The organism is Pseudomonas lalkuanensis, assembly GCF_008807375.1.
GTDB classification, from domain to species: domain Bacteria; phylum Pseudomonadota; class Gammaproteobacteria; order Pseudomonadales; family Pseudomonadaceae; genus Metapseudomonas; species Metapseudomonas lalkuanensis.
This window is the reverse complement of the sequence record NZ_CP043311.1, coordinates 1,498,041-1,726,437: the sequence shown is the minus strand read 5'-3', so window position 1 is coordinate 1,726,437 and position 228,397 is coordinate 1,498,041. Positions and strand designations below refer to the sequence as shown.

Genomic DNA, 228,397 nt, shown 5'->3' with positions numbered 1-228,397 from the left:
CGTGCCGTTTGAGGCAGGTGAGGGTCGCTTCGATCAGGTGGGCCTTGCGCAGCTCGGGGTCCAGCCGGGAGTAGCGCACATCCTGGGTTGTCATGCCGACAGCTCCTGTGGTCGTTCAGGCAGTTCTGAACGACTGTACAGGATCCCGAGGCACGCCACCTACCCGTTCGGGTTATGGCCGCGGGACGGCGAGGGGAACACAGTAGGCAGCAAGGTGACGCGATAACAACAAGTAGAGGTGAACCGACATGCGCAAGACCCTGGCTGCAGCCTTCAGCGCAACACTGATCCTGATGCCGGCCCTCAGTCCGGCGGACGATGGCAACACCCTGCGCCTGTACAACTGGTCGGACTACATCGGCGAACACACCCTCGCCGATTTCGAGAAGGCCACCGGAATCAAGGTGGTCTACGACACCTTCGACTCCTACGAAACGGTCCAGGGCAAGCTGCTGCCGGGCCGTTCCGGCTACGACCTGGTGGTGCTCAATGCCGCCCTGGTGCCGCCGTTGCTGAAAGCCGGGGTCTTCCAACCGCTGGACAAGAACCGCCTGCCCAGCTGGGGCAACCTGGACCCGCAGGTGCTGGCCAGCCTGGAGCACTTCGACCCGGGCGTGACCTACTCGGCGCCTTACACCTGGGGCAGCAACGGCATCACCTACAACGTCGACATGATCAAGGCGCGCATGCCGGACGCGCCTATCGGCTCCCTGGCGATGGTCTTCGACCCCGAGGTGGTTTCACGTTTCGCCGACTGCGGCGTGACCCTGATCGATTCGCCCACCGATGTGCTGCCGCTGGCGCTGGCCTATCTCGGTCGCGACCCGAACAGCGCCGCCCCCGAAGACCTCAAGGCCGCCCAGGACCTGCTGATGAAGGTGCGCCCCTACATCCGCAAGTTCGACTCCATGAGCTACCTCAATGGACTGGCCAACGGCGACCAGTGCATCGCCATGACCTGGTCCGGCGACTACGCCACCGCCCAGGCCCGCGCCACCGAGGCCGGCGCCAAGGTGAAGCTGGATTACTTCATTCCCAAGGAAGGTTCGCTGATCTGGTTCGATGACTTCTACATCCCCAAGGACGCGCCGCACGTGGAGAACGCCCACAAGTTCATCGAATTCATGCTGCAGCCCAAGGTGATCGCCCAGGTCACCGACTACATCCGCTACGCCAACAGCAACCAGGCCGCCACGCCCCTGATTTCGGCCGAGGTGCGCAACGATCCGGCAATCTACCCCGACGACGCCACCCGTGCCCGCCTCTTCACCCAGAAAACCCAGCCGCAGAAGGCCATGCGCCTGATCACCCGCACCTGGAATGCGGTCAAGACCGGCAAATGAATTGAACTGCCCAGCATCCGAGAGCACGACCATGAAGACCCCAAACGCCGACTTCTTCGCCCAGTTCGACAATGAGAGCCTCGTGGCCGCCGACAAGGCGCATTACATGCACGGCTACCACATCTTCGACGACCACCGGGAGAACGGCGCGCTGAACATTGCCGCAGGCAGTGGCGCCTATATCTACGACACCGCCGGCAACCGCTACCTGGACGCCGTGGGCGGCATGTGGTGCACCAACATTGGCCTCGGCCGCGAGGAAATGGCGGAGGCCATCGCCGACCAGGTCCGCCAGCTGGCCTACTCCAATCCGTTCTGCGACATGGCCAACGTCAAGGCCATCGAACTCTGCGAGAAGCTGGCGGAACTGGCGCCCGGCGACCTCAACCATGTGTTCCTCACCACCGGCGGCTCCACGGCAGTGGACACCGCCTACCGCCTGGTGCAGTACTACCAGAACTGCCGTGGGAAGCCTGAGAAGAAGCACGTCATCACCCGCATCAACGCCTACCACGGCTCCACCTTCCTCACCATGTCCCTGGGCGGCAAGGCGGCGGATCGTCCGGCGGAGTTCGACTTCCTCAAGGACCGCATCCACCACATTTCCTGCCCCAACCCCTACCGGGCGCCGGCGGGCATGGACGAGGCGCAGTTCCTGGAGTTCCTGGTCAACGAGTTCGAGGACAAGATCCTCACCCTGGGTGCGGACCGGGTAGGAGCCTTCTTCGCCGAGCCGATCATGGGCTCGGGTGGTGTGATCATCCCGCCGGCCGGCTATCACAAGCGCATGTGGGAGGTCTGCCAGCGCCACGATGTGCTGTACATCTCCGACGAAGTGGTGACCTCCTTCGGCCGTCTGGGCGCTTTCTTCGCCTCGGAAGAGGTGTTCGGCGTGGTACCGGACATCATCACCACCGCCAAGGGCCTGACTTCCGGCTATCTGCCGCTGGGTGCCTGCATCTTCTCCGACCGCATCTGGAATGTGATCGGTGAGCCGGGCAAGGGCCGCTGCTTCAGCCACGGTTTCACCTACAGCGGCCACCCGGTGAGCTGCGTCAGCGCGCTGAAGAATATCGAGATCATCCAGCGGGAGAACCTGCTGCCCCATGTGGAGGAGGTAGGCACCTATCTGGAGGAACGCCTGCAGGGCCTCGCCGACCTGCCGCTGGTGGGCAGCGTGCGCTGCAAGAAACTCATGGCCTGCGTCGAGTTCGTCGCCGACAAGGCGAGCAAGGCGCTGTTCCCCGATGAGCTGAACATCGGCGAACAGATCCACCTGCGGGCGCAGAAACGCGGTCTGCTGGTACGCCCCATCGTGCACCTGAACGTGATGTCGCCGCCGCTGACCATCACCCGCGCCCAGGTGGACGAGATCGTCGAGACGCTGCGCGAAGCCATCCTCGAAACCGCCGAGGCCCTCAAGCAAAGTGGCGACTATGCAGGCAACTGACAGCGTCTGGTCGCTGCCCGGCGACGCCAGTAGACTGCCGGACATGACCGAATCCCAACCCTCCAGCACCACCCTCGCCGCCCTGCATGCCTGGCATGCAGGGCTGGCTCGCGCCATGGCCAGCGTCGCGGAACCCTCGTTCTGCGAGCGCCTGATCGATGCACTGCGAAGCCTGGTACCCATCGAGTCGGTGCTGCTGGGCCTGGAATGCAAGGGGTTGGCGCCACGACCGCTCTACCAGTGCGGCATCCCCACCGAATATCGCGAGGCGCTGATCGAGCGCTATTACGCTCGCGGTTACCTGCTGGACCCCTTCTGCCTGGCGATGGAGAATGGCTTGGCCGAAGGCTTCTACCACCTCTCGGAAATCGCCCCGGACGATTTCTTCAGCAGCGAGTACTACCGCACCAACTACCTCAAGTGCGGCTCGGTGGAAGACGCGCATTTCATCGTCAACTTAGGCGGCCAGCGCAAGGTATCCCTCTGCGTGTACCAGGGACGCAGTGGCGCACGCTTCAGCCAGGACGAACTTGCATTGCTGCGGACGGCGCACCCGCTGGTGCGCGAACTGGTTCGTCAGTTCGACGAGCGTGGGGGGCTGATCCGTTGCCTGGATGGCCACGGCTCGGCGCCCATGCGCGCCGGTGCCCCCGCCGGCCTCAACCAGCAGATCCGCGAAGCATTCATGAACTTCGGCAGCGACCGGCTCACCGAACGCGAAAGGGAAATCGCCCACCTCCTGCTGCGCGGACACTCGGCCAAGTCCAGCGCCAAGGTGCTGGAGATATCCCCGGAAACCGTGCGCATGCACCGCAAGAACCTCTACACGAAGCTGGAGATCAGCTCCCAGGCGGAGCTTTTCGCCCTGTTCATCGACTGGCTGACGGCCTGAAGGGCGTTTTCAGTCAGACGGCGCTGGGCAGATCCGATCCTTTGGCTAGGCTTGCTTGTCTCTGCCCCCAATCCGGAGACCCGCCATGCCCATCGAGAAAGCCCTGTATACCGCCCATGCCGAAGCCTACGGCGGCCGTGAAGGCCGCGCCGTGTCATCGGACGGCGTGCTGGATGTGAAGCTGACCACACCGAAGGAACTCGGCGGACCGGGAGGCGACGGCACCAACCCCGAGCAGTTGTTCGCCGCGGGTTACTCGGCCTGCTTCCTCGGTGCAATCAAGTTCGTCGCCGGCAAGGAAAAGATCACCCTGAGCGAAGACACCTATATAGAAGGCGCGGTGGGCATCGGCACCTTGCCAACCGGTTTCGGCATCGAGGTCGAACTGAAGATTTCCCTGCCCGGCCTGGACAGGCAGGCCGCAAAGGCGCTGGTGGACAAGGCGCATATCGTCTGCCCGTACTCCAATGCCACGCGGGGCAACATCAACGTGACCCTTACCCTGGTGTAGGAGCGAGGGGGACGCCCAGTTCTTGCTCGCGAATGACGTATACAAGGGCTGTTCGCCAGCAAGCTGGCTCCTGCAGACGCGGCGCAATCTATGAACAAGGGAGGCCACTGGCCTCCCTTGTTCATTTCACCTTGTAGATGATCCCTGGACTGCACTGGACCATCTGGTAGAGGTCGGGCAGGCCGTTGAGGGCCTCGGACGCGCCGAGGAACAGGTAGCCACCCGGCTTCAGGGTGGCGTGGATGCGGGTGAGGATGTCCTTCTTCACGTCCGCGGAGAAGTAGATCAGCACATTGCGGCAGAAGACGATGTCGAACTTGCCCAACGCCGCGTAGCTGTCCAGCAGGTTCAGCGGACGGAACTCCACCCGGCTGCGAATAGCCGGTTTCACCGCCCAGCGCCCCGGCCCCTTCGGATCGAAGTAGCGCGCCAGGCGTTCCTGGGACAGGCCCCGGCCCATGGCCAGGCTGTCGTACTCGCCGGAACGGCAGGCAGCCAACATGGAACTGGACAGGTCGGTCGCGACGATGCGCGCCCCCGCCTTGAGCTGGCCGAGATTGATCTTCTCGTATTCGTCGATCGCCATCGAAATGGAGAAAGGCTCCTGTCCCGACGAGCTGGCCGCCGACCAGATGCGCAGGGGCTGGTTCGGACTGGCCTTGATCAACTCGGGGAGAACCCGGCTCTTCAGCACCTCGAAGGGATAGGTATCGCGAAACCACAGGGTTTCGTTGGTGGTCATGGCATCGATGACCTGCTCCCGCAGACCACCCCTGGAAAACCCCTGGATACGCTGCGTGAGCTCACCCAGGGTCTTGATGCCGTTCTGTTCCATAAGCTTGTTCAGCCGGCTGGAGACCAGATACTGCTTGTTGCTGCCCAGCAGGATGCCGCAGGTCTTCTCCAGGAATACCCGGAACTGCTCGAACTCCACATTGCCTGAAGACACTAAGGGCGCCTCACCGATCTGTTTCCATGTCAGGGGACCGAATCAGCCCCCGTCCGTTACCTTGATGCGTTCCACGACTCGCGCCGCCAGGTCATCCGGCTTGAACTTGGCGAGGAAGTCATCCGCCCCCACCTTCTTCACCATGGCCTGGTTGAACACGCCGGAAAGCGAAGTATGCAGGAGGATATGCAGTTTCTGCATGCGCGGATCGTTGCGGATTTCCGCTGTCAGGGTGTAGCCGTCCATCTCCGGCATCTCGATGTCGGAAACGATCATCAGCAATTCCTGCTCCGGCGCCTTGCCCTCCTCCACCATCTCGCGCAGGTAGTTGTAGGCCTGGCGCCCGTCGTTGAGGGCCTTGACCTCGACACCGACGGTTTCCAGGCAGCGGATCACCTGCTTTCGCGCAACCGACGAGTCATCGACGATCAGGACCCGCTTGCTGACGGCCTTGGTCTGGGTCTCGATATCGATCACACCTTCGGACACCACCTCGGAGGTAGGTGCCACTTCGGCGAGGATTTTCTCGACGTCGATGATCTCCACTAACTGCTTGTCGACCCGGGTCACCGCCGTCAGGTAATGCTCGCGGCCGGTTCCCTTGGGTGGCGGATGGATCTCCTCCCAGTTCATGTTGACGATGCGCTCCACCGAGCGCACCAGGAACCCCTGCACCTTGGTGTTGTATTCCGTGATGATGACGAAACTGTTCTTCAGGTCATCCAGGCCTCTGCGCCCGGTCGCCATGGACAGGTCGAGAATCGGAATGGTACCCCCACGGATATTGGCGACCCCGCGCACCACCGGGCTGGACTTGGGCATCAGGGTGAGGCGGGGGCACTGCAGCACCTCCTTCACCTTGAATACGTTGATGCCGTAGAGCTGCGATCCATCGAGACGGAACAGCAGCAGCTCCAGGCGGTTCTGCCCGACCAGTTGGGTACGCTGGTTAACCGAATCCAAAACTCCGGCCATGACCAGACTCCTATTACAAGCCATTGAACGCCTGCATCAGCCTAGCAGGCGGCACGAGCCTTGCTTCTATGTTTGCATGAACACCATGACGACGCTTTTCCGACACTTGATGGCAAAACGCCGCAAATCGCTTGCGGCTGTTTTACCCGCTTTGTGCTGTCTCGGCTACAGCCCCGCGTCGAGTGCGAATCTGACGTCACCTGAGGTGCTTATCGGCACAGCCGAAGGCTTTCTTGAGTTCGCCGTCGAAGATTATCTGCAGCGGAGCAATATCCAGGGCCGCAGCGAAATCCGGGTCAATCGCCTCGATCCACGCCTGCGCCTGATGGAGTGCGACAAGGATTTGACGACCAGGCTGGAAAGCCCGGCCCAGCCGCTGGGGCGCGTCACGGTGAGGATTCGTTGCGATGGCAGCGCCCCGTGGACGGTGTTCGTCCCGGCCCAGGTCAGGCTTTACCGTGAGGTGGTGGTAGTGACCCGGCCGCTGCGCCGTGGAGCGCCGATCGCAGCCCAGGACGTGGCTGTCGCCGAGCGCGACGTGGGCACCCTGAACCAGGGATTTCTCACCGACCCGGGGCAGATCATCGGCCAGAAGACCACACGTGCCCTGCTCCCCGATCAGGTACTGGCGCCATTGCATCTGCAGCAGGCCGAAGTGGTGAGCAAGGGCGACCAGGTAGTGATCAGCGCGGCGAGCGCCTCGATCAATGTCCGCATGCCGGGAGAGGCTCTGGCCAATGGTGCGCCCGGCGAGCAGATCCGGGTTCGCAACCTGAGCTCCGGCCGCGTGATCAAGGCCCGCGTCAAGGCGCCCGGCCAGGTGCAGGTGGACATGTAGGCATGAATCCGCTGGCGCCGAAGCGGGCTGATTTCTTAAACTCAGCCGGCACCAAAGAATTTTCTAAAGTTATCCCGGACAGGGCCGATAAAACGGTAAGCGTCCAATCAGCGTCCGAGGTTCTGCATCATGGTTATCGACTTCAACCGGCTCAATAACGGCCCCACCCCCGTCAACTCGGGGCGTACCGGCAGCACCCAGGCCGGCAAGAGCGAAACCGTCACCAGCGGCCAGGCTGCTCCGGCCCAGAATACCGGCGAGCAGGCTCCGGCTGCCAAGAGCGGCGAGTCCGTGCAACTGAGCAGCGAAGCTCAGGTGCTGCAGAAAGCCGGCGAACAACTGCGCGACCTTCCCGTGGTGGACAAGGAGCGCGTTGAAAAGCTCAAGCAGGCCATTGCCGACGGCACCTATCAGGTCGACAGCAAACGCGTGGCCGGCAAGCTGCTGAACTTCGAATCCCAGCGCTAGTCCACGGGCGGCGCTGGGGAACCTGGACGCCCGATCCCCCAGAGCTCGTATGCACGATACCAACCTGCTTCAGCTGTTCACCGACGATATCGGCCACGCCCAGCGTTTGCTTGAGCTGATGGACGAAGAATTCCAGGCCCTGGGCGAACGCGATCTCGCCCGCCTGGAGAAGCTGCTTGCCGACAAGCAGCCCCTGCTCGCCCAACTCGACCAGCATGGCCGCCAGCGCAGCCAGCTGCTGGCCAGTCTCCAGCTGAGCGCCGACCGCGCCGGACTGCAGCAGTTCGCCGAACGCTTCGCCCTGGGCCAGGAAGTACTCAAGCGCAGCGACGAACTGGGCGAGCTGCTCGAGCGTTGCAAGGAGTCCAACGAACGCAATGGCCGCCTGATCCGCGCCAATCGGGCATCGGTCGGCAGCATGCTCGGCATCCTGCGTGGTGGCGATACGCCCAGCCTCTATGACAGCCGGGGTGCGACAGCTAGAATCGGCCAGCAGCGCCCGCTCAGCCAGGCCTGACGAGACATTACAAGAAAGGCACGGAGACACGCAGGCACGATGCCGCCACTCTTCGTGTAATCCGCTTTTGCGTTCGGAGAGACCTGGACCGTGTCCAACCCATTCCACGAAGATAACGGCCCACAGCCCCCAAAAGTGCTCAAGGCACCGGTCGAAATCCTGGCCAATCTTCGTCTACTGCAGCAGCACCACGATCCCCTGATCATCACCTTCCACGACCGCAACCAGCGATTCCAGAGCTACCTGGTGGAGGTGGACCGCGACCGCGGCCTGATCGCCCTGGATGAATTGATCCCGAACGACGGCGAACGCTTCCTGAAGAATGGCGAGACCTTTCGTGTCGAAGGCTTCCACGAAGGCGTGCGCATCGCCTGGGAAACCCAGCAGCCGGCTACGGTCGGCGAGTTCGAAGGAGATCGCTGCTACTGGTGCCCCCTGCCCGCCGAAGTGACCTACCACCAGCGCCGCAACGCCTTCCGCGCGCCCCTCAAGCAAACCCAGCTGGTGCCCATCGAACTGGACGGCGACAGGCTGTCGGCACCGGTCAAGGGCGTGATGCTGGATATTTCCGCCACCGGTTGCAAACTGCGCTTCGAAGGCGACCTGAGCGGCCGCCTGCAAACGGGGCAGGTCTATGAGCGCTTCACCGCCAGGATGCCCATCGGCCCCATCACCACCCCCGTGGAACTGCGCCATCTGAGCTTCGACGAAAAGCTCGGCATGAGCTTCGCCGGCATTCGCTTCCACAAGATGAGCGGACTGGTGCAGCGCAACGTCGAACGCTTCGTCTACCAGTTGCAACGCGAAGCACGACGCTTCGAGAAAGACGAACTCTTCTGATTCGAACGATGGCCAGGCTGCTGCCTAAAGAGCCTGGCCCGGTCGTTTCGTCCATCCGCCTTCAGGCAACCCCCAGCTTGATACCCATTCGCCCCAGGCGAGGCAGGTGTTCGGGGCTGTCCAGCACCCAGAGCGACGGCAGCAGTCCGTGCCGCCACTCCAGCTCCTGCAAGCGTTCGCAGGTCATGGCCAGTACTTGATCACTGCCCCAGGGTATGGCTTCGAACAGGCGTGGATCGACGAGGCGCAGCCCGAGCAACATGTAGCGCCCGTCTTCGGTCGGCCCCAGTACTGCGTGATGGTGATCGAGCGCCTCGCAGGCGGCTGACAGGTAATCGGCATCCAGCGTTGGACAATACTGGCCGATGAGTACCACGGCATCGTTCTCGGAAAGGCCCAGGGCAGCGATTCGTCGCATTCGCTCCCCCAGGTCGCCGACCGGCTGGCCCACCACCATCCAGTCGTTATCCTCGGCCAGGGCTTCGAGGGCCTCGTCCGGTCCATCCTCGATCCAGAAGATTCGCTCACTGAAGCCCAGCGGTGGGAGGTTGAGTACGCGTGCCACCAGTTGCCGATGCAACCGGTCCACCCCCTCCTCCCCCAGTTCAGGAACCAGCCTGGGGTGGAAGTTGCCGGCCTGCGGGGCGCTGGCCAGCAGATGCAGGGAGATGCTCAACGTCATGACCAGATCCTCCTTGAAGTCCCAAGGCAGGCCTTGGGCTTGAAGCTCGGGTAGCCACACTGGTCGATAATTGGGCAAAAGCGTTGTGGCGTTGGGCCACTACTTATTCGGCTGAGGTTGCTCCGGCATATCGTCCGTCGGCGGCGCAGGCGGGGTATCGCCGTTCTGCATCTGGTCGTGCACCGCCCGTTCGTCGACACGTGGGTCCAGGGCAGCCACCAGGGGCGAACTGGTCATGTTGTCCGGGGTGGGCACGTGATGCAGCGGCGCCTCCTCAACCCTGTGCAGGCCGGTGACCGCGTCCGGCCGCACCCGCAGTACCAGCACCGCGGCGCAGAAACAGACGAAGGCATAGAGCATGTTCGGCCCCAGCTGCTTCATCAGGGCACCGGTCAGCAACGGACCGATGCTCGCGCCCACGCCAAAGGTGATCAGCAGCATGGCGGTCAGCGACACGCGGCGCTCCGCCTCGATATGGTCGTTGGAGAAGGCCACCGCCAGGGGATAGAGACTGAACTGCAGCAGGCAGACCACGAAGCCCACCGGGAACAGCACCTCCAGAGGCGCCGAGGGCATGATCGCCAGCGGCAGGGACGACAACGCGAGCAAGGCGGCCGTGCTGCGGATCAGCACCGCGCGATCGTGACGATCCGACAGCCAGCCCAGCGGCCATTGCACCAGCAGGCCGGCGAGGATGCAGCTCCCCATGAACAGGCCCACCTGGTCGATAGGCAGCCCCTGGGCGGTGGCATAGAGCGGCGCCAGACCATAGAAGGAACCGATCACCAGGCCGGACACCAGCACGGTGGTCATCGATTGCGGCACCCGCTTGATGAAGAAGCGCGGCTCCAGCGGTGCCGGATGCAAGGGCGCCGGGTGCAACTTGCGAGTCAGTGCCACCGGCACCAGGCACAGGGCAAAACACATGGCCACCAGCATCAGCAGCTCCGGCCCGAGCCCCGGATGCAGTACCAGCACGAGCTGGCCCAGCACCAGGCCGAGGTAAGACGCCACCATGTAGCCGGCGAACACCTGCCCACGCTGGCTCGCGTCAGCCTGCTCGGTGAGCCAGCTCTCGATCACCATGTACTGGCACATCATCCCCAGGCCCACGAGCATGCGCATGAACAGCCAGGCCGGCAGGAAATTGATCAGCCCGTGCCCGAGCACGGCCGCCGTCACCACCCCGGCACACGCCACATAGGCGCGGATGTGCCCGACCCGGGCGATCAACCGGTGCCCCAGCTTCCCACCGAGGATCAGGCCGAAATAGTTGGCCGCCATCAGGGCGCCGACCCAGAGTCCGTCCACCTTGTCCGCCGCCAGGCGCAGGCCGAGGTAGGTACTGAGCAGGCCGGAGCCGATCAGCATGAGCAGGGTGGCGAAATACAGTGCGCGAAACGACTTCCAGATCCGATGCATCGACGCTCCAGACGGCTCCTTGTACAGGGAGGGCCGCCCGGACGGGCGACCCTGGGACGATCACACCTGGGAGGCGAGGATGCGCCGCTCCCAAGGGGAGATCTCATCGAAGAAGCTGCTGAGCTCCATCGTCTTCGTAGCAATGTAGCCTTCGATGAACTCCTTGCCGAACAGTTCACGTGCCAGATCACTGCGTTTCAGACGTTCGATCGCCGCATGCAGGGTACAGGGCAGCAGCAATTCGTCCGGCGCCTCGAACTCGCCCTGGATCGGCGCGCTCGGTTGCCGCTGCTGTTCCATGCCGTAGAGCCCGGCCGCCAGGCTGGCGGCGATGGCCAGGTAGGGGTTGGCGTCGGCGCCGGGCAGGCGGTTCTCCACCCTCCTCGCCACCGGCGCGCTGGCCGGAATGCGCAGGCCGGCCGCGCGGTTGTCGTGGGACCAGCAGGCATTGTTGGGCGACGCATAGGGGTGGCACAGGCGCTGGTAGGAGTTCACGTTCGGCGCGAAGAGCGCCGTGAAATCCGCCATGGCCGCCTGCTGGCCGCCGATGAAATGGGCGAAGGCCGCAGTCGCCTCACCGTTGGCATCGCTGAAGATGTTCTCTTCGCCGTCGAGAGTCACCACGCTCTGGTGGATGTGCATGGAGCTGCCCGGCGTGTGCGCCAGCGGCTTGGCCATGCAAACCACCTGGATACCGTGCTTGAGCGCGACCTCCCTGAGCAGGTGCTTGAACAGGAAGGTCTGGTCCGCCAGCAGCAGCGGATCGCCATGGAGGAAATTGATCTCGAACTGGCTGACGCCCATCTCGTGCATGAAGGTATCGCGCGGCATGCCGAAGGCCTCCATGACGCGATAGACCTCTTCGAAGAAGGGTCGCAGGCCATTGCCGGAGGACACGCTGAACGCCGAGCAGCCCACCTCGCGCCGACCATCCAGCCCCATCGGCGGCAGGAAGGCCTGGGTCGGGTCGGGATTCGGGGCGAAGACGAAGAACTCCAGTTCCGTGGCCACCACCGGCTTCCAGCCGTGGGCCGCATAGCGCTCCAGCACCTTGCGCAGCAGTCCCCGGGTCGACAGCCCGGAAGGACGGCCATCCAGCTCCTGGGCATCGCAGATGGCCAGGGCACGCGGCCGCTCGCTCCAGGGCAGGCGATGAATCTGGCTCGGCTCCGCGACCAGTGCCAGGTCGCCGTCGTCGCTGCCATAGAAACGGGCGGGCGGGTAACCGCCCATGATGCATTGCAGCAGCACGCCCCTCGCCAGCTGCAGACGGCGCCCCGAGAGGAAGCCCTCTCCCGTCATTACCTTGCCCCGCATCACTCCATTCAGGTCGGGGGTGACGCACTCGATCTCTTCAACGCCGGCCAGACGCTCGGCGAGCGGGCAGCGGACTTTGGTAGTCATGATTGTTGTCCTTGTGCACTACAGCCGCTCTGGATGGCGGCTTGTACAAAATACGCACCGGCTGTTCGGAATATCAAGCAGGCATGAATGCGATTTTCATCGACATGAAAAAGGGGTGAAGCAGTTGCTGCTTCACCCCTTTTCGTTAGCGGGTCACCTGTTCAAGCTGCCTCCTCAGCTGACGATGAAGTCCGCCTGGGTCACATCGGCACTGACCACCCCCACCAGGGTGATGCTGTTGGCCCCGATGGTGACCTGGGTATCGGCCCCTACCCCAGCGATCACAACGCTGCCGGCAAAGGTCGCCGCGGTGATGCCCAGGTCGGCGATATGCAAGCGGTCCTGGCCTCCTGCCTGAATGGCATCAAAACCGAGTATCCGGTCCTGTCCGAAACCGGCGCCGAATTGGAAGATGTCGTTGCCCACACCTCCATCCATGGTGTCGTTGCCGGCCCCACCAACCAGGATGTCATTCCCGCTCAAACCGCTGAGGGTGTCGTCGTCGCTTCCACCCTGGATCCGGTTGGCCAGGGTATTACCCGTCCCACTAAACACCCCACTGCCGATGAACACCAGGTTCTCCACGTTCGTCCCGAGGCTGTAGCTCGACAGGGTCGTACGGACCACATCGGTCCCGCCGCCTATCGCCTCCGCCACAAAGTCCAGTGCATTGTCCACGTAGTAGGTGTCATTACCGCTGCCACCTATCATCGTGTCGGCATCCGCGCCGCCATTGAGCACATCATTCCCAGCCAGCCCCTGGAGGATGTCATTCCCGGCCAAGCCGTCGAGGGTATCAGTGCCAGCGCCGCCGACCAGACGGTTGCCCAGAGCATTACCTGTCCCCGTAAACGCCCCGCCACCGAGAGAAACCAGTATCTCGAGATTGGCTCCCAGCGTGTAGCTGGACAGCGTCGTGCGGACCATGTCGCTCCCGCTACCCGCGCTCTCGACTACCGTATCCAGCACGTTGTCTACATAGAAGGTGTCGTCACCGACACCCCCGACCATCCGGTCGGCCCCTGTGTTGCCGTTGAGGACATCGTTACCATCTACACCAACCAAGGTGTCATCCCCACCACCGCCACTCAGGGTGTCGTTCCCCACGGCACCGGCGATCACATTCGCCAGTCCGTTCCCTACCGCCGTGAAGTTGCTGCTCCCGATATAGGCCAGGTTCTCGACATTGGCCCCCAGGTTGTAGCTGGCAAGGGTCGTACGGACCATGTCCACCCCGGCCCCAGCAGCCTCGTTCACCGAGTCGAGCACGTTATCGACATAGAAGGTATCGTTGCCGGTACCGCCACTCATGCTGTCAGCACCCGTGCCGCCATTGAGTATGTCATTGCCCGCCCCCCCACTGAGCGTGTCGTTACCGGCACCGCCGTTCATCACATCGTCACCCGCTGCACCGATCAGGGTGTCGTTGCCAGCCCCACCGGTGAACAGCCCACCGACAAAGGCGGTCGCCGCCGACGCCACCTGGTTGGCAAAACCCTGGTCATCCGTGTAGCTCACCAGCACCCGCAGCATCTGCCCGACCTGGGCCGCGCCCGGGGTGAAGTTCGCCGTATTGGCCCCGAGGACGTTGTTCCAGACCGTGCCATTGGTGGACGACTGCCACTGGAAGCTGAACACCGAGGTCGCCGTGCCATCGGCATCGGCGATGGTGCCACGCGTGGCGGTCAGCGCCACACCCTGGAAGAACGATGCCCCCGTGATCACCGGTGCACCGGTCGGTACATCGTTGACCTGGGTGCCCGATACCAGCGCCGTACCAGCCGAGTAGACGGTCTCCAGCACACCGTTACGATCCTTGTAGATGGCCTTCAAGCGCAGCGACTGACCGGCCAGGTCGGCGGTGACCCGGAAGGTCGGACCTGCCGCCACATCCGCGTCACCACCGGCATTCAGCGTCTCGATGTCGACGAACACGCCGTCGCCATCATCCACCTGCCAGTAGTAGGCCACCGGCCCGGTGATGGCGCCGCCGGCATTGTCGGCATCGGTCACGCCGGCAATGGAGGCCCGCAGCAGGGTACCGACCTCCGGTGTCGTATCGCTGACAGTCGCCAGCCCGGTCGGGCCGCTGTTCAGGCCCGGAACCGCCGCCAGGGCCTGGTCGGCGAACTGCAGGCGCTCGATACCGGTCAGGCGGTCGACCCCGTCGCGGCCATCCACCGTGTCGGTCACGGTGATGATGTCATCCGAGAAGTCCAGCGTGGTGCCTCGGTTGTCGATGTTGACCTGGTATTCGTCGAAGTTGCCGGTGAACACCGCCGTGTCGTAGTTGAAGCCGGTGCCATTGACGAGTTCGCGGACAATGACCATCTGCCCCGGGTTCACCAGGCCGGACAGAGCCGCCGACGCCAGCGTCAGGTTGGCCGCAGTACCTGCCAATGCACCGGATTTGTTGGTGATCACGCCGGTGAGGCTGTTGGCGGTACCGATCTCGACACCTGCTCCGTCACGGATGCTGATGCGCGCATTCAGCGACTTGTCGCCATCGATCAGGTCGTCGCCACCTCCGCCGATGAGCAGGTCACTGCCATTGCCACCGAGGATGATATTGCCAGCCCCGTACGAGGTGACCCCGGCGCCGAGGAACTCCTGCATCCCGGTGATCAGCGAGATATTGGTCAGCACGCTGCCATAAGCGCCCTGGGTGGCGATCGCCGTGGCATCGGCATCATCACCGCGCAGCATGTCGCTGAATCGGGAACCCGACATGCCCTCCGTGGACTCGAAGCGCGACAGCACCGACGCCACGGACGGCGCGATGGGTGCTTCGTTGAAGGCGCGCAGGCGCATGTCGACGTTGACACCCGCCGGATCGTCGCGGAACACCGCCCAGTCGAAGCCCGACATCCCGACATAGCGGTCACCTTCCCCGCCATTGCCCATCATGATGTCGTCGCCGCCTTCACCGTCCATCCGGTCGATGATCCCGAACTCGCCGTAGAAGACGTCGTGGCCGATGATCGGGTCGTTGCCGAAGGCATCGAAATTGTCGCCCGCGGCGCCATCGGCCATGCCGTGCTGGATCCAGTCGTCACCTTCATTGCCGAAGCTGAACTCATTGGCACGGCCGGCCAGAATGAAGTCGTTACCGACACCACCGAAGAATTCCGACTCGTCCTCGAGTTTGATCATGAAGTCGTTGCCGAACCCGCCGATTATCAGGTCAACGCCGTTGCCACTGTGGAGGACGTCGTTGCCCTCGCCGCCCTGGATGTTATCGTCGCCGCCCCGGTCGGTGATGATGTCGTCTCCGGCACCACCGAACAGGAAGTCGTTGCCGTCGCCGCCTTCCAGGCGGTCGTTGCCGGCGTCGCCGTGCAGGGTGTCGTCACCGATGCTGGAAATCAGCCTGTCGTTGCCGGCAGTGCCGCCCAGCACTACGTGGTCCTCGCCGCGATAGACCAGCAGGCCCTCCCCGCGGCCAACCAGCGGCAGCAAGGGGTTGGTCCCGGTCGGATCATCGCGACCGGAGAGACCGAGGCCGGTGTGCTGCGCAGCCTGGTTCACCTCGAGGGTGAAGGCCGGGGTCGAGAAGATATCCCCCGGCAGGTGCAACGCGTCGGTGTTGGCCATCACCAGCTTGGCGAACGAGTTGTTCTCCAGCTCAGTGAGGAAGTTCAGGCCGGCGGTCCGTTCCAGGTAGTAGAAACGGTCGCCGTCCTGGAGTTTCTCCATCTGGTTCTCGAACACGAAGTTGAAGGTCGAACCCAGCAGGCCGCCGAAGGGCATCTGCCGCTCGGCCAGGCCACCGATCCACAGGTCGATGTCATTCACCCCGGTGGTCGCTGCCGGCCCATTGAGGAACTCCAGGCGGTCCGCCGGTGCACCGTCGCCGCCGAATACCAGAAGCACGGCGGCGGCACGCTTGTCGGCCATGGTGGTAGCGCCGGTGATGCTGGCGTGGGTGCCATAGGCAGCGATGAAGTTCACCACCGATTCCTGGTGCTTCAGGTTCATCGCGAAGTCGAGCCAGCTGCTATAGGGCTTCAGCTGGGTATCGCCGGTCGCGTTGAAGAACTCCTGGCGCGCCATGTTCAGGGTTGGCACGCCGGTGTCACGACCGCGTGCCAGGTTGATGCTCGGCAAGTCCAACGGCAAGCCCAGCAGGTTGTTGCGCAAGGCCTCGGTGACGAACTCGTCAATCTCGTTGCCCAGTTGCCGGGTCATGCCGCGGACTATGGCGCCGGCCGCCTGGTCGGCGGACACCAGGACCGTGCCACCCGCGCCATCGCTCAACTGGTTGAACGCGAGCGGGTTGAGGAAGGCAGCGATCAGACCCATGGAACTGTCATTGGCGAAGGTCGGATCGAAGCGGTCCACGGTCTCGGTCAGCATCGAGTGGCCGAAGCGGTAAACGACGTGGGCGAACTCGGCGACTATGGCCGGGTTGATGTTCGTGTCGTAGACCTGGGTCGGCGCGAAGAACACGTCCACCTGCGGCTGCACCTTGCGCGCGAACTCCTCGAACACCAGGTGCTGGTACTGCATCTCGGTGGTGAAGCGCGCAGCCTGGAACAGCCGCTCGCCATCCCAGACACCGGGTGACAGTTGCCACTCGGCGATGAAGTCCGGGTCGTTGCTGGCCAGCACCACCGCCTTGATGTGTTCGACCATGCGGTTGTGCTCTGCGTGGAACACGTGGTGCACCGCAGTCAGGCCGATGTTTTCGTTGCCACGGCCATCGCCGGTGATGAAGTGCTCATTGAGCAGCTCATCGTCGTAGGTTCCAGCGAGGCCATCGTTCGGTCCCGCCACGTTGTCGGCATCGGCCACCAGCGCCTGGCTCGGCGTGGCCGGGTTGTTGTCATGGTCGCCGAACGGATTGGCCGAATGCGCGATGTCATCCAGGAAGGCGTGCCCGGTACGACCAGCCAGCGATGCGTCGATGGGGGCGGCGGGCGTGCCGGATTGCAGACCGCCGGCCGTGACGATCTGTGCGAACCCGGTGTCCGGATCGGGGATGAACTTGCCATAGGCATCCGTGGCGATCAGCGGCAGGTTGAGCACATCCTGGTCGTCCAGCTCGATGCCCAGCATGGCGCTGGCCTGCGCTTTGACGTCAGCCCAGGTGGGCAGGCCGCCGGAGGAACCGTCGGGGTTGATGCCGTCCAGCATGCGTCCGGTAGCGACCGGCCGACCGTTGGCATCCAGCACGTATTCACGCAGGAACACCTGGTGCGACGGATGCGAGGTGTAGGTCTGGTTCTGGTCGACGAAGGGCGTGGTCTGGTTCACGTGGACATGGATATCGTCCGAAGTGCCAAGCTGCCCGTCAGTGCCGGCCTGCACCGCCGTAGTGGAAGCACGGGTCATGACCATGAAGGCGTTCTGCGGCAACACTTCATCGCCGTTCCCGGCAATGCCGTCGCGACCGTGGGTGATCAGCGGGTCGTCAGGCTGCAGCGGAATGAACACCAGGCCGTTGCCCCCTTTGCTCACCAGATCCAGGCCGTGATCGAAGAACTGGCCGAACAGGGTGAACCAGGAGTTGAAGCCCGCCGACAGCCCCTCATCCGGAGCGGTGTTGGGGATCACCAGCGGCTGCCCACGGGGAATGACGACCCCGCCGGCATCGAGAATGATCGGCGTACCGTCCGGGTTGAACTGCGGGTTGCCCAGCGCATCGACAGCCTGGGTCCCCAGGCCCGCATCGAGGAAGGCCTTGACCGCCGCCGGGTTGGTGATGGTCTGGTCGACCACCAGATTGCTGATGGTGCGAGGATCGCTGTCCACGACACTGCCGCCGGGTCCGGACGTGGCGTAATTGCTGTTGTCGACGCCAGCGAAGGGAGCCTCATCGCCTTCGTTGCGGAAGAACTGATCCAGCAAGTTCGGGAACGGCTGGTCGGCCGCGCCGAAGTGCTCCTGGCCCGGAACCAGGTTATTGAAGCTGCCATCCACCGTCCGCAGGCCGAATGCGCCACGGGTGTTCGGCAGGATGTCCAGCAGGCTTTCGCCAGCGGAATGGCGTTCGGCAATCTTGATCTGGTCAAGGATGAACTGCAGGTCCCCACGGATCAGGTGCACGCCGCCATTGATGGGCTCGGTCGGGCTTTCGGCCGGAATTGCCGCTGGCGTGGTCGGCACCACCACGCCAGCTACATCGGCGGTCGGTGCGGAAAACGCGGTTTCCAGAACACCTTCGTCATCCTGATAGATCGCCTTCACGCGGATCGCCAGGCCGTTCTGCTCGGCGGTGACGCGGAAGGTGCCGCGGGCGGCCGTCGCTGGTACATCGCCACCTTCGGTGACGATGTCCTGGAAGATGCCCGAGCCGGCGATCGTCTCGACCTGCCAGATGAAGGTGATCGGCCGACCGTTGAGGGTGCCGCCGTCGTTGTCGGCGTCGGTGACCCCGGCCACCGAGGCTCTCAGCAATTGACCGACTGACGGCGTGTTGTCCACCAGGCCGCTGGAGGCATCGAGGATGCTCAGCTGGCCGGTGGGCAGGCTGTTGGCACCGCCGAGGACCAGCGTCTGGTCGGCGAACTGCAACCGCTCGATGTTCAGCAGGGTGTCCGAGCCTTCGGTGCCGACGTTGTCGGTGACCGTGGTCACGCCACCCACCGTGGTGACGGTGTAGTTGGCGCGGTCGCCGCCGAACACCGCGGTATCGATGCTGTCATCGGTATCGAGGATCTCGCGGACGATGCTCAGCTGGCTCGGATTGATCTCGCCCGAAAGCATGCGCGGAATCAGTTCCTGGATGGAGAGCACGGTCGTCACGTTGGCATTGCCGGTGACCTGCACCCGTACGTTGAGCCAGCGGTCGCCATCGATCAGGTCGTTGCCGCCACGGCCTTCGATGATGTCGCTGCCCGCACCGCCCAGCAGGATGTTGCCGGCGCTGAAGGACACCACGCCAGGTCCGAAGGCCTCGTCGAGCAGGCCCTGCAGTCCATTGACCAGGGCGATGTTGGTCAGGGTGCTGCCGAGCTCGCCATCCGTGGGAATGGTGGTGGCATCGGCGTGATCGCCCTTGAGGATGTCGCTGAAGGAGGAGCCCGACAGCCCTTCCACTTCCGCGAAGCGGTCGAGCAGGCCGGCGTTGGAGGCCGGGACCGGCGGTTCCACCAGGTCGTTGACCAGCAGGTCGACGTTGACGCCGCGCGGATCGCCACGGTAAGTGGCCCAGTCCCAACCGGACATGCCATCGAAGTGATCGGAACCTTCGGAGCCGACCATGATGTCGTCACCGCCTTCGCCTATCACCTCGTCGAAGCCCCCGCCACCGACGAAGACGTCGTTACCAGGCACCTCGTCGCGAGCGAACGGCGAGAAGTTGTCGCCGGGCGCACCATCCTGGGTGCCGATCTCGATCCAGTCGTCGCCTTCGTTACCCGCGGTCTGCAGGTTGCCCTTGGCGCCGTAGATGAAGTCGTTGCCGGTGCCACCGAAGGTTTCCGAAACGTCTTCGCCGGTGATGATGAAGTCGCTGCCGCCTCCACCGAGGATCAGGTTGAAGCCGTTGCCGGCCTGGATGACGTCGTTGCCCTCGCCACCCTTGATGTTATCGTCGCCGCCCAGGTCGGTGATGATGTCGTCACCCGCACCGCCATCGAGGTTGTCGACGCCGTCGCCACCTTCCAGGCGGTCGTTGCCTGCATCGCCCCAGAGAGTGTCATCGCCGATGCTGGCGATCAGGATGTCATCGCCGGCCGTGCCGCCGAGAACCACATGGTCTTCGCCGGTGTAGCGCAGGTAGTTGGTATCCGGCCCGACGGTGTCCGGGTTGTCGCGGACCACCAGGCCCAGCAGTGGGTTATCGCCCAGCGGGTCGGAGTTTCCGGCGATGCCGTCTGCCCCCACCACGTCGTCGGCGGTTCCCTGGATACCATCAGCGCCCGCCTCATTGAGGCCGGTGTGCTGTGCCAGTTGATTGACTTCGAGAATCCACGCCGGTGTGGAGAAGATATCCGCCGGAAGCCGGGTGATATCGGTGTTCTCCATCACCATCTTGGCGAAGGAGTTGTTCTCCATCTCGGTGAGGAAGTTCAGCCCTGCCAGGCGACCCAGGTAGTAGAAGCGGTCGCCGTTCTGCAGCGCTTCCAGCTGGGTCTCGAAGACGAAGTTGAAGGTGGAGCCGAGCAGGCCGCCGAAAGGCATCTGCTTCTCGGCGAGGCCGCCGATCCAGAAGTCCACCAGGTCCAGGCCGGTGGTGGTCACGCCGTTGGCGCCACTGGCCCAGGCCCCTGTGCTGTTCAGGAAGTCCAGGCGGTCGGCCGGGACATTGGCCCCGGTGCCGAGGACGATCGCCATCGCCGCTGCGCGCTTGGCTTCCAGGGTGGTCGCCCCGGTGATCGTGGCGTGCGTGCCATAAGCGGCGATGAAGTTGATCAGGGACGTTTCATGCTTGAGATTGCCCATGAAATCGACCCAGCTGGTGTAGGCCGTCAACTGGCTGTCGCCGGTCATCGCGTGGAATTCGCGGCGCGCGGCGTTCAGTGACGGAATACCGGTGTCACGGCCACGGGCGATGTTGATGGTGGCAAGGTCGAGCGGCAGGCCCAGCAGGTTGTTGCGCAGGGCTTCGGTCACGAACTCGTCGATCTCGTTGCCTTCCTGGCGGGTAGTGCCGCGGATGATGGCCCCGGCCGCCGCTTCCGCCGTCGCGCCGCTTGCGGCGAACGCCAGTGGATTGAGGAAGGCGGTGATCAGGCCGATCTCGCTGCTGGCGAAATTCGGGTCGAGACGGTCGATGGTCTCGGTCAGCATCGAGTGACCGAAGCGATACACCGTGTGGGCGAACTCGGCGACGATGGCCGGGTTGATGGTGGCGTCGAAGCCATTGGGTGCCAGGAACGCGTCGACAGCAGGCTGCACCTTGCGGGCGAACTCTTCGAACACCAGGTGCTGGTACTGCATCTCGGTGCCGAACTTGGCGGCCTGGAACAGACGCTCGCCGTTCCAGTTCAGTCCGTCCGGAGTCGCCGGCACGGCACCCACCGGAGTCAGCAACCACTGGTTGAGGAAGGCCAGGTCACCGGAGGCCAGGATCACTTCCTTGGTGTGCTCGACCAGCCGGTTGTGCTCGGCGTGGAACACATGGTGAACGGCGGTCAGGCCGATGTTTTCGTTGGCGCGGCCATCGCCGGCGATGTAGTGGGCGTCCAGCAGCTCGTTGTCGTAGGTGGCGGCATTGCCGTCATCCACACCGGCCACCGCGTCGGCATCGACGCCCAGCAGTGCGCCGGTCTGGCTATTGAAGGGGTTGGCACTGTGGGCGATGTCATCCAGGAAGGCATGGCCGGTGCGGATCGCGCCCACCAGGCTGATGGGTGCCGCCGGGTTGCCCTCGACCAGCACGTTGCCGGGGAAGACCACTTGCGGGAATCCGTTCGGACCCTTGATGAAGTTGCCATAGGCATCGGTAGCCAGCAGCGGCACACTGCCCACATCGGCGTCGGTCAGCTCGATGCCGAGAATGTCGCGGGCCTGCGCCTTGACCACGGCCCAGGTCGCCATGCCGCCCAGCTCGACGTCATCTGCCGTACCGAACCTGCCGTCCAGGCCCAGATCACGGTTGGTAATCAGCCGGCCGGTAGAGACCGGGTCACCATTGGCGTTCAATTCGTAGGCTCGCAGGAACACCTGGTGAGACGGGTGCGAGCTGTAGGTCTGGTTCTGGTCGACGAAGGGCGAGGTGGTGTTCTGGGTTTCCTGGGTATCGTCCGCGGTACCGACAACGCCATCGGCTCCGGGACCGGCGAACTGGGTGGCACGGGTCAGGACCAGGAAGTTGGTCGGACTGCCCTGGACGAACAGCGGGTCGTCTTCCTGCAGGGGGATGAAGACCACCTCGTTGCCCCCCTTGGTCACCAGGTCCAGGCCATGGTCGAAGAACTGGCCGAAGAAGGTGAACCAGGTGTTGAAGGGTGCGGAGAGCCCTTCATCCGGCGTGGTATTGGGCAGGAACAGCGACTGCCCGGCAGGGACCGGAACCCCGGCGAGGTCGAGCAGCGTGCCGACCGGGAACGGAACACCGGCGGGATCGAGCTGGGTGCCATCGGCCAGGACACCGAAGCCGGCATCGACGAAGGTCTGGACCGCCGCCGGGTTGCTGATGGTCTGATCGACGATCAGGTTGCTGATGGTGCGCGGCTGGGAATCGATAACCGTGCCGCTACCCAGGTAGGAGGTGCCGCCTTCTGCCGGACGGAATACCGGCTCCAGCATGCGCGGGAAGAGTTCGTCGGCGGCACCGACGGTTTCCTGCCCTCCCAGCAGATGGTTGAAGGAGCCATCCAGTGTGCGCAGTCCCCAGGGCACCTGCGTGTTGGGCACAAGGGAGGACAGTTCCTCGCCGGCCGCGTGGGCCTCGGCGATGAGGATCTGCTGAAGAATGAACTCAAGGTCAGACAGGATGAAATTGGCCATGTTGTTTACCTCAATCCGACAGCAATAAGTCAGGCCGAACCGCGCCCGCACGGGGGCGATTCCACGTTTCGTCGCAGGAAAGTGATCAAGCCGGGCAAATCGCAGTCGCGGCCGAACCCGCCAAGCCTTGGTAGTGGCTCAGTTCCGACTGAATGGATTTGTCCCTCTCAGCACCGTCGTTGAAGGCGGCGCGCCAGATCAGGCGTGAGGCGGTCCGTGGAAACGGATCCTGGGGGCGGCACTGGTCGATGGGCCATTCGACCCACCGGGCGAGACTGAGACGATGCTCATTGCGGTGTTCTCCCTAGCACTCTTGTGGTGTGCGCCGCAGCCACGTTCCTCAACGTTACTGCGTGCCAAAAAACAGTCATGCTCGTACACACCCTGACTAAAGCCCTGCCCCCAGGCACTGTCAATAAATCGTCGCATTGTATTTCCAAATGTAAAAAAGACTCAACTAGCTGATTTATAACGAATAACCGTAAAATGCTCGTTGCCACCCGGTCTTCAACATGCGGTAGCACTCTTCTTGCGGTCCCGGGACGTACTTGCCAGGATCGCTGAAAGCAGCGATCCAGAGCGGCCCAAGCCGAATTCCCCACTTATCAGCGGATTACAACCGTTGACTCAAATGGGAAATCCGGGCAATTAGGAGGCATCTTTCTTGCTTGAAAAACGCAGAGGATGGGATGCTGGTGCCAGAAAGCCGACGCTCCTTGCCTGACAGGCCGGAGCGTGCGGAATAGAGCCATTAGGGCTGTTTTCCAGGCACAAGAAAAAGGGGAAGCACTGGGTGCTTCCCCTTCCTTGTTACTGCAACTGGAGTGTTGGCTGCCTCCTCAGCTGACGATGAAGTCCGCCTGGGTCACATCGGCACTGACCACCCCCACCAGGGTGATGCTGTTGGCCCCGATGGTGACCTGGGTATCGGCCCCTACCCCAGCGATCACAACGCTGCCGGCAAAGGTCGCCGCGGTGATGCCCAGGTCGGCGATATGCAAGCGGTCCTGGCCTCCTGCCTGAATGGCATCAAAACCGAGTATCCGGTCCTGTCCGAAACCGGCGCCGAATTGGAAGATGTCGTTGCCCACACCTCCATCCATGGTGTCGTTGCCGGCCCCACCAACCAGGATGTCATTCCCGCTCAAACCGCTGAGGGTGTCGTCGTCGCTTCCACCCTGGATCCGGTTGGCCAGGGTATTACCCGTCCCACTAAACACCCCACTGCCGATGAACACCAGGTTCTCCACGTTCGTCCCGAGGCTGTAGCTCGACAGGGTCGTACGGACCACATCGGTCCCGCCGCCTATCGCCTCCGCCACAAAGTCCAGTGCATTGTCCACGTAGTAGGTGTCATTACCGCTGCCACCTATCATCGTGTCGGCATCCGCGCCGCCATTGAGCACATCATTCCCAGCCAGCCCCTGGAGGATGTCATTCCCGGCCAAGCCGTCGAGGGTATCAGTGCCAGCGCCGCCGACCAGACGGTTGCCCAGAGCATTACCTGTCCCCGTAAACGCCCCGCCACCGAGAGAAACCAGTATCTCGAGATTGGCTCCCAGCGTGTAGCTGGACAGCGTCGTGCGGACCATGTCGCTCCCGCTACCCGCGCTCTCGACTACCGTATCCAGCACGTTGTCTACATAGAAGGTGTCGTCACCGACACCCCCGACCATCCGGTCGGCCCCTGTGTTGCCGTTGAGGACATCGTTACCATCTACACCAACCAAGGTGTCATCCCCACCACCGCCACTCAGGGTGTCGTTCCCCACGGCACCGGCGATCACATTCGCCAGTCCGTTCCCTACCGCCGTGAAGTTGCTGCTCCCGATATAGGCCAGGTTCTCGACATTGGCCCCCAGGTTGTAGCTGGCAAGGGTCGTACGGACCATGTCCACCCCGGCCCCAGCAGCCTCGTTCACCGAGTCGAGCACGTTATCGACATAGAAGGTATCGTTGCCGGTACCGCCACTCATGCTGTCAGCACCCGTGCCGCCATTGAGTATGTCATTGCCCGCCCCCCCACTGAGCGTGTCGTTACCGGCACCGCCGTTCATCACATCGTCACCCGCTGCACCGATCAGGGTGTCGTTGCCAGCCCCACCGGTGAACAGCCCACCGACAAAGGCGGTCGCCGCCGACGCCACCTGGTTGGCAAAACCCTGGTCATCCGTGTAGCTCACCAGCACCCGCAGCATCTGCCCGACCTGGGCCGCGCCCGGGGTGAAGTTCGCCGTATTGGCCCCGAGGACGTTGTTCCAGACCGTGCCATTGGTGGACGACTGCCACTGGAAGCTGAACACCGAGGTCGCCGTGCCATCGGCATCGGCGATGGTGCCACGCGTGGCGGTCAGCGCCACACCCTGGAAGAACGATGCCCCCGTGATCACCGGCGCACCGGTCGGTGCGTCATTGACCTGAGCAGCCGCGACCACATCTGTCACGTTCGACAGTACGGTCTCCAGCACACCGTTGGCGTCCTTGTAGATGGCCATCACCCGCAAGGCCAGGCCGGCCAGGTCGGCGGTAACGCGGAAACTGCGGCCCGTGGCGCGGGATACCTCGCCGGCGGCGATGAAGGTGATGTCGTCGAAGATGCCGCTGCCCGCGTTGGTTTCCACCTGCCAGTAGTAGGACACCGGCCCGGTGATGGTGCCACCGGCATTGTCGGCGTCGGTCACACCCGCCAGGGAAGCGGTGAGCAGCGAGCCGACTTCAGGCGTGGCATCGCTGATGCTCACCGCGCCCACCGGGCGCGCATCGGTGCCGGACAGGTCGATGACACCGTCGGCGAACTGCAGACGCTCGATGCTGTTCAGGTGGTCGGTACCGTCACGGCCGGCCACCAGGTCGGTCACTGTGACCGTGCCATCGGCATTGACCACGAAGTCGTACTCCGACGACAGGCCACGGTACGCCGCCGTATCCAGCGCGGCATTGCCTTGCAGGAGCTCCCGTACGATCACCAGTTGCCCGGCGTGATAGGTACCGTTGACCATCAGCGGCACCATCTCGGTCATGCTGTTGAAGCTGGCGACCTCCGCACCGCTGCCATCGAGGTTGGCCCGCACGCTGATGCGCACGTTCAGCCATCTGTCGCCATCGATCAGGTCATCGCCGCCCCGTCCCATGATGATGTCGCTGCCGCTGCCGCCGAGCATGATGTTGCCGCCGTCGAAGAAGGCCACGGACGGCACGGCCACGGTACCGAGCATCTGGTTGAGGAAGTCCTGCAGCCCGGAGATCAGCGCGATGTTGGTCAGCACGCTGCCCTTGGCGCCTGCGGTCGGCAGGGTGGTAGCGTCGGAATCGTCACCACTCAGCACGTCACCGAAGGCGGAACCCGACAGACCTTCGACGAAGTCGAAGCGGGCCAGCACCGAGGCACCTGAACCCGGCTGCTGCGGCTGGTCGAAGAAGCGGTCGCTGATGTCGATGGTGACACCGCGGGTATCGTTCTTGAAGGTCGCCCAGTCGTAGCCGGAAGCACCGATGTAGCGATCGCCCAGGCCAGCGCTGCCGACCATGATGTCGTCACCGCCTTCGGCGTTGAACTTGTCGTTTTCGCCGCTGCCGACGTAGACGTCGTTGCCTGCGATCGGGTCGTTGCCAGCCGGATCGAAGTTGTCACCAGGGGCGCCGTCCGAGGTACCGGCTTCCAGCCAGTCGTCCCCTTCGTTGCCCATGTCCTGCTCGTTGGCTTTGGAACCCAGGATGAAGTCGTTGCCCTGGCCGCCGAAGGCTTCGCTGGCGTCTTCACCGGTGATGATGAAGTCATTGCCGAAGCCGCCGAGGATCAGGTTGACGCCGTTGCCACCCTGGATCACGTCGTTGCCGTTGTCACCCTTGATGTTGTCGTCGCCACCCACGTCCGTGATGATGTCGTCGCCGTCGCCGCCATTGATGAAGTCATTGCCGTAGCCGCCATCCAGACGGTCATCGCCACCGTCGCCATAGAGGGTGTCGTCGCCCTCGCTGGAGCGCAGGATGTCGTTGCCGGCACTGCCGCCCAGTACCACGTGGTCCGGACCGCGATACAGCAGGTAGTTGGTGTCGGCACCAGCGGTCGCCGGGTTGTCACGGCTCACCAGCGGCAGCAGCGGGTTGTCACCCAGCGGGTCGGAGTTGCCGGCGATGCCGTCGGCGCCGACCACGTCATCGGCGGTGCCCTGGATGCCGTCGGCACCCGCCTCATTCAGCCCGGTGTGCTGCAGAGCCTGGGTGACTTCCAGCGTGAAGGCCGGAGTCAGGAAGACCACGGCCGGCAGGTGGGTGGCAGCGGTGTTGGCCATGATCAGCTTGGCGAACGAGTTGCCTTCCAGCTCGGCGTTGAAGTTCAGGCCGGCGGTGCGCTCCAGGTAGTAGAAGCGGTCACCGTCCTGGAGTTTCTCCAGCTGGTTCTCGAACACGAAGTTGAAGGTCGAACCCAGCATGCCGCCGAAGGGCGTAACCTTCTCGGCCAGGCCACCGATCCAGAAGTCCACCAGGTTGAGACCGGTTTCCACGCCGGTCCACGCGCCAGTGCCATTGAGGAAGTCCAGCCGGTCGGCAGGCGCCCCTGCCCCGCCCAGGACGATGGCGGTCGCCGCGGCACGCTTCTCGGCCAGGGTGGTCGCCGTTACGTCGATGGAGTCGTGGGTACCGTAGGCCGCGATGAAGTTGATCAGCGACTCCGGATGCTTCAGGTGCATCACCATGTCGGCCCAGCTCACGTAGGGCTTCAGGTTGGAATCACCGGTCGCTTCATAGAACTGGGCCCGGGCATGGTTGAGGCTCGGCACGCCAGTGTCGCGACCACGGGCGATGTTCAGGGCCGCCAGGTCCAGTGGCAGGCCCACCAGGTTGTTGCGCAGGGCCTCGGTGACGAACTCGTCGATCTGGTTGCCCACGGTACGGGTTACGCCACGGACGATGGCACTGGTTGCGTCTTCCGGGGTCACGCCGCTGGCGGCATAGGCCAGCGGGTTGAGGAAGGCGGCGATCAGACCCAGTTGCTGGTCGTTGGTCGGGTGCAACGGGTCGACCGTGACCGGGTTGAAGTTGGCGTCGAAGCGATCGACCGTCTCGGTCAGCATCGAGTGGCCGAAACGGTAAACCGTATGGGCAAACTCGGCGACGATCGACGGATCGAGGTTGACGTCATAGACCTGGGTCGGCGCGAAGAACGGGTCGACGTTGGGCTGGATGGTCCGCGCGAACTCCTCGAACACCAGGTGCTGGTACTGCATTTCGGTACCGAACTTGGCGGTCTGGAACAGCCGCTCGCCATTCCACTGCAGGGCATCGATCTCGGCCGCGGTGGTCGGGAACACAGCCGGTGCGGTACCCGGCAGCAGCCACTCGGTGAGGAATGCCAGGTCGTTGCTGGCCAGCACGGTGGACTTGGTCTGCGCCACCAGGCGGTTGTGCTCGGAGTGGAAGATCGCGTGCACCGCGGTCAGGCCGATGTTCTCGTTGACCCGGCCGTCGCCAGCCATGTAGTGCGCGTCGAGCAGCTCGTTGTCGTAGGTTCCCGCTGCCGGCGGAGTACCGACGTTGACGATGTCGTCGGCGTCGGCGGTCAGGCCGCCGCTGGGATCAGCGCTGTGAGCGATGTCGATGAGGAACTGGTGGCCGGTGCTGACAGCGCCAGTCAGGCTGATCCCCACACCGCCATTGGCAGTCGGGTCACCTTCGATGAGCACATCGTCAGCGGTACCCGGCAGGCCGTCAGGACCGACGAACACCACCATCGGGAAGCCGTTCGGCCCCTTGATGAAGTTACCGTAGTCGTCGGTGGCCAGCAGCGGCACATCGAACACATTGGCATCGGTCAGGTTGATCCCCAGCATGTCGCGGGCCTGGGCCTTGACCACCGCCCAGGTGGCCATGCCGCCGATCTCCACGTCGTCGGCGGTGCCGAACTGGCCGTCGGCACCCAGGTTGCGGTTGGTGACCAGCTCACCGGTGGCCACCGGGCCATTGGCCGTCATCACGTACTCGCGCAGGAACACCTGGTGCGACGGGTGCGAGCTGTAGGTCTGGTTCTGGTCGACGAAGGGCGAGGTGGTGTTCTCGTTCTGCCCCGGTACGCCGCCCAGCTGGGTGGCGCGGGTGAGGACCATGAAGTTGGTCGGGCTTCCGGGAACGAAGCGCGGATCATCCGGCTGCAGCGGGATGAACACGGTGCCGCTGCCGCCCTTGGTCACCAGGTCCAGGCCATGGTCGAAGAACTGCCCGAAGAAGGTCATCCAGGCGTTGAACGGAGCGGTCAGGCCGGCATCCGGCATGGTGTTGGCGATGAAGTTCACCTGCTGGTCATCGGCCGTGCCGAACAGACCGTCCAGGCCTGGGCTGGTCACGACTAGGTTGCCGTCCTTCAACACATCGTCGGCCGTGCCGAGAATCCCGTCCACGCCAGGGTCGAAGGTCGACGCCACCGCCGCCGGGTTGTTGGCGGTCTGGTCGACGATCAGGTTGGAGATGGTGCGCGGGTCGCTGTCCACCACGCTGGTGGAGGAGTTGTAGTTGGTGTTGGTGACGCCGTTGAAGGCGGCCTCATCGTTCTCGTTGGTGAATTCCGGCGGCAACAGCCGCGGGAAGGTGTTGTCGGCCGCGCCGAACTGGCTCTGATCGATGCCGGAGAAGTTCAGCAGGTTATTGAACTCGCCGGTTACGGTACGCAGGCCCATGGAGGCGCGCACGTTGGGCAGCAGCGACAGCAGGTCGGTGCCGGCCGCATGCGCTTCGGCAATCCTGATCTGGTCAAGGATGAAGTTCAGGTCCGAACGCACCAGTTGGATGCCAGCCCCGCTCTGGGTGACGCCCGGCCCCGGGTCGACCAGCGGAGTGGGCGCCGGCGGGGTGAAGGGAGCCACCGCGGCGGACGGTGCGGAGAACACCTGCTCGGTGACGCCGCCGGCATCCTGGTAGACGCCCTTGACCCGGATCGACAGGCCCGCGAGGTCCGGAGTGATCCGGAAGCGGATGCCGTTGGCGCTCTGGAAGGCCAGGTCGCCCGCCGGTGCGGCAATGATGTCCTCGAAGACGCCGCTGCCCGGAACGCGCTCGACCTGCCAGACATAGTTGACGTCGGTGATGCCGCCGCCAGGGTTGTCAGCGTCGTTGACGCCGGCCGCGGAGACGGTGAGGAAATCACCGACCTGCATGGCACCGCCGTTGGTATCGGTGATGGTCAGCAGTCCCGTCGGCTCGGCATTGAGGCCGGCGACCAGCACCTGCCTGCCGTCGGAGAACTGGATGCGCTCAATGTTGGTCAGGCGATCAATACCATCGCGGCCTGCTACCGAATCGGTGACGGTGAAGGAACCGTCGCCGTTGTCGACCACCGTGTATTCGCTGGCCAAACCGCGGTAGTTGGCGGTATCGAATGCAGCACCGCCGTTGAGCAGTTCACGCACCGCCACCAGTTGGCCGGGGTTGAAGGTGTGGTTCAGCATCAGCGGAATCAGGTCCACCATGCTGTCGAAGCTGGCGATTTCCGGCCCGGTGCCGTCGATGTTGGCTCGCACGCTGATGCGCACATTCAGCCACAGGTCACCATCCAGCAAGTCATTGCCGCCACGGCCTTCGAGAATGTCACTGCCACCACCGCCGAGGATGATGTTGCCGCCGACGAAGGTGTCCACCAGGTCGTCCGCGGTGCCGAGGATGGCGTCCGCACCTACCGCGGCCTGGTCACCGAGGAAGGCCCGCAGGCCGGTGATCAGGTCGAGGTTGGTCAGGGCACCGCCGGTGGCGCCGCCATGGTTGATGATGGTGGTCGGGTCCACGTCGTCGCCGCGCAGGATGTCGGCGAAGTCGGAACCTGACAGGCCTTCCACCTCGGCGAAGCGGTCGAAGATCGACGCCGGCGACTGTGCCACCGGGAAGGCGATGTGGTCGCCCACTTCACCGATGCCGAGGAAGGCCGCCAGGGCCAGGTCGACGGTGACGCCGATGTTGTCGTTCTTGTAGGTGACCCAGTCATAGCCGGACATGCCGTCCATCTTGTCCTGGGCATCGCTGCCCACGAAGATGTCGTCGCCGCCCTCCCCGAGCATTTCGTCGAAGCCGCCGCCGCCGATGAAGATATCGTGACCGATCACGTTGTCAGCCAGCAGGGGCGCGAAGTTGTCGCCGGGCGCACCGTCCTGGGTGCCCCACTCGATCCAGTCGTTACCCTCGTTGCCAGTGGGTGGCAGGCTGGTCTTGGCGCTGTAGATGAAGTCGTCGCCCTGGCCACCGAAGGTGGTGGACATGTCTTCGATGGTGACGATGAAATCCTTGCCATCGCCACCGAGGATCAGGTTTCCGGCGCCGGCGGCCATCATGTTCCCGACGTGGATTACGTCGTTGCCTGCGCCGCCTTCCATGCGGTTGTCGCCGCCGGCATCGGTGAGGATGTCGTCGCCATCGCCACCCATGACGGTATCGTTGCCGTAGCCGCCTTCCAGTACGTCGTTGCCGCCGTCGCCGTAAAGGGTGTCGTCGCCTTCGCCGGAGATGAGGGTGTCGTCGAGCGCGGTACCGCCAAGCACTACGTGGTCTTCACCGGTGTAGCGCAGGTAGTTGGTTTCGACTGCCGCGGTATGAGGATCGTCGCGAATCACCAGCGGGGTGATTTCCACCCCATTGATGAGAATGCCACCCGTGGGATCGGCGCGGCCATCGGCGCCCAGACCGGTGTGCTGGAGCGCCTGATTGACCTCCAGGATCCAGGTCGGGGTGGAGAAGATCGCGTTGGCCAGGTGAGTGGCATCGGTGTTGAGCATCACCAGCTTGGCGAAGGAGTTGTTCTCCAGCTCGGTGCCGAAGTGCATCCCCGCGGTGCGCGACAGGTAATAGAAGCGGTCACCGTTCTGCAGGGCTTCCAACTGGGTCTCGAAGACGAAGTTGAAGGTGGAACCCAGCATGCCGCCGAAGGGCATTTTCTCTTCGGCCAGGCCGCCGATCCAGAAGTCCACCAGATCCAGGCCGGTGGTGGTCACGCCATCGGCACCGCTGGCCCAGGCACCGGTACTGTGCAGGAAGTCCAGGCGGTCAGCCGGTTCACCGGCACCGCCCAGCACCAGCAGGGTCGCGGCCGCGCGCTTGGCCGCCAGGGTAGTGGCAGTGGTGATGCTGGTGTGGGTGCCGTAGGCGGCGATGAAGTTGATCAGCGATTCCGGGTGCTTCAGGTGATCGAGGAAGTCCACCCAGCTCGTGTAGGGGTTGAGCTGTTCGTCGCCGGTCATGCGGTAGAACTCGCGGCGCGCGGCGTTCAGCGAGGGAATGCCGGCGTCACGGCCGCGGGCGATGTTGATGGCGGCGAGGTCCAGCGGCAGGCCTACCAGGTTGTTGCGCAAGGCCTCGGTGACGAACTCGTCGATCTCGTTGCCCACGGTGCGGGTCACGCCGCGCACGATGGCACCGGCGGCGGCTTCCGCAGTGGGGCCACTGGCGGCATAGGCCAGCGGGTTGAGGAAGGCGGCGATCAGGCCCAGTTGCTGGTCATTGGTCGGGCGCAAGGGGTCGACCGTGACCGGATTGAAGTTCGGGTCGAAACGATCGATGGTCTCGGTCAGCATCGAGTGGCCGAAACGGTAAACCGTATGGGCGAACTCGGCGACGATGGACGGATCGATGGTGGTGTCATAGCCAGACGGCGCGAGGAACGCGTCCACCTGCGGCTGGATGGTGCGGGCGAACTCCTCGAACACCAGGTGCTGGTACTGCATCTCGGTGCCGAACTTGGCGGCCTGGAACAGGCGCTCGCCGTTCCAGTTGAGGGTCGAGGTATCGGCAGGGATCGCGACGACGGGCGTCAGCAACCATTGGTTGAGAACCGCGACATCACCGGAAGCGAGCAAGGTCGCCTTGGTCTGTTCCACCAGGCGGTTGTGCTCGGAGTGGAACACGTGGTGCACGGTGGTCAGGCCGATGTTCTCGTTGACCCGGCCGTCACCGGCCATGTAGTGCGCGTCGAGCAGCTCGTTGTCGTAGGTACCGGCCGCAGGCGTGGTGCCGACGTTGATGATGCTGTCGGCATCCGCCGTCAGGCCTCCGGTGGGGTCGGCACTGTGGGCGATATCGATGAGGAACTGGTGGCCGGTGCCGACCGCATTGGCCAGGTCGATGGGCGCCAGCGGATTACCTTCCACCAGGATGTCATCGGCGGTTCCGGCCAGACCGTCAGGCCCCTTCATCACGACTTGCGGGAAGCCATTCGGGCCCTTGATGAAATTGCCATAGGCATCGGTGGCCAGCAGCGGCACGTCAAACACGTTGGCGTCGGTCAGGTTGATCCCGAGGATGTCGCGGGCCTGTGCCTTGACCACTGCCCAGGTGGCCATGCCACCGATCTCCACGTCGTCGGCGGTGCCGAATTCGCCATCGGCACCCAGGGCACGGTTGGTGATCAGCTTGCCAGTGGCGTGCGGTTGCCCGTCGGCACCGATCTCGTAGGCGCGCAGGAATACCTGGTGCGACGGGTGCGAGCTGTAGGTCTGGTTCTGGTCGACGAAGGGCGAGGTGGTGTTCTCGTTCTGCCCCGGTACGCCGCCCACCTGGGTGGCGCGGGTCACGACCATGAAGTTGGTCGGGCTGCCCGCCACGAAACGCGGGTCGTCCGACTGCAGGGGGATGAAGACGATGTCGTTGCCGCCCTTGGTGACCAGGTCCAGGCCGTGGTCGAAGAATTGCCCGAAGAAGGTCATCCAGGCATTGAAGGGCGCAGACAGGCCACCGTCCGGCGCGACGTTCGGAATGAAAAAGGTCGGTGTGTCATCGGCGGTACCGAACAGGCCATCGAGGCCGGGGCTGGTCACGATCTGGGCGCCATCCTTCAGCACGTCGTCGGGGGTTCCGAGAACCCCATCCACGCCGGGGTCGAAGGCCGCCGCGACCGCCGCCGGGTTATCGGCAGTCATGTCGACGATCAGGTTGCTGATGATGCGCGGCTGGGCGTCGATTACCGTCCCGGTGGTCTGCGCGTATGACGTACCGGCATCGGCTGTCCGGAACACCGGGTCCAGCAGACGCGGGAAGAGGTTGTCCGCAGCGCCGAACTCGGTCTGTCCGGCGAACAGGTTGTTGAACGAGCCATCGATGGTGCGCAAGCCGAAGGGCACTTGCACGTTGGGCAGAAGATCAAGGAGATCCTCCCCATTGGCGTGGGCTTCGGCGATGAGAATCTGCTGGAGGATGAAATCCAGGTCCGCGAGGTTGAAATTGGCCATTTGCTGATTCCTCAATTCCGACTGCGTAAGGGCGTGCGCCATGGCAGCAAGGACAGGGCTCCACGCTTTCGACTTGACTTCGGGATTTGGGGGACTAGATGACGCCTACCTTGAAGCGACGCTGGTGCTAGCGCGATTCACGCTCTTCAGCAGGAGGTTCTATCCCTGAAAGCGCCGGCGATGTCGTACCGGCACCGGGAGTCATCGGCCCGGCGGACCGTGAAATTCGGAGAGATGTTGCGAGAGGGGCGAAAGCGCCCCCGGGAATGCGGTGTGCGAAACAGTGCTCATGACGTTCTCCCTAGCGTTCATTGTTTCTCGGCTAAGGCTGCAACGCCCTCACGGTGCAGCTGTCCGCAATGCGAAACAATTTCTTACATACCTGACTAAAGATTCGCCAAAAAACACTGTCAAGCGTACGTCATTCCGACCAAATTCAGCCATTTACATCAATTAAGTCGTTGTTTTTAATTGATTTAATTATGAAATATGCCCTTACAAAGACAATTCCAAGAGGCACTCCGGGGCCATCCCCACCCATTTCGGGGCCATCCACATTCGCTGAAACCCCCATTCCAGAGCACTTCGCAACTGACGTTTCCGTTAATCCGCTGTTTGCCACCGCCCGGAAGAGCCGGGCCTAAACTTGCAAAATCCGCGATTTCATGAGTCAAAAAACCGTGCTTTGCCTGATCCGGGACTCGGCGCACCTATCACCGGGTCGGCCCCACACGCGCACCGATCTCGGGATCAGCATCGCGCCTCGCTGATCATCAGCGCGCGCGACCTGGGGACGGTGGACTCAGGCCAGGCGAACACCGGGGGTGCGATGGGCGACTTCCAGTTCGCCAATCTTCTCCAGCCGCGCCCTCACGATATTGCGGCTGATGCCCAGCAGGCGGGCGGTCTGCAACTGGTTGCCGTGGCAGAAGCGGTAGGCGGTGCGGAACAGGCGTTCCTCGATGCGTTCGTAGAGGTCCGGCTGGTTCTCCTCGAACAGTGCCTCCAGCGCCGCCTCCAGGCCCACGGGCTGGAGCGGCTGGTCCTGGCGGAGGGAGGCCGGGCGAATGTCCACCAGGTGCAGGTCGGCCGGTTGTACCTGGCGATTGCGGCACACCAGCAGTGCGTGGTGGATGGCGTTTTCCAGCTCACGAATGTTGCCCGGCCAGCCATGGGCCAGCAGCTTGCGCTCGGCCTCCGGGCTCAGGCTCGCCGGCGTGTAGCCCAGGCGCCGGCAATGCTCCTCGAGGAAGAATGCCGCCAGGGGCAGGATGTCGCCCTTGCGCTCGCGCAGCGGCGGCAACTGGATCTTGGCCACGTGCAGCCGGTAGAAGAGGTCCTCGCGGAAATGTCCGGCGATGACGGCATCCGCCAGGTTGACGTTGGTCGCCGCCACCAGGCGCACATCGATGGGAATGGGTGTGCGTGAGCCAAGCCGCACCACCTCCCGCTCCTGCAACACCCGCAACAGCTTGACCTGCATGTTCAGCGGCAGGTCACCAATCTCGTCGAGGAACAGCGTGCCGCCGTTGGCCGCTTCGAACCAGCCGGCCTTGCTCTGCGTGGCGCCAGTGAAGGCACCCTTCTCGTGGCCGAAGAGCTCGCTCTCCACCAGGGTTTCCGCGAAGGCGCCACAGTTCACCGCCACGAACGGACCACCGCAGCGGCGACTGAGATCGTGGATATGCCGGGCCACCAGTTCCTTGCCGGTGCCGGTTTCCCCGACGATCAGGGCGTTGGCCTCGCTGGGCGCCAGGCGTTCGATGCGGCCCAGCAGGTCACGGGAGGCCGGGTCTTCGAAAACCAGCACGGTGGCCCGTACGGACTTGGTCAATTCACGGGCATTGGGGAGGGTAAGCAGAGACATGGTGCATTCCTGGCATCCGAAAGCGCAGAGGGATGATGCCCGATGCCCATATAGATAAAAAAATTATCTATTCGCATTTATATATTCTTATTAAGAATATGAAGACATGACACGCCGCCGACGCAAGTGTTGCCACGGCAACACTTGAGCAACACAACTGCTGCACATCAGCCAGGCAACATCCGGAAAATATCGTCGAACTGCCCTGATTCCGCACACTTTCCGCCTTGGTACGCCCCTTGCTCTGTCCTGCTGCACACCCAGCAACATCACAAGGGAAACCCCATGAGCAAGCCGATAAAGGTGGTCGCTGTCACCGGCAGCACCTTCCGTCCTTCCCGCACCCTGGTGCTGACCCAGGCCATCGTTGCCGAACTGGGCCAGCACCTGCCCATCCAGAGCCACCTCATCGAGCTGGGCGACATCGCCCGCGCAGTCGGCGGCGCCCTGTCCCGCAAGGAGCTGCCAGAAACCGTCGAGCATGAACTGCGTGCCATCGAGAGTGCCGACCTGCTGGTGGTGGCCGCCCCGGTCTATCGCGGCACCTACCCGGGCCAGTTCAAGCACCTGTTCGACCTGATCGACCAGAACGCGCTGATCGACACCCCGGTGCTGCTCGCCGCCACCGGTGGCAGCGAGCGCCATGCGCTGGTCCTCGATCACCAGCTGCGCCCGCTGTTCAGCTTCTTCCAGTCGCTGACCCTGCCCATCGGCGTCTACGCCTCCGAGTCCGACTTCGACAACTACCAGATCAGCAGTGAGGCGCTGAAAGCCCGCATCCGGCTCGCCGCCGAACGCGCCGCCCCATTGTTCGCCGGCAATGCCGCCGAACTGTTGAAGATTGCCTGAAGGACCCGACATGAACGTTTTCTGGTTCCTCCCCACCCACGGCGATGGTCATTTCCTTGGCACCAGCCAGGGCGCCCGGCCAGTCTCCCTGCCTTACCTCAAGCAGGTGGCGCAGGCCGCCGACAGCCTCGGCTACTTTGGCGTGCTGATCCCCACCGGCCGCTCCTGCGAGGATTCCTGGGTGGTGGCCTCGGCCCTGGCACCGCTGACCGAACGCCTGCGCTACCTGGTGGCGATCCGTCCGGGGATCATCTCCCCCACCGTTTCCGCGCGCATGGCCGCGACCCTCGACCGTCTCTCCGGCGGCCGTCTGCTGATCAACGTGGTCACCGGCGGCGACCCCGACGAGAACCGCGGCGACGGCATCCACCTGAGCCACGCCGAGCGCTATGAAGTCACCGACGAATTCCTGCGCATCTGGCGTCGCGTCTTGCAAGGCGAGTCCGTCGACTTCGAGGGCAAACACATCCAGGTGGAGAACGCCAAGGCGCTCTATCCGCCGCTCCAGAAGCCCTACCCGCCACTGTACTTCGGCGGTTCTTCCGACGCGGCCCATGACCTGGCCGCCGAGCAGGTGGACGTCTACCTCACCTGGGGCGAACCGCCGGCGGCGGTGGCGAAGAAGATCGCCGACGTACGCGAACGCGCCGCCCGCCACGGCCGCACCGTGAAATTCGGCATCCGCCTGCACGTGATCGTGCGCGAGACGGCGGAAGAAGCCTGGCGCGCCGCCGGCAAGCTGATCGAGCACATCTCCGACGACACCATCGCCGCCGCCCAGAAATCCTTCGCCCGTTTCGATTCCGAAGGCCAGCGGCGCATGGCCGCGCTGCACGGCGGACGCCGTGACAACCTGGAAATCGCCCCCAACCTCTGGGCCGGCGTCGGCCTGGTCCGTGGTGGCGCCGGCACCGCCCTGGTGGGCGACCCGCAGCAGGTCGCGACGCGGATCAGGGAATACGCCGACCTCGGCATCGAGAGCTTCATCTTCTCCGGCTACCCGCATCTGGAGGAAGCCTACCGCTTCGCCGAACTGGTGTTCCCGCTGCTGCCCGAGCCCTACGCCAGCCTGGCCGGTCGCGGTGTCACCAACCTCACCGGCCCCTTTGGCGAAATGATCGCCAACGACGTATTGCCCAAGGCCGCCGCGAGCTGAGCCTGCACGCCCCTTCTCGCCAAGGGGCGTCCCAACCGGAAACTCACCTGAGAGGTATCCCGCGTGAATGCCCTGCAGCATCTCCCTCCCCCCTCGCCGCTGGAAATCGCCCGCGAGCTGGCGGCCGGTTTCGCCGAAACGGCCGCCGAACGCGACGCCCGCGGCGGGACGCCCAAGGCCGAGCGCGATGCCATCCGCCAGAGCGGCCTGCTGTCGCTGATCATTCCCGAGCAATACGGCGGTCTTGGACAGGACTGGCAGGCCACCCTGGACGTGGTACGCGAATTCGCCCGCGTGGACAGCTCCATCGCCCACGTTTTCGCCTTCCAGCACCTGATGCTCGCGACCGTGCGGCTGTTCTCCCGTCCCGAGCAATGGCAGCCGTGGTTCCAGCTCACCGCACGCAGCCGCTGGTTCTGGGGCAACGCGCTGAACCCGCTGGATACCCGCACGACGGTGAAGCGGTTCGACGGCTGGCGGGAATTCTCCGGCAAGAAGAGCTTCTGCTCCGGCGCCCTCGATTCACAGATGCTGATCGCCTCCGGCCTGGACGAAGAAACCGGCAAGCTGCTGATCGCTGCCATCCCCACGGCCCGCAGCGGCATCAGCCTGGCGGATGACTGGGACAACATCGGCCAGCGCCAGACCGACAGCGGCAGCGCCATCTTCGAACGGGTGCGGGTCGAGGAGAACGAACTGCTGCTGGATCCGGGCCCACTGAGCACGCCCTTCGCCTGTCTGCGCCCGCTGATCGCCCAGCTGATCTTCACCCACATCTACCTGGGTATCGCCGAAGGCTCCTTCGCGGAGGCCCGCGCCTACACCCTCAAGGAAGCCCGCCCCTGGTTCAAATCACCGGCCAGCCACATTGGTGAAGACCCCTACGTGCTGGCCCATTACGGCGAGTTCTGGGTTGGCCTGGAAGGCGTCCGTGCCCTGGTGCAGCGCGCCACCGCCCTGCTGGACGAGGCCTGGAACCAGGGCCCTGACCTCGGCGAGGCCCAGCGCGGCGAACTGGCCCTGGCCATCGCCACCGCCAAGGTAGCAGCCACCCGCACCGGCCTTGACCTGTGCAGCCGCCTGTTCGAGGTGACCGGCGCGCGCTCCACCCATGCCGCCCTACGCCTGGACCGCCACTGGCGCAACCTGCGCACCCAGACCCTGCACGACCCGGTGGACTACAAGGTCCGCGAACTGGGCGAGTGGGCCCTCAACCAGACCCTGCCGAAGCCGACCTTCTACTCATGAAAGCACCGCGCCAATCCCCTTCCGGCCTGCTCACGCTGCCCCCTTCCCCGGCCCTGGCCACATCCGTGCGCGCCACTGCCCAGGTGTTCGAAGACCCCAAGTCCCAGGCGCTGCTGGCGCACCTGCAGCAGGTGGCGCCGAGCGAGGCCAGCGTGCTGATCATCGGCGAGACCGGTACCGGCAAGGAGCTGGTGGCGCGCCATGTGCACACCCTCAGCAGTCGCCGTGACGGTCCCTTCGTGGCGGTCAACTGCGGGGCCTTTTCCGAGTCCCTGGTGGAAGCCGAACTGTTCGGCCATGAGAAAGGCGCCTTCACCGGCGCGCTGGCGGCCAAGGCCGGCTGGTTCGAAGCGGCCAACGGCGGCACCCTGTTCCTCGATGAAATCGGCGACCTGCCCATGCCCATCCAGGTCAAGCTGCTGCGGGTGCTGCAGGAGCGGGAGGTTGTGCGCCTGGGTTCGCGCAAGAGCATCCCCATCGACGTGCGGGTGCTGGCCGCCACCAACGTGCAGCTGGAGAAGGCCATCAATGCCGGACATTTTCGCGAGGACCTCTACTACCGGCTCAACGTCGTCAGCCTGGAACTCAGCCCCCTGCGCGAACGTCCCGGCGACATCCTGCCGCTGACCCGGCACTTCATCGACGAATACAGCCGCCGACTCGGCTACGGCCGCAGCGAACTCAGCGCCGAAGCCGAGCACAAGCTGCGCGGCTATTCCTGGCCGGGCAACATCCGCGAGCTGGAGAACGTCATCCACCACACCCTGCTGATCTGCCGCGACGGCCTGATCCAGGCCGCCGACCTGCACTTGTCGAACCTGCGTATCGACCGCCCGGAGGAACCCCGTGCCCACGAAGGTGGCGCCGAAGCGCAATTGCAGCAGGCCTTCCAGCGCCTGTTCGCGGAGCAGGCCGACAACCTGCATCAGAAGGTGGAAGACGCCCTGCTCCGCGCGGCCTACCGCCACTGCCACTACAACCAGGTGCACACGGCCAACCTGCTCGGTCTCAGCCGCAACGTCACCCGCAGTCGCCTGATCGCCATCGGCGAACTGGTGGTGAGCCGGCGCGGCGTGCAGCGCATCGACGGCCAGCGCGAGGTGCAGCTATCGGTGTGATGGCTCAGCTCGACCGCAATCCCTGAGTGGGCAACGCCGCGGGACCGCAGCATTCGCCTGTCTCCGGCGAAGAATCGTCGGTGGCGCTGACCTGTCGTCCCTCGGCATCCAGGCCGACGACGCCCACCACCCGGTAGCAGTCGACATCATCTTCCAGCGGAATGGCGAACAGCCGCACCGTTTCATCCAGGGCGAAGTGGTGCACTTCCTCGCCTACCGCAACACCATCGCGATAGGCCTGCAGGTACAGCTCGGCGGCCACCGCGTCGCCTTCTTCGGCACGGCTGAGGACACCGACCAGGCTGTCCTTGTCGTCCACCACCTGCAGCCAGTGCCCCCGCAGATGCACCTCGGCCGCCCGCACCGGGGCGGCGGCCAGCCCCAGCAGGCAGCAGATCACCAATGCCCGCAGCGGATATCCCATCAGCGGCTGCTCAACTGGCTGTAGTCTTCCGGCGTCGGCAGGCCAAGCCATTCCTGCCAGCGCTGCAGGTCGCCACGGGCACTTTCGAACAGGGCGCTGGCCTTCATCTTGTCCAGGGAGCTCACGCACTCTTCCAGCGGTGCCTCCTCGCGCAGGCAGGGGTTGCCCGGCGGCAGCTGGGTGCCTGCCAGGTACGACACCAGGAAGTAGCTGGCCGCGTTATCGGTGGGGAAGATGTGCCGACCGCCGGTGCGCAACCAGCCGCGCAGGGCTTCGGTCAGGTTGTCGGCATAGGCCTTGGCGTCGGGGGTGAAGTCGACCTCGGTGCAGTCCTTCAGGTAGAGGTTGCTCGCGGTTTCATCGCTGACCTTGCCGTACACGGTGCAATAGAGGTCGACGTATTTCCCCTCGACCACCGGCTCGGAGAATTTCTTCGGATCGCTATGGAGTTCCGCCTGCACGTTGAACATTTCGTTGGCGCCGGGCAGCTCCAGGATCACGTCATCGGCATAGTCGATGCGAACGGCCAGGACTTCACCGGTGACGATGAGCTTGCGCCCCCTGAAGAAGGGATCGACCGCCTCGTCGTCGCCTTCATACAGCCGCGCCAGCTTCGAACTGGGCATGCGCTCCACCGGGTTGACCATCGACAGCGCGTTCAACGCCGACTTCCCCCCGGCCAGGGCCACCAGGTAATCCTGCTCCATGATGTGGCGAAAGAAGTTCAGGGCACCCGGGTCCACCTGCGGGTGATCGCCGGCATCCCGCTTCGGCAGGACATCGCCAGATTCGGCCTGGAGCGCGGGAGCGGGCGCCTTGATCAAATCCTTGGCGGTGGTGCTGATGTGCACGCCGAGGAGAAACAGCGGCACCGCGAGAATGGCCACGGCGACGCTGCTGCCGGATTTCCCGGTGAGGCTTTCAATCGCGCGCCAGGACGCGGGGCACAGCCAGATCGCACCGGACAGCATCAGCAATCCGCCGATGATGGAACTGCCCATGACCCCGAAAGACGCGGCAACCAGGACCGAACAGACGATCCAGCAGATCAGCCGGATGACAGGTACGAACTTCATTCAATGCCCCTTCTCGTAGCAAGACTGGTCCCGGATGTTCCCGGAAGGCCGTGGCCCTCCCCGGGTCATCGACCTCGGGACAGCAGGATTCTTGGAGGGGGAAGGCGGAAATCAAAATCAGCAATCTTCATTTCCCGTCAGCAATGCGCGGCCTGCGGATTCCGGGGATTGAAGGGTATGTCTGCGTTAGTGGTTGCGACGTTGGAGGGGGCTAGCTATCAGGGCATTCGCGCTAGCCTGCTCCCCCTCACCCCCGGCCCTTCTCCCTGAAAAGGAGAGGGGTGACTCGCGCCGGCGAGGGACAAATAATCCTGAAGCAACCAGCAGTCTGAAACCGGACAGAGGCGGTGAGGCGGCGACTCCGCCCTTTCAGGAGGCCGAGCGGAATCGTTGTGGAGGGGGATGAGCGGCATGGATGCCGCGAGAGGCGTGTGGGGCCATGGATGGCCCCTCTCGCCGTGCCCCCGGAACAACGATGGAGGGAGGGCACCCCGGCGAAGCCGGGGCCGGATGCAGGGGCAAGCGCTTTTGGTTACTTTTCTGGCGTTTGAGAAAAGTGACTCGCCGGGAGGCGAAACCAAAAACATCCACAAAAATCGACAGGCAGCCTGGCTCAGAACCATCCAGCAACACCAAGCTCCAGCGCCTTCCCCCGAACAGCAATGACCATTTTTGATTCGCATCAGGCGCGGAGCGGCTTCGACAATCGGCGGTGTGACAACTTCAGTGGAGCGTTTGAAATGCTGGTCCTGTGTCGAAACGTCGGGGAATCCCTGGTCATCCAGCAGACGCCGGAGACCCTCACTCGCATCAAGGTCATTCGCACGGAGCGGCCCACAGTCATCCTGAGCGTGGAAACCCGAACCCTGGATGGAAAGCTCATGAAGCGGACCGAGCTGCACCTGCCGGAAACCGCCTGACAGGGACCGGCGTCGGAGAGCGGTCCGTGCGTGGCCGCCACTCCGCCCCGGCCTGGAACTCAGCGGTTGAGACAACGGACGTTGTCGATCTCGCGGGCGTAATAGCAGATCACCCGGTCATCGGACACCGGCAGGAATTCCAGGCGCAATGTCGCCCCTGTCGCCAGGCCGTACTGCCGTCCGAAGAACACGTCGGGAATCTCACTCAGCTGTTGCATCGGCTTGGCACGACTGGTCTGGGCCTTCTGCAGCTCGAGTTCCAGGCTGCGGGGACCGACATGAACGACATCCGCCAGCAGGGACGCGTAGTTCACCTCCGAGCCGACCCGCTCCATGGCGGCGAAGCTCAGTACATCGCCGATGATGACCCGCTCTTCCGAACGTATCAGGGTGCCATCATTGAGCACGATACGATTCGCGCCATGGTAGGAAACCCCTCGCGAATAGGCCGCGTGATCGATCAGCAGTCCAGCCACCGCGAGCAGGGCAAGGCCACCGAGGATGAAGGCGTGCTTGTAGCGGCGCAGCATCATGGCCAGCCCCTCATGCAGCGACGGACCATCTCCAGTTGCAGGTTGGCCATCGGGTTATCCTCCAGAAAGATCAGGTTCTCCGTCGCACCATCGGTGCGGACGCAACTGACGTCGTAGAGACGGTTGGAACGGTTGATCCAGACATGCCCGGCCAGCCCGTCCTCGCGTGCGTCCAGTGCCGGCTTGAATGCCTCGCGGATGCGGGCGATCTCCTCGGCACTGTCGCCGACGAAGTGGAAGGTCGTCGGCCCCGCCGCCACATCCTCGATCACCAGGTCCGAGGCGGCGCCATCGAATACGCCCAGGCGATACAGCGCCACCAGGGCCAGCAGGCAGCACATCGCCCCATAGGCCGGCACCAGCAGCTTCGGTGAGCGCAGCAGGCGCGCCAGCCGACTTTCGCGAACGGTGGTCGGCGCAGCCGCCGCAGGTACAGCGTCCACCTGCTCGTTCGCGGTCGGCGCGTCGGCAATGGCCGCCGCGCACGCGAGCGTGGATTCGTCCACCACGTACTGCGCGTTGAACCGATAGCCCCGGCGCGGGACCGTCTGCAGCAGTTCGTGGTCGGTGCCGTCTTCGATCAGATTGCGCAGGGTGAATATCGCCTGGTTGAGACTTCCCGCAGCAACGACGCGATTGTCCCAGGCGTATTCCATTATTTCGTTGCGACTGCGGGTTTCCCCGGGACTATCCAGCAGAAGTTGCAACAGGCGTGATTCCGAATAAGACAAGGTCACCGCGCGCGGGTCGCCCGAAGTCAAACTTATATGCAACTGATTATTTGCGGCATCGAATACTGCAGTGCCGCCACTTTTCAGCAGGAACTTGAACTGGCTTTTCATGAAAGTTTTCTGAGCTTATTGATTTCATTACCCGCAAGAGAGGTTTCCAATTCTCTCGCACATCGACTTACAGCTGCACGCCCCACGGCATAAATAACGATTTTTGATTCTTGTTTTTCGCGCCCCTGCCTCAAAGTGCTGGGGCGCCGGAAAAGGCGCGGCAGCGCGGCGTTGCAGTTCTCCTCCCCTCCTGGCGGCACGCCGCGCTGCCACTTTCGAAGCCGGTACCCGCGAGCCTTTGCCGGTCCCTGGCGCGCGCAGTCCGACGCGTCTTCAACAGGAATCCCCATGCATTTCAAAGAACTTTCCATCCTTGCGCTTTCGACGGCGCTGTTCGGTTGTTCAATGGCGCCGAGCATCGACCCCTCGATAGTTTCCGGACAACAGACAGACGTGCTGCTGAAAGTCATCGAACGGGATGACGGCACCATCGCCTGGAAAAAATACCCGGCACCCTTTTCCAGCAACCATGACATGGCAGTTTTCATCGACTTGCCCAAAACCTCCTCATTCGCCGGCAGCGACTCGAAACTCGGCGCGTCCGATGCGGATATCAACAAACTGCTCCTGCACTTCCGTGGCCAACTGGAACGGCAACTGACTTCCGCCGGCTACCGCCTGGTGCCGCGACCCACGCCAGGAGCGCTGTCGCTGCGCGTGTCGATCAGCGACCTCGAACGCACCCCGCGCGATCCGAGCGTGATGGAGTACATCCCCATCGGCTTCCTGGTGGGCCTCTCCCTGCACGCCACCGGCGTACGCGACGAAACCCTCTACGTGTTCTTCGACAGCGAGGTCCGTGACGGCCTGACCGGCGAAACCCTCGGCCGTGCCGTCGACCGGGCCAAGGGCCGCAACCTCGGGCAGTCCGACAAGCCCGTGGTCGAGGACATCTACCCCGCCATGGACGCCGCGGTGCTGCGCATCCGTGAGCGCCTGGACCGCGAATTCCAGCGCAAGGGATCGGCCTGATCCCCCCTTTTCCATTCCAACCAACCGACCATGCAGGACTACAGATGAAATTCGGCAAACAACTTGCGGCCGCCTTCTTCGCCCTCAGCACCCTCAACGCCGTCGCGGATGACCGCGGCTTCTACGTAGGTGGCGGCGTGACCAAGGTAGAAACCGACGAGCACAGCCTCGGTGACGACGACAACGCCTACAAGGCCTACATCGGCTACCGCCTGAACCCCTACCTGGCCTTCGAAGGCGCCTGGGTCGACCTCGGTAGCTTCGAGGGCGAGCGTGGCGACTTCGACGGCCACTCCGTACAGGCCGCCGCCCACTTCGGCGTGCCGGTGGGTGACCGTCTGCGCCTGTTCGCCAGCGCCGGCGTCCATGCCTGGGATGCCGACGCGGACGTCGCCGGCGACAGCAACGACCTGGACCTGACCTACGGCCTCGGCGTCGAGCTGGATGTGTTCCGCAACGTCGGCGTGCGCCTGGAACAGGAAGTGCTGAAGGTCGGCGACATCGAACTCGACCAGACCAGCGCCAGCGCCTACCTGCTTTTCTGACGCCCTTCGCGGCCCCTGCCCCCGGCAGCGGGCCGCGCCCTCCTCAGATCCCTTCCAGCCTGCCCAGCATCCCTTCCGGCTGCGATTCCTCCCGGTCCCGGGCGAACTTGTAGGCGATGTAGTACTTGTACACGTTGCTCACATAGTCGATGGGCTCTCGGCCCACTTCCCTCGCCACCACCGCCTCGACATGGCCGAACCAACGGTCCGGATCCAGGCCGCTTTCCCGCGCCATGCGCCGGGCCTTCTGCAGGTTGCCCGGCCCGGCGTTGTATGCCGCCAGCAGCATGAACATGCGATCGTCCGCATCGAGCGCCGGATCGTCGAGATAGGTGTCGGCGATAAAACGCAGGTACTTGCTGGCCGCCTCGACGTTCCGTTCCGCGCTGCTGCGCACGCCCGCCACCCGCACATTGGGATCGGCCGCGGTGCTCGGCAGTACCTGCATCACCCCCACCGCGCCCTGGCTGCTGCGCGCACGCTGGTTGAAGCGGGACTCATGGAAGGCCTGGGCCATCAGCATCAGCGGGTCCAGGTCGTAACGGCCGGCGGATGCGATGAAGGCCCGGTTGAGCTGGCGAAAACGGCGCAGCTCCTCGGCCGATGCCGGTTCGCCGAGAAAGCGTCCCGGATCGCGTCTGCCATCGCGCAGATCCCGTCCGAGGCGGCTGCCGCGATCCTGCTCGGCGAGGAATTCCGCCAGCACCGCGTGCAGCTCGGGGTTGTTCTGGCGCACCGCCCAGGCGTAGTGGCCGCCCCAGTCGAGGTCCACGGGCCGCTGAATTGCGATCCGCCCCAGGGTCGGCTGCCAGGCCTCGGCCACACGGCGATCCACAACGACGGCGGCATGGACGCCGGCATTCACCAGCGCCAGGAGTTCCTCGGGCTCGGTACCTTCGGCCAGAGGCACCACGCGGATCGGCGCCAGACCGCGTGCGATGAAGGTCCGGTTCAGCGCCAGCAGTTCCCAGAAATCATTGCCGAGCGCGGGTACTGCCACTTCCTTGCCGGACAGGTCATCGAGGCTGCCGATCGGCTCGCCAGACGGGCCGCTCACCAGCACCGGATCGGCGCGGAACGAACCAGGGGCGGTGACCACCTGCCCACCGAAGCGCGCGGTCTCCCCTTCCACCAGCCCGCCCGCGGCGATATCGCCGACACCCCGGACCAGGCTCGGCAACAACTGCTCGCGGCTTACCGGTATGAACATCACATGCCAGCGGCGCTTGCCGGCCTGGCGCGGGTAGCGCTGGTTCAGCCAGCGTTCGAAGGCAAGGCCCACCTCATGGCTAACGCCCTTCTGGCGGCCCTGGTCGATGTGGAAAAAGGTTCGGCTATAGGGCACCAGGATGCGGATGGTGCGGCGCTCGCGGAGGCAATCGAAGTCGTCGGTGCGATCCGGTGGCGGCTCGGGGGCGAGGATGGGCAGCGCAATCCGGGATGCTTCCTGCGGCATCGCATTGGCCAGGGCCATCTGCAACGGCAGCAGGCCCATCGACAAGCCGGCCGGCAGGGCGAGCGATCCCAGTAGAGCGCGCAGCGGTCGGCGCCGTGTTCGAGTTCCCATCGGGGTTCCTGTCATCTGGTTCGTGGCGCATAGCGCTCCGCCCCCTGACCGAACGAATCGGCTTGGGACCGGCGATGCACGCAAGGCAAGGTTCAGCGCCCGTGTGTCGGGTCAGTATTTTTCTTCGATGTAACGGAAGGGATAGTCGGGCGACTGGTAGGCCCCCAGCTTGCCGCGCTTCGGCAGCCTGGCGTCCTTCTCATCGCGGACTTCCCGGTAGGGCACCTGGGCCAGGATGTGGCGGATGACATTGAGACGAACCCGGCGCTTGTCCTCGGAGCGGGCGATGTGCCAGGGCGCCCAGGACGTATCGGTGGCGATGAACATTTCGTCGCGGGCGCGGGTGTATTCATCCCAGCGGCCGAAGGAACGGATGTCCATCGGCGACAGCTTCCAGGTCTTGCGACCGTCGTTGATGCGATCCTCGAGGCGGCGCTGCTGTTCCTCCGGGCTGACTTCCAGCCAGTACTTCAGGAGGATGATTCCCGACTCGACCACCGCGCGCTCGAACAGGGGCGTGAAAGCGAAGAACTTCTCCACGTCCTTTTTGCTACAGAACCCCATGACCCGTTCGACACCGGCGCGGTTGTACCAACTGCGGTCGAAGATCACGACCTCCCCGCCCGCGGGGAAATGGCTTATGTAGCGCTGCACGTACATCTGCGACTTCTCCCGCTCGGTGGGCGTCGGCAACGCGACGCTGCGGAAGATGCGCGAACTGGTGCGTTCGGTCAGGGCCTTGATCACCCCGCCCTTGCCCGCCCCGTCCCGCCCTTCGAAGACGATACAGATACGCATGCCTTGCTGGACGACCCAGCGCTGCAGCTTCACTAGTTCGACATGCAGTCGCTTCAGCTCCGCCTCGTATTCCTTGCGCGGCATCCTGGGCGCTTTGCTCGATTCCCTGGATTTGTCGGATTTCCCGGTCATACATCCCTCTCTCTTCCAGACATCCGGATTCCGCACGGCGGAATCCACTCGTTTGTCCGGACACGCTCGGATACTCCCTGTGACCGTCCCGCATCCGGCCGGCGGAAACGTCCCGCCAGTCCTTGAAACCGGGGGGCGGCACAACGTTGCGCCGCCCAAGCCGGATTTCCCGCAGCCCAAAAAATCACCTGCCCGTCGCCCTGGTGCCAACAGGGGCTACGAGGCGAAAGGCAGGTGCAACGCTCAATGGAAGGGGAAGATGTAGTTCATCCAGGCCGCCATGCGCAGGAGGATCTTGCGCATCACCGCCACATGGTGGAAATGCTCGCTGTAGAGCGCCGCCTGGCCGTAGGCGCCGCCGGGCATCAGGGCCGCGTACCGGGCGTAGTCCGGGTCGGTGATCTCGACGATCACCGGCACCCGGCCCGGAGGCGGCGAACCGGTGAAGCTGAGCAGGTTGCCGGAGGGCTGCACCTGGCCTTCGCCGATTACCGAAATCACCTGCTTCACCTTGCCCTTGAACACCTGGCCCGGGATGCCGTCGAAAGCCACTTCCGCCTCGTCGCCGGGGGTCAGGCGCAACTGGCTGTTCTGGCGCATCCAGGCAGCGATGTAGTGCCCTTCGTCCGGGATGAACACCATGGACGGACGCAGCGGCATCCGCGTGGCCATCATTCCCGGGCGCAGCGACACATGGGTCACGAAGCCCTTGCTCGGCGCGCGCACCACGGTGTGGTCCAGGTCGAACTGGGCGATGTTCAGCTGCGCCTGCAGGTCGTCCACCCGTGCAGTGGTGAGGTCCACATCGCGGCGGTTGCCGACATTGCGCGCGGCCAGCTCACGGGCGCGGGACTGGTCGGCGCGGGCCGACACCAGCTGCGCCTTGATGGATTTGACCTTGTTCTCGAACGGCGTCGGGTCGATGCGGAACAGCACGTCGCCCTTCTGCAGGGGCTGGTTGGCCTTGACCGGCACCTCCACCACCTGGCCGCTGACCGTCGGGATCACCGGGGTCGACACGAAGTAGCTGCGCGCCACTTCCGAGTATGGGTGGTTGTAGTTCATCAGGAAGATCAGCGTCCCGATCAGCACCACGCCACCCAGCGCGGCGGTAGGCACCGACCACTTGTTCAGCGGGATCTTGAAGATCTTGAAGATGGCGACGCAGATGGCCGTGTAGGTGAGGATCAGCAACAGGTCCATGTCAGGCCTCCTCTACCGCGTGGGCCGAGCGGGACGCGCGCTGCCCTTCGAGGCGTTCGAGGCGCTGGCGCATCTCGGCCAGTTGCTGCTCCAGCTCCGCCTTCGGCGTGCTGAAGCCCCAGCCGCGGTCGTCGCGGTACAACATCGCCCAGATCCACAGGAACGGCCAGATCGCATGGAGGGTGAACAGGCTCACCCAGCCAGCGGCGTGGATGGCGTCCTGGTGCGGGTGGTTGCGCCGCCTGGAAATTTCGTAGGGGATGTCGTGGATCACGATGATGCCGTAGAACAGCACGATCACGACGAAGAACAGCACGCCAAGGGCGAAGTAATCGAGAATCCCGTCACTTACCATTTCATCACCTGGTTTTCGGGGGAAGACGTCCGCCTCCGGCTGGCTTGTGCAAGGCACCGGACAGGTTGCGGATTCGTGGCCAGGCCGCCGCGCGCCACGGTTTCCGGGGCACGCGAAAAGGAACCGGTCGGCGACCGGTCCCCACCTGGGTATTTATCGAGGGAGGCCCGTCAGGGCCTGAAGTTGCGCGCGTCCCTCGCCCAGTCATCGAGGACGGGCTTGAGGTCGTCCAGCACCAGCGGTGTCTTGCGGTTTTCCAGGCTTAGTCCCTGGCCCTTGCGCACCGCCCTGACGACGGGCTTGCCGCTGGCCGCGTCCACCGCTTCCACTTCGGCATAGATCGCCACTTCCTGGTCGCGCGTTCCCACCGCCGTGGTGGTGGCAGCTGCCAGCAGGGCGATCGGGATGACCTCATAGGCCTTCAGGTGCTCGGTGGAGATCGCCACAGCGGAGATGGACGGACGCACGATCAGGGTGTCCGCCTCCGGTGTGCCGACCAGGCGTGCCTTGCCGATCAGCTCGCGCTGCAGCGCCAGGCGCATGTAGGTAGCGATCTGGTCCATGGTCTGCTGGCTCATCTGGTCGCTGGGGACCTGGGCCGGATGGAACACCGGCTTTTCCACCAGGAGCGTGCCATAGCGCTTCGGGTCGAAATCCGGCGCCGTCCAGCGCAGCACAGGCTGGCCGCTGGCAGACATCTTCTCCTCGAGCTGCGAGTAATCCCTCAGAAAGCCCGAATACTGCTCGGGCTGGGTGACCTTGCTGGAACAGCCGCTGCCCAGCATGACGATCGCTGCCAGCGCAAATCCGAATAGCGGTTTCACCATAGAAGACTCCAGGTTTGACGGGGTTGACCCTGCGGGTTGCACCCCTCTTCTGACTGGCGGCAAAGCCTATGGATGAGCGCTTTCCAGCACTTCGCATTTCACGACAGTTTTTTAGCATTTCATGACAGCGTGACCCAGTTCCTTGAAACAAAACGTGTCGCCACGCTGGCAAACCGCTGTCGGAGGGACCTGGCAACCCGGCACGGGCGGTACCGGGTTGCATGGGGATGGGAAAGGATGGCGTGGTGCTTGATCCGGCGCTCCGACCTCCAACGGAGCGCCGGGAGGTGGAGGTTCAGACAACGCCGATGAAGTCACCCGCTGCCAGGGCGACGTGCCCGACGAGGTCGATCTGGAAGTCGGCGGCATTGTTGTTGTTCACGTTGCCCTCCACATAGGTATGCTCCACACCGCCGACGTTGACGTAATGGAACCTCAACTGGGCCTGTCCATTGAATTCATTGCCGGCGCCATTCCATTCGCCAAGGAAGCTGAAGTCCTGGTTCCCCGCGTTGCCAGGTCCGGTCGTTCTCGCATCGATCTGGCCGAGGTCGATGCGATCGCTCCCTTGCTGGAAGTCGTTGATCACATCCCGGGTGCCGCTGCTGGTACCCGAGTCGTTGAGCGCGGCGAAGACGAAGGTATCGGCATCCGCATCGCCGGTGAGCAGGTCGTGTCCCGCACCGCCGGCCAGTACATCGGCACCTGCCCCGCCGTTGAGACTATCGTCGCCGCCACCACCGGCAAGCTGGTTGGCCAGCGCATCACCGGTCAGGCTGTCGGCACCCGATCCGCCGGTCACGCTCTCGATACCACTCAACAGGTCGCTGCCGATCTGGCTGCTGCTGGCCGTGGCCGTGGCCAGGTTGACCACGGCTGCTGCTCCGGTGGCGGAAAGGTCGTAGGTATCCAGGCCGTCGTTGCCGGCGTAGATGTCATTGCCGTCGAACAGACCGGCGATGAACCGGTCGTCACCCTGGCCGCCGCTGGCACTGTCATCGCCCTGCCCTCCCACGAGCACGTCGTTACCCTGTGCACCGGCCAAGTTGTCGTTGCCGCCGAGTCCTTCGAGGCGGTTGTCGGCGGAGTTGCCCGTGATCTGGTTGGCGCCGCTGCTGCCCAGGACGTTCTCGATGGATACCAGCAGATCATTGCCGGTCTGCGCGCTGCTGGCGGTACCCGCGGCCAGGTCGACGCTGGCATTGGCAGACGTGCCGGACAGGTCGTAGGTATCCACCCCGTCACCGCCATCGTAATGGTCGTTGCCGTCGCCCACCGTGGCCACGAGGGTGTCGCTCCCCGCCCAGCCTTGCACGTTATCGTTGCCGGCCTGGCCGATCAGCCGGTTATTGCCGGCATTACCCATCAGCAGGTTGTCCAGTCCGTTGCCCACGCCGTTGACGTTGGCGGTGCCGGTCAGCACCAGGTTCTCGACGTTGGCCGCCAGGTTGACATTGACCGATGACTGCACCGTGTCGATGCCGCCGTTCAGGGCCTCGCTGACCGAGTCGCCGGTAGCGCCGACCACATAGGTGTCGTTGCCCGCACCGCCGCTCATGCTGTCATTGCCACTGCCGCCATCCAGCAGGTCGCTGCCGTCGCCGCCGCTGAGCACATCGTTGCCGGCATAGCCCAGCATGACGTCCTGGAAGGCCGTCCCCACCAGAGCCGCGCGATCCTGGAAACCGCCCAGGCCGTTGTCGTTGAGGGAGGTGCCTTCGATGAAGCGTCCGACCGCCTCGGTAGGATCGGAATAGACCGTCTCCACCACGCCGTGGTTGTCGGTGAAGCTGACCGCTACCCGCAACTGCTGTCCGACCTGTGCGGCCACGGGTGCATAGGTCGAGGCGGTGGCGCCATTGATGGCAGCCCAGATGGCCCCCGACAGTACCTGCCACTGGAAGCTGAACGCGCCAGCACCGGAGGGAATGCCATCGGCGTCCTGGATGGCAACGGTGCTGGCGGTCAGGCGGTACTGCGTCGGCAATGGCCGGCTGGGGGTGGTTGGAGCTGTGGCGAAACCGGTAACCAGGGGTTTGCCGGCAGGTAGCTGGTTATTGACGTCCAGGCTGATGGTGCGGTCCGCGAAGCGGACTTTTTCAATGCCGACGAGGATGTCGGTTGCATCGAGGTTGGCCGCACCGACGCGCTTGTCGGTGATTCTGAAGCCGAGAATCTCGTTGCTTCCCGGATTGGTATCGCCGATCAGGGTGATGCTGTAGTCGGAGAAATCGCCGTTGTAGACCGCCTCGTCGGCAGCGCCGTACGCCGTACCGCCGGCGTGGTTGTCGCCGAGCACGAAGCCCGACCGAGCGGCCTGCAGGCCGGTGAAGTGCTGGTTGAATCCCTGGGCTGCCAGCAGGTGGTTGAGGTCGGCCAGGCCAATGGAGTCCCCCACCAGCACATCATTGCCGGCATTGCCCTGCACCACGTCGTCGCCGCTGCCACCCACCAGCCAGTTTTCGCTGCCATCACCGATCAGGCCCGCCGTCGGGCTGGCCGGGTTGGCGGGATTGGCCCGTGCGTCACTGAAGCGCGAACCTACCAGGCCCTCGATGTTCGCCAGCAGGGCGTTGAATGGCTGGAACAGCACGGCGGTTCCCGGTGCCGCGATGATGTTCTGCTGGTTCAGGTCGGCGGCGGCATCCAGCTGGATGTTCACATCACTGAATGCCGCGATGTCGAAGCCGACGTCGCCAAGGGCTTCGTCGCCGTCCCCCTGACCCGGCGCACCGCCGATGCCGGGCAGGAGGATGTCGTCGCCCTCTTCCCCGAACAACTGATCGCCCGTGGAGCCGCCGGAAATGATGTCGTCACCGGCCTCGGCGAAGAGGATGTCCGGCCCGTCGCCGCCGTAGATCTCGTCGCTGCCGTCACCGCCATGGACCAGGTCGGTATCGCCGCCAGCGTCGATATAGTCGTTGCCGGCGCCGCCGTAGAGCTCGTCGATCCCGGCCTCGCCGTAGAGGTGGTCATTGCCGTTGCCGCCAATGACGATGTCGATGGCGCCCGCACTGGTACCGGCGTAGACGATGTCATCGCCGTCGCCACCGTCGAGGAAGTCCTCGATGTCGCCACCGTAGATCACGTCATTGCCATTACCGCCGTAGAGGTGGTCGGCGCCGGCCTTGCCGTCGAGGATGTCGTTGCCATCCTCGCCATAGCCGGTGTCGTCGCCATCCCCCAGGTCCAGCCAGTCGGCATAGTCGGTCCCGGCCACCACCTCATGGGCGTTGTAGCCCACCGCGGCAGTGCCGTCGGGGTTCACCCCCTGGTCGGGGCGGTAATCACGGATATAGGTGCCGGACGCATGGGTTTCCGGGTTGACCAGGCTGAGCAGCAGGCCGTTGCCGCCGATCCCCCCGGAGCCACCGGTGGAATAGACGCCCATCTGGTTGGTGTCCACCAGACGGCCGTACTTGTGCTCGCTCTTGTAGGCCGTGGCGGTGGCGCCCGAGTCCTGGTAGCTCAGCTCGATGTAGCTGTCCATGTAGCCGAACACGTCACCGGCCAGGTGCCGGGCATCCGTGGTGCGCTCGATGATGTCCTTGAACTGCTCGGTGACCACCTGCTCGTTGAGGTTGGTCATGCCCGGCAATCCGAGGTCGAGGCGAAACAGGTAGTAGAAGCGGTCGCCATCCATCAGCCGCTCCATCTGGTCTTCGAAGATGGCGTTGAACGTGGTGCCGAGCTGGCCGGTGTAGACGTGTTTCTCTGCCAGCCCGCCAATCCACAGGTCGATGTGGTTGAAACCGTCGGAACCGGCGACGAAGTTGCCATCCTGGTCGGCGGCGTTGGACAGGAAGCGCGCCGCATCCTCGGCCGTTACGACGCCGCCGGCCCAGGTGGCATCCACGCCCGCCTGGTCGGCGTCGATGATGGCCTGGGCATGGGCCACATCGCCATCGAAGGAGTAGGCGGCGATGAAGTTCACCAGGGATTCCGGGTGAATCATGTTGTTGGCGAAGTCGCTCCAGCTCGTGTAGGGCGTCAACGCATCCACGATCAGGTTGGTGTGGTGCTGGGACCCGGCGGGTGTCTGCCGCTCGGCGATCAGCGCATCGTGGATCTGCTGGCGCACCGCATTGAGCGTCGGTAGCCCGAGGTCACGGCCTCGTGCCAGGTTGATGGTGGCCAGGTCCAGCGGTTGGCCCAGCAGGCCCTGCTGCAAAGCCGGGGTGACGAACTCGTCGATTTCGTTGCTGACCTGGCGCGTCATGCCGAGGGCGATTGCAGTCGGGCCGACTTCAGCGAAACCACCGGGGTTGAGGAAGGCCTTCTCCAGGGCGTAGCGGGTGATGGACCCGGTCAGGTCGTAGGCACCGCTGACGTCCCGTTCCAGGGCGTCGATGGTTTCACGCAACTGCGAGTGCCCGAAGCGGAATGCAGCCTGGCCATACTCCAGGGAAATATTGGCGTTGATGCCGGAGTCATAAGTGACGAACTCGGGCAGGTCAGGCGTGATCAGCCGCGCGTACTGGTCGATGGCAACGTGCTGGTACTCCATTTCCACCACCAGCTTGGCCCCCTGGAACAGCAGGTCATGGTTCCAGGAAACAGTCACGCCGTCAGTCAGCGTGTAGTTTCCGGCCGCGTCGGTGTAGTAGCCCCCGGCCCCGTTATCGATGCCGACCTGCCAATTGTGGCGAACCCCGACATCGGCCTGGAGAATCTCCTGTTGCAGGTTGATCAACTGAACGTTGTGGTCTTCGTGGAAGACATGGTGCATGGCGGTCAGCCCGAAGTTCTCGTTGGCACGGCCGTCGCCCGCGATGTAGTGATCACCCACCGATTCCAGCAACAGCTCGTTGGCGACCGCGTAATCGGCAGTCCCCGGATCGGCAAAGATCGAGAAGTCAGAGGGATTGACCAGACCGAACAGGGACTTGGTCGGGCCGTTGTCGTAGTGGAACAGGATCCCGTAGGGGTTCGTCGGGTCGAAGGTCACGCTCACCAGGTGGCTGTCCAGGGCCATGAGGCGCGCCACATCGATGTGCACGTCGTCGAAGTGCGGATTCATGTCCAGCAGCAGGGCCTCGCGGGTATGGACCGCCTGGATACCGGAAGTGGAAGGGTCCGCGTCCAGCACATGCCCTGCGTCGTCGCGCACGCGGAAATCGGCCAGGTCATCCCAGGTCAGGTCATCGCGCCCGGTGGCCACGATATGGGCGCGCAACTCGTTCAGGGTCGGCAGTGTCTGGTGGGTGAGCACGCCATTGAGCGTCCAGGCGGCTTCATCGCTCAGGGTGTTGCCGTCGAACAGGCGGGCCCCCGGCCGGAACTGGCCAGGGTTGGACGGGTCAGCCACCCATTCGCGCAGCAGTTGAGTGACAGAGGCCTCGGAACCGTATGTCTGGTTCTGGTCGATGTAGGGCGAGTCCAGGTTGCGGTATTGCGCATTGCCTGCAGCATCGAAGCTGCCCACGCTGGCCCTGTGGACGGTGATCGAATGCACCGGCTGGCCGTCCGGGCCGATGGAACCGTAGAGGGGATCGTCGGGTGCCAGGGGAATGGTGATGGTGGCGGTCCGGCTCGGCTTGTCGATGAAGTCCAGTCCATGGTCGAAGAACTGGCCGAACAGCGTGAACCAGCCGGTGGTCGAGGGGTCGCCGGAAACCGTGTTGAGATTGCGGATGAAGTACTGACCGCTACTGGATGAGGTCGGATCGGCTTCGCCCAGTTGGCCGAGCAGCCCCGGATCGCTGACCACCGCGACGCCGTTGGCGTCATGCAGGATGTGGCCCTGGGCGTCGGTGGCGAAGACCACGCCGCCACTGACGATGGTCTGGCTGATCATCCTCGGCGTGTAGTCCACCAGCGAGGCGGATGGGTCGGCGTAGGCAGCCGGCGTACCCAACTCGGCACCGGGGTGGCTGGAGAGGTAATCCTGCCAGGCCGCGTTGTCGGCGTTCTGCTGAACGTACTGGCTGTAGTCCGGCAGGGTCAGGCGGATGAAGTCCTGGCCGAAGCTGCCCCAGGCATGGCCATCATGCGTGAGGTTGTTGAAATAGCCGGAGACGTTGCGCAGGCCGATGGGGTCGCGCGCGCCGTTGTACCAGATGCTCTCGCCAGCCGGGAGGGCCAGCGGATCGAAGCTGCCATCGGTGCCCAGTACATGCACCACGCCATCGGCACCGGTATAGCCGAACAGGGCGTCGCCCGAGACGGTGTAACCCACCACGCGCAGGGTGGGGAAACTGACCTGCTGCAACAGGTAGCTAATATCCTTCAGGTTGAGCGTGAAGCTTTTCAGGCCGTACATAACGATCTCCCACTGCCCTGTCCGGGCCTTGCAAAGAGCCTGGGAGAAAGCATCGAGGAGTCCGGCGAATGCCCACAGATGCGAAGGTCGAACAAAATCAGCAGACCTTGGGTCAAGTCGACGTCCCGACTTTGGTCCAACCCGACCCCGGACCAATGTCAGGACCGCACCGCTCCTGGGGACGGCGTCTGCGCCAACGGATTCGCCAGCTGAAGCGCTCCACCCAGTTCATCTTCGCCGCCAGCCTGATCCTCGGCCTGACCATGAGCCTGGTGGGCAACCTGGTAAGCCAGCGCATCGAGCGGGCGGCCGTGCAGTCGGCAGCGCAGGCCGGTGCCGTCTACATGGAAAGCTTCCTCGAACCCTTCGTGCAGGAGCTGGCGCGAACCCAGGACATTCCCCCGGAAAGCGCCGCGGCCATCGACCGGCTGATCGTCAACAGCAGCCTCAGCCGCCACGTGGCTTCGGTGAAGATCTGGCGCCCGGACGGGACGGTGATCTACAGCACCGACAAGTCGGTAATGCACCGCAAGTTCCCCACCGATGAGATCGACGAGGCCTTGCAGGGTCAAATCGTCACCGACCTGGAAGACCTCGGCCAGGACGAGAACGCGTTCGAGCGCAGCCTCAAGGTGCCCCTCTACGAAATCTACGCGCCCCTGCGGGAAACCGGCTCGGGCAAGGTGGTGGCAGTGGGTGAGTTCTATGAACGCGCCGACCAGTTGGAACGGGAGATCCACACCGTGCGCCTGCAGGTCTGGGCAGTGGTCGGCTCGGCCACGCTGGCGATGCTGGGATTGCTCTTCTTCGTGGTGCGCCGCGGCGAGCGCATCATCGAGCGCCAGCAAGTAGCCTTGAAACAGCGGATGCTCGAACAGGCACGCCTGCATGCCCGCAATACCCAACTGCAGCGCCGCATCACCACTGCCAACCAGGAGTTCTCGCGCATCAGCGAACTGACCCTGCGACGTCTGGGTGCCGACCTGCACGACGGCCCGGCGCAGTTGCTGACACTCATCCTGGTCCGCCTGGATGAACTCGCCCAGATACGCGAACGCCTGCAGCAGCAGGGCGAACCTTTCGACGGCGATGCCCTGGAAACCCTGCGCAGCGCCGGCCAGGACGCCCTCCGCGAAATCCGCGACATTTCCCGTGGACTGGCAGTCCCGGAAATCAGCGAACTGGGGCTGGAACAGGTGCTACGCCTGGTGGTACAGCGCCACGAACAGCGCACCGACACCCAGGTGGAGCTGGATATCCAGCCGCTGCCTGCCGACGCCACGATGTCCCTGAAGATCTGCCTCTACCGCTTCGCCCAGGAAGCCCTGAACAACGCCGTGATGCACGCTGGAGGCCAGGGTCAGAAGCTCTCGGCGCGGATGATTGAGGGGCAACTGGAGGTACAGGTGGTCGACGCGGGCAATGGCTTCGTCCCCGGCGACCAGGCCAGCAATGGCCAAGGCCGGCGTCGACTGGGTCTCGCCGGCATGCGTTATCGAGTGGAAGCACTGGGTGGGCAGTTCGACATCCAGTCAACGCCGGGCGAAGGCACCCGCGTCAGCGCCCGCTTCAGGATGGACGACGAAGTGGCCGGCTAGCGCGCCTTGCCTTGCATTTCGAGCATTTGCTCGTGGTCTTCATCCCATTGGCGACGCAGGGCTGTGACAGCTTCCACGCGATTGCGCGCGTGGAGTTTCTGCATCACGTTGGTCATGTAGTACTTCACGGTCTTCTCGCTCAGATTGAGCTTGTCGGCCACTTCGCGGTTGGTCAGGCCGTTGGCCACTTCTCGGATGATCTGCTCCTCGCGGTGGGTCAGCTCGATCCTGTGCCGCTCCATATCCTGCCGATGCCGCATTCGCCCCAGTAGCCGGCTGGCGAAGGCCGGTGTGATGAAACTCTCGCCTCCGGCCACGGTGCGGATTGCCTGCACCAGCTCTGGCCCGCTGACGCCCTTGAGCACATACCCCTGGGCCCCGGCTTCCAGTGCCGCATAGGCATCGTCTTCGCTTTCCGAAACGGTCAGCATCAGCACCCGCACGCCCGTCGCCTCGGCGGTGATTCGGCGCACAGCGGCAAAGCAGTCGCCCGGCATGTTCACATCCATCAGCAGCACGTCGGGCTGAAGGCGCAGGGCAATATCCACAGCGTCCTCGGAGCAGGCGCCCTGCTCCACGACCTGGAAGTCCCCGATACGCTTGAGTGCGGCGGCCACACCTTGCCTGAGCAGGGGATGGTCGTCGACGATGCCTATCCTGATCCTGGCTTCCACGAAAGGTTACCCCCCGAATGACGCGGGCCCACCTCACCGGCGGCAGCAAGCCGGCACGGGGCGGGATTGGGGACTGTCCCGATGGCGAGGCGCACGTCCCCCGACAACCCTGAGTAGTAGCAGCGCCCTGCCTCCCATGCCGGTGAGGGGTCGCGGTCCCCCGCCGAATGCACAGTTTTCCCGAACGGACGGTACTCCGGACGACGGGCGGCGCCCTCACCCATGTCCCAACCGCCGAACTTCGCCAGCCGCTCGAAACAGCGCTGCCAGCTTATCTCCGTTGGCGATAAGCCGATGCCACATCATTCCTTTGCTTCATCAGTCGAGCGTGATCAGCTCTATCCGCAGGATTTTTGTGGGAAATTCGACGACTGCCTGTTCGCCAATGCCCTTCCACCTGCTACAAAAAGGAAGCGGGCCGGGAACGTCCGCACATCATCGGCATCCGCAGTACGCTTATGACCGGAAGCAACCACGACACACCTTTCACGCCCTACCCACCGCTGCTCGACCAGCCGGCGCAACTCACCCGCGCTGAACTGCTCGCGTCCCTGGAAAACACCATGGCCCGCCACCAGGGCGGCCCGGTCTGGCTGTTCGCCTACGGCTCGCTGATCTGGCGGCCGGAGTGCCCCACCATGGAAAGGCGCCGCGCGCGCATCCACGGCTACCATCGCGGCCTGTACCTCTGGTCGCTGATCCATCGCGGCACCCCGGAGACCCCGGGGCTGGTACTGGGCCTGGATCGCGGCGGCTCCTGTGCAGGCTTCGCCTATCGTCTACCGGGGGAGCAACTGGAAGAGCATCTGTTCGCCCTTTGGCAGCGGGAAATGCCCGACGCCGCCTACCAGCCGAAATGGCTCAACTGCCAACTGGTCGGTGGCCCCAGCGTGCAGGCGCTGGGCTTCGTGCTGCGACGCGACTTCGCCTGCTATGCCGGCGCCCTGCCGGACCATGTGCTGCGCCAGGTATTCGACAACGCCAGCGGCCGCTATGGCAGCACCCGCGACTACGTTGAAAGGACCGCCAGCATCCTGCGCGCCAACGCCATGCCCGACCGCAAGCTGGAAGAAGCCCTGGTGCGCTGCTGCAAACAGGGTGCGCTGAGTTTCAGCTGACCACTGCGGGGCGGACTTCTCGCGTGGGATCGCGCCGGATTCCCCGGATTCCCTACCCACAACACGAAGAATCACACAATACGTCTGCCTTGAACCCCTACAGCGCGCGTGCGTAGCGTTCTGAGCCCCCAGCAGCCACGAGAGCCCCGCGCATGACTTCGCACCGCTTTCCCACCCTGGAAGACTTCCCCGTCGACGTTCTGGATGTGCGCGCCGACGCCAGCCCCGAGGCTTGCCACAGGCTGGGCGACTACCGCCTGGCTCAGGTTTCCAGCCTGATCGAGCGCCTGCGCCACGAGCGGAATGCCGGTGCATCCGGCCATCTGCGCCAGGAAGTCCTGCTATCGGCAATGGAAGCGCTGCTGATGGATGCCCACCTGATGTATGCGCGGGCCCGCCGGCCAGCCGTAAGCAAGGCTTAGCCGCCGGCTGGCACCTGCTTTGCGGGGGCGAATCCACCACCGAGCACAACGCTGACCTCTTTAGCCCGGCCTGGCCCCTGGGGTGCGCTGTGCGCGCCCACTACAGGACCCGCTTCGGCACCTGGCCAAACTGCCGGTGCGCAGGGCGCTCCCTAGCCGATCGGCCTCATCCTGCCCGCCCGGGCATTCGCATCGTCACAGTGAGAGCCGTGACTCATGACCACGTCCTCAGGACGCGGTTTTCCAGGCCCGAATGAATATGACCCCACAAACTTGGCCTCCCTCGGTAAGCGTCGCGATCTTCGGGATTACTCCACCCCAACCTCCACCACATCCCCTTGCAACCTGACCGGCCAAACGCGCAGCTTCTGCTCCGGATACTCCAGGCAAGAACCGTCTTCCAGGCGGTAGTGCTGCTTGTACAGCGGCGAGGCGATCACCAGGTTGCCGCCCAGGTGGCCGACGATGCCACGGCCGATCACATTGGCCTGGGCCAGTGGGTCGTGGTTCTGCACCGCGAACAACTGATCGCCCTCCTCGCCCTTCAGGTAGAACAGCGCCACCTGGATGTTGCTCACCCAGGCCACCACGCCCGAGTTGGGCACCAGGTCCTCCCGGCGGCATACGGCTTGCCAACGGCCCCGGACCTCATTGCGTTGCAGGCTTGCTTCGATCATCAGACCACCTCCTCCACCAGGGAAATAAGACCGGCTTCGTCCGCTCGCAGCGGGCGGCGCTGGCCGCGCTCATCGATGAAACGGATATCCGGATCACCGCGTCCGTCGTTGACGAAGGTACGGAAGCGCTTGAGCTTCTCCGGGTCCTGGATGGCGTTGGCCCACTCGCATTCGTAGCGGTCCACCACCAGTTGCATCTGTGCCTCCAGTTCCTCGGCCAGCCCCAGGCTGTCGTCGATGATCACCGCCTTGAGGTAGTCCAGGCCGCCCTCCAGGCTCTCACGCCAGACCGAGGTGCGCTGCAGCTTGTCGGCAGTGCGGATGTAGAACATCAGGAAGCGATCGATGTAGCGGATCAGGGTCTCGTCATCGAGGTCGGTGGCGAACAGCTCGGCGTGGCGCGGACGCATGCCACCGTTGCCGCAGACGTAGAGGTTCCAGCCCTTCTCGGTGGCGATCACGCCCACGTCCTTGCTTTGCGCCTCGGCGCATTCGCGAGTGCAGCCGGACACGGCGAACTTCAACTTGTGCGGCGAGCGCAGCCCCTTGTAGCGGTTCTCGATGTCCAGGGCCATCTTCACGCTGTCCTGCACGCCGTAGCGGCACCAGGTGCTGCCCACGCAGGACTTCACGGTACGGGTGGACTTGCCGTAGGCGTGGCCGGTCTCGAAGCCGGCGGCGATCAGCTCGCCCCAGATATCCGGCAGTTCGTGGAGCTGGGCACCGAACAGGTCGATGCGCTGGCCACCAGTGATCTTGGTGTAGAGCCTGTACTTCTTCGCCACCTCGCCAATGGCGATCAGGCCTTCCGGGGTGATCTCTCCGCCGGGAATGCGCGGCACCACCGAGTAGGTGCCGTTCTTCTGCATATTGGCCATGAAGGTGTCGTTGGTGTCCTGCAGCGGCACCAGCCACGGGTCCTGGATCGGCCGGTTCCAGCAGGAGGCGAGGATGGAGCCGATGGCCGGTTTGCAGATCTCGCAGCCCACGTGGCCACGGCCGTGCTTGGCGAGCACCTCCTCGAAGGTCTCGATGCCTTCCACCCGCACCAGTGCATAGAGCTCCTGACGGGTGTAGGCGAAGTGTTCGCAGAGGCTCTTGTCCACGGCCACGCCACGGGCCGACAGTTCGTGCTCGACTACCTGCTTGAGCAGTGCCGCACAGCCTCCGCAACCGCTGGCCGCCCTGGTGCAGGCCTTGACCCCGGCGACGTCGGTGCAGCCACTGTCGATGGCCGAGCAGATGGCACCCTTGCTGACGTTGTGGCAGGAGCAGACGGTGGCGGTGGCCGGCAGCGCATCGGCGCCCAGGGCCGGGGCGCCTTCGCCCGCCGGCAGGATCAGGCTGGCCGGGTCGGCGGGCAGCTTGATGCCGTTCTGCACGTACTGCAGCAGGGTGTCGTAGTAGCTGTTGTCACCCACCAGCACCGCGCCCAGGGCCTGCTTGCCGTCGGCGGAAACCACCAGGCGGCGATAGCTGGAACTGGCTTCGTCGATGAAGCGGTAGCTGCGGGCGCCCGGCAGTGCACCCTGGGCGTCGCCGATGGAGCCTACGTCCACACCCAGCAGCTTCAGCTTGGTGGACATGTCGGCGCCAATGAAGGGATCGGCGTCCTCGCCGCAGAGCTGTGCGGCCACGCTGCGGGCCATCTGGTAGCCGGGGGCGACCAGGCCGAAGATGCTGCCGTTCCAGGCGGCGCATTCACCGATGGCGAAGATGTCCGCGTCCGAGGTCAGGCACTGGCCGTCGATGGCCACGCCGCCACGCGCGCCCAGTTCCAGGCCGCACTGGCGGGCCAGGGCGTCCTGCGGGCGAATGCCGGCGGAGAAGACGATCAGGTCGGTTTCGAGGAAATCCTCACCGGCGAAGTTCATCCGGTAGCGGTATTCCGCACCAGAACTGATGGACTGGGTAGCTTTCGAGAGATGCACCCCCACGCCCAGCGCTTCGATGCGTGCCTTGAGCGCCTGGCCGCCCTGGTCATCGAGCTGCACCGGCATCAGGCGCGGCGCGAATTCCACCACATGGGCGTCGAGGCCCAGGGACTTCAGCGCGTTGGCGGCTTCCAGACCCAACAGGCCGCCACCCACCACCACACCACGGCGTGCCTGGGCGGCAGCGGCGCGGATGGTGTCGAGATCGGCCAGGGTGCGGTACACCAGGCGCGAGTCGCCTTCGGCCCCCTCGATGGGCGGCACGAAGGGATAGGAGCCCGTCGCCAGAACCAGCTTGTCGTAGGCCAGGCTGCCGTTGGCGGTGATCACTTCGCGACGCTCGCGGTCGATCTCCAGTACCGGCACGCCCAGGTGCAGGGTCACGCCCGGGGTCAGGTAGAGGCTGGCTTCGCCCAAGGCCAGGGATTCGGCGTCGCGGCCCGCGAAGTACTCGGAGAGATGTACCCGGTCGTAGGCGCGCAGCGGCTCTTCGCTGAAGACCTCGATGCGATAGCGGCCCAGTGCGCCGCGCTCGACCAGTTGCTCCACACAGTGGTGGCCGACCATGCCATTGCCGATGACGACCAGCGTTTGCACATCAGGAGTGGAAGTGTTCATAGGTAGCACCCGGCCCAAGCCAATCACGTTTTCTGGGGGCAAAAAAAAGCGCCTGGGACTTGTCGTCCCAGGCGCCTTTGCCTGTTCGTTCATGGGTGTCGTCGAGCCACACTGCCTGACGCACCTGTGAGCCCGGGGAAGTGATCGCCTTTGATCTGCCGGGCCGCCCTCCGCACTGTTCGCGGTGGGCCTGGTCCTGCCCATGCAGTGGCTGTGCCAGTTCGGTGAAAAGGCCATTCGGACAATTTCACAGCCGGTCTCCGGCTCAGCAATGACAAGGCCTGCAGCGATTGGCACGAACTTCGGCCACTTCATCCGGAGCCCTTGCGCCGTTGGCTTGCACAAGTACCAAAACGGTGCGGCCGGTCTCTGCACGCCCCATCCTGAAGCCGGCCCGCACCACCGCCAATCCGCCTGAAAAACGCCCGCGAGGTCCGCCGCACAATGCCTTGGCTAGTATTCGCGGGACTTGGCATGTGCCTTGCCACAGCTGCGACAAGGCAATCAATGCCGATTGCCCCACCCCACGACAAAGGCGCCGTGTCTCCCCCGTTCCGACGGTGGGTGGCATGGCGCTTTTTTGTTTCTGCGCAAGGTACGGATATGGCGAACAAGACAGTGCGAAGCGTGTGTCCTTATTGCGGCGTCGGCTGCGGCATCGTCATGGAGGTGGCGGACAACCGCGTGGTCAAGGTGAGCGGCGACAAGTCCCACCCGACCAACTTCGGCCGCCTCTGCACCAAGGGCAACACCTGCGCCCAGCCCCTGACCGACTCGGGCCGCATGGAGCACGCCTACCTGCGCCATGAACGCAGCCGCGACCCGGTGCGCAGCGGCATCGACCAGGCCATCGGCGACACCGCAGGGCGCCTGCGCGAGCTGCTCGACGCCTACGGCCCGGACGCCATTTCCTTCTATGTATCCGGGCAGATGTCCCTGGAAGCCCAGTACCTGGCCAACAAGCTGGCCAAGGGATTCATCCGCACCCGCCACATCGAATCCAATTCACGGCTGTGCATGGCCAGTGCCGGCAGCGGCTACAAGCTCTCCCTCGGTTCCGATGGGCCGCCCGGCGCCTACCAGGACTTCGACAAGGCCGACCTCTTCCTGGTAACCGGCGCCAACATGGCCGACTGCCACCCGATCCTCTTCCTGCGCATGATGGACAGGGTCAAGGCCGGGGCAAAGCTGATCGTGGTCGACCCGCGCCGCACCGCCACGGCCGACAAGGCCAGCCTCTATCTGCCGATCAGGCCAGGCACCGACCTTGCCCTGCTCAACGGCCTGCTCCACCTGCTGCATCGCAACGGACACACCGATCCCGACTTCATCGCCGCCCATACCTCAGGCTGGGAGGCCATGCCGGACTTCCTCGAGGACTACGCGCCGGAGCGCGTCGCCGCCATCACCGGGCTGCCCGAAGCGGATATCCACAAGGCCGCACAATGGATCGGCGAAGCCCGGGACTGGATGAGCTGCTGGACCATGGGCCTGAACCAGAGCACCCACGGCACCTGGAACACCAACGCCCTGTGCAACCTGCACCTGGCCACCGGCGCCATCTGCCGTCCGGGCAGCGGCCCCTTCTCCCTCACCGGCCAGCCCAACGCCATGGGCGGTCGCGAGATGGGCTACATGGGCCCCGGCCTGCCCGGCCAGCGTTCACTGCTGGTGGACGCCGACCGGGCGTTCATCGAAGACCTGTGGCAACTGCCGCGCGGCCACCTGCGCCAGGACGGCGGCAACGGCACTGTCGCCATGTTCGAGGCCATGATCGCAGGGGACATCAAGGCCTGCTGGATCATCTGCACCAACCCGGCGGCCACCGTACCCAACCGTCGCCTGGCCATCGAAGGCCTGCAGGCGGCCGAACTGGTGATCACCCAGGATGCCTTCCTCGATACCGAAACCAACCGCTACGCCGACATCCTCCTGCCCGGTGCTCTCTGGGCCGAGGCGGAAGGCGTGATGATCAACTCCGAGCGCACCCTCACCCTCACCCGGAAAGCCGTGGACGCCCCCGGCGACAGCCTGCCGGACTGGCAGATCATCGCCCGCGTCGCCTGTGCCATGGGCTTCGGAGAAGCCTTCAGCTACGCCTCCGCTGCCGAGGTATTCGAGGAAATCAAACGCGCCTGGAACCCGAAGACCGGCTACGACATCCGCGGCGCCAGTCATGCACTGCTGCGCCTGGGGCCGATGCAATGGCCCTGTGCGCCGGAAAGCCCCGCCAACGCCCGCAACCCCGTCCGCTACCTCAACGACGGCATCAGCCAGGCGCCCAGGACCGACGCCGACGGCAGCCGTCCGGCCATCGCCTTCGCCACCGAAGACGGCAGGGGCGTGTTCCTGGCCCGCCCGCACATGGCGCCGGCGGAGCTGCCCGATGACGAATTTCCCCTGGTGCTCAACACCGGGCGCGTGCAGCACCAGTGGCACACCCTGACCAAGACCGGCAAGGTCTCGACCCTGAACAAGCTCAACCCCGGCCCCTTCGTGGAAATCCATCCGGTCGACGCCAGCCGCCTTGGCATCCTCGACAAGGGCCAGGTGGAAGTGCGTTCCCGCCGCGGCCGCGCAGTGTTGCCAGCGGTGGTCAGCGACCGGGTGCAGCCGGGCAACTGCTTTGCGCCCTTCCACTGGAACGACCGCTATGGCGACGACCTGGCGATCAACGCCGTGACCAGCGACGCCATCGACCCCATTTCGCTGCAGCCGGAGTTCAAGTACAGCGCCGTTGCCCTGGCGCCCGTCGCGCCGGCCAGACCCCAGCTCATCCCCTTGGTAGAAGCCGAGCCGGCCCCGGCCAGCGCCGCTGCCGGTCTTCCGGAGGAACTCGCCGACATGCCGATCAACGCCTTCGCCCGTCTGCTGAACCTCGATGCCAGCGCCGAACTCTGCCTGGCGCCCACCGAGCAGCGCTACCTGCAGGGTTACCTGCTCGGCCTGCGCAGCGAGGAGAGCCGCAAGCTGGGCGGCGTGCCCACCCTGCCGAGCTGCGCGCCACTGGCCCCGGAAACCCGCCTGCTGCTGGACGGCATCCTCGCCGGGTTGTTCTCCCGTAGCTGGGAGGCGCCCGCGCCTGCAGCAGCCGAAGCGCCGGCTGCGGAAAAGCCGCTGCTGGTGCTCTGGTGCTCGCAAACCGGCAATGCGGAAAGCTACGCCACCCTCTGCGCCAACAGCCTCAAGGCCGACGGCCGCGCGGTACAGGTACGCTCCATGGACCTTGTCCAGCCTGCCGAACTGGCTGGCGCCGGTGCCGCACTGCTGATCGCCAGCACCTTCGGCGACGGCGACCCGTCCGACAATGGCACTGCCTTCTGGAGCGCCCTGACTGCGGACGATGCGCCATCCCTGGCCGGGCTGGACTTTGCCGTGCTGGCCATGGGTGACTCCAACTACGACCAGTTCTGCGGCTTCGGCCGCAAGCTCGACGCCCGTCTCGAAGCCCTTGGCGCGCGCCGACTTGCACCACGGGTGGATTGCGAACCGGAATATGAGGAACCGGCGCAGGCCTGGCTGGCCAGCGTCCGCGCCGCCCTGGCCGGCACCGAAGTCACGCAACCTGTGCCGGAAACAGCCGGAGCGCCAGCAAAGGAGGCCGATGCGCCCACCTACAGCCGCCAGCGCCCCCTCGCCTCCCGCCTGCTGCGCAACCCGGTACTGAACGCCCCCGGCTCCTGCAAGGAAACCCGGCAGATCGTGCTCGACCTCAAGGACAGCGGCTTGCGCTACCAGGCCGGAGATGCGCTGGGGGTGTGGCCGAGCAACTGCCCGAATCTGGTGAACGAAATGCTGGCCGCACTGAAGCTGGACGGTGACCAGCGGGTGGAGATCAAGGACCAGGGCGCGATGCCCCTGTCGACCGCCCTGGGCCACCACTTCGAAATCGCGAAGATCACCCCCGACCTGCTGCGCTTCGTCGCCGAGCGTTCCGCGAGCGAGGAACTCAAGGCCCTGCTGGAGCCGGCGAACAAGGCCAGGCTGGATGATTGGCTCTGGGGACGGCAATTGGCCGACCTGCTGCGCACCCACCCCATCCGGGTCAGCGCGGACGAACTTCTGGGCAGGCTGAAACGCCTGCAGCCCCGCCTCTACTCCATCGCGTCCAGTCCGCTGGCGACGCCCGATGAGGTGCACCTGACGGTGTCCACCGTGCGCTACCAGTGCGAGGGCCAGGACCGTGCGGGCATCTGCTCGGCCTTCCTCGCCGACCGTGCCGGCCAGGGCGATGTGTCGATATTCATCCAGAAGTCCGCCCATTTCCGCGTACCGGCCGACCCCGAGCGGCCGATGATCATGGTCGGCCCCGGCACCGGCATCGCCCCCTTCCGCGCCTTCCTCCAGGAACGCCAGGCATCGGGCGCCAGAGGCCGCAACTGGCTGTTCTTCGGTGAACAGCGGGAAGCCACCGACTTCTACTACCGCGACGAGTTGGAAGCCTGGCAGGCCTCCGGCCACCTGCACCGCCTGGACACCGCCTTTTCCCGCGACCAGGCGGAGAAGGTCTACGTGCAGCAACGCATGCTGGAACAGGGCGCAGAGTTATGGCGCTGGCTGGAGGATGGCGCGCATTTCTATGTCTGTGGCGACGCCAGCCGCATGGCCAAGGATGTGGATGCGGCGCTCAAGGCGGTGGTGCGGGAGCACGGCGGGATGAGCGCGGCACAAGCCGAGGCTTATGTCAGCGCCCTGGCCAGGGACAAGCGCTATGTCCGGGATGTGTACTGAGGGCGGGCCTGCCGCCCGCAAAGCGAATGAATTCGCCCCACAGGAAGCTACACAACCTCCAGCCCGCACGGGCCGTTTCCCTCTCCTCTTCAGGGAGAGGGCGCACGCCCCACTACGGCCCAATCGCCGTCAGCACGTCCTCGGTCGTCAGGATGGCGTGCGCGTAAGTCGGCCCATTCAGCTCATGGGCTGCGTGCATCGCTTCGGGGGAAAAGGCCGCCGTCGCGTCCCGCACCAGCGTCACGTGGTAACCCAGTTCCGCCGCGAATCGCCCGGTGGATTCGATGCAGGTATTGGCCAGCATGCCCACGAGGATCACCTGCTGCACGCCGTGCTGCTTGAGCTGGTAGTCGAGGTCGGTATTGGCGAAACCGCTGCCGCCCCAATGTTCGTGCACCAGCACGTCACCTGCCTGGGGCTGGAAGTCCGGATGCCATTCGCCGCCCCAGGTTCCGGCGGCGAACACCTGGGCGCGGGCGGCGCCGATCTGGTAGGGACTGGGGTATTTCCAGCTCTTGAGGTCGTCGGGGCGGGCGCGATGGTGGGGCACGTAAAACAGCTGGATACCCGCCTTGCGTGCCGCCGCCACGACCTTGCGCAGGTTGTCCAGGGTGCCCACGGCGTCGGCCACGGGTTTGGCCAGGCCATGGAGCTTGCCGCCCTCGCTGAGGAAGTCGTTGTATGGGTCCACCAGCAGCAGGCCGGTGCTTTCACGTGGATAGGTCATGACGCGGCCCTTCAATGCGGTCGATAACCTGTGCCAGTGTAGAGCGCCCTGGCCGAGTCGCCTCGCGACTACGGCATGCCGCAGCCGTTCATTGATTGAAGCGGGAGTCGTCGCGCTGGAAGTGCAGCAGCGATCCTTTATAGGCTTCGCCGTTGTTCATCACGCGATTCATGCAGGTGATCTGCGACGCGTACTCCAGCTCAGCCATTTCCCTGCAGAACTTCGAGCGGTTCGGGCGATTGGGATCGACGATGTAGACATCCACCAGGTCCGCCGAATGCCGGTCGATGAAGTCGGCAAGCTGCGCCGGTTGTTCGCGCTCGTATATGACATCGCTGCCGATGATCATGTCGAACAGCCCGAGGTCGTCATTGATGTCGGACCATTTGGCGGCCTGGTAATTGATCGGTCCGAGATCGTTCAGGCGCAGGTTTTCCGCCAGGAATCCGGGAATCAGCGGGTGATAGTCACTGGCCGTTACGTCGCCGCCCCGCCGGTGCACGACAAGACTGGCCAGGGCCAGACCAGCCCCCACTTCGAGGATGCGCTTACCCTCCAGCTCCATCGTCAGCATGGTGTGCGCCAGCACCTGCCCAGACGGCCAGACCTGACCGAACAAGGGCCAGCTTTCGGGGGATATTCCGAGATTCTCCGCCTCGAGTTCCGGATCGTGATACTGCTGATGATCGAGTAATGAGCGGATATGAAAATCCATATCCCCTACTGATATATCCTGAAATCTGACTTGATAGCCCGGCATGCAGAACTCTCCAATACAGCGAGTGATGCCGCCAGAAGCACAGAACCTAATAGTTTTCTTGCAACTATCAAAGGTTCATGGAGGCGTTGAAAGACAAAAGAATGGCTACCAGCGATATGTGCCGGCGGAACAATTTTGAATTCTCAGGGGATTTAAATAGAAAAGCCCCGCACTTGCGGGGCTCTTCGAACGAAAAAGTATCAGGCTACCTGAACTTTGTCCGCTTGCAGGCCTTTCTGGCCACGTACGACTTCGAAGGTCACTTGCTGGCCTTCGCTGAGGCTCTTGAAGCCGGAGCTCTCGATCGAACGGTAGTGAACGAACAGATCAGCGCCTTCTGCCGGGGTGATGAAGCCGAAGCCTTTTTCATCGTTGAACCACTTGACGGTGCCGGATTGACGATTGGACATTTTATATCTCCAGGATAAAAAGAAATAACCCTGACAATAAATCAGGAATTACTGAAGTGCTAAAGCTGTAACGAATCGAGGAGATGAAATAACTTCAATCAGAACATCAAGCCAAGTATCGCAGAGACAATTGCAGCGCAGTGGGCAGGACTATACGCGGTTCAGCCAGGAAGTACAGGTTTATTTTCCGCCAAATAATTCGACCAGCCAAATACGCTTGGCATTCATACGCTTAGGCGGGAAACACAGAAATCCCCACAGGCGGGACTCCACGAATCGCCGGTTTCCCGCCCTCGTCCAGTCGTCACGACGACTGCATCAGTTCCAGGATCTGCGCATGCAGACGCGGGTCGCCACAGGCGATGACGTCACCACCATTCTGCGCGTCGCCGCCATCCCAGCGGGTCACCACACCGCCGGCGCCCTGGATGATCGGCATCAGCGCCTGGATGTCGTAAGGCTTGAGGCCCGGGTCGAGGACGATATCCACCAGCCCCAGGGCGAGCATGCAGTAGGCGTAGCAATCGCCGCTGTAGCGTACCAGGCGCACTTCGCTCGACAGCTTGCTGAACAGGTCACTATAGGGCGGCTGCTGGAAATGCTCGGGGCTGGTGACCATCAGGGTCGCGTCGGCCAGGTTGCGGCAGGCGCGGGTCTGGATCGGCCGGCCATTGAGCGAGGCTGTGCTGCCATCGCCGATGAAGCGCTCGCGGGTGAAGGGCTGGTCCATCACGCCCAGCGCCGGGCGGGTGCCGTCGTTGAGGGCGATCAGGGTGCCCCAGAGCGGGATGCCGCTGATGAAGGAGCGGGTGCCGTCCACCGGGTCCAGCACCCAGGTCCAGGGCTCTTCACCTGCGATGTTCTCCTCTTCTTCACCCAGCACGCCGTGGCTGGGGAAGCGCTGGGCGATCAGGTCGCGCATGGCGCGCTCGGCGCCCTTGTCGGCGAGGGTCACGGGGTCGAAGCGCTCGGCCTCCTTGTTCTCCACCTCCAGGGGCAGGCGGAAGTAGGTCAGGGTGACCTTGGCCGCTGCATCCGCCAGTTCTTCGGCGAATTCCAGGTAATCGGGGGGAAGGGTCTGGTCGTTCATGGGCACTCCGGTTCGGACTTATCAGCAGAATTTCAGCTGGGGATAGTAGAGCGAAATGCCGTCCGTATCGACGTACCTGTCGCGCCGGGGCCCGGGCGGGCCCTCGGCTTGCCGGTGTCCGCGGGCCGAAGCCGGCCTGCGGAACGTGGCGGTCGCCTTACCGGGCCTGCTGCGCCAGGTACTCGTCGGTGGAAACCACCTTGGCATAGGCGAAGGCCAGGGCGGCCATGAACGCGCCATGGACCTGCGCGGCGGGAATGGTCTTGCCCTGGAACTCCAGGTCCCGCGTGGCACAGGCATCATGGATCACGGTGACCTCGTAGCCGAAGTCGGCCGCCGCACGGGTGACGCCGTCGACGCACATGTGGCTCATGCTGCCGACCACGATCAGGTTGCCTACGCCGCTGCCGTCGAGGATTTCCTTCAGGTTGGTTTCCCGGAAGGAGTTGACGAAGTGCTTCAGGACCACAGGCTCGCCGTCGGCGTTGAGCACCTTGGGATGGATTTCCGCACCTTCGGAGCCGGGACGGAAGAACGGCGCCTCCGGGCTGGTGAACTCATGGCGGATATGCACCACCAGGTCGCCTGCCTCACGGGCGGCGGCGATGATCCGGGCGGCGTTGTCGGCAGCGGCGTCGGCACCGCTCAGGGTCCACAGGCCACCGGGGAAATAGTCCTTCTGGATGTCGACTACGATGACGGCTTGCTTGCTCATGATTTTCACCTCAGGTTGTGGGAGTGGAGACGTGGGGCCTAAGGTGCTCCTCCCGGCGCCGGATGAGGATCGGCGCAACCGACAAATTCGCAGGAAAAACTGACAATGAAAACGATGCTGGAGATCGGCCTCCTGCTCTATCCCGGCGCCCAGCTGGCAGCCGCCCACGGCCTCTCCGACCTGTTCGCGGTCGCCAATCGCCTGGCCGCCGAGCACACCGATGCCGACCTTCCCGCCCTGCGGGTGCGCCACTGGAGCGCCAACGCGGATGGCGAAATCCGCTGCACCTGGGACAGCCATCCGGACGCCGAAAGCCGGCCTGCCGTGGTGATCGCCCTGCCCTGCATCGGCGCGCTGCCCCCTGCCGAAACCCTCCAACCCTTCGTCGACTGGCTCAGCCTGCGGCACGCAGCCGGCGTCACCCTCTGTTCGGTGTGTGCCGGAGCCTTCGTGCTGGCCCAGACCGGACTGCTCGCCGGCCGTCCCCTGACCACCCATTGGAGCCTGGCCAAGGAACTCGGCGAGCGCTACCCGGAGGTGAAGGTGGATGCCGACAAACTGGTGGTGGACGACGGCGACATCATCACCGCCGGGGGCGTGATGGCCTGGACCGACCTGGGGCTGACCCTGGTGGACCGCCTGCTGGGCCCAACCATCGCCGCGAATACCGCAAGCTTCCTCGCCCTCGACCTGACCCGGCACTCGCAGCAGTACTTCCGCCGCTTCACCCCGCGCCTCACCCACGGCGACGAGGCGGTGCTCAAGGTGCAGCGCTGGCTGCAACGCCAGGACGCGCGCCAGGTCAGCCTCCCCGCCATGGCCGCCGAAGCCGGGCTGGGCGAACGCACCTTCCTGCGCCGTTTCCAGCAGGCCACCGGCCTGCGCCCCACCGAGTACTGCCAGCAACTGCGCGCGGCCAAGGCCCGCGAGCTGCTGGAACTCACCAACCGCTCAGTTGACCAGATCGCCTGGGAAGTCGGCTACCAGGACCCGGCAGCCTTCCGGAAGGTGTTCAACAGGATGGTGGGATTGTCGCCCACGGATTATCGGCGGCGGTTCGGGCGCAGGAGCCTGGGGGAAGGCTGATGGAACGAAGCCAGGTGTGCATCGCTAGTTGAGCACCTGCGGTGCCTATCCCCTCAGGACCTTCGCAGATGGCTCCTGCAGTTGGTGCGCACGGCGCCCCCTACCGGATCAGTTTCATCCTGCTAGCCCGAGTCATCGAATCGTCACAAACCTGGCCGGCGCCCCATGACGACGTCGAGGCGCTTTCAATCCGGAAACGGCGACCGCTTCTCAGAAGGGAAACGGACTCGAATCACCCAGCCCGAACGACTTGTATCAATGGCACTCGATTCGGTTGCGACCGCCCCGCTTGGCGCGGTACAGCGCCATGTCGCTGCGCGACAACGTGGTTTCGGTGTTCACATCCGAGGCATTGATGGCGGCGATGCCGACGCTGACGGCCAGCGGGATTCGTGCATCGGCGAGCAGCACGGGCGCATTGGCGAGTTCGCTCTGGATGCGCCGGGCAAAGATCACGGCCTGGTCAATGCCGGCATCGCTCAGCACCACCGCGAACTCCTCGCCCCCCATCCGCCCCGCTGCGTCGGTCTTGCGCAGCTGCGAGCAGAGGATCGCCGCGAAATGCCGCAGCGCCTGGTCGCCCACGGAATGCCCCCATTGGTCGTTGATCGCCTTGAAGTGATCCAGGTCGAACATCAGGATCGTCGCGCAGTGGCCTGCCGTGCGCTGCACCCGGGCCAGCTCGGCATCGAGTTGCTGCATGAAGTGCCGACGGTTGGACAGCTGGGTCAGGGAGTCCGTGGTGGCGAAAACCTGCAGTTCGGCTTCGATCTGCTTGCGCTCGGTCACATCGGTGATGAAGCCGTGCCAGACCAGGCTGCCGTCGTCCAGCCGCCTGGGGCGTGCATCGCCTTGCCGCCAGGAGTCGCCTCGTCCTGGCAATCGCACCCGGTACTCCAGGCGCCAGGGCGTCAGCGAGCGTGCCGAGTCATCGAAGGACGCGTGGTAACGGCCCAGGTCGTCCGGGTGGATGATCCCCAGCAATGCCTCTTCGTTGTCCGCCAACTGTTCCGGGGTCAACCCGTAGATGTCCCGAACCCCGGCACTGACATAGGAAAAACAGGATCGACCGTCCGGCAGGCGCCGATACTGGAAGGCCATCCCCGGAATCTCGTTGGTCAGGTCGGTCATCAGCGCCGCGGTCTGCTGCACCTGTTCAGACATCAAGCGCATGGCGGTGATGTCGGTGGTCGTACCGATCATGCGCAATGGCTTGCCGGCCGCATCACGCTCGACGACCTTGCCCCGGCTGCACACCCACTTGTAGCTGCCGTCCTTGCAGCGCAGGCGATGTTCAACCTCGTACGACTCGGTTCGTTGCTCGAAGTGGGCCTGGATGGTCGCCTTGACATAGTCCAGGTCCGCCGGATGGACGCGCGTGTAGCTTTCCTCGATACGATTGCCCACTTCGTGGTCGGCGTAGCCCAGCAATGCCTTCCAGCCGCTGGAATAGTGTATTTCGCCAGTAACCGCGTTGCGGTCCCAGATGCCGGTGCCGCTTCCGGCGATGGCCAGGGCCATGCGCCTTTCGCTCACGCGCAGCGCACCCAGTTCCTGTTCCAGATGGGCGTCCGCCTGCTCCCGCGCCAACAGGCTGGCGGCAATCCCGGCCAGCTCGCGGAACACCTGCTGCTGGGTCAGGTCCAGCTCGCGCGGCTGGTCGTGCAGCAGGCACATCGTGCCGAATATCGCCCCGTCCGGAGCCCGCAGCGGGCAGGCGGCGAGAAAGCGCACATGGGGCGACGCCATCACCAGGTAATGTTCGCGGAAGCGTGCATCGCGATGGGCATCGGGCACCACGAGCAGCGTGTCGGTGCGGCGCCAGACGAGGTCCGGGGGATAGATTCCGGAGGCGTTGCCCAGGGCCAGGCCATCGCAGGTCCGGACCTGCTGGCTCTCCCCGGCGCCAGTCGTCAGCAACGCGGCCATGACGCCGAAATGGCTCCGGGCCAGGCGGGTCAGACCATCGAATCGCTCATCGTTGGCGCTCTCTGACGCCTTGAGAGAGTACAGCGGCTGCATGCGGGCTCCGGCCGTGCCAGGACTTCGGACGACACCTGGCGCTGATCGTTCATGGGGAAGTGGAGTCTATCCATAATGGCAATCTAGCGTCACATCACCATTACAGCGGGCTCTGCGCGAATTCGCCATGCGGCGCCCGGCTCAGCAGTACTGTTTTACCGCTTCAGCCAGATCTGCCGCTACCCAGGCCGATGGCGCCCGCGCCTCGTCGCCCGCGCGGTACTTGCCCGTGCGTACCAGGCAGGCGGTCAGCCCGGCCTGTTGGGCACCGAGGACATCGGCAACCACATCGTCGCCAATCATCAATGTGGCCGCCGCGCTGGTTCCCAGATCATCCAGCACGCTGGCGAAGAAGGCAGAGGAAGGCTTGCCCAGCACCAGCGCCGAGGTTCCCGCCGCATACTCCAGCGCCCGCACGAAAGGACCGGCGTCCAGGTGCAAGGCGCCCTGACTGCGGAAGTAGCGGTTGTCGCCCATGCAGATCAGCGGTGCGCCGTCGACCAGCAACTGGAAGGCGCGATCGAGGTGGGCATAGTCGAAGCGCAGCTCCGCATCCCCAAGGACCACCGCGTTGGGATCGGGCAGGTCCAGCAGGTCGGCGAACTCCTCCTCCAGCCCGGGATGGATCAGGCAATAGGGTCTCAGACCCTGGGCCCGTACATGCCGCAGCACGGCCCGGGGCGCGGTGAAGATCTGCTCGGGGTCCACGGCAAAGCCCATCGCTGTCAATTGCCGATGGAGCGCCGTCCGGCCCTGGCGCGACGTATTGGTGATCAGGCGCAGCGGCACGCCCCGCGCCTGCAGCAGGCGCATCGCTTGCAGCGCGCCCGGCAGGGGCTGGTCGTCCACATGCAAGACGCCACTGATGTCGAGGAGAACCGCCTGCAGCATGGCCGTGTCGAACCCTCAGGTGGATGGTGGGCCGCAGCCCTGGCGAGCACGGAGTCCGTGCCTGAACAGTCTAGGCAGCCCCTCACGCCCTATCCGCCCCATCCGTCCGCCAGAAGCGATTCACTATGCTTTGAGGTAGCAACGGCGGCGGAACGGCCGTCGCCGTTGCGGTCAGCTGCTGAATCCACCTGGCAACCTGGGAGATACGGCCATGACCTTCCGACTTGGCTCCACCGCATTCACCCACAACGAGACGATTCCCGCCCTGCACACCTGCGACGGCCGCGACCTCTCGCCCCCGCTGATCTGGACCGAACCGCCGGCGGGCACCCGCAGCCTGGTGCTGATAGTCGACGACCCGGACGCTCCGGACCCCGACGCACCGAAGATGACCTGGACCCACTGGGTGCTCTACAACCTGCCGCCCACCGCCGGCATCCTGCCCGAAGGCGTGCAGGACAACGCCTTGCCGCCGGGCACCCTGCAAGGGCTGAACGACTGGCAACGCACGGGATACGGCGGTCCCTGCCCACCGATCGGCAATCACCGCTACTTCCACAAGCTGTACGCCCTGGACAAGACGCTGCCCGACATGCGCCGCCCTACCAAGGCGATGCTGATCCACTCGATGGACGGACACATCCTCGCCCAGGCGGAGCTGATCGGCCGGTATCAGCGGCATCGCCAGGCTCGGTAGCCTCCACGGGGTGTCGCGCGCCCCGCAAGGCCTTGTGGGAGCGAGTTCTTTCGCGATTGAAATCGCTCCCACAGAGAGGCGTCGCGCAGCTGGTGCACGAGGCATCCGTCGCGCGGCAACCCGACGAGCCAACTGGCAGCCGCCCCCGCCGCCCCAGTAGAATCCTCGCCCGTCTCCAATCCGAACCTGCGAGAGAGCCGACATGGGCGCCCAGTGGAAAGCCAAACCTAAAGAAGCCGCCGCCAACGCCCGAGGGAAGATCTTCGGCAAGCTGGTGAAAGAGATCATGATCGCCGCGCGTAACGGCGCCGATCCGGACATGAACCCCAAGCTGCGCCTTGCCGTGCACCAGGCCAAGAAAGCCTCCATGCCGAAGGACACCCTGGAGCGCGCCATCAAGAAAGGCGCGGGCCTTTCCGGCGAAGTGGTCAACTACGACCGCACGCTCTACGAGGGCTTCGCGCCGCACCGCGTGCCGGTGATCGTCGAGTGCCTGACCGACAACGTGAACCGCACCGTCGCCGAAGTGCGCGTGCTGTTCCGCAAGGGCCAGCTGGGCACCTCCGGCTCCGTGTCCTGGGACTTCGACCACCTCGGCATGATCGAGGCCGAGCCGGCCAGCGCCGACGCGGACGTTGAACTGGCCGCCATCGAAGCCGGCGCCCAGGACTTCGAAGCCGCCGAGGACGGCGCCACCCTGTTCTACACCGATCCGACTGACCTGGACGCCGTGTGCAAGGCCCTGCCGGAATTCGGCTTCACCGTGCAGTCGGCCAACCTGGGCTACAAGGCGAAGAACCCGGTCAGCCTGTCCGGCGCCGAACTGGAGGAAGTGGAAGCCTTCCTCGAAGCCCTGGACAACCACGACGACGTACAGAACGTCTATGTCGGCCTGCAAGTCGACTGAGCCCCAGAGCCGCCGGCAGTTCCACCAGGAACACGCCGAGCAGGCCCGTGCCGAAGCGTTGCGCCTGCTGGCGCAGCGCGAGGCCATGGGCCCGCGCTGGCTGGCCTGGGTCGCCACCGAGCTCTACCACCTCAAGCCTTCGGCGTTCGCCAGCATGGTGCGCCGCGAACTGGAACGCCTGAGCACGGCAGACCGCCAGTTCGGCCAGGCTTCCAAAGAAGTGCATTGAGCACATCGCGCCCGCAGGTTGCGACTGAGCACAGCGAAGCCCAACGATGCGGGAATCGAACCAATCGTTGGGCCGCGCTTCGCCTGGCGCCAGCCTACGATTGAGCCTGTACCGCCCGGCGCAGGTTGAAGCCCCACCCCTGCTGCATGCCCAGCGCCGCGACGAGGATGGCCGCCACGCCCACCCACTGCAGCAGTTCGAGGTGTCGGCCGAAGGCGAACCAGTCGACGAAGATCGCCGCGATCGGGTAGATGAACGACAGCGCGCCGGTCATGGCAGTCGGCAGTTTCTGGATCGCGCCATAGAGCAGCACGTACATCACACCGGTGTGGACCACGCCGAGGGTCAGCAGGATCGACCAGGTATCGCTGCCCTGGGGCAGGCTCGACAGGTTGGCCATGGGCGCCAGCAGCAGCACGCCGGTGCAGACCTGGATCAGCGCGATCAGGTGCGGCGGTACCCCGCCCAGCCATTTGATGATCAACGCGGCGACGGCATAGAGCAGTGCCGCTCCCAGCGCCAGGGCGATGCCCACCAGGTAGTCGCCGCCCCCCTCGCCCTGCCCGCCATGGGCACTGACGATGGCCAGCATCCCGGCAAATGACACCACCAGCCAGCCGATCTTGCGTGCCGTGATCTGCTCGCCAAGGAACAGCGCCGCCAGCCCAACCAGCATGAACGGCTGGACGTTGTAGATCGCCGTGCCGATGGAGATGGACGCCCGCGAATACGAAGCGAACAGCAGCACCCAGTTGCCGACGATGGCCACGCCGCTGAGTACTGCCAGGAGGAAGGTGGTGCGGGTCAGGATGCCGGGCCGCAGGAAGCCCATGAAAACGCAGATGACCAGCAGGGCTGCCGCGCCGAACAGGCAGCGCCAGAACACCACATCCAGCACCGGCAGCCCGGAAAGCATCACCAGCCAACCGATGGTGCCGGAGATGAGCATGGCGGCGACCATTTCCAACGAACCGCGATGAATTGATTTGTCCATGATTGGGCTCCTCTGCATGGGGGCACAGTATGACGAGCCAGATCAGGCCAATTCCATGCGAAAGCGAAGGCATCCTTTGGCTACTACCTTTACTATCAAGGCACTTTCATCCATTCACCTAACGAGACAGCCATGACCGACGATATCGACCAGTTGCTGATTTCCGCGCTGATGGAAGACTCCCGCCGCTCCCTCAAGGCCCTGGCGCAGATCAGCGGCCTCTCCTCCCCCAGCGTGGCGGAGCGGCTGCGCAAGCTGGAGGAACGCGGCGTGCTCGCCGGCTACACGGTGGAGGTGGACCCGAAGGCCTTCGGCTACCAGTTCCAGGCCATCGTCCGCATCCGCCCCCTGCCCGGCCAGTTGCAGGTGGTGGAACGCAAGATCCAGGAGATTCCGGAGTTCACCGAATGCGACAAGGTGACCGGCGACGACTGCTTCATCGCGCGCCTCTGCGTGCGTTCCATGGAACAGCTGGACACCCTGCTCGACCGCATCAATGTCCATGCCGAAACCAGCACCGCCATCGTCAAGAAGACCCCGGTGAAACGCCGGCTGCCGCCGATGGCGTGACGACATGTGCAGGCCGCGTAGTGGCGCCAGATCCCAAGGCGTCGCGGGGCGAACTCGGTCGCTTCCGCGACGCGGCGCTTCACTCCCCCTTCCTGGCCTCCAGTTTTTCCACCAGCGCCTTGGCCAACGCATGGTCGGAGAATGGGTTCTGCCCGGTGATCAGTTCGCGATCGACCACCACGTTGGGCGACCACGCCTTGCCGTAGCCCATCTCTCCACCCGCTCCCGCCATCGCGTTGGCCGGATAGAAGAGGATGCGATCCCCATTTAGCGAGCTCTCGAACACCTGCTCTTCCGGATCGGCAAAGATGGTCATGCGGTAACCCTGGTAGAGCCAATTGCTGGCCGCCGGCTTTTCACCACGAGCCAGCGCGGCCTGATAGCCCACGGGGTCGTCCTGGGCCGAGAGCAGCGCGATAGGCCCGTGGCAGATGGCTGCAGTGGGCTTGCCGGCCTGGTGGAAGTGACGCAGCAACGTGCCCACCTCAGGGTTGTTGGCCAGATCGATCAGGGGGGCATGGCCGCCGGGAATCAGCAGCCCCGCGTAGCGATCCAGATCATTGGCAAGGACTTCCTTCAGCGACAGGCTGTCTTGAATGCCCGGTAACCCTTCGACGACCGTCTGAATGCGCTTCATTTCCGCTTCATCACCACCGAAGTACTGCGGATCGATGGAACGCTCGTCAACGCTCGGCGCGTTACCCCTGGGGGTCACCAGTACCAGTTGGTAGCCGGCCTTCAGTAAATGGTCGGCAGGCACACCGAACTCGTTGAGATAGAAACCGGTGGGGTACTGCTTGCCATCCTTGAGCGGCAACTGGTTCTCGCTGGAGAGCAGCACCAGCACCTCGCCCTTGGGTGCCGCGATGGCGGTGCCGGCCAGCATCGCGCCAGCGAAGGCCAGCGCCAGGGTGGAAACCTTGGTCATGGGGGAAACTCCGGATCAGTTGAACGGCGCCACATCCAGCGGACGGGCAAGGCGTACTTCAGTGGGGGCTGCCAGCCAGTCGAGAGTGGCGGTGCGATAAGCCTGATAGTGCTCGCTCTGGCGATGGGCCTCGACGGCGGCCTCGTCGATGTACAGCTCGAACAAGTGGAAGGCGAGTGTTTCGCCCTCACCGACGAACAGGTCATAACGCAGGTTGCCGGGTTCGGCACGGGATCGTTCAACCATCTCGCGCAGTGCCTGCTCGACCGCATCGCGGTGTTCAGGCATTGGGTTGATGGTCGCGAAGAGGCTGATGGTCATGGGACCTCCTGGGATTCAACGGCATCAGTGGCCGCCATCCTAGGCAAGGCATTAAGATTCGATAATTCGAAAGCTCTTATTCCTGATATCCAAGAAATGAATATCACCAAGAAGGACCTGAACCTGCTGCTGGTCTTTCACGTGCTCTACCAGGAACGCAACGCCTCATTGGCGGCCGAGCGCATGGCACTGAGCCAGCCAGCACTGAGCCACAAGCTGAACAAGCTACGCCACCAGTTCGGCGATCCACTGTTCGTGCGAGCGCCGCGAGGCCTGACACCTACGCCGCGCGCCCATGAGCTGGCGCCCAAGGTGCAAAGCCTGGTGGGCGAACTGGAGGCCTTCTACGACCTTTGCGACGGCCGCGATTTCCTTGCCCGCGCCGAGCGGCTGCACCTTTACAGCACCGACTACATGGAGCAGACGCTGCTGCCCGGGCTGTTGCCGATCCTGCGCAGCCAGGCGCCGAACCTCGTGCTGATCACCCATAACACGCGGGGCCAGCTTCCCCGGGAAGAACTGGAAAAAGGCACCTGCGACCTGGCTATCGCCGGGTTCTATACCGACCTGCCAGATACCTTCCATCAGCAACGGCTGCTGAGCGAGGACTTCGTGGTGCTGGCCTCCCGGGAGAACGCGCACCTGGCCCATGGCATGGATCTGAACGCCTTCCTCGCGTGCGAGCACCTGCTCACCACCCTCACTGGCGACCTTGACGGCCTGGTGGACCGAGCCTTGCAAGCCAGGGGACTGAGTCGCCGGATAGCCGCAGGGCTGTCCAGCTTCATCGCGCCCACCCGGCTGATCCGGGGGACCGACCTGCTGCTCACCTGCCTGCGCTCGCTGGCCGAAGAGGCGGTGGAGCGCGATCCGGACCTGCACATGCACCCCCTGCCCCTGGCACTGCCCAGGATTGAACTGATGCAGATCTGGCATGAGCGCACCGACGCCGATCGGTTGCGCCGTTGGTTCCGTCAGCAAGTACAACGGGTGGCCGATTCCCTGCAGCGATAGCCACGACTCGCTTCGCGCCTTCCCCGGCACTGGAGTATCGTCGCCACATCTCCGTAACAGAAGGCAGGTGGGCGATGGCAGCCCTGGACAACAACCCGACGCCGCAGGACGCGGTCGACAGCAGGAACGACGGTTCCGCGCCCCTCGCGCGCAAGGCTGGCTCCCGTGGCGATGCCGCGGTGATCGCCACCCTGTTGCCGTACCTGCGGCCATACGTGGGCCGCATCGCCCTGGCCCTGGGCCTGATCGTCGCAGCCAAGCTGGCCAACCTCTACGTACCCATCGCCCTCAAGCAGATCGTCGACCAGCTCAACGTCGAGCCCAGCCTGCTGATGCTGCCGGTAGCGCTGCTGCTGGCCTATGGCGCTTCGCGCATCGGCGTCACCCTGTTCACCGAATTGCGCCAGGTGGTGTTCGCCCGCGTGATGGCCCGCGCCTCGCGGCAGATCACCCTGAAGGTGTTCCAGCACCTGCACGGGCTCAGCCTGAAGTTCCACCTCGGTCGCCGCACCGGCGGCGTAGCGCGGGACGTCGAGCGCGGCGGCAGCGCCATCTCCGACCTGCTGGACTGGACGCTCTACACCATAGTGCCGACCCTGCTGGAGGTGCTGCTGGTCACTGTCGTGCTGGTCTGGGCCTATGACTGGGGCTTCGCCTTCATCACCCTCGGCACCCTGGTGGCCTACGGTCTCTGGACCTTCGCCGTCACCGAATGGCGCACCCGCTATTACCGCGCGGCCGTGGAAGCGGACACCCGAGCCAACGAGCGCGCGGTGGACTCGCTGCTCAACTACGAGACGGTGAAGTACTTCAACAACGAAGCCCACGAGTCGGCGCGCTACGACGAGAACCTGCGCTTCCTGGAGAACGCGCGGGTCAAGGCCACCAAGTCCCTGGCGCTGCTCAACCTGGGCCAGACCTCCATCGTCGCCATCGGCGTCACCGCGATGATGTGGCGCGCGGCCGCCGGCGTGGTGGCCGGCGAACTGACCATCGGCGACCTGGTGCTGGTGAATACCTACCTGCTGCAGCTCTCCGCGCCGCTGTTCATGCTGGGGATGATGTACCGCGAGGTGAAACAGGCGCTGACCAACATGGAGCGCCTGTTCGGTCTGCTCGACGAACGCCAGGACGTACAGGACGCCCCCGGCGCCATCGCGCTGCAGACCAGCCGCCCGCGCGTGCGCTTCGAGAATGTGCACTTCGGCTACGACCCGCGCCGGGAAATCCTCCACGGCGTGGACTTCGAGATTCCCCCAGGTGGCACGGTGGCGGTGGTCGGCCATTCCGGCTCGGGCAAATCCACCCTCGCCCGCCTGCTCTACCGCTTCTACGACATCGACGCCGGGCACATCCGCATCGACGGCAAGGACCTGCGCGAACTGACCCAGGGCTCGGTGCGCAGCGCCATCGGCATCGTTCCCCAGGACACGGTGCTATTCAACGACACCATCTACTACAACATCAGCTACGGCCGCCCTGGCGCCAGCCGCGAAGAAGTGGAGGCTGCCGCCCGCGCCGCACATATCCACGACTTCATCCTGCGCCTGCCCGACGGCTACGAAACGCAGGTCGGCGAGCGCGGCCTCAAGCTTTCCGGCGGCGAGAAGCAACGCGTAGCCATCGCGCGCGCCCTGCTGAAGAACCCGGCCATCCTGATCTTCGACGAAGCCACCTCAGCCCTGGATTCCAAGTCGGAAAAGGCCATCCAGACCGCGCTGGACCGCATCCAGGTCGGCCGCACCACCCTGGTCATCGCCCACCGTCTGTCCACCGTGATGGATGCCGACCAGATCCTCGTGCTCGACGCCGGCCGCGTGCTCGAAAAAGGCACCCACCGCGAATTGCTCGAAGCCGGTGGCACCTATGCGCAGATGTGGATGCTCCAGCAGCAGGAGCCCGAGGGGGCGGGTTCGCCGTAAGGTGTGACGGGCGCAGATCGCCCTGTAGGAGCCAATTCATTCGCGAATCCCGGCAGGACTTCGACCTGCATCGCGATTGAAATCGCTCCCACACAAATCCGGCACCCGGAAAGCCCCTACTCATCGCCGTCCAGCACATCCCCCGCCCAGCTCAGGGCCGCGACCACGGTTGGGAAGCCGATGGTGCTGGTCAGTGCCAGCAGGGCGTGGTGGATCTGTTCGGGGGTGGCGCCGGCTTCCAGGGCGCGGCGGGTATGACTGTGGACGGCGCCTTCGGAGTGGACGGCGGCGGCGGCCGCGAGCTGGATCAGCTGCAGGCTGCGCTCATCCAGGGGGCCGGCCTGGCGCACCACGGCGCCGAGGGTTTCCACCGCCTGGAAATACGCCGGGTGCTGTTTCTTCAGGCGCTTGTAGGTATCGAGACCGTGTTTGCGTTCCATGGGACCACCTCGCTGGGACATGCCCTTTCAGCTTAGGAAAGCTTTCGGCCCGGGAACCTGGCCAATCCGCTCGGGGCGTCTATACCGAATCCGTGGATATTCGGTGCCAGGCTTCTTCGCCCGGAAACAGACGGGCAATGCCTGGCCGCTTTTTCCCATGCGGAGATTCCCTCGATGGACTTCAGACTCTCGAACAAACTCGCCCTGGTTTCCGGTTCGACCAAGGGCATCGGCTTCGCCATCGCCCAGGGACTGGCGCGGGAAGGTGCGCGGGTGATCGTCAACGGACGCTCACAGGTTTCGGTGGACGAGGCCATTGCCCGGCTGCTCGCGGCGCAACCGGAGGCCAGGGTGGAAGGCTTCGCCGGCGACCTGGCCGACCCGGCGCAGATCGGTGCCCTGACGGCACGCTACCCGGCAGTGGACGTGCTGGTGAACAACCTGGGCATCTTCGATCCCAAGCCCTTCGAGGACATCCCGGACGAGGACTGGCTGCGCTTCCTCGACATCAACCTGATGTCCGGCGTGCGCCTGTCCCGCGCCTACCTGCCGAAGATGAAGGCGAAGAACTGGGGCCGGGTGGTGTTCATCAGCAGTGAAAGCGGCGTGCAGATCCCCGTGGAAATGATCCACTACGGCGTCACCAAGATCGCCCAGCTCGGCCTGTCACGCGGACTGGCGGAAAGCTGCGCGGGCACTGGGGTGACGGTCAATTCCGTGCTGCCGGGCCCGACCAGTTCCGAAGGTGTGGAGGAATTCGTCGAGAAACTGTCCGGCGGCCAGTCGTTCAAGGCGTTCGAGAAGGAGTTCTTCCAGACCGCGCGCCCCAGTTCCCTCATCAGGCGCTTCGCCACCCCCGAAGAAGTCGCCAACCTGGTGGTGTATGTCTGCTCGGAAGCATCCTCCGCCACCACTGGCGCGGCCCTGCGGGTGGATGGTGGCGTGGTCCGTTCGGCGTTCTGAGCCCTTGATCAGGGCAATCGGGCGATCTTCGCCGGCTGGACTGCCATGAGTCGCAGTCTGGTCGGTGTCGTACTGATCGCGCTTGCGCTCTACCTGGGCGTAGGCGTGCTGCTCCTGGTGTTCCAGCGCTCGCTGATCTACTTCCCGCAGCCACGCGCCATTGGCGGCCCGGACCGGCAGCTGATGCTGCCGGTGACCGATGAGCAGATCGTCGTCACCGTGCGTCCGCTGGCCAGTTCCAGGGCGCTGATCTACTTCGGCGGCAATGCCGAGGATGTCTCCCGCAGCCTGCCGGACTTCGCCGAAGCCTTCCCCGACCACGCGCTCTACCTGCTGCACTACCGGGGGTTCGGCGACAGCACCGGCAAGCCCGCCGAGGAGGCCATCCAGCACGACGCCCTTGAGCTGTTCGACAAGGTGCATGCCCTGCACGGCGAGGTGGCCGTGGTCGGCCGCAGCCTGGGCAGCGGCGTTGCCATCCGCCTGGCCAGCCAGCGTCCGGTGGCGCGCCTGGTGCTGGTCACGCCCTATAACAGCGTGCTCGAACTGGCCCAGCGGCAATTCCCGATCTATCCGCTGCGCTGGATGCTGCAGGACAAGTACGAGTCCTGGCGCTACGCCCCGGCCATCACAGCTCCCACCCTGCTGATCGTCGCCGGGCACGACGAGGTGATCCCGCGCTGGAGCAGCGAAAAGCTCTTTGCCCAGTTCCGTTCAGGGGTGGCGCGGCGGGAGGTGATCAGCGACGCGGGGCACAACGACATCGGCGGACGGCCGGAGTACCTGCGGCTGATCCGCGACGCGCTCTAGGAGCGGGCCGAGGATGGACTGAGCATCTCGATCTCGCGGATTTCGAAATCCCGCTGCAGGAATTCCATGCGCTGTTCATGGAAGCGCTGCATGTGCGGCAGCGCACTGTGGACATCCAGATGGGCGCGGCTTTGCCAGACCTCATAGAAGATGAACAGGCTCGGGTCCCGGGCATCCCGCAGCATGTGGTACTCGATGCAGCCCTCCTCCGCTCGGCTGGGTTCGACATAGGCGCGGAACAGCGCCTCGAACTCGTCGGACTTCTCGGGTCGGGTGTGGGCATGAAGAATGAAGCCGTAGGGCTGGGTCATGGTGATGGCCTTGCGGGTAATGAAGGTTTTATAAACCCTACCTCAAGGCATAGCCTCCAATTCATGACATTCCAGCAAGTATCAATTGCGCCCATGCGGATTTTTCCGCGAGGGTGCCGCCGGTAGTCTGCCGCCACATCGAATCACGGAGGCTACTGCCATGAAAAAAGTCCTGTTGCTCAACGGCGGCAAGAAGTTCGCCCACTCCGACGGCCGCTACAACGCCACCCTGCATGAAGCCGCGCTGGCCTACTTCGACCGCGCCGGTTACGACGTGAAGGAAACCTTCATCGACGGTGGCTACGACGTGGCCGAAGAAGTGCAGAAGATGCTCTGGGCCGACGTGGTGATCTACCAGATGCCCGGCTGGTGGATGGGCGCCCCCTGGACCGTGAAGCGCTACCTGGACGAGGTGTTCACCGCCGGTCATGGCAGCCTCTACGCCAACGACGGCCGTACCCGCTCCGACGCATCGCAGAAGTACGGCAGCGGTGGCCTGATCCAGGGCAAGCAGTACATGCTGTCGCTGACCTGGAATGCGCCGCAGCAGGCGTTCGACGATCCCACCGACTTCTTCGAGGCCAAGGGCGTGGACGCGGTGTACTTCCCCTTCCACAAGGCCAATCAGTTCCTCGGCATGAGCGCCCTGCCCACCTTCCTCTGCGTGGATGTGATGAAGCAGCCGAACATCGCGGCGGATGTGCAGCGCTATGAAGAGCACCTGGCGAAGGTGTTCGGTGTCGAGGGTTGATTCGCGGCACGCCTCCTGGAGCTCCGTGCCAGCTGTTCCCCCTCATCCGAACGCGGCCCACCCTTCAGCAGGCCGAACGGAACTGTTGCAGGATCGCAGGCTGTCCCGAAAGAGCGGAGGTCAGAGCATCGTCTTGCCGGCGAAGGCGGCCGCTGCGGCGACTACAAGCAGCAACACGCCGATCAACACCTTGTTTGGCGACTGTCGCGCCGTTTCAGCCGGGGCGGCATTCTTCTGCGCCGCCCGCAGCGGGTTGGCCACTGGCTGACGCGAGGCCGTACGCGGCGCGGACGCCTTGGGCAGCTGGGCCACAGGCATGAACAACGTGGCGTCTTCGTCCACCACCTGGGGCGCCGTCACCTTGGGGCCGATCACCAGCAGGGTCACCGAGCCCATGCGGACCTGGTCGCCGGGCTGGAGCATGGCGGTGTTCACCTTCTGCTGGTTGACGAACACGCCGTTGGCCGAAGCCAGGTCCTTGACCTCCAGCACGTCGTCCTTGAGGAAGAACTCGCAGTGGCGACGCGACAGCTCCAGGTCGCTGAAGCACAGCTCGCATTTCACCGATCGGCCAAAGCTCATGGAGCCGGTGACGTGAAACTTCTGCCCCTCGTGCTCGCCCTTGATCACCTGCAGGAACCAGCGCGCCGACGCTTCGGCCTTTGGCCGCGCCTTGGCCGGGTCCACCAGCAGGAGTTCGAGGTTGCCGATGCGCACACGGTCGTCGGAACGCAGCTGGAAGCGCGCGCCGACGCGTTCGCCATTGACGAAGGTGCCACCGGGGCTGCCGCAATCGCTCAGGTAGTACTGGCCATGGTCCTGGCGGATTTCCGCATGGAACAGGCTGATCTCCGGTTCCGTCAGAACCAGGCTGTTGCGGCTGTCCTGGCCGATGGTGAAGCGTTCGTCCACTAGCCAGATGGGCGCCTGGCGGTTATCGGCGAAGTGAATCCTGAGCATGTAGGGTCCTTGGAGGCAGGGCACAGGCCAATGATAGCCATGTGCCTGCAACTTTGACCTTGCTGGAGTTGGCAGTTAATTGAAGAGGCGGTTCCAGAATTTCTTGATGGGGTTGCTCTCTTCCTGCTGCCTCGCCTGCTGCTGCGGCCTGGCCTGCCGGGTCGTGGAGGCGCGCGTGGCCTTTTTCACCCGCTGCTCGTGGACGGCGCGGAGTTCGAGCAGGGTCGGGTTGGTCGGCGCCACCTGCAGGCCGGCGTCGATGTACTCCAGGGCCAGGGCGAATTCGCGACGGCCGTAGGCCGCTTCGCTGTGCTCGACGAAGCGCTGCGCCACCCTCTCCAGCCCAGCCAGGGCCTGCTCGTTGCCCGGAGCCAGGGTGAGCACCTGCTGGAAGTAGAACACCGCGTTGTCCTGGTCGGGCTGCAGCAGGCTGTCCTCGGCCAGGCGCTGTTCGGCCAGCGTGAGGATATTGGCGACGCGCGCGGCAAGGACCCGCTGCAGGCCGTCGCCCGCCTGGGCGTTGTCATTGTCCAGGCGAAGCACCTCGTGGAAATAGAAGTCGGCATTGTCCGCCGCCGGCTCCACCAGCTTGCCTTCGACCAGGCGCTGCTCGCCCAGCTCCAGCAGGTCGGCGATTTTCATCCGCAGCACGACGTAGTAGCCACCACCGGTGGATACCACCAGCAGCATCAGGCCGGCCAGGCCCCAGAGCAGGCCACGCAAGCGGTTCGGGGCCGCAGATGTCGGCTTCGACTTCAGCCTCGCCCCATCCAGCTGCGCGACCGGCGCGATGCGGGTGAAGTCGAGATCGAGGTCGCTCAGCTCGGTCAGGCTGTCCAGCAGCACGCGGCAATCGGCGAAGCGCTCGTCCGGGTCCTTGGCCAGCATGCGGTCGATCACGTGCTGGTAGTCGGACAGCCCGCGGCGCAGCAGCGGCGGGTCCATCTGCACGTGGTTGAGCACGGTTTCGGCGTAGTTGGCGCCACGGTAAGGGTTCTCGCCAGTCAGCAGCTCAAGCAGGATCACGCCCAGGCTGTAGATGTCGCTGCGCGCATCCAGCGGCTGGCACTGGGCCTGCTCCGGGCTGCTGTAAGCCGGGCTGCCGACGGCGACGTTGAACTGGGTCAGCTCGGTGTCCAGTTCCAGGTCCTTGGCAATGCCGAAGTCGGTCAGCACCGCCGTGCCGTCGTCGCGAAAGAGGATGTTGGCCGGCTTGATGTCGCGGTGAACCAGCCCCTTGTCGTGTACCACCGCCAGGGCTCCGGCGATCTGCCGGACGATCCGCAGCGCTTCCAGGGGTTCCAGCACCTGGCCCTTGTACCGGCCGAGATCGCCGCCGGAGAGGAATTCCATGGCGAGATAGGGCCGACCGTCGGGCAGCCGGTCGATGTCATGGATGGTGACGATGGACGGATGGCGCAGGGACGCGAGCATGCGCGCCTCCCTGAAGAAGCGGTCGATGAAGGCTTCGTCGTCCAGCCTGTCCAGCACCTTCACCGCCACCTTGCGGTTGAGGGATTCCTGGGTGGCGAGGTAAACCTCGGCCATCCCGCCCTTGCCCAGGCGTCCGTGCACGAGGTAGCCGGGGATATCGAGAAGATTGTCGGTCATGGGTTCAGGGTCTTCGGGATTTGAGCAACCGGCTCAGGAACGAATTGGACCTTTGTGCCACCGAAGAGGTTTCCGGCGACACGAGGCCAATGACGATACAGGAGATATTGTCCCGACCGCCGGCATCGCAGGCTTGCTCCAGCAAGCGCGTCACCAGCTCGTCGAGGGTGTCGGCGCGGGCGCACTGGGCCTGGATCTGTCCATCCTCCAGTTCGCCGCTGAGGCCGTCGCTGCAGAGCAACAACAGCTCTCCAGGGGCCAGGCGGCCCTGTACGTGGCCGACGTCCAGGGCCTGGTGCTCCTGGCCGAGGCACTGGGTCACCACGTTGCGCTGGGGATGGCGGCGTGCCTGTTTCGGGCTCAGTTGGCCGGCATCTATCAGTGCTTGCACCAGGCTGTGGTCGTGGCTAAGCCGGACGATGTCGCCAGCGCTCACCCGGTAGGCGCGGCTATCGCCAGCCCAGGCCAGGTCGAATGCCGCTCCGTCGAATTTCACTGCCACCAGGGTAGTGCCCATTCCGGAACCCGATGCCGCCGCGATCACCGCTTCATGGGCCGCCTGCACGGCATTGTCGAGGCCCTGCCCGGACGCCACGCCCTCGCGCAGGGTCGCCACCGCCACCGCACTGGCCACTTCGCCGCGCTGATGACCACCCATACCGTCAGCCACCGCCCAGAGCCCCAGTTCGGGGGCGCAGAGCAGCGCATCTTCGTTGTGTTCACGCACGCAACCGGTAATCGATTGCGCGGCGTATCCCAGGAGCTCGGACATGGGGTTCCTACTTCAGTCCAGCGATAACCCTGCATGATGCGGCGCCCACCCGGCGCTGTCACTGCCTGGCGCATGAAGTGTTAAGCAGTCGAGGATTTGCGAGGCCCTACGGCCGGCCGCGGCGGGGCTATGCTGATTGCATCGGATTCGCTAACCACAGGCTCATGCAGCCCAGGAGGTGGTAATGGCCATTGAGCGCTTCAAGGCAGGGATGCGCTGACCCATTCACCCTCTCGCGGAGGTCACCGCCATGAGCAAAGGTCTCGATTCAAAACGCGAGGCGAAGAAAAAGCCTCAGAAAACCCTCCAGGAAAAACGCATGGCCAAGCGCAGCAAGAAATCCGGCGCGGGCCTGCTCGGCAGCCATGCTCCGAATCCTTGAGACGCCCGGTAGCACGAAAACGCCCTCCTCGATGGAGGGCGTTGTCTTTCAGGCCGCACGATGGCCGCTGGGCACCACGTCGTCCAGCGACGCGGCGTTCGGCTTGAGCACCAGCAGATCGCCGTCCAGGCGATCGAGCACGGCCTCGGCCGTATTGCCCACCAACGCACCGGCCACCCCCTGACGGGCGACGGTGCCCAGCACAGTCAGTGCCGCCTCGAACTCGTGGGCGACCCGCGGAATCAGTTCCCTGGCCGGCCCTTCGCCGAGGTGCAGGCGATGCTCGGGCAGCTCGTACTCGTCCATGAACCAGCGGCATTTCTCCTGGCAATGACGCGCGGCGACCTGGCCGAAGGTCTGCTCCGGGTCGGCCTGGGGCAAACGCGTGGATGAATAGGCGCTGACCACATGGAGATCCGCTTCGAACAGGTCGCAGAGGAAGTTGGCGTGCTCCATCACGCTGCCCTGCAGCGCCACGTGAGCCGCGTCCTGATGCTCGACGTCCATGCCGGCCAGAATGGTGCCGCCTTCCCAGGTCAGGCTGCTGCGGATCAGGAACAGCGGCGTGGGAACCTGCCGCAGCAGGTGCCAGTCGTCGGGGGTCATCAACAGCTGGCTCAGCCGCCCGGAGGGACGGTGCTGCTTGATCACCAGGTCGCATTCCTGGGACCGGCAGACCTCCAGGACTTGACTGCTGGCCCGCTCGAAGGCCACCCGCGCCACTTCGCCACGGGCACGCACGCCCGCCCGCAGCAAGCCGACCAGATACTGGTCGAGCAGCCCCGAGGAGCCATCGTTCGGGTCACAGAGCAGCAGGTGGAGATGGGCGCCGAGCTTCTGGGCAAGTTGCAGCCCCCGTTCAAGGGCCGGGGAACCAGGTTCGGCGGGAATGACGACGAGGATCTTCTCGATCGAGCGCATGGCAATCGTCCTCCTGTGCTGAAACGCTCTTGCGGGCGGACCTTTCTTGTTTGAATGCGGCACAGGTCCCCCGCCGTCGGGGGACCTGTGTCTTCGGAACAATGGGATCAGGCAAGGAGTATGGCCACCAGGCAGGCCTGGGCAAGGCAGGTCATCGCACGGTAAAGCCCGATTGGTGCTAAGCCGCGCTACTGGCGGAATAAAGGTGCGAGGCGGGCATCGCTGCTCCGCCTCTGCAGGCAACCCGGAGTTGCAGCCGATCCTGTCGACCATCCGTGGCCACTGGTGTTAGAGGAACATCCCGCCCGACGCCTCCACGCGCTGGCCGTTGATCCAGCGACCGGCATCGGAGAGCAGCATGGCCACCGCAGCGCCGATGTCTTCCGGCAGGCCGACGCGCCCCAGTGCGGTGTTGCTGGCGATGAAGGCATTGACCTGGGAGTTGTCACGCACCACGCCACCGCCGAAGTCGGTCTCGATAGCGCCGGGTGCCAGCACGTTCACCGAAATACCTCGCGCGCCCAGTTCCTTGGCCTGGTAGCGGGTCAGCACTTCGATACCGCCCTTCATCGCCGCGTAGGCGGCATAGCCCGGCAGGGTGAAGCGGGCCAGCCCGGTGGAAATATTGAGAATGCGACCGCCATCGGCGATCAGCGGCAGCAGTTTCTGGGTGAGGAAGAACGGTCCCTTGAGCTGGACGTTCACCAGTTGGTCGAACTGCTCTTCGGTGGTTTCGGCGAAGCTCGCGTGGATGCCGATGCCGGCGTTGTTCACCAGGAAGTCGAAGTTGTCGCGGCCGAACTCGTTCTTCAGCAGGCGCGCCAGGCTGGCGGCAAAGCCGTCGAAAGTGACGCTCTTGCTCACATCCAGCTGCAGCATGGCGGCGTGACCGCCGAGGTCCATGATCTCGCGGCTGAGGGATTCAGCGTCTTCCAGCTTGCTGTGGTAGGTGCCGATGATGTCGATGCCCTGAGCCGCCAGGTGCTGCGCCATGCTTTTGCCGAGGCCGCGGCTGGCGCCGGTGATGAGTGCGATCTTGCGGGTCATTGCTGTGCTCCTGGATGCAGTGGGTGGGGAGTGGTGAGGAGCTTATTGTCCGGTTCATATGCGATAAATATGCTGATCTCGGAAGCACTGATCGGCTCAATCGAACAATCCGGAAGGAGGCGCCACACGGATGAACAAGCTGGAGCTATTGAAAACCTTCGTACGGGTCAGCGAGCTGTCAAGTTTCACCCAAGCCGCCGACAGCCTCGGCCTGCCCCGCTCCACTGTTTCCGACCAGGTACAGGCCCTGGAAGACCTGCTCGGCGCACGGTTGCTGCAACGCACCACGCGGCGGGTGCAGGCGACCCAGGACGGCCTGCTGTTCTACGAGCGCAGCCGCGAACTGCTGGCTCAGATGGACGAGCTGGAAGGCCTGTTCCGCGAAGACGCTACCACCCTGGCCGGCCGCATCCGCGTGGACATGCCCACCGTGCTGGCACGCAAGGTGGTGATGCCGCGCCTGGCCGAGTTCACCGGCCGGCATCCGGGCGTGGAAATTGAAGTCAGCAGCACCGACCGCCGGGTGGACCTGGTGCGTGAGGGCTTCGACCTGGTGCTGCGGGCAGGGCCGCTGCTGGACACCTCCCTGGTGGCGCGTTCCCTGGGCGGCTTTCCGCTGGTCAACGTCGCCAGCCGCGACTACCTGGCGGTCCATGGCGTGCCGCGCACGCTGGAGGACCTCGCCCGGCACCGGCTGGTGCACTACGTGTCGGTGCTGGGCAGCCGGCCGCCCGGGTTCGAATACCTGGTTGGCGACCAAGTGCAATGCCTGCCGATGGCCGGCAGCGTGACGGTGAACAACGCCGAGGCCTACAGCGCTGCCTGCCTGGGTGGTCTCGGGCTGATCCAGGTGCCGCTGCACGGCGTGCGCGAATACCTGCAGAGCGGCGAGCTGGTAGCCCTGCTGCCGGACTACCAGGCACCGCCGCTGGAAGCCACGCTGCTCTATGCCCACCGGCGCCTGCCCCGGCGCGTGCGGGCCTTCTTGGATTGGCTGGAACAGGTAGTGCGGGAACAGGCAGCGCCCTGGCCTCAGGGTGCGTAGGTGCAGCGGTCGCGCCCATTGTGCTTGGACTCGTAGAGCGCCTGGTCGGCCTTGATCAGCGCCTGGTTGATGCTGTCGCCATCGGCCAGCCTGGCGAGGCCGACGCTGATAGTGGCGGGATGCGCAGAGGGCGTTTCACGCACCGCGCGCAGCAACTTGTCCATGCATTGCCAGGCCTCCTCCGGCGACAGCTCCCAGAGATAGACACCGAACTCTTCACCGCCCAGGCGGGCGAACTCGAAAGCCCCCATCGCGTCGCGGATGTTCCCGGCGACCCGCTGCAGCACTTCGTCGCCGATGTCATGGCCGAAGCTGTCGTTGATCTTCTTGAAGAAGTCGATATCCACCATGGCCAGATAACGGAGCTGCCCCGGCGCGGACTTCTCCAGGCGAGCGGCGGTGCGGGTCATGAAGGCGCGGCGGTTGGGGATCTGGGTCAGCGCATCGATATAGGCCTGCTCCAGCAGCAGCTTGGCCATCAGGTAGTTGTGCAGCTTGCCCTGGCGCAGACGCAGATGGGTATAGACGGTCAGGGCGGAAAAGACGAGCACATAGAACAGGATCAGGGTGCCCTTGAGCTCCAGCACCGGGACGTCGCGAAAGAACGGATTGAGCAGCACCCAGCTCAACACCAGCACGGCAAAGAAGCTGAAGTTGCTCTGCGGCAGCACCGAGGCGAGGAAGATGATGCTGGAGGCGGTGAGCGTCAGCCAGAGTGGCTGGAGATCAGGCGGAATGCCGTCGATCACCAGCCGCGCGCCCAGGCAGTAGACCGTTACGAAGGCGAGGTTGAGCAGATAGAAATGCCCCGCCTTGCGAATGAAGGGCACGCAGCAGGTCAGGCCGCCGAGCAGCGCCAGGAAGTAGATGGACTTGATGGTGAAGCCCTGCCCTCCCTCGAAGCTCACCACCAGGTCGAAGACAAACCAGAGCACGATACTGATGCTGAACACCAACATGCAGAAGGTGCGCAACCGCTCGAAGTCGTATTGCAGGAACTCCGCCCTGAGTTCGGCGGTAACGGCCAGACGGGACAGCTGGGATTCGACTGTGCGGAACATAGGGCCCTCCGGTGGCGACTCAAGGAGCCTAGTTCACCCGTTGCAGGGGCGAATTCATTCGCGATTGAAATCGCCCCCAACAATCCAACGCCTGTAGGCGTGCGCCACGCGCACCAACGGTATCAGGCCCATCTGGTGCCGAACCGGTGCGCACATGGCACACCCTGCAGTGGCGTTTCGAGAGCTCGTGCCGCGTACGCCTGCAGCGCAATCTCTGGATGCCGTTGCTACCCCCAGGAAAAGGCAGGGCGGGCTGGACGTGCATACCGGTAAAGGGTTCGCCGCTCCGTCCACTTCCCGGTGCGTCCCCCGCGGGTGCTGATCCATCGGTCGGCCAGTCGTTGCACGGGGTTTGCGCTGGCGCTTTGGCGGGGCGAACTGACGGCCGGCGAATAAAAGGTTAGGCATTCCTCGAAAGCACAGGTATTGTGTCGAGCGCTGTGATGCATGTGTCACCGGGAAACGGTCTGTACTTTAGCGGTCCCCTCTTCATCGGTTGCCGACTTTCTGCACTCAGTGACAGGCTGGAACGATCCGGCCCAGCAATAATTCAGTTTCTAGGAGACATTCAAATGTCCGAGCGCCAAACCGGCACCGTCAAGTGGTTCAACGATGAAAAGGGCTACGGCTTCATTACCACCGATAACGGCCCGGATCTGTTCGTTCACTACCGTTCCATCCAAAGCGCCGGCTTCAAGAGCCTGAAGGAAGGCCAGAAGGTTTCCTTCATCGCCGTGCAGGGCCAGAAAGGCATGCAGGCCGACGAAGTGCAAGTGCTGTAAGCACGAGCCGAAAAAGAACCGGCCTTCGGGCCGGTTTTTTTTTCAGTGGTTTTAAATGGCCCCCCGGCCACTACGTACAGAGAAAGTGAAATGCGCATCAAGACTTCCCACAGCAGCACCCCCAAGCCGCCGGCAGCCACCACCAGCAGCGAAGCCCTGGAAGCCCAGATTGCCGCCTTCCTGAACAAGGGTGGCGAGATCCAGGAGATCGCCAAGGGCGTCAGCGCCCAGGTCGCGCCGAGCCGCCATATCCGCATCGGCAACAAGTAAGACCTTCCTGGCGCCAACGGGTGGTCAGGCACGCGACCTGGCCCCCGGCGCCAACGCTCCGCCCTGCCGATGGGCGGATGCCGCTTGCCACAAGACCCGCCACGCTAAACTTCCCTTCAGGCCGCCAGCGGCCGGAACCGGGGGTAACGGCCGGAAGGGGGCCCGGCGCCAGCCAGATGGGAGGTGTCCCATGCAGCGGCACTACTACATCAGCGACAACCTCAAAGACCTGGAAAGGGTAGAAGACGAGCTCGAAGCCCAGGGTATCGATCATGAGCAGATCCACGTGCTCAGCGAACGCGATGCCGACGTCGAGCACTACCACCTCCACGACGTGTCCTCCGTGATGAAGCGCGACATGGTCCACTCCGGCATGGTCGGCGTCGGCATTGGCATCGCCCTGGCGGCGCTGGTGATGCTGGTGGCCTGGTTCAGTGGCTGGACCGGCACGGCCGCCGGCTGGATACCTTTCATCTTCCTCGCCATCGCCCTGTTCGGCTTCAGCGTCTGGGAAGGCAGCCTGTTCGGAATCCAGACACCCAACGCCGTAGTGAAGCGTTTCCAGCGCACCCTGGAAGAAGGCAAGCATGTGTTCTTCGTCGATGTGAAACCGACCCAGGAAGCCATTCTCGCCAGTGTCGTCAGCCACCACCCGATGCTCAGGACCGCCGGCACCGGCCAAGCCACGCCGGACTGGGCCGAAGGCCTGCAGCACCGCCTGCATCAGTGGCGCAAGATGATGTGATCCACGTCTGCGGCGGCGGATGCGACGCCTGGCGTCATCCGCCGCTTCAACCCGCTTTTCCCCCTCCCTGCCCCGGCATCGTGCTGGCTCGGGCTTCTGCCAGCAGCCAGTCGATCAGCCTGCGTACCTTCTCCGCCGGGGGCGACCTGCGGCTCCAGGCCAGCCGGTAGGCCCAGGGCGTCGGCAGGCGGCAAGCCTCGCCGAAAGGCAGCACCAACCGGCCATTGGCGATGTCGTCGAAGGCCAGGGCCGTGGAACCCAGGGCGAATCCCTGGCCACTCACCGCCCCCTGGATGGCGTGGCCGATCAGGCCAAAGCGCATTCCCCCCTTCACCGGCCCCGGCTCGCCCACATAGGTGGCGAACCAGTCTTCCCAACTCGGCAGATGCAGGTTGCCGGTGTTCTTCCAGTGGGTGTGGATAAGCCGGGCGCCGAGCAGGTCCCTTGGTTCGCGCATAACGCCGTACTGCTCCAGGTAGGCGGGGCTGCAAACCGGGAAGAACTCTTCGACGAACAACAGCTCGCTGGCCGGCATGGGCGCGCCGGTGGTGGTGAAGCGGATGGCCAGGGTCGCCTCGCCGCGCTCAAGGTCCACCAGTTGCTCGGTGGCTTCCAGGCTGAGGGTGATGTCCGGGTTACAGGCTGAGAACTGGTTGAGCCGGCGCATCAGCCAGTGGCTGGCGATGGACGGAGCGCAGGTGATGTGGATCGGCCCTTCGTCCTGTCCGCGCAGCTCGTCGGCGCCTCGTTCAAGCAGCTCGAAGGCCTGGGCGACGGTGGCGGCCAGGCGACGGCCGTTGTCGTTCAGCGTGACGGTGTTGCGCGTGCGGTCGAACAGGCTCACGCCCAGCTCAGCTTCCAGCAGGCGGATCTGCCGGCTCACCGCTCCCGGCGTCACTGAAAGCTCCTGGGCGGCTTCGGTGAAATTGCGGCTGCGGGCAGCAACCCCGAAGGTACGCAGGGCAATGAGTGAAGGGAGGCGCATGGCGGGTTCGCTTTGAGTTCAAGTCAAAGCATGATGACAAATCATCGTTTGAAAGCAAGCCGGCCGGGGACGATCCTGCCACCCATTGGCGGCGTCTGCCGCGCCCCTCTGCCTTGCGAGTCGAACGATGAAACCCTCCCGCCTTCCCCTGGACTGGTTCGCCTGCGGATTGATGTTCGTCCTCTGTATCTGCTGGGGCTTCCAGCAGGTGGCGATCAAGCTGACGCTGGACGACGTGCCCTCCATCCTGCAACTGGCCATCCGCTCCGGCGGCGCCGCCCTGGTGCTGGGCGCCCTGGTGCTGTGGAAGGAAGGCCGCGGCGCCTTCAATGATGGCACCCTGCTGCCGGGCATCACCGTCGGTACGCTGTTCGCCCTGGAATTCCTGTTCATCGGCGAAGGGCTGAACCACACCAGCGCCTCACACCTGTCGGTATTCCTCTACACCGCGCCCATGTTCGCGGCCCTCGGCCTGCACCTGATGCTGCCCGAGGAGCGCCTCTCGCCCATCCAGTGGCTGGGCGTGCTGGTGGCCTTCGGCGGCATCGCCACGGCCTTCCTCGGCCAGCCCGCCGGTGCCCCCGGCAATGCGCTGCTGGGAGACATCTACGCCCTGTGCGGAGCCCTGGCCTGGGGCGCCACCACCCTGGTGATCCGCGGATCGAAGCTGTCCGAGGCCAACCCGGTGAAGACCCTCTTCTACCAGCTGTTCGGCGCCGTCCTGCTGCTCACCGTGGTGGCGTTCAGCACCGGCAAGACCGACATGCAACTGACCCAGAAGGCCGTCATCAGCCTGGCCTTCCAGGTGGTGGTCATCGCCCTGGTGAGCTACCTGGCCTGGTTCTGGTTGCTGCGCCGTTACCTGGCATCGCGCCTGTCGGTGCTGTCGTTCATGACGCCACTGTTCGGCGTCACCTTCGGCGTGCTGGTGCTGGGCGAAACCATCGACCCGTCCTTCGCCATCGGCGCGACCCTGGTGCTGGGCGGCATCGTACTGGTCAGCGGTGCCGAGCTGCTGCGTGGTCGCCAGCAACGCAAGGCGCTCGCCCCTTCCGAGGCCTGACCAGGCTCTGACAGCTTCGTGCTTCGTCGTGGAGGCAAAGTCAGGGAAACTCCCCCGGCCAGAGATCAGCGCCGGCGGATGCGCTCCACCTCTACCCGGCCGTCCGCGCGCCAGCGCCCGCGCACTTCAACGTAGTCACCGACGCCCGGCGACTTGTCGATGCGGGTGCCGGGGCCGATCACCAGTGGCAGCGAATCCAGGGTCCAGCCCTCCCCCAGCACGCCTTGCAGCCGTACCCGTGACCCCACGGGGCTGGGTGCCGGCCGGCCCTCTGCATCGCGCGCGCCCTGGTCGATCCAGTCCGCGATCAGGCTGACTTCCTCGTCGCTGAGAAAGGGCGGGCCGTCGTAGGGCATCTGCGGTTGCGACTGGCCACGTATGCGCCGCACCAGTTCACTGGCGTCGGAAGCACCGGGCACCACGCGCACGCGCTCGTGGCGATCGAGAATGGCGACATAGGAATCGAGCCGCAGGCCCTCCGGGGCGGAGCCCATCAGGCCGTAGAGGGAATGACACTTGACGCAGCGGCTGGCGAATATCGGTGCCACATGACTGTAGGTGACCGGCTGGCCAGCGGGGGGACGTTGCAGCGGTGCAGGCGCGACGGTGGCATTCGAGGGACGGCTGCCAGCCTGCAAGCCGCCAGCAATCCAACCTTCGAACAAGGCGATCTCGGTATCACTGAGAAAGGGCGGCCCCGTCATCGGCATGCGCGGCTGGCTCTGGCCCTTCAGGCGCCGGATCAGCTCGCTGGCGGCGGGATCGCCTGCCTTCACCACCGGCCGGCTGCTGCCCTTGAGCAGTTCATCGAGGCTGGTAAGCTGCAGGCCGAGCGGCGCGGCTTCACCGGCATGGCACATCACGCAACGGGCCTGGAGGATCGGCTGGATATCGTCGAAGGTCACGTCCTGGGCGAAGGCCATTGCCGGAGCCAGGAGCAGCGAACAGAGTTTGACCAGCCCCGGCACCTTGCCCATTTTGCCCCCGCTTCAGCGTTGCCCAACCCACCAAGCCTAGTGAAGCAGAGCCTGTAGCGCCGTCGCGTGGAACCCCACTGCGATCCGTCGGTCAGTTTACTCGAGGTTGGCGTGTGCCGGCCCCAAGCCCCGGGCTCTATCCAGTCGCCGCTGTAGACCCGGGGCTTTCCCATGCACGTAGAATTGGAAACGTCCGCATACAGAATCGCCGGACTGGCTTGTTTCCTCAGCGCCTGCCGTAGGCAATGATGGCGCCGCGTGTCGTAACTGGAGAATCACTGCATGAAACCTGTCCCCCGCCTCACCGCCCTGCTGCTCGGCGCCGGCCTGCTGGCCAGTCTCGCCGGCTGCGACCTGGCCGAGGAGTCGGCCAACAAGCTGGCGGAGAAAGCCGAGGCGGCCGCCCAGGAGATCGCCCGGGAAGCCATTGGCGAAGCGGTCAACGAATTGAACAAGAAAGTGGACGAAGCCCAGGCTTCAGCCAGGGAATTGCTGGGCGAACAGAAGAAGGACGAAGCTCGCGACCAGGCACCGCGCGCGCCGTCGAACAAGGATGAGGGCAAGGAAGAGGACACCATGCTGCCTCCCTCCGGGATCGAGACCTGATCCCTGGCCATTCCGGCCGCGATGTCCCTGTCGCGGCCTGTCGGCCTCAGGCGCGCAGATAGCGCGGCAGAGGCTTTCGGTGTAACACCTTCAGCGAATCCACCGGTGGAACTTCTCCATGCTCCAGCGCCAGGTCGCGCTTGAGCGTGCTGACCAGCCAATCCAACTGCGCCGTCGCCGCCACCACGCGCTGGAAGAATTTCCCATCGCGCTCCAGCGTCAGCACAAAGCCACCATCGGGCCGACGCTTGGTGCTCAGCTCGTATTCCGGAAAGGCGCTGATCAGCTTGTCAAAATCCAGATCCATGTCTTTCTCTCCCAGAAAAATGATTGCTCCTGCACCTCGTTTGCAGCGTGCATGCCAGCGCTATGACAACGGAAACGCCAAATAAATCAGTCGTTTGCAAATTTTTTGAACAAATTTTTCCATGCATTGCGCACGATTCCAGGAGTTTGCAGCGTGCAATTTGCAAGACCACTGAAAGGCAAAGCCCCCGGCCCGGGTGCGCGCCGGGCCAGGGGCTTTGTATGCAATGCCGCGCCAGGCGCGGCCTGCAGAGGGATCAGAGCAGTTCGATACGATCGTCTTCGATGCGGATCAGCCCCTGCTTGTAGAGGCCGCCGATGGCCTTCTTGAAGTTACCCTTGCTGACGCCGAAACGCTGGCTGATCAGTTCCGGCGGGCTCTTGTCGGACAGTTTCAGCGTCCCACCTTCGGCACGCAGCGCGGCGATGATCTGCTCGCCCAGGCCGCTGACCGCCTCGGCGCCCAGGGGCTGCAGGCTCAGGCTGATCTTGCCGTCGGCACGGATTTCCTTGATATAGCCCTTCTCGCGCATGCCACTGCGCACGAACTTGAACATCTCGTTCTTGTGGATCAGGCCCCAGTGCTTGCCGTCGATGATCGCCTTGAAGCCGAGGTCGGTCTTGTCCACCACCAGCAGGTCGACTTCCTGGCCGGTCTTGTAGCGCGGCGGGGTCTGGTCCAGGTAGCGGTCCAGCCGGGCGGTAGCGGTGATGCGGCGGGTCCGCTTGTCGAGGTAGACGTGCACCACGCAATAGTCGCCGACCTGCAGCGGGCGCTTCTCCTCCGAATGCGGCAACAGCAGGTCCTTGGGCAGGCCCCAGTCGAGGAACAGGCCGATGCGGTTGATTTCCACGACCTTGAGGCTGGCGAAGCCGCCGACCTGGACCTTGGGCTTGAGGGTAGTGGCCACCGGACGGTCTTCGCTGTCCAGGTAAAGGAAGACGTTCAGCCAGTCGCCCACTTCGGTAGGCTGATCCTTGGGTACGTAGCGCCGCGGCAGGAGGATTTCGCCATCCGGGCCGCCATCCAGGTACAGACCGAACTCGGTGTGCTTGGCCACCTGAAGTGAATTGAAACGCCCGAAAAGTGCCATCTTCGCTACCTCTGAAATTCGAAGCGGCATTCTACCTGCTGGCCGGCCGGCTAACCACGCGCGCCGGGCATCCGGCGCAGGCACCACGAAACCCGTCAAATCCGACTTTCATCGCGGGACAAACCGAACGAGTCAGCCTGAATTTTCATTCTGCAAAACTGTCTACTGGTCGCTAGCACAACGATGTTTCAGAATCATGTCGTCGCACACGCGGCCTTCATGTATTCCGGCATCACCCGACGGATTCTCACTGTCCCATCTCAGGAGTTCCTGTGCGTCCATCCAGCCACTGGCTGTCGCAAACCCTATCGCTGGCAACACTCGGCGTACTGTTCCTGGTGATTCCCCTCGCCAGCCGCTACTGGCTGGGCTGGTCCAACCCCTTCGGCTACCTCTCCGACCTCGCCTTCGGCAGCTTCCTGGTCGTACTGATCTACAGCCGCTCGCTGTGGCTGGCATTGCCGCTGATGCTGCTCTGGAGCGTGATGATCCTCGGCAACGCCGAACTGGTGGGCGCCGTCGGCCGCATGCCGGAACCGGGTGACATCAAGTACCTGCTCGACCCGCAATTCGTCAGCCATTCCACCCAGGGCGGCGGCATCACCCATCCCTACCTGGGTCTGGCGCTCGGTGCCGGCGTCCTGGCCTGCCTGCTGTTCTGGCGGCGCCGCCACGATCCGCTGAACTGGAAATGGTTCGCCGCGCCGGCCGCGCTGCTGACCGGGTACGTCACCCTGCAAACGGTGCAGCCCAGCGATGCCGACCAGTGGAAGCAGTTCAACCTGCCGCACAAGCTGATGGCCAGCGCCGTCAGTAGCGGCCAACTGGCGGTCGAAGACTGGCTCGACGGCGACCAGCCGGAAGTGCCGCCGGACATCGCCGGTCTGGCGCGCCTGGACCTCGACGGCACGCCCCTGCTCGCCGGCCCTGGCCGTGCGCGCAACGTCCTGGTGATTACCCTGGAAGGCATTCCCGGCGCCTATATCGCCGCCAACCGTGCCGCAATCAACAGCAGCTACCAGGATTCGCTGATGCCCAAGCTCAGCACCTGGGCCGAACGCGCCATGACCACTCCGGACTACGTGCTGCACAGCCACCAGACCATTCGCGGCCTGTACGCCATGCTCTGCGGCGACTACAGCAAGCTGGACTCCGGCACGCCCAAGGGACTGGAACTGCTCAACAACCCGGCGCGCGCCAAGGCCTGCCTGCCCTCGCAGATGCACCAGCACGGCTTCAGCACCCACTTCCTGCAGGGTGCCGGGCTGCGCTTCATGGCCAAGGACAAGATCATGCCGCAGATGGGCTTCGACAAGACCCTTGGGCGCAACTGGTTCCGCAACAAGGCCTACCTGGAGTTCCCCTGGGGCATGGACGACAAGGCCTTCTTCGAGGGTGCGCAGGCCTACGTGAAGCAACTGCGCCACCAGAAGAAGCCGTGGATGCTCACCCTGCTCACCGTCGGTACCCACCAGCCCTACTCGGCCCCGGTCGACTACCTGATGCGCTACCCGGACTCGAAGAAAGCCGCCATCGCCTACCTGGATGACGCCGTGGACGCCTTCCTCTCCGGCCTGGAGAAACAGGGCGTACTGAAGGACACCCTGGTGATCGTCACCTCGGACGAATCCCACGGCATCGAAAACGTCCGCCTCGCCTCCGCCTGGGGCTTCAACCTGGTGCTGGCGCCCGAGCAGGCAGCGCTGCCGCCGATCAAGAGCGGTGTGTACGGCCATGTCGACCTGACTGCGTCCATCCTCGACTACTTCGGCTACCGCGTGCCGCAGAACCTCTCTGGCCGTTCGCTGTTCCGCGACTACGAAAGCGGCCGCGAGATCATGTCCTACACCAACGGCAAGCTGCGCTACCACGATGGCAAGGACACCTTCACCGAATGCGATTTCCGCCAGGTCTGCCGGCGCTACCAGAGCGAGGGCTTCATTGCCGACGAAGCCCGTTACCTGGGCAGCTACAGCGGCAAGAAGGCGCGCATGATCGCCCAGCGTGCTTCGCTTCTGGACCAGTCCCTGCAGGGCGGCAGCCTCGGCCAGGAATACCAGTTCGCCACCCGCGACCGTATTCGTCTCAAGGAGAAGGCCCGGGATGACTGGGCGGACAACCTGATCGGCGCCCAGTACATGGAACTGCCGAAGAACAGCCGCACCAGCGTGCAGATGAGCATCAAGGTCCTGCGCATGGACAAGCAAGGTGCCCAGTTGCGACTCAAGGCCAAGGAATTCGAGCGTGACGTGGCGCTGCCGATTCCCGAATTGCCGCTGCTCAAGCAGGGCAAGCCGCTGAAGGTCACTTTCGCTTTCGACAACCCGGAAGCGCGCAAGGCATTCTCCTTCCACCTGCTGGCCGAGGGTCGTGGCGTGATCGAGATCAGCGACTTCCGCGTCACCACCGAACCGCTGCCGCAGGCCGCCGTGGCCGCCGAGGCCAATACCCAGGTGGCGCAGAAACGCCCGCTGCACCCGATCACCACGCTCTTCGGCCTGTTGAGCCGGCAGCAGGACGCCCTGGAGAACGAGCTGGAAAATCCCGGCAACGAGCGCGCCGTGCTGCCCGAAAGCACCGAGTTGAGGTTGCAGCAGTATCACTAAGCGAAGGGGCGCCGAAATGGCGCCCCTGTTCTATCCAGGGTTCCCCACAAGATGAGCAGCATCCCTCAGGGGAGCGTCGCCCGGGTGGCGTTGCGGCTGTGGGCGCCGAAGTGGCGGATGAGGCGCACCAGCGCCTGGTCCAGTTGAACATCGTCGGGTAATGGCGCGAGCTGGTTGCCCTGGCTGAACCCCGTCTGCGTCTGCCCTCCCGCCAGCCAGTGGCCGATGCGTGCGTCGAATTCGTCGGCTGCGTCATAGGACTCCTGGGACACCACCAGGCGCAGCGAGTCGCCATCGAAGGGCGGATAGTCAGCATCCGTCCGGCTGTCGGCATAGGCCCGCACGAATGGACTGTCGTTGCGGCCCTCGCGCAGCAGCTTGCGCAACCAGTCGGCCTGGTACTTCTCCACTTCGGTGTGCCGGTTGGCCACCTGCTCGATGGCCGCCAGTTTGTCGCTGTCCAGGCCGACCGCGGCCTTCAGGGCAACCCAGATCAGCGCGGGTGTGCCGTGGCCTGGCAAGGCCTTGGCGTGGTAGGGCTGGGTCAGGTCCTGGATGTAATGCAGGCCCCAGCCGAGGAAGCGATAACCCCAGTACGGGTGGCCGCTCTCGAAAGCGAAGCGCGCGAGGCCCAGGTACTGGTGGACCCGCACTTCGGGGTAGGTGCGCGCCAGATAGGGCGCGGAGCGGTAGATGAGGTCGTCCTCGTGGTAGTAGCCGATATGGAACGGTGCCTGGGATGAGTACTCGAAACGCGCGTCGCCGAAGGGCTGCTTGCCGAAGTTGTAGCGGGCACCGGCTTCACCCGGGTTGTCGCTGAACAGGTTGATGTCGTGGCCGTAATCCGGCTCATCGGCGGCACTGGCCACGACCGCCAGGGCGGGCAGCATCTCGCCGGGCTGCACCTGGTAGAAGCGCCATTCGCGCCACAGGCTGAGCTTGTGGAACACCAGTACGTCGGAGGCATCGAGGGCTGGGCGACCATTCCAGTCCATCCCCGGCAGGGCCTGGACGAAGTAGGCCAGCCTGATCTCGGGGTTCACCCGCAGCGCCGTCAGGAAAGCCCTGCGGTGATCACCGCCATGGGTCGGCACCCAGCGCAGTTCATCAGGTCGTTCCGGGTAGCCCGGAAGGTTCTCGCGGAAGAACTCCTCCTGCTCGTCCAGCAACTGCTCCAGGGCCACGCCCTCCTCGTCCAGGAAGGATTCCAGGCTTTCCACCTGCACCGGCTGCGCGTCCCTGATCTGCGGCTGGTCCGCCAGCGCCAGGGCGGTTCCCAGGGCGTGGTTGGACCAGGCCAGCGCCGCGGAAGGCAGGCCGGCAAGGTTCAGGCTGAGGGCGAGTGCCAGGTACTTCATCGATCACTCCATGACGGGGGGGTCAGGCAAGGCCCGGCAGGGTAACAGCCACGGCGTGGGGCATCACTGTCCAGCCAGGACAACCCGACTCACCGATCAAGCCGACAGGAATGACTCTAGTGCATGAAACGAAACGACCGCCCGGAGGCGGTCGTTTCACGAAGACATGCGGTCACTGGATGTCTTCAGGCACCACCACGATCCAGTTCTTGTCCGCTGTCACCGGCACGCCTTGCCTGGCCTGGGCCTCGGCATTGCGCTTCTGCATCGCGCTGATCTGATCCATGTACTTGGCCTTGCGGTTGATCCACAGATTGATGCCGCCATTGGCCACATCGGTACCGTGGAACATCATGTAGCCGTCGCTGATGGGCGTGTCGCCAGCGGCGAGGATCGGCTTCTTCCACTCGTCGATATAGGTGAGGATCGCCGCGTACTTGCCTGACATCCAGGTGGCCGGAGTCCACAGGTAAGGCGTCAGTTCCAGGTCGAGGTTGGCCTTCGGGTCATACTTGCCATCGGTGATCTGCTTGCGGCTGGTGGTCACCGCGCCGGACGTGCGGTCCTTCAGCAGCGTGGTGACGCCGATGACGTTCTCCGGCTTCACGTTGTAGCCGTACTTCGGGTCCGAAGCGACCATCCGCACCAGTTCTTCCAGGGCGGCAGTGATGATGTAGACCTCGATGCCATTCTCGTTGAGCTTGTTCATCAGCTCCTTCTGGCCGGTGAAGATCTTCGGCGGGTTGATCTCGATGGTCTTCACTTCGTCCCCTTCGTAATAGGTGGCGGGGACCGGCTTGCCGTAGGCCATCAGCTCGTCGACATAACCCTTCAGCTCACGCAGGGTGAAGCCGGAAAACACCTGGGCGACCCAGGGATAGCAGACCAGGTCGTCGACTTCGCAGAGGCGGTAGTAATAGCTGTTGAGGCTTTCCTTGTGCCCCTTCACATCCTTGAAGGGGATCAGTTTGAGCGAGGGGTCGAGCTTCTCGCGGGTGAGGACGCCCTTCATTTCCAGGAAGGGCAACAGGGATTCCTCCAGGTCGTAGCGATAGCTGGTGTTGTCCATGTCGAATACGGCGAAGTTGCCCTGGTTGGCGTGCCTGGCAATCAGCGCATCCAGTTGCTTCGCCGCCGGCTCCGGCCAGTGCTTGAGTTCGGTCGCGGCCTGGGCGCCACTGGCCAACCCCAGGCACAGTGCAGCGGAGATCAACGTCTTGGCGATCTTCATCTTCTTCTTATTCCTTCTGATGATTTGCGTGAGCATGGCGAAGCCCCGACTCCAGCTTCGTCGCCGAACCTAGCAAAGGCTCTGACCGGAGCCGGCACCAGAACGACCTCCAGCATTCTCTTAGCGCCAGCCGATCAGCCACGGGAATGGCAGAGGATTCAGTCCGTCTCGACCGCCTGCGGCTAGACTCAACCTCCCCTCAAGCCGCCAGGAGAAGCGTCATGCTCAAAGCCGAATACAAGACCCGTGGCCCGGTGCCCCAGGACGTGATCGAAGCCGTGGAGTTCGAACTGCCAGCCGTGGCCGCCGGCCAGGCGCTGGTTAAGGTACTGGCGGCACCGATCAACCCATCCGATGTACTCACCCTGACCGGCGAATACGGCATGCTGCCGCCGCTGCCCGCCATCGGCGGCAATGAAGGCGTGGGAGAAGTGCTGGAAGTGGCCGCCGACGTCACCGGCCTGAAGCCCGGCCAGACCGTGCTGCTTCCGGTGGGTTGCGGCACCTGGCGTACCCACCTGATCGCCGAGGCCAAGCAGCTCATCCCCCTGCCCAGCGCCGATCCGCAGCAACTGGCGATGCTCACCGTCAACCCGCCCACTGCCTACCTGATGCTGCGTGATTTCGTCGACCTGCAGCCAGGCGACTGGGTGATCCAGAACGCCGCCAACTCGGGAGTGGGCAGCTACCTGATCCAGCTCGCGAAGATCCGCGGCCTGAAGACCATCAACGTGGTGCGTCGCGACTCGGCGGTGGCCGCCGTGCAGGCCGAAGGCGGCGACGTCGTGCTGGTGGACGGCCCCGACCTGGCCAAGCGCGTGCGCGAAGCCACCGGCGGCACGCCGGTGAAACTGGGCATCGACGCCGTGGGCGGCGCCTCCACCGACCATCTCGCGGCCAGCCTGGCCGAGGGCGGCGTGCTGGTGAACTACGGCCGCATGAGCGGCGAGCCCTGCCAGGTGAATCCGGGCTCCTTCGTGTTCCGCGATGTGACCCTGAAAGGCTTCTGGCTGGCGCGCTGGTTCCGCCAGGCCACGCCGCAGCAACAGATGCAATTGTTCGGCGAACTGATCCAACTGATCGCCAGCGGCAAGCTCAAGGCACGCATCGCCGCCACCTATGACATCAGCCGGATCAAGGAAGCCGTCGCCGCTGCAGCCGGTGGCGAGCGGAATGGGAAGATCGTACTGGTGCCCTGAGAGGCCCCCTCATCCCCGGCCCTCTCCCGATGGGAGAGGGGGGGACTCGCGCCTGGCGCGATGAATTCATCCTGAAGCCCAAAACGACCTGAAACTCAGCGAGGAAGGTGGAGCGACGACCCGTGCCCCTTCAGGAGGCCTAACGGAATCGTTGCAGAGGGGGCGAGCGGCATGGATGCCGCTCGCCGTGCCCCCGGAGCGACGATGGAGGGAGGGCACCCGGTGCAGCCGGGTCGGATGCCGGGGCAAACGTTCTTGGTTACTTCTTTGTGGGCGGCACTTCGACGTTTGAAAGAACTGACTCGCCGGCAGGCGAAACCAGAGACATCCCCGGAAGTCGGCAATCCGCTTGGCTCAGCGGTTCTAGCAATACCTGACGCAGACATAGCCAATTCATTCGCCAAGCGGGCCGCAGGTCCGCCGTGCTCGCCTCAATGAAACAACCAGTACCCCAGCCCCCCCAGGTGCACGGCCACGATCAGCCAGAACTTCACCTGGTAGGCGACCTTGCGATTCTTGTGGCGAATCAGCCTCTGGGCCAGCAGGCCGCCCGGCCAGCCGCCGAGGAGTTCGTACAGGTGGAGACGCGATTCGGGCGTACGTTCTGCCCCGGCTACGGCGAAGCGCTTGTCACGCCAGTACGCGACGAAGCAGACCAGGCTCATGAGCAGATAGACCGCCAGCAACAGCGTCCCGGGCGCAGCGCCACCCAGCAGGGGCTGCACCCACTGGCCCAATCCGTTCGCGGCAGTCTGCAGCAGTTGCTCAACGGCATCCGCACTGGCCAGCGGCCGCGAACCTTCCAGCGATCCGCAGCCCTGATCGGTGTAACGCACCACGCCATCTGCCTGGATGCAGCGATAGACCTCGGCCTGCGCCGAACCCAGCGCGAAGAGCAGCGAGGCCGGGACAAGCCGACGGATCATTCCGCCGCCGGCTTCTTGCGCTTGAGCGGCGCCAGGCCGTCGGTGCTCACCACGCGGGACTCCTCACGCGGCTTGCTCGGCTTGCGCTTGGGCGCGGCGGCCTTGGCCGGAGCCTTCTTGTCGCCTTTCTTGTCGGTCTTTTTCTTCTTGGCGCCAGCGGCCTTGCCGGAAGCCTTGACCTTCTTCGGACCGGTGTAGGTGCCCTTGAGCTCCTTGATGGTCCGGCGCTCGAAGCTCTGCTTCAGGTAGCGCTCGATACTGGACATCAGGTTCCAGTCGTTGTGGCAGATCAGCGAGATCGCCAGGCCTTCGCCACCGGCACGGCCGGTGCGGCCGACACGGTGCACATACTCATCGCCGGAGCGCGGCATGTCGAAATTGATCACCAGGTCCAGGCCCTCGATGTCCAGGCCACGGGCGGCGACATCGGTGGCCACCAGCACCTTGGTACCGCCCTGCTTCACACGCTCGATGGCCAGCTTGCGGTCCTTCTGGTCCTTGTCGCCGTGGAGCACGAACGCCTTGTAGCCGCCCGCCACCAGATGCCCGTACAGCCGATCGGCCTGGGCGCGGGTGTTGGTGAAGATGATCGCCTTCTGGTAGGTCTCGTTGGCCAGCAGCCAGCGCGCCAGCTCCTCCTTGTGCTCGGCGTGGTCGGCCGTGATGATCTGCTGGCGGGTGCTCTCGTTGAGCTGATCGACGCTGTTCAGGCGCAGATGCAGCGGGTCACGCAGCACATTGGCGGAAACCTCGCGCAGCGCGGCGCCTCCGGTGGTGGCGGAGAACAGCAGGGTCTGCTGGCGGTTGGCGCAGAGTTCGGTGATGCGCTGCATGTCCTCGGCAAACCCCATGTCGAGCATGCGGTCGGCCTCGTCCAGCACCAGCACTTCCACCTCGCGCAGGTCCACGGTGCCGGCGTTCAGGTGCTCGATCAGGCGGCCCGGCGTGGCGACCAGCACGTCGGGCAGCTTGCGCAGCATCGCTGCCTGCACCTTGAAGTCTTCCCCGCCGGTGACGATGCCGGACTTGATGAAGGTGAATTGGGAAAAGCGCTCCACCTCTTTCAGGGTCTGCTGCGCCAACTCGCGGGTCGGCAGCAGGATCAGCGAGCGGATGCGCTCACGGGGCTTGGCCTCGCCAATCAGGCGGTTCAGCAGCGGCAGGACGAAGGCGGCGGTCTTGCCGCTGCCGGTCTGGGCGGTCACCCGCAGGTCGCGCCCTTCCAGGGCCGGCGGAATGGCCGCCACCTGCACCGGGGTCGGCTCGACGAATTTGAGTTCGGCAACGGCCTTGAGCAGACGTTCATGCAGGGCGAATTGGGAAAACACGGGGTTACCTCGATCAAAAGCGTAAATAGCTGCATAGGTTACCCGGAGTCGGGAGCAAACGCCCGATTTCCGAATGAGCCAGCGACGGAAAACCCGAGCAGGTATACGCTCTCTGCACCCTTTCCAGGAGCTTCTCCATGCGTCCAGCCCTGATCTACTACGTCGCCGCCAGCCTCGATGGCTACATCGCCCGTCCCGACGGCCGCGTCGACTGGCTGAAGCCCATCGAGGAGTCGGGTGACGATCATGGATACCAGGCCTTCTACTCCAGCATCGATGGCCTGCTGATGGGGCGGATGACCTACGAGAGCATCCTGGCGTTCGGCGGCGAATGGCCGTATCCCGGCAGACCCTGCATCGTGCTGACCCGCAACGAACCCCCACAAGCCAGCCCGGACGTACAGATCAGCCACGACACGCCGGCCCAGGCCCTCGAGCAACTGGCCGCCGCCGGCTGCCGGCGCGTCTGGCTGGTCGGGGGTGGTTCGCTGGCGGGGACCTGCTACTCTGCCGGGCTGCTCGATGAACTGGTGGTCAGCGTCATTCCCCACCTCCTGGGTGCCGGTATCCCGATGTTCGCCACCGGCCTCGAACGCCGCCTCCAGTTTCGCGAGCAGCGCAGCTTTACCACCGGCGTGGTGCAGCTGCACTACCAACTCCTGACCGAAGCCGAGACGCCATGACCACCCTGAATATCGCCGCCGCCTGCCTGCTCGACCCGCAAGATCGCCTGCTGCTGGTGCGCAAACGCGGCACCCACGCGTTGATGCTGCCCGGCGGCAAGCGCGAGGCTGACGAAAGCCCGCTTCAGGCCCTGCAACGCGAACTCTGGGAAGAACTTCAGCTGCGCCTGGAAGCCTCGGCCCTGGCTCCGCTGGGCCGCTTCCGCGCGCCGGCCGCCAATGAGGCGGACACCTGGGTGGATGCCGACATCTTCATCGCCCGCCTGCCCCACGCCGTGGAAGCAGCGGCCGAGTTGGAAGAACTGGCCTGGCTGGAGCCCGGCCAGCCCCACCCGGAAAATCTGGCCCCGCTGCTGCGCGACCACGTGCTGGACGCCCTGGCGGGTCGCTGAGCGACCCTGTTCAGAACCCTTTGCGGGCCTGCCTGCGCAACAGCATCGCGCTGTCCCCGCCGATCAGCAGCACGGCCAGCCAGATCGGCAGGTAGGTCCAGAGCTGGGCGGGGTTGAAGGGCTCGCCGAGGAACGCCACCGCCACCGCAAACAGCAGCACCGGCTCCACGTAGCTGAGAATCCCGAACAACCCCAGGGGTAGCAGCCGGCTGGATGCCATCATGGCCGCGAATGCCAGGGTGCCCAGTAATCCCAGGCCAGGAATCAGCCACCAGAGTTGCGGCGCCTGGCTGAAGGCACCCGGCGGCGAGAAGCTCGCGATCAGCCAGATGGCCAGGGGCGCCAGCACTGCCATTTCCAGGATGAAGCCGGACAATGCATCCAGCTTCATCCAGCGCCGCAGCATGAAATAAGGCGGATAGCCCAGGGCGGTGACCAGGGTCAGCCAGGAGAAGGCGCGGGTCAGCCAGAGTTCGTGCAGCACTCCGGCCAGGGCGCAGAGCACCGCCACCAGTTGCAGCGGTCGCAGGCGCTCGGCATAGAACACCCGTCCCGCCACCACCATCGCCAGGGGCAGCAGGAAATAACCAAGGGACACCTCCAGCATCCGTCCCTGCAGGGGCGCCCAGAGGAACAGCCCCCATTGAAGGCCGATCAGTACCGCCGCAAGTGGCAGGGAAGCCAGGAGCAATGGCTCGCGCCTGAGTCGACCGAGCACGGCAACGAATGCGGGCCATTGGCGGGTCAGCATCAATAACAGGAGCACCGCCGGGATCGACCAGAGCACCCGCTGGGCGAATACCTGAACGCCATCCAGCGGCGCCAGCTCGCGCACGTAACCAGGCATCAGGGCGAACAGGACGGACGCCGTCAGGGACAGCGAGACACCACGACCGGACAGCTTCATGACCGTCTCTGCACGTGGAGAAGGGAATGGGACGACATCATCAGGGCCTCGCGAAGCAGCCGGCGAACATACGCCTTCCTTGCCGCGAGCGGAAGATTAGCAAGGGCGGAATCTGACCATCCGGGCAGGGCCGTCGCTGGCGTTGTTGAAAACGGCATGACTTGAGTCCGAGCGGCCCACGGTGCCCCTCAACCCAACCTCACCCTGCGCCCCAGCCAGATCGCTGCGCGTCCTGGCGCTCATCGGTACCGGAAGCAGTGCATCCGAAAGCCTGCCTGTTCGCCCCAGGGGGAGAGGGAGCTATACGTGCCGGCGTTCAGCCCGGGCACTTCCCTGTGGCGGCGAATTCATTCGCCAAGGAGGGCACCGGTCTCTGTTTCTCGTCGCCCATAAAAAAGCCCGACCTGAACCAGGCCGGGCAGAGTGGGTGCGCTCAAGGAGCCATGGCGCACCTGGAGGAGCGAGGAGCGGAACGGCGGATCAGGCGACCTGGGCCAGTTGAGCCTTGGCGGAGGCCAGGCCCTTCTCCTGGAATTCGTTGCCCATGTTCAGGCCTTCGGCATGAATGAAAGTCACGTCATGGATGCCGATGAAGCTCATGGCCTGGCGCAGGTAGGGCTCCTGATGATCCAGCGGGCTGCCGGAGTAGATGCCGCCGCGAGCGGTCAGGACAAAGGCGCGCTTGCCAGTGAGCAGGCCCTTGGGGCCGGTTTCGGTGTACTTGAAGGTGACGCCGGCGCGCAGCACGTGGTCCAGCCAGGATTTCAGGGTGCTGGGGATGGCGAAGTTGTACATGGGGGCAGCCATTACCAGCACGTCGGCAGCCAGCAGTTCCTCGGTCAACAGGTTGGAGCGCTGCAGGGCGGCCTTTTCGCTTTCGCTCTGCTGTTCGGCGGGCTTCATCCAGCCACCCAGGAGGTCGGCGTCCAGGTGCGGAACCTGCTCGGTGGCGAGGTCGCGAACGGTGATCTCATCGGCCGGGTGGGCGGCTTGCCACTTGGCGATGAAATCCAGGGTGAGCTGGCGGGAAACGGAACCTTGCTGGCGGGCGCTGCTTTCGATGACGAGTACGCGGGACATTTGGGCTACCTCCATCGGGGGGTTGATTGCGTCGATGGGGTGCAGATTATTTCGTCACTAATCGATAAAAAAGCGTAAATATCCGCCTAAAAATATCAAGAAAGTTGATTTGTAACAGAAGGGGCACTAGGCTGGTTGCTGTGCCCGAATCCTGCCTCTGACTACTTGGGATTGCACGTCAGCTTGATCCGCAGCTTGATCACTGCACGGGTGAAGTTGGCCGTCACGTAGGCGCTCTTGCCACTTTCGATCACGGCTTTGCGCACCTTGGGGGTTTCAGGCCCGTTGACGAACACCGCTTTGCACTCCGCTGCGGTTCCACCAACGTTCTGGATATTGATGGCGGCCATGTTGCTTGCAATATCGGTGGTGTCGTAGACGATCTCGGCGCCGTTGTATTGCTTCTCCACCTCGATGGGATAGGCAAGGACCAGGGTCGGCAACAGGGCGAACAGGGCACAGCAGAGTTTCTTCATGGGCGATCTCCAGTGCAGAGAACGCCAGCTTAACAGAGCGCCACAGGCGGAATCAGCGCCATGGGCACACACAATCTGCCTGCATGAGCAGCTAGAGGAGCAGCACCGCATGAAAGCCCCGCGCGTAACCCTGGACCAGTGGCGGACCCTGCAGGCCGTGGTGGATCACGGCGGCTTCGCCCAGGCGGCGGAAGCCACCCATCGCTCGCAATCCTCGGTCAGCTACACGGTCGCGCGTATGCAGGAACAGCTGGGCGTTCCCCTGCTGCGCATCGAAGGGCGCAAGGCGGTGCTGACCGAAGCCGGTGAAGTGCTGCTACGCCGCTCGCGCCAGCTGGTCAAGCAGGCCAGCCAGTTGGAAGAACTGGCCCACCACATGGAACAGGGTTGGGAAGCCGAGGTGCGCCTGGTAGTCGACGCGGCCTACCCCAACGCCCGCCTGGTGCGCGCCCTCTCCGCCTTCATGCCGCAAAGCCGCGGTTGCCGCGTGCGCCTGCGCGAAGAAGTGCTCTCCGGCGTCGAGGAAGTGCTGCTGGAAGGCTCCGCCGACCTCGCCATCACCGGCCTGGACATCCAGGGCTACCTGGGCGCCGGGCTCTGCTCGGTGGAGTTCGTCGCCGTCGCCCACCCCGATCATCCCCTGCATCGCCTGCAGCGCCAGATCAACTTCCAGGACCTGGAAAGCCAGTTGCAGGTGGTGATCCGCGATACTGGCCGAACCCAGCCGCGCAACGTCGGCTGGCTCGGCGCGGAGCAACGCTGGACGGTGGGCAGCCTGTCCACCGCCGCCAACTTCGTCAGCAGCGGCCTGGGCTTTGCCTGGTTGCCACGCCACTTGATCGAGCGGGAACTCAAGGACGGACAGCTCAAGCCGCTGCCCCTGGAGCAGGGCGGCAGCCGCCACCCCTCCTTCTATCTCTATTCCAACAAGGACAAGGCCCTCGGGCCGGCATCACAGATCCTGGTCGAGCTGATCAAGACCTTCGACTCGGCGCCGCTGGACGCGCCATTCGCAGCCCCGCTCCCCAGCGCCTGACAGGAGGTCGTTCATGTCGTATTTCGAGAATGATGGATGCCAGTTGCACTATGAGGACTACGGCCACGGCATGCCGGTGCTGCTGGTACACGGCCTGGGTTCCAGCACCCGCGACTGGGAGTACCAGATCCCCGCCCTCGCCGCTCATTACCGTGTCATCGCCCTTGATGTGCGCGGCCACGGCCGCTCCGACAAACCCCAGGAGCGCTACAGCATTGCCGCATTCGCCGAGGACGTGGCAGCGCTGATCGAGCACCTGGGGTTGATCGATGTGCACCTGGTGGGCATCAGCATGGGCGGCATGATCGGCTTCCAGCTCGGCGTCGATCACCCGGAGCTGCTGCGCAGCCTGACCATCGTCAACAGCGGTCCCGAAGTGAAGCCCCGTTCACCGAAGGATTACCTGGAGATCGCCAAGCGCTGGACCCTCTCGCGCCTGCTCAGCCTCGACAGCATCGCCAAGGCCCTTGGCCGCCTGCTGTTCCCGCTGCCCGAACAGGGTGACCTGCGCAGCAAGATCGAGGAGCGCTGGCCACAGAACGACAAGCGCGCCTACCTCTCCTCACTGGACGCCATCATCGGCTGGGGCGTACGCGATCACCTGCAACGTATCCAGAGCCCGACCCTGGTGATCACCGCCGACCGCGACTACACACCGGTCTCCCAGAAGGAGGCCTACGTGAAGGAGCTGCCGAACGCGCGGCTGGTGGTCATCGAGAATTCCCGTCACGCCACACCGCTGGATCAACCCGAACGATTCAACGCCACCCTGCTCGACTTCCTGGCCGAAGTGGAGCGCAACAAGGACCCGAAACCATGCTGAAGAAACTCGTCCTGGGCGCCTGCGCCCTGCTCGTCTCCCTCAACCTCCTGGCCGCCGAAAAACCCCACGTGCTGCTGACCACCAGCGCCGGGGAAATCGAGGTGGAACTGGAAGCCGACAAGGCGCCGGCCAGTGTGAAAAACTTCCTCGATTACGTGGACGCCGGCTTCTACAACGGCACCGTGTTCCATCGCGTGATTCCCGGATTCATGATCCAGGGTGGCGGCTTCGACACCGATATGAGCCAGAAGGAAACCCGCGACCCGATCAAGAACGAAGCGGACAATGGCCTGCGCAACCTGCGCGGCACCCTGGCCATGGCGCGTACCCAGGCGGTGAATTCGGCCACCAGCCAGTTCTTCATCAACCACAACGACAACGCTTTCCTCGACCACGGCAGCCGGGACTTCGGCTACGCGGTGTTCGGCAAGGTGGTGCGTGGCATGGATGTGGTCGATCAGATCGCCAACGTACCCACCGGCAATCGCGGGATGTACCAGAACGTTCCGTTGCAGCCGGTGGTGATCCTCTCCGCCAAGCGGCTCTGATTTTTCGGCCCGGGCAGGACGCCCGGACCGACCGCTTCACTTTCGGATGGACTCGTTATGTTGTTCAAACGCTTCGAGCGCCTGATCGACGTTTTTCGCCAGGCGCCTGATGAAATGCCCCCGCGCAGCGTGGTGCGCTTCTACGTCTACTACCTGCGCCAGGTGTGGCCGGTGTTCAGCGCCCTGTTGCTGGTAGGACTGATCGTCGCGCTGTTCGAAGTGGCGCTGTTCAGCTTCCTCGGCCGCATCGTCGACCTGGCGCAAGCCACCCCCAGCGGCGAAGTCTTCCAGCGGCACGGCGCCGAGCTGCTGTGGATGGCGATCGTTGCACTGATCCTGCGACCGCTGTTCAACAGCCTGCACGACCTGCTGGTCCACCAGACCATCAACCCCAGCCTCACCAACCTGATCCGCTGGCAGAACCACCGCTATGTGCTCAAGCAAAGCCTGGGTTTCTTCCAGAACGACTTCGCCGGGCGCATCGCCCAGCGCATCATGCAGACCGGGAACTCGCTGCGCGATTCCGCAGTGCAGGCAGTGGACGCCCTCTGGCATGTGCTGATCTACGCCGTCAGCTCCCTGGTGCTGTTCGCCGAAGCGGACTGGCGCCTGATGCTGCCGCTGGCGGCCTGGATCGCCGGTTACCTCTTCGCGATCATCTACTTCGTCCCCAAGGTAAAGCAGCGTTCGGTGGAATCGTCCGATGCCCGCTCGAAACTGATGGGACGCATCGTCGACGGCTACACCAACATCACCACGCTCAAGCTCTTCGCGCACACCCGCCAGGAAGAGAATTACGCCCGCGAAGCCATCGACGAGCAGACCCACAAGACCCGGATGACCGCGCGGGTCATCACCGCCATGGACGCCACCATCACCACCATGGGAGGCCTGCTGATCGTCACCACCTGCGGCCTGGCGCTCTGGCTATGGAACCAGGGCCTGATCAGCGTCGGCGCCATTGCGCTGGCCACCGGCCTGGTGATCCGCATCATCAACATGTCCGGCTGGATCATGTGGGTAGTCACCGGCATCTTCGACAACATCGGCCAGGTCCAGGACGGCATGCAGACCATTTCGGTACCGCGCCAGGTCGTCGACCACCCGGACGCCCAGCCCCTGAAGGTGAACCGGGGCGAGGTGCGTTTCGAGCGCGTCAGCTTCCATTACGGCAAAGGCAGCGGCGTGATCGAGGGGCTCGACCTCGTCGTGCGCCCCGGCGAAAAGATCGGCCTGGTGGGGCCATCCGGCGCAGGCAAGTCGACCCTGGTCAACCTGCTGCTGCGGCTCTACGACCTGGAGGGCGGACGCATCCTGATCGATGGCCAGGACATCGCCCGAGTGACCCAGGAAAGCCTGCGCGCGCGGATCGGCATGGTCACCCAGGACACCTCGCTGCTGCACCGATCCATCCGCGACAACCTGCTGTACGGCCGCCCCGGCGCCAGCGACGCGGAACTCCTGGAGGCGGTGCGCAAGGCCCGTGCCAGCGAGTTCGTCCCTCTGCTCTCGGATGCCAGCGGGCGCCGCGGCTTCGACGCCCATGTCGGCGAGCGTGGGGTAAAGCTCTCCGGCGGCCAGCGCCAGCGCATCGCCATTGCCCGCGTACTGCTCAAGGACGCCCCCATCCTGATCCTGGATGAGGCGACGTCCGCGTTGGACTCGGAAGTGGAAGCGGCGATCCAGGAAAGCCTGGAGACCCTCATGCGTGGCAAGACGGTGATCGCCATCGCCCACCGCCTCTCCACCATCGCCCGCATGGATCGCCTGGTCGTGCTGGACAAGGGGAAGATCGTGGAGAGCGGCACCCACGGCGAACTGTTGGAGTACGGCGGCCTCTACGCACGCCTCTGGCAGCACCAGACAGGTGGTTTCGTCGGCGTGGAATGAGCCCAGGCCGCGTCCCTGCATCGACGCGGCTGATCTCCAATACAAGGCGCATTGATTTCAAGCCGGCGCCCCCGGCTGGTCATATGGAGTCCGTCTCCGGTTTCACCCGAAACCATAAACGGACCCAAGAGAGGATCAGCCCATGAAGATCGCATCCGCCGTCAGCGCCGTGCTCGCCAGCCTCGCCCCGAGCGTGTTCGCCCAGGAATACCAGCGGGATATCGGGGCCGGCATTCCGGCAGTCGACTACCACTACGGCATGGAACTGGACGTTCAGCGCGTCCTGTATCGCACCGACGCCAGCCAGCGCGCGGGCGTGGTTCCCGTCACCATGGTCTACGAAGACAGCCAGGGCGAACTGCACAAGGTCCGCTTCCTGGAATGGGGCAGCCACACCAGTAACAGCTGATCCGTACGGCACCGGACAGAAGGCCGGGCGCACCATGTGCCCCGACCTCGTGCCCTCGGATGTGGGGTACACCTTGCCCAGGTGAATTCACCAGATGAACGGTTTAGTCGGGGTGGAATTAATGCCCAGATGGACCAGAAGATAAAAAAATCACCACCTGCGACAAACGGTCGCAACACCTCAAGCTCGGGCGATTGCCGCTGGTTAAAAAACACCCAAACCGAGGATCGCCGAAGCGGGCGGTTGAACTAAAAACGCTCAGTGGGTCAGATGGAGTCCCTTGTAAGCGAAACCCAACAGAGGAATACAAGCCTTATGAAAATGGCCTCGGTTGTAAGCGCCCTGCTCTCTAGCCTCGCGCCCAGCGTATTCGCCCAGGATGGCATTCAGAACCAGAACCACGGTGCCGCTCTGCAGCCCGTGGACTATCACTACGGAATGGAAGTCGACATCCAGAAGGTGCTGCACCGCACCGACACCTCCCAGAAGACAGGCGTAGTCCCGGTCACCCTCGTCTACGAAGACAGCGAAGGCGAAGTACACAAGCTCCGCTTCCTCGAATGGGGCGGCACTACCGCTGACGGCACCCTCGTTAGCCATATCGACGTCTCCCCCGACAGCGGGACTGACGCCTCCCCTGACCCCACCCAGATCGGCTGATCAATCCCGCCGGTAGGGCAGCAGGCCGCGCGCTTCTTCTGCGTAGGCCAGCACCCCACCCCGCTCCTGCACCAGGAAGTCGTCCACCGCAGCCCGTAAGCCGGGATGGGACAGCCAGTGCCAGGAGCGGGTGATCACCGGCTCGAATCCCCGTATCAACTTGTGTTCGCCCTGGGCCCCGGCATCGAAACGCTTGAGTCCCGCTGCGATGGCCTGATCGATGCCCTGGTAGAAACAGGTTTCGAAATGCAGCCTGTCGAACTCCGCCAGACACCCCCAGTAACGCCCGTAAAGCGTGTCACCACCCTGTAGCGAAAACGCCATGGCCACCGGCCGGCCGTGCTGCAGCGCCAGTACCACGCGGATCGTCTCCGGCATCCGCTCGGCCAGCAGGCTGAAGAAGCTGCGGGTTAGATAGGGCGCCTGGCCACGCACCCGGTAGGTATTGGCGTAGCACGAATAGACGAAATCCCAGTCCGCCTCATCCAGTTCCTGGCCACCGCGCCACTGGAACTCGATCCCCTGCCCCGCCACCTGCTCACGTTCCTTGCGGATCTGCTTGCGCTTGCGCGAACTCAAGGCGTCGAGGAAATCCTGGAAATCCCGATAGCCGTGATTGCGCCAGTGGAATTGGCAGCCGAGGCGCTCCAGCCAGCCTTCGCGGTTACGCAAATGGTGGTCGGCGAAGGCATCGGTGAAATTGATGTGCAGCCCGGACAGGTCGTCGGCAGCAGCGTCGGCCACCGCCGCATCGAGCAGCTCGCTTGCCGCAGCATCATCAACCGCCAGCAACCGCGCGCCCCCTACCGGGGTGAAAGGCACGGCCGCCAACAGTTTGGGGTAGTAAGGAATGCCAGCACGTTGGCAAGCGTCGGCCCACGCCCAATCGAACACGTACTCGCCGTAGGAGTGACTTTTCAGGTAGGCGGGCATCGCGGCCTTTAGTTCGCCATTCGCCCCACGGAGCAGGTGATGGGCCGGATGCCAGCCACTGCGGCCACCCACGCTGCCGCTTTCTTCCAGGGTGGATAGAAAAGCATGACGCAGGAACGGCTGGTCGTCCGGCAGCAGGGTATCCCAGTGCTGCGGGTCGAGATCGTCTAGGCGGGATAGGGTCTGGATCGGCATTGCGCCAGTCTGGCGCGGGCCGGGAAGGAAGAAAAGCGGGAACAAAAAAATGGGCGACCGAAGTCGCCCGAGGTGCCTTGCGTGCCTGTAAACCCAGAGTGACTCAACGCGAATTGCGTTTGTGCGAGTCTTTCCAGATGAAGTAACCAACACCGGCGAAGAAAGCGACCATGAGACCGACGGTGCCTATACCGGCGAGAACGACTGTATCGATGAACATGATCTGCCTCCTGCGTTGTGGCGTTGTTGCTTCGATGGGTTCAAGTTACCCGCACGGCAGGAGTGGAAAATTGATCTGGATCAACAGGTTCCGGGCACCTGCGAGCAGGCAGGCGGGACACTGACCCAAGTCAATTTTTGGGGATGTGCGACAACGGAAAGGATGGGAACGGCCGTTTTGTGGGAGCGAATTCATTCGCGAATGAATTCGCTCCCACAAAAAAGAAGTGGTGAGGATCTGGGGAAGGTCGCACTGAACTCAGCGCTTCTTCGGCTTCTTGCCTTTTTTGCCCTTGGACAGGGGCATGGCTTGCTCGAAGGCCTTGCGCATGTCGTTCAGGCGCTTCTCGTGGACGTCATGGATGCGCTTGTCGCGCTCGGCGCCGAAGTCGATCAGGTTGTCGTCGTTGCTCATCAGCGAATCCAGCGGAATGTGAGGTTGAGCCGGGGGGCGCAAGGGGTACGTGTCTTCGCCACCTGGTGCTGCCAATGATGCTGCGTCGGCCCGCTCATGACCAGTAGCGCACCATGCCCGAGTTCCAGGGAATGCTCGATGCGGCTGCCGCCCTTGCGCCGCAGGTCGAAGCGACGGGTGCCACCCAGATTCAGCGAGGCCACCAGCGGATTGCGCCCCAGTTCGGGCTCGTCGTCGCTGTGCCAGCCCATGGAATCCTGGCCGTCGCGGTAGTAATTGAGCAGCACGCCATTGAGGGGTTGACCTGTCGCGCCCACCAGCCGCGCGCGGATTTCCGCCAGCAATGGCGTCCAGGGCAAGGGTTGGTGGGTCAGACCGGAATAGCGGTAGCTGGCCTCGGGATCGCCGTACCAGGCCACCAGGCGTGGCACCGGGTAATAGCGGCCGTGCAGATTGACCTCAGGCTGTTCCCATGGCGTTTCGGCGACCAGCCGCGCGAGCCAGTCACTGGCCTCGTCCCTCGACAGGAAGTGCGGCTCGTAACGCAGCTCGGCATCGGGCAGTTGGAGGGGAATATCGTCGAACAGGTCCACCGGCATCGGCTTCAGGGGAAGAGATGACTCATTCTGCGCGCGTCAGACTTCCACATCCACCCACAGGCCCTGGCGCGGCAGTTCCTCCAGCACCGACTGGTCTTCCTCAGCCACCTCTCCCGTCGCGAGTTCCTGCGGTGTATAGCCACGTCGCTGGCGGCGGCGCTGCTCTTCTCGCAACAGTTCCTCAGCCTCCTGGGGATGGCGCTTGTCCAGGCCCACGGCGCTCTCCTGCGCGCTCTCCTGCATCGGCGTGACTGGCGGAATGTCCGGGCGCGGCTTGACCACGTCCTGTTGGGCCGTGACCGGGACCAGGCTCTGCGGAATGGGTGGCAGCATGATGACGCCCTCCTTTGGTCAGTCTGTCGGCCGTCGTCGGCGCTTCTTTACCGGCGCTCGCTACACTTTTGCGGACATACGGCCCGTATCCGGCGTCGCCCTGCGCCCTTGGTTCCGTTAACATACGCGGCTTTTTTCATCTCAGGGAGACAGGCATGGCGCAGCAGTATCAACCGGGGCAACGCTGGATCAGTGACAGCGAAGCGGAGCTGGGGCTCGGGACCATCCTGACGTCGGATGGCCGCCTGCTCACCGTGCTCTACCCGGCCACTGGCGACACCCGCCAGTACGCGCTGCGCAATGCTCCCCTGACCCGCGTGCGCTTCGCCCCCGGCGACGAGATCACCCACTTCGATGGCTGGAAACTCAACGTCCAGGAAGTCGAGGATGTCGATGGCCTGCTCATCTATCACGGCATCACTGCCCAGAACGAGCGCCGCATCCTCCCGGAAACCCAGCTGAACAACTTCATCCAGTTCCGCCTGGCCAACGATCGCCTCTTCGCCGGCCAGATCGACCCGCACAAGTGGTTCGCCCTGCGCTACCACACCCTTGAGCACCGCTCGCGCCTGCTGCAGTCGTCCCTCTGGGGGCTCTCCGGCGCCCGCGCGCAGCCCATCGCGCACCAGCTGCACATCGCCCGTGAAGTGGCCGACCGCGTTGCGCCACGCGTTCTGCTGGCCGACGAAGTGGGCCTGGGCAAGACCATCGAGGCCGGCCTGGTCATCCACCGCCAGCTCATCTCCGGCCGCGCCAGCCGGGTGCTGATCCTGGTTCCGGAAAACCTCCAGCACCAGTGGCTGGTGGAAATGCGCCGCCGCTTCAACCTGCAGGTTGCCCTGTACGATGCCGAGCGCTTCGCCGAAAGCGATGCCAGCAACCCCTTCGAGGACACCCAGCTCGCCCTGGTCTCGCTGGAGTGGCTGAAGGAGAGCGAACGCGCCCAGGATGCCGCCTTCGCCGCCGGATGGGACCTGCTGGTGGTCGACGAAGCCCACCACCTGGTCTGGCACCCGGAACAGGCCAGCCCCGAGTACCGCCTGGTCGAGCAACTGGCTGAAGTCATCCCCGGTGTGCTGCTGCTCACCGCCACCCCGGAACAGCTGGGCCAGGAAAGCCACTTCGCGCGCCTGCGCCTGCTGGACCCCAACCGCTTCCATGACCTGGACGCCTTCCGCGCCGAAAGCGCCAACTACCGCCCCGTGGCCGAAGCCGTCCAGGAACTGCTGGACCAGGGCCGTCTGAGCGCCAAGGCCGAAGCCACCATCAAGGGCTTCCTCGGTGAAGAAGGTGAAAGCCTGCTCAAGGCCCTCGCCGAGGGTGACGCAGAAGCCTCGCCGCGCCTGGTACGCGAGCTGCTGGACCGCCACGGCACCGGCCGCGTGCTGTTCCGCAACACCCGTGCCGCCGTGCAGGGCTTCCCCGAGCGCCAGCTGCACCCCTACGCGCTGCCCAACCCGGTGGAGTACATGGAGCTGCCGATCGGCGAGCATCCCGACCTCTACCCGGAAGTCAGCTTCCAGGCGCAACACGACAGCGGCGACGAATCCGAGCGCTGGTGGCGCTTCGACCCGCGTGTCGAGTGGCTGATCGACACCCTGAAGATGCTGAAGAAGTTCAAGGTGCTGGTGATCTGCGCCCACGCGGAAACCGCCCTGGACCTGGAAGACGCCCTGCGCGTGCGCTCCGGCATTCCCGCCACCGTGTTCCACGAAGGCATGAGCATCCTCGAGCGCGACCGCGCAGCCGCCTACTTCGCGGACGAGGAATTCGGCGCCCAGGTGCTGATCTGCTCGGAAATCGGCTCCGAGGGCCGCAACTTCCAGTTCGCCCACCACCTGGTGCTGTTCGACCTGCCGGCCCACCCGGACCTGCTGGAACAGCGCATCGGCCGCCTCGACCGTATCGGCCAGAAGCACACCATCCAGCTGCACGTGCCTTACCTCGACAACAGCCCGCAAGAGCGTCTGTTCCAGTGGTACCACCAGGCGCTGAACGCCTTCCTCGCCACCTGCCCCACCGGCAACGCCATCCAGCATCAGTTCGGCCCGCGCCTGCTGCCCATGCTCGAAGGTGGCGACGACAAGGCCTGGGAGGCCCTGGTGAGTGAAGCCGAAGCCGAGCGCAAGCGCCTGGAAGGCGAAATGCACAATGGCCGTGACCGCCTGCTGGAACTCAACTCCGGTGGCGCTGGCGAGGGCGAGCGCCTGGTGGAAGACATCCTCGAAGTGGACGACCAGTTCGCCCTGCCTATCTATATGGAGTCCCTGTTCGAAGCCTTCGGCATCGACAGCGAAGACCACTCCGAGAACGCCCTGGTACTCAAACCCGGCGAGAAGATGCTCGACGCCGGCTTCCCCCTGGGCGACGACGAAGGCGTGACCGTCACCTACGACCGCAACCAGGCCCTGTCCCGCGAGGACATGCAATTCCTCACCTGGGAACACCCCATGGTGCAGGGTGGCATGGATCTGGTGCTCTCCGGCTCCATGGGCAACACCTCCGTGGCGCTGATCAAGAACAAGGCACTCAAGCCCGGCACCGTGTTGCTGGAACTGCTCTACGTCAGCGAAGCGGTAGCCCCGCGCTCCCTGCAGCTCAGCCGCTTCCTGCCGCCCAAGGCCCTACGCTGCCTGCTGGACGCCAACGGCAACGACCTGGCGGCGAAGGTGGCCTTCGACACCCTCAATGACCAACTGGAAAGCGTGCCGCGCGGCAGCGCCAACAAGTTCGTCCAGGCCCAGCGCGATGTGCTTGCGGCGCAGATCAACGCAGGCGAAGCCAAGATCGCCCCGCGCCACGCCGAACGTGTGGCCGAAGCCCAACGTCGACTGAAGGCCGAGCTGGACGAAGAACTGGCCCGCCTCACCGCCCTCCAGGCGGTGAACCCGACCGTGCGCGACAGCGAGTTGGAAGCCATTCGTCATCAGCGTGACGAAGGCCTGCAGCTGCTGGACAAGGCGGCCCTGCGCCTGGAGTCGATCCGAGTGCTGGTGGCGGGCTGATCAGCATCGGCCTCGATTGATGGGTTTCGCAAGCTCAACCCATCCTACAAACCAGGACCGCAGGATGGGTCGGGCGGCATTCCTCGAGCAAAGCGATACCCATCACCCAGAAAGAAGGCCCGCACATGCGGGCCTTCTTTCATTGCGGTTTACCGTCAGGCCATTGCCGCCGCCAGGCCCTGGCGCATGTTCGCCGCATCGCGCACGAAGCAACGAGCGGCCTGGAACAGCGCCAGCATGGTCAAGGTGAGCGCCGCCGGCACCAAGTACATGGCGTTGTGCAGGCCTACAGCCTTGAAGGTTTCGTTCATTTCGCCGGCACCGGCCGCCAGCATCGCCACCTGGGAATAGTGGTCCGACAGCAAGCCCACCACGACCGGGCCGAGACCGCCGCCGAGCAGATAGAGGCCGGCGAAGTACAGCGCCATTGCAGTGGCGCGAAGGCGCGGCTCCACCACGTCCTGGATGGCGGTGTAGACGCAGGTGTAGAAGTTGTAGGCGAACAGCCAGCCCAGGCTGAACACACCGACGAACAGGCCGACCTCGATGCGTCCCGCCATCAGCGCGTAAGCGGTGCAGACAGCCGCAACCGCCATGCTGAAGGCGGCCAGCAGCAAGCGGCCACGCTCGGACTTCTGGTGCACCTTGTCCGCCACCCAGCCCCCCAGGGTCAGCCCCACGAGGCCGGTGAGACCGGTGATGATCCCGGTGGAGATGGCCGCCTGCTCCAGGGGCATCAGGAAATAGCGCTGCAGCATCGGCACCATGAAGGAGTTGGTGGCGTAGGTGGCGAAGTTGTAGGTCAGGCCGGCGACGGTCAGCCACCAGAAGGTGCGGATCGCCAGCACCCGGCGCAGCGGCTTGTCCACCGGGGTTGCGCTGGAAACCTTCACCACCTCGGCAGCACCGCGAGCCGGTTCCTTGATGAAGAACATGAAGATGGCCAGGATCAGCCCCGGTACGGCGGCAATGAAGAACGGCGCGCGCCAGCTGTCGAATGCCTTGACCATGGCGCCGATGGTGAAGAAGGCCAGTACCAGCCCCAGCGGCAGGCCGAGCATGAAAATACCCATGGCGCGGGCGCGCTTGTGGGCGGGAAAGAGGTCACCGATCAGCGAGTTGGCCGCCGGCGCGTAGCTGGCCTCGCCAATGCCCACGCCCATGCGCACCAGGAGGAAGCTCCAGAAGTTCCAGGCCAGGCCGTTCACCGCCGTCAGCCCGCTCCAGACTGCCAGGCCCCAACCCATGATCTTCCTGCGCGCGCCGGTATCGGCCATGCGTCCCAACGGTACGCCGGCGATGGCATAGACCAGGGTGAAGGCGGTGCCGATCAGGCCCAGCTGGAAGTCGGAGAGGCTCCACTCGTGACGAACCGGCTCGATGATGATGGCCGGAATGGTCCGATCGAAGAAGTTGAACAGGTTCGCCAGGAAAAGCAGGAAGAGCACGCGCCAGGCATTGGCCGCTTGAGGAGATTGCTGCATGTGTCGGTCTCGTTGTTGTTGTCAGGCGCCCGGGTAACCGCAAGCCGGGGTCGATGCAGCAATCTAGAGCCTCCTGCTGACAACTGTCTGCGAAAATTCGTGTGATTTATGTAACCCGATGCTGCGGTGACGGGAACCCTCCCCTGCCGGCCATCCCCTGTCGATGACCGTTCAGCGCCCGGGTACTTTCGTACAAGGAAGACCCCCTACGCTGAATAGACTGACGGCACTGTGCCAGCAACTCTCTTCCGCGAACTCGAACCGCCTGCAGGAGAATTTCCCTATGGACTGGCTGGGGCTGCGATTCGGTACTGAACTTCCCGCGGACGGCCAGATTCTGCTGGCTTGCAGCCATAACAGCTGGCTGGTGCTGCTGGCCTTCCTGGTGGCTTCGGTAGCCGGCTACTGCGCCTTCGACATGGCCGAGAGAGTGGCCCATGCGCAACTGCCGGAGACCCGGCGACGCTGGAGCTGGCTCGGCGCCTGTTGCCTGGGCGGAGGAATCTGGGCGATGCACTTCATCGCCATGCTGGCCTTCGAGGCGCCGATCGGCATCGACTACGACATCCCCACCACCACCCTTTCCCTGGTGATCGTGGTTGCCGCCTCGCTGGTGGGCATGTACACCCTCGGGAGATCCCGACTCGCCCCCCGGCACTACGTGGCCGCGGCCCTCGCCGTCGGCCTCGGTATCGTCCTGATGCACTACTGCGGCATGGCCGCCATCCGCTCCGCGGCCACCCAGTACTACCACCCTGGCATGGTCGCGGTCTCGGTGGTCGTCGCCATCGCCGCCAGCCTGGCCGCCATGCTCCTTTCCACCTTTTTCCGCGAGCACGGCGAAGGTCATCAGCTGCTGAAGATTCCCGCCAGCCTGGCCATGGGCGCCGCCATCTGCAGCATGCATTTCACCGGCATGCTGGCCCTGCAACTGGTGGTGCCGCCCGGCACCGAACTGCAGCTCGAGCGCGCCGACAATGCCGTGCAACTGGGCTCCAGCCTGGCGGTGATCGTCGGCATGGTGCTGCTGTTCGCCCTGGGCGTGGCCTGGGCCGACAAGAAGCTGCAACGCAAGGAGCTTGACCTGCAGCACGTCAGCAACCTGCTGCGGGAGCTGGAACAGGTGAAGGTGAAGCTGCAGAACGTCGCCCACTACGACGCCCTGACCAACCTGCCCAATCGCCGTGCCTTCAATGAGTTCTTCGCAGAAAAGCTGAACGTCCACGCCCAGTTCAAGCAGTCGCTGGCGGTGATGTTCCTGGACGTGGACCACTTCAAGCGCATCAACGACAGCCTGGGCCACGATGCCGGTGACGAATTGCTCAAGGTGGTGGCTGAGCGGGTACGCAGCGTACTGCGCCGCGACGACGTGATTGCGCGCCTGGGAGGCGACGAATTCTGCGTGCTCGCCAGCCTGGGCAACCTGACCGAAGCCAAGTCCCTGTCCCAGCGCATCATGCAGCGCATGAAAGAGCCCATCACGCTGGCTGGGCGCAACGTCACCATGACCACCAGCATCGGCATCAGCCTCTACCCCGACGATGGCGAAACCTGCGAGGAGCTGCTCAAGCATGCCGACCTGGCGCTCTACCAGGCCAAGAGCAGCGGACGCAACAACCTGCATTTCTTCAGTCGCCACCTGAAGAACAAGGCCACCTTCGAACTGCAACTGGAAGAAGAACTTCACCTGGCGCTTTCCAGGGACGAAGGGCTGTTCCTCAACTACCAACCCATCCTCGACCTGCACAGCGGCCAGGTGACCAAACTGGAAGCCCTGGTGCGCTGGCAGCACCCGCAACTGGGGCTGCTGTCGCCGGATCGTTTCATCGGCGTCGCCGAGGCCAACGGATTCATCGCCGACCTGGACGGCTGGGTGCTGCGCCAGGCCTGCCGCGATCTGGCGAGCCTCGCCGCCCTGGGCTTCCACGACCTGCGCGTGGCGGTGAACTGCTCGGCGCTGAACCTCAGCCGTGACGACCTGGTGGAGGAAGTGCAACGCGCCCTGACGGAAAACGGCATCCGCGCGCAACGACTGGAGCTGGAAGTCACCGAGAACGCCCTGATGAGCAACGTCAACCAGGCCCTGCACCTGCTGGAAGGCATCCGCGGCCTGGGTGTGAGCATCTCCATCGACGACTTCGGTACCGGTTATTCCTCCCTGGCCTACCTCAAGCGCCTGCCCCTGGACACCCTGAAGATCGACCGGTCATTCGTCATGGACATTCCCGGCAGCCACGCCGACATGGAGATCATCCAGGCCATCATCGGCATGGCCCACACCCTGCACCTGCAGGTGGTGGCCGAAGGCGTGGAGACCCGCGAGCAGTTGGACTTCCTGCGCAGCCACGGTTGCGACTACATCCAGGGCTACCTGCTCAGCCGTCCCCAGCCGCTGGTGGTCATCGAGGATTTCCTGCGCCACTCCCACGGGCTGGGCAGCAGCAATGTGAGGCCGCTGAGGCCGATAGACTCGAATCCCGCCTAGAGTCCCGGCCTCGCTCGGTCAGCCCGTTCAGGCCCGCGCCAGCTCACGCTGACGCAGGTATTCCAGCACCGCCGCCTGCTCCCCGGCGAACTCGATGCGCGACGCCTTGCTCTCGCGCTGGAAGGCGTACATGGGGTCGTAGTACTCCCGCAGCAGTCCTTCGATCCAGGCGCGATGCAGGTCCACCCTGCCGGTCGCCTCCTGCTCGGCCAGGGCCTGATCCATCAGGGCCGACATGCGCTGGTGACGCTCGCCGCCCAGGCGCTTGACGATGTTCGCCAGGCTCTGGCGCAGGCGCGCGGCGAAACGGGCAAAGCCGTGCTCGGCACCGTGGGTGTCGATGAACTCGGCACACAGGTCCACCACGTAGTCGCGCAGGATCCGCTCGACGCGGTCTTCGAAGCTGTCGTCGAGCCACACCAGCGGGTAGTCCTGCATGCCCTGGTAGAGCTCCAGTGGCACGGAGCAGCTGCCGACGATACGCCCCTCGTCTTCCAGCACGAACTGTTCATGGCCGGCGGCACGCTTCTTCAGGATGTCGATGGCGAGGCTGTTCTCGAAATCGATCTGCGCCGGCTGCGGTGTGGCGCGCTTGCCGAAGCTGGAACCGCGATGGTTGGCATGGCCTTCCAGGTCCAGGCTGTTGGCCAGCTGGGTGATCACGTCGGTCTTGCCGGTGCCGGTCAGGCCGCCCACCAGCACGAAGTCGCACTGCTCCACCGCCTGCTGGGTGGTTTCCAGGAGGAAGGTGCGCATCGCCTTGTAGCCGCCCTTCACGCGCGGGTACTCGATGCCGGCCTCGGTCTTCAACCATTGCTGGACCAGCTGCGAACGCAGGCCGCCACGGAAGCAGTAGAGATAGCCCTGGGGATTGGCGCGGGCGAAGGCGGCCCAGGCCTCTATACGCTCGGCCTTGGTTGCGCCGCTGACCAGCTGGTGACCCAGGGCGATGGCGGCTTCCTGGCCATGCTGCTTGTAGCAGGTGCCCACCTTCTGCCGCTCGATATCGTTCATCAGCGGCAGGTTGACCGTGTGCGGGAAGGCGCCTTTGATGAATTCCACAGGCGCGCGGGCATCCATCATCGGTACGTCGTTGAGGAAGATTTCGCGGTAGTTCGAGGTATCGGGACGCATCAGAACACCTCTACCGCGAGACTCTGTCGCTCGTGCAGCTGGCCGATCGGCGCCAGTTGCAGGCCAAGTTCCTCCGCCACGGCGAGGAACTCCGCTTCCCCTTCCGGCGTCACCGCCACCAGCAGGCCGCCGCTGGTTTGCGGATCGCAGAGCAGCAGCTTCTGCACCTCGGCCAGTGGCGCCAGCCGATGGCCGTAGCTGTCGAAATTGCGCAGGGTGCCGCCGGGCACGCAGCCCTGTTCCAGGTAATACTCGACACCGGGCAGGCTGGGCACCTTGGCGTAGTCGATGCGGGCCGTCAGTCCACTGCCGTCGGCCATTTCCACCAGGTGGCCGAGCAGGCCGAAGCCGGTGACGTCGGTCATGGCCCTGACCCCTGCCAGCTTGCCGAAGCGGCTGCCGGGCTTGTTGAGGGTGCACATCCAGTCGCGGGCCAGGCCCACGTCCGCCTCGCGCAGCTTGCCCTTCTTCTCCGCGGTGGTGAGGATGCCGATCCCCAGGGGTTTGGTCAGGTACAGCTTGCAGCCAGCGATGGCGGTGTCGTTGCGCTTCATGTTGCGCTTGTCCACCACGCCGGTGACGGCCAGGCCGAAGATCGGTTCCGGCGCGTCGATGGAGTGTCCGCCAGCCAGCGGAATGCCCGCCTCATCGCATACCGAGCGACCGCCGCGTACCACTTCGCGGGCCACTTCCGGCGGCAACAGGTTCACCGGCCAGCCGAGGATGGCAATGGCCATCAGCGGGTCGCCGCCCATGGCGTAGATGTCGCTGATGGCGTTGGTGGCCGCGATGCGGCCGAAATCATAGGGATCGTCGACGATCGGCATGAAGAAGTCGGTGGTGGACACCACGCCACGCTCATCGTCCAGCGCATAGACCGCCGCATCATCCTTGGAGGCGTTGCCTACCCAGAGCTTCGGGTCGAGGTTCTGGGCGCCGCTGCCGGCAAGGATCACTTCCAGCACCTTGGGGGAAATCTTGCAGCCGCAGCCAGCGCCATGGCTGTACTGGGTCAGGCGGATGGGGTCGGTCATCGTTCTCTCTCTGATCGGTTCGGTCAGGTCAATCGTGGGAGCGACTTCAGTCGCGAAGGGTTGCGCAGCAGCCCCGGAGGAACTCCTCGCGACCATCGGCCCGCATCGCGAATGAATTCGCTCCCATAGAAGCGCCTTGCCGTAATGGTATTCGTTGGTTCAGGCCAGCCTGGCCTTCCACTCCGGCAACCAGCCGAGGGTCTCGGCGGTAACACCGGTGGGCTTGTATTCGGCGCCCAGCCAGCCGGGGTAGTCGTCTTCCTGCAGCGCTCGCAGGGCCGGGCCGAAGTCGGTATTGCCGGTGCCCGGTTCGCCGCGGCCGGGGCAGTCGGCGAACTGTACATGGCCGATACGGCCGGCCAACAGGCGGATGCCCGCAGCCGCGTCCACGCCCTGGCGGGCCATATGATAGAGGTCGTACTGCGCGTGCAGGTTGGGGTGATCGACATCACGCAGCAACACGTCCAGTTGCTCCGGGGTGTTGATCAGGAAACCCGGCATATCCAGCGGGTTGATCGCCTCGCACACCACGCCGATGTGCAGCACGGCGAAGGCTTCGGCCGTCTTGCGCAGGTTGGCCGCGAGGCAGGCCAGCGCGCGGTCACGGCTGACGCCCTCGGCCTGGCGCCCGGCCAGCACGTTGACGAATCGCGGCCGGGTCATGGCGGCGTAGGCAAGTGCCTGCTCCAGGGCGTCGTCGAACTGCTCCTGGCGCTCCGGCACTGCGGCCAGTCCCGGGCCGCCTTCCATCAGGTCGCCGGCCGGCAGGTTGAACAGGATCAGCGGCAGGCCGGCCGCCTCCAGCACTTCCTTCATGCGGATCGCCGGCAACTCGTAGGGAAACTGCACCTCGACGCCGTCGAAACCGGCGACGCGGGCGGCGATGACACGCTCGATCAACGGGCGGTCAGTGAACAGCAGTGACAGGTTGGCGGCGATCTTCATCAGTGATTCTCCCGGAACATTTCCACCAGCGTAGCCGGATCACGCTCCAGATTGCCCTGACTGCCGTGCAGGCGCATCAGTTGCGCCGCCAGGCCGCTGAGCGGCGTGGCCGAGTCATGCTCGCGGGACAGGCGCACGGCGGTGTCCAGGTCCTTCAACAGGGTGCGAACGTGCCACTTGATGGGCTCGAAGCGGCTCTCGGCCATCTGCGGCCCGAGGATCTGCAGGGGCTTGGAGTCGGCGAAGCCACCGGCCAGGGCCTGGGCGATCAGGCTGGCGTCCACCCCGGCCTTTTCCGCCAGGGCCACCACCTCGGCGATCACCAGGGCATTGCAGGCCACGATCATCTGGTTGCACACCTTGGTCACCTGGCCGGCCCCCACCCCGCCCATGCGGGTCAGGCGCTGGCCCAGGTGGGCGAGGATCGGCCTTACCCGCTCCAAGTCGTCCTCATGACCGCCGGCCATGATCGCCAGGGTGCCGGCCTCGGCGCCGGGTGTGCCGCCGGATACCGGGGCATCCATCCAGCGCATGCCCGAGCGGGCTTCCAGTTCGGCCGCCATTTCGCGGGTGGCGGCCGGTTCCAGGCTGGAGAAATCCACCAGCAACTGGCCCGGTTTCGCGCCTTCGACTATGCCGCCCTCGCCGAACACCACCTTGCGCACCACCCGGGTATCTGCCAGGCAGAGCATGACGATATCCGCCTCGGCACAGAGTTCGGCCGGGGTCTTCACGTAGCGGGCACCCTGCTCCAGCAGCGGCGCGCATTTCTCCGGAGAGCGGTTCCAAACGGTCAGCGGAAAGCCCGCAGCCAGCAGGCGACGGGTCATCGGCAGGCCCATCAGGCCGATGCCGGCGAAGGCGAGGGAAGGCAGGGAATCGGTCATGCCAAGACTCCAGGCGATTGGCTAAACGCACATCTTAAACGCCTGCTCTGCAACTTGGAGCTTCCATGCGCTCAAGCGGCCACTATAATCCGCCAGCCTTTTCCGCTATTGAACCGGAGAATCCCATGTTCAAACGCTCTCTCGCCCTCGTGGCAGGTATCGCCCTGTCCGTTTCCGCTGTCGTGTCCCAGGCCGCCGAGGTCCTCAAGGTTTCGGCCATTCCCGATGAAGCCCCCACCGAACTGCTGCGCAAGTTCAAGCCGCTCGGCGCCTACCTCGAGCAGCAACTGGGCATGAAGGTCGAGTTCGTACCCGTGGCCGACTACGCCGCGGTGGTCGAATCCCTGGCGGCCGACCGCCTGGACATGGCCTGGCTCGGCGGCTTCACCTTCGTCCAGACTCGCCTGAAGACCGGCAACGCCATCCCGCTGGTGCAGCGTGAGCAGGACGAGAAGTTCACCAGCAAGTTCATCAGCGCCGACCCGGCGGTGAAGTCCCTGCAGGACCTCAAGGGCAAGACCTTCGCCTTCGGTTCGGTGTCCTCCACCTCCGGCAGCCTGATGCCACGCTACTTCATGCAGAAGGACGGCATCGTGCCCGAGCAGTTCTTCTCCCGCGTCGCCTACTCCGGCGCCCACGACGCCACCGTGGCCTGGGTCCAGGCCGGCAAGGTGGACGGCGGCGTGCTCAACGCCAGCGTCTGGCAGAAGCTGGTGGACGCCGGCAAGGTCGACACCGGCAAGGTGAAGGTTTTCGCCACCACCCCGACCTACTACGACTACAACTGGACCGTGCGTGGCACCCTCGACCCGGCCCTGGCCGAGAAGATCAAGCAGGCCTTCCTCTCCCTCGACCCGGCCAACCCGGAGCACAAGGCGATCCTCGACCTGCAGGCCGCCAGCCGCTTCATTCCGACCAAGCCCGAGAACTACCAGGGCATCGAGGAAGCCGCACGCTCGGCCGGCCTCTTGAAGTGAGCCTGTCGCTACATGGCGTGGACCTGGTCCACGCCAACGGCCAGCCGGCGCTCAAGGGCATCGACCTGAACGTCGGCAACGGCGAGCGCGTCGCCATCATCGGCCCCTCCGGTGCCGGCAAGACCAGCCTGCTGCGCCTGCTGGCCACCAGCCTCAAGCCCTCTGCCGGGCAGCTCCAGCTGCTCGGCGCTGCGCCCTGGTCACTCTCCGTGCGGGAACGCCAGCGACTGCGCGCGCGCATCGGCCTGGTCCACCAGGCCCCACCGCTTCCACCACGCCAGCGGGTGGTCACTGCCGTGCTGGCCGGCAAGCTCGGCCAGTGGTCCCTGGCCAGGGGTTTGCTCAGCCTGCTGCACCCGCTGGACGGAGCCGGCGCCCAGGCCGCGCTGGCCCGGCTCGATCTGGCCGAGAAACTCTTCGAGCGCTGCGACCAGCTCTCCGGCGGCCAATTGCAGCGGGTGGGCATCGCCCGCGTGCTCTACCAGACGCCGGACCTGATCCTCGCCGACGAACCGGTTTCCGCAATGGATCCGGTGCTGGCCGACCACACCCTCGGCGTGCTCTGCGCCGATGCCAGCCGCCGTGGTATTACCCTGCTGGCCAGCCTGCACGCGGTGGAGCTGGCCCTGGCGCACTTCCCGCGCATTGTCGGCGTACGGGATGGCCGTATCGCCTTCGATCGCCCCCGCGAGGCCGTGACTCAGGCCGATCTGGATAGCCTCTACGCCAACGAGCAATTGCGCGGCGATCTACCGTCCTCCCCGCCCGTGGCGCCGCCCGTACTGCATATTCCGCGATGCTGAAGTCTTCCCCTCGCGACCCCGCGGCGCTGCCCCGGCTGCTGCTCACCCTGCTGGCCCTGGCGCTGCTCTGGCCCGGCCTGGAACTGAGCGAGCTGAACCCCGCCGTCCTGCTGGATGAAGGCAACGCCCGCACCATGGGGCAGTTCCTCTCCGCCTTCTGGCCTCCGGAGCATGGCGAGGAATTCCTCCTGCTGTTGGGCCGGGCCACCCTGGAAACCCTGGCCATCGCTACCGCCGGCATGAGCCTTGCGCTGCTGATCGCCCTGCCCGCTTCGCTCTGGGCCAGCCGCGCACTGTCGCTGTCCGCGCTGGCCCGTGGCGGTCGCCCGGCCTGGTGGGCGCAGGCCCTGCGCTGGCCGGTGCGCGGGCTGCTGATTTTCCTGCGCAGCGTGCCGGAGATCGTCTGGGCGCTGCTGTTCGTTCGCGCCGTGGGCCTGGGCCCCACTGCCGGGGTTCTGGCCATCGCCATCACCTACAGCGGCATGCTCGGCAAGGTCTATGCGGAAATCTTCGAATCCGTCGACCCGCGCCCCACCCGTGCCCTGCTCGCCGCCGGCAGCCCGCGCCTGGCGGCCTTCGCCTACGGGGTGCTGCCCGTTGCCGCGGCGGAGATGATTTCCTACACGGTCTACCGCTGGGAGTGCGCGGTGCGCGCCTCGGTGGTGATGGGCTTCGTCGGCGCCGGCGGCCTGGGCCAGCAGATGGACCTGTCCATGCGCATGTTCGCCGGTGGCGAAGTGGCCAGCATGCTGCTGACCTTCCTCGCCCTGGTGTTGCTGGCCGACCAGCTCAGCCGCTTTCTGCGCGGGAGGTTCGCGTGAAGCCGGGCAATATCCTGGTGCTTCTCGCCCTGCTGGCGGCGGCGATCGGCTCCTTCGCGTGGCTGGGCATCGATCTCGGCGCCCTGGCCAGTGGCGATGCCCTGCAACAGATGGGCAGCTACGCGGTGCGTTTCCTCAAGCCTGACCTGTCTGCCCCGCACTTTGCGGCCATCGGCCGGGGCGCCCTGGAAACCCTCGCCATGTCGGCGCTGGGCACCCTGCTGGCGGCCTTGCTGGGGATGCTGCTCGCCATACCCGCCGCCGGCCGCTTCGGCAGTGCTGCCCAGGGTGGCGCGCGGCTGCTGCTCAACGCCCTGCGCGCCGTGCCGGAACTGGTCTGGGCGGCGTTGATGGTGCTGGCTGCGGGCCTCGGCCCGAACGCCGGCACGCTGGCCCTGGCCCTGCATACCGCAGGCGTGCTCGGCCGGCTGTTTGCCGAAGCCCTGGAAAACACCCCGGCGGAACCGGCCGAAGCCATCCGCCTGAACGGCGGCGGACGCATCAACGCCTTCTGCTACGGCACCCTGCCGGCAGTCTGGCCGCAACTGGTGGCCTACATGCTCTATCGCTGGGAGAACAACATCCGCATGGCCAGCGTACTGGGCTTCGTCGGTGCCGGCGGCCTCGGGCAGATGCTCTACATGAGCCTGTCCCTGTTCCAGGAAGCCCAGGCCGCCAGCGTGATCCTCGCCATGCTGGTACTCGTGTTGGGTGTGGATGCCTTGAGCGGCTGGATGCGCCAGCGCTGGGTCAGTGCATAGGCGGACGAAACTGTGGGGGCGATTTCAATCGCTTGGCAGTCCGAAGGGCTGCCCTCCGAAATACTCAGGGGCAGCGTTGCTGCCCTTTGCGAATGAATTCGCCCCCACAAGAAGAGCCCAAGCCGAATTGCCTGGGCAGGTGATCGGTCAGAGACCGTCCTTCTCCAGATGATCCAAGTTCACCGCCTCACCCGGCTCGGCACCGAGAATTCGGCGGATGTCTTCGAAGATTTTGTCGTATTCCTTGTGGTTGCGCATGATCAGCGTGGTGTTGGGGTGCAGCCCGTTTTTCACTGCCACCTTGGAAATCACCGCGGCGAAGTTGAACGCCGTATCGCGATGCATCTCGAACTCTTCCGAGAACTGCCTGCCGTCGATCTCACCCACCATGCGGAAGTGCAGCATGGTGCCTTCCTTCGCATTCGGACGTGCTTCGTAATAAAGGTCGATGGAGAATTTCTGCCCCGGCAATCCGGGCACGCTGGCCCGATGTACATGGCCTGGTTCGAACATGATGACGCTCCCTGTTGGTCAATAAATGAAGAAGGTGGATTGAGTCTAGCTCGCCACACCGGATTCGCCGGTTGCTCCTGATCAGTGCGCGATCAGGCGGCCGGCACACTTCTGGACGCCTTCCCTGGCCTCCATTCGGGCGCTCCGTCAGTGACGGGTAGGCGCCTCGTCCCGCTCCTGGATCAGTACCCAGGGCGCTACCACTACAGCCCAGAGTTTCGGGTCGCGCGCCAGCAGGTCCTGGGCACGATCTTCCTCGACCTTGCTCAGCTTGCCGGCGGCCAGCAGGGCCGAAATCCGCGCCTTGTCATCCTCGGCCACGGCCAGTGCCACGCCTACCAGGTCCTCGGCGCCTTCCACCCAGAGCAGCGCGCCACGGGCGAAGAAGGGCTGAAGCTCTTCCCAGGTGATGGCGGCGGTTTCGCCGAGCAGCTTGGCATAGAGGGTGCTAGCGTTATCGTTCATGGCTTGTTTTGTGTTGGTTGGTAACGAATGGATTTGGGGGGCGCAATGATAGCGTCGGTCAACATTCAGACAAGCCCAGCTTGACGCCGCCAACCACTCTCAAGGCACGCCGTATTTCTATACGTTTGTTTCGATTAAGCGACACAAGATCATTCCGCCATCAAAACCTGACTTTTCAAGCCGTAAATCAGCAATCTACACTGTTCCGGTACAGTTGCCGGGGGGGTGTTGGCGGGGTGCAATTCCCTGTCCCGTAGCTCCGGCAAACAGGACAACAACAACGAAAAACACAAGAGTGGAGCACTATGAACAAGGCTACCAAGCAGATTTCCAAACTGTTCGCCGCCATGGCTCTGGCCGGTGTCGCCAGCTACTCCGTAGCAGCCGACACCATCAAGATCGCCCTGGCAGGTCCGGTGACCGGTGCGGTTGCCCAGTACGGTGAGATGCAATTCATTGGCGCCAAGATGGCGATCGAGCAGATCAACAAGGCCGGCGGGGTGAACGGCGCTCAGCTCGAAGGCGTGGTGTATGACGACGCGTGCGATCCGAAACAGGCCGTCGCCGTAGCCAACAAGATCGTCAACGACGGTATTCACTACGTGGTTGGCCACCTCTGCTCCAGCTCCACCCAGCCTGCGTCCGACATCTACGAAGACGAAGGCGTCCTGATGATCACCGCGGCTTCCACCAGCCCGGACATCACCTCCCGCGGTTACCAGCTGGTATTCCGCACCATCGGCCTCGACAGCCTGCAGGGCCCGACCGCCGGCAACTTCATCGCTGACCACGTCAAGCCGAAGGCTGTTGCCGTCATCCACGACAAGCAGCAGTACGGCGAAGGCATCGCCACTGCCGTGAAGCAGACCCTGGAAGCCAAAGGCATCAAGGTTCCGCTGTTCGAAGGCATCAACGCCGGCGACAAGGACTTCTCCACCATCGTTGCCAAGCTGAAGCAGACCGGCGTGGACTTCGTCTACTACGGCGGCTACCACCCGGAACTGGGCCTGCTGCTGCGCCAGTCGGCTGAAAAAGGCCTGAAAGTCCGCTTCATGGGTCCGGAAGGCGTAGGCAACAAGGAACTGTCCGCCATCGCTGGCCCGGCTTCCGAAGGCCTGCTGGTAACCCTGCCGAAGTCCTTCGACCAGGATCCGAAGAACCAGGCCCTGGTAGACGCCTTCAAGGCCAAGAACGAAGACCCGAGCGGTCCGTTCGTGTTCCCGGCTTACGCCGCCGTGAAAGTCATCGCCGACGGCATCAAGAAAGCCGGCGAAGACGACACCGCCAAGGTCGCAGCTGCCCTGCGCGCCAACTCGTTCGACACCCCGACCGGTACCCTGGCCTTCGACGAGAAGGGCGATCTGAAGGACTTCAGCTTCGTGGTTTACGAGTGGCACAAGGACGGCACCAAGACCGAAGCTAAATAAGCTTCCCGCCTGAACGCAAAGCCCACTGCTTAGGCAGTGGGCTTTGTTTATCCGTGTTTTACGGGCTCCGCTGCGCCACAAGCGCCGCTTTTCGTGATGCCCGAGGAGTTAGGGAATGCCTGATCTCTACCACTATCTGCAACAGCTGGTTAACGGTCTCACCGTTGGCAGCACTTATGCCCTGATCGCCATCGGCTACACCATGGTCTACGGCATCATCGGCATGATCAACTTCGCCCACGGCGAGGTCTACATGATCGGCTCGTACGTAGCCTTCATCGTGATTGCCGGGCTCACCATGCTCGGTCTGGAAAGCCTTCCAATCGTCATCGTCGCGGCCTTCGCCGCGAGCATCATCGTTGCGAGCGCTTACGGTTACAGCATCGAACGGGTCGCCTACCGCCCCCTTCGCGGCAGCAACCGCCTGATCCCGCTGATCTCCGCGATCGGCATGTCGATCTTCCTGCAGAACGAAGTACTGCTGACCCAGGACTCCAAGGACAAGGCGATCCCCAACCTGATTCCGGGCAACTTCGTACTTGGCGAGAGCACCATGAATGGCGTGGTGATCTCCTACATGCAGATCCTGATCTTCGTGGTCACCTTCCTGGTCATGTACGGCCTCACCCTGTTCATCTCCCGTTCGCGCCTGGGCCGTGCCTGCCGCGCCTGCGCCGAAGACATCAGGATGGCCAACCTGCTGGGCATCAATACCAACAACATCATCGCCCTGACCTTCGTCATCGGCGCCACCCTGGCCGCCGTGGCCGCGGTGCTGCTGGGCATGCAATACGGCGTGATCAACCCGCATATCGGCTTCCTCGCCGGTATCAAGGCCTTCACCGCAGCGGTACTCGGCGGCATCGGCAGCATTCCGGGCGCCATGCTCGGCGGCCTGGTGCTGGGTGTAGCCGAGGCCTTCGGCGCCGACATCTTCGGCGACCAGTACAAGGACGTCGTGGCCTTCAGCCTGCTGGTTCTGGTCCTGTTGTTCCGGCCGACCGGCATCCTTGGCCGTCCGGAGGTGGAGAAGGTATGAATACTCGACTCAAAACGGCGTTCTTCAGCGCCCTCCTGGTGCTGGCCGTCGCCTACCCCGTCCTCGGCCTGAAACTCAGCGTCGTCGGCGTGGGCCTGGTGGTCACCGGCGCCAATACCCCGACCCTGCTGGCCATCGCGGCGTGCGCCGTGGCCATGTTCATCTGGCAGATGATGCGCGACAAGGTGCAGGGCGCCTGGGCCTCCGCGCCCAAGCTGCCGGGCATGTCGAAGGGCACCGCGAACTTCCTCACCCTGCCCTCCACCCAGCGCTGGGTCATCCTCGGCCTGATCGTGGTCGCCCTGGTATGGCCGTTCTTCGGCTCCCGCGGCGCAGTGGACATCGCCACCCTGATCCTGATCTACGTACTGCTCGGCCTTGGCCTGAACATCGTGGTCGGCCTGGCGGGCCTGCTGGACCTGGGCTACGTCGGCTTCTACGCCGTCGGCGCCTACAGCTACGCGCTGCTCTCGCACTACTACGGCCTGGGCTTCTGGGTGTGCCTGCCGATCGCCGGCCTGATGGCGGCCTTCTTCGGCTTCATCCTCGGCTTCCCGGTACTGCGCCTGCGCGGTGACTACCTGGCCATCGTGACCCTGGGCTTCGGCGAGATCATCCGCATCCTGCTGCGCAACCTGACCTGGCTCACCGGCGGCCCGAACGGCATCAGCAACATCGACAAGCCGACCTTCTTCGGCCTGTCCTTCGAGCGCCGTGCAGAAGAAGGCCTGCAGACCTTCCACGAGTACTTCGGGATTGCCTACAACTCGGTGAACAAGGTGATCTTCCTTTACCTGGTCGCCCTGCTGCTGGCCCTGCTGGCCCTGTTCGTGATCAACCGCCTGCTGCGCATGCCGCTCGGTCGCGCCTGGGAAGCCCTGCGTGAAGACGAGATCGCCTGCCGTGCACTGGGTCTGAACCCCACCATCATCAAACTCTCCGCTTTCACCCTGGGCGCCTGCTTCGCGGGCTTTGCCGGCAGCTTCTTCGCCGCACGCCAGGGCCTGGTGACGCCCGAGTCCTTCACCTTCATCGAGTCGGCGACCATCCTCGCCATTGTCGTGCTGGGTGGCCTGGGTTCCCAGTTGGGTGTGATCCTCGCGGCCGTCGTGATGATCCTGCTGCCCGAACTCATGCGTGAGTTCAGCGAGTACCGGATGCTGATGTTCGGCGCCCTGATGGTGCTGATGATGATCTGGCGCCCGCAAGGCCTGCTGCCGATGCAACGTCCCCACCTGGAGCTGAAACAATGAGCCGCGCGATTCTCGAAGTAAGCGGTCTCACCATGCGCTTCGGCGGCCTCCTGGCCGTCAACGGGGTGGGTCTGACCGTTCAGGAAAAACAAGTCGTATCCATGATCGGCCCGAACGGCGCCGGCAAGACCACCGTGTTCAACTGCCTGACCGGCTTCTACCAGCCGACCTCCGGCAGCATCCGCCTGGATGGCGAGCAGATCGAAGCCCTGCCGGGCCACAAGATCGCTCGCAAGGGCGTGGTGCGGACCTTCCAGAACGTCCGCCTGTTCAAGGAAATGACGGCGGTGGAGAACCTGCTGGTCGCCCAGCACCGCCACCTCAACACCAACTTCCTCGCCGGCCTGCTGAAGACCCCGGGCTTCCGCAAGAGCGAACGCGAGGCCATGGACTACGCCGCCCACTGGCTGGAAAAGGTCAACCTGACCGAAGTCGCCAACCGTCCGGCCGGCACCCTGGCCTACGGTCAGCAGCGCCGCCTGGAAATCGCCCGCTGCATGATGACCCGTCCGCGCATCCTGATGCTCGACGAGCCGGCCGCCGGCCTCAACCCCCGTGAGACCGACGATCTCAAGGCGCTGATCGCCATGCTGCGTAACGAGCACAACGTGACCGTGCTGCTGATCGAGCACGACATGAAGCTGGTGATGAGCATTTCCGACCACATCTACGTGATCAACCAGGGTACCCCCCTGGCCGACGGCACGCCGGAGCAGATCCGCAACAACCCCGACGTGATCAAAGCCTATCTGGGGGAGGCCTGAGCCATGCTTACTTTCGACAAGGTTTCCACCTTCTACGGCAAGATCCAGGCGCTGCACGGCGTCAGCATGGATGTGAAGAAAGGCGAGATCGTCACCCTGATCGGTGCCAACGGCGCCGGCAAGTCGACCCTGCTGATGACCCTCTGCGGCTCGCCGCGCGCGGCCAGCGGCAGCATCCGCTATGAAGGCGAGGAGCTGGTTGGGCAGGAGTCCTACGACATCATGCGCAAGAGCATCGCCGTCGTGCCGGAAGGCCGCCGCGTGTTCGCTCGCCTGACCGTCGAAGAGAACCTGGCCATGGGCGGTTTCTTCACTGAAAAGGGCGACTACCAGGAGCAAATGGACAAGGTGCTGCACCTGTTCCCGCGCCTGAAGGAGCGTTTCGAGCAGCGCGCCGGCACCATGTCCGGCGGCGAACAGCAGATGCTCGCCATCGGCCGCGCGCTGATGAGCAAGCCCAAGCTGCTGCTGCTCGACGAGCCGTCCCTGGGTCTTGCGCCCATCATCATCCAGCAGATCTTCGACATCATCGAACAGCTGCGTAAGGATGGCGTGACCGTCTTCCTGGTGGAGCAGAACGCCAACCAGGCGCTCAAGCTGGCCGACCGTGGCTACGTGCTGGAGAACGGACGCATCGTCATGCAGGGCAGCGGCGACGACCTGCTCAACGACCCCAAGGTCCGCGACGCCTACCTCGGCGGCTGACGCGCCCCGCTCCAAAGAAACGGCCCCTCGCGGGCCGTTTTCTTTTTCCGGCACTCAAGCATTTGTAGGGTGGAGCACACTCCATCGGTCCACCATCTGAGCCAGGCTCGGCACGAGCGGTGAAAATGCAAAGCGATTTCCACCCTGCAGAACTTTTTCCTTCCGGCTCCCCACATTGGGCTGCTTTCGTAGGGTGGACCACGCCTTTCCGGTCCACCTGCGGAGTCTGGTTCGGCCACCCACCGCTGGATAAAACAACACAACCCATTGATGTAAAAGGATTAGACCAACCATTAACGGCGTTGATGGTCTCTATCGGACATGATCACTTTTTAATCATCCCCCCATCCGTAAGATGGGCTCCGTACTCAGTTTCCAGCACCCCTTCGAGGAGCCCAGACCATGAAAACTCAAGCCATCGCCGCACTGTTCATCGCTACCCTGAGCAGCTCTGTTTTCGCTCTGCCGTCCTCCTCCCAGACCATCGACCCGGTAGTCGCTGAAGGCTACATGGTGCTGGATCGCGTTGCCGAAGATGGTTCCGACCGCACTGGCGCCAACCGCATCGCCGAAGGCGGTTCCGACCGTACCGGCGCCAACCGCATCGCCGAAGGCGGTTCCGACCGTACCGGCGCCAACCGCATCGCCGAAGGCGGTTCCGACCGTACCGGCGCCAACCGTATCGCCGAAGGCGGTTCCGACCGCACTGGCGCCAACCGCATCGCCGAAGGCGGTTCCGACCGTACCGGCGCCAACCGCATCGCCGAAGGTGGTTCCGACCGCACTGGCGCCAACCGTATCGCTGAAGGCGGTTCCGACCGTACCGGCGTCAACCGCATCGCCGAAGGTGGTTCCGACCGCACTGGCGCCAACCGTATCGCTGAAGGCGGTTCCGACCGCCTGGTCCAAGCCCAGCGCGTAAGCTGATCAAAAACTCGCTTCAACCCCTCGAAGCCCGGCAGATGCCGGGCTTCTTGCTTGTGGGAGCGAATCCATTCGCGACTGGTTGGTCTGAGCGCAGCGAAGCCCAACACAAGAGGCACCGCATCCCTGACCATTGATCCACCCACATCGTTTCCCACCCCGTCCTTGAGCCCCGGCAAGGCAATTCCCGCGCATTCGCACTACGCTGTGCCGGTACCTGCAAACAAGGAGTCCGCATGAGCCTTTCGCTGCTGAGCCGTTACGCCTTCTTCGCCTTCTGCGTGCTGTTCACCCTCTTCAGCCTGCCCTTCACCGGCCACGACTGGGTCTGGCCGCTCACCCTGCTGGGTCTCGCGCTCAGCGTGCTGGGGGTGTTCGACCTGCTGCAGTCGCGCCATGCCGTGCGACGCAACTACCCCATCCTCGGCAACATCCGCTACCTGGTCGAAGGCATCCGCCCGGAGATCCGCCAGTACCTGCTGGAAGCCGATGACGACCGCCTGCCCTTCTCCCGCGCCCAGCGTTCGCTGGTCTATGCACGGGCCAAGAACGAAGGGGGCGACAAACCCTTCGGCACCCTGATCGACGTGTACAAGTCCGGCTACGAATTCATCGGCCATTCCATGCGCCCGGCGCCGCTCAGCGACCCCACCAGCTTCCGCGTGGTAGTCGGCGGGCCGCAATGCACCCAGCCTTACTCGGCCTCGGTGTTCAACGTGTCGGCCATGAGCTTCGGCTCTCTCAGCGCCAACGCCATCCGCGCGCTCAACCGTGGTGCCAAGCTCGGCAACTTCTACCACGACACCGGCGAAGGCAGCATCAGCCCCTACCACCGCGAAAACGGCGGCGACCTGGTCTGGGAACTGGGCAGCGGCTACTTCGGCTGCCGCACCAGCGACGGCCAGTTCGACCCGGAACGCTTCGCCACCCAGGCGCGCAGCCCGCAGGTACGGATGATCGAAATCAAGCTGAGCCAGGGCGCCAAGCCCGGCCACGGCGGCATCCTGCCCAAGCACAAGGTCACCGAGGAAATCTCCCTCACCCGCGGCGTGCCCATGGGCGAGGACTGCGTCTCGCCCTCCCGCCACAGCGCCTTCTCCACCCCCATAGAAATGATGCAGTTCATCGCGAAGTTGCGAGAGCTGTCCGGTGGCAAGCCGGTCGGCTTCAAGTTCTGCCTGGGTCATCCCTGGGAGTTCATGGGCATCGCCAAGGCCATGCTGGAAACCGGCATCCTTCCCGACTTCATCGTGATCGATGGCAAGGAAGGCGGCACCGGCGCAGCCCCACTGGAATTCACCGACCATATCGGCGTGCCACTGCGCGAGGGGCTGCTGTTCGTGCACAACACCCTGGTGGGGTTGAACCTGCGGGACAAGATCAAACTGGGCGCCAGCGGCAAGATCATCAGCGCCTTCGACATCGCCAGTGTGCTGGCCATCGGTGCCGACTGGGCCAACTCGGCGCGGGGCTTCATGTTCGCCATTGGCTGCATCCAGTCGCAGAGCTGCCACACGAACAAATGCCCTACCGGCGTCGCCACCCAGGACAAGCTGCGCCAGCGCGCCCTGGTGGTGCCGGACAAGGCCCAGCGGGTGCAGATGTTCCACCGCAACACGCTGAAGGCCCTGGCCGAAATGCTCGCCGCCGCCGGACTGGAGCACCCCAACCAGCTCGAACCCCGCCATCTGGTGCGGCGTGTTTCGGACAAGGAAATTCGCTTGTTCTCGCAGATCCACGTCTTCCTCAAGCCGGGGGACCTGCTCAAGGACAAGATCGAGGCGGACTTCTACGAACGCATGTGGGCAATGGCGCGGGCCGACAGCTTCGAGCCGTCCTGCGCCTGGTGAATCCCTGGGGCCGCTTCGCGGCCCATCGCGATTCAACCCTTCAGAACGCCACCATCCACCGGAACCAGCGCCCCGGTGACATAGCTGGCAAGCGGGCTGGCCAGGAAGGCCGCCACCGCGCCGAACTCCTCGGTCGCACCATAGCGCCCCACCGGAATCGCCGCCTGCTCCTTGGCCATCAGGCTCGCCACCGGCATGCCGCTGCGTTCGGCGGCGCGCAACGTCAGGGTTTCAGTGCGTTCGGTCCAGAAGGAGCCGGGCATCAGGGTATTGACCGTCACGCCATCGGCGGCCACTTCGGCTGAAAGCGTCTTGGCCCAGTTGGCCAAGGCCGCACGTAGCGCGCTGGAGAGCACCAGGCCGGGAATCGGCTCCACCACGCTGGTGGACGAAATCATCAGGATGCGGCCGAAGCGCCGCTGACGCATGCTCGGGAGGAAGGCATTCACCAGGGCCATCGAGCTCAGCAGCATGGCGTCCAGCTGTCGGTGCCAGAGCTGCGGGTCGAAATCCACAGCGTTGATCGGCGGCGGGCCGCCATTGTTGGCGACCAGGATGTCCGGCGTGCCGATGGCCGCCACCACCTGCTCGATGGCCATCTCCAGAGCCCCCAGGTCGTTGAGGTCCACGGCCACTGCCTGGGCCTCGCCGCCTTCCTTGCGGATGCGTTCCACCGCCAGCTCCAGCTTCGACAGGTTACGCGCCAGCAGGCAGACCCGTACGCCCTCCCTGGCCAGGGCCTCGGCGACGCCGAAGCCCAACCCGGAGCTGCCGCCGCACACCAGGGCACTGCGGTTTTCAAGTTGAAGGTCCATGATCAGCACTCCATTTCCAGGTTCACCCGCCAGTGTGCGCCTACGGATAGCAGCGGCCAATGGGCGGGCACGACTGAACCTGTGGGGGGGGCGATTTCAATCGCTACAAGGCCAGGGAGGCTGCGCCGCCCCAAGCGAATGAATTCGCCCCCACAAGAAAATCGCTTCGCCGCGATCAGACCGCGCGCACCACGTGCTTCAGCTCCTGGAAGGAAGCCAGACCCCACGGGCCGAGTTCACGGCCGATGCTGCTCTGCTTGTAACCACCCCAGGCGGTCTGCGGGAAGATCACTTGCGGCGAGTTGATCCACACCATGCCGGCCTGCAGGGAATTGGCGACGCGCTCGGCCGCTTCCAGGTCAGTGCTGACCACGCTGGCCACCAGGCCGAACTCGCTGTCGTTGGCCAGTTCGATGGCGTCTTCCTCGGAGGCGAAGCTGCGTACGCAGAGCACCGGGCCGAAGATTTCCTCGTTCCACAGGGCGCTGTCCTTCGGCACATCGGTGAACACAGTGGGCTTGAGGAAGTAACCGCGCGCCAACTCCGACGGGCGTTCACCACCGCACACCAGACGCGCGCCAGCCGCAACACCGCGCTCGATATGGCCACGCACGCGCTGGTACTGCGCCTTGTTCACCAGGGCACCCATTTCCACGCCTTCACTGAAGGGATCACCCACCTGGATGGCCTCGGCACGGGCCTGTACCCGCGTCAGGAAGTCCGCGGCCAGCGGTTCGGCCACCAGAACGCGGCTGGTCGCGGAACACATCTGCCCGGCGTTGAAGAAGGCGCCACCGCAGGCCAGTTCGACGGCCAGGTCCAGGTCCGCCTTTTCCAGCACCAGCAGAGAGGACTTGCCGCCCAGCTCCAGGCTGATGCCCTTCACGGTTTCCGCCGCGCGCTGCATCACCTGCACACCCACGGCGTTGCTGCCGGTGAAGGACACCTTGGCCACCTTCCGGTGGGTCGACAGCGGCGCGCCCACCGCCAGGCCGGTACCGCAGACCACGTTGAGCACGCCGGCCGGCAGGCCGGACTCGGCGATGATGCGCGCCAGCTCCAGCTCCGGCAGCGGCGTCACTTCGGAAGGCTTGAGCACCACGGCGCAGCCTGCAGCCAGAGCCGGGGCCAGTTTCCAGGCGGTGGTTACCATGGGGAAGTTCCACGGCACGATCAGGCCTACCACGCCAACCGGCTCGCGGCGCAGACGGGCAGCGAAGTCCTCGGTGGGAAGTTCCACCGGACGGTCCTGCTGGGCGTCCAGACCTTCGGCCAGACCGGCGTAGTACTCGAAGGTGCCGATCACGTCATCGACGTCGATGGCCGCTTCGAACAGCGGTTTGCCATTGTTCAGCGACTGCAGCTGGATCAGGGTTTCACGGCGCTGGCGCACGCCTTCGGCAATGCGGCGCAGTACCGCGCCACGCTCGGCACCGCTGCTGCGGGACCAGGCCGGGAATGCGGCGCTGGCGGCCTGCACGGCCTGGTCGACGCTGGCGGTATCGCCGCTACCGATGGTGGCCAGGCGTTCTTCAGTGGAAGGGTTCACCACATCCAGTTCGGTACCGCCGGGCAGCCACTGGCCATTGATATACACACCGGCCAGGGTCTCGGGGAAGGTCGGGAGGGTATTCGACATTGTATTGGCTCCTTGGACGAGGATGAGGGTGGCAGCTCCCTGTACAAGGTGCCGGAGAGCCACAAGTGGCGCCCATTGAGCCGCTCTGCGGCAAGACTGACAAGGCAAAAATCGTCATACTAGCCATGCTTACAAGTCATGGCTAAGAAGATGAAACGCCTGCCTCCCCTGCCCGCCCTGCACACCTTCCTGATCACCGCCCAGTGCTGCAATTTCACCCGCGCAGCTGAAACGCTGCACATCACCCAGGGTGCCGTCAGCCGACAGATCGCCGGGCTGGAAAGCCACCTCGGCTATCCACTGTTCCTGCGTCAGGCGCGGGGGTTGGCGCTGACCGAACAGGGCCGCGACCTCTACCCGCGCATCCAGCAGGTCTTCGCCCTGATCGATGAAGCCGTCGAAGAAGTCGGCGCCAAGCGCAAGGCCCTGCAGCTCAAGGCCCCCACCTGTGCGATGCGCTGGCTGCTGCCACGCCTGATGAAATGGCAGGCCGAGCGCCCCGACGTGCCGGTAGAGCTGACCACCACCATCGCCTACGGCGTGGATTTCCGCCGCGACCAGTTCGATGCGGCGATCATCTACGGCACCGCGCCAGGCGGGAACGTCACCGCCCATCACCTGTTCAACGAACAGCTCACTCCGGTTTGTACCCGGCACTACCTGGAACGGTCAGCGCCGCTGTCCACTCCCGCAGAACTGGAGCACCACGTGCTGCTGCACCCGGCACGGGACAAGCACGACTGGGAAACCTGGCTGCTCGCCGCCGGCCACACACCCGGTGCCCTGAGTGGCGGGCACCACTTCGACACCATGGACCTGGCCCTTTCCGTCGCCGCCCAGGGCGCCGGCGTGGCGCTGGGGGACTGGTCGCTCATCGGAGACGACCTGGCCAATGGCAACCTCGTGGCGCCCTTCGACTTCAAGGTGCCCACCGGCGGCGCCTATTTCGTGGTCTATCCCGAGCGCACCGCGCCTAGTCCGCAATTGCGCGAGTTCAGCGACTGGCTCGTCGCCGAGGCACATTCCAAAACCGCCCGGGCATAACTCTCTGCGGCATGACCGCGCTTCCCTGTTGGGTGGCGGTTGGGTGCGCCGAGCTCACCAGCAGTTCGACGGGGCACGGAAGCCGATACCGGAGTCGGTGCGCAAAGCGCACCCTGCGGCACAGACTCGGAGGAAGGGGCTAGCGCAACTAACGTGGATGTTCATTCGCTAACCGGTCCACGAAAGCGGCGACCAAGCACCTTGATTCACCCGTCAATTCCGCTAGTCTCTGGCGCCTCAACGAAAGAGGAGTACCCACCATGGCACGCGCTACCGCCCGCCACATCCTGGTTTCCAGCGAAGCCAAGTGCAACGAACTGAAGGCCGCCATCGAAGCCGGCGCCGACTTCGCCGAAATCGCCAAGCAGCATTCCACCTGCCCCTCCAGCCGCGATGGCGGCAACCTCGGCTCCTTCGGCCGCGGCCAGATGGTCAAGGAGTTCGACACCGTCGTCTTCAGCGCGCCGCTGAACGTGGTGCAAGGCCCGGTGAAAACCCAGTTCGGTTATCACCTGCTGGAAGTCACCAGCCGTCAGGACTGATGCTTCCCCACGGCGCCGCCGCCCGGCGGCGCCTGCTATTCCCCCGCTTTACCCCGTCTCCTGGACACCGGAAGTCCCTCCTGCCATATGCCGGCGCCAGGCTCCATCCTGAGCTAAGGTAATTGCGGCTTGTAACCCCCGAAGGAGCTTCACCATGCCCGAAGATAGCCAGGTAAAGGGACCCGCCTCGTACTTCCCCTCCATCGAGAAAAGATACGGACAACCGATCGCCCACTGGCTGAATCTGCTGGGAACGCTCAGCGGCAAGAAGCACATGGAGATGGTGGCCTGGCTCAAGACCGAGCACGGCATGGGTCATGGTCATGCCAATGCGCTGGTGGCGCACTTTCTGGCGTCTGCGCAGTAGGTCCGAAACGAGCCAGGGCGTTTCCGCGCCTTACGGGAACATCGCACCCCTGCTGGCCGGCGAGTACCGGCCAGCTGTTCGAGTACGTGCTCAATACCCTCCCAGATCCGACCCTATGAATATTCCCAGCCTCGGGTCGTAGTACTGGATCACGACCCGCGGGCTGCCGTAGCGCGGGTAGTAATACGGCTGCGGAGGCACGTAGTAACCGCCATAGCCGTAGTAACGCGGAGCGTAGATGACGCGAGGTCCGTAGTATCCACGATGGTGGTTGAAGTGCTTGTGGTGCTTGTAGCCATAGCCGTGGCGATAACCGCTGTGGCGTCCGCCACCATGTCCGCCGCCGTTCCATGCAAGCAGGGTTTCGCCGGAGCTGCTGGTAGTCGTCCAGGGTTGCTGCGCCAGGGCTTGTCCGCCGGCGAGGCAGACGACGAGGATGACGAGTAGTTTGAGGATGCGCATGGCGGGCCCTCCTGAATGATCCCCCCAGTTTCACCCCCGCACTTTCAGTATAGTTTTTGACCAACTCCGCCCCGATTCTGCAGCCGCCTTACGTCGGCGGAAGGGGCTATGGCGACGTACGGCGAAGGCCCTTTCCTACAGCCCTTTCTGTACTCCAACCCCGCATTCCTACAGAGAAAATTCCTACGAGTCTTTAGCCTTGAGCGCCTACAAGCGCGCTGGCTAGAGTCCGCCCCGTCACGGTCAATCCCGTGACCCGGGCGTAGGAACCCGGAACCTAACCAAGACGCGGTAGCGACATGGCTGCTGGATCAGCGTTGATGCTGTCCTGCACATCTATGGCGGGCCGTGTGAGGAGGCCTCCTGGGGCCTGCCCGGATCTTGGTTGTCGGGGTTCCTACCCTTGCACGGCCCTGCCACCACCCCGTAGGAAGGTTGCTGGCAGGAAAAGAAAGCCCAACCAAGGTGCTTGCCATGGATAGCAACTTCCCGCCTTTTACCCCCGCGCCCCTGCGCGCCACTTCCAACCCTCCTCCCTTCTCCGCCTCCATCCCTGAGGTGCGCCATGCCTGACTTCAGGGCCTTCACTTCACCCTCCCAGCCCTACAACGATGTGATGTTCTTCAACGCCAGCGCCGACCCCGCCCAGCTATTTGAAACGGCCCAGCAGCGCATGACCGCCGTGATCGATTTGCTGCAACTCGTGGAGCAGGCCGAGAGTTCGGACTTCGTGCAGCGCGAAGCGGCGCGGCTGTCCTTTGCGGTGGGTTTGCTGCTGGGGGATGCGCGGTCGCTCTACGAGACCGCGCATGAGCGGGCGATGAATCTGTGCGACAGGGAGGCGTTGACGTGAGCCAGCGTGCACCTACAGCCGGGGCCAGGCCTGAAGGGTACCGACCAGGTACAGACCGCCGAGCACCAGGCAGGCCGCCGAACTGGCGATCCAGAAGCGGGCGCCGTTGTAGCCGGGCCTGAACCGGGCAAGGGCAAAGCCTGCCATCCCGCGCAACAGCAGGATGGCGGTGATCGCGGACAATACGAAGCGCGTGGCCGGCACGGTGGGGAGAATGCCTGCGCCGGCCAGTGCGTACAGTGCCCAGATCACGAGCATGAAGGTGATCGCGCTGGTAATCAGCGTTGGCTTCCAATGGCCCTCGCGCGACCAGCGGACGATCCGTTCGCCAGCCCCCATGGCGTCGTACCAGACGGGACCGAAAAAGATGCAAGCGACGTGCAGCGCAGCGGCGAGGAACGTGCCCGAAGCGGCCAACAGCAACCAACCATTGCTTTCCATAGCGAGCCTCCAGAATCGAAACCTGATGTTGGCGGTGCACCGAGAAGGGAGCAATGCGGCGGAAAACCGCAGATATGGATAGCCATTCGGCCTCGTATCGACGGGCATCGCTTCGCTCAACCGCTCCGAGCAACCCCCACCGACAACAATGGCCCTTAGGCCATTTCATGACTGATTTGCCACCTACCGATCATCAAGATTCCGAATTGCCCACAAGGACTGCAAGGCTATCGGAAACCACCGGTTTAGAGGCGACTCATCACTTTTGTGGGGCCGTTATAACCGTCACTGACGCTGCCGCCGGTCGGCATTTTGATCACTTTTTGAGCAAAAACCAGATCTCGCGATTATCATGCCCCGGCGATCAGGACGCGACCTGCTATCAACACCACTGATAGCGCGACTGAGTTTTCCAACTAAATCCGGAACGACTCCACAGTGCATGAGTTCATGTGCAGGGGATTTTTCGTCCCGAAAAAAGGCCAAGGGTGGATGTACGTCTGAGCTGGATGTCGCATCTCCCGAACAGGGCCTTGGTTCGCACTGAACGGCGAACACTCAAATCCATAATTTCAATGCCGCTGTTGCATCAGTACAGCGCCTTAATTGTTAGAAAGAGGTAAACCATGGAGCTTTTTCATCTTGTTGCTTCCGCGCTTCAGCAACCGGTAACCATGGAGTTGACCCGGATGGGTGTCGTATACGCCCACCTCATCGCTTGCTGCGTGGCCATCGGCCTGGTGCTGACCAGTGATGTCGCCATGATCAAGCAGTTGTTCCAGGGCCGCGATTCGACCGAGGCCGACAAGGAACACCTGCATATGCTGAAGCAGACCGTGCTGATTGCACTGGCGGCCCTCTGGGTGACCGGTATCGGCATCCTGGCGCTGGATTACTCGCAGAAGGGTGCGATGTACTTCCTCAACCCGAAACTGCAGGCCAAGATCCTGGTCGTCGCGCTGCTGACCCTCAACGGCTGGGTACTGCACAGCGTGGTGATGCCTGCGATGGACAAGGCCGGCAGCCTGCTCAAGCTTGACCTCAATGCCCGTAGCCTCGCGCTGTTCTCGGGTGTCGTTTCCGGGGTGTCCTGGTTCTATGGCGCGATGCTGGGTATCGCCCGTCCGCTGAGCTGGAAGTACTCTCTGACTGAAATCATGGTTGCCTACCCGGTACTCATCTGCCTCGGCTTCGTGGCAATGAGCCTGCTGGTGAAGTGGGCCGCCAACCGGGCCGAAGCCAAGGCTCCCGCCCGTCTGAATCCTGCGCTCGCGTCCTGCTAAGCGTAGGCGGGCAAGGACGCCCGACCTTATACAAAAGCCGCAGGGTGCCCATGGCGCCCTGCGGCTTTTTCGTTTGCGCGATCAGGCCCCCGGCGTGCTCTGCGTCTGGATTTCGTCCCAGCTGCTGTCAGGGTCGAAGCGCTTCATGGCCTTGGCGATCTTTTCGCTGTCGGGGCCGAGGTCCTTCTGGAAGATCTGGCCTTCGTGGCTGATCATGAAGCTCATCACCCCGCTATCCCCGTAATGGGCGGGCCAGGCGACCAGGGCGAAGCCCCGGCTCATGGCCTTGCCCAGCATGTAGTCGTAGGTGCCGCCCGGCGCCGAAGGCCCCTGTGCAGTGAGGATGCGGAAGTGGTAGCCGTGCCAATCGTCACCCTGGGTCTGGCCGCCGAACAACGGGCCGAGGGGACTTTCATCGGTGCCGTCCTCGTCCGGCCAGTAGAGGCCGTCGTGCTGGCCATCACTGCTGATGAACTTCTGCGCGTACTCGAGTATGCCGTCACCGTTGCGGTCGACTTCGGCGTAGTCCATCTGCGCATCGTGATAGGCCTCGGCGGCCTGGATGGCAGACAGCTCGTTGCGGCCGATGCGGCGCTGGCGAATCTCCTCACCGCCGGCCTTGGCGTCGAAGCTCCAGCCTTCCTTGCCCTGGACGATGGGGATGGGCAGGGTCCAGGGGTCGTTGCCGACGACGATATGGGCGCGGCCCTTGGTGGCGGTCTGGATGACGTGTTTTTCCTTGTAATGGGCGATGAAGGCGTCCACGTCCTTGCGCTCGATTCCCTTGGTCGGGATGTACTCCTGCCAGTCGGCGCCGAGTAGCGCGGCGAGCTTGTCGGCGTCGGCCTTCTCGGTGCCGAGGGCGGCAACGAAGGCTTCGGCGGCGGCTTCCGGGGTCTTGAAGCGCTCGTTGGCGCCGGCACCCACCGCAGCGGTTACCAGCACTACCAGGGCGATGAATCGGGATGCGACGTTCATGTCCACTCTCCTGTCAGCGCCCGCGAGCGCCACCACGGGCGCCCCCGCGAGACGGCATGTTGGCGGGCCGTTGTACCTGCCGTCCGGAAGCCTGGTGCGGGCGCGAGAGGGATTGGCGGCTGGCCTCGCCCCGGCTCGACGCCATTCGGCTCTGGTTCGGCTGGCGTGCGCCGTCGAAGGCGTTGTTGCGCGGGCCCTGCTGCCGTGAAGAGGAATACTGCTGCCGGGCCTGCTGCCGCACTTGCTGGTTGTTCTGCGCACGCGGGCGCTGCTGGCGGTTGGCATCGGTGCGCTGACGCTGCTGCAAGGTGCCTTCGGCCCGCTGGCGCGCCTGCGGGTCATTGCGGATGTCGCGGGTGGCGGCCTGGGCACGTTCACGGGCCTGCTGGTTGGTCCGGGCCGGGGCCTCTATGCCGCGCTGCTGCAAGCTCTGACGGGCCTGCTGGCGCTGCGCAGTGCGTTGCGCGTCATAGCCGCGCAGGGACTCGCGCTGCTCGCCACCGGACAGGCGCAGGCCGTTCTGCTGGCGGTTGATGTTGTCGCGGTAGGGCACGCCCTGGCGGTTGATGGGGTTGTGGACGAACTTGTTCTGGTTACGGTTGATCTGCCGGTTGGTGTTGATGTTGTTGTACTTGTTGACGTCGATGTCGACATCGCCACCGCCCCAGTCGCAGTCGCCCCAGAGTGAGTTGACGATGCCCACGCCAACGCCGAAGGCCAGGCCTGCAGCCAGGCCGGTGGCAATCGGGTAGCCATAACTGGGCGGCGGCGGATAGTAGGGGGGCGGATAGGACGGGTAGGACCAGGTGCCGTAGACCACGGTCGGGTTGTAGCTCGGCACGTAGACCACCTGCGGGTTGGCGGGCTCGATGACGATGGTCTGGTTGCTCGCGGCCGGCTGCACCACGGTGGTGGTGGAGCTGGCTGGCGGAGCTGCCTGCACGGTGACCTTCTGCTGTTCGTTGGACTCCAGGTTGCCGGCGGCCTGGGCCTGGCGGCGCAGGCGCTGGACCGAGTCCATCACGTCATTGGGCTGGGCCAGGAAGGCATCCCCCACGCGCTGCACCCAGGCCGGGTCCTGGCCGAGGGTGGCGAGTACCTGCGGAAAGGCCACCAGCGATTGCACGCTGGGGTCCCAGGACTGGTCCGCCACCTGCTTCACGGCGTCATCGCCCTTGGCATCCGGATGGGCCCTGGACCAGGCGACCGCGTCGGCCACGTTGCCCGGATAGGTCGCGGCCATCAGCACCTGGGCCAGCAGGGAATCCGGGTAGAGGGCGATGGGCGCCATCATCTGGTCGAGTTCTTCGACACTGAACACCGCCTGGGTGGCTGCGGGCTGGACGGCCGGCGCCGCAGCCTGGGGAGCCGGCGCGGGGGGCTCCGCCGGAACGGCGGAAACACCGGCAGTGGGGGTGTCATCTTCGGCCGCCGAGATGCCAGCATCCGTGGCGGCATAAAGCGGGCTACTGGCCAGCAAGGCAAGCAACGCAACACTGAATCGTTTGCGGATGGGCATGGTGCGACTCCCGCAATAAGGGTGGTTGTCCTTGAACCGGGCAAGGGATTGCGCCCTACCGCTGCCGTTGGGAAACGATAGCCCAAGGGCCGCCACCGAGCCCTGCCAAGCTGACAGAAATGTAATCACCTCACGATTTCCGATGTGGCAGTTTTGCACTCGAACCGCGCAGCAACAGATGGCGCGGTGCCTCTTTCGACTGACTGGATTGAAACGGCATGCAGTGCAAATCCTCGCGGCGGACCTTCGTCAAGGGCCTGGCCGCCGGCGGCATACTCGGTGGCCTCGGGCTATGGAAAACCCCCGTCTGGGCGGTGACCAGCCCCGGCCAGCCCGCGGTGCTCAGCGGCACCGAGTTCGACCTGTTCATCGGCGAGACGCCGGTGAACCTCACCGGCAAGGCGCGAATCGCCAAGACCATCAACGGCACCCTCCCCGGCCCGCTGCTGCGCTGGCGCGAAGGCGACACCGTGACCCTGCGGGTGCGTAACCGGCTGGACGAAGACACCTCCATCCACTGGCACGGCATGATCCTGCCGGCCAACATGGACGGCGTGCCGGGCTTCAGCTTCGCCGGCATCGCCCCGGACGGCATGTACGAGTACCGCTTCCAGGTGAAGCAGCACGGCACCTACTGGTACCACAGCCATTCCGGCCTGCAGGAGCAAGTGGGCGTGTACGGCCCCATCGTGATCGACCCGAAGGATCCTGAGCCTTACCAGTACCAGCGCGATTACGTGGTGATGCTGAGCGACTGGACCGACGAGAACCCGGCCCGCGTGATGGCCAAGCTGAAGAAGCAGTCGGACTACTACAACCAGCACAAGCGCACCGTCGGCGACTTCATCGATGACGTCGGCAAGGACGGCTGGGCCGCCGCAATGGCCGACCGCAAGATGTGGGCGGAAATGAAGATGAGCCCCACCGACCTCGCGGACGTGAGCGGCGCCACCTACACCTACCTGCTCAACGGCCAGGCGCCGAACGGCAACTGGACCGGTCTGTTCCAGCCGGGAGAGAAGATCCGCCTGCGCTTCATCAACGGCTCGGCCATGACCTACTTCGACGTGCGCATCCCCGGCCTGAAAATGACCGTGATCGCCTCCGACGGCCAGCCGATCGAGCCGGTGAGTGTCGATGAGTTCCGCATCGCCGTGGCCGAGACCTACGACGTGCTGGTGGAGCCCGCCAGCGACGAGGCGTACACCATCTTCGCCCAGTCCATGGACCGTTCCGGCTACGCACGCGGCACCCTGGCCGTGCGCGAAGGCCTGAGCGCCCCGGTACCGCAGCCGGACCCGCGCCCGCTGATCAGCATGTCCGACATGGGTATGGATCACGGCAGCATGGGGCATGGCGACACGGCGGGCATGGATCACTCCCAGATGGCCGGGATGGATCATTCCCAGATGGCCGGGATGGACCATTCCAACATGGCGGGGATGGATCATTCCCGGATGGGCGGCCAGATGCAGTCCCATCCGGCATCGGAATCCAACAACCCGCTGGTGGACATGCAGACCATGACGCCCGCACCGAAGCTGGCCGACCCCGGCATCGGCCTGCGCGAGAACGGCCGCCGCGTACTGACCTACGCCGACTTGCGCAGTACCTTCCCCGATCCGGACGGCCGCGAACCGGCCCGCACCATCGAGCTGCACCTGACCGGGCACATGGAGCGCTTCTCCTGGTCGTTCGACGGCATCCCCTTCGCCGATGCCGAACCGCTGCTGCTCAAGTACGGCGAGCGGCTGCGCATCACCCTGGTGAACGACACCATGATGACCCACCCCATCCACCTCCACGGCCTGTGGAGCGACCTGGAGGACGAGTCGGGCAACTTCCTGGTGCGCAAGCACACCATCGACATGCCACCCGGCACCCGCCGCAGCTACCGAGTCACGGCCGACGCCCTTGGGCGCTGGGCCTATCACTGCCACCTGCTGTTCCACATGGACATGGGCATGTTCCGTGAAGTCCGTGTGGTCGAATGAAGGAGATTCCCATGAACAAATCGATGCAGACCCTCACCGCCGCCGCACTGGCCTTCGCCCTGCTGGCTCCCGCCGCCTGGGCCGGACAGCACGACCAAACCGGGCACCAGAAGTCCCCGTCGAGCGAGGCCGGGCAAATGAACCATGGCCAGATGAACCACGGGCAGATGGATCACAGTCAGATGCAGGGCATGGATCACAGCCAGATGAAGGGAATGGACCACAGCAAGATGGACCACGGCGCCATGCACAAGGACGCCAAGCCCAAGGCGGAAAGCAACGATGATCGATAGTCCCAAACACCCTGCCCTGCTTGCCCTGGTCGCCGTGGTCGCGGCTGGCGGTGCGCAGGCAGCCGAGACCATGGATCACGAGGCCATGGGGCATGGGCAGATGAATCACGGCAGCATGGATCACAACCAGATGAACCATGGCCAGACGGACCACGGCAGCATGGATCACAGCCAGATGAACCATGGCGGGATGGAACATGGCCAAAAGGCACAACCCGCCGGCTATGGCAGCCGCACTCCAATCCCCGTGCCCAGCGATGCCGACCGCGCCGCCGCCTTCCCGGAGCTGCCGCCCCACACCATGCATGCCGGCGGGATCAACAGCTTCTTCCTGTTGGACCAGTTGGAGTACCAGGACGCCGACAACGCCAGCGTGCTGAGCTGGGACGCATCCGGCTGGGTCGGCAGCGACATCAATCGCTTGTGGTTCCGTTCCGAGGGCGAGCGCGCCAACGGCAGGACCGAGGAAGCGGAAGTCCAGGCGCTCTATGGTCGCGCCATCAGTCCATGGTGGGACCTGGTGGCCGGCGTGCGCCAGGACTTCAAGCCGGGCTCGCCCCAGACCTGGGCCGCCTTCGGCGTGCAGGGCATGGCGCTGTACGGCTTCGAGGCAGAAGCCACCGCATTCCTCGGCGAGAACGGCCAGAGCGCCCTGCGCCTGGAAGGCGACTACGACATCCTGCTGACCAACAAGCTGATCCTGCAGCCCACGGCCGAGGTGAACCTCCATGGCCGCAACGACCACGAGCGCGGCGTCGGCTCGGGCCTGGCCAATACCGAGGTGGGCCTGCGCCTGCGCTACGAAATCGTCCGCGAGTTCGCGCCTTACATCGGCGTGACCTGGAACCGCAACTACGGCAATACCGCCGACTTCGCGAGCGAAGAAGGCGAGGATAACAACGAGGCGCGCTTCGTCGCCGGCATCCGCATCTGGTTCTGAGAACCCAACCATGAAAAAAACAATAAAAATCCTGGCCCTCACCGGCCTGGTGGTCGCCGCCGGCGTGGGCGGCGTGGTCTACAGCGGCGTGGTCAACGTCGCCGCCGACGACCCGCACTATTCACTGGTCCATAGCTTCCTCACGGCAGCACGGGACCGCTCCATCGAAGTGCGTTCGCGGGGTATCCAGGTACCGCCGCTGGACGGCGCCGAACTGATCCGTGCCGGCGCCGGCAACTACGACGCCATGTGCGTGGGCTGCCACCTGGCTCCCGGCGTCGAGGCCACCGAGCTCAGCCAGGCCCTCTACCCCGCCCCGCCGAACCTCGCCCGGCAAGGGGTGGATGGCGACCCGGCGGCGACGTTCTGGGTGATCAAGCACGGCATCAAGGCCACCGGCATGGCGGCCTGGGGCAAGAGCATGGGCGACGAACACATCTGGGGGATGGTGGCGTTCCTCCAGCAGCTACCCAAGCTGGACGCCGCCGGCTATCGCCAACTGGTGGCCAGCAGCGACGGGCACCAGCACGGCGGTGGCGAAAGCACTCCCCACGGGCACGAAAGCGAACTGGCCGAGGATGAAGGACATGGCCATGACGAGGGGCATGTGCACTGAGCGCCATCCCCCCGCACCAGGTAGACCGTAGGATGGGTACCGCTCCGCTCCCCCACCCTATGAAGCTGTGGGAGCGAATTCATTCGCGAATGAATTCGCTCCCACGGTTCTACTTCGCGCCGATGTCCCCACTGGCCCAGCGCGATTCGTTGCTCTGCAGCGCGCTGGCGATGGTGGCCAGCTTGTCGTCCGGCAGGGATTCCGGTAGCGGGTCGACGCCGGCGCTGACGAACAGCTGGGCATAGGCGTTGCGCAGTTCGGCGTAGGACAGGTCGCGCTTGAGCTGCGCCTGCAGGGTATTCAGCTCACCCTGGATCAGGTCCAGTTCACCGATGCTCTGGGTCTTGTAGCGGTTGCGCAACTGCTCGGCGATCTGCCCGTCCAGCTCGGCCAGTTGCTGGCTGGTCTGGAACTGGCGCTGGGCCTCGTGGTAGTTGGCGTTGGCCACATAGAGCTGCGCCAGCACGGCCATCGACATGGCCTGGCGACGCGCCGCGGCGACCGACTCGCCAGCCTTGGCGACGTCGATGGCGGCCGGTGCGGAGATCGCGTTGAACAGGTTCCAGGTGACCTTCACGCCGTAGTCGGCCCAGCTCTGGTTCACCAGGAACGAGTTGCTGTCGTAGTGACCGCCAGCGGAGAACTCCAGACCCGGCAACAGGCGCAGCATCGCCTTGCGCGTTTCGGCGGCACTGATGCGCGCCTGGTAGTCCTGCTCGCGCAGTTCCGGGCGGCTGGCCAGGGCTTCTTCTTCCAGGCGGGTGATGTCCACCTTGAGCTCGGGCACCTGGTAGTTGTCATCCGCGGCCAGGGTGAAATCGGTGTTCAGCGGCAGGTTCACCAGCGCGGCCAGTTCGGTCTTGGCCAGGGACAGCGCACGGCGCTGTTCTTCCAGTTGGCGGGTGGCTTCAATCAGCGCCCGCTGGTAGCTGAGCGACTGCACCGGGTCGCCGATGCGCTCGCTGCTCATGCGCTGGCTGCTGGCGCGTGCCTCGTCGACGCGGGCCATCAGGCTGTCGATCTGCTTCAGCAGGCGCTCGGCGGCCACGGCGCGCCAGTAGGCCGAACGCACGTCCTGGATGATGGTGTGGACCACCTTGCGGCGCCGTTCCTGGACGATCAGGCGCTGGTCGGCCTGCTGCTTGGCGCTGACGTAGCTGACGCCGAAGTCCAGCACGTTCCACACCATGGTCAGGTCCGCCACGCCACGGTCGCGGTCCTGGGAGGTGGACGGCTCCAGGGACTGGGTGTTGGTCAGCACGCTCTGGCTGCTGGAGGCGCTGACGTTGCTGCGCCCGGCGTAGCCCGCTTCCATGGCCATGCGCGGCAGCATGTCGAAGCTGGCCAGATCCACCTGGCGCTTGGCCAGGGCTTCTTCCATCACCTTGAGGCGCGCCTCGAGGTTGTACTTCACGGCACGGGCCATGGCCTCATGCAGGGTCAGGGGGCCGCTGAGGGGCTCCTGGTCCTTGAACATGCTCGCCATATCCTGGCGAGCACGCTGTTCGCTGACGCTACGGTCGATAGGCTGGCTGGTCACCGCGCATCCGGTGACCGCCAGCGCCAGCACGCTGACGGTGAAAAGCTTCGCTGCTTTGCTCATCCTTGGGCCGCCCCCTAGACACGGCACTTACAGATCTCTAATTCGTTGTTGTTCAAGCCTGCGGGCGATCCGCCTGGATCTGTCCCAGTGCCATGGCCAGGTCGCGGACCTGGCGATGCTCCCGTTCCTGCATGTCGTGCAGCTGCTGCGTCAGCGTCGGCGCGCCAGAGCCGCCACGAATGCCCTGGCCGCCCTCCCCGGCGCCACGCCATTGCTTGCCGTCGAACAGCTTCATCTCCTCGCCGTCCTGCGGTACCTCCTTGTTGAAGAAGCCGGACAGGCTGCTGCTGCCGAACACATTGGCATCACCACCACCAAAGCCGAGGAAGCCCCTGCCCGAACCGTCGCCGAAGCTATCGCTGCTGGCGAATACCTGGGCAATGAAGCTGGGCGCCAGGGCTCCCTGGTTGATGAAGATATTGCCCAGGGTCGGGATGCCGCTGCCCAGGGTCGGCTGCTCGAACAGCGGCGGCGGAATGAGCGGCGAGGTGAAGGGTGGCGGCGGCACGTTGGGCTGCACGGGATCGAACGGCACCGTCGGCTGCGGCGGCACGATGACCGGCGGATTGGCGCGGAACTCCGGATCGCCATCGCTCTGCGGCACGCTGTAGGTCGGCGCCGAAAGCCCGCTGAGCATGGCGTTGCCGGCGTTATCGGTGATCAGCGTGCCGGTGGCGTTCAGCGCGAGGCTGAGGGTACCGGCGCCCGCGACGTTGCTGACGGTGACCAGGAAGGTACGGCTATCGACCTGCACCAGCGATTGCAAGGTACCGGTGACGTTGCCGGTGGTGACCAGGTGGAAGTCACTGAGGTCGACGCCGCTGACGTTCTCGTCGAAGGTCACGGTGTACTGCACGCTGCCCGGAGTGGCGAGCGGCGCGACCGTCGCACTGGCGCCCGGAGCCGTGGTGTCGACTATCAGGCCGCTGGTGTCGCCGACGCCATTCAGCGTCAGGTTCATCGCATTGCCGATGGCATCACGCACGGTCGCTCCGTTGGCCACCAGGCCGGTGACCGCGATGCCATCGGCGTCGTTGTCGCCCGCCCGGATCGTGTACTGGAATACCAGCGTGCTGCTGCCGGAACCCGCCACGTAATCGGCGAACACCGTGGTGCCGCCCATATCAATGGCCAGGCGCGGTGTGCCGTTGACGATCACCGCTTCGCTGGCATTGACCACGAAGGTCAGGGTATCGCCGGCGTTGTAGTGCACGCCGACCGGCACGCTGACGCTCGCCACGGTCGGGCGCTGGTTGTCGATGGCGTAGGCGTTGGAGGCGGTGGTGTTCAGCCCGGTGTTGCCCGCCGCGTCCTGCACACCGGTGTTGTCCAGCGTGATCAGATTACCGGTGCTGGTATGACCCGATGTCGGCGTCAGGGTGGCCGTCCAGGTGATACCGCCGTCACTGCTGCTGAGGTTGCTCAGCACGCCATTGGCCACCGTGAAGTCGGCGTTGGTCAGGCCGGTGACTGCCTCGCTGAAAGTGATGGTGACAGTGGTGGTCTCACCCGCCGCCAACGCGCTGTCCGCAACCGTGATGGTGGCGGTCGGGCGCTGGGTGTCGATGGCGTAGGCGTTGGAGGTGGTGGTGCTCGCCCCGGTGTTGCCCGCCGCGTCGGTGTAGCCGGTGGCGTCCAGGGTGATCAGGTTGCCCGTGCTCACGCTGTTGGCCGTTGGGATCAGGATCGCGGTCCAGGTGAGGCCACCGTCGCTGGAGCTGAGATTGCTCAGGGTGCCATTGGCCACCGTGAAGTCGGCGATATCCAGGCCGCTCACCGCCTCGCTGAAGGTGATGGTGACGGTGCTGGTCTCGCCGACTGCCAGGGCGGTGTCCGCGACCGTGATGGTGGCGGTCGGGCGCTGGGTGTCGATGGCGTAGGTGTTGGAGGTGGTGGTGCTCGCCCCGGTATTGCCCGCCGCGTCCTGCACACCGGTGTTGTCCAGCGTGATCAGATTACCGGTGCTGGTATGACCCGATGTCGGCGTCAGGGTGGCCGTCCAGGTGATACCGCCGTCGCTGGAGCTAAGGCCGCTCAGCACACCATTGGCCACCGTGAAGTCGGCGTTGGTCAGGCCGGTGACTGCCTCGCTGAAGGTGATGGTGACAGTGGTGGTCTCACCCGCCGCCAGCGCGCTGTCCGCAACCGTGATGGTGGCGGTCGGGCGCTGGGTGTCGATGGCGTAGGTGTTGGAGGTGGTGGTGCTCGCCCCAGTGTTGCCCGCCGCGTCCTGCACACCGGTGTTGTCCAGCGTGATCAGATTACCGGTGCTGGTATGACCCGATGTCGGCGTCAGGGTGGCCGTCCAGGTGATACCGCCGTCACTGCTGCTGAGGTTGCTCAGCACGCCATTGGCCACCGTGAAGTCGGCGTTGGTCAGGCCGGTGACTGCCTCGCTGAAGGTGATGGTGACAGTGGTGGTCTCACCCACCGCCAACGCGCTGTCCGCAACCGTGATGGTGGCGGTCGGGCGCTGGGTGTCGATGGCGTAGGCGTTGGAGGTGGTGGTGCTCGCCCCGGTGTTGCCCGCCGCGTCGGTGTAGCCGGTGGCGTCCAGGGTGATCAGGTTGCCCGTGCTCACACTGTTGGCCGTTGGGGTCAGGATCGCGGTCCAGGTGAGGCCACCGTCGCTGGAGCTGAGATTGCTCAGGGTGCCATTGGCCACCGAGAAGTCGGCGATATCCAGGCCGCTCACCGCCTCGCTGAAGGTGATGGTGACGGTGCTGGTCTCGCCGACTGCCAGGGCGGTGTCCGCGACCGTGATGGTGGCGGTCGGGCGCGCGCTGTCGATGGCGTAGGCGTTGGAGGCGGTGGTGTTCAGCCCGGTGTTGCCCGCCGCGTCCTGCACACCGGTGTTGTCCAGCGTGATCAGATTACCGGTGCTGGTATGACCCGATGTCGGCGTCAGGGTGGCCGTCCAGGTGATACCGCCGTCGCTGGAGCTAAGGCCGCTCAGCACACCATTGGCCACCGTGAAGTCGGCGTTGGTCAGGCCGGTGACTGCCTCGCTGAAGGTGATGGTGACAGTGGTGGACTCACCCGCCGCCAACGCGCTGTCCGCAACCGTGATGGTGGCGGTCGGGCGCTGGGTGTCGATGACGTAAGCGTTGGAGGTGGTGGTGCTCGCCCCGGTATTTCCCGCCGCGTCGGTGTAGCCGGTGGCGTCCAGGGTGATCAGGTTGCCCGTGCTCACGCTGTTGGCCGTTGGGGTCAGGGTCGCGGTCCAGGTGAGGCCGCCGTCGCTGGAGCTGAGATTGCTCAGGGTGCCATTGGCCACAGTGAAGTCGGCGATATCCAGGCCGCTCACCGCCTCGTCGAAGGTGATGGTCACCGTGGCGGTTTCGCCCGCCTTCAAGTTGCTGTCGCTGAGCGCAATGCTGGCGGACGGCCGCACGCCGTCGACCACCAGGGCCTTGTTGGCCCCCAGGGAACCGGCAGCGCCGGGGGCAGCCAGGGTGAGGATGGCATCCTGGCTGGCAGCGCCCTTGATAGTGCCGCCGTTGAGGGTCAGCGCCGTGGTGGTGGCATAGTCGAGATCGGCCGCAACGTCACCCGCCTGCACCGTGTAGCTGAAGGTCAGGGTATTGCTGCCCGAACCGGAAACGTAGTCGAGGGTCCGATCGGTGACACCGGTCTCCAGCAGCAGTTGGGGGATGCCGGTCACGTTGACATTGGCGTCGAAGGTCACCGTGATGGTGATGACATCGCCGATGCCGTACTGGCCATTGCCGTTGCTGGACGTCACACCGGTCACCCTCGGGAAGATGGGTGCGGTCAGGGTGACGTCATTGCCAGTGCCGCCGATGTAGCTGGCAGTCAGTACGGTGCCGTTGCCGGCCGAGGCCTGGTTGCCGTCTTCGGGGAGACCACTGAAGTTGCCGGTCACGCCATCGGCGAGATCGTTGTCGATGATGGTGTAGGAATCGCCCTCCCCCGGCGCGTAGCCGTGGGTGACGGCCAGGGTGGCACCGCTCACGTCCACCGCTCCGTTCACCACGATCTGGTCATGGCCCGAGCCCGCGACCAGGCCATTGATCTGCAGCGCAAGGGTGCTGCCAGCCGCCATGTTGAGGGGGCCATTGATGGTGAGGACACCCGCCGCACTGCCTCCCGGAGCAAGCGTACCGCCGCTTTGCACCGTCACCGCACCGCCCAACGTACCGATACCGGCCAGGGTCGCACCGCTGCCCACTGTGGTAGCGCCAGCCGTGCTGCCGTTGACCACCAGGGTACCGGCGGAAACATGGGTGGTGCCGCTGTGGTTCTCGGTGCCGGTCAGCGTCAGGGTCTCGCTACCACTCTTGGTCAGGGTGGCGCCGCCGGAAATCACGCCGGACAGGGTCGTCGCCGCATCGGTCTGGATGGTCGCCCCGCCCGACACGTTCACGTTGTTGTCGATGGTGGTAGCGCCGCCGATGGCCAGCGTGCCGCCGGCAAGCACCAGGTCGCCGCCGCCGAGGTTGGCGTCGGACGCCACCTTCAGGGTGCCGCTGACCAGCGTGGTCGTACCGGTGTAGGTGTTGTTGCCAGCCAGGACCACGTCGGTGTGGTTGCCGGCCACCGAGTAGGCGTTCACCGTCAGGTTGCGCGCGCCGCCGCTTTCGCTGATGACGCCGCTGAAGGTGATGTTGTCGGCGCCCGTTGCCGGGGATCCGGTGCGCAGCGTGGCGTCGCCCTGCAGCACGATGTCGTTGCTGAAGGTACGGCTGCTGCCGGCCACGCCGAGCGTGGAGCCCGCGGTCAGGTTGATCGTGCCACTGCCCAGGGTGCCGGTGCCGATCGCCGCCACCAGGCCGGTGCCGCCGCTTGAGGACAGCGTGAGCGGGCCGGTCAGGTTGCTGGCGTTGCTCAGGTAGATCTGGCTGTCGCCGGCATTGAGGCTGAACGCGCCGCTGCCGCTCATCGCGCCGCCGAGGCTGATCACCACGCCGGTGCCGCTGCCGGTGGCATCGAGCGCGACCGTGCTGATCACCTGGGTCACCCGGTTGAGCGTGAAGGTGCTGTTGGCATTGACCGCCAGCGTGCCGCCGGCAAGCTTGAGGATGCCGCCACCGATCTGGTCGGCCGAGGTGACCACCGTCTTGCCGTTGACCTGGCCGAAGGTCCAACTGCTGGCGCTGTTGCCGGTGTTGGTCAGGTTGAGCGTGCCGCTGCCGCTCTTGAAGAAGTCGCCGCTGCCGGTGATCAGGCCCGACAGCGTGGCCTCGATGCCGAAGCCCAGTTCGATGGCGCCGGAGCGGCTGGTGATGTCGAACGCGTTGTCGATGGTCTGGCCATTGGTGGTGACCGAGAAGGTGCCGCCATAGACGCTCACCAGGCCGCTGCCGAGGTTGCTGTCGCTGCCGACCGCCAGGATGCCCTCGCCCAGCGTGGTGGTGCCGGTGTGCGCGCTGGTGCCGCTCAGCGCCAGGGTGCCGAAGATGCCGGTCTTGCTCAGAGTGCCATTGCCGGAGAACACGCCCGAGGCGGTCCAGTCGACGTTGGCGTTGAGCGTGCCGCCACCACTGCCGAAGGCCATCGCGTTGTCGACCGTGACGCCGCCGGAGGTGACATCCAAGGTGCCGCCGTCGAACTGCAGCGCGCCGCTGCCGAGGGCGTCGTCGTTGCCGATAGCCAGGGTGCCGCCGTTGAGCGCGATGGCGCCCGAGTAGCCGGCCTCGTTTCCGCTACTGGTCAGCGTCAGTGTGCCGGCGCCAGTCTTGGTCAGCGTGGCGCTGCCGGCCAGCGTGCTGGCGATCGTGGCGGTGTCGGTCAGGCCGTTGTTGACGGTGAAGGCGCCGCCCAGCGTGATGGTGCTGCCAGTGATGACCAGGCCGTTGGCGCCGTCGAGGTCGAGGGTGTCGCCCGCGCCGCTGGTGATGCCGCTGCCGAGGGTGATGGTGCTGTTATCGGCCAGTACCACGCGAATCGTGTCGGCGCCACCCTGGGCCGCGCCGCGAGCCAGCGCTTCGCGCAGGCTGAAGCCGTCGGCCGCGTCGCCGCCGGCATCGTCGTTACTCTGGTCGACGTAGATGGTCGAGCAGGTCAGCGTGACGTCACTGTTGACTGTGGAGCCCTGCCTATCGGTGAGTGCGAAACGGATGTTCGCGTCGCCGTAGGGTGTGGCGTTGTTGTAGCTGATGTTACGCACCACGTCCTGCACCAGCGCGGTGGACGCCGGAAGGCTGCTGCCGGTGAAGGTGATGGTCAGCACGCCGCCGACGTAGTTGTAGGTCGCGAAGGTGAGTCCGGCGAACTGCAGGTCGCCGCTGGAGGCGGTGCCGCTGACGCTGAAGTTGGCGTTGCTCAGGTCGAAACCGAACAGGTCGTTGGCGCTCGGGTCGGCGCTACCGCCGGTATAACGCTGCACCACCAGGCTGCCGCCGTTCCAGTTCGCCAGGTCGTCTTCGGCGTCGCTGACCACAGCGTTGCCGCCAGCGTCGAGCACCACCGTGGTGCCGGCGGTATAGGGCGTGCTGTCGCCGTCGAGACCGGTCACCACCGGAATGCTGTTGGTTGGTGCCGTCAGGGTGAAGTCGTTGCCGGTGTCGCCGACGTAGCTGGCAGTCAGCACGGTACTGTTGCCGCCGGCGGTCAGGGTGCCGCCTTCGGCGAGGCCACTGAAGTTGCCGGTCACGCTGTCGCTGAGATCGTTGTCGATCAGGGTGTAGACATCGCCGAGGCCGGGCGCGTAGCCATGGGTTACGGCCAAGGTGGCGCCGGAAACGTTCACTGTGCCATTGACCACCACCTGGTCGTACTGGGTACCGGCCGTGGTGCCGTTGATCTCGACCGCCAGGGTGCTGCCCGCGCTCATCACCAGGTTGCCGTTCACCGTCAGGGTGCCGGCGCTGTTGCCCGGCGACAGGGTGCCGCCGTTCTGGACCGTCACATTGCCACCCAGGATGCCGCTACCGGCCAGCGTGGCGCCGCTGCCCACGATGGTCGCACTGGCAGTGCTGCCGTTTACCGACAAGGTACCGGCGGAAACGGTGGTGGTGCCCGAATAGTTGTTGCCTCCCGCCAGGGTCAGCGTGCCGCTGCCGGTCTTGGTCAGGGCGCCGCCGCCACTGATCGTGCCACTCAGGCTGACGGCCAGGCCGGAGCCCACCGAAACGCTGCCGGCGCTCGCGCCCAGGGTGATTGCATTGTCGACGGTACCGGCGCTGGTGACCGACAGCGTGCCGTCGTTCAGCTGCAGGGTTCCGCTGCCCAGGTTGGCGTCGCCGGCGATCGAAACGGTGCCGCCGCTCAACACCTGCATCCCCCAGCCCTGTCCGCTGTTGGTGCCGGACAACGTGAAGGTGCCGCCGCCATCCAGCGTCAGGGTGCCGGAGCCGGTGATGGCGCCGGAGAAAGTGCTGCTGGTGCCATTGATGCCGATCGTCAGCGCGGAGGTGCCGAGGGCCACGGTACCGGCGCCGGACAAGGCGTCGATGGTTTCGCCGGCCGCGACGGTCAGGGTCGCGCCGGACGCCACCGTCACCGACGTGTTGTCATCCAGCGCGCCGCCGGCGCGGTTGACCGTCAGTCCGCCCGCCGACACGTTGGTGGCGCCGGTGTAGCTGTTGTTGCCGGTCAGCGTCAGCGTGCCGCTGCCCTGCTTGGTGATGCCGAACCCCGAGCCGGAGATCACACCGGCATAGGTGGTGCTGGTGTTGTCGCCGCCCGTGGTCAACCGTGCGTTGAGGACCACGCTGCCGCTGCCTGCCAGGGAGCCGATGGTCTCATCGCTGGACAGGGTCAGGGTGGTGCCGGCCGATTGCGTCACCGAGCTGTTGTTGCCGAGCGCCGAGCCGCCGGTCAGGGTCAGGCCGCCGGCGGTGAGGTTGACGGCACCGCTGTGGGTGTTGCTCCCGGACAGGGTCAGCGTGCCGGCGCCGGACTTGGTCAGGGTGCCGCTGCCGCTGAGGGTGCCGCTGAGAGTGGCATTGGCGCTGGTGGAAATGGCCGAGGCGGAGGCCAGTGCGATCGCGTTGTCGATCGTGGCGGCGTTGGTGATGCCCAGGGTGCCGCCGTTCAGCGTGACCTGACCGGAACCCAGGTGGTCGTCGTTGGCGATCGACAAGGTGCCGCCGGTGATGGTGGTGCCGCCGGTGTGCCCCGCCTCGTTGGCGCTGTTGGTCAGGACCAGCGTGCCGGAGTCGGTCTTGTTCAAGTTGAACGCCCCATCCAGGGCGCCGCTGAGAGTCAGTGTGCTGCCAGAGGCCGCGCTGATGTCGGCAGCGCCCGTCAGCGTCACCGTGCCGCTTACGGTCGTGCTGCCACTGACCAGGTGCAGCGCGCCGTAGTTGACGGCGGACACCGTCTTGCCACTGCCGGTGATACTGAAGGACTCGGCTACGGTGAGCGCTCCGGCCAGGCGCACGGTAGAGCCGTCGGCGACCGTGGTGGAGCCGGCGGTAGTGCCAAGCGCGTTGGCGTGGCTCGCGATCAGGGTGCCCGTCACGTTGGTGGCGCCGGTGTAGCTGTTGTTGCCGCTCAGTTCCAGGATGGCCTGGCCATTCTTGGTCAGGCTACCGCTGCCCGAGATCGTGCCGGACAGCACGACCGTGGTGGCGCCACCGCCTCCGCCGATGTTGAAGGTGCCGCCGGCCGCGCCCAACACGATGGCATTGTCGATGGTCATCGCGGTGGCGTTGTTGGTCAGGGTGCCGCCATTCAAGGTCAGGGTGCCGGAGGACAGGTGATCGTCGCTCTGCACCTGCAAGGTACCGCCACTGACCGTGATGCCGCCGGACATGTTGGCTTCGTTGCTGACGCTGCTCAGGGCTAGCGTGCCGCCGCCGGCCTTGCTCAGTGAACCGCTGCCGCCAAGCGTGGCGGCAATGGTGACGGTGCCGGTGGAATTGGTGAAGCCCAGCGTGGTGCCGCCGCCCAGGGTGATGGTGTTGCCGCCGTTGATGGTGAGGCCCGAGGCCGAATCGGCGTTGAGGATCAGGCTTTCGTTGATGGCCAGGTTACCGGCCAGCGATACGGCGCTGTTGAAATTGCTGCCGAAAACCAGCGTCTGGCTGCCCGTGGCGTCTTGAGCGGCAATCGCCACCGCCTCGCTGAAGCTCACGCCGTTAGTCGCGTCGATCGTGGCGGTGTCGGTGGTGTTGGTGATGTAGATGGTGTCGCTGGTGACCGTGGTATTGGCCGTGGCGCTGGAGGTGCCGTCGCTCAGGGTGAAACGCACCGTAGCATCGCCGGCCGGGGTGTCGCTGCGGTAAGTGATATGCCGCGCCACGTCATTGACCAGCGCCGTGGTGGCTATTGCGCTGCTACTGGTGAAGGTGATGGTCAGCACACCGCCGGTGTTGGTGTAGGTCGCAAAGGTCTGACCACCGGCTTGCAGGTTGCCGCTCGCACTGTTGCCGCTGACGGTGAACAGCGCCGAGGAATTGAAGCCGAAGTCATCACTGGACACCGCGCCGCTGGGACGCTGCAGGGTCAGGCTGGCGCCGGCCCAGTTGCCGTTACCGCCGTTGAGTGCACCGAATTCAGCGTCCGCCAGCGTGGCATTGCCGCCGGCGTCCAGCGTCACGCTACTGCCAATGCCAGCCCAGGCCACGCTGTCGCCATTGACGTTGCCGAGGGTCGGCGCGGCATTGGCGGGTGAAGTCGTGAAGCTGAGGAAGTCCATGTTGGCGGGCGAACCCTGGAAGGCGCCCGTATCAACAAAACGTATGGTGAAGGACGTGATGTTCGCCAGGTTGGTGTTGATGACGATGGACTGGTTGGCCTGGTTGCCAATCAGGACGCTGGTGACCTTGGCGCCATAGTTGCCGGTGGGGTAGATCTCGAACTGGTAATCGTTGTTGTCGTTGAAAGGTCGGACGGTGATGCTGTCAAGATTGAACGGCCCGCCGCTGCTGCTGATGGTGAATTCGACGGGAGCCGTGTTGAAGGCATTCGTATCGACGAAGAAATAGATGCCAGTACCGTCGCTTTGAAGGTCCCCAGCGGTCTGGTTGTCCGAGTAGCTCCATTCATCAGCACCGTTGACCAGCCAGGTCGAATTGAGTGAAACAGTGGCCAGCAGGTTGTCATAGCCGGGCGCCGCATCCTGCCAGAGCGACGCTGTTTCAAGGCTGCCCACCGCTGCTTCGAGATTCCAGTCCCCGCCTTTGACCAGCTCCCCGGTGGCATCGCTGGATGCCGCCACATCGGCCGCCGTGAGGCTGGCGATCTGCTGGATCAGGGTCTGGCCGGAACCCTTGGCCACATCGCAGCCGTAGATCAGGATATCGCCGTCCGACTTCAGTGAATCGCCGATGGCGGCCAGGTCGTCCGCACGCAGCTGGACGCTGCCCATGTCCAGCACCGAAGTACCGAGCAGCACCTGCCCTTCCGAGCCATGGCTGATGATATGGATGGCATCGATGCCACTGCGGCCGTCCAGGTAGTCGGCGATCTGCTGCAGGCCATCCTTGCTGCTATCCAGAACCACCACTTCGGTGCCCGGTTTGATGGCCGCAACCAGCTTCTGGAAGTCCTTGACGCCGTTATCGACGAACACCACTTCCTGGCGCTGGTCGCCGGTGCCTCCAGTGGGTGTGGCGGCCAGGCCGTCATGGGACGAACTCTCGGCCGCAGCGGTGTCCTGCGCATCAGGAACGTCGGTGGGCTGGCTCGCCGCGGTATCGGCAACGGTGGCGGCGACGGCACCGTCGAACATCATGCGAGGTTCGAGGGGCAGAGCCAGGGGAGAACGGACTTCGGCCTGGGACGGGCGGCCGGATACTTTATTCTTGTTCGACCAGAACATGCTGTGCGCTCCCTGTCGGTGACTCTGCACTGCCTGATTAGTCCGACGATGTTATTTGCTTTTTCCTACTCTGAAAATGGCTTTCAGCCATCAACCTGCCATCAATGACCAAGAAGTCTTAAACAGCCCGGCCTTACTTCGTTTGGGTCACAGAATCGACGTTTCCATGTGCTAAAGAACATGAGACGAGAGGAAATTTCGTCTATTGTTCACCGCGCGCAGGGAAGTGCCATTCTATTGCCAGTACTTCCTTGCCTATTCCAATAAAGCCTCACACACGCAAGGAAGGAATCAGTCTCATGAGTGACCAGTCCTATCTCGGCTCCATCAGCGGTTGGGCCCCCAATTTCGCTCCCCGTGGCTGGGCGTTCTGCCAGGGGCAGACCATCTCCATCTCTCAATACAGCGCCCTGTTCTCGCTCCTCGGCACCGTCTATGGTGGTAACGGTCAGACCACCTTCTGCCTGCCGAACCTGCAAGGTCGCGTGCCCGTCGGCGCCGGCCAGTCCATCGGCACCTCCCTGTACAGCCTGGGCGAGATGGCCGGCACCGAGTCGGTGACCCTGACCACCGCGCAGATGCCCGCCCACACCCACGTCGCTACCGCGACCGCCACCGCCTCCCTGCCCGCCAGCACCGCAGCGGCGACTTCGGCAACACCGGCAGCGGACAGCGTGCTTGCCGCCGCAAATGGCGCCTCGGGCCGCACGCCCGTGGACGTGAAGATCTACGCCCCGGCCCCCGGTTCGGTGAACCTGCCCCTGACCAGCGCGGCCACCGTCAGCGTCCAGGCTGCCGGCAGTAGCCAGCCTTTCTCCATTCTGCAGCCGTTCACCGTGATCAATTACATCATCTGCATGGAAGGGGTCTTCCCCTCCCGCAACTGACGGCGCGAGGACTCACGAATGGATATCGAAAGTTACCTCGGTGTGATCGCGCCCTTCGCCGGCAACTTCGCACCACGGAACTGGATGACCTGCAGCGGCCAGTTGTTGTCGATCCAGCAGAACCAGGCGCTGTTCGCCCTGCTGGGCGTCGCCTATGGCGGCAACGGCGTCCAGACCTTCGGCCTGCCCAACCTCAACGGACGGGCAGCGGTCGGGCAAAGCGCTCAATATCCGCTCGGCCAGACGGCCGGCTCGGAAAACGTCACGCTGACCACACTCAACCTGCCCGTCCACACCCACGGCGCCACCGCCGAAGCGACTGTGGTGCTGCAGTCGTCCACTACGGCGGCCGCCTCCGAGCAGCCTGCGGCAGACGCCACCCTGGCCCAGGCGCAAGGTAGCTCGGGCCGTACCGGTGTGACCGTGCAGATCTACGCTCCGGCGCCGGGAAGCGTCGAACTGCCCGTGCAGGCGAGTCTCCAGGTAACGCTAGAGCTCAATGGTCAGAACCTGCCCACCGGCGTGGTGCAGCCGTTCCTGGCACTGACCCAGTGCATCTGCACCCAGGGTGTATTCCCGAGCCGCAACTGACCCGGACTGCCCACTACCAGGCCTAGTTGAACTGGGCCTGGTAGTGGCGCTGACCGTCGAGGGGAGAAACGATCGGGCTGAGGTGCAGCAGATATTCCTTTCCGCTGGCGCTCTTCAGGCGGTATTGCGCTTCCAGCAGGAGTACGCTCATCGGCGTGGTGAAGATCAGCGAGAACGGCGTGCGGAATCCCGGATTGGGAGCACTGCCTTCCACCAGCCTCAGCAAGGTCAGCTGCACAGGTTCGGGCACCGTCTCGGCGGTGAAGACCTGGCCAACCTCGGAGGCGAACATCTTTGCGGTAAGGCCCTGGGTTTCGATGAACATCTGGTCACTCCCTGATCGTTAGGAATTCAGGCACGGGCCTGAGCGGTAGAGGAAAGTACAGCAGCGCATGATCGAGATAAAGACGCCTGAAGTTCTAACCAAGCGGGCAGCCAGTGCGGCCGACGAGCCCTGGATGCGTCAGCTCTTCGCCCAGTTGCGCGGGCTGGACCCGGCCATGATCGCCGCCTGCCCCGGCCTCCTCGAACAGCAATGGCAGCTCCAGCAGCGAGCCTTCGCCAGCCACTATCCCGAGGCCCGCACGGAACTGGTGCTGCTGGACGACGCGCCCATCGGACTCATTACCCTTCATGAAGGCGCCAGCACGATACGCGTGCTGGAAATCGGCCTGGAGGCCCGTTACCGGGGGCACGGCTACGGCCAACGGCTGCTGGGCGATCTCACCCGCCACGCAGACCGGCAATGCAAAGCGCTGGAGCTGGCGGTCATGGGGCACAACCCGGCGATCCGCCTCTACCAGCGCCTGGGATTCCGCACCCTGCCAGCAAGCGCGGACCAGGTTCAGCTGCAAATGCGCCGCGACCCCGTTCAGCGCGACTGATCCAGGCGCAGCGCCTCCAGTGCCCGGTAAGGCCCTTCCGCCCAGCGTGACACCGCATCGCACAGGGCGGCCGGGGCCGAATCGCGCTTGCGCTGTGCGTCCGCCGCGAACGTCTCGCCTGGCCGCTTGGCATTCTGCCGGCTGGCGGCCATGACCACCTCCAGCTGATCCGGAGCCAGCCGCAACGGTTCGCGCAGCTGGCCCACCACAGCGTGGGGCAGCTCGCTGTAATTGAGCGCCAGCCCGCCGTATTCCCGGCACATGACGGCCGCCTGCTCCAGCAGGCGGCCCAGCCGCCGGGCGATGTAAGCCTCGCGTGGCACCGTGGCCTCCCCCGCCTCGTTCAGCGGTGAAACCCCGAGCTGTCCGGGAATCATGTGCATGCCGGGCATCAACAGGTGCGACGCGGCGATCTCCAGGGGATCGCGATAGAGGAACACCCACGGCGTATCCGGGAAGCAGCGTCGCAGGATGGGCAATTCGAACAGGTTCCAGGCATCCAGCTTGACCACCAGATGCTTCGCCGAAGGCGTGGGGGCCTGACCCAATGCCGACAGCATCGCGACCACGCCGGCCTCCTGGGCACAGCCGACGAGACCATCCCGATAGTGGCCGCGCAGCAGGCTGTCCAGAGGCGGAGGCTCGGACAGGACCACATGGCTGTCCAGGCTGGCCAGCATCTGCGCGATCAGGGTCGAGCCGCAGCGGGAGGCATGAAAAATGAAGGCAGCTGGCGCCAGGCCGGGGCTCGCGGCCCACCAGTCCAGCAGCGCCTGGAGGCTGCTCTCGCGCCGAAACGCCTGGTTGAAGGGCAGGCGCAGGGCCTGGTCCACGTCGTCGCGAAAGAAGGGCCGGGTCAACCGCTGCTCGCCAAACCAGCACCAGTCCACCCGCCACACGCCCTCGTGCTGCCAGGTTCGGATGGGCAGCCAGCCGATGAAATCGTCCGGGTTCATGCTCGCCATTGATCGTTCCATGCCTGCTTGCCCTGGCGCATCGCGGCCCGGACTTCCGCTTCAGAAAAATACAGGTCGTGCTCGGCGCCCAGGGCAACTGCCGCACGCTGAAATTCACCCACGTCGGTCAGCTCGCGCAGGCGCCAGGCCAGCTGCGCATCCTGCTCCACGAGTTCGCGGAACCGCGCGAAGGCCTGCTCCGCCCTCCCTGGCCGCAGCGCGGGTGTGTCAGGCAGGCCCTGTTCGATGAGCCCAAGCAGCCAAGCGTTGGGCTGGCAATCCAGCACCAGGTGAATGCGCTCGCCCGGCCCGGGGTTATCCACACGATGCGGGCGCGACAGATCGAGGAACCAGCACTGCCCCGGCTGCATGGGCACTTGCAGACCATCGACGAGGAACTCAACCCCTGCCGGGCTCAGCAGCGGCACATGCAGGCGCAGGTCGCTGCCCGGCATGCCAAGGTCAGGGTCGCAGTGTTCGTGGATGCGCGAGCCCGGCCCCAGGCGCAGCAGGCGCGCACTGCGCACGGTGGTGTGGAAGGCATCCAGCAGATCGTTCCAGGCGGCCTCCCGTTGCCACCAGCCACTGCGAACCGGCGTGCCCTGGCCGGGAGCCAGTGGCAGCGGCGCATCGTCCGGAGCGACCAGGGCGACACCGCTCCAGTCGCCCTCGTAATAGCCGGTATTGAAGTGGCCCTGCCACGCGGATTCGTCGATTCGCCCCAGGGCGTCCAGCAGGGGCGCCAACTCGAACCGCAGAGGCAGGCGCGAACAGATCGGTAGTGGAGGCGTCGCCATTCAATCGTCCTTGTTTCCGGCTGTTGTTCAGAAACCGCTTTCCCTCACACCCAGCGCCGCCAATCGGCGCCAGGCGAAACCGAGGACCGACTGCCCTTCCCCATCCAGCACCACCACGCCGCGCAGGGGCTGGGCCGGGTGGATGGCGTCGTCCAGCAGGCTCAGGCGCACGCCGTACTGGGCCTGCACCGGCTCGGCGCGGTGCTGGGCATCGCGGCGCACGGCGATGGGGCCGTGATGGTCGGAACTGAGCGCTTCCAGCTCCAGATAGGCGACGCCGGTGGCATCCACCTCGTCCAGCCGTACCGGAATCGCGGGGCGCGCCGGGTCGTCGGCGATGAAGCGGCCCTGCGCTCCCGGCTGCACGCGCCAGAGATACTCTTCGGCCAGGTAGCCGCGCAGTCGCTGGCCCGGCTCCACCACTCGCGCCAGCACTTCCTGGGGGTTTAGCCAACGTCCAACCGTGAGGTCGGGCAGCAGGTCACGCACGACGCCGGCCTGGGGTGCGCGCAGTTGCAGGCGCTCGCGTTGGGCGGCCAGGCCGCGGTACTCGGCCACGGCCTCGGCCAGTCGCTGTTCGAGGATGCCTGCGTCGGCGGCGGTCTCACTGCGCCCGGCCTGGCGGCGCAGCTGCAATTGGAGGATTTCGATTTCGCGGCGAACGATGGACTGGCGCGAATCCAGGTCAGGGGATTCCAGTTCCAGCAGCAGCGTACCCCGCTCCACCGCCTGGCCATCCTTCACCTGCAACGTCTTCAATCTTGCCGCCACCGGAGCATGCAGTGCGGTGGCACGGGAGGCCTCCAGCAGCGCGGGGACCTCGACCGAACTGCGCCACGGCAACACCATCAGGGCCAGCAGCACCAGGAGTCCACCGCCGGTCAGCAGTACCTTGCGCGGGTTCGTCTGGTCGCGGCGCTGCCACCACTCCAGCAGCTCCTTCCAGATCGGCAGGCCGATGAACCAGACCAGCTCCACCAGCATCAGGAAGATGCCCAGCACCTTGAAGAACAGGTGATACACCGCCAGCGCAATGCCGAAGAACAGCACCGCACGCCACAGCCAGGAGCCGTAGCCCCAGATCAGCAGACGCCTGGCCATGGCCGGCGACCAGGGCTCCGGCGCCGGCTCGCCATAGCCGAACAGCGCTTCGCGCAGGCGCCAGCGGCACAGGGCGAAGGCCCGCGTCTGCAAGTTATCCACACCCCAGAGGTCGGTGAGCAGGAAGTAGCCGTCGAAACGCATGAAGGGGTTGAGGTTGATCAGCAGCGTGGTAATCCAGGTGGCGCTGGCCAGCATGAAGGCCGAGGTGCGCAGCGGGCCATCCGGCAACAGCGACCAGGCCAGCAGCGCCAGTACCGCCAATACCAGTTCGGCGAGCACGCCGCCGGCGCCGATCAGCAATCGCGAGCGCCGGTCATTGACCCGCCAGGCATCGCTGACATCGGTGTAGAACATCGGCAGCAGCACCATGAAGGCCAGGCCCATGCTCTGCACCCGGCAGCCAGCGCGCTTGGCCATGAAGGCATGGCCGAACTCGTGGCAGAGCTTGGCGAAGGTCAGGGCCACACCAAAGGCCATCGCTCCACCAAGGCTGAACAGGTGCGGGAAGGTGGCGATGAAGCGCTGCCAGTCTCGCGCCACCAGGAACAGGCCGAGGGCGAATACCAGCGGCAGGCCCCAGCGCAGCATCCACGGGCCGTTGCGCTCCAGCACAGGCCAGGCGCGATTGAGGAAGGCGTCCGGGCGCCACAGCGGAATGCGGAAGAACAGGTACTGGTGCAGCACCCGCTTGCCCAGGCTCTGTTGCTGGGCGGCGGACTTCATCGCGAAGCTGGCGCGCTGTTCCTCATCCGAAGCGGCGATCAGGTCATGCCCTCGCAGAAAACGCAGCATTTCGTCCAGTTCAGCACCGCCCAGGGGCAACCCCGGCTCGGCGTTGGCGGCCTCCAGCACCCGTTGTGGATCGCTCAGTGCCCAGTGGCGCAGCAGACGCACGGCGGCGGCACCCAGCTTGAAGTAGCGGCCGCGCAAGGGATCGGCCAGGGTCCATTGCGGCGCGCCGTCCAGGCCGGGGGCGGCCGGTGACAGCTGCAGGTCGGGACGCAGCGCCGGCAGCATCAGTAGCCCAGGCTCTGACGCAGCGCGGCGAGCGGCCGGCGCAGCAGGTAATAGGCCAGCGGCGCGCGGTCGCCGAACAGCTTGGCGGTGCCGCGCAGGCCAATGCGCGGCGGCGCGTCGAGGAAGGCCGCATCGAGGCGGTAGGCCAGTTGTCCGGCGGCGGTGCCCTGGGCTTCGTATGCCGCACGTTCGAGGCGCGCGGCATGCCGGTTGAGCGGGTCGCTGTCGAGGAACAGCGCCACCTCGGCACCGGGTTGCAGGGCGATGGCATCTCCCACCGGCAGTTCAATGCGCAATTCCGCCTGGGCCGGATCGGCGATCTGCATCAGCCGCTCACCGGTCTGCACCGGCTTGCCGGTCAAGCGCTCGGCATCGGCGAACACTGCGATGCCGGCACGCTCGGCGCGCACTTCGCTACGGGCCAGGAGTTCGCGGGCGTAATCGCGTTCGGCGCGTTTCTGCTCCACCCGCGCCGCCAGCAAGTCGATCCGCGAACTGGATTCGGCATCGGCGAAGGCACGCTGGGTGTTGGCCTTGAGCTCGGCCTCGGCGACGCCCAGGGCACGCTCGGCGACGTCCGCCTGGGCCTTCAGGCTGGTGGCGTCGAAGCGCACCAGCAGGTCACCTGCGGCCACGCTCTGGTTGGGTTTGACCAGGAATTCGGCAATCACCCCATCCAGCGGCGCAGCCACCACCCGGCCGCCCAGTGGCACCACTTCGGCCGGCGCCAGCACCGACTGGCGCACCGGAATCAGGAGCAACAGGCACAGGCCACCGGCGATGGCCAGCAGCTTCTTCTTCGGCCAGCGCAGGCGCCAGGGCTTGCGCGGCTGCAGGGCCAGCCAGGCGTGGGCGTAGGTATCGCCAAGCTGGGTCAGCAGGGTCAGTTCGGCCTCGTTGAAGGGGTGTTCGCGCGCCAGCCAGAGTCCACCGAAGATTGCGCCATGGCGGTCCTTCAAGGGCACCCAGCAGGCTTGAGGGGCAGACAGCGTCTGCCAATCGGCGCGGGACTGCTCGTCGAGCAACGCGGCATCGACGCTGCAGGCCTGGTCCAGCGCACCCTGGCCAAGCAATCGCCCGGCGGCTCGCTCGACGAAGGCGACGAAGGGGGCATTGGGCTCCACCACGCTGACGCCGGTCAGTGCCTGCACCTTGCCGGCAATCAGCAGCGCCGCGTGGCGGAAGCCAAACAGCGCCTGGCCATCATTGACCATGGCAAAGGCCAGTTGCCCGGCGCTGGCCGCCTGGCGTGCCTGCTTCTCCAGCCCGAGGAAGAGCGCGAAAACACGCTCGGCTGCACCGGGCGTGGCTGCGTTCATGGCGTCTCCGGGAAATGCGCGGTGCCGCTCATGCCGGCCAGCAGGCCCTCGGCATCGGCCGGCAGGCCGCCGATCAGCAACAGGGTCTGGCTGCCTTCGTCGATCCGCGCGCCCAGCCGCTTGATAACCGCATGCAGCGGCTTGCCGGTTTCATCGGGAACGAAATCGAAGGCCTGCTCGGGCTTGAGCCGGCTCAGCCAGCGCGAAGGCACCAGCAGGTGGATTTCCAGGGTGCGGTTGTCCACCACCTCCAACAGCGGCGCACCACTGGCGACGCTCTCATGGGGCTGCACCTTGCGCGCCACCACCTGGCCGTCGAAGGGGGCCTTCACCTGGCAGCGTTGCACCTGCACCTGGTAGACCTGCGCTTCGGCCTGGGACTGGGCCTGGCGTGCCTCGGCCAGGGCCACTTCGAAGCGGCCCACCGAGTTCAGGGCGGCGAGTTGCTGCTTGTTCTTCAGTTCTTCGCGGGCGGCACGCACGGCGGAATTGGCGGCATTGAGCTGGGCCTGGTAGGCGCTGCAGTCGAAGCGCACCAGCACTTCGCCCTTCTTGAATGCCTGGCCTTCGGCATAGGGCATCTCGACGATGCGCCCGGCCAGCTCGCTGGCCAGTACCGCCTGGTTGCGCGCACGCAGCACGCCACGGGCTTCACTGCCGGAAGCGGTCGCCGCTGCAGGGGCATCGAGCAAGGGGTCCTGCGCGGGCGGCTCCTCCGCCCATACGGTAGCGACCAGCCCAACCAAGCCCAACAACGTCCACAGCGTGCGTTTCATCAAGGCCATTCCCTGGAAAGAAGTGGGCAAGAGTCTATGAGAGCTGTCGGACAATAGGAATCTGGTCCGAGGAATTATCTTGCCATCAGGCCAGACTCACCGCCGAGTGGCGGGCGGATATGCGCGACTCCCTGTGGGAGCGAATTCATTCGCGAATAAATTCGCTCCACACTGCCGTGGCCTCAGAGCATTTCCAGCGGACGCTTGCGGCGCGGCGGCGGGAAGCTCTCGTCGATCAGGGCGAGGTCGTCAGCGCTGAGCTGGAGCTTGTGGGCTTCGGCGTTCTGCTTCAGGTGCAGCGGGTCGACCGCCTTGGGAATCACGATCACCCCTTGCTGGCGCAGAGCCCAGGCCAGGGCCACCTGGGCCGAGCTGGCCTGGTGGCGGCGGGCGACTTCCCGAATCGCTTCGTTGCGCAGCAGGCTGCCGCCCTGCCCCACCGGGCAGTAGGCCATCAACGGTATGCCCTGTTGCTGCTGGAAGGGCAGCAAGTCGAACTCGATGCCGCGCGCCTCGGGGTTATAGAGCACCTGGTTGGCGGCGCAACCGGCGGGCAGTTCGTGGAGGTCGTCGAGGTCGAGGTTGGACACGCCCCAGCGAGCGATCTTGCCCTGCTCGCGCAGGCGTTCGAAGGCTTCCACGGTTTCTTCCAGCGGATGCTCGCCGCGCCAGTGCAGCAGGTAGAGATCGAGATGGTCGGTGCCCAGGCGCTTGAGACTGCGCTCGCAAGCCAGGGCGGTGCCCTTGCGGCTGGCATTCCAGGGGTAGACCTTGCTGACCAGGAAGACCTGCTCGCGCAGGCCGGCGATGGCGTCCCCCACCACCTCCTCGGCGCCGCCTTCGGCGTACATCTCGGCAGTGTCGATCAGGGTCAGCCCCAGCTCCAGCCCCTGGCGCAGCGCGGCAACTTCGCGCTTGCGCTCACTGGGCTGCTCGCCCATGTGCCAGGTGCCCTGGCCGATGGCGGGCACGCGGGTGCCGTCGGGGAAGGTGATGCTTTGCATGGCGTATTCCTCGGAAAGTCCGTTCATTCGGGATTGCCGGCAGCTGGGGCGCGATAATCCGGCAACGGACCGGACGGCTCAAGCCCAGGGGTCGTAGGAGCCGATGCTCCACAGGTGGCCTTCCGGGTCGCGGCAGGTGAATCCGCGCCCGCCATACTCCTCGTCCCTCAGTGGCAGCACGACGGTGGCGCCGGCGGCCAGGGCGCGGGCGTGCACGGCGTCGACATCCACCACCACCAGATAGATGCCCTGGGTGCCGAGCCCGCCGTTCTCGTCGGGCTGGCGCAGCAGTTGGCCATAGTCGTTATTCCGCACCGAGCCGAGCATGATCATGCCAGTGCCAAGACTGAGCTGGGCGTGGGCAATGCTGCCGTCATTCCCGGCCACCACCAGGTGTTCGACGAAGCCGAAGGTGTTGCACAGCCAGGCAATGGCCGCGGGCGCATCGCGGTAACGAAGACAGGGAATGGCAGCGGAACCGGCCATGGCGGTGACCTCCCTTTTTTGAAGAACGATGGTTTCAGCCTAGCCCGACCCGCACCAGGCGGGGCCAGGATTCCATGCTGCAATAGACCACCGCGTAATGGCGGAAGTGTCAGGTATAGCCCTGATTCCACGGACGGGAGCGGAAGTGAATCAGCGGCAGGGGCGGCTTGCCGGGGCGTTCCAGGGCGCGGGAAAGGTCCAGCTGGATTTCACTGGACGGCTGGGGAACCGGTGCCGCGAACTTGAGAATGAACTGCCAGCTCCGCCTCGGCACCCTCAGGCGGTAGTCCAGCCCGGCGGGTGACTGATCGATCGCCTGGAAGCCGTCCAGCGGGAACTGTTCGGGGTCGCGAACCATGATCAGGGAAACCTTCTCGGGCGGAAGCGGACGGCCATCCACCGTCAACACGACGCGTTCCGGGCGGAAGCGAAAATCGGCGGTGGCCGGCTGGATTTCCAATAGCAGGCGAATCCCGTCGTTCTCGTTGTAGCGGGGCTTGTCGACGGGGTCGTACATCACCGGCACCACGAACAGGATCACCTGGAAGTCGTTCTGCTGGATCTGGTTGTGCAGGTCCAGGGTGAGCGCGACATCCGCCAACTGGATACGGCCGCGTTCGTCCGCCTCCTGCCCGTCGACGACGGCCCTGCTCTCCACTCCCGAACGAAAACCCGCGCAGCCGGCCAGGAGCAGGCAACTGGTGAGAACACCTGCCAGCAGAGGGTGCCGCGCGAATGATAGACGGGTAGGAATGCGGGACATGACCACCTCCTGAATGCGCTGGCGCATTGCCAGCTGGCGATGGATATTCCACCAACGGGCCTGCCGCTTCAAGCGTCTGAAAAGCATCGGGCCCGCACGTGGCGGGCCCGGTGTTCATCGTGAAGGCAGGGCTCAGGCGGCGTCGCCGACCGGTTCCATTGCCTTGGCCGGAGCCAGGTTGAACGCCTTGTACAGTACCACCAGCAGCACCAGGAAGGCCGGGCCCACGTAGAGCGCGACGCGGGTGTCGGGGAAGTAGGCCATCAGTCCGACCACCAGCACCAGGAAGGCCATGGCCAGGTAGGAACTCAGCGGGAACAGCCACATGCGGTACTGCAGCTTGTCCTGCTCGGCGGGGGTGAGGCTGCGGCGGAACTTCATCTGTGCCAGCAGGATCATCGCCCAGGTCCAGATGGCGCCGAAGGTAGCGATCGAGGTCACCCAGACGAACACTTTCTCCGGCACCAGGTAGTTGGCCAGCACGCCCAGCAGCAGGGCGACGCCGGACACCAGCAGCGCGCGGCGCGGCACGCCGTTGGAGGTGACGGCGAAGGCACGCGGCGCCTGGCCTTGCTGGGCCAGGCTGTAGAGCATGCGGCCGGTGCTGAAGATGCCGCCGTTGCAGGACGACAGTGCAGCGGTGATCACCACGAAGTTGATGATGCCGGCGGCGGTCTTGATGCCGAGGCTTTCGAAGGTCATCACGAAGGGGCTGCCCTGGGAACCGATCTCGTTCCACGGATAGATGGAAAGGATCACGAACAGCGCGCCGACATAGAACAACAGGATGCGCCAGAACACCGAGCCGATGGCCTGGGGAATGGTCTTCTGCGGGTTCTTCGCTTCGCCGGCGGTCAGGCCGATCATCTCCACGCCCAGGTAGGCGAACATCACCATCTGCAGCGACATCAGCACGCCTTGCACACCATTGGGCATGAAGCCGCCGTGTTCCCAGAGGTTGGAGATGCCGGTGGCGATCCCGTGGTTGCCGAGGCCAAAGACGATCATGCCGGCGCCGGCCACCACCATCGCGACGATGGTGACGATCTTGATCAGGGCGAACCAGAACTCGAATTCACCGAAGGCACGCACGGCGATCAGGTTCACCCCGCCCATGCTGATCAGCGCCGCGAGGGCCCAGATCCAGCGCGGCACTTCGGGGAACCAGACGCCCATATAGATAGCCACGGCGGTAATTTCCGCCACGCAGGTCACCAGCCAGAGGAACCAGTAGTTCCAGCCAGTGAGAAAGCCCGCCAGCGGGCCGAGGTAGTCCTGGGCGTAGCGGCTGAAGGAGCCGGCCACCGGGTTATGCACAGCCATCTCGCCGAGGGCGCGCATGATCACCAGGATGGCGAGCCCGCCGATGATGTAGGAGAGCATGATGGCCGGACCGGCCATCTGGATGGCCTTGGCCGAGCCGAGGAACAGGCCGACGCCAATGCAGGCGCCCAGGGCCATCAGGCGGATGTGACGCTCACCGAGGTCTCGGTGCAGCGATTCATGTTGTGGCTGATGATCAGCAACCGACATGGGGGGTACCTCATCTTGTAGTTGTCGAGGAGTCAGCCGCGCAGCCGAAAAGCCGGGTCGTGGTAACGACCCTTGGCCGCCTGGAAGTCCCGTCCTTGTGGGGCGGAACAGGCCGGCGGGCGCACACGCGTCCGAGATCGGCGGCGAGTCTTGCACAAAGATGAAGCGACGTCATGCCTACTTTTGGTGCACATCCGTACCGGAGGACGCGGGAAAGGCGGCAATGCATGCCTTCGCCCCAAAAGGCCGGATAGGTTCGCCAGGATGGCCCGCGTGAAGGCCGGAAACCCCGGAATCGCCCATGGGCCTTCAGCCGAACGGTCGCTGCGGCGGGAATTTCCGCTCAGGGTCTGGCCTCGATCAGCAACGACAGCGGTTCGCCGGTACCCGGATGGGCCGGCTCGCGCAGGGCCTCGATGTGGTAGCCGCTGCCGTGCAGCAACTCGCACCAGGATTCCAGGGTGCGGAAGTACCAGGGCATGGGCTCGGGGAATTCGCCACCGAAGGCGTCGAAGGTTTCGCGGCGCCAGCCATTGCGGTAGCCCTGCTCGCCTCGGGCCTGCCAGGGGTGGACGGTCTGGACCAGCAATGCGCCCTCCTCCGCCAGCGACTCGCGCAGGGCCATGAGCAACGGTTCCAGCTGCTCCTCGAACAGCGAGAAATTGCACACCACTACGTCGAACCTGCCCAACTGGCCAGGGTCGGCCTGCAATTGCGCGTAATCCAGGCAACGGAACTCACCGCCGGCCGCCCGCGCCGCCTCCACCAGGGGCGCCGAAGCATCGATGCCCAGCACCGCAAACCCGTGCCCGGCCAGCGTCCGGCTCAGCCATCCTTCGCCGCATCCGAGGTCCAGCACCCGCGTCGGCCGACGGGCCAGCACGGCCTCGATGATGGCCCGGTCAGTAGCCAATTGCCTGCTTTCGATACGACGTTCCCTCACCGCACGAGTCCAAGCTAGAGCGTTGGCACGCCAGCTGTGGTCGAGTTGCATCCGATTGTCGCCTGTCATTGATTCGCTCCTGTTTTGCCGCCACTCCGCCATGCAGCCAGCCGGTGAGCTACTAAGATTGCAAGCAAGAGCGGCAACAGGCCAGGCCGGTGGACTATGGGCGCAATATGGCAATCCGACACGACAAGGAAAGAGGCACCCCAAGGCCCTCTCTACGGAGCGGGCGTTCCGCCGGAAAAGCCGCCGCGCCGTAAGCACCGCCTCCTGTTCTGGAGCATCTTCCTGGTGACCGCCGGGATCGTCGGCGTTGCCGCCACCCACGAAATGCAGACCTCACGCCTCCAGGCCAGGGAAATCAGCCGCTACGCCGCAACGCTCAGCTACAAGCTCGAGGATGGCCCCAGTAAATCCATTCGCTACCCCGGTGATGGCCCGTTCGACCGCCGCCTGGGCTACGCCTCCCTGCCGCAAATGCTCGACCGCCTGGAAAAACGCGGCTATCAGGTCCAGCGACAGACGCGCTTCTCCCCGGCACTGATCAGCTATGTCGAACACGGCTTGTTCCCGCCTTATCGCGAGAAGATCCAGGCCGGCATCAACATCTGTGATTGCCGCGGCCTGCCCTTCTACCAGTTCAGTTATCCGCAACAGCGTTATCCGGACTTCACCAGTATTCCGCCGCTGCTGGTCAGCAGCCTGCTGTTCATCGAGAACCGCAAGTTGCTGGACCGCGAAACGCCCCTGGCCAACCCGGCCGTAGACTGGCCACGTTTTTCCAAGGCCGCGCTGACCCAGGTGGGCAAGGCCATCGACTTCGACGGCCAGTCGGCCGGCGGCAGCACCCTGGCCACCCAATTGGAGAAATACCGCCACTCGCCCTTCGGCCGCACCGTTTCCGCCTCCGAGAAGATTCGCCAGATGGTCTCCGCCAGCGTGCGTGCCTACCAGCAAGGCCCACAAACCCTGGCGGCGCGCGAACGCATCGTCATGGACTACCTGAACAGCGTGCCGCTTTCGGCAGCACCGGGGCACGGCGAGGTGCACGGCATCGCCGACGGCCTGCGGGTGTGGTACGGCGCCGACTTCAACCGGGTCAACAGGACCCTTGCGGACGACAACAGCAACCTGGCCGAACGCGGCCTGGCCATGCGCCAGGTGCTCTCGCTGTTCATCGCCCAGCGTCGCCCCTCCTATTACCTGTCCAGCGCCCATGAAGAGCTGAACGCCCTCACCGACAGCCATATCCGCGTGCTGGCCGGCGCAGGCATCATCGATACGCCGCTGCGCGACGCCGCCCTCGGCGCCAAGCTGCGTTTCCGCAACTGGGTGGAAGAACCGGCAATCCAGGCGGTGGAGGCGAACAAGGGCATCAGCGTCGCCCGCAGCCGTCTCTCGGGCATGTTGAACATGCCGCTCTACGACCTCGACCGCCTCGACCTGACCGCCAGCAGCACCTTGCAGAGTGAATTGCAGAACGCCGTCACGGAGTACCTGCGTCACCTGGCCGATCCGGCCTTCGCCGAGCAGGTGGGCCTCTATGGCGAACGCCTGCTGTCACCGGAGAAGACCCGCGAGGTGCGCTACAGCTTCACCCTCTTCGAGCGCACGCCTTCGGGCAACCGCGTGCGCGTGCAGACCGACAACACCGACCAGCCCTTCGACATCAACGAGGGCAGCAAGCTGGAACTGGGCTCCACCGCCAAGCTGCGGGTGCTGGCCACCTACCTGGAGAACGTCGCCACCCTGCATGAACGCTATGCCGGCCTGCCCGTGGCCGAGCTGCGCAAGGTGCAGGTGGACCCGCTCGACTTCATCAGCCGCTGGGCCATCGACTACCTGATCCAGACCAAGGACCGCGACCTCAGCGCGATGCTCCAGGCGGCCCTGGAGCGCACCTACTCCGCCAGCCCCTACGAAGCCTTTTTCACCGGCGGCGGGCTGCACACTTTCAACAACTTCCGCAAGGAGGACAACGGCCGCCGCCCCTCCCTGCGCGATGCACTGCGTGAATCCATCAACCTGCCGTTCGTGCGCCTGTTGCGCGATGTGGTGCGGCACGACATGTACCGTCCCGACGGCGGCAAGATGCAGCTCCTGACCGACGACAAGGACCCGCGCCGCCAGGGTTACCTGGACCTGTTCGTCTCCCGCGAAAGCCAGACCTACCTGCGCCGCTTCTGGAACAAATACCAGGGCAAGGATGCGGAACAGCGCCTGGCCACCTTCCTCGACGGCCTCAACCCCTGGGGCGCGCGGATGGCCGCCATCCACCGCTACCTGCAGCCCCAGGCCGACATGGCCACCTTCGCCGCGTTCATGCGCGAACGGGTGCCCAAGGCCAACCCACCGCTGACCGACAAGCGCATCGAAGATCTCTACACGCGCTACGGACCGGGCGCCTTCAACCTCAACGACCAGGGCTACGTGGCCCGCGTCCACCCGCTGGAGCTCTGGTTGCTCGGTTACCTGCAGGCGCACCCGACGGCGACCTACCGCGACGCCGTGGAAGCCAGTGGCGACGAGCGCCGCGAGGTCTATGGCTGGCTGTTCAAGTCCAAGCGCAAGTACGCCCGCGACAAGCGCATCCGCATCATGCTGGAAGTGGAGGCCTTCCTCGACATCCACGAGCACTGGAAGTCCCTGGGTTACCCCTTCGACCACCTGGTGCCGTCGCTGGCCACCGCCCTGGGCAGCTCCGGCGACCGTCCGGCGGCACTGGCCGAACTCATGGGCATCATCCTCAACGACGGCGTGCGCCAGTCCACCCTGCGCATCGACCAGCTCCACTTCGCCGCCGACACCCCTTACGAAACCCTGGTGGGGCATCAGACCAGCGAAGGCAAACGGGTGATGACCTCGGAAGTCGCCGCCACCCTGCGCGACGCCCTCTCCAAGGTGGTGGAAGGCGGCACCGCACGGCGCCTGCAAGGCAGTTTCACCCTGCCCGACGGCCAGCCGCTGGTCATGGGCGGCAAGACCGGCACCGGCGACAACCGCATCCAGACGGTGACCCGCTGGGGCACGGTGAAGAGCTCCAAGGCGATGAACCGCACCGCTACCTTCGTCTTCTACCTGGGCCCGCGCCACTTCGGCACCCTCACCGCCTTCGTCGAAGGCAGCCAGGCCGACAAGTTCAGCTTCACCTCCGCCCTGCCCGTGCAGGTGCTCAAAGGCATGGCGCCGATCCTCCAGCCCTACCTCGTCCCTGGCCAGAACACCCAGTGCCAGGACCTGGCGCCGGCGGTGCAGGTAAGCAGGCGGTAACGAAGGTTGGTGCTTGCCTCGCAGGGTGTGCCATGCGCACCGGCTCTCGTTCGGAAGCTGGTGCTGAACGCAGCGCCCCCTACCTCAATCCCGATACCCCGATGACGATCAGCACCACCGATACCAGCTTGGTCGGCGTCAGCGCCTCGCCCAGCAGGAGGAAGCCCAGCAGCACGGTGCCCAACGTGCCGAAGGCGGTCCAGATGGGATAGGCGATGCTCACCGGCAGCACCCGCATGGACAGAGTCAGGAACCAGATCCCGGCCACGGCGGCCACCACCACCAGCAGGCTGGGCCAGGGCCGGGTAAAGCCTTCGGCGTACTTCATGCCCATGGCGAACAACACCTCGAAGAACGCCGCTACCAGCAGGAATATCCAGGCCATGGCCGTCTCCTCAGAAAGACTCCGCCAGGTCCGCCAGGGTCCGCTCAGCCCGCTGGTAGGACTGCGCGAAGGCCTCACCGCCGAACTCGTCGTTTTCCACCGCCACCACCGTCACGTCGGTGATGCCGATGTAACCCAGCACCGTGCGCAGGTAGACGTCGGCGTGGTTCATGTGGGCGTTGGCGCCGCCCGGGCCGTAACCCTGGTCACCACGGGTGGTGATGATCAGCGCCTTGCGCCCCAGCACCAGCGGGGTATAGGGGTTGCCCTGCGTGTTCGGGTCGAAGTCGAAGGTGCGGCGAATGCGCACGATCTGGTCGACCCAGGCCTTGACCCCGCTGGGTACGCCGAAGTTGTACATGGGTGCGGAAATCACCAGGCAGTCGGCGGCGAACAGCTCATCCACCAGCAGGTCGCTCACGGCAAGGTCGGCCTTCATCACTTCGGTGCGTGCCTCGGGTTCCGGATGGAACGCCGCGGCGATCCAGCCCTCGGTGACCGCCGGAATCGCCACCCGTCCCACTTCGCGACGCAGGACCTGGCGGCCGGCCCCGCGCGCCTGCCAGGCCTTGAGGAAAGACTCCTGCAGGCGACGGGAATGGGAGCGCTCGCCACGAGGGCTGCCTTGCACGGAAAGAATAGTGCTCATCTCAATCTCCTTGACGACTGTGCTTCCAGAAGCACATGAATTGGCTGAAACTCAGGTACTAAGCTAGTTACGCCAGCCATCCCGGACAAATGAGCATTTGTTCACCTGGATGAATCTATTTCACCCATGGAGCTTTCCATGTTTTCCAGCCTGCCCCTCACCGCCCTGCGCACCTTCGAGTCCGCCGCGCGCCTGTCCAGCTTCAAGGCCGCAGCCCAAGAGCTGGCCGTGACGCCCACGGCGGTGTCCCATCAGATTCGCGGCCTGGAAAGCTGGCTGGGGGTGCCGCTGTTCCAGCGCCTGCCACGCAGCGTGCGCCTCACCGATTGCGGTCAGCGCCTGTTCGGCAGCCTCCACGGCGCCCTGCTGGAAGTCACCCAGACCCTCGACCAGCTGCGCCCGCATCGCAGCAGCGGCAATCTCACGCTTTCCACTACCCCGGCCTTCGCCGCCCTCTGGCTGATCCCCCGGCTTGGCCGCTTCTACGCCGAGCACCCGGAAATCAGCGTGCGCCTGGACACCAGCAATACCCTGATCGACCTGCACCAGGACGCCAGCGTCGACTTCGTCATCCGCTACGGCATGGGCGAATACCCCAACCTGCACAGCCAGTGCCTGCTGGACGAATGCTTCGGTGTCTATGGCTCACCCACGCTGCTGGCCAGCCTGGGCGACCGCCTGCCGCCCCTGATCACCATCCGCTGGCGCAACGCCCTGCTCTACGAACTGGGCTGGAAGGCCTGGTGCCAGGCGGCGGGCGAAGAGCGCCTCCTGGAAATCGCGCCGCAGCGGGAGTACGACGAAGAGCACTACGCCCTGCAAGCCGCCATCGCAGGCCAGGGCCTGGTACTGGCCAGCTCTGTTCTTGTATCCGAAAGCCTCGCCAGCGGCCTGCTGGCGCCCTACCGGCCGGAGGTCAGCGTAGCCGGGGCGGGCTACTCCACCCTGTGCGTACCTGGCCGGGAACGCCACCCGCCGGTCAAGGCCTTCTTCGACTGGCTGAGCCGGGAGGTGGGGTGACACGCGGAATACTTGCCGCCCTTGTAGGAGCGAATTTCATTCGCGAAAGGGGCGCGAAACGGTCCCAGCGACGTCCGGCAAAGGCGAATGAATTCTCTCCCACAGAAAAGGGCTCGCGATCCATCCGAACAAAATAACGAACACCCATCAAACCAAAATCCTCCCGCGACAAGCCACCACAGCCCATAATTTGCCTTCCACCAATCCGAACGGCTAATATAGCGTTCATTATGTTGAACACACTGATCCACCCCCTCCACTTCGCCCGCCTTGCTTCCCGCGAGCGCCACTGGACTGGCGACCTGTAGCCCCTCCCCCGCCTCATTGCCGTGGAAACGTCGGGCACCCCCAACATTCCATGGTCAGGACTTCCTGCAAACACGTCATTCGCCTCCGGGCGAAGGGCCCTGCATGCCCAAGGGAGGGCACCATGCGTTCCTGGTTCTACCTGTTGGCCGCGATCCTTTTCGAAGTCGTCGGCACCACCTCGATGAAATTTGCCGCCGAACACGCCCCCGTGCTCGGCCACCTGTTGATGTACAGCCTGATCGGCCTGTCGTACTTCTTCCTCTCACTGGCGATCAAGCGTGTGCCCGTGGGGGTTGCCTACGCCCTCTGGGAAGGCATCGGCATCGTGCTGATCACCGTCATCAGCGTCACCTGGCTGGGTGAAAGCATCAGCCCCTGCAAGATGCTGGGCCTGGCTGTGATGATCGCCGGTATCCTGCTGATCAAGTCCGGCACCCGCGCCGCACACGAGGCCCGTGGCCAGGAGGTGCTGGCATGAACGGCGTGACCTGGATCCACTTCGCCTGGCTGGGCGCAGCCATCGCCCTGGAGGTACTGGCCAACGTCCTGCTCAAGTACTCCGACGGCTTCCGCCGTCGGCTGCTGGGGGGCACTTCGCTGCTCTGCATCCTGGCGGCCTTCACCGCCCTGGCGCAGGCGGTACGCGGCATCGACCTGTCGCTGGCCTACGCCATCTGGGGTGGCTTCGGCATCCTCGCCACCGTAGCCATCGGCTGGACGCTGTTCGGTCAGCGCCTGGCGCGACGTGGGTGGCTGGGGCTGGGATTGCTGCTGGTGGGGATGGGATTGCTGAAGCTGGCCTGAAGGACGGAAGCGTCCGGAAGCTCGGTCCCGCAGAGTGGATCACGCTTCACCGATATCCACCATGGGTGTTGGGCCTGGCCCACGTTGGGGGATGCGAAAGGCGACATCCACGAGTGCCACTTGCGGGAGCGAATTCATTCGCGATTGAAATCACCCACACCAGCCGCCTGAAACGACTCGCCCCCACAGGAACCACAGTCCTGTGGGGGCGAATTCAATCACTGAGCCAGGCTGGCGTCCTGTCCCGATCAGCCCTTCGCGGCAGCCGAGACGATCAGCTGTTTCATCTCCACCACCGCCTGCTTGAAGCCAACGAAAAGCGCGTGTGCCACCAGGGCGTGGCCAATGTTCAGTTCGTTGATGCCGGGGATTGCAGCCACCGGCTCGACGTTGTGGTAATGCAGGCCATGGCCGGCGTTGACGATCAGGCCGAGCTTGAGACCCAGGGCCACGCCCTCCTGGATGCGCTGCAGCTCGCGGGCGGCTTCTTCCGGGGTATGGGCGTCGGCATAGCGGCCGGTATGCAGCTCGATGGCCGGAGCACCTACGCGGTGGGAGGCCTCGATCTGTCGCGGGTCAGCGTCGATGAACAGGGAAACCTCGCTGCCCAACTTGGCCAGGCGCTCCACCGCGGCCCTGATACGTGCTTCCTGGCCGGCGACGTCAAGGCCACCTTCGGTGGTCAGCTCCTGACGGGTTTCGGGGACCAGGCAGAGATGCTCGGGGCGGATTTCCTCGGCGAAGACCATCATTTCCTCGGTCACACCCATCTCGAAGTTCATGCGGGTCTGCAGCACTTCCTTGAGCAGGCGTACGTCACGCTCCTGGATGTGACGGCGGTCCTCGCGCAGATGAACGGTGATGCCGTCGGCACCGGCTTCCTCTGCGTCCAGGGCCGCCTTGACTGGGTCCGGGTAACGGGTGCCGCGGGCCTGACGGAGGGTGGCGACGTGGTCGATATTGACACCGAGAAGTACGCGGTTGGCTTCAGTCACGGGGAGGTTCCTTGATCGTCATGAATAGCTCGCGGCTGACCAGTGGCCGGCCGCCCAAGTGAGGTGCCAGGGCCTGGCGCATCAGGCGCTTGGCCGCGCCGAGTGCGCCCGGGGCGCTCCAGTCGGCTTCGGCCAGGGCGAGGAGCTCACGACCCTGGAACAGGCCGGGCTGCAACTGCGCCACCGGCTCCAGCCCGGCATCGGGCTGCAGGCGGTAGATGCCGTCAGGGGCGATGGGATGCCCGGCCAGGTCCGTATCCAGGGCGAAACCATAGCCCAGCTCGTCCAGCAGGCGCCATTCGAACGCGCGCAGCAGCGGTTCCAGCGGACGGTTGGCGGCAAGCGCCTGGAGAGTTGCGGCGTAATGCTCGAATAGCGCGGGCTGCGGGTCTTCGGCGGGCAGCAGGCGAATCAGCAGTTCATTGAGGTAGAGGCCGCTGAACAGCGCCTCGCCGGCAAGCAGGTTGGGGATGCCGGCACTCTCCAGGCGGCCTACGTTCTTCAGCTCGCCACGGCCGCGAAACTCCACTTCCAGCGGCAGGAAGGGCCGCGCCAGGGTGCCGGCCTTGCCACGGGCGCCACGCAGCACCGCACGCAGGCGCCCTTCGGGCGTGAAGAAGTCGACCAGCGCGCTGCTTTCCCGATAGGCCCTGCTGTGCAGGACGAACGCCGGCAGCGTCGCGCTGATCATGGAGAGGCTCAGAGGTCGTTGTAGCCCAGGGATCGCAGGGCACGCTCGTCGTCGGACCAGCCGCCCTTCACTTTCACCCAGAGATTGAGCATGACCTTGGAGTCGAACATGGTTTCCATGTCCTTGCGCGCTTCCTGGCCGATGCGCTTGATGCGCTCACCACCTTCGCCGATGATGATTTTCTTCTGGCCGTCGCGCTCCACCAGGATCAGGGCGTGGATGTGCAGGACATGACCTTCCTGCTTGAACTCTTCGATCTCCACGGTGATCTGGTAGGGCAGCTCGGCGCCCAGCTGGCGCATGATCTTCTCGCGCACCAGTTCGGCGGCGAGGAAACGGCTGCTGCGGTCGGTGATCTGGTCTTCCGGGAAGAAGTGATCGCCTTCCGGCAGGCGCTCGGCCACCAGGCGTTCCAGGGTGTCGAGATTGTGACCCTGGAGGGCGGAAATCGGGACCAGCTCGGCATTCGGGAGCTGCTCCTGAAGCCAGGACAGGTGCGGGATCAGGTCCCCCTTCTCGTCCATGCGATCGGTCTTGTTCACCGCGATCAGCACCGGACCCTGTACGTACTGCACGCGCTCCAGAACCAGCTGATCTTCCTCTGTCCAGCGGTCACGGTCGACCACGAAGACGACAACGTCGACATCCTTCAGAGCCGCCGAAGCGCTGCGGTTCATGTAGCGGTTCAGTGCCTTGTCGCTTTTCTTGTGCAGGCCGGGGGTGTCCACGTAGATCGCCTGGACATTGCCCTCGGTCTTGATGCCGAGCATGTTGTGGCGGGTGGTCTGCGGCTTGCGCGAGGTGATCGCCAGCTTTTGCCCGAGGATGTGGTTGAGCAGCGTGGACTTGCCCACATTGGGGCGGCCGACGATGGCAACGTAGCCGCAGCGGGGGGTATCGATATCAGTCATTGCCATTCTCCACACCAAGGGCGACCAGGGCGGCGGCCGCGGCCACCTGTTCAGCGATACGGCGGCTGGCGCCCTGGCCCTGGGTCTTGTCATTCAGCAGGGTGACCTGGCACTCGACGAAGAACGTCCGGCAGTGCGGTTCACCCTGGATATCCACCACTTCATAGCGTGGCAATTCACAGGCCCGGGATTGCAGGAATTCCTGCAGGCGGGTCTTCGGGTCCTTGTTGGTATCCACCAGGGTCAGGCCTTCGAGCTCGTTGGCCAGCCAGGCGAGGACGCGCTCGCGCGCGGCCTCCATGCCGCAATCCAGGTAGATCGCGCCGATCAGCGCTTCCAGTGCGTCGGCAAGGATCGACTCGCGGCGGAAACCGCCACTCTTCAGCTCGCCCGAGCCCAGGCGCAGGTACTCGCCCAGCTCGAAGCCACGGGCCAGCAAGGCCAGGGTTTCGCCCTTCACCAGCCGCGCCCGAAGCCGCGACAACTGCCCCTCGCGCGCCTGCGGGAAGCGTGCGAACAGGGCTTCGCCGGCGACGAAGTTCAGAATCGCATCACCGAGGAACTCGAGGCGCTCGTTGTTGCGCCCCGCATAGCTGCGGTGGGTCAGGGCCAGAGTCATCAGACTCTGGTCCTTGAAGGTATAGCCGAGCTTACGCTCGAGACGGCTGAGGGATACGCTCACTGGACTCGCACACGGAATTCTTTGTCGAAGCGCACCACCAGATCGAGATTCTCGACCAGGGGCTCGCGTTTTTCATACTTGAGGTGGGCCTGGAACTCGTTGTTTTCCAGGGTCACCTTCAGCGCCTTGTCCAGGTCCAGGTCACGGATGCCGTTGACCTGCATACCCTTGGATACATGGCTGTAGAAGTCGGGAATGGTCCTGATTTCCAGGGCCTTTTCGGTTTCCACCGAACTGATGATCTTCTCCAGAGAGAAGAAATCGAGGTAATGCGGGATGATCTTGAAGGCGGTGCTGGCCAGGAAAGCCACTACGGCCAGGACCAGCAGCCAGCCCAGAACCGACATACCCTTCTGCTTACGCGCGAACGTCATGATCGACCTCAATGTCTGTGTTTTTATGGAGGCCGATTGGCCCGCAAGCAAGACTATATAGCGACTGCGGCGCTGTCATGAACAACGCCGCAAAACCGCGATGACGAGGGGACTGTCAGTGAATCAGGCCCACTCGGGAGAAGTTCGGCATATTGCGCAGCTTGGGATCGGGCCAGCTCATCCACACAGCGAACGCCTTGCCGACGATGTTGCGGTCCGGAACCATGCCCAGCAGATCCTTCGGGATACGGGGATCGCTCCAGTAGCGGCTGTCGTTGGAGTTGTCGCGGTTGTCGCCCATCATGAAGTAATGCCCCTGGGGCACCACCCACTCGCGGCCCGGCTCCATGCGGTAGCGCTTCATTTCCTTGCGAATCAGGTGCTCGGCTTCGCCGAGCTTTTCCTGGTAGAGCATGGCACTGCCCAGGGTGCCCGGCTCTTCGCCCAGCAGCTTTTCAGCCACCGGCTTACCATTGATGGTCAGGTGCTTGTCACTGCTGTAGGCGATGCGATCGCCCGGCAGGCCGATTACTCGCTTGATGTAGTTGATGTTCGGGTCGCTGGGGTAGCGGAACACCATGACATCGCCACGCTGCGGGTCCCCCACCTCGATCACCTTGTTGTCCAGCACCGGCAGGCGGATGCCATAGGCGAACTTGTTGACCAGGATGAAATCGCCCACTTCCAGGGTCGGCTTCATGGAGCCGGACGGGATCTGGAAGGGCTCGACCAGGAACGAACGCAGCACCAGCACGATGGCCAGCACGGGGAAGAAGGACTTCCCGTACTCCACCAGCAGCGGTTCCTTGTTCAACCTGTCGAGCACGTCCGGGTCGGGCTCGCCGACTTGCCCCTCGTAGGCAGCAATCGCGGAGCGCCGGCGCGGCGCCAGCAGAACCAGGTCGATAAGCGCGAGTACGCCGCAGACTGCCACGGCGATAACCAACAACAGCGGGAAATTGATCGACATAGACCCTAGCTATCCACTTTGAGCACAGCGAGGAAGGCTTCCTGCGGGATTTCCACGCTGCCGACCTGCTTCATCCGTTTCTTACCGGCCTTCTGCTTCTCCAGCAGTTTCTTCTTACGGCTGACGTCACCGCCGTAGCACTTGGCCAGAACGTTCTTCCTGAGCGCCTTTACAGTAGTACGTGCAACGATCTGTCCACCGATCGCCGCCTGGATCGCCACGTCGAACATCTGGCGCGGGATCAGTTCCTTCATCTTCTCGGTCAACGCGCGGCCTTTGTAGTGGGCCTGGTCGCGGTGCACGATGAGTGCCAGGGCATCGACCTTCTCGCCGTTGATCAGTACGTCCAGCTTCACCAGATTAGCCGGTTCGAAGCGATCGAAGCTGTAGTCCAGCGACGCATAGCCACGACTCACCGACTTCAGGCGGTCGAAGAAGTCCAGCACCACTTCGTTCATCGGCAGGTCGTAGCAAACCTGAACCTGGGAGCTGAGGAACTGCATGTCGCGCTGGACGCCACGCTTCTCGATGCACAGGGTGATAACGTTGCCGAGGTGCTCCTGGGGAACCAGGATGTTGGCACGCACAATGGGCTCGCGCATCTCGTCGATGGACGAGAGGTCGGGCAGTTTGGACGGGTTGTCGACGTAGATGATCTCGCCGTTCTTCTGCACGATTTCGAAGACTACGGTCGGTGCGGTGGTGATCAGGTCCAGGTCGTATTCGCGCTCCAGGCGCTCCTGGATGATCTCCATGTGCAGCATGCCGAGGAAGCCGATACGGAAACCGAAGCCCAGGGCCTCGGAGCTTTCCGGCTCGTATTGCAGCGCCGCGTCGTTCAGGGTCAGCTTCTGCAGGGCTTCGCGGAAGTCCTCGAAATCATCGGAGCTGACCGGGAACAGACCTGCGTAAACCTGCGGCTTGATGCGCTGGAAGCCCGGCAGTACGTCCACATCGGGCGTGCTGGACAAGGTCAGGGTATCGCCCACCGGGGCACCGTGAATGTCCTTGATACCGGCAATGATGAAACCCACTTCGCCGGCCTTGAGGTCAGGCATATCGGTGTGTTTCGGGGTGAATACGCCGACGCTGTCCACCTGGTGGACCTTGCCGGTGGACTTCACCAGGATCTTGTCGCCCTTCTTCACCCTGCCGTGCTTGACCCGCACCAGCGAGACCACGCCCAGGTAGTTGTCGAACCAGGAGTCGATGATCAGGGCCTGCAGCGGCGCGTCGATCTCGCCTTCCGGAGCCGGGATGACTTCCACCAGGCGCTCCAGCACGTCGATCACGCCCATGCCGCTCTTGGCGCTGCAGGGCACGGCGTCGGTAGCGTCGATGCCGATGATGTGTTCGATCTCTTCCTTCACCCGCTCCGGCTCGGCCTGGGGCAGGTCCATCTTGTTCAGCACCGGCATGACCTCGAGGCCCTGCTCGATGGCGGTGTAGCAGTTGGCCACGGACTGGGCTTCCACGCCCTGGCCGGCGTCCACCACCAGCAGTGCGCCTTCACAGGCCGCCAGGGAACGGCTGACCTCGTAGGTGAAGTCCACGTGGCCGGGGGTGTCGATGAAGTTCAGCTGGTAGGTCTTACCGCTCTGCGCCTTGTAATGCAGGGTGACGCTGTGGGCCTTGATGGTGATGCCACGCTCGCGTTCCAGATCCATGGAGTCCAGTACCTGGGCCTCCATCTCGCGGTCGGACAGGCCGCCGCACATCTGGATGAAGCGGTCTGCCAGGGTCGACTTGCCATGGTCGATGTGGGCGATGATGGAGAAATTGCGGATATGACTCAGGTCACTCACGGATGAACACTCGAAAAAGCCGCGAGCAGGCTGCTCGCCGAAAAATAGCGGGGGAGTTTACCTGATCGGCGGCCAGCCCGTCACGCCCATGCGGCGGAAGGCAGAAACGAAAAAGGGCGGCCATTGGCCGCCCTTTCGCACCGCAACCGCTTTACTCGGCCAGCTTGAAGGTGATGAAGCTGGCGCGGCCCTGACGCAGCACGCGCATGGACACCGAACGGTTCTTCGGCAGGTCCTTGGCAATTTGCGTGAAGGCCTTGGCGGACGGAATGGCCTGATTGTTCAGGTGGGTGATCACATCACCCGGACGCAGCCCCATCATGGCGGCCGGGCCGTCCTGGACGTCCTTGATCACCACGCCGCCCTGGATGTCCAGGGCCTTCTTCTGCTCGTCGGTCAGCTCGACCACGCTCACACCCAGGCGATTGCTGCTGCGCTCGACACCATCGCCGGTTGCGGCGGCCATTTCGTCGCCGTCTTCCGGCAGCGTGCCGATAGCCATGTCGAGGGTCTTGCGGCTACCGCCACGCACGACCTCCAGCTTGATCTTGCTACCCGGCTTGAGGTTGCCCACCAGGTGCGGCAGGTCAGCGGATACCACGATCGGCTGGCCGTTCATGCTGAGGATGACGTCCCCCACCTGCAGACCGCCCTTGGCAGCGGGACCACCTTCCTGGACCTGGGCCACCAGCGCACCGGCCGGTTTGTCCAGGCCGAAGGATTCGGCGAGGTCCTTGTTCACTTCCTGGATAACCACGCCCAGCCAGCCGCGGCTGACCTTGCCTTCGGACTTGAGCTGGTCGGCCACGCTCATGGCGACATCGATCGGGATGGCGAAGGACAACCCCATGAAGCCGCCGGAGCGAGTGAATATCTGCGAGTTGATACCCACCACTTCGCCGTCCAGATTGAACAGCGGGCCACCGGAGTTACCCGGGTTGATGGCCACGTCGGTCTGGATGAACGGTACGTAGTTCTCGTTGGGCAGGCTGCGGCCCTTGGCGCTGACGATACCGGCGGTCACCGAATGGTCGAAACCGAAGGGTGAACCGATGGCCAGCACCCAGCTGCCCACCTTGAGGTCATCGGACTTGCCGATCTTCACGATCGGCAGGTCCTTGCCCTGGACCTTCAGCAGCGCCACGTCGGTACGCGGGTCGGCGCCGATCAGCTTGGCTTCCAGCTCACTGCGGTCGGACAGGCGCACGATGATTTCATCGGCGTCGGCCACCACGTGGTTGTTGGTCAGGACGTAACCGTCCTTGGAAATGATGAAGCCGGAACCGAGGGACTGCGCCTCGCGCTGGCGGCCGCCCTGCGGGTTGCGCGGCACCGGCGGCATGTTGCGCTCGAAGAATTCGCGCAGCATGGGTGGCAGGCCTTCCAGGTCAGGCATCACCTGAGCACCGGCAGCACCACGCTGGGGCAGCTTCTGCCGGGTACTGATGTTGACCACCGCCGGAGACGCCTCTTCGACCAGGGGCGTGAAGTCCGGCAGCTCGGCACGAGCCACGAGGGTTTGACCGAGCAGCAGCAGGGCTGCCACGGCGGTCATGCAGGATTTGAGGTTAAGCATCGACATACAGCTCCCGTCGCATAACGAGTGGTATGAACTCGCTGGACCGCCCGGCCCTGCGAGCAAAACACAACACAAAAGCAAAAAGAGCCCGGGGCATCAGCCCAAGGCTCGGTGGAACATCGTGAAAAAGACAGGGCGGCAGCCGAGGCTACCGCACCATGAACCGAATACGGGTCCTGTAGCAAGGATCATTGTGTCGCGGTGGCCTCCGCTGCCGCTGCCCGCATGGACAGTGCGACCCGTTCGGCAGTCCCCAGCGGGATCTCACCGACCACGGTCACCATCACGTCACCGTCGGCCGTGCTGACCCGCTTGGACACCATCACAGTCGGCCCCAGCTGGCTGCGCGCGTCTTCGACTACGGCGCCATGCAGCGGCTCGAGGAATACCGAGAAACGCGCCAGTCCATCGCTGTAAAGCAGACTGGATACCGGATCGGACGATACCGGGCTGCGACGCTCCTGGGCGCTGGTCAGGCTGAAGCCCGGCGGCAGCCAGTCGGAGCGCCAGCGGGACGCCTTCTCGGGCTGTACCTCGGCGGCACGCACCGCCTTGCACGCCGGACCAGCCTGAAGATCGGCATCCGCCGGGGCGGATGCAGTATCGATACGGGTGAACTGGAAGCGCTCCAGCAACTGCCCCTTGTCGCTCAACAACAGGGATTTGAGCGGCAGGCCGGTATCCCGGTCAAGATGCAGCTCGAAGCCATAGCGGTGCTGGTCACGCGGGGTCAGGGTCAGGACCACCGCGGCGTGCCCGGCAACCCGGGACTCGCCAGCAAGGCGCAGGTCATACCATTCGGACAGTTGCTTGGCGTCGAGCGCCCGGGCTGGCCAGGCCTGGCCGTCGGCCATCTGATCGGAAAGGGAGCCACTCACGCACTGGGTGCGTCCGTTGACGCGCACCACTTCCTGAGCCGGCCCATCGAGCTGCAGCAGACGCTCGCGCACCTCCCCACCCTGCTGGACCTGATGCCAGACTTCGTGAGTGGAGAAACTCCCATTTCGTTCGTAGACGAACGTTCCCTGGAAACTCTGGCGCTGCTCCGCATCAGCGAGGCGCTGCAGCCAGTCCTGAGCGTCAGCGGCATGGGCTGATTGAGTCAGCCAGCCGCCAAGCAAGATGATTACCGGAAGTGCGCGCATGTTCCTCCTCAGCGGCTCTCCAGACTGGCAGCGCGGGCGTATGGCAGAGCACTGTCGCTACCGCTCATCGCGGCCTGCTGCGCATGTTGCCGCAGGTACGCCGGCAGACGCTTCTCGTGCCAACCGGAAGACGACTGGGTCGCACCGATGGGCTGTTGCGTCTGTTGACCATCCTCACTATAGCCAGCCAGCACGGCACCTTGCTGGGCCTGCGGCATGACCATGGCGGGCTGGCTGGCCTGCTGCTGGGCGAGCTGCTGGGTACCCACGACCTCGTCCTGGTTGTACATGCGTACACCGGCCAGTACGGCGAGTGTCACCGAGGCGGCCACGGCCAGACGCCCGAGGTTGCGCCACGGAGCACGAACCACCTGGGCAGGCGGTGCGGCTTCGTCGGCCAGTGCGGCCGAGACCGCGGCGGCGATGTCCAGGCGCGGCTCCAGCAGCTCCTTGTGCATCACGGCCCGGGCAATCTGGTAACGCGACCAGGTAGCCCGCAGTTCTTGATCTTCGCTGGCGGCGAGAACTCGACGCAGCTCCAGTTCGTCCGCCTCGTTATCCATCACCGCGGACAGCGATTCCTGCAAAGCTTCACGACTCATGGCGGTTCCCCTCTTGGCTGTCGCCGCTGTCTCAGGTCCCATGCAACAAAGGTTGCAGGGCTTTATCGATGGCTTCCCGCGCCCTGAAGATGCGGGATCGCACAGTACCGACCGGACACTGCATGACGCTGGCAATGTCTTCGTAACTAAGGCCGTCGAACTCGCGCAGGGTCAACGCCGTACGCAAATCTTCCGGCAACTGCTGGATGCTCCGGTGCACTGTGGCCTCGATCTCATCCCGAAGCAGGGCTCGCTCCGGCGACTCGATATCCTTGAGGGCGTGGTCGCCGTCATAAAACTCGGCGTCCTCAGCACTTACATCACTATCTGGCGGGCGTCTTCCACGCGCCACCAGATGGTTCTTCGCCGTGTTGATGGCGATGCGGTACAGCCACGTATAAAACGCACTGTCGCCGCGAAAGTTTCCGAGCGCGCGGTAAGCCTTGATGAAGGCTTCCTGAGCTACGTCCTGGGCTTCCTGGGCGTCGTGCACGAAACGCACGATCAACCCGAGAATCTTGTGCTGGTACTTCAACACCAGCAGATCGAAAGCCCGCTTGTCGCCCCGCTGCACCCGTTCGACCAGTTGCTGATCCTGTTCCTGGGTTAGCATGAACACTCCTCGTCGATCGCGAAGGGGTGTTGCGCCAGCCAGTGGATCGGCTTGCCAAAATAGACTCGGGCGTTGCGCAAAAGTTCTCCCCTCCAAGCAAGCTTCCTGCAGATTGTTTTTTCACCTGCACGGAATGACGCAGCAGGGCCTGCGGCCATGCTGCGCCGAATATAAGTCGCTTGATCTACAGGCATCCGGGCTGCACATTTCATGTGCATTCGTTGCGTAAATGTAAGCAAGCACCGTCTCTTCAAAATGGTGACCCTGAATGGAACCTGAACGACTAAAAAAGTTCCCTGGCACCATGCACGGTCATAAGCGAGCTATTGTGCCGCCCACCCCGGCTATATACTAGCCGCCGCTTTTTTCGCGGGAACCGACATGAGCCAACATTTCCAGCATGATGTACTGGTCATCGGCAGCGGCGCCGCTGGCCTGACCCTGGCCCTCACCCTGCCCTCGCACCTTAACATCGTCGTACTGAGCAAGGCCGATCTCAGCAATGGCTCCACCTATTGGGCCCAGGGCGGTGTCGCTGCGGTGCTGGACGATACCGACACGGTCGATTCCCACGTCGAAGACACCCTGGTGGCGGGCGCCGGCCTGTGCCGCGAGGACGCCGTGCGCTTCACGGTAGAACACAGCCGCGCAGCCATCCAATGGCTGATCGACCAGGGCGTACCCTTCACCCGCGACGATGAAAGCGCTCGCGAGGACGGCGGCTTCGAATTCCACCTGACCCGTGAAGGCGGCCACAGCCACCGGCGCATCATCCATGCCGCCGACGCCACAGGCGCCGCCATCTTCAACACCTTGCTGGAACAGGCCAAGAAGCGGCCGAATATCCAGTTGCTGGAACAACGCGTCGCCGTCGACCTGATCACCGAGCGCAAACTCGGCCGCAAGGGCCAGCGTTGCCTGGGTGCCTACGTCCTGAATCGCACCAGCGGCGAAGTGGACACCTTCCATGCCCGCTTCACCGTGCTCGCCTCCGGCGGTGCGGCCAAGGTCTACCTCTATACCAGCAACCCCGACGGCGCCTGTGGCGACGGTATCGCCATGGCCTGGCGCGCCGGTTGCCGGGTGGGCAATCTGGAGTTCAACCAGTTCCACCCCACCTGCCTCTACCACCCGCAGGCCAAGAGTTTCCTCATTACCGAGGCCGTGCGTGGAGAAGGCGGCCTGCTCAAGCTGCCGAACGGCGAGCGCTTCATGCAGCGCTTCCACCCGCGCGCCGAACTGGCCCCGCGAGACGTGGTAGCCCGCGCCATCGACCATGAGATGAAGCGCCTGGGCGTGGACTGCGTCTACCTGGACATCAGCCACAAGCCCGCCGAGTTCGTGAAGAGCCACTTCCCCACCGTCTACGAGCGCTGCCTGGACTTCGGCATCGACATCACCCGCCAGGCCATCCCGGTGGTGCCGGCGGCACATTACACCTGCGGCGGCGTAGTGGTGGACCAGCACGGGCGCACCGACATTCCCGGCCTCTACGCTATCGGCGAGACCAGCTTCACCGGCTTGCACGGTGCCAATCGCATGGCCAGCAACTCCCTGCTCGAATGCTTCGTCTATGGCCGCTCGGCGGCGGAAGACATGCTCGGGCAACTGGACAAGGTTCCGATGCCCACCAACCTGCCAACCTGGGACGCCAGCCAGGTGACCGACTCGGACGAGGACGTGATCATCGCCCACAACTGGGACGAATTGCGGCGCTTCATGTGGGACTACGTCGGCATCGTGCGCACCAACAAACGCCTGCAGCGCGCCCAGCACCGGGTACGCCTGCTGCTCAGCGAAATCGACGAGTTCTACAGCAACTACAAGGTCAGCCGCGACCTGATCGAACTGCGCAACCTGGCACTGGTAGCGGAGCTGATGATCCGTTCGGCCATGCAGCGCCACGAGAGCCGTGGCCTGCATTACACCCTGGACTACCCGGACCTGCTCCCTGAAGCCCGGGACACTATCCTGGTTCCGCCCATCTTCGGCGACTGAACCCCAGCCTCACCCGCAACCGGCGGTGCTGCTCCTGGTCGAGGGCATCTGCCGGAATGCACAAACCCTTCCCCCACCAGGTTCCCGACAGCCGGAAGCGCAGGATCACCGCCAGCGGCAGCGCCAGGCTGTCCGGGCGCAACTGCACCGGGCGCCAGCCGTCAGCCGCGCACCAGAGCTGCCAGCCGTCGCCGTCCAGACGCAAGCCGGTGAAGGCCTTGGGGGAAGTCAGGAGGATCTGCCCGGGCAGGCACCACGCGCCATGTGCCACACAGGCGAGATAGCCGGCGAGCCGCGCCCAGAAAGGGATGTCGGCAACCGACAGGGCCAGGACGGCCAGGAAAGACAGGATCAGGTAGAGGGCCAGCAGGCGCCGCGACGGGCGCCAGTGGCATTCGAAGGCGTCACTTGGGCTGGACACGGTCCAGGATCATGCGAACCATGCGGCGCAGGTCTGCGTCTTCCGGCTCGCCGCGCTGCATGAACCAGCCGAACATGTCCTGGTCTTCGCACTCCAGCAGCTTGCGGTAGCGCGCCTGGTCTTCGGCGTCGAGACTCGGATAGACCTCCTGCACGAAGGGGACGAGGAGCACGTCCAGTTCGAGCATGCCGCGACGGCTGTGCCAGAAGAGTCGGTTCAGTTCAATTGAGTCGGCCATCACAGCGCCTCCAGGAATGAGGCGCGCATTATAACCACAGCCGCCGCCCCGGACACCCGCTGACAAGCCCCCGGCGGAACTCTATGATGGCGCCCCAGACTTTTTTCCGGCGATCCGCAATGGCCGAATCAGCATTCTTCTGTCCGCTCACCCATGAAGGCCTGCTCGCCGTCCGCGGCGTGGATGCCGCGAAGTTCCTCCAGGGCCAGGTGACCTGCAACCTCAATTACCTGGACCAGGCCACCAGCAGCCTGGGTTCCCGCTGCACCCCCAAGGGCAGGATGATCTCCAGCTTCCGCATCATCCAGGAAGGCGAAGGTTTCCTCCTGGCCATGGCCGGCGACCTGCTCGAAGCCCAGTTGGCCGACCTGAAGAAATATGCCGTCTTCTCCAAATCCACCCTGAGCGACGAAAGCGCCGACTGGGTGCGCTTCGGCCTCAGCCAGGGCGACGGCGCGCTGCTCGCCCTTGGCCTGGACCTGCCGCAGACCGCCGACACCGTCGCCCGTGAGGGCCGCCTGATCGCCATTCGCCTTGCCGATGGCCGTGTGGAGCTCTGGGCGCCCCGCGCCGAAGCCGCCGCCCTGGAAGCCCGCCTGGCCGCCCAACTGCGGCAAGCGCCGCTGGATGCCTGGCTGCTGGCTCAGGTACGCGCCGGCATCGGCCAGGTCTTCGGCAGCACTCGCGAACTGTTCATTCCGCAGATGATCAACCTCCAGGCCCTCGGTGGCGTCAGTTTCAAGAAGGGCTGCTACACCGGCCAGGAAATCGTCGCCCGCATGCAGTACCTGGGCAAACTCAAGCGCCGCCTCTACCGCCTGGCGCTGGCCGATGGCGAGCGGCCGCTGCCGGGCGCCGAGCTGTTCTCCCCGGTTCACCAGAGTTCGGTCGGTGAAGTGGTGCTGGCGGCCCCGGCCGAAAACGGCTGCGAACTGCTTGCCGTGCTTCAGGAAGATGCCGTGAACGATGGCCGCATCCACCTGGGCGCCGCCGACGGCCCCGCACTGAACCTGCTGAGCCTGCCCTACACCCTGGACGCCGACCGCGAAATCCAACGCTAGCCCGCCCCTGCCGGCCACTGACGAGAAACTCAATGAGCAAGCTTGCCGACAAAGTCCAACAGGAACTCATCCAGGCCATCGAAAGCGATGAACTGGTTCTGCCGACCCTGCCGGAAGTCGCGCTTAAGGTGCGCGAAACCGCCGAAGACCCGAACGCGAGCATCCAGGACCTGGCCAAGGTGATCGGCAATGACGCCGCGCTGACCGCCCGCATCATCAAGGTGGTGAACAGCCCGCTGCTGCGCACCAACAAGGAAATCACCGACCTGCAGATGGCGATCAGCCGCCTGGGCATGAACTACACCAGCAACCTGGCCACAGGCCTTGCCATGGAGCAGATGTTCCAGGCCACGTCCGACGTGATCGACCGCAAGATGCGCGAAGTGTGGAACAAGAGCACCGAGATCGCCGGCATCTGCCACGTACTCTGCCGCCACTACACCCGCCTCATGCCCGACCAGGCCACCCTGGCCGGCCTGGTGCACCAGATCGGCGTGTTGCCCATCCTCACCTATGCCGAGGAGCACAACGAGCTGCTGGCCGACTCCATCAGCCTCAACCATGTGATCGAACGCATCCATCCGCTGATCGGCGACCGCATCCTGCGCGCCTGGGAATTCCCCGAGCCGATCGCTGCCGTGCCCAGCCAGTACCTGGACTTCAGCCGCAACTCGGCGCGCGTCGACTACGTCGACATCGTCCAGGTCGCGACCCTGCAGAGCTACCTTGGCAGCGAGCACCCCTATACCCAGCTGGACTGGAGCCAGGTGGCCGCCTTCAGCAAGCTTGGCCTCGACCCGAACGTCGACATGCAGGCCGACGAAGACCTTTCCGCCGCCATGGAAGCGGCCATGGGCATGCTCCAGTAAAGCCTTGCGCGCATTCCTCCATCCGGCGCTAGACTCAGAATCCCCTACGTCGCTGGATGGAACCGGATGCGCGTATTCCTGCTCGCCCTCTGCCTGTTGTTCCACGGTCTCGCCGCCGCGGACGAAGTGCGCCTGACCAATGGCGAGTGGGCGCCCTACCTGGGCGCCAGCCTGCCGCACCGGGGCGTGGCATCACGCATCGTCGAAGAGGCCTTCGCCCTGGAAGGCGTCGAGGTGCGGTGGGAGTTCTATCCCTGGACCCGCTCGATGTACCTGGCCGAGCGCGGCGAACGCGCCGGCACCGCCGTCTGGCTACGCAGCCCGGAACGGGAACGGAAGTTCTTCATCAGCGACCCGGTGGTGGAAAGCACCTACTACTTCTTCCACCGCAAGGACCATCCCCTGGACTGGCAACAGGTTTCCGATCTCAAGGGCGTGCGCCTGGGCGGCGCGCTCGGCTACGACTACGGCGAGGCCTTCCAGATGGCGGAGCGCGACGGCCAGATCAAGGTCAAGCGTCTGAGCGGCGAGGAACAGGGCCTGCGCATGGTCCTGGCCGGGCGACTGGATGCCTTTCCCATGGACAAGGTGGTCGCCTTCGCCCTGCTCAACGACAAGTTCAGCTCCGCCGATCGCGCCAGGATGAGCTTCCATCCGCTTCCCGTGCGCAGCGACAGCCTGCACCTGATGCTCTCCCGCGAGGTGCCGGGCAATGCCAAGCTGATCCAGCGCTTCAACAAGGGCCTGGCCCTGCTGCGGGAAAGCGGCAAGGTGGCCCAGTACCTGATGGAAGTGCAGGAGCCGCTGAGCCTCGCGCCGTAGATCGAAAAAATGCTGTGGGAGCGAATTCAATCGCGAAGAGCAGGCCATTTGCGCTGACCAATCGCGATTGAAATCGCTCCCACAACCAAGCTGCTTCTCGGCAGGTCGAGGTCACGCCGGCGGGAAACTCACCCGCACCTTCAATCCACCGCTGTCGCCATCGTGAAGGCTGATCTCGGCCTGGTGGGCGCGGCAGATCTCGCCGACGATCGCCAGCCCCAACCCTGCTCCGCGACTCTGCACATTGCGCCGATAGAAGCGCTGGAACACCTTGTCGCGATCTTCCGGCGGGATGCCACTGCCGTCGTCCTCCACCTCCAGCACCGCGGGCGAACACACCCGCAGGATCACATTGCCGCCCTTGGGCGTATGGGCCAGGGCGTTGTCCACCAGGTTGCAGAGCAGTTCGTTGAGCAGCGTCGGCTCTCCCATCACCCAGGCCGGGTCCTCCGCTTCCAGCGCCAGGGCAATGCCGCGCGCATGGGCCAGAGGGGCCAGCGCCATCCCCAGCTCACGCGCCAATTGGCCCAGCTCGATTCGCTCGGCGCCGCCTTCGGCGATGGCCCGCGCGCCACTTTCGATGCGCGCCAGGGACAGCAGCTGGTTGGCCAGATGGGTCAGGCGGTCGGTGTTCTGTGCCGCTTCTTCCAGGGTCGAGCGCCAGATCGCCGGGTCCTGCTCGCGCAGTCCCAGTTCCACCCGTGCCTTGAGGGCGGCCAGGGGCGTACGCAGTTCGTGGGAAGCATCCGCGATGAAGTCCGCCTGGCGCTGGAACAGGCCGCGCAGGCGTTCGGTGAACTGGTTGAGGGCATCCACCAGGGGGCGCAATTCACGCTGCACCGCCACTTCCGGCAGCGGCCGCAAGTCGTCGGCCTCGCGCTCCTCCACCGCCAGGCGCAGCTTGTTCAGCGGCTGCAGCGAGGCGCTGACCGCCAGCCACACCAGCACCAGCGCCGCCACCACCAGCAGCACCAGTCGCCACAGGCTGTCCACCAGCAGCCCCCTGGCCAGGCGCTCGCGGGCGCTTTCGGTCTCGGCGACGCGTATCTCGGCGATACCGTTCAGGCGCGGCTCGCTCACCGGCTGCAACAGGCTTACTACCCGCACCCCAACCCCTTCGTATTCGGCGTCATAGAAGCGCGCCAGCGCAGGGTAGTCGTCAGTGCGCTGGGTGCCCGGTGGTGGCGGCGGCAGGTGTTCGTAGCCCGAGACCAGTTTTCCGTCCGGGTCGATCACCTGATAGAAAATGCGCCCGGCACTGTCGTAGGCGAAGACGTCCAGCGCCACATAGGGGACGTCCGCCTTCAGCCGACCGTCGTTCTCATAGAGACCATCGGCAATGGCCCTGGCCGACGCCAGCAGGGTACGGTCGTAGGCGGTGTCGGCGGCCTCTCGGGCGTTCCAGTAGGAACTCAGGCTGGCGATCAGCAGCAGGCCACCCAGCATCAGCGCCAGGCGGCGCAGCAGCCGCCCGCGCAGGCTGCCGGCCTCACGCATCCTGGCTCTCCAGCAGATAGCCCAGGCCACGGAAGGTGACAATGCGCACGGCGCTGCCTTCCAGCTTCTTGCGCAGACGATGGATGTAAATCTCGATGGCATCGGGACTGGCCTCCTCGTCCAGCCCGAACACCTGGGAAGCCAGCTGCTCCTTGCTCATCACCCGCCCCGGCCGCGCGATCAGCGCCTCCAGCACGGATTGCTCGCGCGAGGTCAGGCCGAGGACCTCGTCCGCAAGGCTGAAGCGCCGGGTGCCCAGGTCATAGACCAGCGCCCCACAACGCTGCTGCTGCTCCCCGCCGAGCACGCTGCGGCGCAGCAGTGCCTTGACCCGTGCCTCCAGCTCGGTCAGTTCGAAGGGTTTGGCCAGATAGTCGTCGGCCCCGAGATTGAGGCCATGGACCCGATCCTTCACCTCGCCGCGCGCAGTGAGCATCAGCACCGGCAGCGTCTTGCCGCGTCCGCGCAGGCGCGCCAGCACCTCGAAGCCATCCATGCGCGGCAGCCCCACGTCCAGTACCGCCAGGGCGTAGTCCTCGCTGGCCAGGGCCAGGTCGGCGGCGACGCCATCGTGCAGCACGTCCACCGTCCAACCTGCGCTCTTGAGCACCTGGGCAACGCTTGCAGCCAACTGGGGATGGTCTTCGACCAGCAGGATTCGCACGACAAAGTCTCCGAAATGGCAGCGATCGCTCAGCAGTTTAACGGGCGGCTGGGCGCTGTGAACGCCGCGCAAGGTTTCTTTCACACTGAAAGGCTGGCGAAAGTTTCACTGCATAGCATCGCGACAGGGTGGCAAGGACCACCCGTAAAAAGCCGGCCCGTGGTTGCGCCGGCTGACAAGAACAACAATGGAGACCACTCGATGCTCACTGCCGCACGGCAGGCGCTTCCGCCTGTTTGCACCCTCAGTCTCGCCATCGCAAGTTGCACCCTGGCCACTCAGGCCAGTGCCGAGTTCTTCAAGGACAGCTCGGCGACCCTCGAAGCCCGCAACATCTACCTGAACCGCGATTTCCGCGACGGCTCCGGCCAGTCCAAGCGCGAGGAATGGGCGCAGGGTTTCATCCTCAACCTCGAATCCGGTTACACCGAAGGCACCGTCGGTGTGGGTCTCGACGCCCTCGGCATGCTCGGTATCAAGCTCGATTCCGGCCCAGGCCGCAGCGGCACCGACCTGCTGCCGGTGCAGGACGACGGCGGTACACCGGACGCGTACAGCAAGCTCGGCCTGACCGCCAAGGTCCGCGCCTCGAAGAGCGAGCTGCGCCTGGGCACCCACATTCCCGAACTGCCGGTGGTAAAGGCCAGCGACAGCCGAATCCTTCCCCAGGTATTCGAAGGCGGCCTGCTCACCTCGAAGGAGATCAGCAACCTGACCTTCACCGGTGGTCGCCTCAACGAGGTCAAGGACCGCGCCTCGACCAACTCCGAAGACCTGGCCATCAGCAACAAGAACAAGCGCTTCGCCGCAGCCGCCACGGGCGATCACTTCGACCTCGGCGGCCTGGACTACGCCTTCACCGAGCGCGTCACCGGCCGCTACTTCTTCGCCGAGCTGGACGACGTCTACCGCCAGAACTTCTTCGGCCTGCTGGCCAGCCAGCCGCTTGGCGCCGGCACCCTGAGCGCCGACCTGCGCTACGCCATCAGCGACGACAGCGGTCGCGCCGAAGCCGGCAAGGTGGATAACCGCGCCCTCAACGGCATGGTCAGCTACGGCCAGGGCAGCCACAAGGTCGGCCTGGGCTACCAGCGCATGAGCGGCGACACCGGCTATGCCTACATCGATGGCAGCGATCCCTTCCTGGTCAATTTCGTACAGATCAACGACTTCGCCAACGCCGACCAACGCTCCTGGCAGGCCCGCTACGACCTGGATTTCGCCGCCATGGGCGTGCCCGGCCTGAGCTTCATGACCCGCTACATCAGCAGCGACAACGCCCAGGTCACCGGCAGCAGCGAGGAAGGCCGGGAATGGGAACGCGATATCGAATTCAAGTACGTGGTCCCCAACGGCAGCCTGAAGAACCTGACCTTCCGCGCCCGCCACGCCGGATTCCGCTCCAACTTCGCCCGCGATGCGGATGAACTTCGCCTGATCGTCAGTTATGCACTGCCGATCTGGTGATGCCTGAACCACAATAAAACTCCACAGGAGAATCCCGATGAAGACTGCCCTCTCCCGCATCGCCCTGATCACCTCGGGCCTGCTGCTGTCGACCCAACTGCTGGCCGAGCCCAAGCGCCCCGAGTGCATCGCCCCGGCCAAGCCCGGCGGCGGCTTCGACCTCACCTGCAAGCTGGCCCAGAGCGGCCTGAAGGACGGCGGCCTGCTCAAGGCGCCGATGCGCGTCACCTACATGCCCGGCGGCGTCGGCGCCGTGGCCTACAACGCCGTGGTCGCCCAGCGGCCGAAGGATGCCGGCACCATCACAGCCTTCTCCTCCGGCTCCCTGCTGAACCTGGCCCAGGGCAAGTTCGGCCGCTACGACGAGAACGCCGTGCGCTGGCTGGCCGGCATCGGCACCGATTACGGCGCCATCTCCGTACGCGCCGATTCCCCCTACAAGACCCTGGGCGAGTTGGTCGAAGCGGTGAAGAAAGACCCGGCCGCCATCGTCTTCGGCGCCGGCGCCACCATCGGTGGCCAGGACTGGATGCAAACCGCGCTGATCGCCCGCGCCGCCGGCATCGACCCGCAGAAGCTGCGCTACGTTGCATTCGAGGGCGGCGGCGAAACCCTCACCGCCATGCTTGGCGGCCACGTGCAGGTAACCAGCAGCGGCCTGGGTGAAATCACCCCGCAACTGGCCGCCGGCAAGATCCGCATCCTCGCCGTCCTCTCCGACCAGCGCCTGCCTGGCAAGCTGGCGGAAATCCCCACCGCCAAGGAGCAGGGCTTCGACATCGTCTGGCCGGTGATTCGCGGCTTCTACATGGGCCCGGAGGTCAGCGACGAGGACTTCAACTGGTGGAAGCAGCAATTCGACACCCTGCTGGCCAGCGAGGAGTTCTCCAAGCTGCGTGAACAGCGCGACCTGTTCCCCTTGAGCCTCACTGGCGACCAGTTGAAGGCGTACGTCTTCGACCAGGTGAAGCAGTACAAGCAGCTCGCCGGCGAATTCGGCCTGGCGCAGTAACCTCACCCCCGCCCCTCTCCCAATGGGAGAGGGGCGATCAATTATTCCTAGGTAAACCGCCATGTACGTACGAATCTTCGCTGCGGTCTGGCTGCTCGTCTGTGCCCTGCTCGCCGTGGTCGCCTGGGGCTTCCAGGCCCCCTTCAGCTACGACCCGGTCGGTCCGCGCGCCTACCCCCTGCTGTTGCTGTTCCTGATGGCCACCGCCGCCATCTGGCTGATCTACAAGCCAGGCGACGTCGAAGAGCTGCCGATTTCCTGGTCCCTGGCGCGCAAGGTCGCGATCTTCGTCATCGCCCTGTTCGCCTATGGACTGCTCTTCGAGCCCCTGGGCTTCGTCGTCAGCACCACGCTCGTGGGCTTCGGCCTCGGCATGCTGTTCAAGGGCCGCCTGCTGCCGAGCCTGGCCAGCGGCCTCTTGATGGGCGCACTGCTCTACGGCCTGTTCGACTACCTGCTGGACGTCCCGCTGCCCCTGGGGCTGCTGGCCTTCCTGGAGAATTGAGATGGAAACCCTGAACTTCCTGGCCCAGGGCTTCGACGTCGCCCTGCGTCCGATCAACCTCCTGGTGGCACTGTTCGGCGCCTTCATCGGCACCGTGGTCGGCCTGCTGCCGGGCCTGGGGCCGATCAACGGCGTGGCGATCCTGCTGCCGCTGGCGTTCGCCCTCGGCCTGCCGCCGGAAACCTCCCTGATCCTGCTGGCCGCCGTGTACCTGGGCTGCGAGTACGGCGGGCGCATCTCGGCCATCCTGCTCAACGTCCCGGGCGACGCCGCGGCCATCATGACCACCCTCGACGGCTATCCGCTGGCTCGCCAGGGCAAGGCCGGCATCGCCCTCTCGCTGTCGGCCATGAGCTCCTTCATCGGCAGCACCATCGCCACCATTGGCGTCGTGCTCTTCGCACCGATCCTGGCCAACTGGGCGGTGGCCTTCGGGCCGGCGGAGTACTTCATGCTGATGGTCTTCGCCATTGCCTGCCTGGGCGGCATGGTCGGCGACAAGCCGGTCAAGACCCTGCTCTCGGCACTCATCGGCCTGGGCCTGGCCACCGTGGGCGTGGACGCCACCACCGGCGTCTACCGTTTCACCTTCGACAGCGTCGGCCTGTCCGATGGCATCCAGTTCGTGATCGTGGTCATCGGCCTGTTCAGCGTCAGCGAGATGCTGCTGATGCTCGAGCACACCACCACCGGCCAGCAGGCCGTGAAGACCAGCGGACGCATGCTGTTCAACCTGAAGGAATTCACCTTCACCTGGTGGAGCAGCGTGCGCAGCTCCCTGGCCGGCTTCGTCATCGGCGTGCTGCCGGGTGCCGGCGCCACCATCGCCAGCGCCATCACCTACATGAGCGAGAAGCGCATGGCCGGCAGCAGCAGCCGTTTCGGCGAGGGTGACCTGCGTGGCGTAGCGGCACCGGAAGCGGCCAACAACGCTTCGGCCTGCGGTTCGCTGATCCCCATGCTGACCCTTGGCGTGCCGGGTTCGGGCACCACCGCGGTGATGATCGGCGCCCTGACCCTGTACAACATCACCCCCGGCCCGCTGCTGTTCGAGCAGCAGCCCGACGTGGTCTGGGGCCTGATCGCCTCGCTGTTCATCGGCAACGTCATCCTGCTGGTGATGAACATCCCGCTGGTAGGCCTGTTCGCCCGCATGCTCAGCGTGCCGACCTGGATCCTGGTGCCGGCGATCACCGTCGTCAGCGTGGTAGGGGTGTACGCCGTGCACAGCACCACCTTCGACCTGGTGCTGATGGCGGCCCTCGGGGTGTTCGGCTACCTGCTGCGCAAGATGGACTTCCCGCTGTCGTCGCTGATCCTCGGCTTCGTCCTCGGTGAGCTGATGGAATCCAACCTGCGCCGCGCCCTGTCCATCACCAATGGCGACCTCGGCATCCTCTGGAGCAGCCCGATCACTATCGCCCTCTGGGTGCTCACCGCCGTGATGCTGGCCCTGCCGGGAATCCGCTGGATGCGCGCACGCCGCGCCAAGGCGAAGCTGGCCCATGCCTAAGTGGTTGCTCACGCCGCTGGTGGGCGCCGCTGGCGGCTGGCTGGCCAGCCTGATTGGCTGGCCGCTGCCGTGGATGGTGGGCTCGCTGCTGGCGGTGATCACCGTGCGCTGCATCGGCAACCTGCCGCTGGCGGAAGTGCCGGGTGCACGCAAGTGCGGCCAGTGGGTGGTAGGTGTGGGCATTGGCCTGCACTTCACCCCAGCGGTGATCGAGCAGGTGCTGGCCAACAGCGCGATCATCCTGGTCGGCGCCGTGGCCACCGCGCTTTCCAGTGTCATCGGCATCAGCCTGATGCTGCGCAGCGGCGAGGACCGCGCCACCGCGTTCTTCGCCAGCATGCCGGGTGGCGCCAGCGAAATGGTCAACCTCGGCAAGCGCAATGGCGCGGTGCTCAGCCGCGTTGCCGCCGGCCAGAGCCTGCGCCTGCTGCTTGTGGTCCTGAGCGTGCCGGCGCTGTTCCAGCTGTTCGTCGGCGTTCCCGCCGTGCAGCATCAGGCCGCATCGGTAGACTGGGGCTGGCTGGCCCTGCTGCTGACTGGCGGAGCGATGCTGGCCCTGCTGATGCAGCGCTTCCACCAGCCCAATCCCTGGCTTATCGGCCCGCTGCTGGTCAGCGCCGGGATGAGCATCGGCTTCGACCTGCAACTGGGCCTGCCACAGGGCGCCAGCCAGCTCGGCCAATGGCTGATCGGCAGCGCCCTGGGCTGCCACTTCGACCGCGCCTTCTTCAAGCGCGCGCCCTCTTTCATCGCCCGTACCCTGCTGGCCACCTCCCTGGGCATGGCCTTCGCCGCCCTTGCCGCCGAACTGCTGGGTTGGCTGGACGGGCTCGACCATCGCTCGCTGATGCTGGGCATGATGCCGGGCGGCATCGCCGAACTCAGCCTCACCGCCGAAGCCCTGCAGCTCTCGGTGCCCCTGGTCACCGCCCTGCAGGTGTTGCGCCTGCTCCTGGTGCTGTTCCTCGCCGAGCCGGTGTTCCGGCGCTGGCAGAAGCACAAGACCCACGCTTAGCCCGCCTTGTGCGGGCTCTTTTTATCCCGCGTCCCCGGCCACCCCCGCATCGACGCAACGAACCTCGCATCCCGTTCGCAACATCCGGTTGCGTGCAGACCTTCAACCGCAATGCGGCACGCCTATGCTCTCCCCTATCCACCTGTTGCCAAGGCCGACTTCCATGCCCGGATGCGTCAACCCGCTTCGTCCTGTGCTGCTCGCCATGACATTCCTGCTGCTGGCGGCCTGTAGCCGTCTGGACCTGGCCTATCGCAACCTCGACCTGGTCATTCCCTGGTGGATCAGCACCTACGTCAGTCTCGACGACACCCAGAAGGCCTGGCTGGAACCACGCCTGCAAAAGCACCTGGCCTGGCATTGCAGAACCCAGCTGCCCGAGTACGTCGCCTGGTTGGAACAACTGGTCCGGCTCAGCCAACGGCCGAAGCTGACGGCCACCGACGTGCTGGGCCAGTTTGTGCAGGTTCGCGATGCCGCGCGTGACATCGCCGTGGAAATCACCCCCACCGCGCTGGGCGCGACGCAGAGTCTCACCCCGCAGCAGATGGGCGAGCTCTATGTCGCCATGGACGAGCGCAACGTCGAGCTGCGTGAGGAACACGTCGCGCCTCCGCTCAAGCAGCAGGTGGCAGCACGATCAGAACGCATGCGCGAACGCGTCGAGGAATGGATGGGACCTTTGCGGCCGAGCCAGCAGGCCCGCATCTACACCTGGGCCAGGGACCAGGGCGACTACAACCGGATCTGGGCCGACAACCGCGAGAACTGGCAGAAGGAGCTGCGCAGTGCGCTCTATGGCCGCCATAACGCAGACTTCCCGGGACGCCTCACCGCCCTGCTGCAGGCCCCGGAAACCTTCTGGACGGCGAAGTACCGCAAGGCCTACCCCGCGGCGGAAGAGGCCCTGGCACGGCTTCTCACCGACCTGTTCAACAGCGCCGACGAAGGCCAGCGCAATGCATTGCGCCGGCACATCGGCGAGATGATGGCGGACCTCAGGGGATTGGAGTGCTACCCGCGCTGAGTGCCCGGTTCAGAGCTCGGGCAGGCTCCAGTCGATCGGTTCCATTTCGTGCTGGACGAGGAACTTGTTGCAACGGCTGAAGTGGCCATTGCCGAGGAAGCCCCGGTAGGCCGACAGCGGCGAGGGATGTGCCGACTTCAGGACCAGGTGCTTGGTGGGGTCGATCAACCGTTCCTTGCTTTGCGCATGGGAGCCCCAGAGCAGGAAGACCAGGTGCGGGCGGTTCCGGCTGACGGCCTCGATCACCTTGTCGGTGAAGTGCTGCCAGCCAGCACCGGCATGGGAACCGGCGCGAGCCTGTTCGACGGTGAGGGAGGTATTGAGCAGCAGCACACCCTGCTCCGCCCAGGACTGCAGGTAGCCGTGGGACGGAATGTCGATGTTCAGGTCGCGCTTGAGTTCCTTGTAGATGTTCTGCAGCGACGGCGGCGCCGGCACGCCCGGTTGCACCGAGAAGCACAGGCCGTGGGCCTGGCCCGGACCGTGGTAGGGATCCTGGCCGATGATGACCACCTTCACCCTCTCCAACGGTGTGGAGTTAAGCGCATTGAAGATCAGCGGCCCTGGCGGGAAGATCACCTTGCCGGCGGCCTTCTCCTGGCGCAGAAAATCGCCCAGGGCCTTCATATATGGCTTATCGAACTCGTCCCGCAGGGCTTCTTTCCAGCTCTCTTCGAGCTTGATCCGGTCGTCGCTTTCAGTCATCACTCAATCTGTTCCGTGGCGGTTGCCGGGGCGCTTCCCGCCCGATGGTCGGGCACCCTATGAAATGCCCACTACCCTTGTCAATCAAGGACGCCCGGAGCAAGCCTGCATGGACAATCGCCACGACACCGTGAAACTCGCGCTCTACGAACGCTTTCTCAAGGACGCCAGTGCGCTGCCGCCGATGCCGGACACCTCCCTGCGCCTGCGCCAGTTGCAGGCAGGTGAAACGCCCTCCCATGAGCAGGTCAGCGACCTGCTGGAGACCAACCCATCCCTGGCCGGACGCCTGATGGAGTTCGCCAGCCTGCCGCTGCTCGGCCATGTCCGTCCCTGCCCCCGGTTGCTGGACCTGGTCAGGCAACTGGACGGCAGGCGCCTGGCCAACCTGGTGCTGGCCTTCGAGTTGCAGCAGCTGTTCGACGGTGACGAACCCAGGCTGCGCAAGGTCTTCAACAAGCGCTGGAACCTCAGCCTGCAACGGGCCGCCCTGAGCGCCGGCCTGGCCCAGCACCTGCCCCACCTGCAAGAAGAAGACGCCCTGCTGGCCGGCCTGCTGCAGGACGTCGGCAGCCTGCCGTTGCTCCGGGAGCTGCACCACTGGCCGCAGGTGTCACGCCTGGAGGTCGATGTGCAACGGCTTTGCGAACAGCTCTCCGCCGAACTGGGCGTACTGCTGCTGAGCGCCTGGAAATTGCCCGGCAACCTGCAGGACTGCGCGCGCTTGCGCCGCGACTGGTGCCGCCAGCACAAGGGCGCGGTGGACCTGGCGGACGTGGTCCAGGTCGCCAGCCAGCTGCTGGAAGAACCCCGTGACGACGACCGCCTTGCGCGGCTGCCCGCCTACCAGCGCATGGAATTGCCGACACCGCGCCTCCTGCGTGCGGAGCTCGCGGAAGTGGTGGCGCTGTGGCTCAAGCTGCTGGGCGGCAGGCCGCTCGAAGCCGATTGACCTGTAGGCGCGAATTCATTCGCGAAGGGCCGCGCAGCTGCCCTGTGATGTTCCGACAGGCAGCACCGCCGGCCGCGATCGCGAATGAACTCGCTCCTGCACACCCCTTCTTTCATCCTTGATGCAATGCCCGGTAATGACTGGGCGCCATCCCCACCACCTTCCGGAACAACCGCGAGAAGTAGTAGACGTCCTCGTAACCGAGTTGCTCGGCAATCTGCTTCACCCCCTGGTCGCCCTCGTCGAGCAGGCGGCAGGCGTGGGCCATCTTCAGCTGGATGAAATCCTGGATCGGCGCGTGCCCCGTCAGGGCACGGTAGGTCTTGGCGAAGTGAAAGCGCGACAGCTTGAACTGTGCGGCGAGCTGGTCGAGGTTGAGACTGTCGTGCAGGTGGGCACGCATCACCGCTTGCACCGCATCCACGTCCAGCACCCGGCCGGACTTGAGATACCCCCGCACCGGCAGCACCGCCAGGGACGTCAGCAAGGTCTGCAACTGATGGGCGGCATGGACGAAGTGCGGCAGGTTCAGGCCCTGCTTGCGCAGGCCCAGCAGCGCATCGAAGTCAGCCAGCAGGCGCGGCTGCACGCCGATCCGGTGCAGAACCGACTGCCCCAGGGGCCGCAGGTAGTCCCCCACCAGCTCGCCTTCGAAGTGCACCCAGTAGATGCTCCAGGGCCGTTGCGCATCAGCGCCGTACGCATGCGCCCTGCCCCTTGGCAACAGCAGCAGGTCGCCACCACCCACATCGAATCGTCCATCCCCGGTTTCCAGCCAGCCCTGTCCGGAACGGCAGTAGATCAGTAGGTTGTCTTCCGGCTCATCGCGATCCATGCGGTGCCCGAGGGCCTCCGGGTAGTAGCCCAGCGCCAGTGGATAACAGGCGGAAGTCAAGGGGTGGCGGACCAGCAGACGGCGCAGGCGGGGCGGTGTGGTGAAGCGCACGCCATTGGCCGGCAGCGGCCAGTTGGAGGTTTCGACGGAGCGGCTCATGGTCATTCTTGTAGTGGCCCGCAATCCCAAGATCGTCCATCCCACAACCAAGATCGTCAATCCACATCTGCATCGACGGCCGCTATAAGAGCAAGAAACAACAAGGTCCCGTCTCACGGGTGGAGGACCAGATGTCTCGGACAATTCCGCAATTGATCGACGGCGAGTGGCGCGAAAGCCGCGCCCGCGAGTTGATCGAGATCACCGATCCGGCGACCCAGGAGGTCCTGGCCCTTGCACCCAAGGCCACGGCCGAGGAAATCGAGGCCGCCGTCGCCAGCGCAAAGGACGCCTTCCAGACCTGGCGAGAAGTGCCCGTCCCGGAACGCGCCCGCCTCATGCTGCGCTACCAGCAGCTGCTCAAGGAACACCACGACGAACTGGCGGAACTGCTGGCCAGCGAGACCGGCAAGACCTTCGCCGATGCCAAAGGCGATGTCTGGCGCGGCATCGAGGTGGCCGAACACGCCGCCAACGTGGCCAGCCTGATGATGGGCGAGACGGTGGAGAACGTCGCCCGCGAGATCGATACCGCCAGCTGGGTACAGCCCTTGGGCGTCTGTGTCGGCATTACCCCGTTCAACTTCCCGGCGATGATTCCGCTATGGATGTTTCCGCTGGCCATCGCCTGCGGCAACACCTTCGTCCTCAAGCCCTCCGAGCAGGACCCGCTGACACCCAACCGCCTCGCCGAACTCTTCATCGAAGCCGGTGCGCCCAAGGGCGTGCTGCAGGTCATCCACGGTGGTCGCGAACAGGTGGATGCGCTGCTGACGCACCCGGACGTGCGCGCCATCTCCTTCGTCGGCTCGGTACCGGTGGGCCAGCACATCTACCGCACCGGCACCGCCCACTTGAAGCGCGTACAGGCGTTCGCCGGCGCCAAGAACCACATGGTGGTGCTGCCCGACGCCCACAAGGATCAGGTGCTGAGCAATCTGGTAGGCGCCAGCTGCGGGGCCGCCGGCCAGCGTTGCATGGCCATCAGCGTGGCGATCTTCGTCGGCGAGGCACGCCAGTGGATTCCCGAGCTGGCCGCACAGATGGCCGAGTTGCGCCCCGGCCACTGGAAGGACGCCCATTCGGCGTTCGGCCCGCTGATCAGCCAGCAGGCCCGCCAGCGCGTATTGCGACTGATCGCCGAGGGCAAGGCGGAAGGCGCCGAATGCCTGTTGGACGGCTCCCAGTGCACGGTGCCGGGATACCCGAACGGCAACTGGCTGGGCCCGACCCTGTTCCGTGGCGTGTCGCCGAAGATGGGCCTGTACCGCGAAGAAATCTTCGGTCCGGTCCTGGTCTGCATGGAGGTGGACAGCCTCGAAGAAGCCATCGCCCTGGTCAACGCCAACCCCTACGGCAACGGCACCAGCCTGTTCACCCGCTCCGGCGGCGCCGCACGACACTTCCAGCATGCGGTGGAGGTGGGCCAGGTCGGCATCAACGTCCCCATCCCGGTCCCCCTGCCCTTCTTCTCCTTCACCGGCTGGAAGGGGTCTTTCTATGGCGACCTGCACGCCTACGGCAAGCAGGCGGTGCGCTTCTACACCGAGACCAAGACAGTCACCAGCCGCTGGTTCGATGACACACCAGTCACCGGCCCGAACATGACCATCCAGCTGAAATAGGACAGAACGCTCCTACACCTGATCAAGGCAGAGAGTATGGATTTCGATCTCACCGAGGAACAACGCCTGCTGGTGGACAGCGCCCGCGCCTTCGCCAGCCACGAACTGGCGCCCGGCGCCGCAGACTGGGACCGTGACCACCACTTCCCGCTGGAAGTGATCCGCCGCGCCGCCGAACAGGGCTACCTGGGCCTGTACATCGCCGAAGAAGATGGCGGCCTGGGGCTTTCCCGGCTGTCGTCCTCCCTGATCTTCGAGCAACTGGCCGCCGGCTGCGTGGCCACCACCGCCTATCTGACCATCCACAACATGGCCACCTGGATGCTGGCATCCTTCGGCGATGCCGAACTGAAGTCGCGCTGGCTGCCCGGTCTGATCGGCGGCGAACTGCTCGCCTCCTACTGCCTGACCGAACCTGACGCCGGCTCCGATGCCGCCCGCCTGCGCACCCGCGCCCGCCGTGATGGCGACCACTATGTGCTGGATGGCAGCAAATGCTTCATTTCCGGCGCTGGCAGCACCCAGGTGCTGATCGTCATGGCCCGTACGGGTGAGGACGGTGCCAAGGGCATTTCCTGCTTCCTGGTACCAGCCGACGCCGAAGGCATCCGCTATGGCCGCAATGAAGACAAGATGGGCTGGCGTGCCCAGCCCACCCGAACCATCACCTTCGAAGGCGTGCGCATTCCCGCCGGCAATCGCATCGGTCCGCAAGGCCAGGGCTTCGTCTACGCCATGAAAGGCCTGGATGGCGGCCGCCTGAACATCGCCAGTTGCTCCCTCGGCGCCGCCCAGGCGGCCCTGGAGCAGAGCCTGCGCTATGTGGAGGAGCGCAAGCAGTTCGGCAAGGCGCTGGCCGAATTCCAGGCCCTGCAATTCAAACTCGCCGACATGCTTACCGCCCTCACCGCCAGCCGGCAGATGGTGCGCCTGGCCGCCCACCGCCTGGACCAGGGCCACGCCGAGGCCAGCCTCTATTGCGCCATGGCCAAGCGCTTCGCCACCGACCAGTGCTTCGAACTGTGCAACGAGGCGCTGCAATTGCACGGCGGGTATGGCTACCTGAACGACTATCCTCTGGAGCGCTGGGTGCGCGACACCCGGGTGCACCAGATTCTTGAAGGCACCAACGAAATCATGCGCGTCATCGTGGCGCGCCGTTTACTGGAACAGGGCGGTGCCCTCGACCGACTTCTGTAAGGAGCTGCACATGACCACAGCCTTGGAACCCTATCAGCCCGGCATATTCGACCTCACCCACAAGCTGACGGTGGAAAAGCACGGCAACACCGCGCTCCTCACCATCAACCATCCGCCGGCGAACACCTGGGACCGCGAGTCGCTGATCGGACTCAAGCAGCTCATCGAGCACCTCAACCACGACGACAACATCTACGCCCTGGTGGTGACCGGCCAGGGACCGAAGTTCTTCAGCGCCGGCGCCGACCTCAACCTTTTCGCCGATGGCGACAAGGCCCGTGCCCGCGAGATGGCCCGCCGCTTCGGCGAGGCCTTCGAAGCGCTGCGGGACTTCCGTGGCGTGTCCATCGCCGCGATCAACGGCTACGCCATGGGCGGCGGCCTGGAATGTGCCCTGGCCTGCGACATCCGCATCGCCGAACGCCAGGCGCAGATGGCCCTGCCGGAAGCCGCCGTGGGCCTGCTGCCCTGCGCTGGCGGCACCCAGGCGCTGCCGTGGCTGGTGGGCGAAGGCTGGGCCAAGCGCATGATCCTCTGCGGTGAGCGCGTGGATGCCGAAACGGCCCTGCGCATCGGCCTGGTGGAACAGGTGGTGGACAGCGGCGAAGCCCGTGGCACCGCCCTGCTGCTGGCAGCCAAGGTGGCGCGGCAGAGCCCGGTGGCGGTCCGCACCATCAAGCCGCTGATCCAGGGTGCGCGGGAACGCGGGCCGAACGGCTGGCTGCCGGAAGAACGCGAGCGTTTCGTCGACCTGTTCGACGCCGACGACACCCGCGAAGGCGTCAATGCCTTCCTGGAAAAGCGCAATCCGAACTGGCGCAACAAATGACCGAAAGCCGGACGAACACGACCATGAATGTGAGCTTCGAAGAACGTAATGGCCTGCACGGCGCCCGTATCGGCATCGCCAGCCTGGATGCCGAGGCCAGCCTCAACGCCCTGTCACTGCCGATGATCGAGGCGCTGGACGCCCGCCTGCGTGCCTGGGCCGAAGACCCGGAGATCGTCTGCGTGCTGCTGCGCGGCAATGGCCCCAAGGCCTTCTGCGCCGGTGGCGACGTGCGCAAGCTGGTGGATGCCTGCCGCGAACACCCCGGCGTGGTACCGCCGCTGGCAGGCCGCTTCTTCGCCGATGAATACCGCCTCGACCACCGCATCCACACCTTTCCCAAACCGCTGATCTGCTGGGCCCACGGCCACGTACTGGGTGGCGGCATGGGCCTGATGCAGGGTGCGTCGATCCGCATCGTCACACCCTCCAGCCGCCTGGGGATGCCGGAAATAAACATCGGCCTCTACCCGGATGTCGGTGGCAGCTGGTTCCTTGCCCGCCTGCCCGGCAAGCTCGGCCTGTTCCTCGGCCTGGGTGCCGGCGCCATCAACGCCCACGATGCCCTCGACCTCGACCTGGCCGACCGCTTCCTGCTGGAAGACCAGCAGGACGCCCTGCTCGCCGGGCTGGTCCAGCTCAACTGGCAGGACAAGCCCGAGGTCCAGCTCAACAGCCTGTTCAAGGCCCTGGAGCACGAGGCCCGGGGCGAACTGCCGGAAGCCCAGTGGCTGCCCCGGCGCAAGCGCATCGACGAACTGCTCGACGTGGCCGACCTGCCCGCCGCCTGGAAGGCCATGACCGCCTTGCAGCACGACAGTGATGTTCCGCTGGCCCGCGCCGCCAAGACCCTGGCCGCCGGCTGCCCGCTCACCGCGCACCTGGTGTGGGAACAGATCCGCCGGGCGAAGCACCTTTCCCTGGCCGAGGTGTTCCGCCTGGAATACGCGATGAGCCTTAACTGCTGCCGCCATCCGGAATTCCCCGAAGGCGTGCGCGCCCGCCTGATCGACAAGGACAACGTCCCCCGCTGGCACTGGCCGGATGTGGCGGCCATTCCCCGTGCGGTGATCGAGGCCCATTTCGAGCCGGTGTGGGACGGCCGGCACCCGCTGGACGATCTCTGACAATCCGCCCGCCGCCGCCCCGGCCGGGCCAAGGAGTAGCACGATGAGCAAGATCGCCTTTATCGGACTTGGCCACATGGGTCTGCCCATGGCCCGCAACCTGCTCAAGGCCGGCCACGACCTCAGGGTCTACGACCTGGTGCAGGCCGCCATCGACGAGCTCGCGGCCGAGGGCGCCACGCCCGCAAGGGATGCGCGGGAAGCGGTCAATGGCGCCCAGGTGGTGATCACCATGCTGCCGGCGAGCCGGCATGTGGAAGGCCTGTTGCTTGGCGACGGCGGACTGCTGGAGTCCATCGCCGCCGGCAGCCTGCTGCTGGAATGCTCCACCATCGCCCCGGAGTCCGCGCGCAAGGTACACGCGGCGGCGAAGACCCGTGGCATCGAGTTACTGGATGCACCGGTTTCCGGCGGCACCGCCGGAGCCGCGGCCGGCACCCTGACCTTCATGGTCGGGGGCGAAGCCGCCGCACTGGAAAAGGCGCGGCCGATCTTCCAGGCCATGGGCAAGAACATCTTCCATGCCGGTCCCGATGGCGCCGGCCAGGTGGCCAAGGTGTGCAACAACCAGCTGCTGGCGGTGCAGATGATCGGTACCGCCGAGTCCATGGCGCTGGGCGTGGCCAACGGCCTGGACCCGGCCGTCCTCGCCGAGATCATGCGCCAGAGTTCGGGCGGGAACTGGGTGCTGGAACGCTACAACCCCTGGCCGGGCGTGATGCCCAATGCGCCGGCGAGCAAGGAGTACGACGGTGGCTTCATGGCCGAGCTGATGGCCAAGGACCTGGGGCTCGCCCAGGAAACCGCGCAGGTCAGCCTCTCCAGCACGCCCATGGGCGCCCTGGCGTTGCAGATCTATCGGCTGCTGCTCAAGCAGGGCAAGGGCAAGAAAGACTTCTCGGTGGTGCAGAAGCTGTTCGTGGAGTGACCCGCGCTTGCGGTGTGAGCGAGTTCATTCGCGATTGAAGAAGCGTGATCCACCCTCAAAAATCGCAGGCAAAAAAATGGGCGACCAGTTGGCCGCCCGCCCAATCATTCCGGGAGAGGAATGTCAGAAACGCTTGTGTCCGCATCACGCAAGATTCAGACAGGACCCTTTTTACGCGCCCGCCCTCCCCCTAACCATTCAACGATGGTCTAACTCTCCTCCTTCCCCAATCCGTGCAGCTTCAGCTTGTTGGCAATGGTGGTATGGGAAACCCCGAGCCGCTTGCCCAGCAGGCGGCTGCTCGGATGCTCGGCATAGAGCCGCTCCAGCACCGCCTTCTCGAAGCGGCCGATGATGGCGTCCAGCCCTCCGTCCAGCGAGAAGTCCCCAAGTGGTTGCGGCGCGCCATAGTCGGGCAGGCGGATATGCTCAGGACGAACGGTGCCGCCGTCGCACAGGGAAACCGCCTGGAACAGCACGTTCTCCAGCTGCCGCACGTTGCCCGGCCAGTGGTAGTGGCCGAGCTTGTCCAGCACCTGCGGCGCCAGCTTCGGCAGGCTGCAGCCGATCTGCCGGCTGGCCGAATCGAGGAAGTGCTCCACCAGCGGCGGCAAGCCGTCGAGGCATTCGCGCAGCGGCGGGATATGCAGCGACAGCACATTCAAGCGGTGATAGAGGTCCTGGCGGAATTCGCCCTTGGCGCAGAGCTCGGAAAGGTCCACCTGGGTGGCGCAGATCACCCGCACATCCAGGTACACCTCTTCGTCACTGCCCACACGGCGGAAGCAACCGTCCTGCAGGAAGCGCAGCAGCTTGGCCTGCAGGCGCGGGCTCATCTCGCCGACGCCATCGAGGAACAGCGTGCCGCCGGCGGTGAGTTCCAGCAGACCCAGCTTGCCCTCCGGCCGGGCCCCTTCGAAGGCACCCGGGCCGTAGCCGAACAGTTCGGTTTCGGCCATGGACTCCGGCAGACCGGCGCAGTTCAGCGCCATGAAAGGCGACTGCCCGCGCGGGCTCGCCAGGTGGCAGGCTCGGGCCAGCAGTTCCTTGCCGGTGCCAGTCTCGCCCTCGATCAGCAGCGGTGCATCCAGGGGCGCCATGCGGCGGGCCTCGCGCACCACGGCCGCCATCACCCTGGAGCTCTGGAAGATGCTGTCGAAGCCGCGCAGCTCGTGCTTGCGCACGTTGTAGATGCGCTCGCCCACACGGTCGGCACGGTGCAGCGTGAGCACGGCGCCGGCCAGGGCTTCGCTTTCGTCATGTTCCGATTGCAGCGGCGCGATGTCAGCGAGGAAAGTGTCGTTCTTGATCTTGATCCGCAGGCCGTTGATGCGCGCCTTGTTGGCACGCACGAGTTCCGGCAGGTCGAAGTCCTCGACATAACGCGCCAGGGGAATACCCGGCACTTCGTCCACCCGCACGCCGAGCAACTGGGCGGCGGCACGGTTGGCGGCAACGATGGAACCGCCCATGTCGATGGACAGCACCGGGAAGTCCAGGGCACCCAGCAGCGCATTCAGCTCCAGGTGGCGACGCTCGCTGGGCATCAGACCCACGCGCTTGACGCCGAACACGCCCGAAATGGCTTCCAGCTTCGGGCGCAGGGACTGCAATTGCAGGTTGATCATGTTCGGGCAGAGCAGATAAATGGCGTTGCCCTGGTCGCCCCCCACTTCGCCGCGATTGACGTTGATGCCGTAGTCGACGAGCAGGTTGAGGATGTCGCGCAGGATTCCCACGCGGTTCTGGCAATGGACTTTGATACGCATCAGGCACCCCTGGGTCGGGTTTTTCCTTGGGTAGTCAGAGAAAAATTCCGTTCTCGACCCTATTTTTCCGTCAAGAATATGTGACATTTCAGCGCAGCGACAAGGCGATGCATGGCCACCTCGCCGCCTTCGTAAAGTTTTCCTTACGCTTTCAATGACCTGTGAATGCCCATGCAGCCCGCGCCCCTGCTGCGCTGCGGCCCGGTCTGCGCTATCGATAAGACAACACAACAACGAAGCCCCATCCCCAGGAGGCCGAATGAAAGCGACGCAGTACGTGGCCCGTGAACCCGACGCCAACGGTTTCATCCACTACCCCGAAACCGAGCATCAGGTGTGGAACACCCTGATCACCCGCCAGTTGAAGGTGATCGAAGGCCGCGCGTGCCAGGAATACTTCGATGGTATCGAGCAGCTCGGCCTGCCCCATGACCGCATTCCGCAACTGGGCGAAATCAACAAGGTGCTCCAGTCCACCACCGGCTGGAGTGTTGCCCGCGTCCCGGCACTGATCCCCTTCCAGACCTTCTTCGAGCTGCTGGCCAGCCAGCAATTCCCGGTAGCCACCTTCATCCGCACCCCGGAAGAGCTGGACTATCTGCAGGAACCGGACATCTTCCACGAGATCTTTGGCCACTGCCCGCTGCTGACCAACCCCTGGTTCGCCGAATTCACCCACACCTACGGCAAGCTCGGCCTCAAGGCCACCAAGGAAGAGCGCGTCTACCTCGCCCGCCTGTACTGGATGACCATCGAGTTCGGCCTGCTGGACACCTCGCAGGGTCGTCGCATCTATGGCGGCGGCATCCTCTCCTCGCCGAAGGAGACCGTCTACGCTCTGTCGGGCGAGCCCGAGCACCAGGCCTTCGATCCGCTGGAGTGCATGCGCACCCCATATCGAATCGACATCCTGCAGCCGCTGTACTTCGTACTACCGGACCTCAAGCGCCTGTTCGACCTGGCCCACGAAGACATCATGGCGCTGGTGCACAAGGCCATGGGCATGGGCCTGCACGCGCCCAAGTTCCCACCGAAGCCGAAGGCCGCCTGACGCTTTTCGTAGGTTGGCGCAGAGCGGGGCGAAGCCCAACATTGCCAGCTAGCTGGCCCCGTGCGTTGGGCCTCGCAGGCTCGGCGCCAACCTACAGCCCCCTTACCTGGAGAATCCCTATGACCGCCCTGTCCCAAGCCCATTGCGAAGCCTGCCGCGCCGACGCCCCGCTGGTATCCGATGAAGAACTGGCCGTACTGATCAAGCAGATCCCCGACTGGAACATCGAAGTGCGTGACGGCGTCATGCAACTGGAGAAGGAATTCCGCTTCAAGAACTTCCGCTACGCCCTGGCCTTCACCAATGCCGTCGGCGCCATCGCCGAAGAAGAAGGCCACCACCCGGGCCTGCTGACCGAGTGGGGCAAGGTCACCGTGACCTGGTGGAGCCACGAAGCCAAGGGCCTGCACCGCAACGACTTCATCATGTCCGCCCGTACCGACCAGGTAGCGGCGACCGCCGAGGGCCGTAAATGAGCCATTTCGCCAAGGTGGGCCGGGTGCCCGGCGATCCCATCCTCGGCTTGATGGACGCCTACCGCCTGGACCCCAACCCGGCCAAGCTCGACCTGGGCGTGGGCGTCTACAAGGACGCCCGCGGCCTGACGCCCATTCCCCACGCGGTGAAACTCGCCGAGCAGCGCCTGGTGGACACCGAATCCACCAAGACCTACGTCGGTGGCCACGGTGACGCGGCCTTCGGCCGCCTGCTGCTGGACCTGGTACTGGGCACTGGCAACCGGCTGGAAGCCACCGGCCGCGCCGGTGCCACCCAGACGCCGGGGGGCACCGGCGCACTGCGCCTGGCCGCGGAATTCATCGCGAGCAACCTGCCCGGCCGCGGCGTGTGGCTGAGCGACCCGACCTGGCCGATCCACGAAACCATCTTCGTCGGCGCCGGTATCAAGGTCGCTCACTATCCCTATGTGGATGCGACCAACCGCCTCGACGTCGACGCCATGCTCAAAGCCCTGGAACAGGTGCCCAAGGGCGATGTGGTATTGCTCCACGCCTGCTGCCACAACCCCACCGGCTTCGACCTGTCCCAGGACGACTGGCGCAAGGTGCTTGACGTGGTCAAGGCGCGCGAACTGCTGCCACTGATCGATTTCGCCTACCAGGGCTTCGGTGATGGCCTGGAGCAGGACGCCTGGGCCGTGCGCCTGTTCGCCGAGGCGCTGCCAGAACTGCTGGTCACCAGCTCCTGCTCGAAGAACTTCGGCCTCTACCGCGAACGCACCGGCGCCCTCATCGTCTGCGCCGCTGACGCGGAAAAGCTGACCGACGTGCGCAGCCAGCTGGCCTACCTCGCCCGCAACCTGTGGTCCACCCCGCCGGCCCACGGCGCTGCGGTGGTCGCCACCATCCTCGGTGACGCCACCCTCAAGGCACAATGGGTCGAGGAACTGGAAGGCATGCGCAAACGCGTCGCCGACCTGCGTCGTGGCCTGGTGGAAGCCCTGCAACCCTTCGGGCTCGCAGAACGCTTCGCCCACATCGGCGAGCAACGCGGCATGTTCTCCTACACCGGCCTCTCGCCGGAGCAGGTAGCCAAGCTGCGCACCGAGTTCAGCGTGTACATGGTGAGCACCGGTCGCGCCAACGTGGCCGGCCTGGACTTCAGCCGGATCGACGATCTGGCCAAGGCAATCGCCAAGGTGTGCTGAGGGCCCCCACTGCCCTCTCCCGGAAGGGAGAGGGCAAGCCCTCGTTCAATAATCCACCTTCCCCCTGCCCGCCTTTATCTCCCCCCGCTTGGCCTTCCCTTCCAGCCGCCGTTTCTTCGAACCCAGTGTGGGCTTGGTCGGCCGTCGGGCTTTCTGCACCTTCGTCACGCTGCGGATGAGTTCGGCCAGGCGTTCCAGGGCGTCGGCCCGGTTCTGTTCCTGGGTGCGGTATTGCTGGGCCTTGATGATGATCACGCCCTCGCCGGTGATGCGACTGTCGCGCAGTTGCAGCAGACGTTCCTTGTAGAAGTCCGGCAGGGATGAGGCGTGGATGTCGAAGCGCAGGTGCACCGCGCTGGAGACCTTGTTGACGTTCTGTCCGCCGGCGCCCTGG

197 protein-coding genes and 2 pseudogenes (2 of these 199 only partly in view) are annotated in these 228,397 nt (G+C 64.8%); 94 read left to right on the top strand and 105 right to left on the bottom strand.

The genetic code is table 11. The features are described from left to right. Positions 1-94: the beginning of a TetR family transcriptional regulator C-terminal domain-containing protein gene (locus FXN65_RS08150; protein WP_151132581.1), read on the bottom strand. It extends 557 nt beyond the left edge of the window; the window shows 94 of its 651 coding nt (coding positions 1-94); it begins with the start codon at positions 92-94; the stop codon falls past the left edge of the window. A 154-nt stretch (positions 95-248) separates the two neighbouring features. Between FXN65_RS08150 and FXN65_RS08145 the strand changes: the two genes are divergently transcribed. The 4 genes from FXN65_RS08145 (at position 249) to FXN65_RS08130 (ending at position 4,196) form a co-directional block, all read left to right on the top strand. Continuing rightward, positions 249-1,343 (top strand): polyamine ABC transporter substrate-binding protein, encoded by a 1,095-nt coding sequence (locus FXN65_RS08145; RefSeq protein ID WP_151132580.1) that lies wholly within the window; start codon positions 249-251, stop codon positions 1,341-1,343. Positions 1,344-1,374: 31 nt separating this feature from the next. After that, a complete protein-coding gene (locus FXN65_RS08140; RefSeq protein WP_151132579.1) occupies positions 1,375-2,793 on the top strand; it encodes an aminotransferase in 1,419 nt (472 codons plus the stop codon). Positions 2,794-2,836: 43 nt separating this feature from the next. Next, on the top strand, positions 2,837-3,685 hold the full coding sequence (locus FXN65_RS08135) for a helix-turn-helix transcriptional regulator (RefSeq protein ID WP_151138699.1): 849 nt from the start codon (positions 2,837-2,839) through the stop codon (positions 3,683-3,685). Between the two features lie 85 nt (positions 3,686-3,770). Continuing rightward, positions 3,771-4,196 carry an organic hydroperoxide resistance protein gene (locus tag FXN65_RS08130; RefSeq protein WP_151132578.1) on the top strand — a complete coding sequence of 142 codons (426 nt, stop codon included), beginning with the start codon at positions 3,771-3,773 and terminating at the stop codon, positions 4,194-4,196. Positions 4,197-4,317: 121 nt separating this feature from the next. Here the strand turns inward: FXN65_RS08130 and cheR are convergent, their stop codons facing one another. Both cheR and FXN65_RS08120 read right to left on the bottom strand, forming a co-directional pair. Further along, positions 4,318-5,145, bottom strand: coding sequence for a protein-glutamate O-methyltransferase CheR (cheR, locus tag FXN65_RS08125; protein ID WP_151132577.1), 828 nt, complete (start codon positions 5,143-5,145; stop codon positions 4,318-4,320). Positions 5,146-5,187: 42 nt separating this feature from the next. Continuing rightward, complete coding sequence (locus FXN65_RS08120) at positions 5,188-6,120, bottom strand: chemotaxis protein CheV (RefSeq protein ID WP_151132576.1); 933 nt, start codon at positions 6,118-6,120, stop codon at positions 5,188-5,190. A 76-nt stretch (positions 6,121-6,196) separates the two neighbouring features. Here FXN65_RS08120 and flgA point away from each other — a divergent pair, with 76 nt between their 5' ends. The 4 genes from flgA (at position 6,197) to FXN65_RS08100 (ending at position 8,783) form a co-directional block, all read left to right on the top strand. After that, entirely contained in the window at positions 6,197-6,958 is a 762-nt protein-coding gene (gene flgA, locus FXN65_RS08115; protein WP_151138697.1) for a flagellar basal body P-ring formation chaperone FlgA, read from the top strand. Between the two features lie 129 nt (positions 6,959-7,087). Next, on the top strand, positions 7,088-7,426 hold the full coding sequence (gene flgM, locus FXN65_RS08110; RefSeq protein WP_151132575.1) for a flagellar biosynthesis anti-sigma factor FlgM: 339 nt from the start codon (positions 7,088-7,090) through the stop codon (positions 7,424-7,426). 49 nt (positions 7,427-7,475) lie between these two features. Then, on the top strand, positions 7,476-7,943 hold the full coding sequence (locus FXN65_RS08105; RefSeq protein ID WP_151132574.1) for a flagella synthesis protein FlgN: 468 nt from the start codon (positions 7,476-7,478) through the stop codon (positions 7,941-7,943). A gap of 90 nt (positions 7,944-8,033) precedes the next feature. Beyond that, complete coding sequence (locus FXN65_RS08100; RefSeq protein WP_151132573.1) at positions 8,034-8,783, top strand: flagellar brake protein; 750 nt, start codon at positions 8,034-8,036, stop codon at positions 8,781-8,783. 61 nt (positions 8,784-8,844) lie between these two features. On the opposite strand, the gene FXN65_RS08095 is transcribed toward FXN65_RS08100, so the two are convergent. The 6 genes from FXN65_RS08095 to FXN65_RS08070 all read right to left on the bottom strand — a co-directional run bounded on the left by FXN65_RS08095 (position 8,845) and on the right by FXN65_RS08070 (position 35,754). After that, positions 8,845-9,465, bottom strand: a complete 621-nt coding sequence (locus FXN65_RS08095; RefSeq protein ID WP_151132572.1) for a TIGR04282 family arsenosugar biosynthesis glycosyltransferase — start codon at positions 9,463-9,465, stop codon at positions 8,845-8,847. A 99-nt stretch (positions 9,466-9,564) separates the two neighbouring features. Continuing rightward, entirely contained in the window at positions 9,565-10,887 is a 1,323-nt protein-coding gene (locus FXN65_RS08090; protein ID WP_151132571.1) for an MFS transporter, read from the bottom strand. Positions 10,888-10,947: 60 nt separating this feature from the next. Further along, entirely contained in the window at positions 10,948-12,291 is a 1,344-nt protein-coding gene (locus FXN65_RS08085; protein WP_151132570.1) for a glutamine synthetase family protein, read from the bottom strand. A 174-nt stretch (positions 12,292-12,465) separates the two neighbouring features. Then, positions 12,466-22,689: a peroxidase family protein gene (locus FXN65_RS08080; protein WP_151132569.1), complete on the bottom strand. Its 10,224-nt coding sequence runs from the start codon at positions 22,687-22,689 to the stop codon at positions 12,466-12,468. A gap of 839 nt (positions 22,690-23,528) precedes the next feature. Next, the gene (locus FXN65_RS08075) at positions 23,529-33,887 is read right to left on the bottom strand and encodes a peroxidase family protein (RefSeq protein WP_151132568.1); all 10,359 of its coding nucleotides are present in this window, start codon (positions 33,885-33,887) and stop codon (positions 23,529-23,531) included. An 802-nt stretch (positions 33,888-34,689) separates the two neighbouring features. Then, positions 34,690-35,754, bottom strand: a complete 1,065-nt coding sequence (locus FXN65_RS08070; RefSeq protein WP_151132567.1) for a sigma-54 interaction domain-containing protein — start codon at positions 35,752-35,754, stop codon at positions 34,690-34,692. A 285-nt stretch (positions 35,755-36,039) separates the two neighbouring features. Here FXN65_RS08070 and msuE point away from each other — a divergent pair, with 285 nt between their 5' ends. The 4 genes from msuE (at position 36,040) to FXN65_RS08050 (ending at position 40,125) form a co-directional block, all read left to right on the top strand. Next, positions 36,040-36,603, top strand: coding sequence for an FMN reductase (msuE, locus tag FXN65_RS08065; protein ID WP_151132566.1), 564 nt, complete (start codon positions 36,040-36,042; stop codon positions 36,601-36,603). A 10-nt stretch (positions 36,604-36,613) separates the two neighbouring features. Beyond that, positions 36,614-37,759 carry an FMNH2-dependent alkanesulfonate monooxygenase gene (gene ssuD, locus FXN65_RS08060; protein WP_151132565.1) on the top strand — a complete coding sequence of 382 codons (1,146 nt, stop codon included), beginning with the start codon at positions 36,614-36,616 and terminating at the stop codon, positions 37,757-37,759. A 63-nt stretch (positions 37,760-37,822) separates the two neighbouring features. Next, on the top strand, positions 37,823-39,007 hold the full coding sequence (locus tag FXN65_RS08055) for an acyl-CoA dehydrogenase family protein (protein WP_151132564.1): 1,185 nt from the start codon (positions 37,823-37,825) through the stop codon (positions 39,005-39,007). Further along, positions 39,004-40,125, top strand: coding sequence for a sigma-54 interaction domain-containing protein (locus tag FXN65_RS08050; RefSeq protein WP_151132563.1), 1,122 nt, complete (start codon positions 39,004-39,006; stop codon positions 40,123-40,125). Before FXN65_RS08055 ends, FXN65_RS08050 begins: the two co-directional genes overlap by 4 nt. Positions 40,126-40,129: 4 nt before the next feature. Here FXN65_RS08050 and FXN65_RS08045 read toward each other — a convergent pair whose 3' ends face one another. Together FXN65_RS08045 and FXN65_RS08040 are read right to left on the bottom strand one after the other, a co-directional pair. Next, positions 40,130-40,549: a hypothetical protein gene (locus FXN65_RS08045; protein ID WP_151132562.1), complete on the bottom strand. Its 420-nt coding sequence runs from the start codon at positions 40,547-40,549 to the stop codon at positions 40,130-40,132. After that, positions 40,549-41,625, bottom strand: coding sequence for a hypothetical protein (locus FXN65_RS08040; RefSeq protein WP_151132561.1), 1,077 nt, complete (start codon positions 41,623-41,625; stop codon positions 40,549-40,551). Before FXN65_RS08040 ends, FXN65_RS08045 begins: the two co-directional genes overlap by 1 nt. Positions 41,626-42,365: 740 nt before the next feature. On the opposite strand from FXN65_RS08040, the gene FXN65_RS08035 reads away from it, so the two are divergent. After that, positions 42,366-42,545 (top strand): hypothetical protein, encoded by a 180-nt coding sequence (locus FXN65_RS08035; protein WP_151132560.1) that lies wholly within the window; start codon positions 42,366-42,368, stop codon positions 42,543-42,545. A gap of 59 nt (positions 42,546-42,604) precedes the next feature. Here the strand turns inward: FXN65_RS08035 and FXN65_RS08030 are convergent, their stop codons facing one another. The 3 genes from FXN65_RS08030 to FXN65_RS28170 are packed head-to-tail and all read right to left on the bottom strand — an operon-like array spanning position 42,605 to position 44,396. Continuing rightward, the gene (locus tag FXN65_RS08030) at positions 42,605-43,078 is read right to left on the bottom strand and encodes a hypothetical protein (RefSeq protein ID WP_151132559.1); all 474 of its coding nucleotides are present in this window, start codon (positions 43,076-43,078) and stop codon (positions 42,605-42,607) included. Beyond that, on the bottom strand, positions 43,075-43,920 hold the full coding sequence (locus FXN65_RS08025; protein WP_151132558.1) for a winged helix-turn-helix domain-containing protein: 846 nt from the start codon (positions 43,918-43,920) through the stop codon (positions 43,075-43,077). Before FXN65_RS08025 ends, FXN65_RS08030 begins: the two co-directional genes overlap by 4 nt. Beyond that, positions 43,917-44,396 (bottom strand): hypothetical protein, encoded by a 480-nt coding sequence (locus FXN65_RS28170; RefSeq protein WP_244620715.1) that lies wholly within the window; start codon positions 44,394-44,396, stop codon positions 43,917-43,919. Before FXN65_RS28170 ends, FXN65_RS08025 begins: the two co-directional genes overlap by 4 nt. Here FXN65_RS28170 and FXN65_RS08020 point away from each other — a divergent pair. Together FXN65_RS08020 and FXN65_RS08015 are read left to right on the top strand one after the other, a co-directional pair. Continuing rightward, positions 44,395-44,892: a DUF3313 family protein gene (locus tag FXN65_RS08020; RefSeq protein WP_226283813.1), complete on the top strand. Its 498-nt coding sequence runs from the start codon at positions 44,395-44,397 to the stop codon at positions 44,890-44,892. The genes FXN65_RS28170 and FXN65_RS08020 overlap by 2 nt on opposite strands. 44 nt (positions 44,893-44,936) lie before the next feature. Further along, a complete protein-coding gene (locus tag FXN65_RS08015; RefSeq protein WP_151132556.1) occupies positions 44,937-45,437 on the top strand; it encodes an outer membrane beta-barrel protein in 501 nt (166 codons plus the stop codon). A gap of 43 nt (positions 45,438-45,480) precedes the next feature. Here FXN65_RS08015 and FXN65_RS08010 read toward each other — a convergent pair whose 3' ends face one another. From FXN65_RS08010 to FXN65_RS07985, 6 genes are all read right to left on the bottom strand, one after another. Continuing rightward, entirely contained in the window at positions 45,481-47,004 is a 1,524-nt protein-coding gene (locus FXN65_RS08010) for an MltF family protein (RefSeq protein ID WP_178119286.1), read from the bottom strand. 111 nt (positions 47,005-47,115) lie between these two features. Next, positions 47,116-47,934 (bottom strand): polyphosphate kinase 2, encoded by an 819-nt coding sequence (gene ppk2, locus FXN65_RS08005; RefSeq protein WP_151132554.1) that lies wholly within the window; start codon positions 47,932-47,934, stop codon positions 47,116-47,118. A 243-nt stretch (positions 47,935-48,177) separates the two neighbouring features. Then, positions 48,178-49,137, bottom strand: a complete 960-nt coding sequence (locus FXN65_RS08000) for an HlyD family secretion protein (RefSeq protein WP_151132553.1) — start codon at positions 49,135-49,137, stop codon at positions 48,178-48,180. 1 nt (position 49,138) lies between these two features. Further along, positions 49,139-49,477 (bottom strand): DUF3302 domain-containing protein, encoded by a 339-nt coding sequence (locus tag FXN65_RS07995; RefSeq protein ID WP_151138695.1) that lies wholly within the window; start codon positions 49,475-49,477, stop codon positions 49,139-49,141. Between the two features lie 185 nt (positions 49,478-49,662). Beyond that, entirely contained in the window at positions 49,663-50,316 is a 654-nt protein-coding gene (locus FXN65_RS07990; protein ID WP_244620714.1) for a DUF3313 domain-containing protein, read from the bottom strand. 298 nt (positions 50,317-50,614) lie between these two features. Continuing rightward, positions 50,615-56,581: a peroxidase family protein gene (locus FXN65_RS07985; RefSeq protein ID WP_151132551.1), complete on the bottom strand. Its 5,967-nt coding sequence runs from the start codon at positions 56,579-56,581 to the stop codon at positions 50,615-50,617. A gap of 68 nt (positions 56,582-56,649) precedes the next feature. Here FXN65_RS07985 and FXN65_RS07980 point away from each other — a divergent pair, with 68 nt between their 5' ends. Further along, on the top strand, positions 56,650-58,179 hold the full coding sequence (locus tag FXN65_RS07980; RefSeq protein WP_151132550.1) for a sensor histidine kinase: 1,530 nt from the start codon (positions 56,650-56,652) through the stop codon (positions 58,177-58,179). On the opposite strand, the gene FXN65_RS07975 is transcribed toward FXN65_RS07980, so the two are convergent. Next, complete coding sequence (locus FXN65_RS07975) at positions 58,176-58,853, bottom strand: response regulator (RefSeq protein WP_151132549.1); 678 nt, start codon at positions 58,851-58,853, stop codon at positions 58,176-58,178. The two genes, FXN65_RS07980 and FXN65_RS07975, sit on opposite strands and share 4 nt — an antisense overlap. Positions 58,854-59,311: 458 nt before the next feature. On the opposite strand from FXN65_RS07975, the gene FXN65_RS07970 reads away from it, so the two are divergent. Both FXN65_RS07970 and FXN65_RS07965 read left to right on the top strand, forming a co-directional pair. Further along, a complete protein-coding gene (locus FXN65_RS07970; protein ID WP_151132548.1) occupies positions 59,312-59,971 on the top strand; it encodes a gamma-glutamylcyclotransferase in 660 nt (219 codons plus the stop codon). 152 nt (positions 59,972-60,123) lie between these two features. Further along, positions 60,124-60,393, top strand: a complete 270-nt coding sequence (locus FXN65_RS07965; RefSeq protein ID WP_151132547.1) for a hypothetical protein — start codon at positions 60,124-60,126, stop codon at positions 60,391-60,393. Positions 60,394-60,701: 308 nt separating this feature from the next. Here the strand turns inward: FXN65_RS07965 and nirD are convergent, their stop codons facing one another. Together nirD and nirB are read right to left on the bottom strand one after the other, a co-directional pair. Further along, positions 60,702-61,070, bottom strand: a complete 369-nt coding sequence (gene nirD / locus FXN65_RS07960; RefSeq protein WP_151132546.1) for a nitrite reductase small subunit NirD — start codon at positions 61,068-61,070, stop codon at positions 60,702-60,704. Beyond that, positions 61,070-63,622 carry a nitrite reductase large subunit NirB gene (gene nirB / locus FXN65_RS07955; protein WP_151132545.1) on the bottom strand — a complete coding sequence of 851 codons (2,553 nt, stop codon included), beginning with the start codon at positions 63,620-63,622 and terminating at the stop codon, positions 61,070-61,072. The genes nirD and nirB overlap by 1 nt, the downstream gene beginning before the upstream one ends. Before the next feature lie 603 nt (positions 63,623-64,225). Here nirB and FXN65_RS07950 point away from each other — a divergent pair. Further along, entirely contained in the window at positions 64,226-68,353 is a 4,128-nt protein-coding gene (locus FXN65_RS07950) for a sulfite reductase subunit alpha (protein WP_151132544.1), read from the top strand. A gap of 112 nt (positions 68,354-68,465) precedes the next feature. Here FXN65_RS07950 and FXN65_RS07945 read toward each other — a convergent pair whose 3' ends face one another. From FXN65_RS07945 to FXN65_RS07925, 5 genes are all read right to left on the bottom strand, one after another. Beyond that, on the bottom strand, positions 68,466-69,080 hold the full coding sequence (locus FXN65_RS07945) for an isochorismatase family cysteine hydrolase (protein WP_151132543.1): 615 nt from the start codon (positions 69,078-69,080) through the stop codon (positions 68,466-68,468). Between the two features lie 88 nt (positions 69,081-69,168). Next, complete coding sequence (locus tag FXN65_RS07940) at positions 69,169-69,840, bottom strand: class I SAM-dependent methyltransferase (protein WP_226283805.1); 672 nt, start codon at positions 69,838-69,840, stop codon at positions 69,169-69,171. Between the two features lie 200 nt (positions 69,841-70,040). After that, the gene (locus tag FXN65_RS07935) at positions 70,041-70,250 is read right to left on the bottom strand and encodes a cold-shock protein (RefSeq protein ID WP_151132542.1); all 210 of its coding nucleotides are present in this window, start codon (positions 70,248-70,250) and stop codon (positions 70,041-70,043) included. Positions 70,251-70,554: 304 nt separating this feature from the next. Next, a complete protein-coding gene (hisN, locus tag FXN65_RS07930) occupies positions 70,555-71,340 on the bottom strand; it encodes a histidinol-phosphatase (RefSeq protein WP_151132541.1) in 786 nt (261 codons plus the stop codon). Positions 71,341-71,497: 157 nt separating this feature from the next. Further along, positions 71,498-72,055: a cysteine hydrolase family protein gene (locus FXN65_RS07925; RefSeq protein WP_151132540.1), complete on the bottom strand. Its 558-nt coding sequence runs from the start codon at positions 72,053-72,055 to the stop codon at positions 71,498-71,500. Positions 72,056-72,160: 105 nt separating this feature from the next. Between FXN65_RS07925 and FXN65_RS07920 the strand changes: the two genes are divergently transcribed. Then, the gene (locus FXN65_RS07920) at positions 72,161-73,141 is read left to right on the top strand and encodes a GlxA family transcriptional regulator (protein ID WP_151132539.1); all 981 of its coding nucleotides are present in this window, start codon (positions 72,161-72,163) and stop codon (positions 73,139-73,141) included. Positions 73,142-73,396: 255 nt separating this feature from the next. On the opposite strand, the gene FXN65_RS07915 is transcribed toward FXN65_RS07920, so the two are convergent. Then, positions 73,397-75,163, bottom strand: a complete 1,767-nt coding sequence (locus FXN65_RS07915; protein ID WP_151132538.1) for a sensor domain-containing diguanylate cyclase — start codon at positions 75,161-75,163, stop codon at positions 73,397-73,399. Between the two features lie 141 nt (positions 75,164-75,304). Then, a complete protein-coding gene (locus FXN65_RS07910) occupies positions 75,305-76,054 on the bottom strand; it encodes a TIGR01458 family HAD-type hydrolase (protein WP_151132537.1) in 750 nt (249 codons plus the stop codon). Positions 76,055-76,265: 211 nt separating this feature from the next. Between FXN65_RS07910 and FXN65_RS07905 the strand changes: the two genes are divergently transcribed. From FXN65_RS07905 to FXN65_RS07895, 3 genes are all read left to right on the top strand, one after another. Further along, the gene (locus FXN65_RS07905; protein ID WP_151132536.1) at positions 76,266-76,751 is read left to right on the top strand and encodes a YbhB/YbcL family Raf kinase inhibitor-like protein; all 486 of its coding nucleotides are present in this window, start codon (positions 76,266-76,268) and stop codon (positions 76,749-76,751) included. 202 nt (positions 76,752-76,953) lie between these two features. Further along, entirely contained in the window at positions 76,954-77,658 is a 705-nt protein-coding gene (locus FXN65_RS07900; protein ID WP_151132535.1) for a YebC/PmpR family DNA-binding transcriptional regulator, read from the top strand. Further along, positions 77,636-77,887: a hypothetical protein gene (locus FXN65_RS07895; protein WP_151132534.1), complete on the top strand. Its 252-nt coding sequence runs from the start codon at positions 77,636-77,638 to the stop codon at positions 77,885-77,887. Before FXN65_RS07900 ends, FXN65_RS07895 begins: the two co-directional genes overlap by 23 nt. 94 nt (positions 77,888-77,981) lie before the next feature. On the opposite strand, the gene FXN65_RS07890 is transcribed toward FXN65_RS07895, so the two are convergent. Continuing rightward, complete coding sequence (locus FXN65_RS07890) at positions 77,982-78,881, bottom strand: DMT family transporter (RefSeq protein ID WP_151132533.1); 900 nt, start codon at positions 78,879-78,881, stop codon at positions 77,982-77,984. A gap of 132 nt (positions 78,882-79,013) precedes the next feature. On the opposite strand from FXN65_RS07890, the gene FXN65_RS07885 reads away from it, so the two are divergent. Further along, positions 79,014-79,451: an Lrp/AsnC family transcriptional regulator gene (locus FXN65_RS07885; RefSeq protein ID WP_151132532.1), complete on the top strand. Its 438-nt coding sequence runs from the start codon at positions 79,014-79,016 to the stop codon at positions 79,449-79,451. A gap of 79 nt (positions 79,452-79,530) precedes the next feature. On the opposite strand, the gene FXN65_RS07880 is transcribed toward FXN65_RS07885, so the two are convergent. After that, positions 79,531-80,379, bottom strand: coding sequence for a type 1 glutamine amidotransferase domain-containing protein (locus FXN65_RS07880; protein WP_151132531.1), 849 nt, complete (start codon positions 80,377-80,379; stop codon positions 79,531-79,533). A gap of 15 nt (positions 80,380-80,394) precedes the next feature. Beyond that, a complete protein-coding gene (locus tag FXN65_RS07875) occupies positions 80,395-80,700 on the bottom strand; it encodes a putative quinol monooxygenase (RefSeq protein WP_151132530.1) in 306 nt (101 codons plus the stop codon). A 96-nt stretch (positions 80,701-80,796) separates the two neighbouring features. Between FXN65_RS07875 and FXN65_RS07870 the strand changes: the two genes are divergently transcribed. After that, on the top strand, positions 80,797-81,714 hold the full coding sequence (locus FXN65_RS07870; protein ID WP_151132529.1) for a LysR family transcriptional regulator: 918 nt from the start codon (positions 80,797-80,799) through the stop codon (positions 81,712-81,714). A 74-nt stretch (positions 81,715-81,788) separates the two neighbouring features. After that, on the top strand, positions 81,789-83,636 hold the full coding sequence (locus FXN65_RS07865; RefSeq protein WP_151132528.1) for an ABCB family ABC transporter ATP-binding protein/permease: 1,848 nt from the start codon (positions 81,789-81,791) through the stop codon (positions 83,634-83,636). Between the two features lie 116 nt (positions 83,637-83,752). Here the strand turns inward: FXN65_RS07865 and FXN65_RS07860 are convergent, their stop codons facing one another. Beyond that, entirely contained in the window at positions 83,753-84,076 is a 324-nt protein-coding gene (locus FXN65_RS07860; RefSeq protein WP_151132527.1) for a carboxymuconolactone decarboxylase family protein, read from the bottom strand. A 174-nt stretch (positions 84,077-84,250) separates the two neighbouring features. Between FXN65_RS07860 and FXN65_RS07855 the strand changes: the two genes are divergently transcribed. Together FXN65_RS07855 and FXN65_RS07850 are read left to right on the top strand one after the other, a co-directional pair. After that, a complete protein-coding gene (locus tag FXN65_RS07855; protein ID WP_151132526.1) occupies positions 84,251-85,039 on the top strand; it encodes an SDR family NAD(P)-dependent oxidoreductase in 789 nt (262 codons plus the stop codon). Between the two features lie 45 nt (positions 85,040-85,084). Then, complete coding sequence (locus FXN65_RS07850) at positions 85,085-85,849, top strand: alpha/beta hydrolase (RefSeq protein ID WP_151132525.1); 765 nt, start codon at positions 85,085-85,087, stop codon at positions 85,847-85,849. On the opposite strand, the gene FXN65_RS07845 is transcribed toward FXN65_RS07850, so the two are convergent. Further along, entirely contained in the window at positions 85,846-86,160 is a 315-nt protein-coding gene (locus FXN65_RS07845; RefSeq protein ID WP_151132524.1) for a putative quinol monooxygenase, read from the bottom strand. The two genes, FXN65_RS07850 and FXN65_RS07845, sit on opposite strands and share 4 nt — an antisense overlap. A 160-nt stretch (positions 86,161-86,320) precedes the next feature. Here FXN65_RS07845 and FXN65_RS07840 point away from each other — a divergent pair, with 160 nt between their 5' ends. Then, positions 86,321-86,911, top strand: a complete 591-nt coding sequence (locus tag FXN65_RS07840) for an NAD(P)H-dependent oxidoreductase (protein ID WP_151132523.1) — start codon at positions 86,321-86,323, stop codon at positions 86,909-86,911. Between the two features lie 120 nt (positions 86,912-87,031). On the opposite strand, the gene FXN65_RS07835 is transcribed toward FXN65_RS07840, so the two are convergent. The 3 genes from FXN65_RS07835 to FXN65_RS07825 form a co-directional block, all read right to left on the bottom strand. After that, on the bottom strand, positions 87,032-87,871 hold the full coding sequence (locus FXN65_RS07835; RefSeq protein WP_151132522.1) for an FHA domain-containing protein: 840 nt from the start codon (positions 87,869-87,871) through the stop codon (positions 87,032-87,034). Positions 87,872-87,946: 75 nt separating this feature from the next. Then, positions 87,947-89,482, bottom strand: coding sequence for a serine/threonine-protein kinase (locus FXN65_RS07830; protein ID WP_151132521.1), 1,536 nt, complete (start codon positions 89,480-89,482; stop codon positions 87,947-87,949). 4 nt (positions 89,483-89,486) lie between these two features. Further along, positions 89,487-90,254 (bottom strand): PP2C family protein-serine/threonine phosphatase, encoded by a 768-nt coding sequence (locus FXN65_RS07825; RefSeq protein WP_151132520.1) that lies wholly within the window; start codon positions 90,252-90,254, stop codon positions 89,487-89,489. Positions 90,255-90,504: 250 nt separating this feature from the next. Here FXN65_RS07825 and FXN65_RS28405 point away from each other — a divergent pair, with 250 nt between their 5' ends. Further along, positions 90,505-90,636 carry a hypothetical protein gene (locus tag FXN65_RS28405; RefSeq protein ID WP_263399190.1) on the top strand — a complete coding sequence of 44 codons (132 nt, stop codon included), beginning with the start codon at positions 90,505-90,507 and terminating at the stop codon, positions 90,634-90,636. A gap of 48 nt (positions 90,637-90,684) precedes the next feature. Here FXN65_RS28405 and FXN65_RS07820 read toward each other — a convergent pair whose 3' ends face one another. Together FXN65_RS07820 and FXN65_RS07815 are read right to left on the bottom strand one after the other, a co-directional pair. Next, positions 90,685-91,557, bottom strand: a complete 873-nt coding sequence (locus tag FXN65_RS07820) for a universal stress protein (protein ID WP_178119284.1) — start codon at positions 91,555-91,557, stop codon at positions 90,685-90,687. Positions 91,558-91,845: 288 nt separating this feature from the next. Beyond that, positions 91,846-92,604, bottom strand: coding sequence for an SDR family NAD(P)-dependent oxidoreductase (locus FXN65_RS07815; RefSeq protein WP_151132518.1), 759 nt, complete (start codon positions 92,602-92,604; stop codon positions 91,846-91,848). Between the two features lie 130 nt (positions 92,605-92,734). Here FXN65_RS07815 and FXN65_RS07810 point away from each other — a divergent pair, with 130 nt between their 5' ends. Then, positions 92,735-93,649: a LysR family transcriptional regulator gene (locus FXN65_RS07810; protein ID WP_151132517.1), complete on the top strand. Its 915-nt coding sequence runs from the start codon at positions 92,735-92,737 to the stop codon at positions 93,647-93,649. Here the strand turns inward: FXN65_RS07810 and FXN65_RS07805 are convergent. Next, positions 93,637-94,710, bottom strand: coding sequence for a GGDEF domain-containing protein (locus FXN65_RS07805; protein WP_151132516.1), 1,074 nt, complete (start codon positions 94,708-94,710; stop codon positions 93,637-93,639). The genes FXN65_RS07810 and FXN65_RS07805 overlap by 13 nt on opposite strands. 572 nt (positions 94,711-95,282) lie before the next feature. Here FXN65_RS07805 and FXN65_RS07800 point away from each other — a divergent pair. The 3 genes from FXN65_RS07800 (at position 95,283) to FXN65_RS07790 (ending at position 96,507) form a co-directional block, all read left to right on the top strand. Further along, a complete protein-coding gene (locus FXN65_RS07800; protein WP_151132515.1) occupies positions 95,283-95,492 on the top strand; it encodes a cold-shock protein in 210 nt (69 codons plus the stop codon). A gap of 90 nt (positions 95,493-95,582) precedes the next feature. Continuing rightward, positions 95,583-95,762 (top strand): hypothetical protein, encoded by a 180-nt coding sequence (locus FXN65_RS07795; RefSeq protein ID WP_028626729.1) that lies wholly within the window; start codon positions 95,583-95,585, stop codon positions 95,760-95,762. Positions 95,763-95,952: 190 nt separating this feature from the next. Beyond that, positions 95,953-96,507 (top strand): magnesium transporter, encoded by a 555-nt coding sequence (locus FXN65_RS07790; protein WP_151132514.1) that lies wholly within the window; start codon positions 95,953-95,955, stop codon positions 96,505-96,507. 46 nt (positions 96,508-96,553) lie between these two features. Here FXN65_RS07790 and FXN65_RS07785 read toward each other — a convergent pair whose 3' ends face one another. After that, positions 96,554-97,492 (bottom strand): LysR substrate-binding domain-containing protein, encoded by a 939-nt coding sequence (locus tag FXN65_RS07785; RefSeq protein WP_151132513.1) that lies wholly within the window; start codon positions 97,490-97,492, stop codon positions 96,554-96,556. A gap of 127 nt (positions 97,493-97,619) precedes the next feature. Here FXN65_RS07785 and FXN65_RS07780 point away from each other — a divergent pair, with 127 nt between their 5' ends. Next, positions 97,620-98,555: a DMT family transporter gene (locus FXN65_RS07780; protein WP_151132512.1), complete on the top strand. Its 936-nt coding sequence runs from the start codon at positions 97,620-97,622 to the stop codon at positions 98,553-98,555. Between the two features lie 65 nt (positions 98,556-98,620). Here FXN65_RS07780 and FXN65_RS07775 read toward each other — a convergent pair whose 3' ends face one another. Continuing rightward, complete coding sequence (locus FXN65_RS07775) at positions 98,621-99,532, bottom strand: c-type cytochrome domain-containing protein (protein ID WP_151132511.1); 912 nt, start codon at positions 99,530-99,532, stop codon at positions 98,621-98,623. A 282-nt stretch (positions 99,533-99,814) separates the two neighbouring features. Between FXN65_RS07775 and FXN65_RS07770 the strand changes: the two genes are divergently transcribed. Further along, the gene (locus FXN65_RS07770) at positions 99,815-100,138 is read left to right on the top strand and encodes a hypothetical protein (RefSeq protein WP_151132510.1); all 324 of its coding nucleotides are present in this window, start codon (positions 99,815-99,817) and stop codon (positions 100,136-100,138) included. Between the two features lie 46 nt (positions 100,139-100,184). Here FXN65_RS07770 and FXN65_RS07765 read toward each other — a convergent pair whose 3' ends face one another. Beyond that, the gene (locus FXN65_RS07765; protein ID WP_151132509.1) at positions 100,185-100,445 is read right to left on the bottom strand and encodes a DUF3509 domain-containing protein; all 261 of its coding nucleotides are present in this window, start codon (positions 100,443-100,445) and stop codon (positions 100,185-100,187) included. 256 nt (positions 100,446-100,701) lie between these two features. Beyond that, positions 100,702-101,538: a CvfB family protein gene (locus FXN65_RS07760; protein ID WP_151132508.1), complete on the bottom strand. Its 837-nt coding sequence runs from the start codon at positions 101,536-101,538 to the stop codon at positions 100,702-100,704. 272 nt (positions 101,539-101,810) lie between these two features. Between FXN65_RS07760 and FXN65_RS07755 the strand changes: the two genes are divergently transcribed. After that, entirely contained in the window at positions 101,811-104,144 is a 2,334-nt protein-coding gene (locus FXN65_RS07755) for an LTA synthase family protein (RefSeq protein WP_151132507.1), read from the top strand. A 65-nt stretch (positions 104,145-104,209) separates the two neighbouring features. Here the strand turns inward: FXN65_RS07755 and FXN65_RS07750 are convergent, their stop codons facing one another. Continuing rightward, positions 104,210-105,502 (bottom strand): phospholipase, encoded by a 1,293-nt coding sequence (locus FXN65_RS07750; protein WP_151132506.1) that lies wholly within the window; start codon positions 105,500-105,502, stop codon positions 104,210-104,212. 172 nt (positions 105,503-105,674) lie between these two features. After that, positions 105,675-106,733, bottom strand: a complete 1,059-nt coding sequence (locus tag FXN65_RS07745) for an HAD family hydrolase (RefSeq protein ID WP_151132505.1) — start codon at positions 106,731-106,733, stop codon at positions 105,675-105,677. A gap of 221 nt (positions 106,734-106,954) precedes the next feature. On the opposite strand from FXN65_RS07745, the gene FXN65_RS07740 reads away from it, so the two are divergent. Beyond that, on the top strand, positions 106,955-107,932 hold the full coding sequence (locus FXN65_RS07740) for a zinc-dependent alcohol dehydrogenase family protein (RefSeq protein WP_151132504.1): 978 nt from the start codon (positions 106,955-106,957) through the stop codon (positions 107,930-107,932). A gap of 431 nt (positions 107,933-108,363) precedes the next feature. Here the strand turns inward: FXN65_RS07740 and FXN65_RS28520 are convergent, their stop codons facing one another. Together FXN65_RS28520 and FXN65_RS07730 are read right to left on the bottom strand one after the other, a co-directional pair. Further along, complete coding sequence (locus FXN65_RS28520; RefSeq protein ID WP_151132503.1) at positions 108,364-108,858, bottom strand: DUF1294 domain-containing protein; 495 nt, start codon at positions 108,856-108,858, stop codon at positions 108,364-108,366. Continuing rightward, positions 108,855-110,186 carry a DEAD/DEAH box helicase gene (locus FXN65_RS07730; protein WP_151132502.1) on the bottom strand — a complete coding sequence of 444 codons (1,332 nt, stop codon included), beginning with the start codon at positions 110,184-110,186 and terminating at the stop codon, positions 108,855-108,857. The genes FXN65_RS28520 and FXN65_RS07730 overlap by 4 nt, the downstream gene beginning before the upstream one ends. Positions 110,187-110,323: 137 nt before the next feature. Here FXN65_RS07730 and FXN65_RS07725 point away from each other — a divergent pair, with 137 nt between their 5' ends. Both FXN65_RS07725 and FXN65_RS07720 read left to right on the top strand, forming a co-directional pair. Continuing rightward, on the top strand, positions 110,324-110,869 hold the full coding sequence (locus FXN65_RS07725) for a dihydrofolate reductase family protein (protein ID WP_151132501.1): 546 nt from the start codon (positions 110,324-110,326) through the stop codon (positions 110,867-110,869). Then, the gene (locus FXN65_RS07720) at positions 110,866-111,261 is read left to right on the top strand and encodes an NUDIX hydrolase (protein ID WP_151132500.1); all 396 of its coding nucleotides are present in this window, start codon (positions 110,866-110,868) and stop codon (positions 111,259-111,261) included. Before FXN65_RS07725 ends, FXN65_RS07720 begins: the two co-directional genes overlap by 4 nt. 10 nt (positions 111,262-111,271) lie before the next feature. Here FXN65_RS07720 and rarD read toward each other — a convergent pair whose 3' ends face one another. The 3 genes from rarD to FXN65_RS07705 form a co-directional block, all read right to left on the bottom strand. Then, on the bottom strand, positions 111,272-112,168 hold the full coding sequence (gene rarD, locus FXN65_RS07715) for an EamA family transporter RarD (RefSeq protein WP_151132499.1): 897 nt from the start codon (positions 112,166-112,168) through the stop codon (positions 111,272-111,274). A 480-nt stretch (positions 112,169-112,648) separates the two neighbouring features. Then, complete coding sequence (locus tag FXN65_RS07710) at positions 112,649-113,248, bottom strand: FMN-dependent NADH-azoreductase (RefSeq protein ID WP_151132498.1); 600 nt, start codon at positions 113,246-113,248, stop codon at positions 112,649-112,651. 161 nt (positions 113,249-113,409) lie between these two features. Next, positions 113,410-113,724 carry a 3-phosphoglycerate kinase gene (locus FXN65_RS07705; protein WP_151132497.1) on the bottom strand — a complete coding sequence of 105 codons (315 nt, stop codon included), beginning with the start codon at positions 113,722-113,724 and terminating at the stop codon, positions 113,410-113,412. 109 nt (positions 113,725-113,833) lie between these two features. Between FXN65_RS07705 and FXN65_RS07700 the strand changes: the two genes are divergently transcribed. From FXN65_RS07700 to FXN65_RS07675, 6 genes are all read left to right on the top strand, one after another. Then, positions 113,834-114,760: a LysR family transcriptional regulator gene (locus FXN65_RS07700; protein ID WP_151132496.1), complete on the top strand. Its 927-nt coding sequence runs from the start codon at positions 113,834-113,836 to the stop codon at positions 114,758-114,760. 13 nt (positions 114,761-114,773) lie between these two features. After that, entirely contained in the window at positions 114,774-115,583 is an 810-nt protein-coding gene (locus FXN65_RS07695; RefSeq protein ID WP_151132495.1) for an alpha/beta fold hydrolase, read from the top strand. Further along, a complete protein-coding gene (locus FXN65_RS07690; protein WP_151132494.1) occupies positions 115,577-116,131 on the top strand; it encodes a peptidylprolyl isomerase in 555 nt (184 codons plus the stop codon). The genes FXN65_RS07695 and FXN65_RS07690 overlap by 7 nt, the downstream gene beginning before the upstream one ends. Before the next feature lie 57 nt (positions 116,132-116,188). Then, complete coding sequence (locus FXN65_RS07685; RefSeq protein WP_151132493.1) at positions 116,189-118,021, top strand: ABC transporter ATP-binding protein; 1,833 nt, start codon at positions 116,189-116,191, stop codon at positions 118,019-118,021. A gap of 142 nt (positions 118,022-118,163) precedes the next feature. After that, on the top strand, positions 118,164-118,430 hold the full coding sequence (locus tag FXN65_RS07680) for a DUF2790 domain-containing protein (protein WP_151132492.1): 267 nt from the start codon (positions 118,164-118,166) through the stop codon (positions 118,428-118,430). Positions 118,431-118,745: 315 nt separating this feature from the next. Beyond that, positions 118,746-119,090, top strand: coding sequence for a DUF2790 domain-containing protein (locus FXN65_RS07675; RefSeq protein ID WP_151132491.1), 345 nt, complete (start codon positions 118,746-118,748; stop codon positions 119,088-119,090). On the opposite strand, the gene FXN65_RS07670 is transcribed toward FXN65_RS07675, so the two are convergent. The 5 genes from FXN65_RS07670 to FXN65_RS07660 form a co-directional block, all read right to left on the bottom strand. Next, positions 119,091-120,218, bottom strand: coding sequence for a GNAT family N-acetyltransferase (locus FXN65_RS07670; protein WP_151132490.1), 1,128 nt, complete (start codon positions 120,216-120,218; stop codon positions 119,091-119,093). A gap of 103 nt (positions 120,219-120,321) precedes the next feature. Then, complete coding sequence (ccoM, locus tag FXN65_RS28400; protein ID WP_280178739.1) at positions 120,322-120,438, bottom strand: cytochrome c oxidase subunit CcoM; 117 nt, start codon at positions 120,436-120,438, stop codon at positions 120,322-120,324. A 258-nt stretch (positions 120,439-120,696) separates the two neighbouring features. Then, entirely contained in the window at positions 120,697-120,852 is a 156-nt protein-coding gene (locus tag FXN65_RS27850) for a hypothetical protein (protein WP_178119283.1), read from the bottom strand. Further along, the gene (locus tag FXN65_RS07665) at positions 120,852-121,445 is read right to left on the bottom strand and encodes an alpha-ketoglutarate-dependent dioxygenase AlkB family protein (RefSeq protein ID WP_151132489.1); all 594 of its coding nucleotides are present in this window, start codon (positions 121,443-121,445) and stop codon (positions 120,852-120,854) included. The genes FXN65_RS27850 and FXN65_RS07665 overlap by 1 nt, the downstream gene beginning before the upstream one ends. A gap of 42 nt (positions 121,446-121,487) precedes the next feature. Continuing rightward, positions 121,488-121,784, bottom strand: a complete 297-nt coding sequence (locus tag FXN65_RS07660; RefSeq protein WP_151132488.1) for an aspartate-semialdehyde dehydrogenase — start codon at positions 121,782-121,784, stop codon at positions 121,488-121,490. Positions 121,785-121,939: 155 nt separating this feature from the next. On the opposite strand from FXN65_RS07660, the gene rapA reads away from it, so the two are divergent. Next, positions 121,940-124,789, top strand: a complete 2,850-nt coding sequence (gene rapA / locus FXN65_RS07655) for an RNA polymerase-associated protein RapA (RefSeq protein ID WP_151132487.1) — start codon at positions 121,940-121,942, stop codon at positions 124,787-124,789. 155 nt (positions 124,790-124,944) lie between these two features. On the opposite strand, the gene FXN65_RS07650 is transcribed toward rapA, so the two are convergent. Then, entirely contained in the window at positions 124,945-126,273 is a 1,329-nt protein-coding gene (locus FXN65_RS07650) for a spinster family MFS transporter (protein ID WP_151132486.1), read from the bottom strand. A 283-nt stretch (positions 126,274-126,556) separates the two neighbouring features. Between FXN65_RS07650 and FXN65_RS07645 the strand changes: the two genes are divergently transcribed. Further along, positions 126,557-128,758: a putative bifunctional diguanylate cyclase/phosphodiesterase gene (locus tag FXN65_RS07645; RefSeq protein WP_151132485.1), complete on the top strand. Its 2,202-nt coding sequence runs from the start codon at positions 126,557-126,559 to the stop codon at positions 128,756-128,758. Between the two features lie 27 nt (positions 128,759-128,785). Here FXN65_RS07645 and mnmH read toward each other — a convergent pair whose 3' ends face one another. The 4 genes from mnmH to FXN65_RS07625 all read right to left on the bottom strand — a co-directional run bounded on the left by mnmH (position 128,786) and on the right by FXN65_RS07625 (position 132,758). Continuing rightward, positions 128,786-129,892 carry a tRNA 2-selenouridine(34) synthase MnmH gene (gene mnmH, locus FXN65_RS07640; protein ID WP_151132484.1) on the bottom strand — a complete coding sequence of 369 codons (1,107 nt, stop codon included), beginning with the start codon at positions 129,890-129,892 and terminating at the stop codon, positions 128,786-128,788. After that, entirely contained in the window at positions 129,892-130,926 is a 1,035-nt protein-coding gene (gene selD, locus FXN65_RS07635; RefSeq protein WP_151132483.1) for a selenide, water dikinase SelD, read from the bottom strand. The genes mnmH and selD overlap by 1 nt, the downstream gene beginning before the upstream one ends. Before the next feature lie 159 nt (positions 130,927-131,085). Beyond that, the gene (locus FXN65_RS07630) at positions 131,086-131,871 is read right to left on the bottom strand and encodes a hydroxypyruvate isomerase family protein (RefSeq protein ID WP_151132482.1); all 786 of its coding nucleotides are present in this window, start codon (positions 131,869-131,871) and stop codon (positions 131,086-131,088) included. Next, complete coding sequence (locus FXN65_RS07625) at positions 131,871-132,758, bottom strand: NAD(P)-dependent oxidoreductase (protein WP_151132481.1); 888 nt, start codon at positions 132,756-132,758, stop codon at positions 131,871-131,873. Before FXN65_RS07625 ends, FXN65_RS07630 begins: the two co-directional genes overlap by 1 nt. Before the next feature lie 125 nt (positions 132,759-132,883). Here FXN65_RS07625 and FXN65_RS07620 point away from each other — a divergent pair, with 125 nt between their 5' ends. The 4 genes from FXN65_RS07620 to phnE are packed head-to-tail and all read left to right on the top strand — an operon-like array spanning position 132,884 to position 136,120. Further along, positions 132,884-133,735: a putative selenate ABC transporter substrate-binding protein gene (locus FXN65_RS07620; protein ID WP_151132480.1), complete on the top strand. Its 852-nt coding sequence runs from the start codon at positions 132,884-132,886 to the stop codon at positions 133,733-133,735. Further along, positions 133,732-134,538 carry a phosphonate ABC transporter ATP-binding protein gene (locus FXN65_RS07615; RefSeq protein WP_151132479.1) on the top strand — a complete coding sequence of 269 codons (807 nt, stop codon included), beginning with the start codon at positions 133,732-133,734 and terminating at the stop codon, positions 134,536-134,538. The genes FXN65_RS07620 and FXN65_RS07615 overlap by 4 nt, the downstream gene beginning before the upstream one ends. Beyond that, a complete protein-coding gene (locus FXN65_RS07610; protein WP_151132478.1) occupies positions 134,532-135,359 on the top strand; it encodes a PhnE/PtxC family ABC transporter permease in 828 nt (275 codons plus the stop codon). The genes FXN65_RS07615 and FXN65_RS07610 overlap by 7 nt, the downstream gene beginning before the upstream one ends. Beyond that, positions 135,356-136,120 (top strand): phosphonate ABC transporter, permease protein PhnE, encoded by a 765-nt coding sequence (gene phnE, locus FXN65_RS07605; protein WP_151132477.1) that lies wholly within the window; start codon positions 135,356-135,358, stop codon positions 136,118-136,120. Before FXN65_RS07610 ends, phnE begins: the two co-directional genes overlap by 4 nt. A 147-nt stretch (positions 136,121-136,267) precedes the next feature. On the opposite strand, the gene FXN65_RS07600 is transcribed toward phnE, so the two are convergent. Together FXN65_RS07600 and FXN65_RS07595 are read right to left on the bottom strand one after the other, a co-directional pair. Continuing rightward, complete coding sequence (locus tag FXN65_RS07600; RefSeq protein WP_151132476.1) at positions 136,268-136,633, bottom strand: DUF5064 family protein; 366 nt, start codon at positions 136,631-136,633, stop codon at positions 136,268-136,270. Between the two features lie 147 nt (positions 136,634-136,780). Beyond that, positions 136,781-137,098 carry a DUF2288 domain-containing protein gene (locus tag FXN65_RS07595; protein WP_151132475.1) on the bottom strand — a complete coding sequence of 106 codons (318 nt, stop codon included), beginning with the start codon at positions 137,096-137,098 and terminating at the stop codon, positions 136,781-136,783. A gap of 305 nt (positions 137,099-137,403) precedes the next feature. Here FXN65_RS07595 and FXN65_RS07590 point away from each other — a divergent pair, with 305 nt between their 5' ends. From FXN65_RS07590 to FXN65_RS07560, 7 genes are all read left to right on the top strand, one after another. Continuing rightward, complete coding sequence (locus FXN65_RS07590) at positions 137,404-138,525, top strand: branched-chain amino acid ABC transporter substrate-binding protein (protein ID WP_151132474.1); 1,122 nt, start codon at positions 137,404-137,406, stop codon at positions 138,523-138,525. Between the two features lie 115 nt (positions 138,526-138,640). Beyond that, on the top strand, positions 138,641-139,564 hold the full coding sequence (gene livH / locus FXN65_RS07585) for a high-affinity branched-chain amino acid ABC transporter permease LivH (protein WP_151132473.1): 924 nt from the start codon (positions 138,641-138,643) through the stop codon (positions 139,562-139,564). After that, a complete protein-coding gene (locus FXN65_RS07580; protein WP_151132472.1) occupies positions 139,561-140,817 on the top strand; it encodes a high-affinity branched-chain amino acid ABC transporter permease LivM in 1,257 nt (418 codons plus the stop codon). The genes livH and FXN65_RS07580 overlap by 4 nt, the downstream gene beginning before the upstream one ends. Further along, positions 140,814-141,581: a high-affinity branched-chain amino acid ABC transporter ATP-binding protein LivG gene (gene livG / locus FXN65_RS07575; protein WP_151132471.1), complete on the top strand. Its 768-nt coding sequence runs from the start codon at positions 140,814-140,816 to the stop codon at positions 141,579-141,581. The genes FXN65_RS07580 and livG overlap by 4 nt, the downstream gene beginning before the upstream one ends. A 3-nt stretch (positions 141,582-141,584) precedes the next feature. Further along, positions 141,585-142,286, top strand: coding sequence for an ABC transporter ATP-binding protein (locus FXN65_RS07570; RefSeq protein WP_077526359.1), 702 nt, complete (start codon positions 141,585-141,587; stop codon positions 142,284-142,286). 402 nt (positions 142,287-142,688) lie between these two features. Further along, positions 142,689-143,213, top strand: coding sequence for a phage infection protein (locus tag FXN65_RS07565; RefSeq protein WP_151132470.1), 525 nt, complete (start codon positions 142,689-142,691; stop codon positions 143,211-143,213). A gap of 233 nt (positions 143,214-143,446) precedes the next feature. Beyond that, positions 143,447-145,060: an FMN-binding glutamate synthase family protein gene (locus FXN65_RS07560; RefSeq protein WP_151132469.1), complete on the top strand. Its 1,614-nt coding sequence runs from the start codon at positions 143,447-143,449 to the stop codon at positions 145,058-145,060. 32 nt (positions 145,061-145,092) lie between these two features. Here the strand turns inward: FXN65_RS07560 and FXN65_RS07555 are convergent, their stop codons facing one another. Next, a complete protein-coding gene (locus FXN65_RS07555) occupies positions 145,093-145,875 on the bottom strand; it encodes an SDR family oxidoreductase (RefSeq protein WP_151132468.1) in 783 nt (260 codons plus the stop codon). Positions 145,876-146,050: 175 nt separating this feature from the next. Then, entirely contained in the window at positions 146,051-147,514 is a 1,464-nt protein-coding gene (locus FXN65_RS07550) for an aldehyde dehydrogenase family protein (protein WP_151132467.1), read from the bottom strand. Positions 147,515-147,664: 150 nt separating this feature from the next. Between FXN65_RS07550 and FXN65_RS07545 the strand changes: the two genes are divergently transcribed. The 3 genes from FXN65_RS07545 to FXN65_RS07535 all read left to right on the top strand — a co-directional run bounded on the left by FXN65_RS07545 (position 147,665) and on the right by FXN65_RS07535 (position 149,467). Further along, complete coding sequence (locus FXN65_RS07545) at positions 147,665-148,558, top strand: LysR substrate-binding domain-containing protein (protein WP_151132466.1); 894 nt, start codon at positions 147,665-147,667, stop codon at positions 148,556-148,558. A 260-nt stretch (positions 148,559-148,818) separates the two neighbouring features. Continuing rightward, on the top strand, positions 148,819-149,100 hold the full coding sequence (locus tag FXN65_RS07540) for a peptidylprolyl isomerase (RefSeq protein ID WP_151132465.1): 282 nt from the start codon (positions 148,819-148,821) through the stop codon (positions 149,098-149,100). Between the two features lie 154 nt (positions 149,101-149,254). After that, positions 149,255-149,467, top strand: a complete 213-nt coding sequence (locus tag FXN65_RS07535) for a DUF4287 domain-containing protein (protein WP_151132464.1) — start codon at positions 149,255-149,257, stop codon at positions 149,465-149,467. Positions 149,468-149,557: 90 nt separating this feature from the next. Here FXN65_RS07535 and FXN65_RS07530 read toward each other — a convergent pair whose 3' ends face one another. Continuing rightward, positions 149,558-149,929 (bottom strand): hypothetical protein, encoded by a 372-nt coding sequence (locus FXN65_RS07530; RefSeq protein WP_151132463.1) that lies wholly within the window; start codon positions 149,927-149,929, stop codon positions 149,558-149,560. 565 nt (positions 149,930-150,494) lie between these two features. On the opposite strand from FXN65_RS07530, the gene FXN65_RS07525 reads away from it, so the two are divergent. Next, positions 150,495-150,782, top strand: coding sequence for a hypothetical protein (locus FXN65_RS07525; protein WP_151132462.1), 288 nt, complete (start codon positions 150,495-150,497; stop codon positions 150,780-150,782). Positions 150,783-150,794: 12 nt separating this feature from the next. Here the strand turns inward: FXN65_RS07525 and FXN65_RS07520 are convergent, their stop codons facing one another. Next, entirely contained in the window at positions 150,795-151,223 is a 429-nt protein-coding gene (locus FXN65_RS07520; RefSeq protein ID WP_151132461.1) for a hypothetical protein, read from the bottom strand. Between the two features lie 626 nt (positions 151,224-151,849). Here FXN65_RS07520 and FXN65_RS07515 point away from each other — a divergent pair. Further along, positions 151,850-152,506 (top strand): hypothetical protein, encoded by a 657-nt coding sequence (locus FXN65_RS07515; RefSeq protein WP_151132460.1) that lies wholly within the window; start codon positions 151,850-151,852, stop codon positions 152,504-152,506. An 81-nt stretch (positions 152,507-152,587) separates the two neighbouring features. Here FXN65_RS07515 and FXN65_RS07510 read toward each other — a convergent pair whose 3' ends face one another. Beyond that, positions 152,588-153,484 (bottom strand): DUF2950 domain-containing protein, encoded by an 897-nt coding sequence (locus FXN65_RS07510; protein WP_151132459.1) that lies wholly within the window; start codon positions 153,482-153,484, stop codon positions 152,588-152,590. Positions 153,485-153,497: 13 nt separating this feature from the next. Continuing rightward, a complete protein-coding gene (locus tag FXN65_RS07505; protein WP_151132458.1) occupies positions 153,498-155,003 on the bottom strand; it encodes a DUF3300 domain-containing protein in 1,506 nt (501 codons plus the stop codon). A 218-nt stretch (positions 155,004-155,221) separates the two neighbouring features. Here FXN65_RS07505 and FXN65_RS07500 point away from each other — a divergent pair, with 218 nt between their 5' ends. From FXN65_RS07500 to FXN65_RS07485, 4 genes are read left to right on the top strand one after another with little or no spacing between them, the layout of a single operon-like run. Beyond that, positions 155,222-156,997, top strand: coding sequence for a copper resistance system multicopper oxidase (locus FXN65_RS07500; RefSeq protein ID WP_151132457.1), 1,776 nt, complete (start codon positions 155,222-155,224; stop codon positions 156,995-156,997). A gap of 11 nt (positions 156,998-157,008) precedes the next feature. After that, positions 157,009-157,290, top strand: coding sequence for a hypothetical protein (locus tag FXN65_RS28395; RefSeq protein WP_280178738.1), 282 nt, complete (start codon positions 157,009-157,011; stop codon positions 157,288-157,290). Beyond that, positions 157,280-158,230, top strand: a complete 951-nt coding sequence (locus tag FXN65_RS07490; protein ID WP_151132455.1) for a copper resistance protein B — start codon at positions 157,280-157,282, stop codon at positions 158,228-158,230. The genes FXN65_RS28395 and FXN65_RS07490 overlap by 11 nt, the downstream gene beginning before the upstream one ends. 10 nt (positions 158,231-158,240) lie before the next feature. Next, positions 158,241-158,846, top strand: coding sequence for a c-type cytochrome (locus FXN65_RS07485; RefSeq protein WP_151132454.1), 606 nt, complete (start codon positions 158,241-158,243; stop codon positions 158,844-158,846). 109 nt (positions 158,847-158,955) lie between these two features. Here the strand turns inward: FXN65_RS07485 and FXN65_RS07480 are convergent, their stop codons facing one another. The 3 genes and pseudogenes from FXN65_RS07480 to FXN65_RS28600 form a co-directional block, all read right to left on the bottom strand. Then, positions 158,956-160,449, bottom strand: coding sequence for a TolC family protein (locus FXN65_RS07480; RefSeq protein ID WP_151132453.1), 1,494 nt, complete (start codon positions 160,447-160,449; stop codon positions 158,956-158,958). 52 nt (positions 160,450-160,501) lie between these two features. Beyond that, positions 160,502-165,952: pseudogene (locus FXN65_RS28605) on the bottom strand (beta strand repeat-containing protein); the annotation flags it as partial. A gap of 147 nt (positions 165,953-166,099) precedes the next feature. Beyond that, positions 166,100-171,091 (bottom strand): annotated as a pseudogene (locus tag FXN65_RS28600) (DUF4347 domain-containing protein); the annotation flags it as partial. A 389-nt stretch (positions 171,092-171,480) separates the two neighbouring features. On the opposite strand from FXN65_RS28600, the gene FXN65_RS07470 reads away from it, so the two are divergent. Both FXN65_RS07470 and FXN65_RS07465 read left to right on the top strand, forming a co-directional pair. After that, positions 171,481-172,068, top strand: coding sequence for a phage tail protein (locus FXN65_RS07470; protein ID WP_151132451.1), 588 nt, complete (start codon positions 171,481-171,483; stop codon positions 172,066-172,068). 18 nt (positions 172,069-172,086) lie between these two features. Beyond that, positions 172,087-172,659, top strand: a complete 573-nt coding sequence (locus FXN65_RS07465; protein WP_151132450.1) for a phage tail protein — start codon at positions 172,087-172,089, stop codon at positions 172,657-172,659. Between the two features lie 22 nt (positions 172,660-172,681). Here FXN65_RS07465 and FXN65_RS07460 read toward each other — a convergent pair whose 3' ends face one another. After that, entirely contained in the window at positions 172,682-172,984 is a 303-nt protein-coding gene (locus tag FXN65_RS07460; protein ID WP_151132449.1) for a DUF6916 family protein, read from the bottom strand. Between the two features lie 133 nt (positions 172,985-173,117). On the opposite strand from FXN65_RS07460, the gene FXN65_RS07455 reads away from it, so the two are divergent. Further along, positions 173,118-173,543, top strand: a complete 426-nt coding sequence (locus FXN65_RS07455; RefSeq protein ID WP_178119282.1) for a GNAT family N-acetyltransferase — start codon at positions 173,118-173,120, stop codon at positions 173,541-173,543. Here the strand turns inward: FXN65_RS07455 and FXN65_RS07450 are convergent. The 10 genes from FXN65_RS07450 to FXN65_RS07405 form a co-directional block, all read right to left on the bottom strand. Then, positions 173,531-174,508: a sulfotransferase family protein gene (locus tag FXN65_RS07450; RefSeq protein WP_151132447.1), complete on the bottom strand. Its 978-nt coding sequence runs from the start codon at positions 174,506-174,508 to the stop codon at positions 173,531-173,533. The genes FXN65_RS07455 and FXN65_RS07450 overlap by 13 nt on opposite strands. Next, positions 174,496-175,296 carry an aspartyl/asparaginyl beta-hydroxylase domain-containing protein gene (locus FXN65_RS07445; RefSeq protein WP_151132446.1) on the bottom strand — a complete coding sequence of 267 codons (801 nt, stop codon included), beginning with the start codon at positions 175,294-175,296 and terminating at the stop codon, positions 174,496-174,498. The genes FXN65_RS07450 and FXN65_RS07445 overlap by 13 nt, the downstream gene beginning before the upstream one ends. Before the next feature lie 27 nt (positions 175,297-175,323). Further along, on the bottom strand, positions 175,324-177,420 hold the full coding sequence (locus FXN65_RS07440) for an HlyD family efflux transporter periplasmic adaptor subunit (protein WP_178119427.1): 2,097 nt from the start codon (positions 177,418-177,420) through the stop codon (positions 175,324-175,326). Next, positions 177,417-178,736, bottom strand: coding sequence for an efflux RND transporter periplasmic adaptor subunit (locus tag FXN65_RS07435; RefSeq protein WP_151132444.1), 1,320 nt, complete (start codon positions 178,734-178,736; stop codon positions 177,417-177,419). Before FXN65_RS07435 ends, FXN65_RS07440 begins: the two co-directional genes overlap by 4 nt. Further along, positions 178,733-179,512 carry an efflux RND transporter periplasmic adaptor subunit gene (locus tag FXN65_RS07430; protein WP_151132443.1) on the bottom strand — a complete coding sequence of 260 codons (780 nt, stop codon included), beginning with the start codon at positions 179,510-179,512 and terminating at the stop codon, positions 178,733-178,735. Before FXN65_RS07430 ends, FXN65_RS07435 begins: the two co-directional genes overlap by 4 nt. Positions 179,513-179,694: 182 nt before the next feature. Beyond that, positions 179,695-180,516, bottom strand: coding sequence for an aldo/keto reductase (locus FXN65_RS07425; RefSeq protein ID WP_151132442.1), 822 nt, complete (start codon positions 180,514-180,516; stop codon positions 179,695-179,697). Between the two features lie 78 nt (positions 180,517-180,594). Next, positions 180,595-181,002 (bottom strand): VOC family protein, encoded by a 408-nt coding sequence (locus FXN65_RS07420; RefSeq protein ID WP_151132441.1) that lies wholly within the window; start codon positions 181,000-181,002, stop codon positions 180,595-180,597. A gap of 109 nt (positions 181,003-181,111) precedes the next feature. After that, positions 181,112-181,765, bottom strand: coding sequence for a hypothetical protein (locus FXN65_RS07415; protein WP_151132440.1), 654 nt, complete (start codon positions 181,763-181,765; stop codon positions 181,112-181,114). A gap of 132 nt (positions 181,766-181,897) precedes the next feature. Further along, positions 181,898-183,298 (bottom strand): amino acid permease, encoded by a 1,401-nt coding sequence (locus FXN65_RS07410; RefSeq protein ID WP_151132439.1) that lies wholly within the window; start codon positions 183,296-183,298, stop codon positions 181,898-181,900. 343 nt (positions 183,299-183,641) lie between these two features. Next, positions 183,642-184,310 (bottom strand): class I SAM-dependent methyltransferase, encoded by a 669-nt coding sequence (locus FXN65_RS07405; RefSeq protein ID WP_151132438.1) that lies wholly within the window; start codon positions 184,308-184,310, stop codon positions 183,642-183,644. Positions 184,311-184,406: 96 nt separating this feature from the next. Here FXN65_RS07405 and FXN65_RS07400 point away from each other — a divergent pair, with 96 nt between their 5' ends. Then, positions 184,407-187,514, top strand: a complete 3,108-nt coding sequence (locus FXN65_RS07400; protein ID WP_178119281.1) for a transglycosylase domain-containing protein — start codon at positions 184,407-184,409, stop codon at positions 187,512-187,514. A gap of 79 nt (positions 187,515-187,593) precedes the next feature. Here the strand turns inward: FXN65_RS07400 and FXN65_RS07395 are convergent, their stop codons facing one another. Both FXN65_RS07395 and FXN65_RS07390 read right to left on the bottom strand, forming a co-directional pair. After that, positions 187,594-187,899 (bottom strand): DMT family transporter, encoded by a 306-nt coding sequence (locus FXN65_RS07395; protein WP_151132437.1) that lies wholly within the window; start codon positions 187,897-187,899, stop codon positions 187,594-187,596. 10 nt (positions 187,900-187,909) lie between these two features. Then, the gene (locus tag FXN65_RS07390; RefSeq protein WP_151132436.1) at positions 187,910-188,548 is read right to left on the bottom strand and encodes an FMN-dependent NADH-azoreductase; all 639 of its coding nucleotides are present in this window, start codon (positions 188,546-188,548) and stop codon (positions 187,910-187,912) included. Between the two features lie 138 nt (positions 188,549-188,686). Between FXN65_RS07390 and FXN65_RS07385 the strand changes: the two genes are divergently transcribed. From FXN65_RS07385 to mdtI, 3 genes are all read left to right on the top strand, one after another. Then, positions 188,687-189,568 (top strand): LysR substrate-binding domain-containing protein, encoded by an 882-nt coding sequence (locus tag FXN65_RS07385; RefSeq protein ID WP_151132435.1) that lies wholly within the window; start codon positions 188,687-188,689, stop codon positions 189,566-189,568. 430 nt (positions 189,569-189,998) lie between these two features. Beyond that, positions 189,999-190,355 carry an SMR family transporter gene (locus FXN65_RS07380; protein WP_151132434.1) on the top strand — a complete coding sequence of 119 codons (357 nt, stop codon included), beginning with the start codon at positions 189,999-190,001 and terminating at the stop codon, positions 190,353-190,355. Further along, positions 190,352-190,681, top strand: coding sequence for a multidrug/spermidine efflux SMR transporter subunit MdtI (gene mdtI, locus FXN65_RS07375; RefSeq protein WP_151132433.1), 330 nt, complete (start codon positions 190,352-190,354; stop codon positions 190,679-190,681). Before FXN65_RS07380 ends, mdtI begins: the two co-directional genes overlap by 4 nt. Positions 190,682-190,929: 248 nt before the next feature. Here the strand turns inward: mdtI and pdxJ are convergent, their stop codons facing one another. From pdxJ to rpoE, 11 genes are all read right to left on the bottom strand, one after another. Beyond that, complete coding sequence (pdxJ, locus tag FXN65_RS07370; RefSeq protein ID WP_151132432.1) at positions 190,930-191,676, bottom strand: pyridoxine 5'-phosphate synthase; 747 nt, start codon at positions 191,674-191,676, stop codon at positions 190,930-190,932. Continuing rightward, positions 191,669-192,367 (bottom strand): DNA repair protein RecO, encoded by a 699-nt coding sequence (gene recO / locus FXN65_RS07365; RefSeq protein ID WP_151132431.1) that lies wholly within the window; start codon positions 192,365-192,367, stop codon positions 191,669-191,671. The genes pdxJ and recO overlap by 8 nt, the downstream gene beginning before the upstream one ends. An 8-nt stretch (positions 192,368-192,375) precedes the next feature. Next, positions 192,376-193,278, bottom strand: coding sequence for a GTPase Era (gene era / locus FXN65_RS07360; protein ID WP_151132430.1), 903 nt, complete (start codon positions 193,276-193,278; stop codon positions 192,376-192,378). Continuing rightward, positions 193,271-193,960, bottom strand: a complete 690-nt coding sequence (gene rnc / locus FXN65_RS07355) for a ribonuclease III (protein ID WP_151132429.1) — start codon at positions 193,958-193,960, stop codon at positions 193,271-193,273. Before rnc ends, era begins: the two co-directional genes overlap by 8 nt. Next, positions 193,957-194,334 carry a DUF4845 domain-containing protein gene (locus tag FXN65_RS07350; RefSeq protein ID WP_151132428.1) on the bottom strand — a complete coding sequence of 126 codons (378 nt, stop codon included), beginning with the start codon at positions 194,332-194,334 and terminating at the stop codon, positions 193,957-193,959. The genes rnc and FXN65_RS07350 overlap by 4 nt, the downstream gene beginning before the upstream one ends. 115 nt (positions 194,335-194,449) lie before the next feature. Continuing rightward, the gene (lepB, locus tag FXN65_RS07345; protein WP_151132427.1) at positions 194,450-195,304 is read right to left on the bottom strand and encodes a signal peptidase I; all 855 of its coding nucleotides are present in this window, start codon (positions 195,302-195,304) and stop codon (positions 194,450-194,452) included. A 5-nt stretch (positions 195,305-195,309) separates the two neighbouring features. After that, entirely contained in the window at positions 195,310-197,109 is a 1,800-nt protein-coding gene (lepA, locus tag FXN65_RS07340; RefSeq protein WP_151132426.1) for a translation elongation factor 4, read from the bottom strand. 151 nt (positions 197,110-197,260) lie between these two features. Further along, positions 197,261-198,691, bottom strand: a complete 1,431-nt coding sequence (locus FXN65_RS07335) for a DegQ family serine endoprotease (RefSeq protein WP_394351282.1) — start codon at positions 198,689-198,691, stop codon at positions 197,261-197,263. Between the two features lie 185 nt (positions 198,692-198,876). Further along, on the bottom strand, positions 198,877-199,833 hold the full coding sequence (locus FXN65_RS07330; RefSeq protein ID WP_151132424.1) for a MucB/RseB C-terminal domain-containing protein: 957 nt from the start codon (positions 199,831-199,833) through the stop codon (positions 198,877-198,879). A gap of 8 nt (positions 199,834-199,841) precedes the next feature. After that, positions 199,842-200,435, bottom strand: a complete 594-nt coding sequence (locus FXN65_RS07325; protein ID WP_151132423.1) for a sigma-E factor negative regulatory protein — start codon at positions 200,433-200,435, stop codon at positions 199,842-199,844. Between the two features lie 31 nt (positions 200,436-200,466). Beyond that, positions 200,467-201,048, bottom strand: coding sequence for an RNA polymerase sigma factor RpoE (rpoE, locus tag FXN65_RS07320; RefSeq protein WP_044870604.1), 582 nt, complete (start codon positions 201,046-201,048; stop codon positions 200,467-200,469). Between the two features lie 381 nt (positions 201,049-201,429). Between rpoE and nadB the strand changes: the two genes are divergently transcribed. Then, positions 201,430-203,046, top strand: coding sequence for an L-aspartate oxidase (nadB, locus tag FXN65_RS07315; protein ID WP_151132422.1), 1,617 nt, complete (start codon positions 201,430-201,432; stop codon positions 203,044-203,046). Here the strand turns inward: nadB and FXN65_RS07310 are convergent. Next, positions 203,015-203,467: a protein YgfX gene (locus tag FXN65_RS07310; RefSeq protein WP_151132421.1), complete on the bottom strand. Its 453-nt coding sequence runs from the start codon at positions 203,465-203,467 to the stop codon at positions 203,015-203,017. The two genes, nadB and FXN65_RS07310, sit on opposite strands and share 32 nt — an antisense overlap. Then, positions 203,451-203,705, bottom strand: coding sequence for an FAD assembly factor SdhE (locus tag FXN65_RS07305; RefSeq protein WP_151132420.1), 255 nt, complete (start codon positions 203,703-203,705; stop codon positions 203,451-203,453). Before FXN65_RS07305 ends, FXN65_RS07310 begins: the two co-directional genes overlap by 17 nt. Positions 203,706-203,824: 119 nt before the next feature. Here FXN65_RS07305 and ygfZ point away from each other — a divergent pair, with 119 nt between their 5' ends. The 3 genes from ygfZ (at position 203,825) to FXN65_RS07290 (ending at position 206,457) form a co-directional block, all read left to right on the top strand. Then, on the top strand, positions 203,825-204,766 hold the full coding sequence (gene ygfZ, locus FXN65_RS07300) for a CAF17-like 4Fe-4S cluster assembly/insertion protein YgfZ (protein ID WP_151132419.1): 942 nt from the start codon (positions 203,825-203,827) through the stop codon (positions 204,764-204,766). Positions 204,767-204,798: 32 nt separating this feature from the next. After that, complete coding sequence (locus FXN65_RS07295; protein ID WP_151132418.1) at positions 204,799-205,635, top strand: HDOD domain-containing protein; 837 nt, start codon at positions 204,799-204,801, stop codon at positions 205,633-205,635. 66 nt (positions 205,636-205,701) lie between these two features. Next, entirely contained in the window at positions 205,702-206,457 is a 756-nt protein-coding gene (locus tag FXN65_RS07290; protein WP_151132417.1) for a substrate-binding periplasmic protein, read from the top strand. A 111-nt stretch (positions 206,458-206,568) separates the two neighbouring features. Here the strand turns inward: FXN65_RS07290 and FXN65_RS07285 are convergent, their stop codons facing one another. Together FXN65_RS07285 and FXN65_RS07280 are read right to left on the bottom strand one after the other, a co-directional pair. Further along, positions 206,569-207,954, bottom strand: a complete 1,386-nt coding sequence (locus tag FXN65_RS07285; RefSeq protein WP_151132416.1) for a sensor histidine kinase — start codon at positions 207,952-207,954, stop codon at positions 206,569-206,571. Next, positions 207,947-208,618 (bottom strand): response regulator, encoded by a 672-nt coding sequence (locus tag FXN65_RS07280; protein WP_151132415.1) that lies wholly within the window; start codon positions 208,616-208,618, stop codon positions 207,947-207,949. Before FXN65_RS07280 ends, FXN65_RS07285 begins: the two co-directional genes overlap by 8 nt. Positions 208,619-208,819: 201 nt before the next feature. Between FXN65_RS07280 and FXN65_RS07275 the strand changes: the two genes are divergently transcribed. The 6 genes from FXN65_RS07275 (at position 208,820) to FXN65_RS07250 (ending at position 215,157) form a co-directional block, all read left to right on the top strand. Then, positions 208,820-210,085 (top strand): OprD family porin, encoded by a 1,266-nt coding sequence (locus tag FXN65_RS07275; RefSeq protein WP_151132414.1) that lies wholly within the window; start codon positions 208,820-208,822, stop codon positions 210,083-210,085. Between the two features lie 37 nt (positions 210,086-210,122). Then, complete coding sequence (locus FXN65_RS07270) at positions 210,123-211,097, top strand: tripartite tricarboxylate transporter substrate binding protein (RefSeq protein WP_151132413.1); 975 nt, start codon at positions 210,123-210,125, stop codon at positions 211,095-211,097. A gap of 61 nt (positions 211,098-211,158) precedes the next feature. Further along, on the top strand, positions 211,159-211,602 hold the full coding sequence (locus FXN65_RS07265; RefSeq protein WP_151132412.1) for a tripartite tricarboxylate transporter TctB family protein: 444 nt from the start codon (positions 211,159-211,161) through the stop codon (positions 211,600-211,602). Position 211,603: 1 nt separating this feature from the next. After that, on the top strand, positions 211,604-213,115 hold the full coding sequence (locus FXN65_RS07260; RefSeq protein WP_151132411.1) for a tripartite tricarboxylate transporter permease: 1,512 nt from the start codon (positions 211,604-211,606) through the stop codon (positions 213,113-213,115). Further along, positions 213,108-214,130, top strand: a complete 1,023-nt coding sequence (locus tag FXN65_RS07255; RefSeq protein WP_151132410.1) for an AbrB family transcriptional regulator — start codon at positions 213,108-213,110, stop codon at positions 214,128-214,130. Before FXN65_RS07260 ends, FXN65_RS07255 begins: the two co-directional genes overlap by 8 nt. A gap of 205 nt (positions 214,131-214,335) precedes the next feature. After that, positions 214,336-215,157, top strand: coding sequence for a DUF6279 family lipoprotein (locus FXN65_RS07250; protein WP_244620713.1), 822 nt, complete (start codon positions 214,336-214,338; stop codon positions 215,155-215,157). 9 nt (positions 215,158-215,166) lie between these two features. Here FXN65_RS07250 and ung read toward each other — a convergent pair whose 3' ends face one another. After that, positions 215,167-215,862 carry a uracil-DNA glycosylase gene (gene ung, locus FXN65_RS07245; RefSeq protein ID WP_151132408.1) on the bottom strand — a complete coding sequence of 232 codons (696 nt, stop codon included), beginning with the start codon at positions 215,860-215,862 and terminating at the stop codon, positions 215,167-215,169. A 109-nt stretch (positions 215,863-215,971) separates the two neighbouring features. Here ung and FXN65_RS07240 point away from each other — a divergent pair, with 109 nt between their 5' ends. Beyond that, positions 215,972-216,814, top strand: a complete 843-nt coding sequence (locus FXN65_RS07240; protein WP_151132407.1) for an HDOD domain-containing protein — start codon at positions 215,972-215,974, stop codon at positions 216,812-216,814. A gap of 112 nt (positions 216,815-216,926) precedes the next feature. Here the strand turns inward: FXN65_RS07240 and FXN65_RS07235 are convergent, their stop codons facing one another. Continuing rightward, positions 216,927-217,808: an AraC family transcriptional regulator gene (locus FXN65_RS07235; protein WP_151132406.1), complete on the bottom strand. Its 882-nt coding sequence runs from the start codon at positions 217,806-217,808 to the stop codon at positions 216,927-216,929. A gap of 131 nt (positions 217,809-217,939) precedes the next feature. Between FXN65_RS07235 and FXN65_RS07230 the strand changes: the two genes are divergently transcribed. Genes FXN65_RS07230 through mmsB form a run of 5 tightly spaced genes read left to right on the top strand, consistent with a single transcriptional unit; the run spans position 217,940 to position 223,517 of the window. Further along, entirely contained in the window at positions 217,940-219,433 is a 1,494-nt protein-coding gene (locus tag FXN65_RS07230) for a CoA-acylating methylmalonate-semialdehyde dehydrogenase (protein WP_151132405.1), read from the top strand. Between the two features lie 36 nt (positions 219,434-219,469). Continuing rightward, complete coding sequence (locus FXN65_RS07225; RefSeq protein WP_151132404.1) at positions 219,470-220,633, top strand: acyl-CoA dehydrogenase family protein; 1,164 nt, start codon at positions 219,470-219,472, stop codon at positions 220,631-220,633. A 10-nt stretch (positions 220,634-220,643) separates the two neighbouring features. Then, positions 220,644-221,462, top strand: a complete 819-nt coding sequence (locus FXN65_RS07220) for an enoyl-CoA hydratase (protein WP_151132403.1) — start codon at positions 220,644-220,646, stop codon at positions 221,460-221,462. A 23-nt stretch (positions 221,463-221,485) separates the two neighbouring features. Beyond that, on the top strand, positions 221,486-222,589 hold the full coding sequence (locus tag FXN65_RS07215; protein ID WP_151132402.1) for an enoyl-CoA hydratase/isomerase family protein: 1,104 nt from the start codon (positions 221,486-221,488) through the stop codon (positions 222,587-222,589). A gap of 43 nt (positions 222,590-222,632) precedes the next feature. Further along, the gene (mmsB, locus tag FXN65_RS07210) at positions 222,633-223,517 is read left to right on the top strand and encodes a 3-hydroxyisobutyrate dehydrogenase (protein ID WP_151132401.1); all 885 of its coding nucleotides are present in this window, start codon (positions 222,633-222,635) and stop codon (positions 223,515-223,517) included. Positions 223,518-223,726: 209 nt separating this feature from the next. On the opposite strand, the gene FXN65_RS07205 is transcribed toward mmsB, so the two are convergent. Next, positions 223,727-225,286, bottom strand: coding sequence for a sigma-54-dependent transcriptional regulator (locus FXN65_RS07205; RefSeq protein ID WP_151132400.1), 1,560 nt, complete (start codon positions 225,284-225,286; stop codon positions 223,727-223,729). Between the two features lie 259 nt (positions 225,287-225,545). Here FXN65_RS07205 and phhA point away from each other — a divergent pair, with 259 nt between their 5' ends. The 3 genes from phhA (at position 225,546) to FXN65_RS07190 (ending at position 228,003) form a co-directional block, all read left to right on the top strand. After that, a complete protein-coding gene (gene phhA / locus FXN65_RS07200) occupies positions 225,546-226,337 on the top strand; it encodes a phenylalanine 4-monooxygenase (protein WP_151132399.1) in 792 nt (263 codons plus the stop codon). 119 nt (positions 226,338-226,456) lie between these two features. Beyond that, positions 226,457-226,813: a 4a-hydroxytetrahydrobiopterin dehydratase gene (locus FXN65_RS07195; RefSeq protein WP_151132398.1), complete on the top strand. Its 357-nt coding sequence runs from the start codon at positions 226,457-226,459 to the stop codon at positions 226,811-226,813. Beyond that, positions 226,810-228,003 carry an amino acid aminotransferase gene (locus FXN65_RS07190; RefSeq protein WP_151132397.1) on the top strand — a complete coding sequence of 398 codons (1,194 nt, stop codon included), beginning with the start codon at positions 226,810-226,812 and terminating at the stop codon, positions 228,001-228,003. Before FXN65_RS07195 ends, FXN65_RS07190 begins: the two co-directional genes overlap by 4 nt. Positions 228,004-228,048: 45 nt before the next feature. Here FXN65_RS07190 and arfB read toward each other — a convergent pair whose 3' ends face one another. Then, positions 228,049-228,397 carry the 3' portion of an alternative ribosome rescue aminoacyl-tRNA hydrolase ArfB gene (arfB, locus tag FXN65_RS07185; RefSeq protein ID WP_151132396.1) on the bottom strand. It continues 65 nt past the right edge of the window, so the window shows 349 of its 414 coding nt (coding positions 66-414); its start codon lies off the right edge, out of view — the gene reads right to left on this strand; it ends in the stop codon at positions 228,049-228,051.

Bases quoted from the DNA above. Each gene is read 5' to 3' on its own strand.
- FXN65_RS08015 (WP_151132556.1), top strand. From the start codon at position 44,937: ATGAAATTCGGCAAACAACTTGCGGCCGCCTTCTTCGCCCTCAGCACC.
- FXN65_RS07445 (WP_151132446.1), bottom strand. From the start codon at position 175,296: ATGGCGACGCCTCCACTACCGATCTGTTCGCGCCTGCCTCTGCGGTTC.
- FXN65_RS07240 (WP_151132407.1), top strand. From the start codon at position 215,972: ATGGACAATCGCCACGACACCGTGAAACTCGCGCTCTACGAACGCTTT.
- FXN65_RS08145 (WP_151132580.1), top strand. From the start codon at position 249: ATGCGCAAGACCCTGGCTGCAGCCTTCAGCGCAACACTGATCCTGATG.
- FXN65_RS07765 (WP_151132509.1), bottom strand. From the start codon at position 100,445: ATGGATCTGGATTTTGACAAGCTGATCAGCGCCTTTCCGGAATACGAG.
- FXN65_RS07435 (WP_151132444.1), bottom strand. From the start codon at position 178,736: ATGAACGCAGCCACGCCCGGTGCAGCCGAGCGTGTTTTCGCGCTCTTC.
- FXN65_RS07225 (WP_151132404.1), top strand. From the start codon at position 219,470: ATGGATTTCGATCTCACCGAGGAACAACGCCTGCTGGTGGACAGCGCC.
- ygfZ (WP_151132419.1), top strand. From the start codon at position 203,825: ATGGCCGAATCAGCATTCTTCTGTCCGCTCACCCATGAAGGCCTGCTC.
- ung (WP_151132408.1), bottom strand. From the start codon at position 215,862: ATGACTGAAAGCGACGACCGGATCAAGCTCGAAGAGAGCTGGAAAGAA.
- FXN65_RS08075 (WP_151132568.1), bottom strand. From the start codon at position 33,887: ATGGCCAATTTCAACCTCGCGGACCTGGATTTCATCCTCCAGCAGATT.
- selD (WP_151132483.1), bottom strand. From the start codon at position 130,926: ATGACCGACCCCATCCGCCTGACCCAGTACAGCCATGGCGCTGGCTGC.
- FXN65_RS07815 (WP_151132518.1), bottom strand. From the start codon at position 92,604: ATGACCCGCAAGATCGCACTCATCACCGGCGCCAGCCGCGGCCTCGGC.
- FXN65_RS07385 (WP_151132435.1), top strand. From the start codon at position 188,687: ATGTTTTCCAGCCTGCCCCTCACCGCCCTGCGCACCTTCGAGTCCGCC.
- FXN65_RS07880 (WP_151132531.1), bottom strand. From the start codon at position 80,379: ATGACCAAGGTTTCCACCCTGGCGCTGGCCTTCGCTGGCGCGATGCTG.
- FXN65_RS07865 (WP_151132528.1), top strand. From the start codon at position 81,789: ATGGCAGCCCTGGACAACAACCCGACGCCGCAGGACGCGGTCGACAGC.
- FXN65_RS07685 (WP_151132493.1), top strand. From the start codon at position 116,189: ATGTTGTTCAAACGCTTCGAGCGCCTGATCGACGTTTTTCGCCAGGCG.
- msuE (WP_151132566.1), top strand. From the start codon at position 36,040: ATGAGCAAGCCGATAAAGGTGGTCGCTGTCACCGGCAGCACCTTCCGT.
- FXN65_RS07890 (WP_151132533.1), bottom strand. From the start codon at position 78,881: ATGGACAAATCAATTCATCGCGGTTCGTTGGAAATGGTCGCCGCCATG.
- FXN65_RS08095 (WP_151132572.1), bottom strand. From the start codon at position 9,465: ATGACGTTGAGCATCTCCCTGCATCTGCTGGCCAGCGCCCCGCAGGCC.
- nadB (WP_151132422.1), top strand. From the start codon at position 201,430: ATGAGCCAACATTTCCAGCATGATGTACTGGTCATCGGCAGCGGCGCC.
- FXN65_RS07275 (WP_151132414.1), top strand. From the start codon at position 208,820: ATGCTCACTGCCGCACGGCAGGCGCTTCCGCCTGTTTGCACCCTCAGT.
- FXN65_RS07270 (WP_151132413.1), top strand. From the start codon at position 210,123: ATGAAGACTGCCCTCTCCCGCATCGCCCTGATCACCTCGGGCCTGCTG.
- FXN65_RS08090 (WP_151132571.1), bottom strand. From the start codon at position 10,887: ATGCATCGGATCTGGAAGTCGTTTCGCGCACTGTATTTCGCCACCCTG.
- FXN65_RS07915 (WP_151132538.1), bottom strand. From the start codon at position 75,163: ATGCAGCCGCTGTACTCTCTCAAGGCGTCAGAGAGCGCCAACGATGAG.
- FXN65_RS07830 (WP_151132521.1), bottom strand. From the start codon at position 89,482: ATGACCGACAATCTTCTCGATATCCCCGGCTACCTCGTGCACGGACGC.
- FXN65_RS07410 (WP_151132439.1), bottom strand. From the start codon at position 183,298: ATGTCGGTTGCTGATCATCAGCCACAACATGAATCGCTGCACCGAGAC.
- recO (WP_151132431.1), bottom strand. From the start codon at position 192,367: ATGATCAGCGCGACGCTGCCGGCGTTCGTCCTGCACAGCAGGGCCTAT.
- FXN65_RS08105 (WP_151132574.1), top strand. From the start codon at position 7,476: ATGCACGATACCAACCTGCTTCAGCTGTTCACCGACGATATCGGCCAC.
- FXN65_RS08040 (WP_151132561.1), bottom strand. From the start codon at position 41,625: ATGAAGTTCGTACCTGTCATCCGGCTGATCTGCTGGATCGTCTGTTCG.
- FXN65_RS07780 (WP_151132512.1), top strand. From the start codon at position 97,620: ATGAAACCCTCCCGCCTTCCCCTGGACTGGTTCGCCTGCGGATTGATG.
- FXN65_RS07970 (WP_151132548.1), top strand. From the start codon at position 59,312: ATGACCGGAAGCAACCACGACACACCTTTCACGCCCTACCCACCGCTG.
- FXN65_RS07810 (WP_151132517.1), top strand. From the start codon at position 92,735: ATGAACAAGCTGGAGCTATTGAAAACCTTCGTACGGGTCAGCGAGCTG.
- FXN65_RS07325 (WP_151132423.1), bottom strand. From the start codon at position 200,435: ATGAGTCGTGAAGCTTTGCAGGAATCGCTGTCCGCGGTGATGGATAAC.
- FXN65_RS07820 (WP_178119284.1), bottom strand. From the start codon at position 91,557: ATGCGCTCGATCGAGAAGATCCTCGTCGTCATTCCCGCCGAACCTGGT.
- FXN65_RS07770 (WP_151132510.1), top strand. From the start codon at position 99,815: ATGAAACCTGTCCCCCGCCTCACCGCCCTGCTGCTCGGCGCCGGCCTG.
- FXN65_RS07420 (WP_151132441.1), bottom strand. From the start codon at position 181,002: ATGGCCGGTTCCGCTGCCATTCCCTGTCTTCGTTACCGCGATGCGCCC.
- FXN65_RS07710 (WP_151132498.1), bottom strand. From the start codon at position 113,248: ATGTCCCGCGTACTCGTCATCGAAAGCAGCGCCCGCCAGCAAGGTTCC.
- FXN65_RS07230 (WP_151132405.1), top strand. From the start codon at position 217,940: ATGTCTCGGACAATTCCGCAATTGATCGACGGCGAGTGGCGCGAAAGC.
- FXN65_RS08070 (WP_151132567.1), bottom strand. From the start codon at position 35,754: ATGTCTCTGCTTACCCTCCCCAATGCCCGTGAATTGACCAAGTCCGTA.
- FXN65_RS07725 (WP_151132501.1), top strand. From the start codon at position 110,324: ATGCGTCCAGCCCTGATCTACTACGTCGCCGCCAGCCTCGATGGCTAC.
- FXN65_RS07550 (WP_151132467.1), bottom strand. From the start codon at position 147,514: ATGTCGAATACCCTCCCGACCTTCCCCGAGACCCTGGCCGGTGTGTAT.
- FXN65_RS07255 (WP_151132410.1), top strand. From the start codon at position 213,108: ATGCCTAAGTGGTTGCTCACGCCGCTGGTGGGCGCCGCTGGCGGCTGG.
- FXN65_RS07425 (WP_151132442.1), bottom strand. From the start codon at position 180,516: ATGCAAAGCATCACCTTCCCCGACGGCACCCGCGTGCCCGCCATCGGC.
- FXN65_RS07580 (WP_151132472.1), top strand. From the start codon at position 139,561: ATGAATACTCGACTCAAAACGGCGTTCTTCAGCGCCCTCCTGGTGCTG.
- FXN65_RS07260 (WP_151132411.1), top strand. From the start codon at position 211,604: ATGGAAACCCTGAACTTCCTGGCCCAGGGCTTCGACGTCGCCCTGCGT.
- FXN65_RS07895 (WP_151132534.1), top strand. From the start codon at position 77,636: ATGTCGGCCTGCAAGTCGACTGAGCCCCAGAGCCGCCGGCAGTTCCAC.
- FXN65_RS07840 (WP_151132523.1), top strand. From the start codon at position 86,321: ATGAAAAAAGTCCTGTTGCTCAACGGCGGCAAGAAGTTCGCCCACTCC.
- ppk2 (WP_151132554.1), bottom strand. From the start codon at position 47,934: ATGACCGGGAAATCCGACAAATCCAGGGAATCGAGCAAAGCGCCCAGG.
- FXN65_RS07215 (WP_151132402.1), top strand. From the start codon at position 221,486: ATGAATGTGAGCTTCGAAGAACGTAATGGCCTGCACGGCGCCCGTATC.
- FXN65_RS07910 (WP_151132537.1), bottom strand. From the start codon at position 76,054: ATGCTGCAGGCGGTTCTCCTCGACATCAGTGGCGTCTTGCATGTGGAC.
- ssuD (WP_151132565.1), top strand. From the start codon at position 36,614: ATGAACGTTTTCTGGTTCCTCCCCACCCACGGCGATGGTCATTTCCTT.
- mdtI (WP_151132433.1), top strand. From the start codon at position 190,352: ATGAACGGCGTGACCTGGATCCACTTCGCCTGGCTGGGCGCAGCCATC.
- FXN65_RS08000 (WP_151132553.1), bottom strand. From the start codon at position 49,137: ATGGACCTGTTGCTGATCCTCACCTACACGGCCATCTGCGTCGCCATC.
- FXN65_RS07720 (WP_151132500.1), top strand. From the start codon at position 110,866: ATGACCACCCTGAATATCGCCGCCGCCTGCCTGCTCGACCCGCAAGAT.
- FXN65_RS07390 (WP_151132436.1), bottom strand. From the start codon at position 188,548: ATGAGCACTATTCTTTCCGTGCAAGGCAGCCCTCGTGGCGAGCGCTCC.
- FXN65_RS08135 (WP_151138699.1), top strand. From the start codon at position 2,837: ATGACCGAATCCCAACCCTCCAGCACCACCCTCGCCGCCCTGCATGCC.
- FXN65_RS07790 (WP_151132514.1), top strand. From the start codon at position 95,953: ATGCAGCGGCACTACTACATCAGCGACAACCTCAAAGACCTGGAAAGG.
- FXN65_RS28405 (WP_263399190.1), top strand. From the start codon at position 90,505: ATGAGCAAAGGTCTCGATTCAAAACGCGAGGCGAAGAAAAAGCCTCAG.
- flgM (WP_151132575.1), top strand. From the start codon at position 7,088: ATGGTTATCGACTTCAACCGGCTCAATAACGGCCCCACCCCCGTCAAC.
- FXN65_RS07285 (WP_151132416.1), bottom strand. From the start codon at position 207,954: ATGCGTGAGGCCGGCAGCCTGCGCGGGCGGCTGCTGCGCCGCCTGGCG.
- FXN65_RS07905 (WP_151132536.1), top strand. From the start codon at position 76,266: ATGACCTTCCGACTTGGCTCCACCGCATTCACCCACAACGAGACGATT.
- FXN65_RS07195 (WP_151132398.1), top strand. From the start codon at position 226,457: ATGACCGCCCTGTCCCAAGCCCATTGCGAAGCCTGCCGCGCCGACGCC.
- FXN65_RS07570 (WP_077526359.1), top strand. From the start codon at position 141,585: ATGCTTACTTTCGACAAGGTTTCCACCTTCTACGGCAAGATCCAGGCG.
- FXN65_RS07250 (WP_244620713.1), top strand. From the start codon at position 214,336: ATGACATTCCTGCTGCTGGCGGCCTGTAGCCGTCTGGACCTGGCCTAT.
- FXN65_RS08050 (WP_151132563.1), top strand. From the start codon at position 39,004: ATGAAAGCACCGCGCCAATCCCCTTCCGGCCTGCTCACGCTGCCCCCT.
- FXN65_RS07470 (WP_151132451.1), top strand. From the start codon at position 171,481: ATGAGTGACCAGTCCTATCTCGGCTCCATCAGCGGTTGGGCCCCCAAT.
- lepB (WP_151132427.1), bottom strand. From the start codon at position 195,304: ATGTCGATCAATTTCCCGCTGTTGTTGGTTATCGCCGTGGCAGTCTGC.
- FXN65_RS07395 (WP_151132437.1), bottom strand. From the start codon at position 187,899: ATGGCCTGGATATTCCTGCTGGTAGCGGCGTTCTTCGAGGTGTTGTTC.
- FXN65_RS07610 (WP_151132478.1), top strand. From the start codon at position 134,532: ATGCTGAAGTCTTCCCCTCGCGACCCCGCGGCGCTGCCCCGGCTGCTG.
- livG (WP_151132471.1), top strand. From the start codon at position 140,814: ATGAGCCGCGCGATTCTCGAAGTAAGCGGTCTCACCATGCGCTTCGGC.
- FXN65_RS08045 (WP_151132562.1), bottom strand. From the start codon at position 40,549: ATGGGATATCCGCTGCGGGCATTGGTGATCTGCTGCCTGCTGGGGCTG.
- era (WP_151132430.1), bottom strand. From the start codon at position 193,278: ATGACTGATATCGATACCCCCCGCTGCGGCTACGTTGCCATCGTCGGC.
- FXN65_RS07220 (WP_151132403.1), top strand. From the start codon at position 220,644: ATGACCACAGCCTTGGAACCCTATCAGCCCGGCATATTCGACCTCACC.
- rarD (WP_151132499.1), bottom strand. From the start codon at position 112,168: ATGAAGCTGTCCGGTCGTGGTGTCTCGCTGTCCCTGACGGCGTCCGTC.
- rapA (WP_151132487.1), top strand. From the start codon at position 121,940: ATGGCGCAGCAGTATCAACCGGGGCAACGCTGGATCAGTGACAGCGAA.
- FXN65_RS07860 (WP_151132527.1), bottom strand. From the start codon at position 84,076: ATGGAACGCAAACACGGTCTCGATACCTACAAGCGCCTGAAGAAACAG.
- FXN65_RS07595 (WP_151132475.1), bottom strand. From the start codon at position 137,098: ATGAACGATAACGCTAGCACCCTCTATGCCAAGCTGCTCGGCGAAACC.
- FXN65_RS07515 (WP_151132460.1), top strand. From the start codon at position 151,850: ATGGAGCTTTTTCATCTTGTTGCTTCCGCGCTTCAGCAACCGGTAACC.
- FXN65_RS07650 (WP_151132486.1), bottom strand. From the start codon at position 126,273: ATGCAGCAATCTCCTCAAGCGGCCAATGCCTGGCGCGTGCTCTTCCTG.
- FXN65_RS07535 (WP_151132464.1), top strand. From the start codon at position 149,255: ATGCCCGAAGATAGCCAGGTAAAGGGACCCGCCTCGTACTTCCCCTCC.
- FXN65_RS08010 (WP_178119286.1), bottom strand. From the start codon at position 47,004: ATGGGAACTCGAACACGGCGCCGACCGCTGCGCGCTCTACTGGGATCG.
- FXN65_RS07190 (WP_151132397.1), top strand. From the start codon at position 226,810: ATGAGCCATTTCGCCAAGGTGGGCCGGGTGCCCGGCGATCCCATCCTC.
- mmsB (WP_151132401.1), top strand. From the start codon at position 222,633: ATGAGCAAGATCGCCTTTATCGGACTTGGCCACATGGGTCTGCCCATG.
- FXN65_RS07405 (WP_151132438.1), bottom strand. From the start codon at position 184,310: ATGACAGGCGACAATCGGATGCAACTCGACCACAGCTGGCGTGCCAAC.
- FXN65_RS07600 (WP_151132476.1), bottom strand. From the start codon at position 136,633: ATGTTCGAACCAGGCCATGTACATCGGGCCAGCGTGCCCGGATTGCCG.
- phhA (WP_151132399.1), top strand. From the start codon at position 225,546: ATGAAAGCGACGCAGTACGTGGCCCGTGAACCCGACGCCAACGGTTTC.
- FXN65_RS07855 (WP_151132526.1), top strand. From the start codon at position 84,251: ATGGACTTCAGACTCTCGAACAAACTCGCCCTGGTTTCCGGTTCGACC.
- FXN65_RS07620 (WP_151132480.1), top strand. From the start codon at position 132,884: ATGTTCAAACGCTCTCTCGCCCTCGTGGCAGGTATCGCCCTGTCCGTT.
- FXN65_RS07870 (WP_151132529.1), top strand. From the start codon at position 80,797: ATGAATATCACCAAGAAGGACCTGAACCTGCTGCTGGTCTTTCACGTG.
- nirB (WP_151132545.1), bottom strand. From the start codon at position 63,622: ATGAACACTTCCACTCCTGATGTGCAAACGCTGGTCGTCATCGGCAAT.
- FXN65_RS07630 (WP_151132482.1), bottom strand. From the start codon at position 131,871: ATGAAGATCGCCGCCAACCTGTCACTGCTGTTCACTGACCGCCCGTTG.
- FXN65_RS07825 (WP_151132520.1), bottom strand. From the start codon at position 90,254: ATGTCCGAGCTCCTGGGATACGCCGCGCAATCGATTACCGGTTGCGTG.
- FXN65_RS07690 (WP_151132494.1), top strand. From the start codon at position 115,577: ATGCTGAAGAAACTCGTCCTGGGCGCCTGCGCCCTGCTCGTCTCCCTC.
- rpoE (WP_044870604.1), bottom strand. From the start codon at position 201,048: ATGCTAACCCAGGAACAGGATCAGCAACTGGTCGAACGGGTGCAGCGG.
- FXN65_RS07625 (WP_151132481.1), bottom strand. From the start codon at position 132,758: ATGACCGATTCCCTGCCTTCCCTCGCCTTCGCCGGCATCGGCCTGATG.
- FXN65_RS07670 (WP_151132490.1), bottom strand. From the start codon at position 120,218: ATGCCGATCCAGACCCTATCCCGCCTAGACGATCTCGACCCGCAGCAC.
- FXN65_RS07380 (WP_151132434.1), top strand. From the start codon at position 189,999: ATGCGTTCCTGGTTCTACCTGTTGGCCGCGATCCTTTTCGAAGTCGTC.
- nirD (WP_151132546.1), bottom strand. From the start codon at position 61,070: ATGATCGAAGCAAGCCTGCAACGCAATGAGGTCCGGGGCCGTTGGCAA.
- FXN65_RS28170 (WP_244620715.1), bottom strand. From the start codon at position 44,396: ATGTCATGGTTGCTGGAAAAGGGTGCCGGGTATTTTTTCCAGGCGATG.
- FXN65_RS07920 (WP_151132539.1), top strand. From the start codon at position 72,161: ATGAAAACGATGCTGGAGATCGGCCTCCTGCTCTATCCCGGCGCCCAG.
- FXN65_RS08035 (WP_151132560.1), top strand. From the start codon at position 42,366: ATGCTGGTCCTGTGTCGAAACGTCGGGGAATCCCTGGTCATCCAGCAG.
- FXN65_RS28520 (WP_151132503.1), bottom strand. From the start codon at position 108,858: ATGATCCGTCGGCTTGTCCCGGCCTCGCTGCTCTTCGCGCTGGGTTCG.
- FXN65_RS07565 (WP_151132470.1), top strand. From the start codon at position 142,689: ATGAAAACTCAAGCCATCGCCGCACTGTTCATCGCTACCCTGAGCAGC.
- FXN65_RS07805 (WP_151132516.1), bottom strand. From the start codon at position 94,710: ATGTTCCGCACAGTCGAATCCCAGCTGTCCCGTCTGGCCGTTACCGCC.
- FXN65_RS07540 (WP_151132465.1), top strand. From the start codon at position 148,819: ATGGCACGCGCTACCGCCCGCCACATCCTGGTTTCCAGCGAAGCCAAG.
- FXN65_RS07555 (WP_151132468.1), bottom strand. From the start codon at position 145,875: ATGGACCTTCAACTTGAAAACCGCAGTGCCCTGGTGTGCGGCGGCAGC.
- FXN65_RS07415 (WP_151132440.1), bottom strand. From the start codon at position 181,765: ATGTCCCGCATTCCTACCCGTCTATCATTCGCGCGGCACCCTCTGCTG.
- FXN65_RS07430 (WP_151132443.1), bottom strand. From the start codon at position 179,512: ATGAAACGCACGCTGTGGACGTTGTTGGGCTTGGTTGGGCTGGTCGCT.
- FXN65_RS07530 (WP_151132463.1), bottom strand. From the start codon at position 149,929: ATGCGCATCCTCAAACTACTCGTCATCCTCGTCGTCTGCCTCGCCGGC.
- hisN (WP_151132541.1), bottom strand. From the start codon at position 71,340: ATGAACGACCAGACCCTTCCCCCCGATTACCTGGAATTCGCCGAAGAA.
- FXN65_RS07500 (WP_151132457.1), top strand. From the start codon at position 155,222: ATGCAGTGCAAATCCTCGCGGCGGACCTTCGTCAAGGGCCTGGCCGCC.
- FXN65_RS07875 (WP_151132530.1), bottom strand. From the start codon at position 80,700: ATGACCATCAGCCTCTTCGCGACCATCAACCCAATGCCTGAACACCGC.
- FXN65_RS08140 (WP_151132579.1), top strand. From the start codon at position 1,375: ATGAAGACCCCAAACGCCGACTTCTTCGCCCAGTTCGACAATGAGAGC.
- FXN65_RS07795 (WP_028626729.1), top strand. From the start codon at position 95,583: ATGCGCATCAAGACTTCCCACAGCAGCACCCCCAAGCCGCCGGCAGCC.
- FXN65_RS07465 (WP_151132450.1), top strand. From the start codon at position 172,087: ATGGATATCGAAAGTTACCTCGGTGTGATCGCGCCCTTCGCCGGCAAC.
- FXN65_RS07265 (WP_151132412.1), top strand. From the start codon at position 211,159: ATGTACGTACGAATCTTCGCTGCGGTCTGGCTGCTCGTCTGTGCCCTG.
- FXN65_RS07925 (WP_151132540.1), bottom strand. From the start codon at position 72,055: ATGAGCAAGCAAGCCGTCATCGTAGTCGACATCCAGAAGGACTATTTC.
- FXN65_RS27850 (WP_178119283.1), bottom strand. From the start codon at position 120,852: ATGAGCAACGACGACAACCTGATCGACTTCGGCGCCGAGCGCGACAAG.
- FXN65_RS07785 (WP_151132513.1), bottom strand. From the start codon at position 97,492: ATGCGCCTCCCTTCACTCATTGCCCTGCGTACCTTCGGGGTTGCTGCC.
- FXN65_RS07525 (WP_151132462.1), top strand. From the start codon at position 150,495: ATGCCTGACTTCAGGGCCTTCACTTCACCCTCCCAGCCCTACAACGAT.
- FXN65_RS08025 (WP_151132558.1), bottom strand. From the start codon at position 43,920: ATGAAAAGCCAGTTCAAGTTCCTGCTGAAAAGTGGCGGCACTGCAGTA.
- FXN65_RS07980 (WP_151132550.1), top strand. From the start codon at position 56,650: ATGCCCACAGATGCGAAGGTCGAACAAAATCAGCAGACCTTGGGTCAA.
- FXN65_RS07490 (WP_151132455.1), top strand. From the start codon at position 157,280: ATGATCGATAGTCCCAAACACCCTGCCCTGCTTGCCCTGGTCGCCGTG.
- FXN65_RS07940 (WP_226283805.1), bottom strand. From the start codon at position 69,840: ATGCCGGGCTATCAAGTCAGATTTCAGGATATATCAGTAGGGGATATG.
- FXN65_RS08030 (WP_151132559.1), bottom strand. From the start codon at position 43,078: ATGATGCTGCGCCGCTACAAGCACGCCTTCATCCTCGGTGGCCTTGCC.
- FXN65_RS07330 (WP_151132424.1), bottom strand. From the start codon at position 199,833: ATGCGCGCACTTCCGGTAATCATCTTGCTTGGCGGCTGGCTGACTCAA.
- FXN65_RS07705 (WP_151132497.1), bottom strand. From the start codon at position 113,724: ATGAAGAAACTCTGCTGTGCCCTGTTCGCCCTGTTGCCGACCCTGGTC.
- FXN65_RS07760 (WP_151132508.1), bottom strand. From the start codon at position 101,538: ATGGCACTTTTCGGGCGTTTCAATTCACTTCAGGTGGCCAAGCACACC.
- FXN65_RS07675 (WP_151132491.1), top strand. From the start codon at position 118,746: ATGAAAATGGCCTCGGTTGTAAGCGCCCTGCTCTCTAGCCTCGCGCCC.
- ccoM (WP_280178739.1), bottom strand. From the start codon at position 120,438: ATGTTCATCGATACAGTCGTTCTCGCCGGTATAGGCACCGTCGGTCTC.
- FXN65_RS07485 (WP_151132454.1), top strand. From the start codon at position 158,241: ATGAAAAAAACAATAAAAATCCTGGCCCTCACCGGCCTGGTGGTCGCC.
- FXN65_RS08080 (WP_151132569.1), bottom strand. From the start codon at position 22,689: ATGGCCAATTTCATCCTGTCTGACCTTGAGTTCATTCTTCAGCAGATC.
- FXN65_RS07205 (WP_151132400.1), bottom strand. From the start codon at position 225,286: ATGCGTATCAAAGTCCATTGCCAGAACCGCGTGGGAATCCTGCGCGAC.
- FXN65_RS07745 (WP_151132505.1), bottom strand. From the start codon at position 106,733: ATGAAGATCGCCAAGACGTTGATCTCCGCTGCACTGTGCCTGGGGTTG.
- FXN65_RS07695 (WP_151132495.1), top strand. From the start codon at position 114,774: ATGTCGTATTTCGAGAATGATGGATGCCAGTTGCACTATGAGGACTAC.
- FXN65_RS08130 (WP_151132578.1), top strand. From the start codon at position 3,771: ATGCCCATCGAGAAAGCCCTGTATACCGCCCATGCCGAAGCCTACGGC.
- FXN65_RS07935 (WP_151132542.1), bottom strand. From the start codon at position 70,250: ATGTCCAATCGTCAATCCGGCACCGTCAAGTGGTTCAACGATGAAAAA.
- livH (WP_151132473.1), top strand. From the start codon at position 138,641: ATGCCTGATCTCTACCACTATCTGCAACAGCTGGTTAACGGTCTCACC.
- FXN65_RS28395 (WP_280178738.1), top strand. From the start codon at position 157,009: ATGAACAAATCGATGCAGACCCTCACCGCCGCCGCACTGGCCTTCGCC.
- FXN65_RS07305 (WP_151132420.1), bottom strand. From the start codon at position 203,705: ATGGCCGACTCAATTGAACTGAACCGACTCTTCTGGCACAGCCGTCGC.
- FXN65_RS07845 (WP_151132524.1), bottom strand. From the start codon at position 86,160: ATGACCCAGCCCTACGGCTTCATTCTTCATGCCCACACCCGACCCGAG.
- FXN65_RS07505 (WP_151132458.1), bottom strand. From the start codon at position 155,003: ATGCCCATCCGCAAACGATTCAGTGTTGCGTTGCTTGCCTTGCTGGCC.
- FXN65_RS07560 (WP_151132469.1), top strand. From the start codon at position 143,447: ATGAGCCTTTCGCTGCTGAGCCGTTACGCCTTCTTCGCCTTCTGCGTG.
- FXN65_RS07520 (WP_151132461.1), bottom strand. From the start codon at position 151,223: ATGGAAAGCAATGGTTGGTTGCTGTTGGCCGCTTCGGGCACGTTCCTC.
- FXN65_RS07455 (WP_178119282.1), top strand. From the start codon at position 173,118: ATGCGTCAGCTCTTCGCCCAGTTGCGCGGGCTGGACCCGGCCATGATC.
- FXN65_RS07740 (WP_151132504.1), top strand. From the start codon at position 106,955: ATGCTCAAAGCCGAATACAAGACCCGTGGCCCGGTGCCCCAGGACGTG.
- FXN65_RS07400 (WP_178119281.1), top strand. From the start codon at position 184,407: ATGGGCGCAATATGGCAATCCGACACGACAAGGAAAGAGGCACCCCAA.
- FXN65_RS07660 (WP_151132488.1), bottom strand. From the start codon at position 121,784: ATGCTGCCACCCATTCCGCAGAGCCTGGTCCCGGTCACGGCCCAACAG.
- FXN65_RS07460 (WP_151132449.1), bottom strand. From the start codon at position 172,984: ATGTTCATCGAAACCCAGGGCCTTACCGCAAAGATGTTCGCCTCCGAG.
- FXN65_RS07900 (WP_151132535.1), top strand. From the start codon at position 76,954: ATGGGCGCCCAGTGGAAAGCCAAACCTAAAGAAGCCGCCGCCAACGCC.
- mnmH (WP_151132484.1), bottom strand. From the start codon at position 129,892: ATGCGTCCCGATACCTCGAACTACCGCGAAATCTTCCTCAACGACGTA.
- FXN65_RS07295 (WP_151132418.1), top strand. From the start codon at position 204,799: ATGAGCAAGCTTGCCGACAAAGTCCAACAGGAACTCATCCAGGCCATC.
- FXN65_RS08085 (WP_151132570.1), bottom strand. From the start codon at position 12,291: ATGACTACCAAAGTCCGCTGCCCGCTCGCCGAGCGTCTGGCCGGCGTT.
- FXN65_RS08120 (WP_151132576.1), bottom strand. From the start codon at position 6,120: ATGGCCGGAGTTTTGGATTCGGTTAACCAGCGTACCCAACTGGTCGGG.
- FXN65_RS07645 (WP_151132485.1), top strand. From the start codon at position 126,557: ATGGACTGGCTGGGGCTGCGATTCGGTACTGAACTTCCCGCGGACGGC.
- FXN65_RS07885 (WP_151132532.1), top strand. From the start codon at position 79,014: ATGACCGACGATATCGACCAGTTGCTGATTTCCGCGCTGATGGAAGAC.
- FXN65_RS07590 (WP_151132474.1), top strand. From the start codon at position 137,404: ATGAACAAGGCTACCAAGCAGATTTCCAAACTGTTCGCCGCCATGGCT.
- FXN65_RS07800 (WP_151132515.1), top strand. From the start codon at position 95,283: ATGTCCGAGCGCCAAACCGGCACCGTCAAGTGGTTCAACGATGAAAAG.
- FXN65_RS07775 (WP_151132511.1), bottom strand. From the start codon at position 99,532: ATGGGCAAGGTGCCGGGGCTGGTCAAACTCTGTTCGCTGCTCCTGGCT.
- FXN65_RS07290 (WP_151132417.1), top strand. From the start codon at position 205,702: ATGCGCGTATTCCTGCTCGCCCTCTGCCTGTTGTTCCACGGTCTCGCC.
- FXN65_RS07700 (WP_151132496.1), top strand. From the start codon at position 113,834: ATGAAAGCCCCGCGCGTAACCCTGGACCAGTGGCGGACCCTGCAGGCC.
- FXN65_RS07450 (WP_151132447.1), bottom strand. From the start codon at position 174,508: ATGGCGAGCATGAACCCGGACGATTTCATCGGCTGGCTGCCCATCCGA.
- FXN65_RS07510 (WP_151132459.1), bottom strand. From the start codon at position 153,484: ATGAACGTCGCATCCCGATTCATCGCCCTGGTAGTGCTGGTAACCGCT.
- FXN65_RS07350 (WP_151132428.1), bottom strand. From the start codon at position 194,334: ATGACGTTCGCGCGTAAGCAGAAGGGTATGTCGGTTCTGGGCTGGCTG.
- FXN65_RS07945 (WP_151132543.1), bottom strand. From the start codon at position 69,080: ATGACCTATCCACGTGAAAGCACCGGCCTGCTGCTGGTGGACCCATAC.
- FXN65_RS07545 (WP_151132466.1), top strand. From the start codon at position 147,665: ATGAAACGCCTGCCTCCCCTGCCCGCCCTGCACACCTTCCTGATCACC.
- FXN65_RS07750 (WP_151132506.1), bottom strand. From the start codon at position 105,502: ATGAAGTACCTGGCACTCGCCCTCAGCCTGAACCTTGCCGGCCTGCCT.
- FXN65_RS07680 (WP_151132492.1), top strand. From the start codon at position 118,164: ATGAAGATCGCATCCGCCGTCAGCGCCGTGCTCGCCAGCCTCGCCCCG.
- FXN65_RS07950 (WP_151132544.1), top strand. From the start codon at position 64,226: ATGGCGAACAAGACAGTGCGAAGCGTGTGTCCTTATTGCGGCGTCGGC.
- FXN65_RS08020 (WP_226283813.1), top strand. From the start codon at position 44,395: ATGGCAGTTTTCATCGACTTGCCCAAAACCTCCTCATTCGCCGGCAGC.
- FXN65_RS07235 (WP_151132406.1), bottom strand. From the start codon at position 217,808: ATGAGCCGCTCCGTCGAAACCTCCAACTGGCCGCTGCCGGCCAATGGC.
- FXN65_RS07965 (WP_151132547.1), top strand. From the start codon at position 60,124: ATGACTTCGCACCGCTTTCCCACCCTGGAAGACTTCCCCGTCGACGTT.
- FXN65_RS07985 (WP_151132551.1), bottom strand. From the start codon at position 56,581: ATGTACGGCCTGAAAAGCTTCACGCTCAACCTGAAGGATATTAGCTAC.
- FXN65_RS07835 (WP_151132522.1), bottom strand. From the start codon at position 87,871: ATGCTCAGGATTCACTTCGCCGATAACCGCCAGGCGCCCATCTGGCTA.
- FXN65_RS07335 (WP_394351282.1), bottom strand. From the start codon at position 198,691: ATGTCGATGCTTAACCTCAAATCCTGCATGACCGCCGTGGCAGCCCTG.
- FXN65_RS07850 (WP_151132525.1), top strand. From the start codon at position 85,085: ATGAGTCGCAGTCTGGTCGGTGTCGTACTGATCGCGCTTGCGCTCTAC.
- flgA (WP_151138697.1), top strand. From the start codon at position 6,197: ATGAACACCATGACGACGCTTTTCCGACACTTGATGGCAAAACGCCGC.
- FXN65_RS07480 (WP_151132453.1), bottom strand. From the start codon at position 160,449: ATGAGCAAAGCAGCGAAGCTTTTCACCGTCAGCGTGCTGGCGCTGGCG.